The organism is Streptomyces sp. NPDC004732 (assembly GCF_040609235.1).
Lineage (GTDB): Bacteria > Actinomycetota > Actinomycetes > Streptomycetales > Streptomycetaceae > Streptomyces.
On sequence record NZ_JBEXJR010000010.1, the window covers coordinates 222,238 to 392,366 of the forward strand.

Consider the following 170,129-nt stretch of genomic DNA (forward strand, 5'->3'; position numbering starts at 1 on the left):
GGGGAGAGCGACCGCGCAGGGCGGGCACGGGGCGGGCACAGCAAAGATCCCGCCCAGTTCGATGAACTGGACGGGATCTCATGTGCAGTGGACCTGTGGGGATTTGAACCCCAGACCCCCTCGATGCGAACGAGGTGCGCTACCAGACTGCGCCACAGGCCCTTGCAACGAGTGAAACTCTAGCATCCCGATCGGGGTGCTCGGAAATCCGGTCCTGGCTGGTCAGCCAGGGGGACCTCACGGTCCCTCACTCGTTCGCCGCGCGCGGTCGGCCGCCGTCCTCGTACTGGTCGAAGAGCGGCGTGCGGCCGCGCTCACGGGCACGTCGCGCGGACGCCGCCCGGCGCTTGTCGCTGCGGCCGCCATCGGCGTCGGCACCCTCGGCCCCGTCGATGGCGCCGGAGTCCTCGGCCGGGCGCTCCCGCTCGTCGCGTTCGGCCCGCTCGGCCCGCTCGGCCACGGGATGGGCGTTCGGCTCCGCGGTGCTCGACCGCGCCGAGCTCCAGGCGTCGGGTGCGCCCAGGTCGACGCTGCCGGTGGCGCGCGGGGCGACCGGCGCGGTCACGTACGTCGGCAGCGGGACCGGGACCGGGTCCCAGCTGTCGCCGCGGCCGGGACCGTGCTGCCGCTCGCGCTGCTGGTCGACCCACTCCGCGTGGTCGGTCTGCTCGACGAGGGCGCGGCGGTCCGCGGCGAGCGCGGAGAGGCCGGTCTCCGTCTCGGGCGCTGGGCCCTCGTCCACCGGCTCGTCGACGATCCGCTCCGCGCCCGCGGGCCTGCGCCGCGGCTGCCGCTCGCGCAGCCGCTGCGCCGCGACCTCGGCCCTGCGCCGGTCCATCGTGTAGGTGAAGCGGCGTCGTTCCTGGCCGCGCAGATAGACGATGTACGCGCTCAGGAGCAGGGCGGGCGCGGCGGGCGCCCACAGGAAGGCGAGCCCGCCGACCGCGGCGACGATTGCGCCGACGGTGAATGCGAAGAAGAGAAGGACCGTCGTGCGGCGGCGCCGGGCGAGCACCTTGATGCGCCGGGCGCGCGCGGCGGCCTCGGCCGACGCGGCGCGCTGTGCGGGCGTCGCATGCGACGGAGGCTTGACCGGCACCTTGGCCGACGCCTTGACCTGTGCCTTGGCCGCTGCCTTGACCGGCGCCTTGGCCCGGGGGGCGGGCGCGGGCTGACGCTCCCGCTCGCGTTCGGGCGCACGCTCGCGCTCGGCGGCGCGCTCCCTTTCGGGTTCACGCTCCCGCTCGCGTTCGGGCTCGCGCTCGGACGGGGGCGCGACGAAGGACCGGACGTCCACCGAGCCGGTGGTGCCGTCCGGGTCGTCGAGCGACTCCCCTTCCTCGGGCGAGCGCGCTTGCAGGTCCTTGGCGTATCGACGCTCCATGCCCGCCCGTCCGGACAGCAGCCGGATGGCGGTGCTGAAGCGTTCCGTCGGACGGGCTTCGTTCAGCTCGTCCTGCCTACGGAGCCACATCGGCACCAAGTAGGCGGCCCAGGCCCCGACGATGACTGCGTAGATGAGGCCGCTGCTGCTCACGCTCACACGGTAGAGGGGTTTGCGTGAGGCCATCTGCCAATTGAGCCGGTGTGTCGCACGATCTGGCTGATATCTCGAACTTTTTTTGTGACTGGTGCGATCAACAGGCCGCCGAGAGCGTGAATTTAATGCCTGAGACAAGTCTCATACGCGCCTCAGACGGTCGTTCGGCGCTCAATTTCGAACACGTATTTCATTTCCGTGGGTTGAGAACCGGCCTAGGCAGTGTTCCGAGGTCGGGCCTGGTGCCAGCGGCGCAACAACCCTTCCGGTACCTCTTCGGTCGTGAGCGCGAAGACGAGATGATCCCGCCACGCTCCGTCGATGTGCAGATACCGCGGGCGAAGTCCCTCCTCGCGGAATCCGAGTTTCTCCACGACCCGTCGGCTCGGCGTGTTCTCGGGTCGAATACAGACCTCGATACGGTGCAGCCCGACCGAACGGAAGCAGTGGTCGACGGCGAGCGCGACGGCGGTCGGCATGACACCGCGGCCCGCGACGGACCGGTCGACCCAGTAGCCGACGTGGCCCGAGCACATGGAGCCCCAGGTGATCCCGGCGACCGTCAACTGTCCGACGAGGCGGCCCTGGTACTCGATGACGAAGGGCAGCATCCGGCCCGCGTTGGCCTCCGCGCGCAGATGACGGACCATCTGCCGGTACGTGGGGCGGTGCACGATCGGGCCGCTCGGGGTGGGCGGCGGGATCGTGGCCTCCCAGGGGCGCAGCCAGTCCCGGTTGCGCCGGTTGACCTCGCGCCAGGCCCGCTGGTCGCGCATCTTTATGGGACGGAGGGCGATGTCACCGTCCGTCAGCCCGACGGGCCAGGAGGAGCCGTTCAGCTCGCACCCCCCGGCGGACCGGGGTGGTCACCGCCGCGCAGCTGGTCGACGGCGTGCCTCAGCAGCGGCTCCAGCACGGCGAGACCGTCTCGTACGCCTCCGGAGGAGCCCGGCAGGTTCACGATGAGCGTCCCGCCCACGACTCCGGCGAGACCTCGCGAGAGCGCGGCCGTGGGGACCTTGTCCCTGCCGTACGCACGGATCGCCTCCCCGATGCCGGGCACTTCGTGGCCGATGACGCGGCGCGTGGCCTCGGGGGTGCGGTCGGTGGGCGAGATGCCGGTGCCACCGGTGGTGAGGATGACGTCGTAACCGGCCTCCGCGCCCGCGCGCAGGGCCGCCTCGACGGGGTCGCCGTCGGGGACGACCTGGGGCCCGTCGACGGCGAAGCCGAGCGCGGTCAGTCCCTCGGCGAGGATCGGGCCGCCCTTGTCGGCGTAGACCCCGGCGGCGGCGCGGTTCGATGCGGTCACGACGAGCGCGCGGTACGGCGCGGGCAGGGCGCCACCGGCCGACGCGTCCAGGTCCTGGCTCATGCCCGCTTCCTGGCTCATGCCCGCTCCCCTTCGCGGTGCCAGTGCCCGGACTTGCCGCCCGTCTTCTCCTCGACGCGTACGTCCGTGATGACGGCGCCCTTGTCGACGGCCTTGACCATGTCGATGACCGTGAGGGCCGCGACGCTGACCGCGGTGAGGGCCTCCATCTCGACGCCCGTGCGGTCGGTCGTCTTCACGGTGGCGAGGATCTCCACGGCGTCGTCCGCCACGGAGAGGTCGAGCTTCACTCCGGAGACGGCCAGCGGGTGGCAGAGCGGGATCAGGTCCGGGGTGCGCTTGGCCCCCATGATCCCCGCGATCCGCGCGGTCGCCAGGGCGTCTCCCTTGGGCACTCCCTCGCCGCGCAGCAGCTCGATCACGCGTGGCGAGACCAGTACGCGGCCGCTGGCGCGGGCGGTGCGCGCCGTGACGTCCTTGGCGGACACGTCGACCATGCGGGCGGCGCCCGCCTCGTCGATGTGGGTCAGTCGCTGCTGCTCAGGGGCTCCGGGGGTGTCCCCCCGGGAAATCGCGGTCATGTGCTTGGCGCTCCCGGTCCGGGCCCCGCGCGGTGCGGCGCGCGGGCCTGTTGTGCGCGACACGGTACCGCGCGGGGGGCCCTCTCAGCCGAGCAGGACCACCTCGACGTCCGCGCCGGGCTCCACCGACGTGGTGTCCTCGGGGATGACGATCAGCGCGTCCGCGTGCGCGAGAGCGGCGATCAGATGCGAGCCGGACCCGCCGACGGGCGCCACCCGGCCCGCCTCGGCGTCGTACCGCCCGCGCAGGAACTGCCGGCGGCCCTCAGGGGAGCCCAGCGCCTTGTCCGAGAGCAGCTCCGCGCGCGTGGTGGGCCGGCGCACCTCGGGCAGGCCCATGAGGGTGCGGATCGCGGGACGGACGAAGAGCTCGAAGGAGACGTACGAGGAGACGGGGTTGCCCGGCAGTGCGAGCAGCGGTGTGTGGTCGGGGCCGATGGAGCCGAAGCCCTGGGGCTTGCCGGGCTGCATGGCGATCTTGCGGAACTCCACCCCGCCGCCCGCGCCGATGCCGTCCTCCTCGTCCGGGTCGCCGATGGTGGACAGGGCCTCCTTCACGACGTCGTACGCGCCCACGCTCACGCCACCCGTGGTGACCACGAGGTCGGCGCGGATCAGCTGGTCCTCGATGGTGGAGCGCAGCGTCTCCGCGTCGTCGGCGACGGCGCCCACGCGGTAGGCGATGGCTCCGGCGTCGCGGGCCGCGGCGGTGAGGGCGAAGCTGTTGGAGTCGTAGATCTGGCCGTCCGACAACTGCTCGCCCGGCTGGATCAGTTCGCTGCCGGTGGACATCACGACCACGCGCGGGCGGGGGCGCACCTTCACCGTGCCGCGGCCGATCGCGGCGAGCAGGGCGATCTGCGGGGGGCCGAGGACGGCGCCCGCGGCCAGGGCCCGGTCGCCCGCCTGGACGTCGCTGCCCCGCGCTCTCACGTGCGCGCGGGCCTCGGCCGGGCGGTGCACGCGGACCTCGCCCGATGCGCCCTCAGGGGCGGCGCTGTGGGCGCGCATTCCCGAGACCGGGCCCTCGCCCAGGCCTCCGTCGGTCCACTCCACGGGGACGACGGCCTCGGCGCCGGGCGGCAGCGGGGCGCCGGTCATGATGCGGGCGGCCTGGCCAGGGCCGACGGTGGGCTGCTCGCCCGCGCCCGCGGCCACGTCGCCGATGACGGTGAGGACTGCGGGGAACTCCTCGCTCACGCCCACGACATCGGCGACCCGCACCGCGTACCCGTCCATGGAGCTGTTGTCGAAGGGCGGCAGCGAGACGGGCACCGTGACGTCCTCGACCAGGACACAGCCCTGGGCGTCGAGGAGTTGGAGCTCGATGGGTTCGAGCGGGCGGACGGCTTCGAGAATGTCGTCCAGATGCTCTTCCACCGACCAGAAGGGGTTCTGGCCGGTGGTCGGTGTCGTCGTGCTGCTGCTGCTCAAAGTGCTACATCTCCTCGGTGACGTAACTGCGAAGCCAGGCCTGGAAGTCCGGTCCCAGATCTTCACGTTCGCACGCGAGTCTGACAATGGCACGCAGATAGTCGCCACGGTCGCCGGTGTCATAGCGGCGGCCCTTGAAGACCACGCCGTGCACCGGGCCGCCGACCTTCTCGTCCGCGGCGAGCTGCTGCAGGGCGTCGGTGAGCTGGATCTCGCCGCCGCGGCCCGGCTCGGTCTTGCGCAGTATGTCGAAGATGTGGGGGTCGAGGACATAGCGGCCGATGATCGCGTAGTTCGACGGGGCGTCGGCGCGGTCGGGCTTCTCGACCAGGTCGGTGACCTTGACGACGTCGCCGTCCGCGGTGGCGTCGACGGCCGCGCAGCCGTAGAGGTGGATCTGCTCGGGAGCCACCTCCATGAGGGCGATGACACTGCCGCCGTGCCTCTTCTGGACCTCGACCATGCGGGCGAGGAGCGGGTCGCGCGGGTCGATCAGGTCGTCGCCGAGGAGCACGGCGAACGGCTCGTGGCCGACGTGCGGAGCGGCACACAGGACGGCGTGACCGAGTCCCTTGGGGTCGCCCTGGCGGACGTAGTGCATCGTCGCGAGGTCGCTGGACTCCTGGACCTTGGCGAGGCGGGCCTCGTCGCCCTTCTTCAGGAGGGCCGATTCGAGTTCGTAGTTGCGGTCGAAGTGGTCCTCCAGCGGGCGCTTGTTGCGACCCGTGATCATGAGGACGTCGTCGAGACCCGCGGACACGGCCTCCTCGACCACGTACTGGATCGCCGGCTTGTCGACGACCGGCAGCATCTCCTTGGGGGTGGCCTTGGTGGCCGGCAGGAAGCGCGTACCCAGACCTGCGGCCGGGATGACCGCCTTGGTGATCCGGGTGTGGGGGGGATGAGACTCAGTCATGGCGCCACCATATCCGGTGCGTATGTGCGGAATCTGTGGGTCCAGATTATTCGTCGGCATATGCGCCGACCAGGAAGGAAATGTGAGATCCCCATGAGCGGAACCAGCGGTACCGAGCCCGACGGCCAGCCAACCAAGCGCATGTTGCGGCGAGGCTTCCTCGCGGTGAGAAGCGGGTTGACTGAGGATGACGCACGGAAGGCGGCCGCGGTTCTCGCCGACCGCGCGCTCGACCTGCCGGAGCTCGCCGACGCGCGGACCGTCGCCGCGTACGTCTCCATGGACAGCGAGCCCGGCACACACGCCCTGCTCGACGCCCTGCACGCGCGCGGGACCCGTGTCCTGCTCCCGGTGCTGCTCGCGGACAACGACCTGGACTGGGGCGTGTACGACGGGCCGGACTCCCTCGTCCGCGTACAACACCCCGGAAAGATCGACCTTTTGGAGCCGTCGGGGGCACGGCTCGGGCCCGACGCCGTCCTGGCGGCGGACGCCGTGCTGCTGCCCGGGCTCGCCGTGGACGCGCGCGGGATGCGGCTCGGGCGGGGCGGCGGATCGTACGACCGGGTCCTCTCCCGGCTGGAGCGCGCAGACGCCGATCCCGCTCTCGTGGTGCTCCTGTACGACTCCGAAGTGGTCGCGCACCTCCCAGAAGAGGCGCATGACCGGCCGGTGCACGCCGTCGTGGCGCCCTCGGGGGCGCGCCGCTTCCGCTGAGGGGTCCGGGAACCCGGGAACACCGAAAGGGCCCTCCACGCGTGCGTGGAGGGCCCTTTTCAGGCTGCTGCCCTTTCAGGCCGTGCCGTGCGCGGCCGTCAGGGGCGCAGCACCAGCTTGTCGCTCGTGCTGTCCTCGACCGCCTTGTCCGTGTAGGCCCACGGCAGGAGTTCGCCCTTGACCCACTTGCCCGTCTGGTCGGTGTAGTGGTCGTTGTAGGCGTGCCCCGAAGCGCCGGTGAGGTTGATCCACTTGGACTTGTCGAGGTCCTTGAGGTTCACCACCATCCGCATCGAAGGCACCCACACCACTCCGTAGCCGCCCGCCGCGTTCCAGCCGGTCGCGTTGACCGCCGCCTCGCCGCCGCCGAGGTTCCAGGGACCGCGGTTCAGGACCCACTGCAGCCAGCCGGGACCGTCGGTGCCGAGGGTCTGGTTCTTCAGCGTGAGCCGGTGCAGACGGCCCCAGCTCCAGGTGTCGACGTCCTTGCCGAGCTTGGCCGTCAGGTCCCAGCGCGCGTCCTCCAGAGCCCGCTTGAACAGCTGGTCGCGGTTCTTGGTCTCCTCGTCGGTGCGGGTCGCCGGCGACTTCCACCAGTCGTTCTTCTCGTCGTCGATGATCTTGCGGATCACCTCGTAGTAGCGGTCGCCGCCGTCCGGCTGGGCCGAGTCCGCGTCACGCTCACCGCACTCGCGGACCTTCTTGCCCTCGTCGGCGGGGCCGGTGTTGCCGGCCGGCTCCACGTTCAGGCACTGGCCCTTGACGCGCAGCTCCTTGGGGAGCTTGTTGCCGATGGCCAGCTTGAGGATGTTGCGCCAGACCGAGTTGAAGTACGCGGCGGCCGCCGAGTCGGCGTCCTGGGTGTAGTCCCAGCCCTCCAGGAGCTTCTGGGCCTCGCGGACGTACTTGTCCTTGACGTCGATCTTCAGCAGCTTGGGCACGAGCAGCTTGGCGATCTCGCTGCTGTTGTCCATCTGCATGAGGCGCATGTCCTCGGTGGAGATCTTGCCGCCGTTCTTGATCTTCGACTGGATGAGGTCGTCGATCCGCTGGCTGCGCGCTCCGTAGCCCCAGTCCGAGGTGAGCTTGTACGGGTACTTGGCCTGGTCGCTGTCGTCGATCACGGCCTGGTTGGCGGTGACGATGTAGCCGCGCTTCGGGTTGTACTCGTAGGGCAGTGCGTCCTGCGGGACGTAGCCGGTCCAGCGGTAGTCGCGGTCCCAGCCGGGCGCGGGGAGCGAGCCGTCGCCCTTGCCGCGGGTGGGGATCTTGCCGGGTGCCTGGTAGCCGATGTTGCCTTCCCTGTCGGCGTAGATCAGGTTCTGGGACGGCACTTCAAAAGAAGCGGCCGCCTTGCGGAACTCCGTGAAGTTCTTCGCCCTGTTGAGCTCGAAGACGGCGTCCATGGACTTGCCGGGCTGCAGCGCGGTCCAGCGCAGGGCCACTCCGTAGCCGTCGCCCCGGTCGGGGGCCGCGGTGTCCACGTTGGCCTTCTTGCCGACCTTCACCAGCTCGTCGTCGCGGTCGGAGATCAGTGGTCCGTTGTTGGTCTCGCGGACCGTGATCTTCTTCTCCTTGCCGCCCGCGACCTTGATGGTCTCCTCGCGGGAGGTGAAGGGCAGCACCTTGTCGTCGTACTGGTAGCCGTCCCCGGTGAACTTCTCCAGGTACAGGTCCGTGACGTCGGCGCCGAGGTTCGTCATGCCCCAGGCGATCTCCTTGTTGTGGCCGATGACCACGCCCGGCATGCCGGAGAAGGTGTAGCCCGAGACGTCGTACTGGCACTTGTCGGAGACCGACCGGCAGTGCAGGCCCATCTGGTACCAGACGGAGGGCAGCTGCGGCGCCAGGTGCGGGTCGTTCGCGAGGAGCGGCTTGCCGGTGATCGTGTGCTTGCCGGAGACGACCCAGGAGTTCGAGCCGATGCCGTTGCCGTTCGGGCCCAGGATGGACGGAACCTCGTCCAGGGCTCCGGAGAGACCGTTGAGCTGCGACTGGAGCCCGTTGGGGGCCTCTGTGCCGCCTGCGAGGCCCGTACCGGCCGCGCCGTTGGTGCCGGTTCCGGTGCCAGTCCCGGTGCCGGTTCCGCCGGTCCCCATACCGGTGCCAGTGCCTGTACCCGTCCCCGTACCGCCGGTGCCGATGCCGCCGGACTGCGTGCCGGTGGCCTTGGCCTCGGGGTCGTACTCCTTGGTGACGCTGTTGTAGGCGCCCTCCCGTACGACGGGCTTGTTCCGCTTGTACGGGTACTCGGGGTACAGGTCCTTGATCTGCGACGGGCCGAGGCGGCTCGTCATCAGGGAGCGGTCGATCTCGTCCTGCATGTTGCCGCGCAGGTCCCAGGCCATGGCCTTGAGCCAGGCCACGGAGTCGACGGGGGTCCACTCCTGCGGCTTGTAGTCGTTCTTGAAGCCCAGCGCCGCGTACTCGACGGAGATGTCCTTGCCGTCCTTGCCGGCCAGGTAGGCATTGACTCCCTTGGCGTACGCCTGGAGGTACTTCTTCGTCTCCGGCGAGAGCTTGGAGTCGTACTCCTTCTTCGCCACCCGGTGCCAGCCGAGCGTGCGCAGGAATTCATCGGTCTTGACCTGGCTCTTCCCGAACATCTCGGAGAGCCGCCCGGAGGTCATATGACGGCGTACGTCCATCTCCCAGAAGCGGTCCTGCGCCTGGACGAAGCCCTGGGCCATGAAGAGGTCCGCGTCGGACTCGGCGTAGATCTGCGGGATTCCGTTGCCGTCGCGCTTCACGTCGACGGGACCGGCCAGGCCGTCGATCTTGATCGTGCCCTTGGTCTGCGGGAACGAGGCGCGCACGGTACTGACGCTCCAGTACGCGCCGTAGCCAATGCCTCCCACGATGGCCAGGACCAGGACGATCACGATGAGTCGGGCTCGGCGCCCCTTCTTCTTGCCGGACTTATGACCGGAAGAGGCGTTGGTGTTGGAGGGCATCGCTGTCCTTGCTGTCCTTACGCGAGCGGCAGGGCGGGCTGTGCTGTCGACTGGGCGGCTCTGGGAGCGCAGGAGCAACCATAGGCGCAGGGCGTTGCGGCTCCGGACGCGGAGTCAGGAACCCGACCCCCCATGAGATCGAATAGTCATTCGAAGGCGTCAAGGAAGCGTTAACAATTAGGTAAGGTAACGAAGTACTCCTACGTAGTACTTGGCTTCACGAAGGAAGGAACGGCCCCTGACTGTCCACCACCTCAACCAGCTCCTGCTCGTCTGCTCGCTCGTTCTGCTCGTCGCCGTGGCGGCGGTCCGGATCTCGTCGCGCAGCGGGCTCCCCAGCCTGCTGCTGTACCTGGGCATCGGCATCGCCATGGGCCAGGACGGCGTCGGCGACGTCCACTTCGACAACGCCGAACTGACGCAGGTCATCGGCTATGCCGCCCTGGTCGTGATCCTCGCCGAGGGCGGCCTCGGGACGAAGTGGAAAGAGATCAAACCCGCCCTGCCCATGGCAGCGGTGCTGTCGACCCTCGGCGTCGCGGTGAGCGTCGGCGTCACCGCCGCGGGAGCCCACTACCTGGTGGGCCTCGAATGGCGGCAGGCGCTGATCATCGGCGCGGTGGTCTCGTCCACGGACGCGGCGGCGGTCTTCTCGGTGCTGCGGAAGGTGCCGCTCCCCTCCCGTGTGACGGGTGTCCTGGAAGCGGAGTCGGGGTTCAACGACGCCCCTGTGGTGATCCTCGTCGTGGCCTTCTCCACGGCGGGACCGGTGGACGACTGGTACGTACTGCTCGGCAAGATCGCCCTGGAGCTGGCGATCGGCGCCGCGATAGGCCTCGCGGTCGGCTGGCTCGGCGCCTACGGCCTGCGGCACGTGGCCCTGCCCGCCTCCGGCCTCTACCCCATCGCCGTCATGGCCATCGCCGTCGCCGCGTACGCCGCGGGCGCCATGGCGCACGGCAGTGGATTCCTCGCCGTCTACCTCGCCTCGATGGTGCTCGGCAACGCCAGGCTGCCCCACTGGCCCGCCACCCGCGGCTTCGCCGAGGGCCTCGGCTGGCTCGCCCAGATCGGCATGTTCGTCCTGCTCGGCCTGCTGGTCACCCCGCACGACCTGCTCGACGACACCTGGCCCGCGATCATCATCGGCCTGGTCCTGACCGTGGTGGCACGGCCCCTCGAAGTCGTGGTCAGCCTGCTGCCGTTCCGCCTGCCATGGCAGGAGAAGGCCCTGCTGTCCTGGGCCGGACTGCGCGGCGCCGTGCCCATCATCCTGGCGACGATCCCCATGGTGAGCGGCGTCGAGGACAGCCAACGGATCTTCAACATCGTCTTCGTCCTGGTCGTCGTCTACACCCTCATCCAGGGCCCCACGCTGCCCTGGCTGGCCAGGAAGCTGCGCCTCGGCGACTCCTCGGAGGCCGCCGACCTCGGCATCGAGTCCGCGCCCCTGGAGCGGCTGCAGGGCCATCTGCTGTCCGTGGCCATCCCCAAGGAATCCCGTATGCACGGCGTCGAGGTCGGCGAGCTGCGGCTGCCCCCGGGGTCGGCCGTCACGCTGGTCGTCCGCGACGGCGAATCGTTCGTGCCGATGCCGACGACGGTCCTGCGGCGCGGGGACGAGCTCCTGGTGGTGGCGACCGATCCGGTCCGGGACGCCGCCGAGAAGCGGCTGCGCGCGGTCGGCCACGGCGGAAAGCTGGCCAGTTGGCTGGGAACCGACGGAGAAAAGCACCAATCGTAGGTGGCGGGGGTCTCATCGGCTGCAATCACAGGTGCTGATGGGACTCTCCCCTGTACGATAAAGGGACCTGATCGAACCAACTCTGTCTGAAGCAGAGCTGGCGCGACCGTATGGCGGTCGAGGAGCCCTCGCAGTGGCACCCGGCATCTACCGCAGTTCCGCGCAAGAGGACAGCTCTCGGCGCCCCCGCACGGGCGCTACCAGGCGGCAGAAAGGCACGGGCCGTGGCATCCACGGTCACCGAATCCCGCCCGGGCTACGGACAGCTCCTGCGCACCCCTCGCGCCTGGACGTTCCTGCTCCCCGGCTTCGCGGCGCGACAGCCCTTCGCGATGCTGACCATCTCCATCGTCCTGCTGGTCCAGCACACCACCGGCTCGTACGGCGCCGCAGGCGCCGTCTCGGCCGCCACCGGCGTCTCCATGGCGCTGTTCGCCCCCTTCAGCGGCAAGCTCGCCGACCGGTTCGGACAGCGCGCCGTCCTGCTGCCCGGCGTACTGGTCCACTCCGCGTCGGTCGTCACCCTGACGGTGCTCGCGCTCTCCGACGCCCCCTTGTGGACGCTCTTCGTGGCCGCCGTGCCCGCGGGTGCCTCCACACCCCAGATCGGCCCCATGGTGCGCGCCCGCTGGGGCGCCAAGCTGCAGGACTCCCCCCTGGCCACCACCGCGGCCGCCTTCGAGTCGGTCACCGACGAGCTGACCTTCGTCCTCGGCCCGCTGCTCGCCACCGCGCTGTGCACCACCATCGACCCCTCCGCCGGACTCCTCACCGAGGCCGGACTCACGCTGGTCGGCGGCCTCCTGTTCGCCGCACAGAAGAGCACTCAGCCCAAGCCGTCCGCGCACCACGACGAGCACGCGCGCGTGGAGCACGTCTCCGCGCTGCGCATCCCCGGAGTGCGGGTCCTGATGGTCACGTTCCTCGGCATCGGCGCCGTCTTCGGCGGCATGCAGGTCTCGCTGGCCGCGTTCACCGAGTCGATCGGCGAGCCCGGCCTGAACGGCGTCCTCTACGGCACCTTCGCGGCGGGCAACATGCTCTCCGGCGTCATCTGCGGCGCCATCGCCTGGAAGGTCTCCCCGCAGCGACGGCTCCTGGTCGGCTACGCGGCACTGACCCTGATGGCCTCCGGCCTGTGGGCGGCGCACTCCGTGCCGCTCCTCGCCGGACTCGGCCTGCTGGTCGGCGTCTGCATCGCGCCCGCGCTGATCACCGGCTACACGCTGGTCGACAAGCTGGTCCCGCCGACCGGTCGCACGGAGGCCTTCACCTGGCTGACCGGCGCGGTCGCGCTCGGGCAGGCGGCGGCCGTCACGGTCGCCGGACAGCTGGAGGACCGCTTCTGGGACGGGGCCGGATTCCTGGTCCCGCTGGGCGGCACCGCACTGGCTCTCGTGGTCCTCGCGACGCTGCGTTCGAGGCTCGTTCCCAAGGCCTCGGGCCGCACCGTGGCACGTGGCGTCGGTCACCGCGTACCGGTGACGGTGGACTGATCCCGCGGAATACGTCACTATGGACCGTCGTTAGCACTCATCGAGTGAGAGTGCCAGGAGGAAGCAAGTGCCGACGTACCAGTACCAGTGCACCGAGTGCGGCGAGGGCCTCGAGGCGGTGCAGAAGTTCACCGATGACGCCCTGACCGTGTGCCCCAACTGCGACGGACGCCTCAAGAAGGTGTTCTCGGCGGTCGGCATCGTCTTCAAGGGCTCGGGCTTCTACCGCAACGACAGCCGCGGCTCGTCGTCGAGCAGCACGCCCGCGAACGCGTCGTCGAAGTCGGCGTCCGGTTCCTCGTCGGGCACCTCGTCCACGTCGGACTCGAAGGCTGCTTCGTCCTCCTCGTCCTCGGACTCCAAGTCGTCCGGCTCCTCCTCGACGTCCACGTCGTCGAGCTCGGCCGCGTAGGACTTCACACACGCTGTTCCGACCGACCCCGCCGTCCTACGACGGCGGGGTCGTCGGCGTGTGACGGCGGTCTCGCGGCGTCTGCCGCCCCGGCTGCTGTCCGGCTACTGTGTCGGGCCATGGTGAACACGGTGAACGCCGCGCAGGCCGAGATCGGCGTCATAGGCGGCTCCGGCTTCTACTCCTTCCTCGACGACGTGACCGAGATACAGGTCGACACCCCCTACGGAGCTCCGAGCGACTCCCTCTTCCTCGGCAGGATCGCGGGGCGCCGGGTCGCCTTCCTGCCCCGGCACGGCCGCGGCCACCATCTGCCGCCGCACCGCATCAACTACCGCGCCAACCTGTGGGCGTTGCGCTCCGTGGGCGTGCGCCAGGTCCTCGGACCGTGCGCGGTCGGCGGGCTGCGGGCCGAGTACGGGCCAGGCACGCTGCTGGTGCCCGACCAACTCGTGGACCGCACGCAGACGCGCGCCCAGACGTACTTCGACGGGGTTCCGCTCCCCGACGGCGGCGTGCCGAACGTCGTCCACGTCTCGCTCGCCGACCCCTACTGCCCCGTGGGCCGCGGCGCGGCCCTGAAGGCGGCCCGCGGCCGCGACTGGGAGCCGGTCGACGGGGGGACACTCGTCGTGATCGAAGGGCCGCGCTTCTCCACCCGGGCGGAGTCGCGCTGGTACGCGGCGCAGGGCTGGTCGGTGGTGGGCATGACCGGACACCCCGAGGCGGCGCTCGCCCGCGAACTGGAGCTCTGCTACACGTCATTGAACCTGGTCACGGATCTGGACGCGGGCGCGGAGACCGGCGAGGGAGTCTCGCACGAGGAGGTCCTGCGGGTGTTCGCCGCCAATGTGGACCGGCTGCGGGGCGTGCTGTTCGACGCGGTGGCGGGGCTGCCGGAGGGCGGCGGGGACCGCGAGTGTCTGTGCGCGAGGGCGCTGGGCGGTGCGGATCCGGGGATCCGGCTGCCGTGAGACGCCTCCACCCGTGAGGTGCCGTCAGCCGTGAGACGCCTTTAGGCGGGCGGAAGTCCTCGTTCGGATGAGGGAGTTGTCCACAACCGGCGGGTAGTCCACGGGCCTCAGCGGGGATCGGCTCGGGCCTGCATCGTGAGAGCGGAAGCCGAGCTCCTCGCATCGCAGGCGGTGGTTGTCGTGACGCATGTCCCTCCTCAGACCCGACCGGAAGACCAGGCACGCCCGTCCGAAGGCTGCCGGGTCCCTGACTTTCCGCCCGTGCGGGTGCGCGGCGGACATCCGTGGCTGAGCCGACTGCTGCGGCACCGGCGGCGGGCCCTGGCCGTGGGCCTCGCGATGACCGCCGCCGCCCTCGCGAGCACGGCACCGCGGGAGGAGGCCTCGCGGGAAGCCGTTCCGCCGCACCGGGTCGCAGCCGCGGCGCAGCGGTCCACGACGAGCACGACCGCGACGGCAGCGGTGTCCGCCCCCGTGCGGATCGCGGACGCGGACACGGTGCGTCTGCTCCGCCCCGGCGACCGGGTCGACGTGATCGCTGCCGACGGATCGCCCGCGGACGGCGCCGAGCCGCGCGTGGTGGCGTCGGGGGCCAGGGTTTCCGCTGTGCCCGAACCCGGGGAAGGGCCCACCGAGAGCGGTGCGTTGGTGGTGCTCTCCGTCCCGAGGGACACGGCGGCGCGGCTGGCAGGGGCCGGGGCGAGCGCGCGGCTGGCGGTGACCCTCCGATGAAGCGGAAGCGGAACGTTCACGATCGCACTGAAGGGCTGTCAAGTAGCTCGTTCGTGCGAGTCAATTGGACAGGGCGGCCCGGGGCTCACGTAGGTTGCGAAGTTGTTTGTTCCACAACCCGCACATGCAACGAAAGGCCTCGTGGTGAGCGAGAAGAAGGAACCGGGTCTCTGGGAGGGCTTCAAGGCCTTCCTGATGCGCGGCAATGTCGTCGACCTGGCGGTCGCGGTGGTCATCGGAGCCGCCTTCACGAACATCGTGAACTCGGTGGTGAAGGGCGTCATCAACCCGCTCGTCGGCGCCTTCGGGACGAAGGACCTCGATCACTACAGCTCGTGCCTGAAGTCTCCCTGCGAGACGAACGACGCAGGCGAAGTCGTCACGGGCATCCCGATCATGTGGGGCACCGTGCTCAGCGCGGTCCTCAGCTTCGTGATCACCGCGGCCGTCGTGTACTTCCTGATGGTGCTGCCCATGGCCAAGTATCTGGCGCGGGCGGCCGCCAAGAAGGCCGAGAAGGAGGGGACGCAGGAGGTCATCGAGATCTCCGAGCTGGAGGTCCTCAAGGAGATCCGCGACGCCCTGGTGGCGCAGCGCGGCTCGGGCTCGGGCTCGGGCTCGGTGCCGCGCGAGGAGTAGCGCGGGTTCAGATGTGGTGGGGCGGCTTCTCGTCGAGGAAGCGCGCGAGATCGGCCGCGCTGTCACCGCGGGACTCGGCCCGCTCGCCCCACCCTCGGTCCGTATCGTCCGACGACTGCTGCTCCAGCGGGTCGTCAAAGACCAGCGCGTTCTTCGCCTTGGGCTCCGGCTCGTTGGGCTTCGGCTCGTCCGGATCGCGCGGTTCGGGGGCGGGGGCGGTGCTCATGCCTCCAGGGTACGTCGGGCGGACCCGACGGCCCGATTTACACGGCCTTGAGGCCCTGAGCTGCGAAGATCTCCTTGGCCGCGGCCACCTGGTCCGGGGTGGGCGAGGGGGTGCCGCGCAGCGTGAAGTCCTTGCCGAGCGCGTCCCACTTCGCCTCGCCCAGCTTGTGGAAGGGCAGCACGTCGACGCGCGAGATGTTGCCGAGCGAGGCGGCGAAGCGGGCGACGCCCTCGATGTTCGCCGGGTCATCGGTCAGGCCGGGGACGAGGACGAAGCGCACCCAGGTCTCCTGGCCGAGGGCGGCCAGGCGGCGGGCGAAGTCGAGGGTGGGCTGCAGGGGACGACCGGTGACCGTCCGGTACGTGTCGGGGTCCCAGGACTTGATGTCGAGCAGGACCAGGTCGACGTCGCGGAGCAGGGCGTCGGTGGCGCGGGTGCCGAGGAAGCCCGATGTGTCGAGCGCGGTGTGCAGCCCCAGCTCGTGCTTGAAGCGGTGCAGGAGTTCGCCGGTGAAGACGGGCTGCAGGAGGGGTTCGCCGCCGCTGACGGTGGCCCCGCCCCCGGCCGCGGAGATGAACCGCGTGTACTTGGCGGCCTCCGCGATCACGTCGTCCGCCGTGGTCCGCTTGCCGTCCCGCATCCGCCAGGTGTCGGGGTTGTGGCAGTACAGACAGCTCAGGGGACACCCGGCGAGGAACGTGACGAAGCGCGACCCAGGACCGTCGACGCCGGTCGACAGGTCCCAGGAGTGGATCGAGCCGGTGACGGGGCGGTGGGTGGCGGCCGCCGCGGGGGTGGCCGCGTCCTCATCGGTCGCGCGGGTGCGCACGGGAATGTCGGTACCGAGCAGGACAGCCATGGTGTAACTCCCGGACTACTGGCAGGACACGGTGTGCGCGGCGCCCGGGGCCGGGGTGAGGGCCCGGCCCCGGGGCCGCGGTTCGGGGGCGGCTCCCCGGAGGGAGCCGGTGGCTCGGAAGGAGCCGGTGGCTCAGAGCGAGCCGTGGAAGGTGCGGTTGATGACGTCGAGCTGCTGGTCGCGGGTGAGCCGGATGAAGTTGACCGCGTATCCGGAGACCCGGATGGTCAGCTGCGGGTAGTTCTCCGGGTGCTCCATGGCGTCCTGCAGGGTCGCCTTGTTGAGCACGTTGACGTTCATGTGGAAGCCGTCGCTGGCCATGAAGCCGTCCAGGACTCCGGCGAGGTTCGCGACGCGCTCCTCGGGGGTGCGGCCGAGCGCGTCCGGAGTGATGGTGTTGGTCAGCGAGATGCCGTCCTCGGCGTCGTCGTAGGGCAGCTTGGCGACCGACATCGCCGAGGCGATGTAGCCGTGCTCGTCACGGCCGTTCATCGGGTTGGCGCCCGGCGCGAAGGGCATGCCCGCGCGGCGGCCGTCGGGGGTGTTGCCGGTCTTCTTGCCGTAGACGACGTTCGAGGTGATGGTCAGCACCGACTGGGTGTGCACCGCGTCGCGGTAGGTGGGGTGCTTGCGGACCTTCTGCATGAAGTCGTGCACGATGCGCTTCGCGATGTCGTCGGCGCGGTCGTCGTTGTTGCCGTAGGCGGGGTAGTCGCCCTCGACCTCGTAGTCGACGGCGAGGCCCGTCTCGTCGCGGATCACCTTGACCCTGGCGTGCTTGATCGCCGAGAGCGAGTCGGCGGCGACCGAGAGGCCCGCGATGCCGCACGCCATGGTGCGCAGGATCTCCTGGTCGTGCAGCGCCATCTCGATGCGCTCGTAGGCGTACTTGTCGTGCATGTAGTGGATGACGTTGAGCGCGTGGACGTACGTCTTGGCGAGCCAGTCGAGCATCGCGTCGTACTGCTTCACGACGGTCGCGTAGTCCAGGTAGTCGCCCTCGACGGGCGTGAAGCCCTGCACGATGGTCTTGCCGGACTTCTCGTCGCGGCCGCCGTTGATCGCGTAGAGGAGCGCCTTGGCGACGTTCACGCGGGCGCCGAAGAACTGCATCTGCTTGCCGACGGCCATCGCGGAGACGCAGCAGGCGATCGCGGTGTCGTCGCCGTACTTGGGGCGCATCAGCTCGTCGGACTCGAACTGGATGGCCGAGGTGTCGATGGCGACCTTGGAGGCGAACTCCTTGAAGCCCTGGGGCAGCTGCTGCGACCAGAAGACCGTCAGGTTCGGCTCGGGGGCGGGGCCGAGGTTGTAGAGGGTCTGCAGGGCGCGGAAGGTGGTGCGCGAGACCAGCGGGCGGCCGTCCTCGCCGATCCCGGCCATCGACCAGGTGACCCAGGTCGGGTCGCCGGAGAAGCCCTCGTTGTACTCGGGGGTGCGCAGGAAGCGGACGATGCGGAGCTTGATGACGAAGTCGTCGATGAACTCCTGGGCCTCGGCCTCCGTGATGCGGCCCGCGTCGATGTCGCGCTGCAGGTAGATGTCGAGGAAGTTGTCGATGCGGCCGATCGACATGGCCGCGCCGTTCTGCTCCTTCACGGCGGCGAGGTAGGCGAAGTACAGCCACTGGACGGCCTCGCGGCCGGTGGTGGCGGGCTGCGCGATGTCGTAGCCGTACGACATCGCCATGGCCTTGAGTTCCTTGAGGGCCTTGATCTGCTCGGAGGTCTCCTCGCGGCCGCGGATGACGTCCTCGGTCGCCCACTCCTCGCCGAGTGCGGCCTTGTCGGCCTCCTTCTCGGCGATGAGCCGGTCGACGCCGTAGAGGGCGACGCGGCGGTAGTCGCCGATGATGCGGCCCCGGCCGTAGGCGTCGGGCAGGCCGGTGATGATGCCGGAGGAGCGGCAGGCGCGGATCTCGGGCGTGTAGGCGTCGAAGACGCCTTCGTTGTGGGTCTTGCGCAGGTGCGTGTAGATGTCCCGGACCTCGGGGTCGGCCTCGTAGCCGTAGGCGTTGAGGGCGCCTTCGACCATCCGCCAGCCGCCGTTGGGCATGATGGCGCGCTTGAGCGGGGCGTCGGTCTGCAGGCCGACGATCAGGTCCTTGTGGTCGGCGGCGGTGCCGTCGACGTAGCCGGGCCGGAAGGCGTCGATGCGGGAGGGCGTCCGCACGTCGACGTCGTGGATGCCGCGCTCGATCTCCGTGGGGAACATCGAGAGGAGCTTCTGCCAGACCTCGGTGGTGCGTTCGGTCGGGCCCGCCAGGAAGGAGTCGTCTCCTTCGTACGGGGTGTAGTTCTGCTGAACGAAGTCGCGGACGTCGATGGCGTCCCGCCACAGACCGCCCCTGAAGCCGTCCCAGGCCTCGCCGTTCACAGTCGCTTCCGCTGGCGTGGCAGTCATGACCCGCACCTTCCGTATCGCTTCTTCGCTACGTCTCCATTCCACTCCTTTCTGATCGATCAAAGGGGCAGCAATGGTCCTCGATCCGGGACCGGAGGTCCCCTTTCTCCGCACGGAAACCACCCAACACCACCTCTGACCTGGCACTTCTCTCGGGACTTTGGACCTAAGTTCGCTTGTGAATGCATTCACAAGAAATTCCCGGCCGCTCCGTGGTACGGAACGGCCGGGAAGAGGGGGTGGTGTGAGGCGTCAGCTCGGCGACTCCGCGCCCTTGCGGGCGTAGAACCACCAGGCGACCACGATGCAGCTGGCGTAGAAGGCCACGAAGCCCCACATCGCGCTGGTGACCGCGAAGTTGGCGAACATCGCCGGGATGAAGAAGAAGCCGTATGCCGCGATGGCGGAGGTGAAGCCGGTGACGGCGCCCGCCTCCATCTCCGACTGCTTCAGCGCCTTCGTGTACTCGGGCGTGCCCTCGGTCAGGCCCTTCAGGTGCTGGTTGCGGAAGATCACCGGGATCTGGCGGAACGTGGAGCCGTTGCCGATGCCCGAGAAGAAGAACGCGAGCAGGAAGCAGGCGAAGAAGCCCCAGAAGTTGCCGTTGTCGCCGCCTGCGGGGAGGAAGTTGATGACGCCGATGATCGAGAGCGCCATGCCGACGAACGAGATGATGGTGACCCTCGCGCCGCCGATCTTGTCGGCGATCCAGCCGCCCGCCCAGCGGGCGAGCGCGCCCACGGCCGGGCCCATCCAGGCGTAGGTGGCCGCGGAGTAGGCCGCGTCGATCGGGGTGAACGTGGTCTTGATGAGCATCGGCAGGGCCGCGGCGAAGCCGATGAAGGAGCCGAACGTACCGACGTAGAGCCAGGTCATCAGCCAGTTGTGCTTGCGCTTGAAGATGACCTTCTGCTGGCTGAACGGGGTCGAGGCGACCTTCAGGTCGTTCTGGCCGAACCAGGCGACGACCGCCAGGATCACCAGGACCGGCACCCACAGGAACGCCGCGTTCTGCAGCCAGACCGGTGTGCCGTCGGCCTTGTGCTGGGCCGAGCCGACCGCGATGACCGAGCTGGTGATGACGATCGGGGTGAGCAGCTGGACGACCGAGACGCCCAGGTTGCCGAGGCCGCCGTTGATGCCGGTCGCGTTGCCCTTGTCCTTCTTGGGGAAGAAGAAGCCGATGTTGGCCAGGGACGAGGCGAAGTTGGCGCCGCCGATGCCGCAGAGGGCCGCGATGGCGATCATCACGCCGTACGAGGTGTCGGGGTTCTGGACCGCGATGCCGAGCCAGATCAGCGGGATGACCAGGACGACCGTGGAGAGCGCGGTGAAGCGGCGCTGGCCGATCATCGGGCCGAGGAAGGTGTAGAAGATCCGGGCCGTGCCGCCCGTCAGGCCCGGGACCGCCGTCAGCCAGAACAGCTGGGAGGTGGAGAAGCCGAAGCCGACGTCCTTGAGGTTGGTCGCCGTGACCGACCACACCTGCCAGACCACGAAGGCGACCAGCAGGGCGGGCACCGCGATCCACAGGTTGCGGGCGGCCACCTTCTTGCCGGTGGACTTCCAGAAGAGGTCGTTCTCCGGCTCCCAGTCGGTGATGGTCTGGCCGGGCCGGTACTGCGCGGGGTCGTACGACGTGCCGGTGGGCGCGGTTGGCGCTGCTTGAGCGGCAGGCGATCTCATGTTGGTTCCCAGTTCGCTCAGGGTCCCGACCTTGCTACGGGGCCTGACGTATCCACCATCCGGCGTGCGCGCGATCGGGAGCAGAGGCGGAGGACACCTCCCGGCCGGGCCGAAGTCCGGGAATGTGAGGGGACTTCAGACCTCGTGCACCGGCAGCGCGACCGACGGATCGTCCAGGCACTCGCCGGTCCGCAGGTCGAACTCCTGCTTGTGCATCGGCGAGGCCACGACGGTGCGGCCGCCACGGGTGCCGAGGATGCCGTGGGCGATCACGTCGGCGCCGGAGAACGGGTCGCGGTTGCCGACGGCGTACACCCGTCCTTCGCCGTCCTTGAAGAGGGCCGCCTCGGTGCCGTCGGGCAGGACCGCCGCCCGGCCGCGGCCCGGCTCCAGGAACTCGGGAGACGGCTGCGCGAGGTGCTGCTCGAAGCGCGCCAGGGCCTGCGGGTCCTCAAGGACCGCCTGCCACTCGTCGCGGTAGGCCGCCGCGTGGCGGTCCATCTGGGCCTCCAGTTCGGCACAGATGCCGAGCGAGTCGTCGATCAGGACGGACTTCAGGTGGTCGAGGCCGCCGATGCGCTCGAACCACGGGGCGGTGCGCTCCAGGCGCTCGCCGGTCCGCAGGTAGTACATGAGGAAGCGGTCGACGAGGCGGAGGAGGTCGGTGGTCGACAGGTCGGCGGCGAGGAGGTCGGCGTGGCGCGGCCGGGCGCCGCCGTTGCCGCAGACGTAGAGGTTCCAGCCGTTGGCGGTGGCGATGACGCCGATGTCCTTGCCGCGGGCCTCGGCGCACTCGCGCAGACACCCGGAGACGCCGCCCTTGATCTTGTGCGGGGTGCGCAGGCCGCGGTAGCGCAGCTCCATGTCGATCGCGAGTTGCACGGAGTCGCCCTGCCCGAACCGGCAGAACTTCGCCCCGACACAGGACTTCACCGTGCGCAGGGACTTGCCGTAGGCGTGGCCGGACTCCAGGCCGACGGCGACCAGACGGCGCCAGATCGCGGGAAGTTGGTCCGCGCGGGCGCCGAAGAGGTCGATGCGCTGTCCACCGGTGATCTTCGTGTAGAGGTCGAAGTCGCGGGCGACCTCGCCGATCGCGATGAGCTGGGCGGGGGTGATCTCGCCGCCGGGGACGCGCGGGACGACGGAGTAGGTGCCGTCCTTCTGGAGGTTGGCGAGGAAGAGGTCGTTGGAGTCCTGGAGGGCGGCCTGCTCACCGTCCAGGACGTGGCCGAGGCCCAGTTCGGGGGCGAGGGTGCCGAGGACGTTGCCGACGACGGGCTTGCAGACGGTGCAGCCCTCGCCGCCCAGGCCATGCTTCGCCATCAGTTCGCTGAAGGAGCGGATGCGCTCGGTGCGGACCGTCTCGTAGATCTCGGCGCGGGTCAGCGCGAAGTGCTCGCACAGGCCCTTGGGCTTCTCGATCCCGGCGGCGGCGAGCTCCGCGTCGAGCACGGACTGCAGGGTGGCGAGGCAGCCGCCGCAGCCCGTGCCCGCCTTGGTGCACCGCTTGATGCCGCCGACGTCGGTGAGGGAGTTCTCGGCGACGGCGGTGCGGACGGCTCCCTTGGTGACGTTGTGGCAGCTGCAGACGACGGCGTCGTCGGGGAGGGCTTCGGCGCCCGGGAGTTCGATGTCCGAGGCGGGCACGACGTATGCCTGGGGAGGCGCGGGCAGGGGGCGTCCTGCGTGCGGCACCAGGGTGCCGTAGGCCTCGGCGTCGCCGACGAGGATGCCGCCGAGCAACTGCCCTTCCGGCCCGAGCAGCAGCTTCTTGTAGACGCCTTCGCGGCTGTCGGAGAAGACGACGGAGACGGCACCGCCCTCCGCGCCCTCGGGTGCGAAGGGGTCACCGAAGGAGGCGACGTCGGCGCCCATCAGCTTCAGCTTGGTGGAGGTGTCGGCTCCGGTGAAGACGGAGGTGCCGTCCCCCGCCAGGGCGTCGGCGGCCGCCTCGGCCATCTGGTAGCCGGGGGCGACCAGGCCGTAGACGCGGCCGTCGGCGCCCTGGGCGCACTCGCCGATCGCGTAGACGTAGGGGTCGGTGGTGCGGCAGTGCTCGTCGACGACGATGCCGCCCCGGTCCCCCACGACCAGCCCAGCCTCACGGGCGAGGCGGTCCCGGGGACGTACTCCGGCGGAGAAGACCACGACATCGGCGTCGAGGGTGCGGCCGTCGCTCAGGCACAGGGCGCGCACGGCTCCCTCGTCGTCCGCGTCGACCCGGCTCGCCCCGACCCCCGTGTGCACGGACACCCCCATCGACTCGATGGTGGCCCGCAGGGCCGCGGCACCCCCGTCGTCGACCTGGAGCGGCATGAGCCGGGGTGCGAACTCGACGACGTGGGTGCGCAGTCCCAGGGTGCGCAGTGCGCCCGCGGCCTCCAGGCCGAGGAGTCCGCCACCGATGACGACGCCGGTGGTGCGGCCCTCTTCGGAGGCGTACGCGGAGAGGGTCTCGACGTCGTACAGGGTGCGGTAGGTGAAGCAGCCGGGGGCGTCGGCGCCCGGGACGGGCGGCACGAAGGGGTAGGAGCCGGTGGCGATGACCAGGGTGTCGTAGGGGACGGTGGCGCCGGAGGTCGTGGTGACCGTGCGGGCCGCGGTGTCGATGTGCTCGGCCGGGTCGGCGAGGCGCAGGTCGATGCCGTGGCGGTCGAGGAAGCCCGGCTCGCCCAGGGCGAGTTCGGCGTCGGTGGCGCCGGTGAACGCGGAGGAGAGGTGGACCCGGTCGTACGCGGGCCTGTCCTCCTCGGCGAGCACGGTCACCCGCCAGCCGGGACCGTCCGGCGCCGCGGGGTCGGCGAGGGCGCCGCGCTCCGCGAGCGTCTCCAGGAAACGGTGGCCCACCATTCCGTGGCCGATGAGCACCAGGGTCTGGGTCATGGGAGTCACACTCCGTCGCGCCGGGGGAATCCCCCGCCGAGCCGCTGCGGGCGGGGGACCTTCCCTCTGACGGTAGGCCGGGCGGGGCCCGGCGCCGGACCGCTAAGGACCCGTCCACCAGGGCCCAACGGCCCGTGCGGTCAGGCCTTTTGGCGGGCGTCGCCCGGCGGGCGCGGGCGTAGCGTCGTGGGCGACGGGCTGCTCCCCGACCACGACTGCAGCCCGGTGCGATGCGGTTTCCGGGGCGGGAGTGCGGCGACACCACTGTCCCGTCCCGGGCCCGCTCGCAAAGAGCGTGGGTTCTCCGGCTTCGGATGGGGTGGACAGTGCGACCTCTGGAAGTGCGACGTCTGGACGGGCGGCCTCTGGAAGTGGGACGTCTGGACGGGCGGCCTCTGGAAGAGCGGCCCCTGGAAAGGGGTTCGGCAGCTCCGCCCCTGGTGCTCGCCGTGCACGGCAGCGCCCTGCCCGGTGCCGCCCGCACCCTGGGGCGGCTCTGCGACCGGGTCGAGGAGCTCGGCGGGGTGCGGCCCGCCCTTGGTCACCTCGACCACCGGTCCCCCTCCTCCCCCTCCCTCGCCGAGGCCCTGCGGGACGGTGCCGTCGTCGTGCCCCTCCTCCTCGGCGACGGATACCACCGCACGGTCGACATCCCCGCCGTCGTCCGGAGCCACGGCAGTTCCGGCCGCGGATGTGTGCTCACCGACGGGCTCAGCGGCGACCGTGCCGTTGCGCTCGCCCTGCGCGACCGGCTGGACGAGGCGGAGCGGCGCTCGGGCGTGCGGGCCGATGCCGTGGTCCTCGCCGCCGCCGGATCGTCGCGGCCCGGAGGCAATGACGGGGCGCGGGTGGCCGTCCGGCAATTGCGACTGCTGCTGTGCGGGGGTCCGGTGCCCGGGGGTCCGGTGCCCGGGGGTCCGGTGCGCGGGGTTCCGGTGTGCGGGGCGTACTGCTCGTCGGCCGGGCCCACCGTCCCCGAGGCGGTGGCGCGGCTGCGGACCGCCGGGTACCGGAGGGTGGCCGTGGCCGCGCATCTGCTCGCGCCGGGGCGGTTCACGGGGGCGCTCGCCGAGGCCGGGGCCGATGCGGTGGCCGACCCGATCGCCGACCACCCGGGCATCGCGGCGCTGGTCCTGCGCCGGTACGACAGCGCCTTGCGTCGCCCGGGTGGCCCTGCCCTGCCGGTCGGCGCCGCAGCCTGATTCGGCGTACGCCTTCTGCTGTCCTGGAGGGCATGGCAACCTCCCCCGACTCACCGATCCCACCAGCCGCACCCGCCTCATCGGACGCATCGACCTCATCCATCCCGTCGGCCTCATCTGCCTCGCCGACCTCACCCGCCGCCCCCTTCACCAAACCGCTGCGGCCGCTCCTGGCCAGGGGCCGCGACGAGGAGCACCGCGCCGCGACACCGCTGGAGCTCTTCTTCGATCTTTGTTTCGTCGTGGCGGTCGCACAGGCCGGTGCCGAGCTGGTGCATGCCGTCGCCGAGGGGCATGCGGGCGAGGGCGTCCTCAACTACGCGATGGTCTTCTTCGCGATGTTCTGGGCGTGGGTCAACTTCTCCTGGTTCGCCTCGGCGTACGACAACGACGACGCGCTGTACCGCGTGGTCACGCTGATCCAGATCGCCGGTGTGCTCGTCTTCGCCGCCGGGGTCTCCAAAGGCTTCCAGGAGCACGACTTCCTCCTGGTCTGGCTCGGCTACCTGATCATGCGGGTCGCCCTCACCACTCAGTGGCTGCGCGTCGCCAGAGCGGCGACGGGCGCCGAGCGCGGGACGGCCCTGCGGTACGCGGCGGGCGTGCTGCTCTGCCAGGTCGGCTGGTCGGGGCTGCTGTTCCTGCCGGAGGGCGCCAGGCCCTGGCTGTTCCTCGTGATGGCGGTCGCGGAGATGTGCGTGCCGGTGATCGCGGAGCGCGCGTACACGACGGCGTGGCACCCGCACCACATCTCCGAACGGTACGGCCTGTTCACGATCATCGTGCTCGGCGAGACCCTCGCGGCGGCGACCGTCGCGGTGAAGTCGGGCATCGAGGAGCACGACGCGCTGGACGAGCTGCTGCCCATTGCCGCGGGCGGCCTCCTCGTGGTGTTCGCCGCGTGGTGGATCTACTTCGTCGTGCCCATCCACGGTCGGCTGAGGAGCAACCGCCAGGCGTTCCTGTGGGGCTACGGCCACTACGTGATCCTGGGCTCGGCCGCGGCGATCGGGGCCGGGATCGAGGTGGCGGTCGAGCAGGCCGTCGGCAAGGCGCACATCTCGACGGTGGCGGCGTCCGCCGCGGTGACCGTGCCGACGGCGCTGTATCTGATCACGGTGTGGGCGCTGCACTCCCGTTACTACAAGGTGGGGTTGGCGCAGCAACTGGTCTTGCCGGTCAGTGCGTTGGCGGTCCTTGCGAGTACGTTCGCGGGCCGCTGGGCGGTGCTGGTGGCGGGACTGGTCGCCGCGGCGACCGTCGCGACGGGGGTGACGCTCACCACCCGGATGGCGCGGCGCCCGTGACCGGGCCGCGTGGTACGCCTTCCTCATGACACCTGCTTCCGCTGATTCCACCGGAGCCGCGTTCCGACCGATGACCGACTCCCTGACCGATGTCGCGGGCCTCAGCGTCGGCCATGCCACGCGGGCCGGCGACGGCCGCCTCACCGGCACCACCGTGGTCCTCGCCCCCGAGGGCGGGGCCGTCGCGGCCGTGGACGTGCGGGGCGGCGGCCCCGGCACCCGCGAGACGGACGCCCTCGACCCGCGCAATCTGGTGCAGCGCGTCGAGGCCGTGGTCCTGACGGGCGGCAGTGCGTACGGGCTGGACTCCGCGTCAGGCGTGATGGCGTGGCTGGAGGAGCGGGGCCGGGGCGTGCGGGTCGGCGCCGACCCCTCCCACGTCGTGCCCGTCGTCCCGGCCGCCTGCGTCTTCGACCTGGGCCGGGGCGGCGACTTCGGGGCCCCCCTCGACGCGGCGACCGGCCGGGCCGCCGTCGAGGACGCCGCACGCACCGAGCCGTTCACCCCGGTCGTGGAGGGGAACGTCGGGGCGGGGACGGGTGCGGTGGTCGGCAGGTTCAAGGGCGGCGTAGGCAGCGCCAGTGTCCGCCTCGACTCGGGGATCACGGTCGCCGCGCTGGCCGTGGCGAACGCCGCGGGCTCGGCGGTCGATCCGGCGACGGGGGCGCTGTACGGGCAGTACTTCAGGGGGCAGCGGGTGAGTTATCCGGCGCCCGAGGTCCACGAGGAGGCGACGCGGCGCCTCGCCGAGGCCGCCGTCGAGAACGGGCCGCCCCCACTGAACACCACCCTCGCCGTGGTCGCCACCGACGCCGAACTCACCAAGGCGCAGGCGCAGAAGCTGGCGGGCACCTCGCACGACGGCATGGCGCGCGCGGTGCGGCCCGTCCATCTCCTCAACGACGGCGACACCGTCTTCGCCCTCGCCACCGGGGAGCACGCCCTGGCGGCCGGGAACCCGCTCGCCCTCAACGAGATCCTCGCCGCGGGCGCGGACCTGGTGACGGAGGCGATCACGCGGGCGATGCTGGCGGCCGACTCCGTGGAGACACCGGGCGGCATCTTCCCTTCGTACCTCGATCTCTACGGCAAGTAGCACGGGACAGGAGGGAACCAGAGAGAACCGGAGGGAACAGTAGGGGGCAAAGCGAGCAAATCGCCGTGCTCGCAGGCGCGTTGGGCGCGGCAAGTGTGCTCACACTCACACTGTCCGCACGGAACCTATCCGGGGCACAGGCCGCTCTTAGCTCGTACTGAGTCAGAACACGTACTTGGAGCAGCCCGTGACAAGGTCGGTCATAGTCAACCCCCGGCGCCGTGCCCTCATGGCGGCCACCGCGCTCGCCGCCGTGGGCGCGCTGACCCTCACGGCCTGCGGCGGCGACGCCGACGCCAAGGACGACAAGAACGGCGGCAGCTCCTCGGCAGCCAAGGGCGCCGACATCACCATCTCGTCGAAGGACGGCGCCACCGACGCCTCGATCAACGCCACCGGCGTCAAGGTCAAGAACGGCAAGCTGACCAGCGTGAAGATGACGTCGGCGACGTCCGGCACCGCGGTCGAGGGCACCATCTCCGGCGACGGCTCCTCCTGGAAGCCCAAGGCCCAGCTGGAGCGCGGCACGAAGTACAAGGTGACGGCGGACGCCAAGGACGCCAAGGGCAACGCGGCGACCGAGAACGCGACGTTCACCACGATCTCCTCCGCCAACAGCTTCATCGGCACCTACGCGCCCGATGGCGGCGCCAAGGTCGGCGTCGGCATGCCGGTCTCCTTCAACTTCGACAAGGCGATCACGGAGAAGAAGGACGTCCAGTCGCACATCACGGTGACGACCAGCAGCGGCCAGAAGGTCGTCGGCCACTGGTTCGGCAACCAGCGCCTGGACTTCCGGCCGGAGGACTACTGGAAGGCCGGCTCCAAGGTCACGATGAAGATCAACCTTGAGGGCGTGAAGGGCGCGGAAGGCGCCACCGGCGTGCAGAACAAGACGGTCACCTTCGACATCGACCGCGCGCAGGTCTCCACGGTCGACGTGCAGGCCAAGAAGATGACGGTCGAGCGGGACGGCAAGGTCATCAAGTCCGTCCCGATCTCCGCGGGCAGCCCGTCGAACCCGACGTACAACGGCAAGATGGTCATCTCGGAGAAGTTCACCCAGACCCGGATGAACGGTGACACGGTCGGCTTCGGCGGGGAGTACGACATCAAGGACGTGCCGCACGCCATGCGGCTGTCCTCGTCGGGCACCTTCATCCACGGCAACTACTGGGGCTCGCCCTCGATCTTCGGCAGCGCCAACACCAGCCACGGCTGCGTCGGCCTCCAGGACGCGCGCGGCGCGGGCGACCCGAGCACCCAGGGAGCCTGGTTCTACAACAACTCCCTGATCGGCGACGTCGTGACGGTCAAGGGCTCGCCCGACAAGACCGTCGCCCCCGACAACGGCCTCAACGGCTGGAACATGTCGTGGAGCGAGTGGACCGCGGGCAGCGCGAGCTGACGCACGCCCCCTCGGCGGCCGCCCCGACTACCGCGGCCGCACCTCACAACTGAGCGAGCCACGCGGGAACTTCCCGCGTGGCTCGCGCGTTTTCCAAGTCCCGGGTTTCATACCCGCGCGTTTTCCGGTTCCAGGGCATGATGTCGGACCGAGGGGCTACGGTATGCACTCACCAGGTGACATGTAGCAACGCCGGGAGAAGCCTTGAGCGTTCCGTACGACACTGCGTACGAGCCACCCGAGTCGCCCGAGCCACACTCTCCGGAGGAGCATCTCGAGCGACTCCTCGGCCGCGCCCTGAACTCGTTCGACCTGCCGGACGAGGTGATGGCCCGGCTGGGCTCCGCCCTCGCCCACGACACCTCGCTGCACTCCGCGCACCACAGCTCGGGGCTGCATCGCGAGACGTTCAGACACACCTGGCTGCTCGCCGACGCGTCCGTGCTCACACTCTGGGAGCTCGTCCACAACACCGCGCCGGGCAGCGCCCCGACCCACGAGCTCTATGCCGACGAGGAGGAGGCGGGCGTCGCCACCTCGCGCCTGCCGCTGCCGCCCGACCCGCCCGCGTGCGGCCGACCGGTCGTGCTCCAGCTTCCGCCCGACTCCGAGCCCCGCCATGCGTATGTTCCGGACGATTCCGCGGACCACGCGCGCCGCCTCCTGCGCCGCGCGGAGAACCCCGACGGCGACCGGCCGGGCACGAGCGTCGCGCGGCTGCTGCGCGCCGCGTTCGCGCACCAGATCACCCAGGCCTTCGGCCGTCCGCGCCTCGCCGGTGAAGTGCGCATGTGCTTCTCGCTCTACGAGCACGCGTTCCTGCTCTTCGACGGCGGCGAGACCAGCCTGTGGGAGGTCGAGCACACGCTCACACCCGACGGGCGGCACATGTGCGAGGTGTACGACACCGAGGAGGCGGCCCGCGCCGCGATGGAGCGCAGGGCCCGTGCCTGGACCCGGGAGGGCCGGACGCGGGGCTGACGCGGGGCCAAGGCCCGCCAGAAGCCTCTGGGGGCCTCAGGAGCCTAGGAACCTAGGAACCTAGGAGCGACCCTCGCCGAACTGCCGTACGAGACCGGCGAAAGCGGCCCGCTCGTCCGCGGTGAGCTCGACGGTCTCCGTGCGCGGCGGGCCCTGCTGGGCCGGCAGCGCACGGAGCGCCGGAGCACGGAGCGACGGGGTCTGGCGCCACGCCTCCATGTCGAAGCGGTCCTTGCGCATCACCCGCACCAGGCCGACGGCCCAGACGACGGTCGCCACGGCGAGAACGGCCACGCCTATCTGCTGAACGATCGAGACATCCTGGAGCATGCGGCCCAGTAGACAACAGGGGCGGGGGCTTTCGACAGGGGGTAATAGGACTTAGGTCCCGAAGTGACGCAAGTCGCACACTCCGGGACCGGTTGCCCTTCAGGGACGTTCGGGAGGGGAAACGTCCGGGTTTCAGACGGTCGCCGTCGCCTTCGCCGCCACCGGCTCCTCGGCGGCGGGCGCCGTCTCGTCGGCCGTGCCCGGAGGCGTCGTCTTCCTGGCGCCCTTGAGCAGCACCACCACGGCCGTCGAGACACAGACACCGGCGGCGATCGCGACCAGGTACAGCAGGGGCTGGCCGATCAGCGGGACCACGAAGACACCGCCGTGCGGGGCGCGCAGCGTGCAGCCGAAGGCCATCGACAGGGCGCCGGTGACCGCGCCGCCCGCCATCGAGGCGGGGATGACGCGCAGGGGGTCGGCCGCCGCGAACGGAATAGCGCCCTCCGTGATGAAGGAGGCGCCGAGGAACCAGGCCGCCTTGCCGTTCTCCCGCTCGGTCTTGGTGAAGAGGCGTCCGCGGACCGTCGTGGCGAGGGCCATGGCGAGCGGCGGGACCATGCCCGCCGCCATCGCCGCGGCCATGACCTTGAGGCTGCCGTCGGTCGGGTGGGTGAGGCCGCCGATCGCGAAGGCGTAGGCCACCTTGTTGAGCGGGCCGCCGAGGTCGAAGCACATCATCAGGCCGAGGATGACGCCCAGGATGACCGCGTTGGCCCCGGAGAGTCCCTCCAGCCAGTCGGTCAGCGCGCTCTGCAGCGAGGCGATGGGCTTGCCGACGACGAGGAACATCAGGAAGCCGACCACCGCCGACGAGATCAGCGGGATCACCACCACCGGCATGATGCCGCGCAGCACGGCCGGGATGCGGACCCGTTGGATGCCCATGACGACGGCGCCCGCGAGGAGGCCCGCGGCGAGACCGCCGAGGAAGCCCGCGTTGATGGTGACGGCGACCGAACCGCCGACGAAGCCGGGGACCAGGCCGGGCCGGTCGGCCATGCCGTACGCGATGTAACCCGCGAGGACCGGGACGAGGAAGGCGAAGGCGAGCCCGCCGATCTGGAAGAGCAGCGCGGCCCAGCTGGTGTGGTCCGTCCAGATGAAGTGCTCGGCGACCGACGGCGCCTTGTCGATCTTCCAGCCGCCGATGGCGAAGCCTAGGGCGATGAGGAGGCCGCCCGCGGCCACGAACGGGACCATGTAACTGACGCCGGACATGAGCCACTTGCGCAGCTTGGTTCCGTAGCCGTCGCCGTCGTCCCCGGCGCCCTCCACGGGCGTGGGGCCGGTGGAGGCGGCGGTGGTCTCGCCGCGGGCCGCCTTCTCGCGCACCTCGGCGATGAGTTCGGCGGGGCGGTTGATGCCTGCCTTGACGCCCACGTCGACGGTGGGCTTTCCGGCGAAACGGTCCTTGTCGCGTACGGGGACGTCGTGGGCGAACACCACGCCGTCCGCCGCGGCGACGACCGCGGGGTCGAGGCGGGTGAAGCCCGCCGATCCCTGCGTCTCGACCGTGATCTCCACGCCCGCCGCACGGGCCGCGTTCTCCAGGGACTCCGCGGCCATGTAGGTGTGGGCGATACCCGTGGGGCAGGAGGTGACGGCGACGATACGGAAGGGCTCGTCCGGGCCGGAGCCGCCGCCCGCAGGGGCATCGGGAGCGGCAGGTTCAGCTTCCTCAGCAGCCGGTTCCTCAGCCGCCGCTTCCCCAGCAGTCGCTTCCGCGTCCTCGCCGCTGATCAGCGCCGCCGCCTCCGCCGCCGTCGAAACGGACCGCAGTGCTCCAGTGAACTCCGCGTCCATCAACTGCCGTGCCAGCGACGACAGGATCGTCAGGTGGGCGTCGTCCGCGCCCGCCGGGGCCGCGATCAGGAAGATCAGGTCGGCGGGGCCGTCCGGCGCGCCGAAGTCGATGCCGCGCGCCGAACGCCCGAAGGCGAGGGTCGGCTCGGTGACGTGCGCGCTGCGGCAGTGCGGGATGCCGATGCCGCCGTCCAGACCGGTCGGCATCTGCGCCTCGCGGGCCGCCACGTCGGCCAGGAAGCCGTCGAGGTCGGTCACCCGGCCCAGGGCCACCATCCGTTCGGCGAGCGCGCGGGACGCCGCTTCCTTGGTGTCGGCGGACAGGTCGAGTTCGAGGTCGACCAGATCCGCGGTGATCATGTCGGTCATCGCGGGCTCCTTTGCACGCGTATCGCCCGGCGGGCGGCGGCTGTTGGGGGGACGGCGGCAGGAGGGTTCATGCGGCGGGCTCGGTCAGTACGCGCTCCAGCGGGACCTCGGCCGTCACCGTGACGGCGTCCGGCGCCAGGTCCGCCGGGGTCGGCATCGCGCTGCCGGGGAGCTGGACCGCGGCCGCGCCGTGCGCCACGGCGGAGGCGAGGGCGCGGGGCCCGGCGCCGCCCGCGATCAGGAAACCGGCCAGGGAGGAGTCACCGGCCCCCACGTTGCTGCGCACGGCGGCGGCGTCGACGGGAGCGCTCGCGAAGTACGTGCCCGACGCGTCGACCAGGAGCTGGCCGTCGGCGCCGAGGCTGGCGAGGACGGCGCGGGCGCCCGCCTGCCGCAGTTCCTCGGCGGCCTCGACCGCGTCGCCGACCGTCTTGAGGGGGCGGGCCACGGCTTCGGCGAGCTCTTCGACGTTGGGCTTGACGACGTCGGGGCGCTCCGCGAGCGCGGCGAGCAGGGCGGGCCCCGAGGTGTCCAGGGCGATCCGGGCCCCGGCCGCGTGCGCGCGGGCCACGAGCTCCGCGTACCAGGAGGGCTTCAAGCCGCGCGGCAGGCTGCCGCAGCAGGCGATCCAGTCGGCGCCCTGCGACCGGTCGCCGACGGTGGCGAGCAGCAGTTCCCGCTCCGTGCCGGAGAGTTCGGGGCCGGGCGCGTTGATCTTCGTGAGCGTGCCGTCGGGCTCCGCGACCGCGATGTTGGAACGGGTCTGCCCGGCGACGGGGACCGGGGCGACCTCGATGCTCTGCTCGTCGAGGAGCTGCGCGACGAGCGCGCCGGGCGCGCCGCCCAACGGCAGTACGGCGACGGTCCGCACGCCCGCGGCCGCGACGGCCCGCGAGACGTTGACGCCCTTGCCGCCCGGGTCCACGCGCTCGCCGGTGGCGCGGACGACCTCGCCGCGGTCGAGCGACGGCACCTCGTAGGTGCGGTCGAGGGAGGGGTTGGGGGTGACGGTGAGGATCATGCGCGTACGGACTGCTTCCTTGCTCATGCGCGTACTACTTCCGTGCCCGCGCGCTCGATGGCGGCGGCGTCGTGGTCGGTGAGGCCGGTGTCGGTGATCAGGAGGTCGACGTCGGCCAGGTCGCCGAAGCGCGCGAAGTGCTCCTGGCCGTGCTTGGCGGAGTCCGCGAGCAGCACGACCCGGCGGGCCGCCGCGATGGCCGCGCGCTTCACGGCCGCCTCGGCGAGGTCGGGGGTGGTGAGCCCGGCGTCGGCGGAGAAGCCGTTGGCGGCGAGGAAGAGGACGTCGGCGCGGATCTCGCCGTACGCCCGCAGCGCCCATGCGTCGACGGCCGCGCGCGTACGCTGCCTGACCCGGCCGCCGATGAGGTGGAGCTGGATGCCGGGGTGGTCGGCGAGGCGGGCGGCGGTGGGCAGCCCGTGTGTGACGACGGTGAGCGTCGACTCCAGCGGGAGCGCCGCCGCGAGCCGCGCGACGGTCGACCCCGCGTCGAGGACGATGCTGCCCTCGGCGGGCAGTTCGGCGAGGGCGGCGCGGGCGATGCGGTCCTTCTCGTCGGCCGCGGTGCCCTCACGCTCGGCGAGGTCCGGCTCGAAGTCGAGCCGTCCGGCCGGTATGGCACCGCCGTGCACGCGGCGCACGAGTCCGGCCCGGTCCAGCGCCTTCAGGTCGCGCCGGATGGTCTCCGCGGTGACCTGGAACTCCTCGGCCAGCGACAGCACGTCGACGCGGCCGCCGTCGCGTGCAAGGCGCAGGATCTCCTGCTGCCGCTCCGGTGCGTACATGTCTGTTTGCCTCCGCCGCATGCCCGATCCTGTGGTTTCACTCGGAGCGTACGGCTGGATTTCCGGAAAGTAAACAGGTTCGGGCCCGACTCGGACACAAACGGACTTTCGCCTCTACGGAGGCGTTGCTTTGGACCCGTGAACCTGCGGCCGGACCTACGGCCAGGGACCGGACCTACGGCCAGGGAAACGTCTCCAGCGCCGCGAGGCAGCGCTCCGCGAGCACGGCCGGACCCTCCGAAGCACCCTCCGCCGACCAGGCCTCGACCCCCACCCGCACCGCCACGCTCGCGACCGCGGCCGCGAGGCGCAGGTCGAGGGTGGGTTCGCTGCCCGCCCGCTCCGCCAGGATCGCCAGCAGCGTCTGCTCCGACGCATGGCACGCGTCCGCCCACACCGCCCGCAGCGCCGGACTCTCCGCCGACATGCGCAGCAGTGAGCGCACCCAGTCCAGGGACTCCGCCGCCCCCGGGGTGTCGACCGCGAGCGCCTCCGTGACCGCGTGCCGCAGCGCGTCCGGGACCGACAGGCCCGCGGGCGCACGGCGCACGGCCTCCGCCCACTGCTGCGCACCCGCCGTGAAGAGCGGTGCGACCGACTCCTCCTTGGTCGGGAAGTAGCGGTAGAACGTGCGCGGCGCGACGCCCGCCGACCGCGCGATGTCCTCGGCGCGGGTGGCCCGCAGTCCGTCCGCGACGAAGAGCGCGGCCGCGGTGCGGGCGATGTCCAGGCGGGTCTCGTTCTTGCGTCGCTCCGTCAGCGAAACGGCAGGCGTGTCAGGCATGTCAGGCAGGTTATGTCAGCTTCCGTACGGGGGTTCGGAACCGTCCGGAGGCACTTACTGCCCATGTGACAGAATCTGCCACCGTAAGCCGCGCCGGAGAGTGCGCGGAAGGCACGCGTACGGCACGCGGTGCGAGCAAGAGGTGGCAAACAGCGGTGCGTCGTCGGCAGTTCCTTCTCCACACGGCCGGTCTCACCGGCGCCACCGCGCTCGGCGCCGCCGGCCTCAGCGCCTGCTCCGCGGAGACCGACACCCCGCTCAGGCTCCTCGTGGCCAGCTACGACAAGAGCGTGGGCTCCTCGCTCGGCGACCAGTGGGACAGCCTCATCGGCGCCTTCAAGAAGGCCCACCCGGGCATCGAGGTCGACCTGGAACGCGTCCCCTTCGCCAAGCTCGACCGCACCCTGGCCCGGCGCGTGAAGGACGGCGACGCCCCCGACATCGCCCAGTCCAACCTCTTCGCGCCCTACGCCGAGGAGGGCAAGCTGTACGGCGCGTCCGACCTCTTCGACGTCCGTACCGAGGGCGACTTCATCCGCTCCTACGCGGAGGCGGGCATGGTCGACCGCGTCCAGTACGGCCTGCCGTTCCTGGCCAGCACCCCGCGGCTCTTCTACAACAAGGCGCTGTTCAAGCAGGCCCGCATCAAGGCGCCCCGCTCCTGGGCCGAACTGCGCGACGCCGCCGTGGCGTTGAAGGCGATCGGCGTGCCCACCCCGTACGGCCTGCAGCTCGGCCCGGAGGCCGCCGAGGACGAGGCGCTCGCCTGGCTGCTCGCGGACGGCGGCGGCTATGCCGCCCTCACCGGCTACGACTTCGCCACCCCCAGCAACATCGACACCCTCACCTGGCTCCGCGACAACCTCGTGGCCCGCGGCCTGGCGGGCGCCGACCCCAAGTCGCTGACGAGGACGGACGCGTACGCCCAGTTCCTGCGCGGCAAGATCGGCATGATGATCGCGCACCCGGTCCTGATGGGCGCCGCCGACCAGGCCAAGTTCCCCTACGCGCACGCCCCGTTCCCCCAGAAGCTGGGCGGCGCCGCGCCGCCGGTGGGGCTCAACGACTGGCTGATGGCGTTCAAGCAGAACGGGCGGCGCGAGCAGTGCGGCACGTTCCTGAGCTATCTGTACGGACGCAAGTCCGCCCTGGCGTACGGCGGGGGCCAGTCCGCGCTGCCCGTGACGAGCTCGGCGTCGGACGCCCTGCGCAAGGACCCGAAGCAGCGCCCGATGTGGGACTTCATCGACCAGATGCCGCAGGCCCAGTTCCAGCCGACGAACCTCGGCTCGTGGCCGGAGGTCAGGAACGCGGTGCGCCGTCACATCGGCGAGGCGGTGGCCAAGGGCGGCAGCCCGAAGGCCGTTCTGGAGGCCCTGGACACGTCAGCCGCCCAAGCGGAGCTTTAGCGCCCCGCTGGTGGGCCGTTGATACCTGCGGGTCCGCTGTGGCTGGTCGCGCCCCGCGGCGGAGCCGCAGATTGTCACGGCCCCGCGCCCCTTGAGAACACGGGGCGCGGGGAACCTCGTACGACCACCGGCTACCAGCCACCGCCATCCATCACGACGTCAGCACAGGCTCCTTCTCCACCAGGTCCGCGTCCGGCGCACCCTGGTCCCCGCCGCCCTCGATGTGCTGCTTCGGCTTCGCCGGGAGCGCGAACATCACCAGAAAGATGACGGCGAGCACGCCCGCCACCCACCACAGCGCGTTCTGGAACCCGTCCACGAACTCCGCGGGGATCCGGTCCGGCGTGACCCGCTCGTCGATGACCCCGAAGAAGACCACCGACACCAGACCGAGGCCGAGCGCGGTGCCCATCTGCTGCACGGTGTTGATGAGCCCCGAGGCCGAACCCGCGTGCTCCTGCGGGACGCCCGAGAGGACCGCGTCCGTCAGCGGGGCCACGATCAGGCCCATGCCGACGCCCATCACGACCAGCGGGAGCGCCATCTGCCAGGGCGCGATGTCCGCCCCGTACCGCCCGGCCTCCCAGATGTAGATCAGGACGCCCGCGCCCATCGCCAGGGCACCGGCCTGCAGCACCTTGCGGCCGAAGCGGGGCACGAGCTTCTGCACGGAGATACCGGCCGCCGCCGAGACGGCGATCGAGAACGGCACCCCGGTCAGCCCGGCGCGCAGCGCGGTCCAGCCGAGGCCGACCTGCATGTAGAGCGTCCAGACCAGGAAGAAGATGCCCAGCGTGACGCCGAAGACCGTCTGCACCGCGATGCCCGCGGCGAAGCTCTTCACCTTGAACAGCGACAGCTCCACGAGCGGCGAACCGTCCTTCGCCGTCTTCCACTTCTCGTACGCGATGAGCGCGCCGAAGACGACCAGCGAACCGGCCATCATCACGTACCCCCACACCGGCCAGTCCAGCTCGCGGCCGCGGGTGAGCGGGTAGAGCAGCATCAGCAGACCGGCGGTGACCAGGACGACGCCGACGAGGTCCAGCTTGAGGGCGCGCGGCGCCTTGGACTCGGAGATGAACTTCCGGCCGAGGATGATGCCCGCGATGCCGACCGGCAGGTTGATGAGGAAGATCGGCCGCCACTCTAGGCCGAAGATGTTCCACTCGGTGAGCAGCGCGCCGAGCAGCGGCCCGGAGACCGCGCCGAGGCCGACGATCATGCCGAAGAGGCCGAAGACCTTGCCGCGCTCGTGGGCCGGGAAGGTCGCGTGCACGATGGACAGCACCTGCGGCACCATCAGCGCGGCCATGCCGCCCTGCAGGATGCGCGAGGCGACCAGCATCTCCGGGTTCGCCGCGAAACCGCAGAGCGCGGAGGCGACCGTGAACCCGGTGATGCCTATGAGGAAGATCCGCTTGCGGCCGTGGATGTCGCCGAGCCGCCCGCCGGTGACGAGACCCGCGGCGAAGGCGAGCGAGTAGCCCGCGGTAATCCACTGGATCTGGCTGAACGTGGCGCCCGCGTCACGCTGGATGGACGGGATGGCGATGTTGACGATCGTGACGTCGACGAGGTCCATGAAGGCGGCGGTCATCACGATCGCCAGGGCGAACCAACGCCGCCGGTCGCCGGCGGCCACCGGCGACACGGGAGCGGAAGTGGTGCTGGGTGAAGTCATGCCGTAAGGCTAGAGGCCATATAGGTCAGCTCATGTCCTAGTTCTCCGGCATCCTGAACGACATGACGACGGACGGTACGACAGCGGCGGGCACCGACACCCCGGCCCGGCTCTTCCAGCTCCTCTCCCTCCTGCAGACGCCCCGCGAGTGGCCGGGCGCCGAGCTCTCCGAACGGCTCGGTGTCAGCAGGCGGACGGTGCGGCGGGACATCGACCGGCTGCGGGACCTCGGCTATCCGGTGCGGGCCTCCCAGGGCGCGGCGGGCGGCTACCGCCTGGTCGCGGGCAAGGCCATGCCGCCGCTGGTCCTTGACGACGAGGAGGCGGTGGCCATCGCGGTCGGGCTGCGGGCCGGGGCGGGGCACGCGGTGGAGGGCGTGGAGGAGGCGTCGGTGCGGGCGCTCGCCAAGCTGGAGCAGGTGCTGCCGGGGCGGCTGCGCCACCGGGTCTCCGCGCTGCAGATCGCGACGACGCCGCTGACCAGCGGGGACGGGGCGAGCATCGCGCCGGAGACGCTGACGGTGATGGCGTCGGCCGCGGCCGGGCACGAGCGGCTGCGGTTCGCCTACCGCTCGGGGGACGGCACGGCGTCGCGGCGGCTCACCGAGCCGTACCGGCTGGTCTCGACGGGGCGCCGCTGGTACCTCGTGGCGTACGACATCGACCGTGAGGACTGGCGGACCTTCCGGGTGGACCGGGTGTCCGAGCCGTTCGCGACGGGGGCGCGGTTCGTGCCGCGGGAGCTGCCGCAGGGGGACGCCGCGGCGTTCATCCGGGAGTCGATGTGGCGCGGGCGCCAGCGGTCGTACGACCTGGACGTGACGTTCGCGGCGCCCGCGGAGTTCGTCACCGCGCGGCTGCCGTCGGCGCTCGGCCCCGTGCAGCCCGTGGACGACCACAGCTGTCGGCTGCGCTGCCCGGTGTCGGACTCCGTCGAGTGGCTCGCGGTCCGCCTCGCGGTCATGGACTGCGACTTCAGGGTGCGGGGGCCGAGGGAGTTGGTGGAGTGCGTGCGGGAGATGGGGGCGCGGCTGTCGCGGTCGGCCGACGGAAAGACCGGAAAAACCAGGCGGGCGGGTGGGGAAAACGCGCGAAGTGCGACGGGGCAAGAACACGACGCCGAGGGATGAGGCCCCCCGGTGCCGGGGAATGGCACCGGGGCCCCGCGGAGTGCACCGCCCAAGCCCGGCCGCTCAGGCCGCCGCGTCGAAGCCCGTGTCCCGGGCCAGCTTCTTCAGCTCAAGAAGCGCGTGCTTCTCGATCTGCCGGATCCGCTCACGCGTCAGCCCGTGCTCCTTGCCGACCTCCGTCAGCGTGCGCTCACGGCCGTCGTCTATGCCGTACCGCATCTTGATGATGGAGGCCGTGCGCTGGTCGAGGCGGCCGATCAGGCCGTCGAGCTCCTCGCTGCGGAGCAGCGAGAGGACGGACTGCTCGGGCGAGACGGCCGAGGTGTCCTCCAGGAGGTCACCGAACTGGGTGTCGCCGTCGTCGTCCACGCCCATGTTCAGCGAGACGGGGTCGCGCGCCCAGTCCAGGACGTCCGTGACACGGGCGGGGGTCGACGCGAGCTCCGTGGCGATCTCGGCGGGCTCGGGGTCGCGGCCGTTCTCGCGGTTGAACTCGCGCTGGACGCGGCGGATCCGGCCCAGCTCCTCCACCAGGTGGACGGGGAGGCGGATGGTGCGGGACTGGTCGGCTATGGATCGGGTGATGGCCTGACGGATCCACCAGGTGGCATACGTGGAGAACTTGAAGCCCTTGGCGTAGTCGAACTTCTCCACGGCGCGGACCAGGCCCGCGTTCCCCTCCTGGATCAGGTCGAGCAGGGGGAGGCCGCTGCGCGGATAACGGCGGGCGACCGCGACGACCAGGCGGAGGTTCGAGCGGATGAAGACGTCCTTGGCCCGCTCACCGTCGGCGATGAGGGCTTCGAGCTCCTCGCGGTCCGCGGTGACCTTGCTGTCCTCGACCTCGCCGTCCAGGATCTTCCGGGCATACACCCCGGCCTCGATGACCTGGGAGAGCTCCACTTCCTTGGCGGCGTCGAGCAGCGGCGTGCGCGCTATCTCGTCGAGGTACATGCCGACCAGGTCGCGGTCGGCGATCTCCCCGCCTACGGCGCGAACACTGCGTGCCGCGTCGGTCTCGCCGGAGGCGGCGGACTTACGACGGGCGACGGCACGGGTTGCCATGCGTGCTCCCTTGCGATGGTTGTCCTGGTCGGCCCATTCATGGGGCCTCTGTGGTGGATGGCACACCCTCGGGTGCCCTGCATCCGTTGGAAACAACGACTGGAATCCGGACAGAATTCCCAAGCCGCACATCTTTTTTCCTGACGGTGCAGTATCCTGTGGCGCCACACGGGCGGCCGGATGCCGCCGGAGCGCGTAGAGGTGCAGGTCAGACCGGACATCGAGGCCGGTCCCGAAGCCCTGACGGACCTCCGCAACCACTACCGCTCCCTGCGTGGGACGGCCGTCACCATCGACACCGTCGCCTTCCTGCGGGAGGAGCGCCGCCCTTGGCTGCCCTCCCACCCTGAAGACGACCCGCACCGCCCGTTGGTTGCTCAGGAGCGGATTCCGGTCCCCACCCTGGTCGTGTGCTCGGTTACAGGACGAGTAGTCCTGTCCGGTCGAAGTCGACGAGCGGTCCCTAGGCCCCCGGGACTAGGCCCCGAGACCGTTACCCGTCGGCAGGCCTCCGGCCTACCTTCCCTCCATGAACGACACCACAGGCACCCTCGACGAAGCCCTGCAGCGGTTGCACGCCTCGGGGCCCGAGCGGCTCGGACGGCTCACCAACCACGCCCCGATGGCGGTCGAGGCGCTCGCCGCGCGCGGGCAGTCCCGCGCCGTCCACCGGTGGCTCGATCTTTACGCTCCCAAATTGGAGGAGTTTCCCGCCGCGGTCGAGCCGGTCACCGACGCGAACTGGGCCTCGGCACTGGGTGACACGCGGCGCGCGGCGGACTGGATCGCGTACTTCCGCCGGGAGATCGGGAAGGGTGGGGAGATCGGGGAGCAGCCCTGGCGCGAGGTGCTCGCCCTGTGGTGGCCGCGGCTGCTGCCCGGCCTGTACGGCGGTTCGTCGCATCCGGTGATCCGGGTCGGCCATGCCGTGCGCACCCTGGAGGAGGGCGGCGCGACCGGGCCCCGGCTCGACGAGCTCGCCCACGGCCTCGGTTACTGGGCCGCCCGCCACCACCCGCTGACCGGCGTGGCCGTGCTGCCGGGTGCCGACAGCGCGGCCGATGCCCTGGAGGCGGTGCCGCCCATCGCGAACCGGGCGGACGGCGGCTTCCCCACCCGGCTCGGCCGGGTCGAGGGGCTGCCCGCATGGGCCGCAGAGGTGGACGCCCCGGAGGAGGCGCGGCGCAGGCTGACCGAGCTGGTGCGGGCGGCCACGCACCGGTACGCCACGCACGGCCACGGCGACGAGACGATGCTGGTGCACGCGGCGACCGCGCCCAACGCGGTGCTGCGCGCCCTGCCCGCGCTCCCCCGCGCCCTGTGGGTGCCGAGTCTGCACGCCGCGTGGACCGCGTCGGCGGCGGTCACCGCCATGTACGCGCCGGACGAGCCGGTGGCGTACACCCGGCCGGGCACGTTCACCGCCGAGGAGGTCTTCGAGCGGGCCCTGGCCCACGGCGACGAGCACGTCATCAAGCTGACGGACACGGCGCTCGACGTCGGCGACGAACAGGCGCTGGCGGCGGCCCTCCGCGCGATCGAACTCAGCGAGCCGCTCGCCTGACGCCGGTCACCTGACGCTGGTCACCCGAACTGCACCGACCGCTTCGCGAGCCCCATCCAGAACCCGTCGATCACGCTGCGCTGCGCACCGAGGTCCCCCGCCGCCTCGGCCGCGCCGAGCGTCACGAAGAGCGGCGCGAAGTGCTCGGTGCGCGGGTGGGCGAGCTGCCCGGCCGGGGACTTCTGCCCGAAGTCGAGCAGCGCGTCCACGTCGCCCGCCTCCAGGGCCTCGTGGCCCCACGCGTCGAACTCCGCCGACCAGGCGGGGATGCCGCCCTGCCGCAGCGCCGCCAGGTTGTGCGTGAAGAAGCCGCTGCCGACGACCAGCACGCCCTCGTCGCGCAACGGCGCCAGCTTGCGGCCGATGTCCATGAGGCGGCGCGGATCGAGGGTCGGCAGGGAGATCTGGAGCACGGGGATGTCCGCGTCCGGGTACATCTCCACGAGCGGCACGTACGCCCCGTGGTCGAGCCCGCGGTCCGGCACGTCCTGGACGGGCGTGCCGGGGGCGTGCAGCAGTTTCCGTACGGAAGCGGCGAGTTCGGGGGCGCCGGGCGCGGCGTACGTCACTTGGTAGTAGTGCTCGGGGAAGCCCCAGAAGTCGTACACGAGGGGCAGCGTCTCGGTGGCGGACAGGGCCAGCGGGGCCTCCTCCCAGTGGGCGGAGACCATCAGGATCGCCTTCGGGCGCGGCAGCCCGGCGGACCAGGCGGCCAGCTCGCCGGGCCAGACCGGGTCGTCGGCGAGCGGCGGGGCGCCGTGGCTGAGATACAGGGCGGGCATGCGGGACATCGCGCACCTCCGGCGGCGGGACCAGACGATCGAACGAAGTACTTGAAACCTCAAGCTTTATGGACCCATCATACGAGTGGTTTGTTCAAAGTTCAAGGAACAACCTCGTACAGTGGGGTCCATGGATACGGCAGCGACCCCTCCCCCGACCGGCGAGCCGCGCTGGCTGGACGGCGACGAGCAGCGCGTCTGGCGGGATTACCTCCAGGCGACGACTCTTCTCGACGACTTCCTCGACCGTCAGTTGCAGCGCGACGCGGGCATGCCCCACATGTATTACGGCCTATTGGTCCAGTTGTCCGACGCCCCCCGGCGGCGGCTGCGGATGACCGAGCTGGCCAAGACCATGAAGATCACCCGGTCCCGTCTCTCGCACGCGATTGCGCGTCTGGAGAAGAGCGGCTGGGTGCGCCGCGAGGACTGCCCGTCCGACAAGCGCGGGCAGCTCGCGATCCTGACCGACGACGGCTTCGAGGTGCTGCACAGGACCGCCCCCGGCCATGTCACCGCCGTCCGCCAGGCCCTCTTCGACCGGCTCACCCCGGAACAGCAGAAGTCCCTCGGCGAGATCATGAAGATCGTCGCCGAGGGACTTCAGCCCAAGGAGGCCGGGGCTGACCTCCCCTGGCTCCGCTAGGTGCGCCGCCCGGAACGATGCCGGGGCGGCGGCTTGCCGCGGTCCCGGGTCAGTGGGCCATCACCGGGATCTTGACCTCGTCCTCGACACCGTCCGACGAGTCGGCGGGAGCCGACGTGCCGCCCTGGTGGCCGGTGGTGACGAACGTCGCCGCGATCAGCGCGGAGACCACCAGGATGCCGACCGCCCACCAGATGGCGCTGGTGTAGCCCTCGACCATGGCCTGCGCCTGGAGGAGCTTCGGGTTGGTGGCACCGGCCGCGTGGTCCGTGAGGTACGCGGTGGTCGCCGAGGCGGCGATGGTGTTCAGGAGGGCCGTGCCGATGGCGCCGCCGACCTGCTGCGAGGTGTTGACCATCGCGGAGGCGACACCGGCGTCACGGGCCTCGACGCCGTGCGTGGCCAGGGACATGGCGGGCATGAACGCCGTACCCATGCCGAGGCCCAGCATCAGCTGCGCGGGCAGGATCAGACCGGCGTAGGAGCTGCCGATCTCCAGCTGCGTCAGGAGCAGCATGCCGACCGCGGCGAGCAGGAAGCCCGGGGCCATCAGCAGCCGCGGCGCGACGCGGGTCATCAGACGGGCACCGATCTGCGTGGAGCCCGTGATCATGCCGACCATCATCGGCAGGAACGCGAAGCCGGTCTTGACCGGCGAGTAGCCCTGCACGATCTGCAGGTAGTACGTGAGGAACAGGAACAGGCCGAACATCGCGATGACCGCGAGGCCGAGCGACATGTAGACGCCGCCGCGGTTGCGCTCGGTCAGGACGCGCAGCGGCAGCAGCGGCGACTTGACCTTGGCCTCGGTGAGGACGAACGCGGCGAGCAGCACGGCCGAGGCGACGAACATCGTGATCGTCACGGAGTCCGACCAGCCCGCGGACTCGGCGCGGGTGAAGCCGTAGACCAGCGCGACCAGACCGAGGGTGGAGAGGACCACGCCGGGGATGTCGAGCGGCGAGCGGTTGCGGCCGCCGGCCGGCTCACGGATGACGAAGTACGCGCCCAGGGCGGCGACCACCGCGAACGGGATGTTCACGAAGAAGGTCCAGCGCCAGTTCAGGTACTCGGTGAGGAAGCCGCCGAGGATCAGGCCGACGGCGCCGCCACCACCGGCGATCGCGCCGTAGATGCCGAAGGCCTTGGCGCGCTCCTTGGCGTCGGTGAACATCACCGCGAGCAGCGAGAGGGCGGCGGGCGCGAGCAGCGCGCCGAACACACCCTGGAGGGCGCGGGCGCCCAGCATCATGGCCTCGCCGGTCGCGGCGCCGCCGAGCGCGGAGGCCCCGGCGAAACCGATCAGGCCGGTCACGAAGGTGCGCTTGCGGCCCCACAGGTCGGCGATGCGGCCGCCGAAGAGCAGCAGACCGCCGAAGGCGAGCGCGTAGGCCGTGATGACCCACTGGCGATTGCCGTCGGATATGCCGAGGTCCTGCTGTGCGGAGGGCAGCGCGATGTTCACGATGGTCGCGTCGAGCACGACCATCAGCTGCGCGAGAGCGATGAAGACGAGCGCTCTCCAGCGCTTGGCGTCGGGCCCGGAGTCGGGCTTGAGGGCTGTTTCGGACATAGGAGTAGCCACCTAGCGGTACGGAGTGGTCAAAGAGGTAAGAGCCGGTAAAGCAGAAAGATGAAGCGGGCGCGATGCGCGATGCGCGGTGCGCGATCAGGTCTGTCGGAGGTCCTCCAGCGTCGCCGCCGCCCCCGGAAGCTCGGACCGGGCGGGCGCCATCAGGCCGTCCAGGAACAGCTGCAGATGACGGTGGATGAAGCTGTCCATGCCCGGGCAGGCCGTACCCGGCAGCGGCCTGGTCAGCTGGGACAGGGCGACCATCAGGTCACCGACGGCGATGTCGGTGCGCAGCTGACCGGCCGCGCGGGCGCGCTCCATGAGGCCTTCGATGGAGCGTTCGAGCCGCTCGCGGGCGTCGAGCAGGTCGGGGTGGAAGGGGTCGAAGTCGGCCGACAGCATCGGGCACATGGCCCCGATGCGCTCCTCGGCCGCGGCGTGCACGAAGGTGCGCAGGGCGTCGAAGGCGGCGCCCTCGTCGGCGTCCGCCGTGGCGATGCCCTGCTCGGCGTGGGCCGCGACGCGGTCCGTCACCGAGAGGACGACCTGGCGCACCAGCTCGGGGCGGTCGGCGAAGTGCCGGTAGACCGTGGCGTTGCCGACGCCCGCCCGGCGCGCGACCTCGTCGAGGGGTACGTCCGACCCGTGCTCCACGAACATCTCGCGCGCGGCGGCGACGATCCGCTCCCGGTTGCGCAGGGCGTCGGCCCGCGGCCGCGGGACTCGGCGCTGCGGGGCGGTGGCGGTGTCCACGGCTGCTCCTCGTGTGTTCGGTGTCGATGTCGGCGTACGTGACCGGTGCGGTCCCGCGATGCGGGGAGTGACTCCCCGTTTCACGCGGACACAGGTCTAAACGGGGAAGGAGTCCCCGGATATTTCCCGCTCCTCGACTAAATCCATGTGACCTGAGTCACACCACTTCCAGGCGAGAAACCCACGATCGGTCGCACCCAGCGAGCGCCCGCGCACCCCCCGGCAGAGGGTGATCGAACAGGGTGCAGCCATGACCGGCGGCTGCCGTGGAGCGGAAGGCCCATGCATGCAGCAGCCGACCTGGCGCCGGATACGCCCCGCCCGCCGGGGCATCGCACTCGGTTCCGTCGCCGCGCTCGCCCTCGCGATCACCACGTCGGCGAGCACCGGACGCCTGATGGAGGGCTCGCAGAGCGCGGCGGGCCCGGTGTCCCTGGCCCGCAGCACCACCCTCGGCCCCTGCATGATCAGCGGCGCGATGGGCGTACAGATGTCGGAGGGCGTGCCCACACCGCCCGGCTACTCGCGCTCCACCGGCACCGTCCGGGCCCTGAACCTCATGGTCGACTTCTCCGACGCCCCCGGTCAGGGCAAGGCGATGGACCGCCTCTCGGAGTTCTTCCCGCAGACCGCCGACTGGTTCCGCACCAGCTCCTACGGACGCCTCGACTACCGCCCCGAGTCCCCCGTGCCGCACTGGCTGCGGATGCCCAAGTCGTTCGCGGAGTACGGGATAGAGCGCGGCGCCCCCTTCGACCCCGGCTACCGCACGCTCGTCGAGGACATCGTGGCGGCCGCCGACCCCGACGTGGACTTCCGGACGTACGACCTCGTGAACATCCTGATCACCCCGAACGCGGGCCCCTCGGCCCTCGACACCGTCCTGTCGGTGACCTTCGCGGGCAACCACGAGGCACCGGTCGCGGACGGCGTGCCGGTCTCCAACGCGTCCTTCGTCTACAGCCGCCAGGACGACGGCTCGGGCAGCTACCGGGAGACGGGCTACCGCGTCCTGCCGCACGAGAACGGCCACGTCTTCGGCCTGCCCGACCTGTACACGCAGGACGGCGGCGGCGCGGTCGGCCACTGGGACATCATGAGCGAGGACTGGGGCGCCAACAACGACCTGCTGGCCTGGCACAAGTGGAAGCTGGGCTGGCTCGACGACGACCAGATCAGCTGCGCCGCGAGCTCCGGCACGACCGAGCACGTGCTGTCCCCGCTCGCCGGTTCCGGCGGCACGAAGCTGGCGTTCGCCCCGCTGACCGAGAAGACGGGGTACGCGATCGAGGTCCGCACCCGTGGCGGCAACGACGAGGCGGTGTGCAAGCCGGGCGTCCTGCTCTACCGCGTGGACGCGGAGGTCGACACGGGCCACGGCCCGGTCACGGTCTCCGACGCGACACCCGACAGCGGCGGCTGCACCCGCCGCCCCAACGTCCACGCGGAGCTCTCCGACGCGACCTACGGCATCGGCGAGACCTTCACCGACCGCAAGACGGGCGTGCGGGTCACGGTGGCGGGGGTGACCGGCGACGGCGACTACCGCGTGCACGTCACGCGGCCGTAGCGGCAACCGTGGACCCAGATGCAGATGCAGATACAGACGCAGCACTGGCCTGGTCGGCACGGGGCTGCGCGCCCGGCACGGTCTGCCGCACCTGCCGCAGGAACGCGGCGTTGCTCGGCGTCTTGCGGATCCGGTCGAGCAGCGCCTCCAGGGGGGCGCCCTGTCCGCCCCTGCCGCTCAGGGCGCGCCGCAGCCCGCGCACGGCGCTCAACTCGGCCTCGGGCACGAGGAGTTCCTCCCGCCGGGTGCCGGAAGGGGTGATGTCGATCGCGGGGAAGACGCGCCGGTCGGAGAGCGCGCGGTCGAGCCGCAGCTCCATGTTCCCGGTGCCCTTCAGCTCCTCGAAGTAGTAGTCGTCGGCGCGCGATCCGGTCTCCACGAGCACGGTCGCGAGCATCGTCAGGGAGCCGCCCTCCTCGGCGAGGCGCGCGGCGCCGAAGAGCCGCTTCGGTCCCTGCACGGCGGCCGCGTCGACACCGCCGCTGAGGGTGCGGCCGCTGCCGGAGGCCGCGTTGTTGTACGCACGGCACAGCCGCGTCAGCGAGTCGAAGAGCATGACGACGTCCCGCCCCTCCTCGACCATGCGCTTGGCGCGCTCCACGGCGAGTTCGGCGAGGGCGATGTGCTCCTTCGCGGGCCGGTCGAAGGTCGAGGAGAGCACCTCGCCGCGGACCGAGCGCCGCATGTCGGTGACCTCCTCGGGCCGCTCGTCGAGGAGGACGACCATGAGATGGCACTCGGGGTGGTTGCGGCTGACCGCGGCGGCGATCTGCTGGAGCAGCACGGTCTTGCCGGTCTTGGGCGGGGCGACGATCAGGCCGCGCTGCCCCTTGCCGACGGGCGCGACGAGGTCGACGAGCCGCCCGGCGAGGGGCCCGCCCTCGGTCTCCAGGCGGAGCCGTTCGCGGGGGTGCAGCGGCGTGAGGTCCTGGAACCGCCGCCGCCCGAGCAGGGCCTGGGTGGCGCGCCCGTTGACCCGCTCGACCCCGGCGAGCACGCGGGGCCGCCCGCAGACGCCTTCGACGAAGTCGCCCGCGCGGAGCCCCAGTTGGCGGACGAGTGCGGCGGGAACCTGCACGTCACCGTTCCCGGGAAGGCAGGAAGCACCCCGGAGGAACCCGCGGCCTTCCCGACCGATGTCGAGAACTCCGGCGCAGGAGTGGTCAGTTGAAGTGGAAGTTGAAGTGGCAGCCGCAGATGCAGGCCGCTCGACGATTGTGGCAGTCATGATGTGGGTCCTTTCGCGACATGCGAAGAAGAGGGCCCGGCGGGACGGCAATGACCACGTCCCGTACGACGGGCAGGAAAACCGCTGCGAGAGCGAAGTGTGGCCGCACACAGAAGGCGACCTGACAGATCCCGGCAGACCGGGAGAGGGAACAGAAGCACGGGCGCCCCAGAAGGGGGCGTACACACGTACCTCTCGGAAGGTAGCACACGAGACGCCGCCCCAGACAGGCCCAAAGACCCCCCTGAAACCTCTCCCCAGAGCTCGTACGTTAGGTTAGCCTTACCTAACGAGTTGGGGGAGGTCGCTCACACCATGCCTGAGGACATACCGAACGAGCCGCACGCCGAGGGCGAGTTCGCCGGGCGTACGGCTCTGGTGACCGGCGCGGGCCAGGGCATCGGCGCCGCGGTGGCCACCGCGCTTGCCGCCCGAGGCGCACACGTCGTCGCCACGGACCGCGACGCGCACGGCGTCGACGAACTGTCGGCCGCATCGAGGGGGCTCCCCGGCACGATCACTCCCCGCGTGATGGACGTCACCGACGTCACCGCGGTGACGTCGATCGTCGACGGCATCGTGCGCGACCACGGCGCCCTCGACCTCCTCGTGAACGTCGCGGGCATCCTCCGCAGCTCGGCCGTGGCCGAACTGACCGACGCCGACTGGGCCGACACCTTCGCCGTGAACACCACCGGCGTCTTCCACACCTCCCGCGCCGCCGCCTCCCACATGACGTCCCGCGGCTCCGGCTGCATCGTCACGGTCGGCTCCAACGCCGCCGGGATCCCCCGTACCGGCATGGCCGCGTACGCCGCGTCCAAGGCGGCGGCCGCCGCCTTCACCAAGTGCCTCGGCCTGGAGATCGCGCGCAGCGGCGTGCGCTGCAACGTCGTGGCACCCGGCACCACGGACACGGCCATGCAGCGGGCGCTCTGGCCCGACGACTCCGCAGCAGAGGCCCCGCCCGGGGTGCTCGACGGCAACCTGGAGACGTACCGCACGGGCATCCCCCTCGGCCGCATCGCCACGCCCCACGACATCGCCGATGCGGTGGTCTTCCTCGCCTCGGACCGCGCCCGCCACATCACGCTCCAGGAGCTGTACGTGGACGGCGGCGCGACGCTGCGCTGACCAGGGCCCACCACGGCCCTGCCGCACCCGCGTACGAGACGGGAGGGGACGCGGGGGTATGTGCGCACGGAGCACCGAGCACACGCTGACCTGCGGACACATCGGACGCGGCGCAGGGATGGCGAGTACGTACATACCCCCGCGTCCCCGCACCCACCCACACACGAGCGCGCACGCACCCCGCACCCCCTCCCCCGCGCACACCCGAGCCCGCACACACCCCGCGTCCCCACCCACACCCACACACCCGAGCCCACACGCACCCCGCACTCACCCCGCACCCCCTCCCCCGCACACACACCCGAGCCCCACCCGAGAATTGGAGCCACTGTGTCGACGGCACCCGAGGTCGCCACGCACGACAAGCCCGCCCCGCTCGTCACGACCGCCGAGCAGGCCAACCCCGTGGTAGGAGCGGCCACTTCGCTCCTCGGCGCCTACACCCCGGGCGAGCACTTCCTCGCGACGCCCACCCGCACCCTGCTCGCAGACGGCGTGCACGCGGAAGTACCGCACGACGACCGGCCGTTGCCGCAACGCGTAGCCGCCGCCCTGACCGACGCGCGCCGCGCCGGGATCGCCGAGCCGCACGTCATCGGCGCGGTCCCCTTCGACCACACCGAACCCGCCGCGCTGGCCGTCCCCGCGACCCTGCGCACCGCACCCCCGCTGGCCGCGGACCCGTTGATCGCGCTGCCCGTAGAGACGGCGGACGCCACCGGCTGGCGGATCCGCCCGGTCCCCTCCCCCGAGGAGTACGGCGCGGGCGTGGCCGCCGCCGTGGACCGCATGTGGCGCGGCGACTTCAGCAAGGTCGTCCTCGCCCGCACCCTCGAACTCACCGCGCCCGCCCCGCTGGACCTCCCCGCGATGCTCCAGCGCCTGGCCCGCCGCGACCCCTCCGGCTACACCTTCGCGCTGCCGACGGCGCCCGGCCGCACCCTCATCGGCGCGAGCCCCGAACTGCTCGTCTCGCGCCACGGCAACCAGGTCGTGGCGAACCCCCTCGCCGGTTCGACGCCGCGCAGCGACGACCTCGCCGAGGACGTGCGCCGCGCCGCCGCACTGCTGGAGTCGGCCAAGGACCTGCACGAGCACTCCGTGGTGGTGGACGGCGTGCACCAGGCGCTTGCGTCCTTCTGCACGGACCTGACCGTCCCGGCCCGCCCCACCCTCGTCCGCACCGCGACCATGTGGCACCTGTCCACCACGGTGACCGGCACCCTCACGGACCCCGACGTCTCCGCCCTCGAACTGGCCTGCGCGCTGCACCCCACCCCGGCGGTGTGCGGCACGCCCACGGCGACCGCGCGCGAGGTGATCCGCGAGACGGAGCCGTTCGACCGCGGGTTCTTCACCGGCGTGGTCGGCTGGGGCGACGCGCACGGCGACGGCGAGTGGGTCGTGACGATCCGCTGTGCCGAGGCGGAGGAACGCAGTCTGCGGCTGTACGCGGGTGCGGGCGTGGTCGCCGCGTCGGACCCGGCGGCGGAGACCGCGGAGACGGGCGCGAAGTTCCGTACGTTCTTGGACGCGGTGGGGGCGAACCTGTGAACACTGACGCACCCGAGGCACCCGAGGCACCCGAGGCACCCGAGGCACTCAAGGCACCCCACACACCTGCCGCACCGGACGCCCCCCTGTGGCCAGAGGAGTTCGCGGAGCGCTACCGCGCCGCGGGCTGGTGGCAGGGCGAGACCTTCGGCGAGATGCTGCGCGAGAGAGCCACCGAGCACCCGGACCGCATCGCGATCGTGGACCCGGGCAGCAGACCCGCGCGCCGCTGGACGTACGGAGAACTGGACCGCAGGGCGGACCGCCTGGCGGCGGGCCTGCTGGCGCGCGGGATCGGCAAGGGCGACAAGGTGGTCGTCCAGCTCCCCAACATCGCCGAGTTCTTCGAGACGGTCTTCGCACTGTTCCGCATCGGCGCGCTTCCGGTCTTCGCGCTGCCCGCGCACCGCGAGACGGAGATCCGCTACTTCTGCGAGTTCACCGAGGCGGCCGCGTACGTCATCCCGCAGCAACTCGGCGGCTTCGACTACCGCGGCCTGGCGGCGAAGCTGGTCGACGAGATCCCGACGCTGCGGCACGTGTTCGTGGCGGAGGGCGACGCGGGCCCGTTCGAGGCACTGTCGGACGTGCCCACGGACCCAACCGGCCCCGCCCCCTCCCCTCCCACCCCCTCCGACCTGGCGTTCCTCCAGCTCTCCGGCGGCAGTACGGGCGTACCGAAGCTCATCCCGCGCACCCACGACGACTACATCTACTCCCTGCGCGGCTCGAACGAGATCTGCGGGGTGGACGAGGACAGCGTCTACCTGGTGGCCCTCCCCGCCGCCCACAACTTCCCGCTCTCGTCGCCGGGTTCGCTCGGCGCACTCCACGCGGGCGCCCGCGTCGTGCTCTGCCCGCAGCCGAGCCCGGAGACCGCCTTCCCCCTCATCGAGTCCGAGGGCGTCACGATCACGGGTCTGGTCCCGCCGCTCGCCCTCCTGTGGACGGAGGCGGTGCCGGTGACCGCGTACGACCTGAGCAGCCTGGACGTACTCCTGGTGGGCGGCGCGAAGTTCAGCGAGGAGGCGGCGCGCCGGGTGAAGCCCGCCCTCAACTGCACGTTGCAGCAGGTCTTCGGCATGGCGGAGGGCCTGGTCAACTACACGCGGCTCGACGACAACCCGGAGACGATCGTCACCACGCAGGGCCGCCCGATCTCGCCGGACGACGAGATCCGTGTCGTCGACGACGAGGACAACGACCTGCCGGTCGGCGAGACGGGCCACCTGCTGACGCGCGGCCCGTACACGATCCGCGGCTACTGGCGTGCTCCCGAGCACAACGCCCGCTCCTTCACACCCGACGGCTTCTACCGCACGGGCGACGTGGTGCGGCTGACCGGGACCGGCCACCTCGTCGTGGAGGGCAGGGCGAAGGACCAGATCAACCGGGGCGGCGAGAAGATCGCGGCGGAGGAGGTCGAGAACCACATCCTGGCCCACCCGTCCGTGCACGACGCGAACGTGGTCGCCGAGCCCGACGCGTACCTGGGCGAGCGGACCTGCGCGTACGTGATCCTGCGCGCGGGTGCCGAGCCCATGAAACCGGCCGCCATCAGGAAGTTCGTACGAGAGCGAGGCCTCGCTTCCTACAAGGTGCCCGACCGCGTCGAGTTCGTGGAGGTCTTCCCGCAGACGGGCGTAGGAAAGATCTCGAAGAAGGCACTGAGGGCAGCATCGTCCGAGCCATCCCCGCTCTGACCCCTCCGATCAGCTCCCCCACTCGCCTCCCTTCCTCCTCCCCCCTCCCCCCTCCTCCGAACGGAACTGCCCACCACCATGGCCCTCCCCGCCATCACCCCCTATCCGATGCCGTCGCCCGACGAGCTGCCCGCGAACCGCGTCGACTGGCAGGTCGACCCGTCCCGCGCGGTACTGCTCGTGCACGACCTGCAGAACTACTTCCTCTCGGCGTACGACCGCACGGCCTCCCCCGTACCGGAACTCCTGTCCCACGTAGCCGAGTTGAAGAAGACCGCGGACCGTGTCGGCATCCCGGTCGTGCACACCGCACAGCCCGGCGGCCAGTCCCCCGCCGAGCGCGGCCTCCAGCAGGACTTCTGGGGCCCGGGCCTGCCCGACGACGCGGAGGCGGCGGCGATCGCCCCGGAGATCGGCCCGGCGCCCGCAGGGACGGTCCTCACCAAGTGGAAGTACAGCGGCTTCGTCCGCACGGACCTCCTGGAGCGCCTGCGCGAACAGGGCAGGGACCAGCTGGTCATCACCGGCATCTACGCGCACATCGGCGTACTGATGACGGCGTGCGACGCGTGGATGCAGGACATCCAGGCGTTCGTGGTGGCCGACGCGGTGGCGGACTTCTCGGCGGACGACCACGCGATGGCGCTGCGCTGGGCGGCGGGGAAGTGCGCGGTGGTGACGACGACGGAGGCGGTATTCGCTACGGCGAGCCAGGACACGCCCTAGCCTCACGGCCGCCCTCGCTGGAACCGCCGGACCCCCCGTCGAGGGCGGCCGTGAGCCGATTGAGCCGCGCCCGCAGATCCCGCACCTCGTCCAGCGAGAGCCCGGTGGACTCGGCTATGGCGCGGGGCACGGCGCGGGCCCGCTCGCGCAGGGCGCGCCCTTCCTCGGTGAGCCGCACGGCGACGGACCGCTCGTCCTCGGCGCTCCGTCGCCGCTCGACGTGCCCGGCCGCTTCGAGCCGCTTCAGCAGCGGTGAAAGCGTGCCCGAGTCGAGCCGCAGCCGCTCGCCGATCTTCTTCACGGGCAGTTCGTCGTGCTCCCAGAGCACGAGCATGACGAGGTACTGCGGGTAGGTCAGCCCGAGATCTTTCAGCGCGGTCCGGTAGACCCCGTTGAAGGCGCGGGCGGCGGCGTGCAGCGAGAAGCAGATCTGCTCATCGAGCCGGAGAAAGTCCTCGTCGTCCATGGCTCCAGGCTACAACGCAACCCAATGCGCCCCATTAAGTTGTGCACAACTCAATTGCGTGCTCTACTTGTGATGTCAGGCTGAGAGATGTCAGACCGAGAGACGAGGACGGGATTCCCATGGACGCGCTGTACACCGCAGTAGCCACCGCCAACGGCCGCGAGGGCCGCGCCGTCAGCTCCGACGGCAAGATCGACCTGCCGCTCGGCTTCCCCAAGGCACTGGGCGGCAACGACCAGGGCACCAACCCCGAGCAGCTCTTCGCCGCGGGTTACGCCGCGTGCTTCGCCAGCGCGATGGGCAACATCGCGCGCCAGGAGAAGATCGACGTGTCGGAGGTCTCCGTGACGGCGGAGGTCAGCATCGGCAAGGACGAGGCGGACGGCGGCTTCGGCCTCGCCGTGGTCATGCGCGCGGAGCTCCCCGACCACCTTCAGGGCCCCGCGGGCGAGGACCTCCTGAAGAAGACCCACGCGTTCTGCCCGTACTCGAAGGCGACGCGCGGCAACATCCCGGTGGAACTGGTCATCGAGTAACGAGCTCCCGACCCGAGCTTCCCTTGAGGTAAGGGTCGTAACGTGGCTGCGATCACTACTGTCCACGGTCCACGCAAGGAGTTGATCGCATGAGCGACCTCATCCGCCTGCCCGGCGAGGGGCGCAAGCTGGTCACGAAAGCACAGGAAGTGACCTTCAAGGCCACCGGGGCGCAGGGCTCCTCCGCGTCCATCTTCGAGGTGGTGGTGCCGCCCGGGTTCGACACGGGCGGCCACTACCACGAGGAGGCGGAGGAGTTCTTCTACATCCTGGAGGGCGAGTTGGAGCTGCTGGCCTTCGAGCCCGCCGAACGTACGGACGACTGGCTCGACTGGGAATCGGTCGACGGCGACAGGGTCGTACGCGCCCCGGCGGGCAGCAGCATGTTCGTACCGCCCAACACCCCGCACGCGTTCCGCAACGCCACGGACAAACCAGTCCGCATGCTGTTCCAAAGCAATCCGTCACCCGAGCACGAGCAGTACTTCGAGGAGATAGCGGAGATCTGGTCGGCCGGTGACTCGGTGGACCCCGAGGCGGTGAGGCGCATGCGAACCCGTTACGACGTCAAGCAGATCACGCCCATGCGCTTCAAGCCGCCGGTGGTGGCGGCGAGCACATCCTGACGCGACACCACCGCGACAGAGGCCGTCGACCCTCACCCACCCGAGGGCCGACGGCCGCACCCGCTCCATCCCCCGCCCCACCACCGGACCCTCATCCGCTACCCTGTCTGGGACTGCCGTCCACGGCGGTCACAGATCTTGCAAGAACCGAGTGAGCACTCACCCAGTAACACAGAGTGCCCACCCACGTTCCACGCAGGACCCCGCCTTCGTAGCTCAGGGGATAGAGCACCGCTCTCCTAAAGCGGGTGTCGCAGGTTCGAATCCTGCCGGGGGCACAACGCGTTACCGCTCCATCCGGGGTTCATCCTCCAGGAGGCGCGCCGGTCGGCCTCAGGCTCCCCGCCTGGGGCCGTTTTGCGTGAACGGACGGAGAGTCGGTCTCCCGAAATATCACACAGAGGATCTGCACCATCCGGCGCAGGCCCCGAACCGACCAGGCGTGACATACTCAGAGTATGGCAACTCGGAAGATCACTATCACCGTGCCGGAAGAGCTGGTGGAATCGATCAAGGAACGCGTCGACGCACGTGGAGTGTCCGGCTACATCGCGGCCGCTGCCGCTCATCAGGATGCTATGGACCGACTGCGTGAGCTGGCCGGACGCCTTGAGGAAGAGCACGGCGTTGTAACGGACAACGAGCAGCAGGCAGCACTCGACCGCATCGCCGCCATTGACGGCTGGCATGACGAGCGACAAGCACATTCAGACGAGGCCGCGTGAGCCGCACCACCCGGGCGAAGCTGCACCACCCGCGACAGCGCGTCTTCGTGTTCGACTCCGAGGCTCTGTCCAAGGCAGTTCAGGGCGATCGGGAGATGGCTGCGCTGATCAAGGCAGCTCCGCGGCTAGACATCCCGATCGTCACCTCATCGCTCACGACCCTGGAAGCATGGGATCCTCGCGAAACGTCGAGGCAGGCACTGTGGAACTGGACGCTGTCCCGGATCCGCGTCGTGCACACGGACGACTGGGTGATCGCCATGGCACGCGACATGCTGAAGGCAGCTGGCCTGCACGGGCACAAGTACGCCATCGACGCGATTCTGGCGGCTGTGGCCGGGCGGGAAGCCGCGCAGGGAGCTGAGGCAACCGTCTTCACTTCCGACACCGACGACATGAATCAACTTCTCGCGGGACACTCCGTGCGAGTCGAGAAGGTCTGACGAGACGCCGCCTGCACCAAGCTGGCCGCCGGGACGGAAGACCCCACGCACTTTCCACAAGTCGCGAGGGTACGAGGACATCGGCCCAGAGCCAGGTGTCTCCGACTCCGCCAAGGACCGTGGACGGCCGATCGTGCCGTCACACCGCAGGCGGCTCAGCATTGTTGACGGAGACGATCAGATACGGGTCGATCTGCAACCAGAAGGCAGCGCCGCCCCGTTGGACCGCACCGTCGAATCCCATACCACTCAGCCGCTCCCATGCGGCAAGGACGTTGGTGACCGCGACACGGAGTTGGGCTCCCGGAACGTCCGTGGCCTGTTCCTTTCGGTACCGCTGCCTGATGACCAAGTTCTCGTAGGAGACCCAGTCCTTGCCGCGGCGGGACGCGGTCATCCCCAGAGCTGTGAGGGCTTCGTTCACGCGGCCGATGTCGGTGACAGGCAAGTACGCTCCCTGCAGGCGGGGTTGCGCAGCCGATCGGTTAACGACGTCCGCTGGCGGTTCCGCGCGAGGTACGTCGTGGACATCTCCTGTCTTCACGCGCCGCACCCCCCGGATGAGGAAAAGGTTCTGGCTCGGATTGCGCGCAATCGGGCACGGCGAAAGCTCGCCGCCCGGGGACAAGTTCGCAGACCGGCCACCGCCAGGCCCCTGGGAGGTTAGAGGGCCGGGCGGTGCTCGGCACAGGGCGAGTCAGGCACCGTACCGAGGTGGGGTGCATGACATCCCATCTCGGAATGCGAGGCGCCGGAAGCGTGTGCGCACCGCACGCGAATGCATTCCGTTCACACGGGGTGTGCGGGCCAAGGGTTGGCCGGGCGGGTCGGACGCGAGTACAAATGGCGAGGGGCCACAGGAGCATCACCACGAACCGGAGCGAAGCGGGTTTGTCGAAGCTGCACGTCATTACGGGGGCGCCCGGAGCCGGGAAGTCCACGCTCCTGCGGCACCTGAAGGACTACCCGTTCGCCACCGTCGATTTCGACGAGCTGCCGGACCCCGACGGCCACCTGATGGGCATCGACATCACCTCGCCCACCGCGAGCGCCGTGTGGCCCGCCTACAACAGGCTCTGGGTGAAGATCGCGGGGATGCTGCTCAGGACAGGCGGGCCGGTGCTGCTCATGTGCCCGCTGACACCTGAGGAATGGGCCAGTGCGGCCGAGGACGCCGTGGATCCCCCGCGTACCGACTGGGCGCGCCTCGATTGCAGCGACGCCGAGCGGCGCACCCGCCTCGCCGCTCGCGGCTGGGAGTCCGACGAGGTCGAGGAAGCGATCAAGGACGCGGAGGAACTCCGGGCCTCGGTGGACCGAGAGTTCACCACCGGCGGCCGCGGCCCTGCCGAGGTCGCCGCGGCCGTCGCCGACTGGGTCAGCGACAGCTCGGGGCGACGCGCTCAGTAGGGCCCGAGGCGGCTCAGTTCGCCGGTCCGCCTGCATGCCAGTACGGGTTGTCCAGGATCGCGTTCTGTCGGCGCACGATTGCGGCCGTGTGTGCGGGTGTCGGGCCGAGGGGTGTGCAGACCGGGCAGATGCGGGTGCCCGTCGAGCTGCGGATGGTGCGGAGTGGTGGTCCCTGGTGCGTCGAGCAGGTCGGGCCGCCGGTCAGTGAGCGGGTGTTGTCGTGTGGTGGCTCCCAGGTGTCATGGGTCTTGCCGACTGGGTCGGACTGTCGCGTCTGCTGCGGCTGCTGCGGCTGCTGCTTCGAGTTCGTCCGTGCTTGCCCGGAACTCGTCGAACTCACCCGCGATCACGCCGTCGAAGAACTTGCTGATCTCCACCCTGCTCATGAGCAGCACCGGGGCGGCCGGGTCCTTGTCGTCACTGATGGCGATCATGCGGGTGCCGTCGAGGATGCTGTAGTGCGGGTGCCCCATAGCGGGTGGCGCCGCCGCGAGGATCACGCAGTCCTTCAGGATCGGGTCGAGGTCGGTGCGGCCCGCCTTGCGCCAGTCCAGGCGCGGCGCGTTCCAGTTGTCGTAGGGGATCGTGGTCCGGCCGTTGGTGAGCGTGCCCATGGGGCGCCTCCTGGTGAGTGGGGCGGTCCCGGAGAGCGCGCAGCGCGTGGCCCTGTGGGCGCGGCGCAGTCGCTCCCCCGCCGGGCAGTAGCTCTCGACCCGGCAGGGAGCGCAGCCGTCGAAGTGGGCGAGGAGGTCGCCGTACGCCCGTTGCGCCTGCCGTTCCTCGGCGGTCGTCTCGGGGAGGGTCACGGCTGCCTCCCACCGGACTCACTGCGGGCGATACGCACCAGTGCCGCGACCGACTGGACGGGGCACAGGTCGCCGACGATGCGGGGCCGCACTGCCCAGTGCAGGCCCGTCGGGCCGGTGAGGTCGGAGGCCGGGACGGACAGATATCCGCCCTTCCCCAGCATCGGGGCCTCGCCGTACTCCTGTATCCACCGTGTGGTGGGCGTGCGCTCCACGAGTGGGTAGTACTGGTGTTGTACGCGGTTGTGGATGACCGGGCCGTCCAGCAGCTCGGCCAGCGTTGCGGTCACGATGTCCAGGTCGTCGGTTCCGACCGTCGCGTGCACGAGGCGGGCGGGCAGACACACCACGTTGAACCGTGTGCCGAGCGGCAGCAGTGCGATCCCTCGCTCCGCCCACTCCCGATGGGCCTGGCGCGGCTCGTCCTGCGCACGCGCCAGCCAGTCGAAGGCCGCGCTCATCAGCCTTGGGGATTCGCCGCGTCCCGTGCCGAAGGCGGCGTCCGTCATCTCGGCCATGTCGACTCCAGCTCGGTCGGCCATGCCCCGCAGCCGTTCGCGCGGTCGCCGGGCTCTGTCCGACCTATGGAAGCGGTTCGCTACACAGCGTCACAGGGACGTAGCGTCCTACTTTCTCGACGCTAATCGGCGACTCCCAGAAACTCCGCCAACGGCCGCAGGCCAGCAGGGTGGTTGGGAAGTGCCCAGAGGTCACGCACGATCGCCACGGCCAGCGTGTGGTGCTGCATCCAGGTCGGCGCGACACGACGAAGGGACTCCAGGGCCTTCACGGCTTCTGCCGCGCTCCCCAGGTCCGTGTGGGCTCGGGCCACGTCCAGCAGCAGCCATGTGCGCCAAGAGGGCGGAGTGTCCGCGCTCAGCCGCATGCCCTTGGCCAGCTTCAGCGCTTCCTCGGGGTGCCCGTACTGAACGGCCAGGCGGACCCGCTCGATGCGTACGGACGACGGGCTGAAGACGCTGACCATACGGCTGTCACTGCCCTGCGGCAGCTTGGTCACGCGGGCTGCCTCGTGCTCTGCGTTCGCCATCAACTCGGCAGCGCGGTCGTAGTCGTTGCTGCGCGCGGCCGACGTGGCGGCCGACATGGTCAGGGCGCCCCAGACCTTCAGACCGTCGGCAGTCGCCGTGTGCCCGCCGTCCTTGGTGGCGCCTGCCGCGTTCAGGGCGATGCTCAGGGCGTCGCCTAGGCGCCCCTGCCGCTGGTACGTCCATGCGACCGAGTTGACGATCATCGGGCGCAGCAGGGGGTCGGAGGACCGACCCGCGGCCTCTATGGCGCGCTCCAGGCTGATGAGCGCGAGATCCGTCTTTCCCATCCGCACCGCGACGTGCCCGGCCAGTTGGAGGGCCTTGGCCAGCGCGGCGAAAGCGGCGCCGCGGTCGTCGCCGTCGTTCGAGACCGTGGCCGAGCGCGCGTCGGAAATCAGGTCGGGCAGGGCCTTCATCACCGAGTCGAACTCGGCGGAGTGGTACTGCGTCCAACCGTCCGCGATCTGCTCACGCAGGCTGTCCAGGGAGAAGCCGGGTCCCGGCGGCTCGGGCTCCGGTGCCCAGAGCACCGGCATGATGGCGCGCCGTACCGCCACGAAGCGCGGCCCGTCGTTCTCCCCGGTCGAGGCGACGGCAGGGGGGTCGCCGAGGAGCGTCGTCAGCTCCACGCCGAGGCCGTTCGCCAGCGCGTGCAGCGTGGGCAACCGCGCCGAGTGTTTACGTTGCTGCTCCAGCTGCCGGATGACGTCGACGGACACGCTCGAGCGCTCCGCCAGTTCCTCTTGCGTCAGGCCCGCCAGGCGACGCAAGCGGCGAAGGGTCCGTCCCAGGTCGTCATTTGCCACGCCGTCACGGTACGCCGCCCCGGGCAGGGAACGTCGGGTTCTGCGTATTGGCGGCAAGTGGCGGGCCAGAGGCGCGGCGGAGCCTACGGCTTGTGGGTTACCCAGAGCAGTTCCGCCGGCCAGCGGTGGGCCCAGTCGGGTGGGGTGGTTTTGTTGTAGCCGTTGGGTGTTTCGGGGGCGGGGCGCGGTTCGATGAGGTCGTCGATGATGAGGCCCGCTCCGCGCAGGACCCTGACCCAGTCGCCGTAGGTGAGTTGGTAGCTGGTCGCGTCGTCGCCCTCGGCGATGGTGTGCAGGCCGAAGTAGTCCTGTTGCAGCGTCGTGGTCACATGGCTGGCGGCTTCGTCGTAGCAGGCTTCGAACCAGGGGCTGGCGACGTTGAACACCAGGCGCCCGCCTGGGCGCAGGACGCGTGCGGCCTGGGGGACGGCCAGGTGCGGGGGTGCCCAGCTGAGGCCGCCGAAGTCGCAGAACACCAGGTCGAAGCTGGCGGTGGCGAAGGGGAGTTGTTCGGCGGCGGCTTGTACCAGGGGGTAGTGGACCGGACCCATCGCGCGTGCTGCTGCGGCCAGTTGGGCGTCGGACAGGTCGAGTCCGACCACGGTGGCGCCCTCGGCGACCAGCGCCCTGGACCACTGGCCCGCGCCGCAGCCGAGTTCGAGGACGCGCTTGCCGGTGACGTCGCCCAGGGCCTGCAGGTGCGCGTCGGGGATGGAGTACATGCCCCACAGCCGGGGTGCGGCGCCGATCTGCGGGTCGTGCTCGTGCTGGTAGGAGCCACTGATCCGGTTCCAGAGCCGCCTGTTGGCGGGGATGCTGTCCACGTGCCGACTCCAGCACTGGCTGCCGGGGGTGGTCAACACGATTAAGGGGGCAGGGGGGCGGGGACTGGCCCTCACGGTTCCTCCGGGCCGGGCGGCGCCCGCCGTAGCCGCAGGCAGAAGACCGAACCCGGCCCCTCCCCCGGCTCGTACCACGCGTCCCCGCCGCCCGCCCGCGCCAGATTGCGGACGATCCACAGGCCGAGGCCCGCGCCCCCCTGCTGGCCGGGCCTCCAGGTGTGCGACCCGCCGCGCGGCCCACCCGGAGCGGGCGGCACTCGGCTGAAGCGTCGGAAGAGGCGCGGCACGGACTCGGGGGGTACGCCCGGGCCTTCGTCGCGTACGCGGATCTCGACGGCGTCCGGCGATTCCGTGACGTGGATCGCGTAGGGCGGGGCGCCGTGTGTGAAGGCGTTCTCCAGGTAGTTCGTCAGCATTTCCCAGGCATCGCCGCGGTCCACGTACGCCACCACGCCGGGCGCGCAGTCCACCTCCGTCTCGGGGGCGTCCTCCGGCACCGCGCCGACGAGTTCGAGGACGAGTTCGAGGACGGGGACGGGGCGCGGAGTCACGTGCGTGGCCTTCGCGTCGATCCTTGCCGCGGCCAGGTGTTTGCGTACCAGGCTCTGGAGCATCTCGGTGCTCTCGACGATGCGGTGTGCGATGTCCGTCCGCTGCTCGTCGGTCAGGGCCGCACCCGCGTCCCGCAGGGTGTGCGCGAGCACGCCGATCGTGGCCAGCGGGTTGCGCAGCTCGTGTGCGGTGACGGCGATCACCGTGTCCTGCCGGGCCAGGGCCGCCTCCAGCGCGCGCTGCGTCCGGCGCCGCTCGGTGACGTCCCGCAGCGTCGCGATGTAGAGGCGTTCACCGGAGGAGTGCGTCGCCGTCACTCGCATCTCGACCACCCGTCCCGAGCCGGACGGCAGGACGAGGTCGATCTCGGTCGTCCCTCCGGCCGTCAGCGGGAAACCGAAGGCGAGGCCGGGGAGTTCACCGGCCGGTCGGCCGAACAGCTCCGCGGCGGCCGGGTTGCAGAGCCTGATGAGCCCGTCCTCGTCGACGGCGACGATCCCGTCGGGCGCCGCGGCCACGACCGCCTCGATCCGATGATGACCGTGACCGTGGCCATAACCGTGCGGGGCGGTGCCCGGGACGTGGTCCGGGTCAGACTCCACGGACTCTGCAGACTCCGCGCGCACCGCGGGCTCGCTGCGCTCCGGGAGCTCGCCGGGACCCTCCACCCCGTCGACCCGGTCCGCACCGCCCCGAGAATCGGAGTCAGTCACGGGACTCAGCCGTCACGGTCCGCGTCGGGACGCCGCGCGCTCCAGGGCCCGCCCTGCGGCTCCCCGCCGGACGGCGACGCGCTCTGGTCCAGGCCGCCGGGCGGCGGGTAGGCCGTGCTGAGCACACTGGAGAGGTCGGTCATCGGCTCGCCGATGTGCATGCCCGTGTCGTCGATCTCGAACCGGCGGATGCTGTGGTCGTGGACGGAGCCGCGGGTCTGCAGGACGGCGATGCCGCGCTGGATCTGGCCCCGGGCCTCCACGTAGCGCATCAGGATGGTCACGTCGGTGAGGCTGGCGACCTCCATCGCGATGGCGGGGGTGACGGTCGGGGTGACCCGGCCGGTGGGGGCCGAGGTGAGCAGGGTCGTGATCTCGCGGCTCCGCAGGACCGCGCCCAGGGCGATGACGAAGTCGAGCAGTGCGCGCGAGCTCACGATGCGTTCGAGCGCGGAGAGGGTGTCGATGGCCACGCGGGACGGGCGGAACTCCTCGATGACGCGGCGTACCCGGAGGAAGTGCTCCTCGGGGGAGGCCACTTCGGGGTACTCGGACACGACTCGGAGTAGGCCCGAGGCTTCCATGGCGTCGAGGTCGAGGCCCCAGCTCGCGGCGTTGCGGCTGAGCTGTTCGTGGGTCTCGTCGAAGGTCTGGAGCAGGCATCGCTCACCGGCCTCGACGGCCGAGGCCGCGAAGAACAGGCTCGTCAGCGTCTTGCCGGTGCCGGTGGGTCCGGTGAGCAGCACGATCGAGTCGCGGAAGAAGCCGCCGCCGCACATGGCATCCAGGTCGGGGTTGCCGGAGGAGACACGTTCGGTCGACGCGCGCTCGCGCGACTGCAGGAAGGCGAGGGGCATGATCACGATGCCCTCCTGCGGGCCGATGGTGAACAGCCACTCGCCGGTACGGTGCGAGGTGCCGCGGAACTTGACGATCTCGATGGTCCTGCGGCGCCGCTCCTGCCGCAGCACGTTGCGCAGGATGATCACGTTGTCCAGGACGAACTCCTCGACGCCGAACCGCGACACGCTGTTGTACTCCACGGACCGCTCCGCGGTGACCACGGTCGTCACACCGAGAGCGTTCAGGGCCGAGACGATCCGGAGCAGCTCGTGGCGCACGACGCCGATGCCGGTGAAGTTGGTGAGGACCGCGCCGATCGAGTCGAGCGTGACGCGCCGGGCGCCGATCCGGCGGACGGCGTGCTCGATCCGGGCCGTCAGGGCGCCGAGGTCGTACGACCCGATCGTCGGGGCCTCCTGAGTGATCCTCGCCGAGGCGTCGACGAAGGCCCACTTTCCGGCGGCCTCCCAGTCCGTGATGGGAAAGCCCAGGGAGGTGACGTTGGTCCGGATGTCGTCGGGCTCCTCCTCGAAGGTGACGAACACCCCGGGGTCGCCGTGGTTCTGCACGCCGCGGGCGAGGAACTCGATGGCGAACAGGGTCTTGCCACTGCCCGTCGTACCGGCCACCAGCGTGGAGCGCCCCTCGGGCAGACCGCCGAGGGCGATCTGGTCGAAGCCGTTGATTCCGGTGGGGATCCTCGGGATGCCGTCGATTCCAGTCATCTCAGCCCTGCCTCTTCCGAGACCGTTCGTCCGGGTCCGGTAACCCGAGCGCGAGAGCGGCACGATTCTGGTCGGACAGGTCCCCGATGACGCGCCGCTGAGGGAGCGGCGAGAGCCTGATGACGGTCGGGGTCGCCAGGATGTGCTCCGCCTCGGCCAGTTCGGGGTGCTGCATGGCGTCGATCACCGTCAGCTCGTAGCCGTCCACGAGCCGGGCGTCGCACAGCGTCAGCAGGTTCGACCGCGCGGCGTCGGAGCGTTCCGTCGCCCCGGCCACGAAGAGCGTGAAGGAGTACGCCGCCGGTCCGCGGCACGGGTGCGGGTCGTCGGCACTGCTCATCGTGAAGCCTCCGCCGTATGGCTGTCCCACTTCTCAAGTTAGGCAACGTCGGCATCGCCTGCCAGAGCCTCGCGGAAGGCGGAGCGCCCGTTCTCGGACATACCGGGGGCTCCGCGGCTACGCTCGAACGACGTACCACCGTACGGGCGTTGTCGCGAGGACCAGCCATGATCCGAACACTTGTGGTCGAGGACCAGCGGACGCTGGCGGACGCGCTGGAGATCGCGATCGGGGCGCAGCCCGACATCGCGTGCGTCGGCGCCGTGGGCTCGGTCGAACAGGCCCTTCCGCTCGTCGCCGCACACAGCCCCGACGTGGTGCTGATGGACATTCATCTGCCGGGCGCCGACGGCATCGAGGGCACCCGGCGGATCAGGGCCGGACACCCCCGCACCCGGGTGCTCCTGCTCACCGCCGACACCGACCCCGGGCAGCTGGTGGCCGCCACCGCGGCGGGCGCGGCCGGATTCCTCGCCAAGGACGGGCCGTTCCCCGCCGTGCTCGCGGCCATCCGGGCCCCGGCCGAGGGTCCGATGTACGTCGAGGAGTCCACCCTCGGCATCCTCGTCGCGGCACTCGGCCCCGCGTCCGGTGCGGCGGCACCGCGACGCAGCGGTGGCGAGAACCGGTCGCCCGGCGAGGTACGGAGCAGGCTCACCACCCGGGAGATGGAGGTCCTCCGGCTGATGGGCCGGGGGCTCGGTCCCCGGGCGATAGCCGAGCGGCTCGTGGTGAGCCCGCACACCGCGCGCGGCCATGTGAAGCGCGTCATGGCGAAGCTGGGTGCGCACAGTCAGCTGGAGGCGGTCGTCATCGCCGCCAGGTCCGGGCTGCTGCGGGTGGCCGCGGGGCAGGATTCCGATCTCCCTGACTCCTGAACAGACAGCCCAAGTGGGCTGCAAGGTCAGCCCACTTGGGGCTGCTGCCCGCCGCGCCCGCTCCCTAGCATTACTGGTGTGCGGACGGTGCCCTCCCGCCGATGGAGGGCACCGAGGCCACCGCCGCCGATCGCGCCGATCTCCCGCGAACAGGGTCCCGTGCACGCACCGCGCACGGGACCCTGTGCGTCACCGGCCGCGGGCGGAAGGGACCTTCACGACTCGTCCCGTGCGCCGTCTTTCGTCGGCGCGACGAACCCGGACTTCACCTGGGCCCGGAGTTCGTCGATCTCCCGCTGCATGGACTTGATCTGGCCGTACGTCTCGAAGAGGTAGCGGGCCTTCGTACGGAGCGTCAGGGGATCTATCGGCTTCAGGGCCACGTCCGCCACGCCCAGCCGGAACGCCGTGGCGGAGATCTCCCGGCTGACGTCGAAGCCGGTCAGCAGGACGATCGGTATGGCGCGGGTCTGCTCCAGGCGGCGCACGTAGCGCACGACGTCGAGGCCGCTCACGCCCGGCATGCGTACGTCGAGCAGGATCAGCCCGACGTTCCCCCGCAGTATCACCCTGAGAGCGTCGTCGCCGCTGGAGGCACTCACCAGCGGATAGCCGAGAGGGGCCAGCGCGCTCTCCAGCGCGAACAGGGTGTCCTTGTGGTCGTCGACGACCAGGATCACGGAGTTGGTCAGCATGGACTGAGGCCCCCTCTGTCAGTAACCACGCTAAACCGACACCGGGGTGCGTAATCCGTGTGTCACCACACGGGCCGTAACTATGTTCATGACCGCAGTATCAGCAGCAACAGAGAAAAAAGCGCCCCCTTCCCGCCCTCTGGCTCCCGCACTCAGGTGCGGATGCGGACTCCGTGGCGGGTGCGCATGCGGTGGAGCTCCCACAGGGCCACCGCCGTCACGGAGACGGGGCCGCCCAGGATCGCGCCCCACTGCGCCGCCGGGGGGCCGTGCGGCAGCCCGCCGTCCAGCGCGACGCTGCAGAGCATCAGCTCCCAGACGAGTACGACGGTGAGCGCGGCCGGGAGCGCGGCATGCACGTTGGACGTGTTGAAGGCGTAGCGGGCGGCGTACGCGGAGGCGAAGGCGAGGAACGGGAGCAGCCAGATCAGGCCGATGAGCAGGACGAGGGCCACCAGGCCGTTCAGGAGCGTGCCGTAGTTCTGCTTGAGGAGCAGGGCGCTGCCCACCAGGACCAGGACCACCCCCACCAGGATTCCGACGTACCAGCCCACCGCCTTGAGCGGCGCGCGCAGTCGGGAGCGCAGGACGCGCCGCTGGTCGGCGGGTGCGTAACGGATGAAGCCGAGCACCACCAGCGGTCCGGTGAAGATGAGCAGCAGCGGAGCCAGGATCAGCTTCACCACGCCGTCGTTGGCGACTCCGCTCCAGCCCTCGTCCGCGCCGTACGCGTACACCAGGAGGAGGCTCGCGGCCGCGCCCACGATCGCGCGCCACAGCTGCACCTGCGTCACCAGACGGTCCTCGACGCGGCCCGCGCCGGGCTGGTTGAAGATCGCCTCGGCGCGGCGGCGGGCGGAACGGATCACCGGGACCAGCGGTGAGACGAACAGGAATCCCCAGAGGGTGCGCCGTCGTCGGGCGGGCCGTGGCGGGTGAGGGTGCGGCGGGTACGGGTGCGGGTTCGGGTAGGGGTTCGGGGGCGCGTAGGGGGCCGGGATGTGCGGGTGGTTCGTGCCCGGGTGCGGGGGCGGCGCGCCGCCTCCCTGCGGCTGACCGTTCGCCGGTCCCCAACCCTGGTATCCCCCGTGTGCCATGGGTCTTTCCCGCCCTTTCCCTACTCTTCTTGGTTCCTCTCGGCGCTTCTCGGCGCTTCTGAGCGCGCGCAGTTTACTGGCCGAAAACGTCCTGGCGCCGTACCTGTGCGGTTCGTTGGCCTGAGGGCATCGGTGATCGTCGTCGTTACGGAGGTAGTGCCATGGGTAGTGCTCTGCGGATTCCTGGGCCGGAGCTGTGCGAGGACGGTGGGGTCGGGGCGATCTCGGCCGCGGGCGGACTGCATCTCTACCAACTGCGGCTGCATGCCGAGTACGGGTCCGTGGTGCGGTTCCAGTTGCCGGGCGCGGGGGTCGCCGTGTCCGTCTCCGATCCTCTGCTGCTTGAGGACACCGCCCGGATCGACGAGCGGCCCGCGCCGCTGTTCGCGTTTCTGGAACCCCTCTGCGAGGCCGGGAACCTCCAGGTCATCGGGGCCGAGGAACACGGGCCGTGGCGGCGCGTGCTGTTGGAGGTGTTCGCCGGACGGCCTTCGCACGAGCGGCACTTCGGGGAGTTCGTCGCGCTGGTGGAGGCGCTCGCGGACCGTTGGGAGCGGGGCAGCGCCGAGTCCGTCTCGCCCGTCTTCCTGCAGAAGGATCTGACCGCGCTCTCGCTGCGGATGATCTGCGCCTATGCGCTGGGAGGCACCGATGACGGGGTCGTCGAGCCCGAGAAGGTCGTCGACGCCTTCGAAGTCGTGCTCACCGAGTACTTGGGGCGGACCTATCGGGCGGAGGAGGGCGAGGCGGACGAGGCGGACGAGGGCATGAAGCGGGCCGAGCTCGCGCTGTCCTATCTGCGGGACACCGTCGACCGCGTCGTCGCCGCGCACGGGGACGCCCCGCAGAGCGACCGGAGTGGCCGGGACGACCGCAGCGACCGCAGCGATCTCATCAGGGCCCTCCTCGCCGCCGGTACGTCCCCCGCCCGCATCCGCGACACCGTCATGGTGACGATGCTGGCCGCCCACCACACCACCGGCGTCGCCGTCTCCTGGACCCTGCACCTGCTGGGCCGCCACCCCGAAGTCGCCGAGCGCGTCGCCGAGGAGCTCGACCGCGTCCTCGGTGACCGCTCGGCGCCCGACTACGGCGACCTGCGCAGGCTCACGTATCTGGACATGGTCCTGAAGGAGTCGATGCGGCTCTACCCGCCCGGTCCTTACGGGGCCAGGGAGACGACCGAGGACATGGTGCTGGGCGCCGACGGCGAGTACGAGATCCCCGTCGGCACCACCGTCTTCTACCCCTTCTGGGCCGTGCACATGAACCCCGACCACTGGCCCGAGCCCGAGAGGTTCGTGCCCGAGCGGTTCACCCCGGAGGCCGTGGCGGAGCGGCCGCGGCTCGCCCACATCCCCTTCGGGATCGGGTCGCGCAGCTGCGAGGGCGCCGGGCTCGCCATGGTCGAGGCCCAGTTGATGCTGGCCGTGCTGCTCAAGCGGTTCCGGTTCCGGGCCGTCGAGGGGCACGAGGTGACGCCCGTCGAGCGGTTCGTGCTGTGGGCCGCCGAGGACATCCCCATGACCGTCACCCCGCGCGCGGGCGGCCGGGGCCCCAACGGCTGAGAGCCTGTCTTTGAACCCCCGTCGTCCGCGCGAAGCGCGGGCGCAGCGGCGGCCGGTGCGTGCGATCGGTGTGCGGCGTCCCAGGTCATGTGGCGGAGCCACCTGTCCGGGGACTCCGTGCGCCATGGGGGTCCCCCCTGCTCGAGCGCAGCCGAGAGCTCGGGGGAACGCGTGCCGGGCGTCGGGGCGCAGGCGGGGGTTCAAAGACAGGCTCTGACGTCTCAGCCGAGCCGCTCGCCGTACACGTGGTCGATCTTCATCGTCATCAGCACGCGACGGTCGGCCACCATCGCCGCGCGGTACTCGTTCCAGTCCGGGTGCTCCCCGGCCGCCAGGCGGTAGAAGCGCACCAGCGCATCCACCTCGGGCCCTTCGGGGTCGGTGGCCGGTCCCGTGAGGGTCGCCGTGCCCTCGACGGTGGCCCACGAGCGGCCGTCGGGGGTGGTGACCTCCAGCGTGGCGCGCGGGTCCCTGCGCAGGTTCGCCGTCTTGGCGCGGCCCTCGGTCATCGATACGTGGAGGACGTCCGCCTCCCTGTCGTAGCAGGGCGTGACGGGCGAGAGCTGGGGGCGGCCGTCCGTCTTGATCGTCGCGAGGACGCCGAGGCGGGAGGCGGCGAGGAGCGCGCGCGGGTCGAAGGCGGGGGTGGGGGTGGAGGCGGCGGTGGAGGTGTCGGACACGGAGGGCCTCTCAGGGAGTGGAACGGGCTGACGGGGCGGGACTTGAGGCGGCGGCGTCGGAACGCGCGCCTCGTCATCAGCAATTCCTCCCCGGTCCCGGTAATTCCCGGCCGGGGGCCCACTCGGCACGCTCCGGCGGCCACCTATGCTGCCCGCCGGACCGACAACAGCACCGCCGGGGGACCAGGGACGCCATGACCGACATCGAGACCGACACCGATTCCGATTCCGATTCCTCAGCCGGACAGGCACCCCCACCACCCCCTGGCACCACCCCCCGCTCCCCCCGCACCCCCCTTCACACTCCCGCCTTCCGCCGCTTCGTCCTCGCCCAGCTCGTCTCCGCGACCGGGTCCGCGATGGCCCCGCTCGCCCTCGCCTACGCGGTCATCGGCGCGGGCGGCGGCGCCGGGGCCCTCGGTCTGGTGCTGGCCACCAACACCGTGCCGACCGTCGCCTTCCTGCTCGTCGGCGGAGTCCTCGCCGACCGGCTGTCCCGGAGCCGGCTGCTGTTCCTCGGCAATCTGCTCGCCGCGGCCGCGCAGGGCGCCCTCGCCCTGGTCGTGGCGACCGGGCACGCGAGCACCGGGACGATCGCGGCCTGCGGGTTCGTGTCGGGTGTGGCGGTGGCGTTCACCACGCCCGCCGCGCAGGGCGTGGTCACCCAGCTCGTCGCGCCGCACCAGTTGCAGCAGGCCAACGCCCTGCTGCGGCTGCCCACCAACGCCGTCAAGGTGGTCGGGCCCGTGGTCGGCGGGCTGGTCGTCGCGGCGAGCGGGCCCGCGTGGGCGCTCGGCTTCGACGCGCTCACGTTCGCCGTCGCGGCCCTGCTGCTGCTCGGACTGCGGCTCGGCGCCCCGGTGGCGAAGGGCAGCGCCCTCGCCGACCTGCGGGAGGGCTGGTCGGGCTTCTGGTCGCGGACCTGGCTGTGGACGTACACGGCGGCGGGGACCGTGCTCGTCGCCGCGTGGCTCGCGGGCTATCAGCTGCTCGGTCCCGTCGTCACCGAGCAGGAGTACGCGGGGGCCCGCACCTGGGGGCTGGTCCAGGGCGCGTTCGCCCTGGGGCTCCTCGCGGGGACCGTGGTGTGTCTGCGGTGGAAGCCGGAGCGGCTGCTCGTCGTGGCCGTCGCCGCGAGTTCGGGGCTCGCGCTGCCCCTGGCGGGGCTCGCGCTCGGCCTGCCGCTGCCCTGGCTGCTGCTCGCCGCCGTGCTGGCGGGGGTCACGCTGGACGTCGCGGCCGTGACGTGGGTCACGGCGTTCCAACAGAACGTTCCCGAGGCCGAGTTGGGGCGCATGAGCTCCTTCAACCAGGTCGGCGAGCGGCTGGCGATCCCGCTCGGCTATCTCGTCGTCGCGCTCGTCTCGCCCGTGTTCGCCGACCGGTCCGTACTCGCCGTCTGCACGGGGATCATCGTCGCCGCCACCCTCCTCAACCTGTGCGTGCGCGACATCCACCGCATCAGACGGGTGCAGTAGCAAGGGGCGGGCAGCAGGCGGAATACGGCAACTCACTCAGTACGCCAACCAGTTGATGCTTTGACGTTATCGCCGAATGACATCGTTCCGAATGCGCCCCGGCCTCCTGATACTCGTCCCGACCGGAGGCCGCACCCGCAGGCCTCGGGTCCCGGCAGCCCGGACACCCCGGGCGTACCGGCTATCCCGGCCTTCCCGGAAGGGACACCCCCATGAACAGATCCAGAGTCAGCCTCCTCGCCGCCCTCGGCTCGGCCGCCCTCGTGGGCTCGCTGGCCGCCGCGCCGTCGGCGCTCGCGGCCCCGGCGCCCGAGACGGTCAAGCCGACCTCCGCGTACGCCACGTCGGCGTACGCGGGATCGGCCGAGGATCAGGCCGCCAACCAGAAGTTCTTCGACGCCGTTATGAAGTCGGCGCTGAAGAAGCAGGCGGAGAAGCCCGGCATCCAGGTCGTCACCGTCACCTACAACACCAGCCGGGCGCCCAGCTTCCGCAGCCAGATATCCCAGAGCACGCAGATCTGGAACTCCTCGGTCAGCAACGTGAAGCTGCAGGAGACCAGCTCGACCGGTAACTTCCAGTACCGCGAGGGCAATGACTCGCGTGGCTCGTACGCCTCCACCGACGGGCACGGCCGCGGGTACATCTTCCTGGACTACCGGCAGAACCAGCAGTACAACTCGACGCGTGTGACGGCGCACGAGACGGGTCACGTGCTCGGTCTTCCCGACCACTACTCGGGTCCGTGCAGCGAGCTGATGTCCGGTGGCGGTCCCGGCACGTCCTGCACCAACGCGTACCCGAACACGCAGGAGCGGTCGAGGGTCAACCAGCTCTGGGCCAACGGCCTGGCCGTCCTCAAGGACAAGGGCGCGCTGACGAAGGTCCGCTGACCCGCGCGGCCTCCCCCGCGTCCTGGCACAGGCGGACTGTTACGTACCGCTAACGGCCTCCGGGCCAACCCGGCCGCGTGCGGCGCGCTCTCCTCCGGCATGGGTACACATGCTCAGGGGAAGAAGCCGCGTCGCCGCGGCCGGCGACGGATCGTGGACTACCCGCGCGCCGGAAGGAGCGGCGTCCGGCGCTGGCTCCCGTCGTGGCGCCTGCTCCTCGGCACGACGGGGCTCTTCGTCACCGCCGTCGCCGTGCTCTTCGTCTGCGTGTACGTCAGCGTGGACATCCCCGACGAGAACGCGGCGGCCCGCCGCGAGGCCAACGTCTACTACTGGTCGGACGGTTCCCAGATGGTGAGCACCGGGGAGGTCAACCGGCAGAACGTGGAGCTGGACCAGATCGCGCCGTCCGCCGTCCACGCGGTGATCGCCGCCGAGAACGAGACCTTCTACGACGACTCCGGGGTCTCCCTCAAGGGCCTGGCCCGCGCCGCCGTGAACATGGTCCGCGGCCGGGAGACCCAGGGCGGCTCCACGATCACCCAGCAGTACGTGAAGAACACCTACCTCTCGCAGGACCAGACGGTCACGCGGAAGGTCAAGGAGTTCGTGATCGCGCTGAAGGTGGACCGCAAGAAGAGCAAGGACGAGATCCTCAAGGGCTACCTCAACACCAGCTGGTTCGGGCGCGGCGCCAACGGGATCGAGGCCGCCGCCCACGCGTACTACGGCATCCCCGCGAAGAAGCTGGACCCCAGCCAGAGCGCGCTGCTCGCCGCCATGCTGAAGGGCGCGGACCTCTACGACCCGGCGGTAAGCGCCGCCAACCACGAGCGGGCGCGGCAGCGCTGGGCGTGGATCCTGGACCGGCAGGTCGGGGTCGGCCTGATGACGAAGAAGGAGCGGGCGAAGTACCGCACCTTCCCCGAGCCCCGCAGCCGGTCGCGCTCCACCAGCCTCGGCGGCCAGACCGGCTACCTCGTCGACGTCGCGAACCGGTACGTCAAGCAGCACACCGGCCTCACCGACGAGGAACTGGCCCGCGGCGGCCACGAGATCCACACGACGTTCGACAAGGCCAAGGTGCGCGGCCTGGAGCGGGCCGTGCGGCGCGTCGTCGCGCGCGACCTCGATCCGAAGAAGCGCCCCGCCGACCGGTACGTGCAGGTCGGCGCGGCCTCCGTGCGGCCGTCCGACGGGGCGCTCGTCGCGCTGTACGGCGGGCCCGACGCCACCGAGCACTTCACCAACAACGCCGACACCTCGGGCGTCCCCGTGGGCTCGGCGTTCAAGCCGTTCGTGCTGGCCGCGGCGTTGCAGCACGGGGTGTCTGCGCGTGACCTGCCGGTCGCCGGGATCGCGCCCGCCAGAGGTCCCGTGGCCGGGGTGCGGCAGAGCGTCCTGGCCGACAGCCACTACGCGTCCGACGGCACCCTGCAGCGGTCCGACGGCTCCCCCGACCCCGACCGCCCGACGCTGCGCGAGGCGCTGGTGTCCGGCGGCAACGCGACGTACGTACGCCTGGGCAAGGATGTCGGCCAGGACATGGTGCGCCGGACCGCGGTCGCCGCCGGTCTGCTGCGCCAGAGCATGGGCCGCCTGGAGCCGACGTTCTCCATCGGCACCTCCACACCGAGCGCGATCCGCATGGCCACCGCGTACGGGACGTTCGCGAGCGACGGGGTGCAGCGCGACCCCTACTCGGTGACGAAGGTCCTCAAGGACGGCGAACCCCTGCCAGGACTGGCCCCTCCGTCGTCCCGGCGCGCCCTGGACCCGCAGGTGGCCCAGGAGGTCTCCGACGCGCTGCGCTCGGCGGGCAGACACCTCGGCGTGGACGTCGCCGCGGGCCGCACGGGCGACCAGGACCGCCTCAAGTCGGCCTGGTTCACGGGCTTCACGAAGGACCTGTCGACGGCGGTGACGCTGTTCCGGCTGCGGCCCGGCGAGCCGCAGCTCCTTCCGCTGTCGGGCGTGGGCGGGAAGAAGTCGGAGCGCGGCAACGTGCTGCCGCCGCGGATCTGGCAGGAGTACGCGGGGTAGCGCGCGCTCCGGCCATGCCCTCTCCATGCCCTCTCCATGCCCTCTCCGCGCTCTCTCCGTGCTCTCTCCGTGCTCTCCCTGTGCTCTCTCCGTGCTCCGAGCGTGCGCGGTCCTGCTCCCGGCTCCCCCCGGACTCCCCCTGCATCCCCTTGCAGCCCAGGAGCCTTTGGCCGTGCCCGCACCTATTCTGAGGAGACATGGAGGGGGATGCGGGAACCGCGGACGGGGGCGTCAACTCTCCTATGGACCATTCGAGTTGGCGGGTCCGGCTGCGGCGCTGGGCGGCCTCGGGCAGCGGTGACGTGCTGGGCGCCGGGGTGCTGTTCGGCACCGGCCGGGTGCTCACCTGCGCCCATGTGATCCGCGATCCGGCGACCGGGCTGCGGCCCGACCGCGTGCAGGTCGAGTTCCCGCTGCTCCAGGGCCTGACCAGGACCCCGCACCGCACCGCGACCGTGGAGGCGGGCCACTGGGTGCCCGCCTTCGGCAAGGCACAGGGCGACCTGGCGGTCCTCGTCCTGGACGACGCGGCGCCCCTGCCCTCGCCGGTCGCCCTGCACCGCACGCTCGACTACCGGGGCGCCACGGTCCTCATCGACGGGTTCCCCGAGCACCAGTCGGGCGGGCAGTGGCTCACCGGGGTCTGCAGGGGGCCCGGCGGTGAGGGCGACGAGCGGGTGCAGATCGACCTGACGGGGGCGGGCTCCGGGCAGGGACTGCGGGGCGGGTTCAGCGGGGCGGGCGTGCGGGAGGAGGGCACCGACCGGCTGCTCGGCATCCTGGCGCAGGCCGACGAGCGGGGCGAGCGCGGGTACATGATCCCGGCGGCCACCGTCGCCAAGTACTTCCGGCGGTTCGCCGAGCGGCACGTGACCGGGCCGCACGCCATCCCCGGCCACCGCGTCGTCTCGGCCGACGCCGCCCGCACGGCCCGCCCGCACGGACTGCAGCGCACCGTCACGCGCTGGCTGAACGGGGACGCGGACGCCTGGGACACCGAGGTCCTCTTCATCGCCGAGGACGACGACCGGGCGCGACAGGCGCTGTACGTCGTCCTGAACATGGCCGACCGGGAACAGTCCCCGCAACTGGCGGTCCGGCCCGTCGAGCCGGGCGACGTCCCGCACGACGGCGGCGCCTCGTTCGACGGCAACGACTCGCTCCTGTCCCGCGCCGGTATCGCGCCCCGCGTCGGCAGCATCGGCCTCGTCCTCGACCTGGAGGGCGTCGCCCTCGACGACCCCGGACGGCCCGAGCTCCGCGAGGCCCTCGCCGTCCTGCGGCACGAGCTGCGCCACGCGGGCAGGCGGCGCACGGCCCCGCGGCGGCGCCCCGCCGTCGCCGTGCTCTACGCCGACCGGTCCGCCACCGAACCGGCCGCCGCGGCCAGGGCACTCGGCGAACTGGCCGACTCCGGGGCCAGGCTGCTGCTCGTGGTGCGCTCCAGCACGCACGGCTTCACCTACGCCCTCGCGGAGAAGCTGCTGCCCGCCGAGCGGGCCGCGCAGTGGCTGCAGCGGATCGGCACCCGCGTCGACGCGCTCGCCGACGCCGAACGCAGCGCCCGGCGCCTGTTCCACCGCGTCGAACCGCACGTCGTCGACCCGCCGGTCGCCACCGGGTACGCGGCGCGGGCCGCCCTGTGGACGGTCCAGCTCAGCAATGAGCTGCGGCCGCTGACGGGCCGGGGCGGACCGCGCTTCCTGGAGAAGCTCTCGTACGCCGAACAGGCCGTGGACACGTATCTGTTGCGGGCCGAGCGGGCCGAGAGCGAGTTGCGCGGGGTGCTCGACGAGCACCTGCGGCTGCGCGGGCTGCTCCGCGACCACCTGGCGCGGCTCGCCCGGCGCGGTCTCGCCGAGCACCCCGACGCGGTGGGGCCCTACCGCGCGGCGCAGCAGCTCCTGCTTGCGGGGCCCTGCCCGCTGGCCGACGCCGAGCGGGCGGTGACGGCGTTCGCGCGCGTGGTGCGGCGGCTCGCAGAGGCGGACGGTGACGCGTGACGCCGGTCAAGACCTGCCCGCACCCGGGCTGTTCGGGCACGGTGACGCCGACCGGGTACTGCCTGGCAAGCGGCGAGCGCCTCGATCCCGAGACCGGGCTGCACTCCGCCGTTCCCGAGGGGGCCGTGTTCCCGGCGCCTGGCACGGGGTCGGGAGGGGGAACGGGGTCGGAAGCGGGGGCGGAACTGGAATCGGGTCCGGAGTCGCCGTCGCCGTCTCCCTCAGCACTCACACCGGCCCCCGCCCCCACACCCCCGTCCGTCCAGGAGCCGTCCTCCCAGCAATGGATCGTCGGCCCCGGCATCACCGCCAACCCGCCCCGCCCCGCCCGCGTCGCCCTTCCCCCGGAACACCCCGACCCCACGGTCCTGCCCGAGATCACCCTCCTGGACCGCGCGGACAGCGACGACGGCGATCCCGCCGCCCCCGCCGCCCTCAGCGGCCTTCCGCTGCCGCCCGGCACGCTGCTCGCCGGGCAGTACCGCCTGGTGCGGCCGCTCGGCTACGGAGGGATGGGCGAGGTCTGCCTCGCCCACGACACCAAGGTCGACGACCGCGCGGTCGCCGTGAAGATGCTGCACGCCGAGCTCGCCGCGGACTCGTACAGCCTCCTCGAAGGCGAGCGCAAGGAGCTGGTGGAGCTCAACCACGACGGGTTCATCCGGGTGTTCAACTACGGGCACCACGCGGGGGTCGGTGACTTCCTGGTCCTCCAGTACGTCGACGGGCTCAACCTCGAAGAGGTGCGGGCCCGCGCCCACGAGCACCCCGAGGAGTTCGGCGGCACCCGCTTCCTGGAGTTCGTCCTCGCGTACGGGGTGCGGATCCTGGCCGCGCTCGCGCATCTGCACGCCCCCGAGCGCGGCAAGGTGTACGGCGACCTGAAGCCGCCGAACGTCATGCACGACGGCTCCACCACCAAGCTCGTCGACGTCGGGAGCGTGCGCCGCGCGGGCGCGCCCGGCCTCACCACCGCCCTCTACCGCGCGCCCAGCGTCGGCGCCCACGGCGAATCCGCCCCGCAGGACGACCTGTTCAGCCTCGGCGAGACGCTGCGCACCCTGTGCGGGATCGGGGCGACCCGCCACGACCTGGCGGACCTGGCGGCGCTCGCCCCGCTGGACGACGCCACCGGGGACCACCGCGGGCTCGGCCTGGTCTCCCTCGCCAGGGCGCTGCGCCGCGCCACCCGCACCGCGCGCGCCGGACGCTTCGCCACCGCCCGGGAGATGGACGACCAACTCCGCGGTGTATTCCGTGAGTTGCGGTCCCTGCGGACCGGCGTGGAGACGTTCGAGCCGTCGCCGCTCTTCCTGCAGTCCGCGCACGCCCTCGACGGCGGGCTCGGCGCCGCCCCCGAGGTGTCGCGCTGGGCCGCCCCGCCGTCGGCACCGCGCCACCCCGCCCCCGACCCGGCCGAGGTCGCCCGGCGCCTCCCGGTGCCGCGCCCCGATCCGGACGACGACCACCACGGCGAGCTCAGCAGGCTCGGCGACGACGACCCCGAGGCGCTGCTCCAGCACACCGGCGACTGGCGGGACTCCCCCGAGGTGCACCTACTGCGGTGCAGGCTGCGGATCCGGGTGGCGCTGCGGCGGGACGACGGGGAGCTCACCGGCGCCGAGACCGCGCTCGCCCTGGCCGAGGACGCCATAGGGCCCGCGTACGGACCGCACGACTGGCGGCTCGACTGGCACCGGGGGCTGCTCGCGCTGGCCCGCTCCCGGGTGCCGGAGGCCCGCGGCCACTTCGACCGGGTGTATGCCGCGATCCCCGGTGAGTACGCGCCGAAGCTGGCCCTCGGCTACTGCGCGGAGCAGCTCGGGCGCCGCCACGAGGCCCTGACCTTCTACGAGGCGGTCAGGCTGCGGAACCCCTCGCTGGGCAGCGCCGCGTTCGGCGCCGTCCGGGCCCGGCTCGCCCTCGGCGGCCCCGCCGCCCTCACCGACGCCATCGCCGCGCTGGACGCGGTCCCGCAGCACTCCCGGCACCGCACAGCGGCCCGCACGGCCGCCGTGCGCATCCGCGTCGACCACGCGCGGGACGCCGAAGGGCTCGGCGCGGCCGTGCGCGCGCTGGCCCAGCTCTTCTCCGCGCACGGCCTGACCGACGAAGCGTCGCGCGTACGGATGAAGGCGGAGGTGTGGGGCGCGGCGCACCGGCTGCTCGGCGAGGAGGCGGAGCCGGGGACCGGGCCCGACTCCGGCGCGGACGGCCCCCGCATGACCGCCGCCCAGCTGCGTGCCGTCGCCGCGCGCGCCGATCCGCTGCTCGAATTCCCCGCCGACGGACGGGCGTTGCGCACCGACCTCTCCCGCTTCTACCGGGTCCTTGCCCATCAGGCGGCCCGGGACGCGCCGTACACCGACACCGATCCCGGCGTCGGCCCCTGCATACCGCTCGCCGAGATCCTCCTGGACCGCGCCTACGCGGTACGCCCCTTCGGCCTCCGGCACACACGATTCGGCAAGGACTTCCCATGGCTGGGCAAGAAGATCAGGAACTGGCCGCCTCGGTCGGCCTGGAGGTGAGCCAGGTCGTCGAGCTGCCCCGCCCCCGCACACCGGGCGGGCAGGAGACGGCACGGATGTACGCCGTCCTCACGGTGACGGTCCGCAGACCGGGCGCCGCGCACACCCCGCCCGCCGCCAGCGTGCGGGACCCCACGGGCACGGCGGGGGCGGCCGGGGCGGCCGGGCCCCGGCTCGCGGAGGTCCTGCTCATCGACCACTCCTCCTCGATGGTGATGCCGCCGAGCCGCCTCGCGGCCGCCCGTGCCGCCGCCGTCAGCGCGCTGGCCCGCATCCCGGACGGCGCACTGTTCGCCCTGGTCGCCGGGGGCGACAGGACCGCGATGATCTATCCCAGGCGGCCCGGCCTCGCCGTCGCGCACGCCGAGTCGCGGGCTGCCGCGGAGGCCGCCCTGCACGACACGACGCCGGGCGGCGGCACCGCGATGGGCACCTGGCTGGAGCGCGCCCGGCAGCTCTTCCGTGAGCTGCCCGCCGCGGGCGACGGCGGCTGGGTGCGCCATGCACTGCTGCTCACCGACGGCAAGAACGAGCCCGGGTACGAGACGCGCGCGGAGCTGCACGAGCGCGTCGAGCGGTGCGCACGGGCCTTCGCGTGCGACGTCGTGGGCATCGGGGACGCCTGGGAGACCGATGAACTCCTGCTCATCGCAAGGACGTTGGGCGGCCGCACCCGCGCGGTGGCGGATCTGACGCGGCTCCCCGACGAGCTGGCCTCGCTCGCCGGGCGGGCCGCCGACCGCGACGTCACGGGGCTGCGGCTGCGCCTCTACCACCGCGCCGGGGTACGCCCGCACTCCTTCGAGCAGGTCCACCCCACGCGGGTCGCGCTCCGCCCCGACCGCGTCGACCTGTCCGGCGTCGGGACGGGCGCGGGCGGCCCGGTCCAGGAGTACGACCTCGGCCCGTGCGGCGAGGAGACCCGCGCCTATCTGCTCTGCGTCGGCGCCCCCTACGACCCCGCCCAGCTCGGCAAGGAGCTCCTGCTCACGGAGGTCGAGCTAACCACTGCGGGCACTGCGGGCCCGGCGGCACCGCGGCTGCCCGCTCCCCAGCCCGTGCTGATGCGCTGGACCGACGACCCGGACCTCTACAGCCGCCTCGACCCCCAGGTCGCCCACTACCGGCAGGAGGAGGAGCTGCACCGCACCTTCGAGGAGGCCTGCGCGGAGCTGAAGCTCGGCAGGCGCGCGGCCGCCGAGACGCTGCTCGGCACGGCGTGGCGGCTCGCCTCCGAGGCGGGCGACACCGCCATGCAGGACCATCTGCGCCGCCTGGTCCGCGTCCGCGAATCGGCCGGTGGCGCCGTCGAACTCCGGGACCGCATCGCGAAGTTCGACGTGGAGGCCGCCCGCATCCAGTCCAGCACGACCGTCCTGCCGGGACCCCGCCCGCCCGGCGCCGCCCGGTGACGGCCCCGTGGCGCGCCGCCCCGCTGCTCGCCGCCGACGCGGTGCGCGCCCTGCGCCGGTACGCCTGGCCGGTGCCGCTCGCCGAACACCCCCGCAACCGCGGGTACTTGCGGGACCGGCTCGTCGCGCTTCCGCTGCTCACCGTCGTCGTGGCCGTCGCGTTCGGGTGGGCGTACGCGGACGTCCGCGAGGACTCGGCGGTCCTGCGGGACAGCTTCGTGCCCGCGCTCGTCGGGCTCGCCGAGGCCGAGACGTCCCTGCGCATCGCCGACCGCGAGGCGGCGGAGAGCCTGGCGGCCGGGGAGGCCGTGCAGCTCAGCGGGATGAGCAAGCGCTACACCACGCGCACCACGCGGGCCGTGCAGCGCCTCAACCAGGTGGCCCGCAGCGGCGCCCTGACCACCGTCGAACGCCAGGAGCTCGACGTGGTCTCCGGGCTCGTCGTCGACTACGGCACCTGGATCACCTTCGCGCAGAACAACGTCGGCGACCCCACTCTGCGGGCCGCCGGACTCTCGTACGCGCGCAGCATGCTCTGCCCGCCCCCGGGAACCGCGAAGAAGACCGACGCGGACGGCTATCCCCGCTGCCGTCCCGACAGCGGCGCGGGAGCCGACGCGACCTCCGTCGTCGACCGCATCGCCGCCCTGGAGGACCGGCTGCGCGACAGGCTCGCGGACCGGGCGGCGCCGGGCGGCCGCGTGATCGCCGCGGGAGCCGTCTCCGCCGTCGCCCTCCTGCTCCTCGCGTTCGGCCTGTGGCGCACCCAGCTGTTCCTGCACCACCGGCTGCACCTGTACGTCAGCCTCCCGCTGCTCGTGGCCGCCCTGCCGCTGCTCTCCGTGCCGTTCCTGACGACCGACGCCGTGCTCGCCCACCGGGCGCAGCAGCGCGTGGTGTCGACGGCGGCGGACCTCGCCGAGCGGACGACACCGGCGATCGAGTCGGCCCGTGACGAGAAGCCGTTCGGCGACCCCGATCCCCTCCTGATCTCCCACCTGGACGAAGACGTCCGCCACGACCTGTCAGAGGGCCGCATCGCCTCCCTGGACGGGGTCGCGCCGTGGGTGACGCCCGCAGGCCTGCTCTGCGCGGCCCTGACCGGTGCCACGCTGCACGCCTACCGCCGCGAGTACGTCCTCATCTCCCGCTCAGGAGCCACCCCATGAACCGCCGCACGCGCCGCCGCACCGGCCGGTCGCGCACCGTGTTCCGCGCCTTCCTCGCGACCTGTCTGCTGGCCGTCACCGCGGGCGCCTGCGGGGACGCGAGGCCCCAGACGCTCGTGGTCCTCGGCCCCTGGACGGGACCGGAGGGCAAGGCCTTCGAGGCGATGCTGCACCGCCTCGACGACGGCACCGGAAAGTCGTACACGTACAAGGGCACGCGTTCCCTGCGGGAGACGCTCGGCGCGCAGCTGGAGGCGGGCGGCCCGCCGGACGTGGCGATCCTCAACAGCATCGGTGAACTCGTGGAGCACGCCCGCGCGGGCCACCTCGTCCCGCTCGGCCGCGCCGCCACCGCCCGCGCCTACCCGCCCTGGGCGCCGCGCCTCGACGTGGACGGCGGGCGCCGCACCTACTGGGTGCCGCTGAAGGTCGACCTGAAGAGCCTGGTGTGGACCAAGGAGAGCCGTCCCGCCAAGGCCCCGAAGTGGTGCGTGGGCCTGGCCTCGCAGGCCACGTCCGGCTGGCCGGGCACCGACTGGATCGAGGACATCCTGCTCCACCAGGAGGGCCCCGCCACGTACACGCAGTGGGCCACCGGGCGGCTCCCCTGGCGCGACCCGCGGGTCCGCAAGGCCTGGACGACCTGGGCCGCGCTCCTCGGCGACCGCTCCAAGGCGTCGATCGACCGGTCCCTGACCACGTCGTACGTGGGCCCGCGCGGCCTCCTGGACTCCCTCGGCCCCCGCTGCACGCACGAGCACCAGAGCGCCTTCATCCGCTACGTGTACGCGCACGAGCGGGTCCGCGTCGACCCGGCGGCGGGCTATCTGGGCGGCGGCGCCGAGTACGACGGCGCGTACGAGGTGGCGGGCGACATGGCCGCCGTGTTCAGTGCCGACCCGGCGGCCCGCGCCCTCGTCGACCGGCTGTCGGGCCAGCGGGCCCGCAAGCTCTGGCGGGACCGGGCTGCGGACGGGCTGCAGCCGTTCTTCCCCGACGCGACCGACCCCCAGCCGACCGACGCGACGGGACGGCGCATCGCGGGCATCCTCACCGGCAGGGCGCGGACGCTCTGCTTCGACGCCTCCGACGTGCTGCCGCCGGGCGTGCGCGACGCGTTCCACCGGGCCGTCCTGGAGTACTTCGGGGACCCGAAGGGCGACCGCCTCGACGAGCTCCTGCGCCAGCTGGACACCGTACGCACGGAAGCCGCCGAGGACGCGGCCCCGGGGCGCCTGCCCGAGTCCGGGGTCTGCGCCCCGCCGGGCGGCTGAGGGCCAGGCCCTCGCCCCCGTCAGGGGCTCAGCTCCTCCGGGCAGGGCGTGCCGCGGGGCAGCTGGTAGGGCGAGCCGAGCCGGTAGGTCCCGGCCCTCGGGGCGAGCAGCTCGACCCACTTGTCGCCCGCCTGGTCCTCCCGCGCCTCCGTCAGACAGCCGTTGGCGTTGTCGTACTTCTTGGGGCGCTTCTCGTTCAGCTCCCGCTGCCGCTTGGACGCGTCGGTCTCCTGCGGCGCCTTCATGCCCTTGCCGTGGGCGTCGACGATGCTCAGCCACGGCGAGTACGGGATGCGGATCAGGATGCGGCCCGGCTTGTCCACGCGCAGGGTCATCTCGCCCTGCTCGGCACGCGTCACGACGGCGTTCGGTTCGGCGAGTGGCCGCGGGTCGGTGACCTCGTACAGCTGCCAGTTGGAGTCGACCCACACCTTCTTCAGGTACGGGAGTCCGTCCGTGATGAGCTGCGCCTCGCGCTTGCCGCCGTCGCCGTCGGGCTCGCCCTTGGGGAGCGCCACGTAGTGCACGGACCAGCGCTGCAGCCACTCGTGGTAGTTCGCGGAGTTGAGGGTGTCGTCGTAGAAGAGCGGGTTGCGCTCCATGTCGGCCTGCCGGTTCCAGCCCCGTGCGAGCTGGACGTACGTGGGGAGCGCGGACGCCTCGCGGTGGCTGCGGGCCGGCACCACTTCCAGGCGGCCCTTCGCGGCGCCCTTCTCCTTCAGCTCGTTCACCAGGGGCGCGACCTCACGCGTCCAGGAGGCGTCCGAGCGGGTGTGCACGATGTCGTCGACGGCCTTGTAGCCGATCCAGCCGGTGAAGCCGACGAAGGCCACGATGATCACGTACCAGGTACGGGACTTCGGCACCGCGTACGGCAGCGCGGCGATCAGCGCGACGCCCACGAAGGACATCGCGAGGCGCGAGATGTTGGAGCCGATCTGCGAGCTGATGAGCCAGACGCCGAGCACGAACGCCGCGTACACGGCGGTGGTGATCCGTACGGTCTTCCACTGCTTCGGCACCACGAAGTAGACGATGATCGAGCTGATCAGCGGCAGCGAGGCCGAGCCGAACGACATCGGCTGCGTGCCGGAGAACGGGAAGAGCCAGGCGGAGAGGCCCACGACGATGGCGGGCGCGATGCCCAGCGCGTAGGCGCCCGGGTAGCGCTTGCTGAGGAACAGCGCGACGGCGACGAGCCCGACGAAGAGGCCCGCCACCGGGCTGCCCATCGTCGCGAGCGCCGCGAACGGGGCGGCGACCAGGGCCTTCGCCCACCGCTTGTAGCGCCAGCGGTGCGGCCAGCAGAAGACGGCGGCGACGGCCGCGAGCGCGAACATCTGGCCGAGGCCGTAGGTCACGCGGCCGGACACCGCGTTGGCGAGCAGTGCGAAGATACCCGCGGCGACCGGCCACAGCAGGCTGCCCTTCACCGCACGGCTGCGCATGAGGATCATCGTGAGCAGCGCCGCGGAGACGGTGCCCGCGATCATCATCGTGGTCCGCACGCCGAGCACCGACATCAGATACGGCGAGATCACGCTGTACGACACCGGGTGCATGCCGCCGTACCAGCCGAGGTTGTACGCCGACGCGGGATGCCGCCCGACGAACTCGGCCCAGGCGTCCTGCGCCGCGAGGTCGCCGCCGCTGTTGGCGAAGACGAGGAACCAGACGACGTGCAGCACGGCGGCGACCGCCGTCGTGATCGTCACCGGGTGGCGCAGGAAGCGCTTCTGCCACGGCTCCGCGGACCCGTCCCCGGTCCCGCCGCGCTGGGCCGGCAGCTTGATCCGCCCACCGGTGCGGGGGCCGTCGCCCTGGTCAGGCGCGGCGGCTTCGTCGGCGCGCGTCGGCTCCGCTGTGGCCACTGGAGGCTCTCCCCGTGTCGTCCATGTTTCCGGAGTACCCCGGGTCCCCGAGCTTGTGACGCTAGCACGCACGCGCGAGGGGAGGCCCGTGGCGGGCCTCCCCTCGCGGGGCTCAGCCGACCCGGGTCAGCTTGGCGCCGAAGCCCGGTTCGCTGAGGTCCTTCTGCAGCGCGACCGGCACCTCGACGGCGTCGCCCTTGCCGTCGCCGACGTGCAGCACACCGACCTTGGTGCCTGCCTTCGCCGTGTTCGGAATGGTCTTGCCCTTGATGTCGTCGAGCTGCAGCTTGACGGTCAGGCCCGACCAGCCGACCGCGGAGACGTCCTTGGTGGCGACGACCGGAGTCGTGCCGCCGAGGCCGTCGTCCACATTGCCGACGACGTCGCCCTTCTTCACGATCGTCTTGGCCTTGAGGGCATCCTGCCCGGCCGCGATCAGGTCCTTGGTGACGTTGGTGACCTTGTCGATGTTGGCGACGCCGTCGGTGCCGTACTGGCCGAGGGCGGCGCCGATGATCGTCTGCCTCTTGCCGTCGATCACCTTCTCCGCGGCGAAGAGGATGTTGCCGCCGGCCGCGGTGGTGGTGCCGGTCTTGATGCCGATGGCGACGGTCGGGACGAGCTTGAAGAAGTTCGTCTGCTTGTCGTTGTTGAGGTCCGTGTAGCTCGGCTGGCGGGAGATCTCGTTGAAGACGGGGTTCTCCATGGCCGCGCGGCCGAGCTTCACGAGGTCCTCGGCGGTGGAGACGGTCGTCTTGTCGAGGCCGCTGGGGTCCGTGTAGTGGGTGTTCTTCATCCCCAGCTCCTTGGCGGTCTTGTTCATCTTCGCGACGAACTCGTCCTCGGAGCTGCTCTTGGTGTCCCAGCGGGCGAGCAGCTTGGCGACGTTGTTCGCCGACGGGAGCATGACCGCCTGCAGCGCCTCGTACTCGGTGATCTTCTGGCCCTCGGTGACCTTGACGACCGACTCGTTGGCGGGCTTGCCGGTCTCGTAGTGCTTCTGCGCGGCGGCGTCGACGGGGATCTTCGGGCCGTCCTTGCCCTTCTCCAGCGGGTGGTCCCGCAGGATCAGGTAGACCGTCATGACCTTCGCGATGCTCGCGATCGGCACGGGCTTCTGGTCACCCGACGTACCGAACGTGCCGATGCCGTTGACGTCCATCGCGGCCTGGCCGTCGCTCGGCCACGGCACGTCCGGCTTGTCGCCCTCGAACGACACGCTCTCCTGCGCGGTGAGCTGCAGGGTGGGCGTCGGCAGCGGCCGCACAGCCTGTACGACTGCAAAGACGACGATCAGGAGCAGGACCAGCGGCGTCCAGATCTTGACCCGGCGCACGGCGGTACGGACCGGGGTCTCCGGCGGCGGCGGGGTGTTGGTCAGCTCGGCGAGCAGGTCGATCGGCGGCTTGGGCGGCAGCGGCTGCTGGGTGGTGCGCTCCACCGGTGGGGGCACGGCGGGGCCCGCGGGCGCGACGGGGGCCGCGGGGGCCGCCTTGGCCTTGGGGTCCTTGGGCGCGGCCTTGGGGGCGACCTTGGGCTCCGCCTTGGACGGCGCCTTCGACTCCGGCGCTGCGGCCGGTTCGCCCTTGGGAGCCGTCTTGGGCGCGGTGCGCGCGGACGGCTCGTCGAGCGGCTTCAGCGCGACGAACTTGCTGGTCCGCTCGGCCTCACCCTCGGGCTTTGCCTTTGCAGTTCCCTTTGCACCCTCGCCCTTGGGGTCCTTGTGATCCCCCAGCTTGAGCATGGTGGTGGGCTGGTCGACGGCCTTGCCGGTGCCCTTCGGGGGCAGGGCCTTGAAGACGGCGGTGGCCTGGTCGACGCCGGTGGACTTGGGGGTGTCCTCGGCTTCTTCCGGGGTGTCCTCGGCTTCGGCGTCGGCTTCGGCGTCGTCCTTGGCGGAAGGTTCCGGCTTCGGGTCCGACTTCGGCTTCGGCTTCGGCTCGTCGGCCGCTTCCGGCTTGTCCGTCGCGTCGGAGCTCTCCTCCGCCGACTCGGACTCGGACTCCGACGCGGACTCGGGCTCCGGGTCGTCGGAGGTCGCGACCCACGCCGCCACCGCGTCCCGCAGCCGCGCGTCGCCGTTCGCCTCCGCCTTGGGCGCGTCCTGCTTGGGAGCGTCCTGCTTGGGAGCGTCCGCCGTCTCAGCCTCAGCCTCGCCCTCGGCAGAGTCCCCTGACTCGGACTCCGACGCGGCCTCGGGCTCGGTCTCGGGGCCCGGCTCCGGCTCCGGCTCGGGCTCGGACGCCGTCCCGAGGTCCGGCCCGGGGTCCGGCCCGTCGGAACCGTCGGAACCGGCCGCCGCCTCGGCGACGTCCTTCGTCGAGAAGACGGCGGTCGCCCGGTCCTCCCGCACCTGCGGCGTCTCGCGAGTCATCGCGAGACGCGGGTCGCGTTCCTCCGGCGCCGGCCCGGAGGTCTCCTCCGGGGTCGGGTTCCCCGACGACTTCCGCTGCTTCGATCTGTCGGGGGTCTCGCCCGCCACCGATGCCTCCTCGTACGCCATGCCGTTTGCCGATGCTGATGCTTGCCGTGTGCTGGCCGTGCGCCAAATCCGGCCGGACACCACTGTCCGAACCGTGTACCAGTGTCCTGTGTGAGGGCTTAACCCCCGTGGTAGACGAGAACGACATACCTACTGGTTCCCGTACAACCCGACCACGCGCTCTCGACAGACCAATGTGAGAGGGGTCACCCTGTCATTCATCCACGCGGGGAGGCATGGATGGGCAGGAGCCGCAGAACAATTCCGGAGGAGCTTCTGCTGCTCGCTTTGGACCCGACCACGGGTACCACAGCGCAGCCGCAGTCGCTCGACCTCGGTCTGGCCGGAGCACAGCTAGTGGAGCTGGCGCTGGCCGGACGGATAGCCCCAGACGGGGATCGTATCGCCGTGGTGATGCCACGGCCGACCGGAGATCCAACTCTGGACTCCGCACTGGAACTGCTGCGCAGGCGCGGCAGCCCGGTTCGGGCGGTCCACTGGATCGGCGGGCCCCGACTGGGGCTCCGTCAGACGTACCTCTCGCACCTGGAGCGGTGCGGCATGGTTCATGCCGTGGCGGGCCAGATGTGCGGGGTGCTGCCGACAACTCGCTACCAAGCGACGGACACGGCCATCAGCCGGGAAATCAGGTCCCGGCTCGATTCGGCGATCCGCACCGGCGTACCGCCGGACCCGCGGACCGCCGCGCTCGCCGCCCTGGCCCATGCGGTCGGTCTCGGCAAGCATCTGTACCCCGGGAACGAGGGGCGTTCATCGCGCTCCCGGCTCCGGGACCTGATCAGGCACGACCCCATGGGCGGCCTCGTGGCGCATGCCGTGATGGACGTTCAGAACGGCGTGGCGGCCCAGCCGCGACGCAGCGCCGCACCCGCGGGTCCCACAGGACCGGGCGGTGGCAGGCAGCAGGCAAGGGCGACAGCGGACCCCGGCGGGGTGCCACTGCAACCGCGCCGCGGATCCATGGCACGCGCCGTCGCTCACTGAGCAGCACAGCAAGCAGCACAGCCAGCAGCACGTTGAGCAGCAAACCGAGCACGGTTCAGCACCACCGCGTCATCACGCACCGCATCACGTAACCGCGCACCACCATCGCGCAACCGCTCAGCACCACCGCACCAGCGCCGCGCCGCAGTCCCCAGACCCGGTTCGGGAGCCGCTGGGCCGCGCGGGGAGTGGGACCGGACCGTCCGGACGACGACACCCCGGTTCCACCGCCCCGCGCGGCCGCCCTCACGTTCGCACATCCGCTGTTTCCCAGCGGTGCCGACCTCGTTGGTGGCACTCTGCTGAGCAGTAGATACGCAAAGTAGAGGAATGCAAGCCGGAGGTGCACGTCCCGTGGCGTCCAATGTCAATCCCACCGTCAGGCGGCGCCGGTTGGGCCAGGAGCTCCGCCGGCTCCGTGAGCTCAAAGGCATGACGGCCGAGGAGGTCGCCGAGCGTCTGCTCGTCTCGCAGTCGAAGATCAGCCGCCTCGAGAACGGCCGCCGCTCGATCAGTCAGCGCGACGTCCGCGACCTGTGCGGCGTCTATGAGGTCGAGGACCACCGCGTCGTCGACTCCCTCATGCAGATGGCCAAGGACTCCCGCCAGCAGGGCTGGTGGCACTCCTTCGGCGACATTCCCTACAGCGTGTACATCGGCCTGGAGACGGACGCCGCGTCGTTGCGCGTCTACGACCCCCAGGTCGTCCCCGGCCTGCTGCAGACCCGGGCGTACGCGGAGGCGCTGATCACCGGCGCGCTCCCGGAGACCACCCCCACGGACATCGAGAAGCGCGTCCAGGTGCGCATGCGCCGCCAGGACCGCATCTCGGCGCCGGACCTGCCGCTGCGCCTGTGGACCGTGCTGGACGAATCCGCGCTGCGCCGCGTCGTCGGCTCCCGGCATCTGATGCGCGACCAACTGGAGCACCTCGTCGAGCAGTCCCAGCAGCCGCACGTGACGGTCCAGGTGATCCCCTTCGAGATGGGCGCGCACCCGGGCCTCAACGGGCAGTACGCGATCCTGGAGTTCCCGGACGCGGCCGACTCCAGCGTGGTCTACATCGAGGGCGTCACCAGCGACCTGTACCTGGAGAAGGCGAACGACGTCCAGCAGTACAGCGTCATGTACGAACACCTGCGGGCCCAGGCACTCAACGTCGAGCAGTCGAGGCAGCTGATCGCGGACATCGCGAAGGACTACGCCCGCTGATTCCCCGCTGATTCCCCGCTGATTCAGGTCCCCCGGGCCCAATCCGCACGAAAGCGCCGCACGGTACACCCTTGTCACGCCGATGCGTAAGTCCCCACTGGAATATGCCATCCGGTTGAGTGAACGATCCCTTCACGCCACGATGTTGGCGAGTAGCGTCATTCACGCCATCGAGCAGCACCGTTGGCGCCCACCGCAGGGATGCGGCGACAGCAACTCAACGACTGGATAGACCGGAGCGGACATGGCGATTCAGCAAGGTACTTCGCACACGTGGGTCAAGTCTTCCTATTCCACCGGAAACGGCGCGTGTGTCGAGGTCAAATCACCGGTGCGGCACGGGATTTCCGTGCGCGACTCGAAGGTCGTGGAGGGTCCGGTCCTCGCCTTCCCCGCCGAGTCGTGGAACGCGTTCGTCGGCGAGGTGAGCAGGGGGGCTGCTGGCCTCGCGTGAGACTGCAGCGCACACCGACAGAGGAACAACCGCATAGGCAGCACCGTTTGAGCCCTCTCGACTGGCCCGCCGTCCCGGCCGAGGGGGCTCGGCCCTTTCCGCGGGCCGCGCGGATCAGCGCAGGGCGTCGACGTACAGGTCCGTGCCCGGCACCGTGGGGATGAACGGCGCCACCAGCTCCACCCGCCCGAGCCCCGACTCCGCGACCGCCTCGTCCCGCCCGGCGAAGTGCGCCTCCCAGCAGTCCCGCGGGTCCTCCTGGAGGAACCAGAGCAGCGTCAGCCGGGTGTCCACGCCCTCGACCTGTTTCACGTACGTCATCCGGTCCCCCGGCAGCGGCGTCGGCCGGAACAGCGTGACCATGGCGGCGGGCGACCCGGCGAGCGCCCGCGGCAGGTGCCGGGCGCGCAGCCATTCGAGCAGTTCGCCGCGCTGCTGCGGCCCTTCGGCGTCGATGACCTCAAGGACCAGGCCCTTGTACGGGTGGTCGAGCGCGTGGAAGTCGCGCGGGCCCGCCGCGCCGTCCCGGTAGACGGTCGCCTCGTGGTCCTGGAAGGAGGTGAAGACGTGCGTGCGGGCCTGGTGGACCCGGCCGTCGCGGTTGAGCCGCTTGTTGATGCCGACGGTCCACTTCATGTGGTCGTCGTAGCGCCCTTCCGTCACCCAGTACGTGGAGAGGTAGCACCCTGACGTGACCGGCTCGGCGATCGCGGACTTGTCGGGGTAGCGCAGCAGTTGGAGCTCGCGCGTGGCCACCCAGCGGCGCCCCGCGTACATCCAGGGCATGGCCATCGCGCCCGCGTAGTAGTGGTCGTCCTCGTACCAGCGGTTGTACGCGAACTCGTGCCCCGGGTGCGGCTCGACCATGGTGATCAGGGCGTGCCCGGGGCGCACGCCGTAGGGACCGACGGCGGCCAGCTCGGCGTAGACGTCGCTCCGGGTGTCCTCGCGGGCGCCCGCGCTGGGGTCATCACTCACGTCTCTCCCCATCCTTCCTCTTCCTTCCTCCGATGCACGCCCATACTCTGACGCCCCGTCAGCAAAACTGCCAGAGCCGGGAGGCGCCCCATGCAGTCGTCGCTCCTCGAGGGAAAGACCGTCGTCGTCTCGGGCGTCGGCGCCGGGCTCGGCCATCAGGCCGCGGCGGCCGTCGTGCGCGACGGCGGCAACGCTGTGCTCGGGGCGCGCACGGCGGCGAACCTCGCCAAGACGGCCGCCGAGATCGACCCCGAGGGCGCCCGCACCGCCCACCTGGCCACCGACATCACCGACGAGCGGCAGTGCGAGGCGCTGGCGGCCCTGGCCCGGGAGCGCTTCGGCGGGATCGACGCGGTCGTCCACGTCGCGGCCTGGGACAGCTACTTCGGCGGCCTGGAGGACGCGGACTTCGCCACCTGGCAGCAGGTCATCGACGTCAATCTGCTGGGCACCCTGCGCATGACGCGCGCCTGTCTGCCCGCGCTCAGGGAGCGGCGCGGCGGTTCGGTGGTCTTCATCGGCACCCAGTCGGCGATCGCGTCGCCCTCGCAGGTGCGCCAGGCGGCGTACGGGGCGTCGAAGGGCGCGCTGACCTCGGCGATGTACTCACTGGCGCACGAGCTCGGCCCGGACCGGATCCGGGTCAACACCGTGCTGCCCGGCTGGATGTGGGGCCCGCCGGTCGAGGCGTACGTCCAGTTCACCGCGCACACCGAGGGCGTGCCGGAGGCGGCGGTGCGGGACCGCCTCACGGAACGCATGGCGCTGCCCGACCTGGCGACGGACGGGGACGTGGCGGACGCGGCGGTGTTCCTCGCCTCGGACCGGGCGCGCTCGATCACGGGGCAGTCGCTGCTGGTCAACGCGGGGGAGATCATGCGCTAGACACAGCCGCGGAGGCACTCGGAAGCCGTACGGGAGACAACTCCCGTACGGCTTTCGCGCGTTCGGCCCCACCCTCTCGCCGGTCAGATACATGAACGCAAGTCAGCAAACAGAACGATTTTACTTGCTCTTGACCTAGCGACCGGTTGTCCCCGACGTGTGCCCGAACCCACGATGAGCGGGCACTTCTGGGCCGCTCTCGTCCCCATCGGCCCGTTCACCAGGCGGACCCCTGGAGGGCCATATGAACAGTCTCGACTGGGCCGTGCTCATCGGCTACTTCGGCGTGATGGTCGCGATCGGCCTGTGGTCCCACAAGCGGGTCGACAACGTCAGCGACTTCTTCACCGCGGGCGGCAAGATGCCCTGGTGGCTGTCGGGCATCTCGCACCACATGTCGGGCTACAGCGCGGTGATGTTCACCGGGTACGCGGGCATCGCGTACACCTACGGCGTGACGTCCTTCGTCACCTGGTCCTTCCCCATCGCGCTCGGCATCGCCATCGGCGCCCGGCTCTTCGCCCCCCGCATCAACCGGCTGCGCTCGCGCCTGCATGTGGCCTCGCCGCTGGAGTACCTGAAGAACCGCTACAACCTCGGCACCCAGCAGGCCCTCGCCTGGTCCGGCATGCTCCTCAAGATCGTGGACGTCGGCGCCAAGTGGGCGGCCATCGCCACCCTGTTGTCCGTCTTCACCGGCGTCTCCCTCAACCAGGGCATCCTGATCACCGGCGTGATCACGGCGATCTACTGCACCATCGGCGGGCTCTGGGCCGACGCGCTGACCGAACTCGGCCAGTTCATCATCCAACTCCTCGCGGGCGTCGCCATGTTCGTGGCGGTCGTCTCCAAGCTCGGCCCGCACGGCGGCTTCTTCGGCGTCTGGGACGAGCCGGAACTCGCGGGCCACGGCAAGCCGCTGGTCGGCCCGTACGGCACGGTCTTCCTGCTCGCGTTCCTGTTCATCAAGCTCTTCGAGTACAACGGCGGCATGCTCAACCAGGCGCAGCGCTACATGGCGACCGCCAACGCGAAGGAGGCCGCGCGCTCCGCGAAGCTCTCCGCGATCCTGTGGCTGGTCTGGCCGGTCGTCCTCTTCTTCCCGATGTGGATGTCACCGCTCCTGGTCGACGCCAAGAAGCCCGACGGCTCGGACGCGTACGCCCTGATGACCGAACAGCTGCTGCCGCACGGCCTGTTGGGCCTGGTCATCGTCGGCTTCTTCTCGCACACCATGGCCATGTGCTCCTCCGACGCCAACGCGATCGCCGCGGTCTTCACCCGGGACGTGGCACCGGCGTTCTCCGCGAAGGCCCGGGCCTGGAACGAACGCAAGGGCCTGATCGCGGCGCGCCTGACCACGGTGGTCTTCCTGGGCCTGTCCATGGCGGTGGCGACGCAGGTCAACTCCCCCGCCTTCAAGGACATCATCACGGTCGTCATCAAGTGGGTCGCCGGTCTGATGGGGCCGATCGCGATCCCGATGATGCTGGGCCTGCTGCGTACGTTCCGCAAGTCCGGGCCGACCGCGGCGCTGACCAGCTGGGCGGCCGGGCTCTTCGCCTTCTACCTGGTCAACTACCCCATCGACGACGCCATCGAGGGCGGCGTCGCCCTCCAGTACCAGGTGTCGATCCCGCTGGCGGTCTCGCTCGTCCTCTACATCGTCATCGGCTACGTGAAGCCCGAGGACACCCCCGAGCGGGATGCGCTCATCGAGCGGATCAACACGGACGACGACGGCTCCGGTGCAGCCGTTGTGCCCTCGCCTTCGCGGCCACAGGACGACACGGTGGCCCCCTAGGGGGCGGGCGCACTGCGCCCCGTCAGGGGCGCGGGGAACTGCGCGCTCAGCACGCGAAAAGCCGCAGACGCGTCTGCCGGGATCCCGGCACATGCGTCTGCGGCTTTTCCGTGGTTGCTCGCGCAGTTCCCCGCGCCCCTTACGGGGCGCCCACGCGCTCCGGCACCGGCGGGGTCACCGGGAGCTGGGGCGTGCGCGGGGCGTGGTGGGCCGTGAGGCCGACCAGGGCCACCGCGACGACCAGGACGAAGGCCGCCCCCGCGATGGCGAAGCTCAGCGTGAACTGGCTCTCCTGCGGCAGCGCGGGCATGCCCGCGGGCAGCGGGATGGTCTTCGACGCGAGCAGCGAGGTGATCATCGCGCTCGCGATGGCGCTGCCGACCGAGCGGGAGATGGAGTTGATGCCGTTGGCGATGCCGGTCTGGTGGGCCGGGACGCTGGCGACGATGAGCGCGGGCATCGAGGCGTATCCGAAGCTGATCGCGAGGCCGATGATCATGCCCGCGCCGATGACGGAGGCGCTGGTGTCGTGCGCGAGGGTCAGCCAGGCGAAGCCGACCACGCCGAAGGCCGCACCGGCCGCGAGCGTGACGCGTGCGCCGATCCTGCGGACCAGGATGCCGCCGAACTGGGCGCCGAGGAGCGAGACGATCGTGGTGGGCAGCAGGTAGACGACGGAGGCGCCGAGCACCGAGGCGCCGAAGCCGTACCCGGCGACGTCCTCGGGCATCTGCACGAGGTACGAGACGCCGATGAACTGGGCGAACATCGCGAAGCCGAGCAGCAGTCCGGCCAGGTTGGTGAAGAGGACCGGGCGGTGGGCGAACATCTTCATGTCCACCATCGGCTCCTTGACCCGCAGTTCGGTCAGGACCCACACGCCCGCCATGACGACGGCGCCCGCGAAGGAGCCGAGGGTGCGGCCGGAGGTCCAGCCCCACTCGTGGCCCTGCGAGATCGGCAGGAGCAGCAGGACGAGGAGCAGCGCCAGCGTGCCCGCGCCCAGCCAGTCGGTGCGGCCGCCGGTCTTCGAGCGCGAGGCGGGGACGGCGAGCACGACGCCCACGAGCGCCACCACGGCGAGGACGACCGCGAGCCAGAACACGCGGTGGTAGTCGGGGTCGGAGCCCTGGGTCAGCAGGCCCGCGCCGACCAGGGCGAGGCCGCTGCCGAACGCCAGGGTGCCGCTGACCAGCGCCATCGCGCCGGGCAGCTTGGCGGGCCTGATCTCCTCGCGGAGCACGGAGAGCGCGAGCGGGAAGATCGCGGTGGCCGCGCCCTGCATGATCCGGCCGACGATCAGCCAGGTCAGGGAGGTCGTGGTGGCGGCAAGCACGGAGCCCGCGATCATCACGAGCAGCACACCGATGAGGGTGGGCTTCTTGCCGTGCTGGTCACCGAAGCGGCCGAGCAGCGGGGTGAAGACGGCGGCCGAGAGCAGGGTGGCGGTGGTCACCCAGCTGACGCCGGCCGTGGTGGCGTCCAGTTCGTTCTGGATGATCGACAGGATCGGGACGACCAGGGTCTGCATCATCGAGACGACCATGGCCGCGAGCCCGAGCACCAGGACGACGGCGGTCTGTCCGGTGGGTTTCGGCGGGGCCGCGTGCTGCTGTGCGTGGGACACGGTGGCTTCTTCTCCAGCTGCTCAACTGCTTGAGGGCCTCGATACTTGAAGACCTCGATACTTGAGTACTTCAAGTAACTTGTAAGAAGGTAAGCCTCAATATTTGAGATCGTCAAGTTTTATGGCGTAAGGTGGCTCACATGCCTGGAACACCGAGCGTCGACAAGGCCCGGCTCATGGAGCTGCTCGCGGTGTCGCTCCGTGCCTACTACGGGGACTTCACGGAGGCGGCGGCGAGCGAGAACCTCACCGCGAGCCAGGGCAAGACGCTGAGCGTGCTGCGCCAGGGGCCCGCCGCGATGCGGGTCCTCGCCCGGACGCTGTCCTGCGACGCGTCGAACATGACCGGGATCATCGACCGCCTGGAGAAGCGCGGCCTGGTCCACCGGGAGCCGAGCCCCACCGACCGCCGCGTCAAGAACGTCGTCCTCACCCCCGAGGGCGAGCGGGCCGTCGACGCGATCCGCGCGAACATGCACGCCACCCTGGCGGGCCTCGACGCACTGGACGCCACCGAGCGCGCCACCCTCCACGACCTGCTGAGCCGCACGTTCGAGGCGGCGACCGCCGAGAACTAGGCGCAGGTCACGCCCGCGGGTAGCGGGCCAGCCAGCCCGGCGAGGAGAGCGCGGGGCCGTGCAGCGCGGGCCCCTGGGTCATCTCCATGGCGAAGTCGTCCGCGATCTCCAGGACGGTGGGGCGGCCCTCCAGCTCCGTGAGCCACCCCGGCGGCAGCGCGGTCTCCCCGTGCAGCGCGCCGAGCAGCGCCCCGCACAGCGCACCGCAGGCCGCCGACGCCCCGCCGTGGTTCACGGCGAGCCGCAGCCCGTGCCGGATGTCCTCGCAGACCAGCGCGGAGTACACGGCGGCGGCCAGCACGCCCTCGGCCGTCCCGTCCGCGACGAGCTCCTCCACGCGCGCCGGTGTGGGCATGCCCTGCCGCACGGCGCCCAGCGCGTGCCGGAGCGCGTCCGTGACGGGCTGGTGCCCCGGGCGGGCGGCGAGGAGGGCGAGGCACCGCTGGATCGCGCCGTCCAGGGACTCCCCGCGGGCGAGCCCGTGCACGATCACCGTGTGGGCGCCCGCCGCGAGGTAGGCGGTGGGGTGGCCGTGCGTCTGGGCGGCGCACTCGACGGCGAGCTGCAGCACGAGCTGCGGCTCCCAGCCGACGAGGAGGCCGAAGGGCGCGGACCTGACGGCGGCCTCGGCGCCGCGCTCGGCCGGGTTCTTCGGGGCGTCGAGGGTGCCCATCACCTCGTCGCCGAGCCCCACCAGACAGGCGCGGGACGGGTTGCGCCGCGAGTACAGCCACTCCTCGCGGGCCAGCCAGCCGTCCTCCTTGCGCCGCTCGTCCGGGCCCCAGTCGCTCTGGGTCGCGGCCCAGCGGCGGTAGGCGCGGTGCAGGTCGGTCGGCGGGTGCCAGGCGCCGGTGTCGCGCCGCACCTGGGCGCGTATGAGTCCGTCGACGGTGAAGAGGGTGAGCTGGGTGACCGCGGTCACGGCGCCGCGTCTGCCGTGCGCGGGGGCGGGCTCGGTGAGCCCCTCGGCTCCGTGCTCCCCGCGTATCTCTTCGAGCGAAAGGCCGTCGACGGGCGCCCCCAGGGCGTCGCCCAGGGCGGCCCCGAGGAGCGTGCCGCGCACGCGGCTGCGGAAGTCCTGCTGCTCGGCGCGGCCCCAGACGCCGGTGGCTGCTGCGGTGCCCATGCGGGCCCCCCTCCGTGCAGTGACATGCCTCGACGCGCCTCGGCCGATTGCGACTTTGCAGCACTGTAATCGACTGGGAACGATCGGTTCAGGCACCAAGTGGTATGCGAAGAGTCGTCCCTGAGGTCGCTTTTGAACGACGTTCACGGGAGCTTCGCAGTCGCTACGAAATCACCGGTTCCGGCACTTCCACGCAACGGGACCGGAAGGCGCCCCCGGCGACCCCCCGCCCCCGGTCAGGCCGTGTCCGCCCCCACCATCCGCTGCCGCTGCTCCCGCGCCCACCCGTACTCCGGGTCGATGCGCAGCGCCTCGTCCAGCGATGCCACGGCCTCCTCCTCGCGCCCCAGGGCCTCCAGGGACAGGGACCTGCTGCCCCACGCCCAGGTGTGGCCGGGATCGAGGGCGAGGGCGGCGTCGTAGGCCGCGACGGCCTCCTCGTGGTGGCACGAGAAGCGCAGGATGTCGCCCCGGTCGCTGAGGGCGCCCGGCGCGTCCGGGGCCGCTTCGTGGGCGCGGTCGAGGTCGTCGAGGGCGCCCCGCAGATCGCCGAGCGCCTGTCTGACGCGCGCCCTGCGCAGCAGCGCCCAGGGGTAGTCGGGCCACAGGTCGATCGCCCGGTCCAGGTCGTCCAGGGCCTCGCGGGGGCGGCCGAGCACGAACTTGGCCTGGCCGCGGCTGCCCAGCGTCAGCGGTTCCCGCGGGTCCAGGGCGTGTGCCCGGTCCAGCCAGGGCAGGGCCTCCGCCGGGCGGCCCATGCGCCGGTACGTCTCGCCGCGGTCCCGCGCCACCCACTCCGCGCCGGGCGCCACCTCGTCGGCCGCCGCCAGGTGACGCAGCGCCGTCTCGAACTCGCCGAGGGCCCGGTGGGTGACGGCGAGGCCGTGGTGGCCCCACGGGTCGCCGGGGTCGATGGCGATGGCGCGCTCGTGGTCGGTGAGGGCCTCCCGCAGCCTGCCGAGGTGGAAGAGCCGCAGGCCGTGCGCGTTGTGCGCGGCCACCCGGCCCACGTCGTCGAGCCCACCACGGGAGAGGAGGAGTTCAAGCACCCGCAGGGCGCCGAGCGCCTCGTCGGCGAGCGCGTCGCGGAGGTCGTCGGACCAGGCCCGCAGGTGGTCCGCGTCCGTGTCATCGGCGGCGTCCGTCACCGCCCGCGCCCACTCGCGGGCCACCGCCGTGTCGAAGCGGCACGCCTCGATCCCCGCGCGGAGCACGCCGGGGAGCGCGGCACGCGGTCCGGCGCAGAGCGAGTGGTACAGCTCGTCGACGCACAACGCGCGCCACTCCGCGCGCATCCAGGGGCGGCCCGGCGCGCCCCTGAGCTCCTCCTCAAGCGCCGCGCGCCGTCGCCCGTACAACTCGGCGAGGCGGGTGTGTCCCGCGCTCCACAGGGCGGGCGCGGTGTTGCGGCGCAGGCGCAGCATCGGGGCGCGCACGACGTCGTGGTAGCGGGCGGTGCCCCGGCGGTCCGGGCTGACGAACGGCATGGTGCGCAGCCATGCGTACAGCTCCACCGGGCCGTCGCCGCCGGTGCCCCGGCCGTCGCCGTCCCGGTCCACGGCGGCCCGCACGATCTCCTCGTCGAGGCGCCTGGGCAGCGCGCAGTCCAGGGCGGCCGCGCGCCGCGCCGGGTCCTGCTCGGCCTTCAGGAACCGCTCCACGGCGGTGGCGCTCGGGTCGCCGACGTCGTCCGGGGCCGTGGGGCCGGTCTCGGCGAGGGTGGAGACGAGCACGGGCAGCCGCCCGGAGAGCCGCAGGACCTCCGCGATCACCGGCTCGTCGACGACGCCCTTGGCCGCGAGCAGGCCGCGCGCCTCGGTCTCCGTGAAGGGGCGCAGCGGCAGTTCCGCGGCGAAGTCCGCGGCGCCGTCCCAGCGGACGGGGTCGAGGGGACGCTGCCCCGCGGTCACCACCACTGCGTTGGCGGGCAGTTCGCCGTACCGGTCCGTCGTCATCACGTCGTGCAGCCAGCGGTCCAGGAACGGCGCCGTCCGCTCGTACGTGTCGAAGAGCAGCACCAGCCACGGCGCGGCGTCGGCGGCCCCGGCCAGCTCGTCCAGGAGCACGGGGGTCAGCGCGCGCTCGGGTTCCAGGGCGAGGCGGGCGTCCTCGTGGCTGCGGAAGCGGGCCCGCAGCCGGTCCGCGCCCAGGGCGACCCGGTCCGTGTCGACGACGCCGGAGAGGGCGCCGACGACCGGCACCAGGCCGAGCCCGACGACACCGGCGCGGGCCACCGCCACGCTGCCCGCCGACGGCACCTCCGGCTCGGGGGCGCGGGCGGCGGCCGCCACGGCCTCGTGGATGCGCTGCCGGTGCGCGGCGAGTGCGCGGTCCAGGGGCTTCATCGCCCTGCCCTGTTGCGCGTACTGCGCGGCGATCTCGCCCAGCGCCCCTGGGAGGTCCGGGACCCCGTCGTCCACATGGGCGACGAAAGCCCCGCACTCCGCGGCGAGTTGTCCCATTTCGCGCACGAGTGAGGTCTTGCCGACCCCCGCCGGGCCCTGCACGTGGAAGAGGAAGCGGTGCCGGTCGTCCTCGGGCGGCACCGCAAAGTTCTCCCTGAACAAACGGAGTTCTTCACGACGGCCCACGAAGGCCGCCCGCCGCCTGCGCCGGATGAGCTCCTGCATGGACACCTTCAGCCGCGCCATCGGCCCCTCCCGCATCCCGTGGACCTCCAGTCTGGCGCAAGGGATGAGCCAGATCGAGGCCGATATCAGGTGAACGGGAACCGAGTTGGGACATAAGCGCGTGTGCACCACAGAAGTCTCTGCGGTGTACAACCTTCTCCGCGGAACGATCGTCTTCCTACACGACCACACAAATTCCCCCACAGGAGGAACAGTGCGCCGCAGTCTCATCACCGCCGTGGCAGTCGCCTCGCTCACGGCACCGATCGCCCTGGCGACCGCCGGTTCCGCGGCGGCCGCGCCCACCCCGCCGAAGGCCCCCGTCACCGACTTCAACCACGACGGCTACGCGGACCTCGCCATATCGGCCCCGGGCGGCTCCAGCGGCAACGCCCCCGGCAGCGTCTCGATCGTGTACGGCTCGGCGAACGGCCCCGACCAGACGCACGCCGTCACCATCAGCCGCGCCACGCCCGGCGTACCCGGCTCCGCCGAGGACGGCGGCCACTTCGGCAACACCACGGCCGCGGCCGACCTCGACGGCGACGGCTACACCGACCTCGTCGTCAACGGCGGCCCGAAGGCCGTCGTCCTCTGGGGCTCCGCCCAGGGCCTCTCCGGCGAGGGCAGCACCGAGCTGGCCTCGAACGGCGCGCGCGTCACCGCCGGTGACTTCAACGGCGACGGCAAGCGGGACCTGGTCACGGCCGAGTACCCGGAGCCCGAGGACCCGATGGACAACGACGACGCGGGCATGACCATCTCGTACGGCCCGTTCAAGCGCGACGGCAAGGCCGCGAGCACCCAGCAGGTCGTCACCAGCCAGACCTTCGGCCCCGGCGACTTCGTCGTGGGCGACGTGACCGGCGACGGCGTCGACGACATCGTCACCAGCCACGGCTTCGAGGAGATGGCCCACAAGAGCCAGCTCTGGAAGGGCGGCAAGAACGGGGTGGCCACCACCTCGCAGAAGCTCGCGCCCTCCCTCGGCGGCGCGGTCGCGGACATCGACGGCGACGGCTACGGCGACTTCGTCACCCGCGACATCGGCACCAGCTTCGAGGACATGCCCTACCAGAAGGGCACCGTCCTCGTCCGCTACGGCTCGGCGTCCGGCCTCTCGGACCGCTCCACGAAGATCACCGCGGACACCGCGGGCGTGCCCGGCGTCGGTGAGGACGGCGACGAGTTCGGCTCCGCCATCAGCGCGGGCGACGTGAACGGCGACGGCTTCGCGGACGTGGCCGTCGGCGTCCCCGGCGAGGACATCGGCTCCACCGCCGACGCGGGCAGCGTCGTCCTCCTCAAGGGCTCCCGCTCCGGCCTGACCGGCACCGGCGCCCAGGCGTTCGACCAGTCCACGGCCGGTGTCCCCGGCGCCTCGGAGAAGGGCGACAAGTTCGGCGCCACGGTCCTGCTCTCGGACACCAACAAGGACGGCAAGGCCGACCTGACGGTGGGCGCGCCCGGCGAGGACGGCACCTACGCCGACTCCGGCGCCGTCTGGCACCTGCGCGGCTCCGCGAGCGGCCTGACCACCACCGGCATCACCTCGTTCGGCCCGGCCGCGGTCGGCGCCCCGGAGAAGGACGCGCGCTTCGGCGACTTCCTGGCGAAGTAGTTCCACCAAGGGGGGCCGAGCGCACTGCTCGGCCCCCCTTCGTCATGTCCTAGCTGTCCAGCACCGGCAGCAGCTCCGGCAGGTGCCCGTCCGAGGCCGCCGCCGCCCGCTGCCGCTCCTGCGGCACCTCGCCGTACAGCGTCGTGCGCGGCTTCGCGGGCCGCCCCGCCGCGTCCGCGATGGCGACCAGGTCCTCGACGGACCGGTAGGAGCCGTAACTGGAGCCCGCCATCCGGGAGATGGTCTCCTCCATCAGCGTCCCGCCCAGGTCGTTCGCGCCGGACCTGAGCATCTCGGCGGCGCCCTCCTGGCCCAGCTTCACCCAGCTGGTCTGGATGTTGGGGATGTGCGGATGGAGCAGCACCCGGGCCATGGCCGTGACGGCCCGGTTGTCGCGGGTGGTCGGGCCAGGCCGGGCGATGCCCGCGAGGTAGACGGGCGCGTTGGTGTGGATGAACGGCAGCGTCACGAACTCCGTGAAGCCCTCGACGCCCTTGGCCACCGCTTCCTGCTGTATCCCGGCCAGCGTGCGGAAGTGGCCGAGCCAGTGCCTGGGCTGGTCCACGTGCCCGTACATCATCGTGGAGCTCGACCGGATGCCGAGCTCGTGCGCGGTCGTGATCACCTCGGTCCAGGTGGCCGTCGGCAGCTTCCCCTTGGTGAGGATCCAGCGCACCTCGTCGTCGAGGATCTCGGCGGCCGTCCCGGGGATGGAGTCGAGCCCCGCCTCCTTGGCCGCGGTGAGCCACTCGCGGATGGAGAGCCCGGTCCTGGTCGCGCCGTTGACGACCTCCATCGGCGAGAACGCGTGCACGTGCATGCCCGGCACGCGCTCCTTCACGGCCCGCGCGATGTCGAAGTAGGCGGTGCCCGGCAGGTCGGGGTGGATGCCGCCCTGCATGCACACCTCGACGGCGCCGACGTCCCAGGCCTGCGCGGCCCGGTCGGCGACCTGGTCCAGCGAGAGGGTGTAGGCGTCGGCGTCGGTCCTGCGCTGCGCGAAGGCGCAGAAGCGGCAGCCGGTGTAACAGACGTTGGTGAAGTTGATGTTGCGCGTCACGATGTACGTGACGTCGTCGCCGTTGACCGTCTTGCGGATGTCGTCGGCGACCGAGCAGAGCGCGTCGAGCGCGGCCCCGTCGGCGTGCAGCAGGGCGAGTGCCTCGTCGTCGGTGAGCTTCGTCGGGTCGTCGGCGGCCTGCTTCAGGGCGGCCCGCACGTCGCCGTCGATGCGGGAGGGCACCATGCCGGGCGCCGCCTGCTCGCGCAGCGCCTCCCAGTCGCCGTACACCTCGTCGAAGTCGTCGCGCCGGTCGGTGGTGCGGCCGGTGGTGTCGATGGTGGCGTGCAGGTCCGTGCGGCCGGAGGAGGCGACGTACCCCTCGTCGGGCTCCTGCCAGGGGTGGCCCTCGACCACCGCGTCGGGGCGGGCGAGGCCGGTGTCGGGGTCGGCGAGGGCCCGCAGGTGCGGCAGGAGGCGCGGGTCGAGCCAGGGCTCGCCGCGCTGCACGAACTCCGGATAGACGCAGAGCCGTTCGGCGAGCCGGAAGCCCGCCCCGGCCGACCGCTCGGCCAGCTCCTCGACCTGCGGCCACGGCTTCTCGGGGTTCACGTGGTCGATCGTGACCGGCGAGACGCCGCCCCAGTCGTCGATGCCCGCGCCGATGAGCCGCTCGTACTCCCCCGCGATGAGGTTCGGCGGCGCCTGGATGTTGCCCGAGGGGCCCATGATGTGCCGGGCGACGGCGATCGTGGCGACCAGGTCGTCGATCTCGGCGTCGGGCATGCCGCGCATCGCCGTGTCCGGCTTGGCGCGGAAGTTCTGGATGATCAGCTCCTGGACGCCGTGGTACGAGCGCGCCACGCGGCGCAGCGCGAACAGCGCGTCGGCCCGCTCCTCGTACGTCTCGCCGATCCCGATGAGCAGCCCGCTGGTGAACGGCACCGAGGAACGCCCCGCGTCCTCGAGGACCCGCAGCCGGACGGCGGGCTCCTTGTCGGGCGAGCCGTAGTGCGGCATGCCGGGCTCCGACCACAGCCGCTCCGACGTCGTCTCCAGCATCATGCCCATGCTGGGCGCGACGGGCTTGAGCCGCTGGAAGTCCGTCCACGTCAGGACGCCCGGGTTGAGGTGCGGCAGGAGGCCCGTCTCCTCCAGGATCCGGATGGAGATGGCCCGGACGTACGCGATGGTGTCGTCGTACCCCTCCGCCTCCAGCCACTCCCGCGCCTCGGGCCAGCGGTCCTCCGGCTTGTCGCCGAGCGTGATCAGGGCTTCCTTGCAGCCGAGTGCCGCGCCCTGCCGGGCGATGTCCAGGACCTCGTCCGGGGACATGAACATGCCGTGGCCGTCCCGGCGCAGCTTGCCGGGCACGGTCACGAAGGTGCAGTAGTGGCACTTGTCACGGCAGAGCCGGGTGAGCGGGATGAACACGCTCTTCGAGTACGTGATGACGCCCGGCCGCCCCGCGGCTTCGAGCCCCGCGTCGCGCACCCGGGCCGCGGACGCGGTGAGGTCGTCGAGGTCCTCGCCGCGCGCCTGCAGCAGGACCGCGGCCTCGGTCACGTCGAGCGCGACGCCGTCCCTGGCCCTCCTGAGCGCGCGCCGCATGGCGTTCGCGGTGGGTCGTCCGGCCTCTGGGGGCTGCGCGCTGTTGGTCATGTCTCCGAGCATACGAGCGAGAACACCTGCCTCTTACAGATACTTCCGCCCCTTCCGCCGGTGCAAAAGCGGGCGCACGTCATGGCGTCACGAAGTCACGTACTGCCCGAGCCCGTCGAGCGCCGCGCACACCTCCGTCTCCCCGGCGGGCGGCAGCTGCACGATCACCTCGTCCACCCCCAGCTCCCCGTAGTGGGCGAGCTTGCCCGGATCCGGTGCGACGGCCGTCACCGCCACGTACAGCTCGTCCGCCCCGCGCCCCGCGTCCGCCCACGCCGACCTGAGCACGGGCAGCGCCTCGCTCAGACCGCTGCCGCCGACCGGCATCCAGCCGTCCGCGTACTCCGCGACGTGCGCGAAGAGACCCGGCCCCGCCGCGCCGCCGATGAGCGTGCGCGGCCCGAACAGCGGCCCCTTCGCCAGCCGTTTGCGGGGCGCCCGCCACGGCTTCGGATGGACCTCGCTCGTCCGCACCCCGCCGAACTCCCCCTCGTACGCCTTCGGATGGTCCGCCCACAGCGCCCGCATGACCGCCATCCGGTCCCGCACGACCGCCCGGCGCCGCGGCCACGGGACGCCGTGGTCCTCGGCCTCCTCACGGTTCCAGCCGTAGCCGATGCCGAGGGTGACGCGGCCGCCGGAGAGGTGGTCGAGGGTCGCGATCTGCTTGGCGAGGTCGATGGGGTCGTGCTGGGCGATCAGGGCGATGTTCGTGCCGAGGGCGATGCGTTCGGTGACGGCGGCGGCCTGGGCGAGGGCGATGAAGGGGCTGAGCATGCGGGCGCACTCGGGCGGCAGTTCACCGCCCGGATAGGGGGTTTCGCGGGGCACCGGGATGTGGGTGTGCTCGGGGAGATAGAGACCGGCGAAGCCACGCCCCTCCAGTTCCTGGGCCAGGCGTACCGGAGTGATCGTCCTGTCGGTCATGTAGAGCGTGGCGGAGATGCGCACGGGTCCCTCCGAGCGAGTTCGGTGCGGGCCGGTTGTCGGCGCGGGACACTCTTCCTATCCCTGGAAAGTCGGTTGGTCCATGCCCGTGCGCCGATTAGCGTGACGCGCGTGAACCGACGACGGCAGAAGAAGCTGACCCCGCGCCTGGTGTTCGCCGCGTCGCTGGGCGAGACGGCCGCCGTCAGGTCCCTGCTGCGGTCCGGGCTCGACCCGGAGCTGCCGGACGCCGACGGCACCACCGCCCTGTACGCCGCATCGGTGCACGGAGCGGCCGACACCGTGCGGGTCCTGCTGCGCGCGGGAGCCCTGCCGAACACCGAGAGCCGCTACGTCACCGAGGGCACTCCCCTGTGCGGGGCCGCCGCCTGGGGCCACGTCGACACGGTCCGCGAGCTCCTCGCCCACGGCGCCGACCCGAACCTGCGCGAGGACCTCGGCACGGGACACACCCCGCTGTGGTGGGCGCGCAACGGAGCGCCGGGGCCGCACCGGGAGACGGAGGCCGCGCTGCTGGCGGCGGGCGCACAGGGGTGACGTAACCCTCCGGTTGTCCTAGCATGCGCGCCAGATCCGGACACTTCCGGGACATCTGGGGGTTTCGCCATGCGCCTGCGACTCGCGACCGCTCTCCTTCTCGTCGCCGCCCTGTTCGGCGGGGCCGCGCCCGCCGCGTCGTACGCGGCCGCACCACCGTCCGCCGTCGCGCAGCACCACAGGCCCGGTGCGTCGGCGCCCGCCGGGGCCGGGCAGACCGTGCAGCAGGCGCAGACCGGGCAGGCCGCGCAGACGGCTCAGGCCGCGCAGTCCGGCAAGAAGAAAAAGAAGCACAAGAAGTCGAAGGGCGGGGTCATCGGGCTGATCGTCGTCCTCATCCTGGTGGTCGTCGTGCTCCTCGTGCTCCTCGCGGTGCTCCGCGCCCGCAAGGCACGCAACGCACACAAGAACCACTGACCCGCCCCACCGCGCGGCCACCGCGCGTAAGTCCGTCAATCTTCTTCCCTTGCCGCACAGTTCACGGCTCAATACCAGGGTTGCACGCACCACCCATGTCACCGTCGACACGACACCCTGGGGAGCCGCAGCATGTGCGAGGACGTACACCACCCGAACGGCCCGAACCGGCGCGGACTGTTCGTGACGGGGGCCGCCGCCGCGATTACGTTGGGCAGCGTGAGCTTCGCCAGCGGCGCCGAGCGGCGCGCTCCCGCCCGGGACAGGGCGCCGGGGAGCACGGAGACGAGAACGGTGCGCGGGACGCTGCCCACCGGATCGCCCGACTTCGTGTACCTGCCGGTCGAAGTGCCCGACGGGGTGAGCGAGTTCCGCGCCGTCTACAGCTACCAGAAGCCGACCGTGCCGCCCGGCACCCAGGGCAACGCCCTCGACATCGGCGTCTTCGACGAGCGCGGCACGGAGCTCGGCGGCAAGGGCTTCCGCGGCTGGTCCGGCGGCGCCCGCACCGAGTTCTTCATCCGCGCCGACGAGGCGACGCCCGGCTATATCCCGGGCCGGGTCCGCGAGGGCACCTGGCACATCGCCCTCGGCCCGTACACCGTCGCCCCCGAGGGTCTCCCCTACGAGGTGACGATCACCCTCACCTACGGGGCGCCCGGCAAGACCCCCAAGCCGGCCTACCCGCCCGAGCGCGCGAAGGGCCGCGGCCGCGCCTGGTACCGCGGCGACTGCCACCTCCACTCCGTCCACTCCGACGGCAAACGCACCCTCGCCGAGATCGCCGCGCTGGCCCGTGCGGCGGGCCTCGACTTCATCAACAGCTCGGAGCACAACACGCACTCCGCGCACCCCCACTGGGCCGAGCACGCGAGCGGCGACCTCCTGATCATGCTCGGCGAGGAGGTGACGACCAGGAACGGGCACGTCGTCGCCCTCGGCGTGGACCCCGGCACGTTCATCGACTGGCGCTACCGCGCACGCGACAACCGCTTCGGCAAGTACGCGCGCAAGGTCAGGGAAGCGGGCGGCCTCGTCGTCCCCGCCCACCCGCACGCGACCTGCGTCGGCTGCAACTGGAAGTTCGGCTTCGGCGACGCGGACGTCATCGAGGCGTGGAACGGCGCCTACACGCCGGACGACGAGATCGCCCTCGCCGACTGGGACAGCCAGCTCGTCGCCTCCGTGCGCGGCGACCGGCCGTGGATCCCCGCCATGGGCAACAGCGACGCGCACCGCGACCCCGACCGCATCGGCGGCCCGCAGACCGTCGTCCTCGCCGACGACCTGACCCGCGAGGCCATCCAGGACGGCATCCGGCGCGGCCGTTCCTACGTCGCCGAGTCCAAGTCCGTGGAGCTCGCCTTCTCGGCGGCGGGCGGCAAGGGCCGGCACGCGGGCATCGGCGGCCGCCTCGACGTCGACCGCGACGACCCCGTCACGGTCCGCCTCGACGTCAAGGGCGCGCCCGGCTGCACGGCCCGCTTCGTCACCGACCAGGGCGTCCTGCACACCGGCCCCGCCCTGCCGGAGTCCGGCGAGGGCACGCTGGAGTGGCGCACGACGGCTTCGTACGCCGCCTACGTACGGGCGGAGGTGCGCCACGCCCCCGTGGTGACCGGCCTGCCGGGCCCGCTCACCGCCTTCACCAACCCCATCTTCCTGGGCCGCCGGTGAGCTGAGCCGACGGACAGCCGCTCCCCCACCCAGCCAGGGGCAGGGGAGCGGCCCCGCAGCACTCCCTCACCCCGGCCAGACGAGGGACTGCAGTTCGCTGTACGCGTGCAAGGCGTACGAGCCGACGTCCCGGCCCACGCCGCTCTTCTTGAAGCCGCCGAACGGCGCCTCCATGTTCCGGGCGATCGTGTTCACGCCGACGCCGCCCGCCCGCAGCCTGCGGGCCACCCGGAAGGCGCGGGCGACGTCGCCCGACCACACGTAGTCGATCAGGCCGTAGTCACTGTCGTCGGCGAGGGCGACCGCCGTCTCCTCGGCCTCCTCGGGGCTGTCCGCGTCGAAGGGGACCACGACCACCACCGGGCCGAAGATCTCCTCGCGGACCACCCGCATGTCGTGCGTGCAGTCGGCGAGGAGGGTCGGAGCGACGTAGAAGCCCTTGTCCGACGCCGGGCGTTCGCCGCCCGCGACGACCCGCGCGCCCTCCTTTCGCCCCTCCTCCACGAACGCCTCGATGCGGTCGCGGTGCGCCGCCGAGATCACCGGACCGACGACCGTGCCCCGCTCGGCCGGATCACCGACCTTCAGATGTCCCGCATACCCGGCGAGCTTCTCCACCAGCTCCTCGTACACGCCCCGTTGGACGATGACGCGGGTCGGCGCCGTACAGATCTGCCCGCTATAGAAGGAGAACGTCGTGCCGATGCCCGCCACCGCGGCATCCAGGTCGGCGTCGTCCAGGACGATCGCCGCGCCCTTCCCGCCCAGCTCCATCAGCTGCCGCTTCATGTCGCGGCCGCACACCTCGCCGATGCGCTGCCCGACGGCCGTCGATCCGGTGAAGCTCACCATGTCGACGTCGGGGGAGGCGACGGCCGCCTCGCCGACCGCCGTGTCCGTGCCGGAGACGACGTTGACCACGCCGGGCGGTACGCCCGCCTCCTCCAGAGCGGCAGCCATCCCGTACACGGACAGCGGATCCTGCGGCGCGGGCTTCACCACCACCGTGTTGCCCATGGCGAGGGCGGGCGCGACCTTGCCCGCGGGGTTCGCCCAGGGGTTGTTGTACGAGGTGATGCAGGTGACGACACCCACCGGCCTGCGCACGGCGAGCGCCCCCACGACGCCCGCCCTCCCCATGGGCCCCGCCTCGTGGATCTGCGGCGGGAGCGCGGCCTCCACCGGCTCCAGCGCCCCCTTCGCGTACCGCTCGAAGCGCGCCACGGCCACCGCCACCTGCATGCCGCGTGCCGTCGCCGTCGTGGCGCCGCTCTCGGCCTGCGCGAGTTCGGCGTGCGCCGCGAAGTCGCGCCGCAGGATCGCGGCGGCGCGGGACAGGATCCCGGCCCGCTCCTCGGGCGCCGTGCGCGACCAGCCGTCGAGGGCGGCACGGGCCGCCGAGGCCGCCGCGTGGACCTGCTCGCCGCTCGCCTCGGGCGCGAGCCCGACGACGTCCTCGGTGGCCGGGTTCACCACCTCGTAGTGCCCACCGTCCGGCTCGACCCACTCACCGCCGATGAACAGCCGCCGGGCCGCGCTCACTTGGTGCTCACCGTCCTGGTGTCGCGCCCCGACCGCAGGATCTTCCCCGGCACGGCGCCCGTCACCACGTCCTCGCGGATCGCCTCGACGCCGTTGACCCAGACCGCGTTGATGCCGATCGCCTTGGAGTCCAGGCGCGGGCTGTCGCCCGGCAGGTCGTGGACGAGGGTGGCCTTGCCCGCGTCGATGCGCTCGGGGTCGAAGAGGACGAGGTCGGCGTGGTACCCCTCGGCGATCCGCCCCCGCTCGCGCAGCCCGAACAGCTGGGCCGGATCATCGGTCAGCATCTTCACGGCCTGCTCCAGACCCACCAGCTGCCGCCCGCGCAGACAGTCCCCGATGAACCGGGTCGTGTACGGGGCCCCGCACATCCGGTCCAGATGCGCCCCGGCGTCCGAGCCGCCCAGCATGACGTCCTCGTGCTGCCAGGTCTCGGCGCGCAGGGCCCACGAGTCCGGGTCGTTGTCGGTGGGCATCGGCCACAGCACCGTGCGCATCTCGTCGTTGGCGCAGATCTCGACGATGCAGTGGAACGGCTCCTGCCCCCGCTCGGCGGCGATGTCCCCGACCACGCGCCCAGTAAGCCCTTCGTTGGCGACGGAGTACGTATCGCCAATGACATACCGATCAAAGCGAGCAAGCCTCCTGAAGACCCCCGCCTCCTTGCTCCCGGCCCGCCGCAGCATCTCCTCCCGCACCGCCGGGTCGCGCAGCTTCGCGATCCGCTCGGGCACGGGCAGGCCGAGGACGTCGCCCCAGCCCGGTATGAGGTTGAGGGCGCAGAACGTGCCGAGCGACATGTTCATCGGCGTGAGGATCGGCATCGTGAGCGCGACGATGCGGCCACCGGCCTTGCGGGCGCGCTCACTGGCCACGAGCTGGCGCGGCACGCGCTCGGGAACGGCGGCGTCGATGGTGAGGACGTTCCAGTTGAGGGGCCGCCCGGCCGCCGCGCTCATCTCCACGAACAGATCGATTTCGTCGTCACTGAACTGATCGAGACACCCCGCGACGATCGCTTCGATCTGCGTCCCCTCGTGCTCGGCGACGGCACGGCTGAGCGCGAGCAGCTCCGCGGGCTGCGCGTGCCGTGACGCGACGGGCTGCCCGTCGCCGTCCGAGTGGGTGGACGACTGGGTGGTGGAGAGCCCCCAGGCCCCCGCGTCCATCGCCTCGTGGAAGAGGCGCAACATCGCGTCCAACTGCTCAGTGGACGGCTGCCCGCCCACGGCGTCCTCGCCCATCACATACCGCCGCAGCGCACAGTGCCCCACCATGAACCCCGCGTTGACGGCGACCCGCCCCTCCAGGGCGTCCAGATACTCCCCGAACGAACTCCACGACCAGGGCGCGCCTTCCTCCAACGCCACCAGCGACATGCCCTCGACCTTCGACATCATCCGCCGCGTGTAGTCGGCGTCGCCGGGCCGGTCGGGGTGGAGCGGGGCGAGCGTGAACCCGCAGTTGCCGCCCGCGACGGTGGTCACGCCGTGGTTGAGGGAAGGCGTCGCGTACGGATCCCAGAAGAGCTGGGCGTCGTAGTGCGTATGCGGATCGACGAACCCGGGCGCGAGAACCCGCCCCCGGGCATCCTCGCTGCTCCGGCTCTCCTCGCCGACGGTTCCCGGCTCGGCGACAACGGCAATACGCCCGTCCCGCAGCCCGACGTCAGCAACACGAGCGGGGGCACCGGTCCCGTCGACGACGGTGGCGCCCTTGATGAGGTGGTCGAGCATGACGACGAGTTCCCCTTCCGAGGCAGACATGAAGATGTGTTCCAGCCCGTCGCAGGCGAGGCACACGGGCGGCCGATTCCAGCCCGTCCGGCGTTTGAGGACGAGCCCGAAGGGCGATGGATGGGGGTCCGGGGGCAGGCCCCCGCGACAGCACCACCACACCGCCCCCGTCCGGCAGGACCCCGGCTTCCCGTCCGGGAGGGGGAAGCCGGGGTGGCTCAGAGGTTGGCGCTCAGAGACTCACGCCCCGGCCGCCTGCCGGAACCGCGTCGTACGGTGCACAGGATCCGTGTCGATCTTCGGAATCACATGCTCACCGATCAACTTGATCGTGTTCTTCGTGTCCTCGGGCGAGATCCCGATCGGCAGCCCGAAGCTGAGCTGGTCCGCCCCGGCCTGCTCCCACCGCTTGCACTGCGTGAGCACCTCGTCCGGGTCGCCGCAGATCATCAGCTCCTCGGCGATGAGCAGCTCGATGAGCTCCTCGGTGTACTCGGGGAGCAGCTCGGGCCACTCGGGGATGCCCTCGGGCCGCGGGAACGTGTCGTGGTAGCGGAAGAGCAGCGACTGGAGGTAGTTGAGGCCGCCGCTGACCGCGATCTCGACCGCCTTCTTGTGCGTCTCCGCGCAGATCGCCGTGGACGTCACCATGACGTTGTCGTTGACGAAGTCGCCGATCGCCTGCGCCTCCTTGACGGCCGTCTTGTACGACTCGACGACCCACTCCATGTCGGAGACCTTCTGCACGCTGAAGCCGAGGACCCCGAGCCCCTTCTTGCCCGCCATGGCGTACGAGGAGGGGGACCCGGCGGCGTACCACATGGCCGGGTGCGACTTCCCGTACGGCTTGGGCAGGATCTTGCGGGGCGGCAGCGACCAGTGCTTGCCCTGGAAGCCGACGTACTCGTCCTGCAGCCACATCTTGGGGAACTCGGCGATGGTCTCTTCCCAGAGTTCCTTGGTGTGGTTCATGTCCGTGATGCCCGGCATGAAGCCGAGGATCTCGTGCGAACCGGCACCGCGCCCCGTGCCGAACTCGAAGCGCCCTTCGGAGAGATGGTCGAGCATCGCGACCTTCTCCGCCACCTTCACCGGGTGGTTGACGGGCGCGAGCGGGTTGAAGATGCCCGAGCCGAGGTGGATGCGGTCGGTGGCGTGTGCGAGGTATCCGAGGAAGACGTCGTTCGCGGAGAGGTGCGAGTACTCCTCCAGGAAGTGGTGCTCGGAGGCCCAGGCGTACTTGAAGCCCGACTTGTCCGCCTGGATGACGTACTCGGTCTCCTCGATGAGCGCCTTGTGCTCCGCTTCGGGGTCGACCTTGGCCCGCGCGGCGGGCACGTATCCCTGTACAAAGAGACCGAATTCCAAGGGAAGTTCACCGTCCTCGTGAGGTTCTGACGGTTTCTGACGACCCGTCAGATCGTGATGCGTCGAACTGTTCCACCGGGCCGCCGGAGCGTCAATAGCTGACGCAACGTCAGACATCCCGATGCCCGATCCCCGCTCGGCTCAGACGACGCTCACCCCCGCCAGCCATCCCCCGTCGATGACGAACGGCTGCCCCGTGATGTACGCCGAGTCGTCCCCGGTCAGGAACAGCGCCAGGGCCGCCACCTCCTGCGGCTGCCCGATCCGCCCGAGCGGCACGAGCTTCTTGTACAGCTCCGCGACCGCCTCCTTCGCCGCCACGGGGTCGGCGTCCGGGTCGAGCAGCGCGGGGTTGGTCATGGGGGTGTCGACCGCCCCCGGGCACACGGCGTTCACGCGGACGTTCCGCCCGGCGAGCTCCAGGGCGGCGACCCGGGTGAGGCCGAGGATGGCGTGCTTGGTCGCGGCGTACGCACCCACGTACGCCATGCCCGTCAGGGCCGTGTAGGAGGCGGTGTTCACGATCGTGCCGCCGCCGGCCGCGGCTATCTCGGGGGCGACGGTGCGGATGCCGAGGAAGCAGCCGATCTGGTTGACCCGGATGATCTGCTCGAACTCCTCCAACGGCGTGCTGCACAGCTCGTTGAACCGCAGGATCCCCGCGTTGTTGACGAGCCCGTCGACCTTCCCGAAGGCGTCCTTGGCGGCTGCCGTCGCGGCCTGCCAGTCGGCTTCCACGCCGACGTCGAGGTGGACGTACGTGGCCGAGTCCTCCCCCAGCTCCGCGGCGAGCGCCTCGCCCTGCTCGTCGAGCACGTCGGCGACGACGACGCGGGCGCCCTCGGCCACGAAGAGGCGCGCCTCCTGCTCGCCCTGTCCGCGTGCGCCGCCGGTCACGATGACGACGCGGCCGTCCAGCTTGCCCATGACGTACTCCCTGCTCTCGGCACGATCGGCACTGTCACTGCTCGCTACTCGTTACGCGCTACTCACTGCTCACCACTCGCTACTCGTTGAGGTGCGGAGCCACGTCGGCCGCGAACGCCGCCATCTGGTCGGTGAGTTCGCTGCGGCTCCGGCTGCGGAAGCGCACCTGGATCTGGTCGACGCCCATCGCCCCGTACGCACGCAGGGACTCGGCGACGGCGTCCGGCTTCCCGGTGATCGTGCGGCGCCCCACGGACCAGGCGGGCTGACCGACGTACAGCGCCTCGGTGATCGCGCCGACGACGAGGCGCTCCTCGACCCCCGCCTCCGCCCGCAGCCGCTTGAGCCGCTCGATCTGCGCGGGCAGCTTGTGGCGCGGGTCGCCCTGCGGCAGCCAGCCGTCGGCGCGGGTCGCGGCGCGGCGCACGGCGGCGGGCGAGGAGCCGCCGACCCAGAGGGGGACGTGGCGCTGGGCCGGGCGGGGCAGCTGCCCCAGGTCCTTGAAATCGAAGCGCTCGCCCCGGTGTTCGGGATACTCCTCGGGGCCGAGGGCCGCCTTCAGCGCGTCGACGGTCTCGTCGAGGATCGGCCCGCGCCGCGCGAAGTCCACGCCGAGCACCTCGAACTCCTCCTCCACGTGACCCGCACCGACCCCGAGGATCAACCGGCCGCCGCTGAGGCGGTCGAGGGTCGCGTACTGCTTGGCGGAGAGGAGGGGGTGGCGCAGGCCCACGATGGCGACGTGGCTCATCAGCCGGACGTTCTCGGTGACGGCGGCGAGGTGGGCGAGCGTGGCCACGGGGTCGTACCAGACGGTGCTCATGGCGTCGGCGAGGCGGCGCGGGATGGCGACGTGGTCGCAGCTCGCGATGTAGGCGAAGCCGGTGCGGTCGGCGGTGCGGGCGATCTCGACGAGGTCGTCGGGGCCCGCGTCCGCCTCCCAGGGCTCGGCGTAGAGGGAACTCTGAGACTGAACGGGCAGCTGCATCCCATAGACGATCCGCCCCACGGGAAACACCTCCCCCAGACCACCACTCACGGTCCACCCACCCTTCCCCGCCCTGCATCTGACGGCACGTCACATCAACGGACGCACACATAGTCGTAGCTGACGCACCGTCAGACAAGAGGCAGGGAGAGGCGGGCGCATCGCCGGGCGGGCTACGCGCCGGGCCAGAGGCCGGTCTCCGTCAGACCCAGCAGCTCAATCGCATTGCCCCGCACGATGCGGTCCACGACGTCGGGCGCGAGATGTCCCATCTGCGCCTCGCCGACCTCCCGCGACTTGGGCCAGGTGGAGTCGGAGTGCGGGTAGTCCGTCTCGTACAGGACGTTCCCGACCCCGATGGAGTCGAGGTTCCGCAGGCCGAACGCGTCGTCGAAGAAGCAGCCGAAGACGTGCTCGGTGAAGAGCTCGGACGGCGGGCGCGTGACCTTGTCGGCGACGCCGCCCCAGCCACGGTTCTCCTCCCACACGACGTCCGCGCGCTCCAGGATGTACGGGATCCAGCCGATCTGACCCTCCGCGTACATGACCTTCAGATTCGGGAAGCGCTCGAACTTGCCGCTCATCAGCCAGTCGACCATCGAGAAGCAGCAGTTGGCGAAGGTGATGGTGGAGCCGACGGCGGGCGGCGCGTCCGCCGAGGTCGACGGCATTTTGCTGGACGAGCCGATGTGCATGGCGACGACCGTGCCGGTCTCGTCGCAGGCGCGCAGGAAGGGGTCCCACGCGTCGGTGTGGACGGACGGCAGGCCGAGGTGGGGCGGAATCTCCGAGAAGGCGACCGCGCGCACCCCGCGTGCGGCATTGCGCCGCACCTCCGCGGCGGCGAGCTCGGGATCCCAGAGCGGGATGAGGGTGAGCGGTATGAGGCGGCCGCCCGCCTCGGGCCCACACCATTCCTCCACCATCCAGTCGTTGTACGCACGCACCGAGAGGAGCCCGAGGTCCCGGTCCTTGGCCTCCGTGAACGTCTGCCCGCAGAAGCGCGGGAAGGTGGGGAAGCAGAGGGCGGACTGGACGTGGTTCACATCCATGTCGGCGAGCCGGTCGGGCACGCTGAACGAGCCCGGCCGCATCTGCTCGTACGTGATCACCTCCAGTTTGATCTCGTCCCTGTCGTAGCCGACCGCGGTGTCGAGGCGGGTGAGCGGGCGGTGCAGATCCTCGTAGATCCACCAGTCCCCAATGGGCCCGTCCTCGCCCTTTTCCCCCATTACCGGGGCGAACTTGCCCCCTAGGAAGGACATTTCCCTCAGGGGTGCGCGGACGATCCTGGGGCCGCGGTCCTGGTACTTGGACGGGAGCCGGTCCGTCCAGACGTTGGGGGGTTCGACCGTGTGGTCGTCCACCGAGATGATCTTCGGGAAGGTCTCCATGGTCTCCATGGAGCCCACGGTAGCGCCGATCTGACGACCCGTCAGCTACTCGTACGCGGACGAATGCCGGACGGCGCAGGGGCGGCCGGAGGTGTGGCGCGGGGGCGGCGTGCGCCGGTCGTGGCGGGAAAGCAATGCGGAATGTCGTGCGAGGACCCTGTGAGAGCCGTCTCGCACGGCTGACGCATCCCCCATGAACAAGGCAAACTGGCGGGGAGCAAGAACCCGGCAGGACCGAAGGGGCCGCACGGCGGCTTACGCACCACCGCGGGCGGGCAGACCCGCGACCGGCAGGATTGGGAACGGCAGGGCGGCAGGGGGAGCGATGGTCGATGTACCGCGAGTACCGGAGCAGCGGCGTCCGGCCTCGGGGAACACCCCCGAGGAGCGGACCGAGGGGCACCCCCCCGAGGTCCCGACGTCGCGCTTCAGCGTGCTCGGACCGGTGCGCGCGTGGCACGGCCCGGATCAGCTCAACACCGGCTCCCCGCAGCAGAGGGCGCTGCTCGCGGCCCTCCTGCTGCGCGAAGGACGCACGGCCACGGCCTCGGAGCTGATCGACGCGCTCTGGGGCGAGGAACCGCCGTCCCAGGCACTGGCAGCGGTACGTACGTACGCGTCCCGGCTCCGCAAGGTGCTGCCGCCCGGCGTCCTGGTCAGCGAGTCCGGGGGCTATGCGGTCCAGGTCGCGGACGGCGCGCTGGACCTGGCCCTGGCGGAGGACCTCTGGTCGGCGGCGGAGAAGGCCCGCAGCACGGGCGACCTCTGCCAGGCGCGGACGCTGGTGAACAAGGCGCTCGGCCTGTGGGACGGCGAACCCCTCGCCAACGTCCCGGGGCCCTACGCGGACACGCAGCGCACCCGCCTCGACGAATGGCGGCTGCAGCTCCTCGAGACCCGCCTCGACATGGACCTGGAGCAGGGCTGCCACGCGGAGGCGGTCTCCGAGCTGACCGCGCTGACCGCGGCGCACCCGCTGCGGGAGCGGCTGCGGGAGCTGCTGATGCTGGCGCTGTACCGCAGCGGACGCCAGGCCGAGGCCCTCGCCGTCTACGCGGACACCCGCCGCCTGCTCGCCGACGAGCTCGGCGTCGACCCGAGGCCCGGCCTCAAGGAGCTCCAGCAGCGCATCCTCCAGGCCGACCCCGGCCTCGCGGAGCCCTCGGTGCCCTCGCAGGAACCGGCCACGACGGTGGTGCGCCCGGCGCAGCTCCCGGCGACGGTCCCCGACTTCACGGGCCGGGCGTCCTTCGTGGACGAGCTGGGCGACATCCTGTCGACCGCCGAGGGCCGCGTGATGGCGGTCTCGGCGCTTGCGGGCATCGGCGGCGTCGGCAAGACGACCCTGGCCGTCCACGTCGCCCATGTCGCGCGCGCCCACTTCCCCGACGGCCAGCTGTATGTGGACCTGCAGGGCGCGGGCGCGCGGGTGGCCGAGCCGGAGACGGTCCTCGGCGCCTTCCTGCGCGCCCTCGGCACGGCCGACTCGGCGATCCCGGACTCCCTGGAGGAGCGGGCCGCCCTGTACCGCTCGGTCCTCGACGGGCGCCGGGTCCTCGTCCTCCTGGACAACGCGCGCGACGCGGCGCAGGTCCGTCCGCTGCTGCCCGGCATGGAGGGCTGCGCGGCCCTGGTCACCAGCCGCGTCCGCATGGTCGACCTGGCGGGCGCGCACCTGGTGGACCTGGACGTGATGTCCCCCGAGGAGGCCCTTCTCCTCTTCACCCGCATCGTCGGCGAGGAGCGGGTCAGCTCGGAGCGCGAGGCGGCCCTGGACGTGGTGGCGGCGTGCGGTTTCCTGCCGCTCGCCATCCGCATCGCGGCCTCCCGGCTCGCGGCCCGCCGCACCTGGACGGTCTCCACGCTCGCGGCGAAGCTGGCGGACGAGCGGCGCCGCCTCGACGAGCTCCAGGCGGGCGACCTCGCGGTCAAGGCAACGTTCGAGCTGGGGTACGGCCAGCTGGAGCCCGCCCAGGCCCGCGCGTTCCGCCTCCTCGGCCTCGCGGACGGCCCCGACCTGTCCCTCGCGGCGGCCGCGGCGGTCCTCGACCTCTCCCTGGACGAGACGGAAGACGTCCTGGAGTCCCTGGTCGACACGTCCCTGGTCGAATCCGCGGCCCCCGGCCGCTACCGCTACCACGACCTCGTCCGCCTCTACGCGCGTGCCTGCGCCGAACGCGACGAGCAGCCCCCCGGCGAACGGGCCGCGGCGCTCTCCCGCCTCCTGGACTTCTACCTGGCCTCCGCGGCCCGGGTGTACGCGATCGAACGCCCCGGCGACCGCACGGTGGACCACCTGGAGCGCACGGAACACGCGGGCCAGGACTTCAGCGACGACACGAAGGCCCTGGACTGGCTCCACTCCGAGGCGGCGTGCATCTTGGCCTGCGTGCAGCAGTCTTTGGGGGCGGGGATGTTGCGGCGGGCGGTCGACCTGCTCCTTGCCTCCAAGGACCTCGCGGAGTCGGGGGCGAGCTCGCTCCGCTACGAGCTGGCCACGGCAGCCGCGCGGGACGCCGCCGCGGCGGCCGGGGATGCCTATGCCGAGGGCCGGGCGCGCGTCAGCCTCGCGCAGGTCATCATGCGGATCGGCGGCCACTTCGAGGCGGCCGCCGCCGAGCTGGCGCGCGCCGCGCAGCTCGCCGTCGACTCGGAGGACCCCTGGACCAGCGGAAACGCCCCGAACGAGCAGGGGATCGCGGCCGCCTGCATGAAGCAGTACGCCGAGAGCGAGAGCTTCTTCCTCAAGGCGATCGAGGCCTTCCGCGCCGACGACAACCGCCCTGGCGAGGCCAGCGCGCTGTGCAACCTCTCCCGTGTGCTCGTCTCGGTCGGACGTACGGCCAAGGCCATCGAGATCGCGGAGCAGGGCGTGCACATCTACGACGACCTCGGACTCACCCTCCGCCTGGCCAACGCGAAGTACGCGCTGGGGATCAGCCTCAGCCATGCGGGCCGGCACGCCGATGCCCTCGACCACCTCACGGACGCGCTGCAGATGTTCGTCGAGAACCGCCAGCGGCTGTGGGAGGGGACCTCCCACTACCGGATCGCTCAGGTGCACCTCCAGGCCCGCCGTCCGGCGCTCGCGGCGAAGCACGCGGAACAGGCTCTGGCGACCGGCTGCATCGGCGGCGACTGGATGCGCGCCAATGTGCTGACCGTCCTGGGAACGTCACTCGACAGCCTCGCGCAACTGGACCGTGCACGGGCATGCTGGCAGGAGGCGCTGGCCATCCACGAAGGCTCAGGAGCGCTGGAGGCCGATGAGGTGCGGGCACTCCTCAACCCGGTCGCAGCCGCCTGACAGGCACGTCCGCGGCGTTCATCGAACGTTTATGAGTGGCTGCCACTCTCTACACATCGATCCGTCGCGTCGGGGGGCAGACGGGTCGCATGGGGCCCCACAGATAGGGTGAGCGGCCCAAGAACGCCCGTTCGGCGACCCTCGGGGGAGTTGCCGAATGGGCGTTCTGCCCCACAGACCTGTCGAATCCAGGGGAGTTGCCACCATGAGCGAAGCCAAGAAGAACATCACGGTCAAGAAGGACGGCCACATGCCCGCCCCGCCCAAGGACGGCACGGCCACTCCGCAGGGCGACGGTCACATGCCCACCCCACCCAAGAAGGACGGCATCACCGTCCAGCACGACGGCCACATGCCCGCCCCGCCGGCCGAGGACGCCTGAGACTTTCATCCCGACGGGGGTCGGCCGCGGCGGCGCGGAGGGGGAGCCGCCGCGGCCGACGCATGTCCGGAGCCTGGTTCAGGCCATTCGAGGCGGGAACCAAAGAGATATCTCGAACAATCGTGCCACCCGCAACTAGCGTCCTTGTCAGCCAAAAGTTGCGTCTTTCAAGGGAGTTGGAATGAACCGCACCAAGAAGGTCCTCATCACCCTCGCCGTAGCGGCCGCCGCCGCGGGCGGTGCCGCGAGCCCCGCGCTCGCCGACAGCCACCTTCCGGTCGCCCCGCGGAGCGACAGCCACATCCCCGTCTCGCCCCCGGGCGAGGGACACATGCCGACCACCCCGCAGGGCGAGGGGCACATGCCCGCACCGCCGCGCGTCTGACGCGGCGGCGCGGCCGACCGGGGCGGCCGCCGCCGAGGCGTGGGGCGCCGGTGTCGGCGGCGGCCGCGTGTGCGCGCCGGCGCAGCGGCTCCCCTCCACGTACCGGCGCACACGCGCCCTCACGGCACCGGGGCGCGCGGGAGTGCACCCCGGTTGGACGGGCCGAAAGGGCATGGGCCGGAGCTGTGCGAGGTCGGCGGTACGGCTCCGGCCACCCACGGGCCGCTGGGACGACCCGAGAGATTCGGGGGTCCGGGGACCGGGGACCGGAAGCGGTTGATGCTCGGTTGGTGCTCGGGAGGAGTGCCCTCACGGGCTCTGCTCCCTTGTGAGGCTAGGCCCGTCACGCACCCGGCGGAACCCCGTGTCTGCACCAGCGTTCCTGGGGCAGACCCCGTAGGGCGGACGGACACCCGGGGCGGGGCCCCGGACCCTAGGCCGCCGACAGGCGTTGCAGCGAACGCTTCAGGGCCGTCACGAACGCGTCCCGCGTCTCCTCGTCGAGAAGGTCCAGGGAGAGGTACGGATTAAGGTCCTCCAGTTCGACCAGGAGGAGCTCCCCGGACGGCGCCCGGCACGCGTCGACGCGCTGGATGCCGTGGTCGACCGTGTTCCAGTCGATGAAGCGACGGGCGAAGGCGAGGTCGGCGTCGGTGGGCGCGTACCGCTCCAGGTGCCAGCGCCTGGCGGGGTCCGGCGCGTGCAGCGCGTACTGGAACGCGTCGTCCACGAAGTAGAACGACACCTCGTACGTGAAGTCGACGCACGGCTGGATCAGGATGCCGTCCGGGCCGGGGGTCAGCCCCGCGAGCCCCTCCCCCGACACGAACTCCAGGCCGATCGAGTCCGCGCCCGCCTTCGGCTTGACCACGTACGTCGGCGTCTGCGGAAGCCGGCCGACGTCGCGCGGGTCGTCGACCGTGGGGATCACGAGGAGTCCCGCCGCCGTCAGCTCCAGCAGATACTGCTTGCCCACCATGTCCGCCTTGCCGGACAGCTGGTTGTAGACGCGCGCACCGCAGTTCCTCGCCCGTTCCGTGAAGTCGTCCCACTGCTCCTGGTAGTGGATGACCGGGCCGCTGTTGCGGACCACGACGGTGTCGAAGGCACCCGTCTCCATCAGGGCCGCCGAGTCGGCCGGGTGGCACAGGGCCACGTCGAAGTCCTCGCGGAGGCGGGTGGTGAGGTAGATGTCCTCGTCGCAGTAGCGGCGGCCCTTCGCCTGGTAGGCGAGGTCCGTGACGAAGAGGATGCGGGGGCGGGGGGCCGGGCGGCCGACTCCCTCGCCGGACGGGGCTATGTGCATCGCGCAATCGTGACACAGTCATGCACATGGCCACCTTGACGGACATCTCGACGTACGGAACGCGGCGGACGAACCACCGAAGACCCCTGGCCGCCACCCTCCTCCTGTGCGCCGCCACCGCCCTCACCGGCTGCGGCGACGAACGCCCCGGCACGGCGTCGGCGCCCGCACCCACGTCCACCCCCACCGCCGCGTCCGCCTCCCCCTCCGCCTCCCCGTCCCCCGGCGCCTCCCCCTACGTGGAGCCCGGAGTGGTCGACGGTGCGCCCCACAACCGGGAGAACAACGCCTACCGCCGCCCCGGCGAGATGTCCGTGTCCGGCCAGATGGACGCGCACAGCGAGGTCGCCCGCATGAAGCCGGTCCTGGAGCGGCTCTGGAAGGCGGAGAAGTGGGATCCGGAGAGCGTGCGCGCCGAGCTCACCGGCAAGCTCGGGTACGAGGATCTGGCGCGGAGCAACGGGAACAGCGAGCTGCACGGGGGCGAGCTGAGGGTCCAGGAGATGTACGAGACCTCCGAGGACGACAACGAGGGCCTCACCCCGGAAGGGGCGATGATCGGGCTCTACGTAGGGGAGGACGCCTGCGTGACCGCCTTCGTCGACAAGACCGGATACGGCGCCGAGGCGAACGGCCGCTTCCCGGAGACCGGCTGCATCCGGCCGCCCACCGGACACTGAGCCGCACCGAACTGCCCGTACCCCAAGCGAATTTCCGTGGACAACCACGCCCCGCGCAGCGAATAGTGCCGCCCATGACTTCTCTCGTACGCCATCTCACGTTCGACGCCCACGACGCCTACCGCCAGGCCACCTTCTGGGCCGAGGTCCTCGACGGCAAGCTCGCCGACGACGACTTCCCCGGTGACCCGGAGGCCCTGGTGACGGCCGACGGCATCGCCCTGCTCTTCGTGACCGTGCCGGACACCAAGTCCGTCAAGAACCGGCTGCACATCGACCTCCAGCCGCAGGACCGCACCCGCGACGAGGAGGTCGAGCGGCTCCTCGGGGTCGGCGCGAAGCTGCACGAGGACCACCGGCGGCCGAACGGCCGGGGCTGGGTCACCCTCACCGACCTGGAGGGCAACGAGTTCTGCGTGGAGCTCAGCGGAGCCGAGCGGGACGCGTTGAGCGCGCCTACCGAGTAGCCCCGCCCCGCAGCTCCCCCTTGACCACCTTCCCGCTCGCGTTCCGCGGCAGCTCCGCCACGAACTCGACGCTCCTCGGCACCTTGTAGTTCGCCATCTCCCGCCGCGCCCACGCGATCAGGTCGTCCGCGGTGACCACGGCCCCGCGGCGCCGCACCACGTACGCCCTGCCGACCTCGCCGAGCCGCGGATCGGGCACGCCGATCACCGCGACGTCGGCCACGTCGGGATGAACGCCGAGGAGCTGCTCTATCTCGGCGGGGTAGGCGTTGAAGCCGCCGACGATGAACATGTCCTTGATCCGGTCCGTGATGCGGAGGTTGCCCTCCGTGTCGAGGACGCCGACGTCACCCGTCCGCAGCCAGCCGTCCGGGGTCACGCACCGCTTCGTCCCCGCCGGGTCCTCGAAGTAGCCCTGCATGACGTGATGGCCGCGGACGAGCACCTCGCCGGGGTGGCCCGGCGCGAGCGGCTCACCGGCGGGGGTCACCACCCGCACCTCCGTGTCGGGGATGGCGCGGCCCGACGTCGACGCGATCACGTCGGCCGGGTCGCCGCGGCGGCACATCGTGACGATGCCGCTCGCCTCCGAAAGTCCGTACGCCGTGAGGACGGTGGCGATGCGCAGCTCCGCCCGCAGCCGCTCCACCAGTTGCAGCGGCACCACCGCGGCGCCGGTCACCACCAGGCGCAGCGCGGAGAGGTCGTACTGGTCGCGGGAGGGGTGGTCCAGGAGCGACTGGTGCAGGGTGGGCGGGCCCGGCAGGACCGAGATGCGCTCCGACGCGACGTTGGCGAGGACCGTGTCCACGTTGAAGACGGGTTGCGGCACCATCGTCGCGCCCCGCATCAGGCACGCGATGATCCCGGCCTTGTAGCCGAAGGTGTGGAAGAACGGGTTCACGATCAGATAGCGGTCGCCCTCGCGCAGCCCGGCCAGGTCGGACCACACGTCGTAGCAGCGCAGGGTCTGCGCGTGGGTGATGACGGCGCCCTTGGGGCGGCCCGTCGTGCCCGAGGTGTAGATGATGTCGGAGGGCGCGGATCCTTCGACGGAGGCCGCGCGGGTGCGGACCACGGCCGGGTCCACGGTGTCGCCGCTGGCCAGGAAGTCCTTCCAGGTGCGGAAGTCCTGCGGGGCGTCGTCGGCGAGCACGACCACCTGGTCCAGGTGCGGAAGGCCCGGCAGCGGCCCGTCCCCCGGCCCCTCGGCCGCGGCGCGGCGCAGCGAGGCGACGTACGAGGTGCCGAGGAATGTGCCCGTGACGAAGAGGATCTTCGCGCGGCTGCGGGCCAGGACGTACGCCGCTTCCGTGCCCTTGAAGCGGGTGTTGAGGGGAACGAGGACCGCTCCGGCGCTGACGGCGCCGAGCGCGGAGACGATCCAGTCGAGGGTGTTCGGCGCCCAGACGGCGACGCGGTCGCCCGGCTCGACTCCGTTGGCCACACAGGCGGCCGCGGCGTGCTCCACGCGCTCGCCCAGTTCCGCATACGTGATGCGGGTGCGGCCTTCGACGACCGCCTCCCGCGAGCCGTACCGGTCGGCGGCCGCCCGCACCAGTCCCGGGATGCTGCCCCACTCCAGGTCGCCGCGCATCGCAAGCCCTTCCCACTAGCTGACTATCCGTCAGATTAGCTGTAGCCTGACGCGCTGTCAGCAGTGGTGACACGCTCGCGACAGGCGGAGGTGCCGTTGCCCATGGCTTCACTCAAGGACGCTACAGCGATAGTCGGGATCGGCCAGACCCCGTTCGCCAAACAACTCCCCAAGAGCGAGAAGGAGTTGGCGTGCAGGGCGATCGTCGCCGCGCTCGACGACGCAGGCATCGCGCCGTCCGAGGTCGATGCCTTCGCCTCGTACACGATGGAGGAGACCGACGAGGTCGAGGTCGCCAAGGCCGTCGGCGCGGGCGACGTGACCTTCTTCAGCAAGGTCGGCTACGGCGGCGGCGGCTCCTGCGCCACCGTCGCGCACCTCGCCTCGGCCATCGCGACCGGCCAGGCGAGCGTCGGCATCGCCTGGCGCTCCCGCAAACGCGGCAGCGGCCCCCGCCCCTGGAAGAACACCGCGGTCCAACTCCCCACGCCCGCCCAGTGGACGCGCCCCTACGGCCTGCTCCGCCCCGCCGACGAGATCGCGATGCTCGCGCGCCGCCACATGCACGAGTTCGGCACGACCCGCGACCACCTCTTCAACGTCGCCCTCGCCTGCCGCAACCGCGCCAACCAGAACCCGGCCGCGATGATGTACGAGCGCCCGCTGACCCGCGACATGTATATGACGTCGCGCTGGATCAGCGAGCCGCTCTGCCTCTTCGACAACTGCCTTGAAACGGACGGCGCGTTGGCGTGCGTGATCGTCTCCGCCGAGCGGGCACGCGACTGCCGGCAGAAGCCGGTGTACGTCCACTCCGTCGCGCAGGGCCTGCCCTCCCAGCACCACGGCATGGTCAACTACTGGAACGACGACCCGCTCTCGGGCCCCGCCTGGACGGCGGCCCGACACCTCTGGAAGCAGGCGGACTTCGGCCCGCAGGACGTGGACGTGGCCCAGATCTACGACGCGTTCACCCCGCTCATCCCGCTCTCCCTGGAGGGCTACGGCTTCTGCGGCCGCGGCGAGGGCGGCGCGTTCACGGAGGGCGGCGCCCTGGAGAGCGGCGGCCGCCTCCCCATCAACACGGGCGGCGGCGGCCTCAGCGAGGCGTACGTCCACGGCTTCAACCTCATCAACGAGGGCGTGAAGCAACTCCGGGGCACCAGCACGGCCCAGGTCCCGGACGCGGGAACGTGCCTGGTGACGGCGGGAGAGGGCGTCCCCACGTCAGCGTTGCTGCTGAGGGCGTGAAAGGAGGCGCGGGCGGACCGTGCCCCTCAAGGGGCGCGGGGAACTGCGCGAGCAACCACGACGGACCCGCACCCGGGAGAGACCAGACCATGGCAGACGCGAAGACCGACGCACTCCTGACGCCCACCCCGGACGACGACGGCGCCCCCTTCTGGGAGTACGCCGCCCGGGGCGAACTACGAATACAAGCCTGCGCCGCCTGCGGCGAGCTGAGGTTCCCGCCCAGGCCCTGCTGCCCCCACTGCCAGTCCTTCGACAGCACCTGGCGGAAGATGAGCGGACGGGGCCGCATCTGGTCCTACGTCTTCCCGCACCCCCCGCTCCTGCCCGCCTACGCCGAGCAGGCCCCGTACAACGCGATCGTCGTCGAACTGGCCGACGCCCCGCGGATCCGTCTCGTCGGCAACCTCGTCGCGGCGCCCGACGCCCCGCTGGACTCCGTCGCCCCCGAGCGGCTGCGCATCGGGGCGAAGGTGCAGGTCGTCTTCGCGGACGTCGGCGGTGTCGTGGTCCCGCGGTGGATCCTGGAGCGCCCGTGACGTCCGCGACCGCCCTGCGCACGGCGGTCGACAAGGACACGGGCGTCGCGGTCCTGACCCTGGACCGCCCCGAGCGGCACAACGCGATCGACGTGCGGACGGCCGAGCGGCTCGCGGAGACCTGGCGGCAGTTCCGCTTCGACGACACGGTCCGGGCCGTGGTGGTGACGGGCGCGGGCGACCGGGCGTTCTGCACCGGCATCGACCGGGACGCGGACGTCCCCCAGCCCGGCTCCCCGTACATGATCGACGATCCGCTGATCGCGATCGGCCCGAAGGCCAACGACCTCTGGAAGCCCGTGATCGCCGCGGTCAACGGCATGGCGTGCGGCGGGGCCTTCTATCTCCTGGGGGAGGCCGAGTTCGTCGTGGCGGACGAGCACGCCACGTTCTTCGACCCGCACACCACGTACGGGATGGTCAGCGCGTACGAGACCATCCACATGGCGCAGCGCATGCCGTTCGGCGAGGTCGCGAGGATGGCGCTGATGGGCACGGCCGAGCGGGTCTCCGCCCGGCGCGCGTACGAGACGGGCCTGGTGTCCGAACTGACCGACCCCGGCGGCGCGTTGGCGGCGGCCGTGCGCGCCGCCGAGACCATCGCCTCGTACCCCACGGAGGCGGTGCAGGGCACGGTGCGGGCGGTCTGGTCGGCGAAGGAGGCGGCCCGCACGCAGGCCCTGGCGCACGCGCCCCATCTGATCGCCCTGGGCAACCTGCCGCCGGACCGGCAGGCGGAGCTGTTCATGCACCGCAGGAGCGGCGACTTCCGCACGAGGTGAGGGCGCCGGGGGCACGAGCCGGTCGCATGGCGGGCGTCACGCACTCGGCGTAGCGTCGATCTTGAGAGACGCGTACGGATGCGCTCAGCGAGTCGCGCGCACACGAGGAGGCCCCTGGATGGTCCGCAACGTCCTCGGGTCGATCCTCGCTCTCGCCGGAGCGACGGCCGCCGTCCGGAGCCCCTTCCAAGCCTGGTACGACGGCCGTCTCGGGCGTGACTTCCGCATCGGCGAGCTGTTCTCCGGCGCCGGGGTCACCGACACCGAAGCGGAACTCTTCGGCTCGCTCTTCCTGCCCTTCGTCTTCGCGGCGCTCCTGACACTGATCGCCGTGGCCCTGCGGTCGCGGCTGCTCGTGGCGGCCGCGGCCGTGCTCGTGCTCGGCTTCACGGTGCTGTGGATGGTCCGCCAGGGCCAGGCGGAGGGCAGCCTCGCCGTCGCGGGCGACGGCTCCGGACTCGGCCAAGGGCTGCTGAGCAGCCTCGGGGGCGGGGTTGCGCTGCTGCTCGGCGCGGCGGTCATGACGGGACGGGCGCGCGGGCGCGGACGCCGTGCGGCGAGGGAACGGGATCCGGTTCCGCCCAACGCTCCGGCAGACCCCGAGCCCTATGACCCAGCCCCCGCCCCCTACGGCGGCGCACACCCGGCGGACACCGCCGAGCTCCCGGCCTGGCAGGACCAGCCGCCCGAGCAGCCCGCCCAGCCCCCGGCCTGGCAGCGGCCACCGGAGCGCTGACGCGCCCCCCGGCTACGGCCTGGGCGACGTCCCCGTACCCCGCTCCGCGTCCAGCGCGTACACACAGCGGTCCTTGCTGCACGCGTACACGACGCCGTCGCGCACCACGGGCGCCCCCGTGATCTCGCCACCCGTGGCGAGCTTCCAGCGGAGGCGGCCGTCGTCCGCCTTCAGGGTGTACAGGAGGTGGTCCGTGGAGCCGAAGTGGATGCGCCGGTCGGCGACGACGGGTGCGCCGACGACCTCGCCGCCCGCCTGGAACCGCCACTTCGGCGTGCCCGTGACCGCGTCGAGGGTGTAGAGGCCCTTGCCGCTGCCCACGTGGACGTGGCCGTCGGCGACGAGGACCGGCTCGATGGAGGAGCGGGACTCGGTGGCGATGCGCCAGCGGTCGCGGCCGTCGGTCGCGTCGAGGGCGTACACCGTGCCGAGGTAGTCGGCGAGGTACACACCGCCGCCCGTCACCGCGGGCCCGGGGGCGAAGGCGGGCGGGCAGAGGAAGGCGGCGGGCGCCTCGAAGTGCCAGCGGACGTGCCCGCCCGCCACGTCGATCGCGAGGACCCGGCTGCCCGCGGCCACGTACACGTACCCGTCCTGCGCCTGGGTGAGCCGGACCGGCACGCCCCCGCAGGAGGCCGCGTCGCCCACGGGGTACGACCAGCGTTCCTCGCCGGTGCGGGCCTCCAGGGCGCGCAGCCTGGCGTCCTTCCAGACGTAGACCGTGCCGTCGAACACGGCGGGCCCGGCCTCCGGCGTCTCGAAGTCGGTCTGCGCGCCGGTGATCTCCCAGAGCTTCTCGCCGTTGGCCGCCTCCCACGCCTGGACGCCGCCGCCACGGGTACCCGTGACGACCGTGCCCCGGTCGGCCTGGAGGGAGTACACCCAGGCATCCGTCGGCAGCCGCCAGAGGTCGGAGCCCTCGGCGCCGTCCAGAGCGTAGAGCGTGGGCCCGTCGGAGGCGTGGATGCGGCCGTCGGCCACCGCCATGGACCAGGCGACGTCCCGGGTCTTGAAGCTGCGGCGGCCCGTGCCGACGTCCAGGGCGTGGACCTCGAAGGACGTGACGTAGACCAGGTTTCCCGCGACGGCGGGGGTGCCCCAGACGTCGTTGGACATGCGGAACCGCCAGGGCCGCCAGGAGGAGGCTCCCGCGTCGGGCGCCGGGGCGGGCGCGGGCACCGCTGCGGCGGCCGGGTCGACTCCGTTGCCCGCGGCGCGGTGGGCCGACGACCGGGACCAGGAACCGGCGAGCCCGGGGTCGGCGGGCACGGCGGCGGAGCGCTGTCCGGCCACCCGCGGCCCGGGGCCGATCGGCACCTTCGCTCCGGCGAGCCGCACGGGCCCGGCGTCGGGCGTGACCGAGAAGGGCTGGGACGGCTGGTGCGGCGGCTGCGGCGGGGGCGGCGGCGCGGTGACGGGCGCGGCGGACACGGCGGGGGCGGCGGCCCGGCCGCCGCTGCGGCCCGCGGCGGCGGGGACCCGGGCGGGCGGGCGGCCGCCCCTGCGGGCCTCGATGAGCGCGACGGCGCGCTCCGGCAGCCAGGCGGACGCCGTGCCGCTGTCGTCGTTGTCGGCGCTCTCGGAGGCGAAGAGGTGCGGGGCGAGCTGGGCCTGGAGGTCGCCGGGGGTGGGCCGCATGGTGGCGTCCATCTGCATGCAGGACTCGATGAGCGGGCGCAGCTCGGCAGGCAGCCCTTCGAGGTCGGGCCCCTCCCTGAGCAGCATGAAGACCGTCTCGACGGGGTTGGCGCCATGGAACGGCGCGTGCCCGGTGGCGGCGAAGACGAGGGTGGAGCCGAGCGAGAAGACATCGCTCGCGCCGGTCACGCTGCGCGAGTCCTTGGCCTGCTCGGGCGACATGTACGCGGGTGTGCCCACGGCGACGTTCGTCATGGTCAGCCGGGTGTTGGAGACGCCGGACGCGATGCCGAAGTCGATCACGCGCGGCCCGTCCTCGACGACGAGGACGTTGGACGGCTTGAGGTCACGGTGGACCAGGCCCGCGCCGTGGATGGACTCCAGGGCCTCGGCCACGCCTGCCGCCAGCCAGCGCACCGCCTGGGTGGGCAGCGGCCCGTGTTCATTCACTATTTCTTCGAGGGAGGGCGCGGGGACGTACGCCGTGGCGAGCCAGGGCACGGCGGCCCGCGGATCGGCGTCCACCACAGCGGCCGTATAGAAACCGGACACGGCGCGGGCCGCCTCGACCTCGCGCGTGAAGCGGACACGGAACAGCTGGTCCTCGGCGAGCTCGGTCCGCACCGTCTTGATCGCCACGCGCCGTCCCGACGCGGAGCGCGCGAGATAGACCAGGCCCATGCCACCGGCGCCCAGCCTGCCGAGGACCTCGAACGGGCCGATCCGCCTCGGATCGTGCTGCGTCAGCTGATCCACCACTTGCCCTGCCACCTCCCCGTACGCGGCCGCCGAAGAAGACAGCCCCGTGCAGCGTCTCACCACCGAGCCGCTACGGCGGCACGCACCCTGATTCTTCCTGTCCGAGGCGACGGTTGCGAACCCGGGGCGGGATCGGGGTGTCTACGGACAAAACACCGCCCCCTGGGCCGCTCAGCCCTGGAGGACCGCGAACGTAGCCCCTTGATTGTCCGTGAACACCGCGATCCGGCCGTACGGAGTGTCGGTCGGCGGGGCCTGTACGCGGCCGCCGAGCCGGGTCACCGTGGCGGCGGCCGCGTCGGTGTCGGTGACGTTGAAGTAGACGAGGAAGTGCGCGGGCATGCGCGCGGAAACGTACCGGTCGGAGACGGGGGCGGCCGGGGAGGGGTGGGCTGCCGGGTCGGGCCCCGGCAGCAGGCTGCGGCCGCCGATCGCCGTGCCCGGTCCCGGCTCGGTGCCCGCGGGGGACCAGATCCGGAAGTCCTCGCCGTCGAGGTCGAGGTCGAGGCCGCCGTATCCGAAGACGCGCTCGTAGAACGGGTCGACCAGCGCCTTGTCCCACGAGTACACCTCGGTCCAGCAGTACGAACCGGGCTTCTGCTGCTTCCCGAAGCCCAGGTGCGTGCCGCCCTGCCAGAGCCCGAAGACGGCGCCCTCAGGGTCGGCGGCGAGCCCCATCGACCCGAAGGGCCCCACCGGCATGACCTCCGTGATCATGGAGCCGCCCGCGCCCCTGACGCGCTCGGCCAGCGCGGCGGCGTCCGGGCTCGCCAGGTACACCGTCCATACGGTGGGCATGCGGCCGTCGGCCTTGGGGGCGAGCGCGGCGACGGGGAGGCCGTCGCTGTAGGCCTGGGTGTAGCCCGCACCGGTGTCGAAAGTCCACCCGAAGAGCTCACCGTAGAACCGCTTGCCGCCCTCGACGTCGGGCAGCATGGCGTCGACCCAGCAGGGCACGCCCTCCGCGTATCCGCCCCCTGTGCCCCGCTCCGCGTAGTCCATGCCAGTCAAGCTAGCCGCCCGCCCCGGTCCCCGCAGCGCAAAGATTCGAACGTTTGGCTGATTTTCATGGGGTGTGCGACGGGTGCGCCGTCCGCCGCACTCATGCGCCTCAACCCCATTTGCACTCGGCCGAATCGCGCTCCGATCACCCCTCGGTAAGCTGACGGCATGACAGGACAGGTACGTACCGTCGACGGCCGCGTGGCCGGTCGGCGCGGTCAGGCGACGCGTCAGAAGCTGCTCGACTGCCTCAGCGAGATGCTCAGCTCCTCGCCCTACCGGGACGTCAAAGTCATCGACGTCGCCCGGAAGGCGGGGACTTCACCCGCGACCTTCTACCAGTACTTCCCGGATGTCGAAGGCGCCGTCCTGGAAATCGCGGAGCAAATGGCCGCGGAGGGCGCCGAGTTGACCCAGCTGCTCGACGGGCGCTCGTGGGTCGGCAAGGCGGGGTGGCAGACCTCCCAGGACCTGGTGGACGGCTTCCTCGACTTCTGGCGCAAGAACGACGCGATCCTCCGGGTCGTCGATCTGGGCGCCGCGGAGGGCGACAAGCGCTTCTACAAAATCAGGATGAAGATCCTCAACTCGGTCAACAACTCCCTTACGGACACCGTCAAGGAGCTCCAGGCCAAGGGCAAGGTCGACAAGGACGTCAGCCCCGCGGCGATGGCGGGCTCCCTGGTCGCGATGCTCGCGGCGGTCGCCTCCCACCAGCGGGGCTTCCAGACGTGGGGCGTGAAGCAGGCCGAACTGAAGCCGAACCTGGCGATGTTGGTGCATTTGGGAGTAACCGGAAAGAAGCCGACAAAGTAGCCTCCGGCTCTTTTCTCCCGGTCCTGTCAGCCCGACGGCGGATCACCTCGGTGATCCGCCGTTGTGGTCGGGACACTCAGCGCGGTCCGGACACTCAGCGTCTGCGCTCCAGGCGGAACAGCCGTATCTCCCGCTCCACACGGGCCTGGTACGCGGCGTACGGCGGCCAGAACTTCAGCGCCGCCGCCCAGACCTCGGCCCGCTCGTCCCCCGACAGGAGCCGTGCCCGCACCGGGATGTCGGCGCCCCGCCAGTTCACCTCGGCCTCGGGCCCCGCGATCAGGTTGGCGGTCCACGCGGGGTGGCCGGGACGCCCGAAGTTCGACCCGACGAGCACCCAGCTCTCGCCGCCCTCCTCCGGCATGCAGGCCAGCGGCGTCCGCCTCGGCACCCCGCTCTTCGCCCCCCGCACGGTCAGGATGACGCCGGGCAGCATCCGCGCGCTGGGCAGCACCTTGCCCCGGGTCAGCCGGTGCACGGTCCGGTCCATGGCGGGGATGAAGTGCGGCGCGACCCTGGCGAAGGCGCGGGTGGACGACACCTTCTGCACCAGTCGAAGCCCGACCGCCATCAGCGGACCTTCCCGACCGACGCCACCTCGGACGCCTCCTCGGCCCCCTCCTCAGGCACCTCCTCGACCGGCGCCTTCCCGGGCGGCGCCTCCTCGAACAGCCCGGCCCGCTCCGCCGCCCGCGCCCGCAGCCGGTGCACAGGACCGAACAGGAGGTCGTCGCCGGACGCCCGCTTGAAGTACAGGTGCGCCTCGTGCTCCCAGGTGAAGCCGATGCCGCCGTGCAACTGCACCGCTTCGGACGCGGCGGTCCGCAGCGCGTCGAGCCCCTGCGCGAGCGCGAGCCCACCGGCCCGCTCGGCGCCCTGCCCGCCGAACCCGGCGGCCTCCGCGCCCGCGGCCCACGCCGCGTAGTAGGCGGCCGACCGCGCCGCCTGCACCTGTACGTACACGTCGGCCAGACGGTGCTTCACCGCCTGGAAGGAGCCGATCGCGCGCCCGAACTGCTCGCGCTGCTGCACGTACTCGACCGTCCGCTCCAGAGCGCGCTCCGCGGCACCGACCGCCTCCGCGGCGACGACGGTGGCCGCGACGTCCCCCACGGCGCCGAGCGCGGCGGGCACATCGGCGTCGTCGGCGCCCAGCAGCTCCGCCGCAACGTCGCGCAGCTCGACACGGGCCTGTGTGCGGGTCTCGTCCAGGGCGGTCTGCCGGGCCCGCACCATGCCGGGCGCCCCTTCCCGTACGAGGAAGAGGAGCGTGCGGGACCGGGCGAACCCGCCCGCGTGCGCGGCGACCACGAGCAGCCCCGCGCTGTGCCCGTCGATGACCTGCTCGGCCTGCCCGTACAGCCGCCACACCCCGTCGGAGAGCCGCGCCTGCACACCGCCCGCGCGGCCGCCGCCCGCCCAGTCGCCCCGGTTGTCCCCGACGAGCCCGAGCGCCGTGGCGAGCCCGGTGCCGGGCACGGCGAGGGCGGCGCTCAGCTCACCCGCGGCGATGCGGGGCAGATGGGCGGCGCGCTGCTCCTCGCTGCCGAGGGCGAGGATGAGCGGGGCGGCGAGCACGGCGGTGGCGAGGAGCGGGGTGGGCGCGAGGGCGCGGCCGAGCTCCTCCACGCCGAGGGCGAGTTCCGCGGCCGTGCAGCCCGCGCCGCCGTAGCTCTCCGGAAGTGCGAGTCCGGGCAGCCCGAGCTGTTCGGCGAGGGCGGTCCACAGGGCGGTGTCGTGGCCGTCGGGCGTGCGCACGGCCGCCTTGACCTCGTCGGGCCCGCACCGCTTGGTGATCACTTCGCGAAGAGTGCGGCGGATCTCGCCCTGCTCCGCGCTGAAGGCGGCGTCCATCGGCAGGCTCCTCCCCCGGGCACGGAGACCCGGACCCAAATCTGACGGGCCGTCATGCTAGGGCGGCGGCGGCGATATGCACAGAGCGGCGACGTGACGCGACGACCGCACGCGGCGACCTCACTCAGCGATCCCACTCAGCGACCTCACGCGAAGGCGACACACACCCCCTCCCGCGACCCACTATCTGATGTACCGTCAGATTCATGCCAACTGCCGTCCCCAGCAACACGATCCACACCCGGACCGCCACGCCCACCGCGCCCACCGCGCCCCGCAAGGTCGCCGTCGTCGGTGTGGCGCTCTCGGACTGCGGCCGGGTCGACGAGGCCACGCCCCACGCGCTGCACGCCCAGGCCGCGCGCCGCGCGCTCGCCGACTCCGGGCTCGGCCGCGACGTCATCGACGGCATCGCATCGGCGGGCCTCGGCACGCTGGCGCCGGTGGAGGTCGCCGAGTACCTCGGCCTCAAGCCCCGCTGGGTGGACTCGACCTCGGTCGGGGGCGCCACCTGGGAGGTGATGGCCGCGCACGCGGCGGACGCGATAGCCGCGGGGCGGGCGAACGCCGTGCTCCTGGTCTACGGCTCCACCGCCCGCGCCGACATCAAGGCGAGGCGCCGCACCTCGAACCTCTCGTTCGGCGCCCGGGGCCCGCTGCAGTTCGAGGTCCCGTACGGGCACTCCCTGATCGCCAAGTACGCGATGGCCGCGCGCCGCCACATGCACGAGTACGGCACGACGCTGGAGCAGCTCGCCTCCGTCGCCGTGCAGGCGCGGGCCAACGCCGCGACCAACCCCGACGCGATGTTCCGCGACCCGATCACGGTCGACGAGGTGCTCGAAGGACCGATGATCGCGGACCCCTTCACCAAGCTGCACTGCTGCATACGTTCCGACGGCGGCTGCGCGGTCCTGCTAGCCGCGGAGGAATACGTGCAGGACTGCGCCTCCGCCCCGGTCTGGGTGCTCGGCGCGGGCGAGCACGTCTCGCACACGACGATGTCCGAGTGGGACGACTTCACGGTCTCCCCGGCGGCGGTCAGCGGCCGCCTGGCCTTCGAGCGCGCCGGGGTGCGGCCCGCGGACATCGACATCGCGGAGATCTACGACGCCTTCACGTACATGACGCTGGTGACCCTGGAGGACCTCGGCTTCTGTGCGAAGGGCGAGGGCGGTGCCTTCGTGGAGAAGGGCCGCCTGCTGCGGGACGGCGAGCTGCCGACCAACACGGACGGCGGCGGCCTGTCGGCCCAGCACCCCGGGATGCGGGGCCTGTTCCTGCTGGTGGAGGCGGTACGACAGCTGCGGGGCGCGGCGGGCGACGGCCAGGTCAGACGCCCCGACGGCACGCTGCCTGAGCTGGCGGTGGCTTCGGGGACGGGCGGCTGGTTCTGCTCTTCGGGGACGGTGGTGCTGGGGCGGGGGTAAGAGCCTGTGTCATAACCCCGCCCGGCCGGGGCCATGACACAGGCTCCAAGGGTCCCGGCACCACACACCAGCGACAATCACCGCATGACGACACCAGACCCGCGCCCCGCCACGGCGTCCTCCACTCCGACCGAGTTCCAGAAACTGCTGAGGGCCCAGCGGGTCTGGGACGTCGACCTGCCCGCCTTCGACCCGACGGCCGACGCGCCCTCCGCACCGCTCCCCCTGTTCCACGAGTGGTTCGCGGCGGCGGTGGCGGCCGGGCAGCCCGAACCGCACACCATGGGCCTGGCGACGGTCGCGGAGGACGGCGGCCCCGACGTGCGGACCGTGATGCTGCACGACGCGGACGGCCACGGCTGGCACTTCGCCTCGCACGCGAGCAGCAGGAAGGGCCGCCAGCTCGCGGCCCGCCCGGAAGCCGCCCTGCACTTCTACTGGCCGACGCAGGGCCGCCAGATCCGGATCAAGGGCCGGGTCACCACGGCACCGCACGCCGAGAGCCTCGCCGACCTGCACGCCCGCTCGACCGGCGCCCTGGCCGCGGCGCTGGTCGGCCACCAGAGCGAAGTCCTCGACACGTACGAGGAGTTGGCGCGGTCGTCCACGGCGGCCTGGGAGCGCGCGCAGGCGGAGCCGGACGCGGACTCCCCGACGTGGACGCTGTACGTCCTGGACCCGGTGGAGGCGGAGTTCTTCCAGGGCGACGCCCTGCGCCGCCACGTACGGCTGCGGTACCGCACGGCGGACGACGGCAACTGGACCAGGGAGCTGCTGTGGCCGTGACGGTCACGGGACCGACGACCGCGGAGCCCTCCTGCCCGAAGCCCTACTCCCTGAAGCCCCACTGCCCGAAGCCCTACCGCCCGAACTCCCACTGCGCGTAGTCCCCGACAGGCCGGTACCCGATGCGCTGGTAGAGGCCGTTGCTCGTCGGGTTGGCCAGGTCCGTGAAGAGCAGGACCTCCGACGCGCCCGCGTCGAGCGCGGCGCGGGTGACCGCGGCGGTGGCGGCGCCTCCGTATCCGCGGCCGCGGCGGGCGGCAGGGGTGTAGACGGGGGTGACGCGGACCTGGCCCGCGATGCGGCGGGTGACGCCCGCCATGGCGACCGGCGTGCCGTCGGGGCCCTCCCACAGGGTGACCCCTCCGTAGGCGATACGGGAGTCGGCCCACGCGCCCGGTGCCATCCCGGAGCGTTCACCGACGGCCTCGCCGAACTCGTCGTGCCAGCGCGCCAGCAGGCTCCGGTCCGCCGCGGTGGCCACGCGGGCGCGACCGGCCGGTGCGGGCCCCGGCGGGGTGAGGGTGCCGAGCCGGTACAGCCGTTGGCGGGTGCCGGGGGTGGCACCGGCTCCGGTGCGCTCCTCCCAAGCCCGGGCGAACGCCTCCGCGGTGGCGCGCTCGGAGACGACCCCGGGCAGATCCGGGGCGACCTCGGCGAGCTGCCGGGCGAGGGCTTCGGCGGCCTCGGGGGCGACGGGGCCGACGACGACCCGGCGCGGAGGGGTCTGGACGAAGACCCCCCGGACGGCTCCGTCGGCGTCGGCGTACGTCCCGAAGAGGGGCGCCCCGTCGCCGTACGTCCGAAGCCCGCGCACTCGCAGGTTCTCCATGACGCTGAGCAGAACGGTGTGCGGGGCGGGCTCGGAGCGCAGGAACTCCTCGGCGCGGGCGAGGAATCCGTCGAGGTCGGCGGTCAGCTGCCAGGCGGGGTGTTCCGTGGTCGCGTTGGGCATGGGCCATCATCCCCCGGGCCGGAAGACCGCGACCGCCACCCCTTCCGCCGCCTCCCGGAACGTCACCTCCACCGGCATCCCGACGCGCAGCGCGCCTTCCTCGCAGTCGACGACCTCCGTCATCATGCGCGGGCCCTCGGCGAGGTCGACGACCGCGGCGACGTAGGGGACGCGGCTGCCGAACGGTGGCAGGTCGTTGCGGTGCACGACCGACCACGTGTAGAGCGTGGCCCTGCCGCTCGCCTGCTCCCAGGTGACGTCCTCGCTCCAGCAGCGCGGGCAGAACTCGCGCGGGTAGTGATGGGCCACCCCGCACGCCCCGCAGCGGCGTACCAGCAAGCGCCCTTCGGCGGCCGCGTCCCAGTAGGGCCGGGTGAAGGCATCGGCCTCGGGAAGGTCGAAGCGCGGCTCGGCGCGCTGTTCCGTGCTCATGAGAGGAGTCCGATCGCGTTGTCGGGGGCCGGGTCGCAGGAACAGAAGCGACCGGGGCGAGGGAGGAGAGGGGGAAGGGGCGGCCGAGCAGGCAAGGACGAGCAAGCAAGGGGGGGAAGGGAGGAAGGGGGAGAAAGAGAACCGGCCAAAGCCGTCCCGCGCCCCCGTCCGCCATCGGCCCTCCCGCCACCGACTCCCTCCACGCAACGAACGCCCCGCCCGCGGTGTACGGACCCGGGAGACCCTTCCCGCAGCCCCTCCGCCCCGGTCCGGGGATCACACGTTTCCGGCGGTGACACACTTCTGACGGTACGTCAGTTCAACTCATGGGGCGCCGGATGCGCAAGAGTCGTACGCCCCGTACATCCCGTACACCCGTGATCAATTCGCAATCGCTTTCGGACTTGACCGTCACCCATCAAGTAATCGCGCGATTACTCTCCAGTCATGGCTGCCGACTCGACCCCTCCGCTTACGCTCGTGCAGGACCGCCCCGTGTACGTCATCGGCGGCGGCCCCGGCGGTCTCGCCGCCGCGGCGGCCCTGCGCGCACGCGGTGTCCGCGCGGTCGTCCTGGAGAAGGCCGACCACGTCGGCACCTCCTGGCGCGGCCACTACGACCGCCTCCACCTGCACACGACCCGCCGCCTCTCCGCCCTGCCGGGGCTGTCCATCCCGCGGTCGTTCGGCCGCTGGGTGTCGCGCGACAACGTGGTCCGCTACCTGGAGAAGTACGCCGAGCACCACCAGCTCGACGTCGTCACCGGGGTCGAGGTGACCGGCCTGGAACGCACCGGCGACGGCACCGGCTGGCTGCTGCGCGCCACCGGCGGGCGCGAGCTCACGGGCAGCGCGGTGGTGATCGCCACCGGCTACAACCACACGCCCCACCTCCCGGACTGGCCCGGCCGCGACACCTACACCGGCGAGCTCCTGCACGCCGCCGACTACCGCAACCCCGACCCCTACACCGGCAAGGACATCCTGGTCGTCGGCGTCGGCAACACCGGCGCCGAGATCGCCGTCGACCTCGCCGAGGGCGGCGCCGCCCGGGTCCGCCTCGCGGTCCGCACCACCCCGCACATCGTGCGCCGCTCCACGGCGGGCTGGCCCGCCCAGCGCACCGGCATCCTGTGCCGGAGGCTGCCCGTCGCCCTGGTGGACCGGCTCGCCCGGCCCCTCGCGAAGCTCGGCGTCCCCGACCTCACGGCACAGGGACTGCCGCGCCCCGACACCGGCCTGTACTCACGCGCCAGGCAGGGCGCGATCCCGGTGCAGGACGTCGGCCTGATCGACGCCGTACGCAAGGGGAAGGTCGAGCCGGTCGCGGCCGTGGAGTCGTTCGAGGACGGGAAGGTCGCCCTCGCCGACGGCACCAGGATCGGCCCGGACGTCGTCATCGCGGCGACCGGCTACCGGCGCGCCCTCGAAGGACTCGTCGGCGACCTCGACGTCCTCGACACCCGCGGTCGCCCGACCTCCCACGGCCCTCGCGCCCCGAAGCGGACCCCCGGCCTGTACTTCACCGGCTACACGAACCCGATCAGCGGCATGCTCCGCGAACTGGCCCGGGACGCCGAGAAGATCGCCAAGGCGATAGCCAGGCACTGACAGCCGTCGACCCGACAGCCGTCGACTGACAGCCGTCGACCCGACAGCCCTCGACGAACAGAGCTCCCCCCTCCCCCCTCTTTACCGATCAACCCAGGCCGATTCCCACCTAGGCAGCGAGCGGATTCTGCGCTTCCGTGGAGAGGCAGGACGATCGATCCACACCCGTTCCCACTCCACGACGCCGCCCGCGGCGCAAGGCTTTGCGTGCAGCCCCATTCCTGACACAGCGTCAGTTCAGTAATCTGACTATGCGTCAGTTAAGTGCTGTCACACAGGAGCGGGCGGACCGATGCTTGGATCGACTCACGGCACCTTCACCACCGACCCCCGCCGCGCCCATGTTGTGGCCTGCGGCGAACTCCCTCCCAACGCCGTCCACGGCAGGGCCGTCACGGCGGACGACCTCGACGTCAGCGGTCGGCCGCTGTACGCCGGCGTACCCGACCTCGACCGCTTCTTCCGCCCCGCCTCCGTCGCCGTCATCGGCGCTTCGGACGCCGAGGGGCGCCCCAACACCGGCATCACCCGACAACTCATCGCCTGGGCCGAACGCGTCGGCGCACGCCTGCACCCCGTGCACCCCACCCGTCAGTCGGTCTTCGGCATCCCCTGCTTCCCTTCCGTCGCCGACCTGCCCGAACAGGTCGATCTGGCCGTACTCCTGGTCGGCGACCCGCTGCCCGTCATCGAGCAGCTCGCCGAGGAGAAGGTGCGGTTCGCCGTCGCCTTCGCCTCCGGGTTCGCCGAGACCGGCGAGGAGGGCGCGGCCGCCCAGGAACGCCTCGCGGCCGCCGTCCGGCGCTCCGGCCTCAGGCTGCTCGGGCCGAACACCAACCTCAACGCCTTCGAGAAGTTCCGCGAGGACCTCGAAGGACCCGCCATCGCGCTGATCACCCAGTCCGGCCACCAGGGCCGCCCCGTCTTCACCATGCAGGAACTGGGCGTCCGCCTCTCCCACTGGGCGCCCACCGGCAACGAGGCCGACCTGGAGACCTCCGACTTCATCTCCTACTTCGCCGAGCGCCCCGAGGTCGGTGCCATCGCCTGCTACGTCGAGGGCCTCAAGGACGGCCGCGCCTTCCTGCTCGCCGCCGACCGGGCGGCCCGCCGCGGGGTGCCCGTCGTCGCCGTGAAGGTCGGCCGCACCGAGACCGGCGCCCGCATGGCCGCCTCACACACCGGCAAGCTGACCGGAGCGGACACGGTGGTGGACGCCGCGATGCGGCAGTTCGGTGTGATCCGCGTCGACGGGCTCGACGAACTCCAGGACACCTCCGCCCTGTTGGCGCGGGCCCGCCCGCCGCAGGCCGACGGCGTCGTCGTCTATTCGATCTCGGGCGGCACGGGCGCGCACTTCTCGGACCTGGCGACCGAGGCCGGGCTCGGTCTGCCCACGCTCTCCGACGCCAAGCAGGCGGAGCTGCACCAGTGGATACCCGAGTACCTGAACGTCGCCAACCCCGTCGACAACGGCGGGCACCCCGTCGGCGACTGGCGCGGCCGCAAGATCATCGACGCGATCCTGGACGACCCTGAGGTGGGGGTGCTGATCTGTCCGATCTCCGGCCCCTTCCCGCCGATGAGCGACAAGCTCGCGCAGGACCTGGTGGACGCGGCGGAGCAGACGGACAAGCTGGTGTGCGTGGTGTGGGGCTCGCCGGTCGGCACCGAGGACGCCTACCGCGAGACGCTCCTCGGCTCCTCGCGCGTCGCGACCTTCCGCACCTTCGCCAACTGCATCACGGCGGTGCGCGCCTATCTGGACCACCACCGCTTCACGACCGGCTACCGCTCCCCGTTCGACGAGGCGCCGCGCACTCCTTCCCCGTCCTTCCGCAAGGCCCAGGCCCTGATGCGGCCCGGCCAGCAGCTCAGCGAGCACGCGGCGAAGCAGCTGCTGCGCGCGTACGGGATCCGGGTGCCGCGGGAGCAGTTGGTGACCAGCGCGGCGGCGGCCGTCCGGGCGGCCGGGCTCGTCGGCTACCCGGTCGTCATGAAGGCCTCGGGGGCGCAGCTCGCGCACAAGACCGAGCTGGGCCTGGTGAAGATCGGGCTGACCTCGGCGAGCCAGGTGCGGGACGCCTATCGGGAGCTCACGGACATCGCCCGCTACGAGGGCGTCGCGCTGGACGGCATCCTCGTCTGCCAGATGGTCGAGCGGGGCGTCGAGATGGTCGTCGGCGTCACGCACGACCCGCTGTTCGGACCGACGGTGACGGTCGGTCTCGGCGGCGTACTCGTGGAGGTCCTGCGGGACGCGGCCGTGCGGGTGCCGCCCTTCGGGGAGGACCAGGCGAAGGCGATGCTGTCCGAGCTGCGCGGGCGCGCCCTGCTCGACGGGGTCAGGGGTGCGGCGCCCGCCGACATCGACGCGCTCGTCGAAGTCGTCCTCCGGGTGCAGCGGATGGCGCTGGAACTCGGCGACGACCTCGCGGAGTTGGACATCAACCCGCTGATGGTGCTGCCGCGGGGGCAGGGAGCCGTCGCCCTCGACGCCTTCGCGGTCTGCCGCTAGCCCGCCCCCGGCGACCCACGCCCGGCCCCGGAACCACAACGCGCGAGCCCACGCTGCGCAGCACCCCCGGGACCGGGCCCCGCCACGCCCCCGCACCCGAGCCCACTTCCGCCCCCGCACCCACTCCCGCCCCCGCCCCCATCCGAATCGGAGCCACTCCCCCATGACCGCCTCCCCCGCCCCCAAAAACCAGCAAGCCCCCCTCACCTCATTGATACGGCACACCACTGACAACGCCGTCTCGTGGATCACCCTCAACCGGCCAGAGGCCATGAACGCCCTCACCTGGGACCAGCGCGAACGCGTCATCGCGCTGCTCGGCGAGGCCTCGGCCGACCCCGCCGTACGGGCCGTCGTGATCACCGCGACCGGCAAGGGGTTCTGCGCGGGCGCCGACCTGCGCGGTGCCCCCACCACGGCCGAGCGCGTACCGGGTGACGTCGCCCGCACCATCAAGCAGGGCGCGCAGCGGCTCGTCGCGGCGGTCCTCGACTGCGAGAAGCCGGTGATCGCCGCGGTGAACGGCACCGCGGCGGGCATCGGCGCCCATCTCGCGTTCGCCTGCGATCTGGTCATCGCCGCCGAACAGGCCAGGTTCATCGAGGTGTTCGTGCGCCGCGGCCTCGTGCCGGACGGCGGCGGCGCCTATCTGCTGCCCCGTCTCATCGGGCCGCAGCGGGCCAAGGAGCTGATGTTCTTCGGCGACTCCGTGCCCGCCGCCGACGCCGCGGGCATGGGGCTCGTCAACCGTGTCGTACCGGCCGACGAGCTGGAGAAGACGGCACGCGAATGGGCGGAACGCCTCGCGGCCGGGCCGACCCGCGCCCTCGCCCTGACGAAGCAACTGATCAACGCATCCCTGGAGTCGGACCGTGCGACGGCCTTCGCGGCCGAGGCCGCGGCGCAGGAGATCAACATGACCACGGCGGACGCGAACGAAGGCGTCGCCAGTTTCGTCGAGCGCCGCTCACCCTCGTACCGCGGCCGCTGAGACCACCGCACCGAGGCCGACCGCCACACACAGACCGAACGACACGAGCCCCGACACGAGCCACACCTTGCGCAGAGGCCTGCCGAGCCGCTGCGCACGCCGTCGGCTGTACGCGACGTTCAGCACAGGCACCACGCCGCTCGCCCCACACCACAGCGCGGCCCCGCCGAACGGAAAGCCCAACACGGCGAAGCCCCCCGCCCACACACCACCGACTGGCAGCAGTAACCCCAACGCCCAGCCCCACTCCGGCTCACCCCTGCGGGCACGCCGCCCGAGCCAGATCGAAGGCGGACCCTCCATCCGCACCCCCGCCAAAGCCACCGTCGGCGTGGCCCCCCGCCAGCAGAAACGCCAAGAGCCCGGCCACCGGCACCTGCGCGGCGCAGGCCGATGCCGCAGCCCGCGCCGTCCCATAACCCCAGGTCCGCTGCGTCTCCCCGTACCTCATGGGGCTGAAGATACGTGTGAGTCAGCAGCGTTTCGGCCACGCCCTTCACATCTGACGCCCCGTCAGCTTCAATGGTCGATGTGATGGGACACGCAGGGATGGCGGCCACCGCCGTTCGATACCTCAGGTCGGTCGGGGCCCGCACCACCACGGCACCCGTCGTAGCTCTACCGCGCCCTCAGCTGCGGGCCGTCGGCGACGACGAGCGGGCGCCGCTCGACCGGGGCGAGTTCCGGCGCGTGCTCGGCAACTTCGCGACGGGCGTCACCGTGATCACTTCCCCGCCCGACGAGGACGGCGGGCCCGCGGGCTTCGCCTGCCAGTCCTTCGCGTCGCTCTCCCTGGACCCGCCCCTGGTGTCGTTCATGGTGGCGCGTACGTCGACGACGTGGCCGCGCATCGCGCGCGCGGGCGTCTTCTGCGTCAACATCCTGGGCGCCGACCAGGGCGAGCTGTGCCGCGGCTTCGCGGTCAGCGGCGCCGACAAGTTCGCCGGGGTGGCGTACGACGCGGCGCCGGTGTCCGGATCGCCGCGCCTGGCCGGGGCACCGGCCTGGGTCGACTGCACGATCCAGGCCGTGCACACCGGCGGCGACCACCTCATCGTGGTCGGCCGGGTGGACGCGCTGGGCGCGACCGCGGACGACGCCGATCCCCTTCTGTTCCACCGGGGCACGTTCGGCCGCTTCACCCGCTGACGGCAACCGCCGCGGGCACCGGACCGCTCCGCCGGATCACCAGCACCATCAGCGCGGCAGCCGCGCAGAGCGCGCCCGAGGCGTACCAGATCACGTCGTACGACCCGAAGGCGTCCCGCACCACGCCACCCAGGAACGCGACGAGCCCGGCGCCCACCTGGTGCGAGGCCAGCACCCAGCCGAAGACGATGGCGCTGTCGTCGCCGTACTGCTCGCGGCAGAGGGCCAGGGTGGGCGGGACGGTCGCCACCCAGTCCAGGCCGTAGAAGACGATGAAGAAGATCATCGGCGGCCGGACGTCCGGCGCAAGCAGCATCGGCAGGAAGAGCAGCGAGACGCCGCGCAGTGCGTAGTACACGGCGAGCAGGCGCCGCGAGTCGAAGCGGTCCGTGAACCAGCCCGACGCGACCGTCCCGACGATGTCGAAGATCCCGATGACGGCGAGCAGCGAGGCGGCGGCCCGCACGCCCATGCCGTGGTCGTGCGCGGCGGGCACGAAGTGGGTCTGGATGAGCCCGTTCGTCGAGGCGCCACAGATGGCGAAGGACCCCGCGAGCAGCCAGAAGGGCCCGGTTCGAACGGCCTTGAGCAACACGGTGATCGCACGCCGCGCAGCACCAGGGACGGGCGGCGGCTTCTCGACGAACTCCTTCGACCCATAGGGCTTCAGACCGACGTCGGCCGGGTGGTCCCGCAGCAGCAGCCAGACGAAGGGGACGACCGCGAGGGCCGCGAGGGCGACGGTGACGGCGGCGGGTCGCCACTTGTACGTCTCGACGATCCAGGAGAGCAGCGGCAGGAAGACCAACTGCCCCGACGCGGACGCCGCGGTGAGGATGCCGCTGACGAGCCCGCGCCGCTCGGTGAACCACCGGTTGGTGACGGTGGCGGCGAAGGCGAGAGCCATCGACCCCGACCCCAGCCCGACGAGCAGCCCCCAGCACAACAACAGCTGCCAGGCGGAGTCCATCCACACGGTCAGCCCGGAGCCGCAGGCGATCACGACCAGCGCGACCGCGACGATCCTCCGGATGCCGAAGCGGTCCATGAGCGCGGCGGCGAACGGCGCGGTCAGACCGTACAGCGCGAGATTGACGGAGACCGCGAGTCCGACGGTGCCGCGGGACCAGCCGAAGTCCTCCTTCAGCGGGTCGAAGAGCAGACCGGGGAGCGAGCGGAACGCGGCCGCGCCGATGATCGTCACGAAGGTGACGGCGGCGACGAACCACGCGCGGTGGATACGAGGAGTACGGCGCCTGGTCGCGCCCGGCGGGGAGGAGCTCCGCGTGGACGTCTCGGTTGTCTGGGTCACGTCATAAAGGATCGAAAAATGGCCCGCCCCGGACGAGTGGCCCGAGGGACAGCATTCGCTAGGATCGAGCCATGCCCACCCCGGCCACGCCCTCCGCCTCCGCCTCCGCCTCCGCCTCCGCCACCGCCTCCGCCTCCGCCACCGCACCCACACCCACACCCACACCCACACCCGCACCCGCACCCGCACCCGCCCGACGCCACCGCATCGTCGTCCTGGCCCTGGACGGCGTGATCCCCTTCGAGCTGGGCATCCCGCAACGCATCTTCAAGGGCGCCCGCACACCGGAGATGCGGCACCTGTACGAGGTGGTGACCTGCTCGATCCGCCCGCCGGGCCCCGTCCGCACGGACGCCGACTTCGCGATCCTGGTCGAGCACGGCCCCGAGGCGCTGGCCACCGCGGACACGGTCGTGATCCCGGCGTCGTACGAACTGGGCCCGGTGTACGAGGAGGGCCGCCTCACCGGCGAACTGGCCGCCGCCCTGGCCCACATCAGGCCGGGCACGCGACTGGTGGCCATCTGCACGGGCGGTTACGTCCTGGCCGCCGCGGGCCTCCTGGACGGCCGCCCCGCCACCACGCACTGGTCGTCCGCCGAGCACTTCCAGCAGCTCTTCCCCCGGGTCGAGGTGGACGCGGACGTGCTGTTCATCGACGACGGCGACGTCCTCACGTCGGCGGGCGTGGCCGCGGGCATCGACCTCTGCCTCCATGTCGTACGCCGCGACCACGGCACCGCCGTCGCCAACGAGGTGGCCCGCCGCACCGTCGTACCGCCCCACCGCGACGGCGGCCAGGCCCAGTACATCCAACGCCCCCTGCCCGAACCGCAGCTGGCCACGACGAGGACGGCCCGCGCCTGGGCCCTGGGCCGCCTGGACCGACCGCTGCAGCTGCGCGACATGGCCGCGCAGGAGTCGATGTCGGTCCGCACCTTCACCCGGCGGTTCCGCGAGGAGGTAGGCGTCAGCCCCGGCCAGTGGCTGACACAGCAGCGCGTGGAGCGGGCACGCCACCTCCTGGAATCCACCGACCTCTCCGTCGACCAGGTGGCCGGGGACGCGGGCTTCGGCACGGCCCAGTCGATGCGACAGCACCTACAGGCCGCACTCGGGGTCACCCCCACGGCCTACCGCCGCACGTTCCGCAACGTCACCACGACCTAAGCGCGCCCCCAGCCGAGGGCACCACCCCCGCCGGGCGGCAGCCGCGTACGAGACGGGAGGGGACGTGGGGGTATGTGCGCACGGAGCACCGAGCACACCCTGACAGCCAGAAGCTCATCAGACGCGGCGCAGGGATAGCGAGTACGTACATACCCCCACGTCCCCGCACCCACAACAGAACCCCAGGCGCCCCAGGCGCACCCCACCCAAGGCCCCCCACCAGCCCCCTCAGAACGTCAAAACCCCCCGCGCCACCCGCCCCGCCTCCGCATCCGCCACAGCCACCCCGAAGTCCTCCACCGGATACGTAGCCGTCACCAGCTCGTCCAGCAGCAGCCGCCCACTCCGGTACAACTCCGCGTACAACGCGAAATCCCGCTGCGGCCGCGAACTCCCGTACCTACAGCCAAGAATCGACTTGTCCAGGAACATCGACGCGACCACGAACGACGCCTCCGCCGAAGCCCCCGGCATCCCCAGCAGCACGGCCTGCCCATGCCGGTCCAGCAGCTCCACCGCCTCCCGCACCAGCTCGACCCGCCCCACACACTCGAAGGCGTGGTCCGCCCCCTGGGGCAGCACGTCCCGCACCCCCTCCGTGGACCGGAAGAAGTGCGTCGCCCCGAACCGCCGCGCCACCGCCTCCTTCTCCGGATTCGCGTCGACCGCGACCACCACCCCCGCCCCCGCGATCCGCGCCCCCTGCAGCACATTGAGCCCGATCCCACCCGTACCGATCACCACCACCGAGTCGCCCCGGTCGACCTTGGCCCGGTTGAGAGCGGCACCCACCCCCGTCACCACCGCGCACCCGATCAGCGCCGCGGACGTCAGCGGAATGTCGTCCGGGATCTTCACGGCCTGCACGCCCTTGACGATCGTGCGCTCCGCGAACGAAGAGTTCGCCGCGAACTGATACACCGGCTTCCCGCCGCGCGAAAACGGCTGGTCCGGCGCCCCGATCGCCTTCCGGCACATGGTCGGCCGCCCCCGGTGACACTCCCCGCAGGCACCACAGTTGGCAATGGTGGAGAGCGCCACATGATCCCTGGGCGCCACATGCACCACCCCCGCCCCCACCGCCTCGACGACCCCCGCCCCCTCGTGCCCGAGCACCACCGGCGGCGGAAACGGAATGGTCCCGTCGATCACCGACAGGTCGCTGTGACACAGCCCGGCCGCCGCGACCGCGACGAGGACCTCCCCGGGCCCCGGATCACGTATCTCCAGATCGTCGACGACCTCGACCCGCGCCCCGTCGAAGACAACGCCCCTCATCACGCACACCCCTCACCGAGGCCCCTTGGCCTCTCTAGGCAGACCGAGCACCCGCTCGGCGATGATGTTCCGCTGCACTTCGTCCGAACCGCCGTAGATCGTGTCGGCACGACTGAACAGGAACAGCCGCTGGAAAGCATCGAGTTCATACGGCGCATCGACACACCAATCCCCCGGCCCCACGGCAGCAGAGGCCCCCCGCACAGCCATAGCCAACTCCCCAAGCCGCTGATGCCACCGCCCCCAAAGCAACTTGGCCACACTGGGCTCCCCACCCCCAGAGCCCCCCGCACCCGCACTCCCACCCCCACCCGACGCACCCGCACCCGCACCCGCACCCCCCAACATCCGCAACGCGTTCCACCGCATCACCCGCAACTCACTCCACTGCCGCACCAACCGCTCCCGCACCACAGGGTCATCGACCGCCCCACCCGCCACGGCCTCCCGCACGACCCCGCCCAGCTCCTCCGCGAAGCCGATCTGCTGCACCAGCGTGGACACGCCCCGCTCGAAGCCGAGGAGCCCCATGGCGACGCGCCACCCGTTCCCGACGCCACCCACGACATGGGCCGCACGCGCGCGTGCACCGTCGAAGAAGACCTCGTTGAACTCACTGGTCCCGGTCAGCTGCCGAATGGGCCTGACCTCGATGCGCCCCGGCTGATCCATGTCCACGAGCAGGAAAGACAACCCCTCATGAGGCCGCTCCCCACCCCCCGTACGCGCCAGCACAAAACACCAATCGGCCTCATGCGCCAACGAAGTCCAGACCTTCTGCCCGGTCACACGGAAGTCCCCCGCACCGTCCCGCTCGACCCGCTCAACTCGCTCAACTCGCTCGTCCCGCTCGGCCCGCGTCCGCACCCCCGCCAGATCGGACCCGGCCCCGGGCTCGCTGTACCCCTGGCACCACAGCGCCTCCCCACGGGCGATCGCGGGCAGGAACTCGTCCCGCTGCTCCTGACTCCCGTACGCGAGGAGGGTCGGCGCGAGCAGGTTCTCCCCGATGTGCCCGTAGCGCCCAGGGGCCCGCACGCGCGCGTACTCCTCGGCCCAGACAACCTGCTGGGTCAACGTGGCCTGCCGATTGCCATACGCACCGGAGCCCCACCCGAGCCCGATCCACCCCCCACGCCCCAGCTCCCGCTCCCAGGCCCGCCGCTGAGCCCCACCTTCATGCTCACTGCCGGGCCCGCCCCGCCCCACCGCACCGGCGAACTCACCGGTGAGGTGCTCGGCGAGCCAGCCCCGCGCCTCGGCGCGGAACTCCTCGTCCTCGGGTCCGAAGCCGAACTCCACCGCCCCGCCCCCGCCTACGCGTTCGGACGTTCTTTGTCGGCCGCCGCCTTGGCCATCGCCTCCAGCTGCGCCAGCAACGGCATCGGATCGGTCCCCACCGTCCCCGGCAGGAAGTCGGCGATCTTTTCGGGGGTCCAGGCCCCGTCCGCGTACCCCGCCCGCAGCTCGCGCGGCTGTGCCCACACGGCGATCTTGGGTCCGGCGATCGTGTAGACCTGCCCGGTGATCTTCTCCTCGCGGGCCCGGTCGCTCAGCAGGTAGACGACGAGCGCGGCGACGTCCTCCGGCTCCCCGATCTCCTTCAGCTCCATGGGCACGTTCGCCGACATCCTCGTCCGCGCGACGGGCGCCACCGCATTGGCGGTCACCCCGTACTTGTTCAGGCCCAGCGCCGCGCTCCGCACCAGCGAGATGATCCCGCCCTTCGCCGCGCTGTAGTTGGCCTGCGCCACGGACCCCTGGTGGTTGCCGCTGGTGAACCCGATCAAGGTGCCCGACCCCTGCTTCCGCATCACCGCCGACGCGGCACGGAAGACGGTGAAGGTGCCCTTCAGGTGGGTGGCGACCACCGGGTCCCACTCCTCCTCGGACATGTTGAACAGCATCCGCTCGCGCAGGATCCCGGCGACGCACACCACTCCGTCCACCCGCCCGTACTCGGCGAGCGCCACGTCGACGATGCGCTGGCCGCCCGCCATGGTCGAGATGTCGTCCGCGACGGCGACGGCCTCGCCGCCCGCGGCCTGGATCTCCTTCACCACGGCGTCGGCTATCTCGCTGGCGGGCTCACCGCCCTCCATGGAGACGCCGTAGTCGTTGACGACGACCTTCGCCCCCTCGGCCGCCGCGGCGAGCGCGACGGCCCTGCCGATGCCGCGCCCGGCGCCGGTCACGGCCACCACCTTGCCTGCCAAGAAGTTCCCCACGTCCGGCCCCTTCCCGCGGTTTCTGACGGACCGTGAGATTCTATGACCCGTCAGATACCGAAAGACAACCCCCGCGGAGGCCCCAGACCATGTCACCCAACGCAACCCCCTCACCCCCAACCCTCCCTCCCGAGTTCCACGACATAGCCAAACGCGTCCGAAACTGGGGCCGTTGGGGACCGGACGACGAAACCGGCACCCTCAACCTCGTCACAGACGAGACCGTCCGCGCCGCCGCCACCGAGATCCGCTCGGGCCACCGCATCCCGCTGGCACTCCCCCTCAAGGAGGACGGCGTCCAGACGGGGATGATCCCGGGCCGCATCAATCCGCTGCACACCATGGTGCAGATCAACCAGGAGCTGTTCGGCCCCGGCACGGTCGCCACCAGCGACGACGCGGTGACGATGGGACTGCAGACGGCGACCCACTGGGACGCCCTGACGCACGCCTCCCACTCGGGGATGATCTACAACGGCCGCCCCGCGGACAGCATCACGGCCCACACGGGCGCACGGTTCAGCGGCATCGACAAGGCGCGGCACGTCGTCTCGCGCGGCGTCCTCCTGGACGTGGCGCGCGCCAAGGGGCTCGACCGGCTGCCGGGCGACCACGCGGTCACGCCCGAAGACCTCGACGAGGCGGCGGAGTTCGGGCGTGTCACGGTGCGCGCGGGCGACATCGTGCTGGTGCGCACGGGGCAGATCCAGGTCTATCTCGCGGGCGACAAGCACGCGTACGGCTATCCGTCGCCCGGCCTCTCGGTGCGCACGCCCGAGTGGTTCCACGCGCGGGACGTCGCGGCGGTCGCGAACGACACCCTGACCTTCGAGATCTTCCCGCCGGAGATCGAGAACCTGTGGCTGCCCGTGCACGCGCTGCATCTGGTCGAAATGGGGATGATCCAGGGCCAGAACTGGAATCTCGAAGAGTTGTCCACAGCCTGTGCAGAAGTTTCCCGCCATGCGTTCCTGCTGTCCGCGATGCCGGAACCGTTCATCGGCGGGACGGGAACCCCCGTGGCGCCGGTCGCCATCCTGTGACCCCCACGCGGAAGGCGGCGCGTCGGCTTACGCCCCGAGCGCGCCACCGCGCACGCCGCCGTCCGGTCCGGCACCCACCCCGCCCCGCGCCATGCCGCCACGAAGGGGGTGCTGCCGTGAGCACGACCCACACTTCGTCAAGGACCCGTCATGCCGCCATGACGACCATTCCGTCCTGACGACTGCGAGCCCTCGGCGTCCCCTCGCGGCGAATCGCTGCACACAAGCGTGATCATTCGGACACGTCACGTCAACACCGCGTCGGAGATAAGCGAAGTACACCCCTTTTGCCGCACCCGCGCACGGGTGCGCGCACCGCGGCACGAGACGGCGCACGCGGGCTCAGGGAACGTCGTACGGCACGTACGGCACGCACGTACGCACGGTCACACCGTTTCGTAGGCCAGGTCGACGTCACCGAAGGCCGCCCGGTTACGGACCGCCCTGTCGTACGCGGCCCCGTCGCACGCCGTCACGCCGTGGGGCGTCGCGTCGCAGGCCATCGGCCCGTACGTGAAGTCGTGTGCCGGTCCGTAGCCCGGGCCGTGGGGCATCGGGGCGCAGGCCGCGTCGTAGGCCTTCCCGTCGTGGGTCGTGCCCTCGAACTCCACCGCCGCGACGCCGGACTCGCACCGGTCGACCTCGCACCAGATGCTCTTGCCCGCACCCTCCGGCTGCCAGCCCCAGCGGTCCGCGAGGCCGTCGACGAGCTCCAGGCCGCGGCCGTTGGTGTCGTCGCCGTCGGCGTGCCGCTGCGCGGGCGGGCGGGCGCTGCGGTCGGCCACCTCGACCCGGACCGTCCCCGGTCCCGGGGCGTCGGCCGGGACGCCGGGGAGCAGCATGCGCAGCACGGCCGGACAGCCCGTGTGCACAACGGCGTTGGTGACGAGTTCCGAGATCAGCAGGATCAGCGTCTCGGCCACCGGCTCATCGGCCTCTATCCCGGAGCCCGCGAGCCTGGAACGAGCCCATCGCCTGGCCCGCCCCACCTCGGCGGGGTCGGCCCCGACCTCCAGCTGAACTTGAAGCACCTGCACCGCTCACACCATCCGAACCGGCGGACACATCGCCTCGCGACTCCACAGGGTCACCGAACGTGATCCCCTTGGGAGACAGCATGATTGACGTTCAGTCACCCCAACAAGCGCTTCGGGCATATTCCAGCGCGAAGGAGTACGCGTGCTGCATACTGTGCGACGCACACTGTGGGGGGTCGAACAGGCGGCGGCGGAGCCCCGCCCTGCGCTGCCAGCGGCACGCATCGCCGCGCCCGGCGCCACCACATGGGCAACACCGGCATGGCTCGGCCTCAGAACCACTCGCATCTCACACAAGGTACCCGAGCCGGACACCGACTCCGTGCCGTGACGAGTCACGCGTAGGACACAACCCGATATCGACGCTGAGTAGTCTCCACCCGGGTGGGGTGAGACCCGCGAAACAAGGTGCAAAGCACACGATATCGGACAGACCAATTTTTCAGAGCGCCTCGGCGAGCTCGTCCTCCGCGGCCCGCGCCGACCGGCCGAGCTCGGCCCGCACCCAGGCCCGCTTGAGGTGCAGATGCACATCGGACTCCCAGGTGAACCCCATGCCGCCGTGCACCTGGAGGCAGTCCCTGGCATTGCGCACGGCCGCGTCGTCGGCCAGCAGCTTCGCGGCCGAGGCGTCGAGCCGGTCCCCGGTGACGGCCGCCGCGTACACGGCGCTGCGGGCCAGCTCGGCGCGTACGAGCATCTGTGCGCAGAGGTGCTTCACCGCCTGGAACGCGCCGATCGGCTGCCCGAACTGCTCGCGTCGGTGTGCGTATTGGACGGCCGACTCGCAGGTGCGCGTGGCGCTGCCGAGCTGCTCCGCCGCGTAGAGAAGGGCGCCCCGGTCGAGGCTGCCGGCGTCCGGCACCCGGTGCAGCGGCGTCAGCGGGTCCACGGACCGCAGGGGGACCGCGCCGGACACGTCGCCCTGCACCACGTCCGCCTCCGCCAGCCAGGGCACCAGGGAGCCGTCCACGGCGGTCACCACGGCCTCCCCGGTCGCGGCGCCCGGGACGACGCCCGCCGCGAGGAACGACGCCACGGCGGGCCCCGGCAGCAGCACGCGCCCCGCCTCCTCGAAGACCAACACGGCCTCCGGCAGCCCCAGTCCAACCCCGCCCTCCGCCTCGGGCAGCGCGAGCGAGAAGAACCCCGCGTCCCCCAGTTCGCGCCACAGGGTCCGGTCGACGCGGTCCGTGGCGTCACTCAGCGTGAAACGACCCTCCAGGAGTTGCCGCATCGCGGCCTTCAAAGCCACCTGATCCTCGTCGAGTTGGAAGTCCATCCGGCCCCCTCACCGCCCCTTCGGAAGGCCGAGGATGCGCTCGGCCACGATGTTCTGCTGGATCTGCGAGGTCCCCGCGGCGATCGTGTACGAGAGCGAGGAGAGGCGGTCGAGGGTCCACTCGTGGGCGAGGTCGAGGGAGCCCGCGCCGAGTACCTCGGCGGCGGCGTCGTACAGCTCCTGCCGCGCGTGCGAGTAGCGCAGCTTGAAGACCGAGCCGCCCACTCCGGGAACGCCGCCCGTGCGCTGCGCCTCGCTCACGTTCCACTGCGTGAGCCGCCACAGCGCCGAGAACTCGGCGCTCAGCCGCCCGAGCCTGCGCCGCAGCGCCGGGTCGTCCCAGCGGCCGTTCCCGCGGGCCTCGCGGGCCAGCTCGCCGAGGACCCGGCGGCAGGCCACCACCTCCCCCACGAAGGCGGTGCCCCGCTCGTACGACAGGGTCACCATCGTCACGCGCCAGCCGTCGTTCTCCTCGCCGACCCGGTTCGCGACCGGGACCCGCACCTCGTCCAGGAACATCTCCGCGAACTCCGTGGACCCCGCGAGCGTGCGCAGCGGACGCACGGTGATCCCGGGGGCGTCCATCGGCATCGCGAGCCAGGTGATGCCCCGGTGCTTGGGCACGGCGTCGCTGACCGGTGTCGTGCGCACCAGGAGCTCGCACCAGTCGGCGACCTCCGCGTGGGAGGTCCAGATCTTGGACCCGCTCACTACGTAGTCGTCGCCGTCCCGCCACGCGCGCGTGCGCAGCGACGCGAGGTCGGATCCGGCGTCGGGCTCGCTGAATCCCTGGCACCACACCTCGTCGCCGCGCAGGACAGGCGGCAGCCACCGCTCCCGCTGCTCCGGTGTGCCCTCGGAGGCGACGGTCGGGCCCGCGTGCAGCAGACCCACGAAGTTGGCCCCTACGTAGGGTGCGCCCGCCTTCTCCGTCTCCTCCAGGAAGATGAGCCGCTGCGTCGGGGAGGCGTCCCAGTGCACCTCGCCGTAGCCCGCGTCGTACAGCAGGCGCTGCCACGCGGTGTCGTAGGCGCGCCGCCCCGGCCAGTCCTGGGGCGACGGCTTGGCGGGGAGCTTCGGGAGCACGTCCGAGAGCCAGTCGCGCAGCCCGGCCCGGAAGGCTTCCTCCTCGTCGGTGTACGTGAGGTCCATGCGGTGCGTCCCCTCCGGCCTCGGTCGTCATATCTGATGACCCGTCAGGCGGCAGGCTAGCCCCGCACCCCTGGACCGACAAGGCGCCGGGGCTTACGCTCTCGGCACGATCTGACTGACCGTCAGTTCAGCCTTCGGGGCCGGGAGGGGATCGCATGAGGACCTCGGTGAACGAGACCGCGTACGAACTGGGCGAGTCCCGCACCCTCTGGGAACTGATCGCGCGCCGCGCCGACCTCACCCCCGACAGGCCCGTCCTCGTCCAGGCCGCCGCCGAACCCTCAGCCGACCGCACGCTCACCTTCGGCCAGCTGCGGGACCGCGCCGAGCGGGTCGCCGCCGGGCTGTACGAGCGCGGGGTGCGCCCCGGCACGGTCGTCGCCTGGCAGCTGCCCACCCGCATCGAGACGGCCCTGCTCTCCTTCGCGCTCGCCCGCATCGGCGCCGTCCAGTCGCCCCTGATCCCCTTCCACCGCGACCGCGAAGTCGGCTTCGCGCTGCGGGAGTCGAAGGCGGAGTTCTTCGCCGTGCCGGGCGTCTGGCGCGGCTTCGACCACACGGAGATGGCGCACCGGCTCGGCGCGGAGCGCGAGGGCGCACCGGTCGAGGTCTTCGAGGCGTACGCGGCGCTGCCCGAGGCCGACCCGGCCGTGCTGCCCCCGCCGCCCGCCGACGGCACGGCGGTGCGGTGGATCTACTGGACCTCGGGCACCACCTCCGACCCCAAGGGCGTCCTGCACACGGACCGTTCACTGATCGCGGGCGGCTCCTGCCTGGCCCACGCCCTGCACCTGAAGGAGTCGGACGTCGGCTCGATGGCGTTCCCCTTCGCCCACATCGCCGGGCCCGACTACACCGTGATGCTGCTGCTCTACGGCTTCCCCGCCGTGATGTTCGAGCACTTCGCGCTGCCCGCATCGCTGGACGGCTACCGGCGGCACGGCGTGACCGTGGCGGGCGGGTCGACGGCCTTCTACTCGATGTTCCTCACCGAGCAGCGCCAGCTGCCCGAGGGACAGCGGCTCATCCCGACCCTGCGCCTCCTCGCGGGCGGCGGGGCGCCCAAGCCGCCCGAGGTCTACCACGCGGTGGTGCGCGAGATGGGCTGTCAGCTCACCCACGGGTACGGCATGACCGAGGTGCCGATGATCACCATGGGCGCCCCCGACGACACCGCGGAGAACCTCGCGACGACGGAGGGCCTGCCCCCGGAGGGCATGGAGATCCGCATCACGGACGCGGACGGCAACGAGCTGCCGCCCGACACGGACGGCGAGGTGCGGCTGCGCGGGGAGGCCGTCTGCCGGGGCTATCTGGACCCGGCGCAGAGCGCGGACGTCTTCGACGCCGCCGGGTTCCTGATCACCGGGGACCTCGGCCACCTCAGGAAGACCGGCCATCTGGTCCTCACCGGGCGCGCGAAGGACATCATCATCCGCAAGGGCGAGAACATCTCCGCCAAGGAGATCGAGGATCTGCTCCACCAGCACCCGGCCGTGGGCGAGGCGGCGGTCGTCGGCCTGCCCGACCCCGAACGCGGCGAACGCGTCTGCGCGGTCGTCGAACAGCGCGCGGGAACCGGCGAGTTGACGCTGGCGGCGGTCACCTCGTATCTGCGCGGGGAAGGCCTCGCCACCTACAAGCTGCCGGAACAGCTCGAACTGGTCGAGGCGCTTCCCCGCAACGAGACACTGCGCAAGGTCCTCAAGTACAAGCTGCGGGAGCGCTTCTCAGGAAGCTGACCCGCCGCACCCGGGACCGCGCGCGAGTGCCTGCCGCTACTCGGGAACGGTGAAGTACTGCGCGAAGGCCGTCACGATCTCCTGCTCCGAGACGCGGCCGTCGCCGTCCGCGTCCAGCGCGGCGGCCACCCCTGCCGCGATGTCCTCGGGCACGCCGAGGGCCTTGAGCGCGCGCCCGGCGTCGGCCGGGGACACGGTGGCGTCGGCACCGGCGACGCCGATCACCGCGTGCAGGAACGGCCGCGCGATCTCGGCGAACCGCTCGGGGTTGTCCCGCAGCCGCTTCACCGCGCCGCCCACGAACTCGTCGCGGGTGATCCGCTGGTCCCCGTCCCGGTCCGCGATCCCCGCCATGCCCTGCCAGAACGCCTCGGCCCCGATGTAGAGGGCCTGGCCCTTCTCGGACCGCGCCGTGGCGCCGAACTCCGTGCACAGGGCGGCCGCCGCCGTGCTGAAGTCCTCACGGGAGATGTAGCCGTTGCCGTCCTGGTCGAAGGTGGCGAACCGGGCCGCGATCCTACGCTCGTACTCGGCACTGTCCATGATCTTCGGGCCGCCTCACTTCCGCGGTTGGGTGCATGCTCCGGGGGTGTTTCCCCAGCTGCGAGCGTACGTGGTGATGGCCTCCCGGAGGCGGGAAAGCGGCGCTTGTGTCAAGACCGCGGGAATTCCGGGACAAGGGTGTTCCACAGGTGTGATGTGCTCCACTGTGCTGCGTGGAAGCGGTAGCGGCGAGCGTCATAGCGGTGTTGGGAACTCTCCTGGGTGCGGGGCTCACCCACTCCTTCCAGCGGAGGGCGATCGAGCGCACGGAGCGGTTCACGCGCGGCGAGAAGCTGCGGCAGGAGCGGATCGACGCGTACATCGCGTATGCCGGGGCGCTGGTCAACTACCGGCGGATACTGGTCGACCGCTGGTTCAGCAGCGCGGCGAACCGGCACGAGGAGAGCGAGGAGTCGCGCTTCCGTTCGTACGAGATGCGGTCCGAGGCCCAGGAGGCGCTGTTCCGCGTGCAGTTGCTCTCGAACGACGAGGAACTGGTGCGGCTCGCGTGGGAGACCCTCGACCACGTCGCCGATCTGCGCAGGGCCGACGACCGCGACGAGCTCGCCGAGCGGCGCCGCGTCTCGCGCGAGGCCATCAACTCCTTCGTGGCCACGGCGAAGCGTCATGTGGGCTAGGGAACAGCGGGCCCGGCCAGGGCGGTCCCTAGGCGGAGAGCGGGACCGCCTCGTCGTCCAGCGCGGCATGCACGTCCGGGAAGACCTCGAAGAGGCGGCGCACGCCGAGCGCCGCGAGGACCCGGTTCACGTGCGAGCCGTCCTCGGCGCCCTTGGCGGGCAGTATCAGCCGCAAATGGCCCTGGAAGGAGCGGATGAGACGGCGCGTGGCGATCAGCACGCCGACGCCGCTGGAGTCGCAGAACAGCACTTCGGAGAGGTCGAGCACGATACGGCGGCGGCCGTCGGCGACGGCGTCGTGCACGCGCTGGCGCAGCACGGGTGAGGTCAGCAGATCCATCTCTCCTGAGACGCACAGGACGGCCCAGCCGTCCTGCTCGCCCACGGTCACCTTGAGCGTCACGCGTCACGCCTCTCGCTCGCCGTTGCCTGCCCCGCGCCTGCGGGGTGATCCGGAAGCAGTCCTTACGTTTCGTTCAGCTTCGGCTGCCCCACCTGTCTCCCATGAAACACCAGCAGGCCACCGTCAATATCATCCGGCCTCCGCCGAGGAGCGGGGTTTGCCCCAAACAGGAGTGCTCCATCAGCGGCGCCGACTACATTCGAGGGAGGGAGGGAACCCGAAGTACCGTTCGAGTAGGCAGCACGGGCAGATGCAGGACAAGGCAAGCGCACGAGGGGGCCGCATGCCGAAGGACGCGCCGCGGCGCTGGGACCGCCGCATGCAACAGCGCCTCGCGCACGGCGAGGCCGCCGCGCTGGGAGAGCTGTACGACCGCTTCGCCTCACTCGTGCACGGCCTGGCCCACCGCGTCCTGGGCGACGAGAGCGCCGCCGACCGCATCACCCGCGAGGTCTTCAGCCACGTCTGGGAGAACCCCGACGCGTACGACCCACGGCAGGGCCCGCTCCGCTCCTGGATCGCCACCCTCACGCACCAGCGGGCCGTCCGCAGGCTCCGCCAGACCGAGTCCGCCGCCCTCGCCCTCGGCGGCGAGGGCACCACGGAGGACCTGGAGCGCAAGGTCCGCCGCGCCTCCGCCGCCGCCCGCGCGGACTACATCGTCACGGCCATGCCCACCCCGCTGCGCGCCGCCCTTGAGCTGGCCTACTTCCAGCGGCGCGACTACCGCCAGACGGCCGTCGACCTCGGCGTCACCGAGGACGAGGCCCGCCGCAGACTCCGCCTCGGCCTGCAGCTCCTGTCCACGGCCAACGACACCGGCGCCCCGCCCTCAGGCCGCACCCACGACACGTCGCCCGGCCCCGGAGCGGCGCTGTGACCGGCTCCGACCGCCCCGAGCCGCACGACGAGCCGGAGCACCCCGACCACCCGGGCGGCACCGCGCCGCGCATACCGCTGCCGCGCTCCTCCGTGGAGGACACCGGACAGACCCTGCCCGACCCGGCGCCGCCGCCCGCGCCCCTCGTCCTGGAGCACCGCGTCCTCAAGTCCCTGCTCGGCGCCTGGGCGCTCGCCGCCTGCTCCGCGGAGGAGGCCATGGCCGTCGAGGAGCACCTCGGCGGCTGCGGCCCGTGCGCGGAAGAAGCCCTCCGGCTGCGCGACGCCGTCGGCCTGCTGCACCCCGAGGAGAGCCTCGACCTCGACCCCGGTCTGCGCACCCGCGTCCTGGAGAGCTGCCTCGGCCGCCGCCCGCCGCGCATCCCGGTGCCCGAGTGGGCCGTGCCCTACGACGCGGAGACCGCCCGCCTCGACGCCCTCCTCCAGGACATCGGCGACGCGGAGTGGCACGCGCCGGTGCGGCTGCGCTGGTTCGACGACGAAGGACCGGTCAGCAGGAAGACGACGGTGGCCGGGGTCATCTCCCACCTCATCGCGGTCGACGGGATGGTCGGGCTCGCCCTCGGCCTCGACGACCCGCTCGGCCCGGACTCCCGGGTCGCCCAGGACCCGGCCCACCGCACCGAGGCGTACTGGCGCGCCTCCCACTTCCCGCCCACGCGCGCGGTGCGCGCCCCCTGGCGCGAGCAGACGCACGAGCTGATCCGCACGGTGTCGTTCACGGCCGGGAGCACCTCCGGGGCCGCGGGCTCCGGCGGCGGCACCGGCCGCCTCCCGGTGCCGTACGGCACGGTGGCCGTCCCCGGCGACGCCGGGCAGCGGCAGACCATCGAGCTGCCGCTGCGGGACTCGATGGTGGACCGCGCCTTCGAGTGCTGGATCCACGCGGGCGACATCGCCGACGCGGTCGACTATCCGTACGCGCCGCCCTCGCCCCGGCACCTCCACCGCATGATCGACCTCGCCGCCCGGCTGCTCCCCGGCACGCTCGCCGAGCGCCGCCGCGCCGGGCTCGCCACCCCGTCCCGCCGCCTGGTCGCGGCGGGCGCGCCGGGCCGCAGCCTGCGCCTGGAGATCGAGGGGCTCGGCGGCGGCGAGTGGCTCATCCCGCTCGACTCCCCCGCGGCCACCGGTTCGCGGGAGCACGAGGTGGCCCATGTGGCGCTGGACGGCGTCGAGTTCTGCCGCCTCGCCGCCGGGCACGTCTCACCGGAGGAGGCGGCCGCGGGCCAGGACGGCGACCGCGAGGCGATCCGCGACGTGCTGTTCGCGGCGGCCTCGCTCAGCCGGATGTAGCTGTCTCAGGAGATCCTCAGGGGAAGACGACCGTGCGGCTGCCGTTCAGCAGGATCCGGCGCTCCGCGTGCCACTTCACGGCCCGCGCCAGCGCCTGGCACTCCACGTCACGGCCGATCGCGACCAGCTGGTCGGGGGTGACGCCGTGCCCGACGCGCTCGACCTCCTGCTCGATGATCGGGCCCTCGTCGAGGTCGGCCGTCACATAGTGCGCGGTCGCGCCGATCAGCTTCACACCACGGGCGTGCGCCTGGTGGTACGGCTTCGCGCCCTTGAAGCTCGGCAGGAAGGAGTGGTGGATGTTGATGATCCGCCCGCTGAGCTCCTTGCACAGGTCGTCCGAGAGGACCTGCATGTAGCGGGCGAGGACGACGAGCTCCACGTCCAGCGACCGCACGACCTCAAGCATCCGGGCCTCGGCCTCGGGCTTGTTCTCCTTGTTCACCGGAATGTGGTGGAAGGGGATGTCGTACGAGGCGACGAGCTCGGCGAAGTCCGTGTGGTTGGAGACGACCGCGGCGATCTCCACGGGCAGCGCGCCGATCCGGGAACGGAACAGCAGGTCGTTCAGGCAGTGCCCGAACTTCGACACCAGCAGGACGACACGCATCCGGTCCTCGGCGCGGTTGATCTGCCAGTCCATGTGGAAGGAGTCGCCGATCGCGGCGAAGCTCGCCCGCAGCTTGTCGACGGTCACCGGGGACTCGGCCGAGAAGTGGACGCGCATGAAGAACAGCCCGGTGTCGTGATCGCCGAACTGCTGGCTGTCCTCGATGTTGCAGCCGGTCATGAAGAGGTAGCTCGACACGGCGTGCACGATGCCCTGCTTGTCGGGGCACGAGAGGGTGAGGACGTACTGCTCAGCGGGGGCGGCGGGCGCGGCGGACTGCTCGTTCATGCGGCCAAGGTTCCCACAGCGGACACCGCCGACGGCAATCGTCCCGTCAGGCGGACCGGGTCAGGATCCGCAGCACCTCGAGCGTCTGCGGCGGCACGTCCGGGTCCTCCCCGTCGCCCGCGGCCAGCCGCACGTGCGCGTCGCGCGCCGCGTGGACCGCCTCGGGCCACCCCGGGTGCTCCAGATAGACGGAGACCAGCGCGTCGGGCCCGACCTCGTGCATGATCCGCAGGACCCTCAGCACGGCCGAGTCGACGAGGGCCGCCTCCTGCGGGTCCCGGAAGATCGTCCCCACGTATTTCTCCGCGGACCAGTTGTCCAGCCACGTGTCCTCGACCAGCCGGTACACGGCGTCGGTCACGTCCCCGTACTCCTCGCGTCCCGCGAGCCAGCACGCACGCTGGAAGTCCGGGTCGGAGAGCATGTGCAGCGCCGAGCGCACGTTGCTGCGCCAGCGCCACCACGGCATGTCGTTGGTCGGCATGCCACCCATGGTGCTGGAGCGACGGCCGCGACGGGAAGAGTTCTCCGAACCTTGCACGGTCATGGATCGTACGTTCCCACTCGGCGCACGCGAACCGGACCCCGCCCGTTCACCTTCATGTCACTGTCCGTTGAGTACGAGTCACTCCGCGGTTGGCCCCGCAACGGAATCGTGCAGGGACATGACCGGCTGGCGACGCACCTTCCTCCCCCGCCCCTCCCGATCCGCAGCGCTCTCGGCGGCCGCCGTGGCGGCGTGTGCGTCGCTGATATCCGGTTGCGGGGTCATCCCTGGAACCACGGGGGGTTCCGGGGACGACCCCATCACCGTCATGACCTGGGCCCCCGAGAAGACCAAGGCCACCAACAAACCCGGCGTCCCCGCCATGGCGCAGGCCTATGCCCGCTGGGTCAACGCCCACGGCGGCCTCGGCGGCCGCGAGCTGAAGGTCCTCACCTGCAACGACCACAACGACCCGGTGGGCGCCGCCGAGTGCGCGCAGCAGGCGGTCGACAACGACGTGGTGGCGGTCGTCGGCGCGTACAGCCAGCACGGCCGCTCCTTCCTCGGCCCGCTCGAAGTCGCGGGCATCCCCTACATCGGCGGCTACGGCATCACGGACGACGAGTTCAGCAGCCCGCTCTCCTACCCCGTCAACGGCGGCGAGCCCGCCCTCCTCGCGGGCAACGGCCGCCAGCTCGCCGCCCGCTGCGACCGGGTCTCCCTCGTCCGCCCCGACACCCTCGCCGGGGACGAGCTGCCCAAGCTGCTCAACCAGGGCCTCGCCGACGGCCACCACAAGCCCGTCTCCGACATCCGCGCCCCCGAGGACGGCACCGACCTCACCCCGCAGGCGGAGCGGGCGCTGAAGGACGCGGGCGCCCAGAACGGCTGTGTGACGGCCGCGCTCGGGGCGCGCACGGACACGTTCTACGACTCGTTCCGGCGCACCAGGGCCGACTATCCGCCGGTCCGCATCTCCTCGGTGCTCGGCAGCGTCGACCAGTCCCTGATAGACCGCACCGGCGGCGCGAACGGCCCCTACGAAGGCGCGTACGTCACCGGCTGGTACCCGGCGGCGGGCGACGCCCGGTGGGACCGGATGCGGGACGTCATCCGCGAGCAGGCGTTCGGCGACAACCGGGTCGACCCCGCGGACGCGGGCGTGCAGACGACGTGGATCGCGTACACCGTCCTGAAGCAGGCCGTCGAGTCGCTCGACGGCGGCGAGGTGTCGTCCCGCACCCTGCGCCGCGCCCTCGACGGCGGCCTCCGGGTCGGGACGGGCGGCCTCACGCCGACGCTGAGCTGGCGCTTCGAGGACCTGCTCGCGGCCAGCGAGTTCCCGCGCCTGATCAACTCGGGCGTCACGTTCCAGACGGTGCGCGACGGGCGGCTCGTCCCGGCGCGCGAGGGCTTCGTGAACGTGGAGAAGACCCTGGAGCAGACGGCTTAGCGCGTACGGGTACGCGCCGGGCGCCGCCTCAGAGCTGGGTCCTGTTGCGCTCGGTCAGGGTGTACTTCCGGGCGATCGCGTTCCAGTGGTTCGCGGCCTGCTCCTTGGCGGTGGTCGCCACGTTGCTCTGCTTGTTGCCCGCCGCGGCCTGCGGGGTGTTGCGGGCGTGGCCCTTCTTGCAGCCCTTCTTGCCCGCCACCTGGTCCGCCCACGCCGCGTAGTGGTTGTCGGCCGCGGCGGAGGCCTTCCACGCCTTGTTGAGGGAAGCCGTCAGCTGGTCGTTGGCGGGCAGCTTGTCGACCTTCAGACCGGCGAGCCGGGTGACGAGGTCGTTGCGCTGCTTGGCGGCGCCGCGCAGGTCCTTCGCCGACTGGCTGAGGTTCTGGCACTTGCCCACGTTGCGTACGGCGGCGATGACCGCGTCCCGGCTGTTGTTGCTGTCGGCGAGCAGCTTGTCCAGCGCGACGGCCTGGTCCTTGACGGGGTCGGCGGTCGGCGAGGGCCGCTCGTCGGGGTCGGACGAGGCGGAGACGGGCTTGCCGTCGTCCTTCTCGTCGTCGTCACCGCCGCCGGAGCTGAGGAGGGCGCCCGCGCCGATGCCGAGCAGGGCGATGCCGACGCCGACGGCGGCGATCAGCGGCACCTTCGAGCCGGTGCGGCTGCGGCGGCCCCCGCCGTGCCCGCCGCCCGTGGGCTCGGGGGCGGGGACGGGTCCGGGCGCCCCCGGGCCCTGCGCCTGGACGCGGGGCATCTGCTGGGTCGCGGCCGGGCCCTCGTCCTCCGACTCGGTGCGGAAGAGACTGTCGAACTCGGCGGGCGGCTGCCGGTCGCCGGGGGCGCCGGGGCGGATGCCGTAGGGGGCGGCGGCCGGTTCGGGCGGCGTGACGGGGCCTGCCGGAATGGGCGCGATGAACTGGGTGGGATCACTGTCGGACGTCGGCGCGGACGCGGGCGTCACACCGGGCGTGCGGCCCAGGAACTGCGTGGCATCGGCGGCGGGAGCCTCGGGCGGCAGGGCGCCGGGTCCCACCGGAGGTATGTACTGCGTCGCTCCCTCGTCCCCGCCCGGGTTCGCGGGCACGGGAGGGATGTACTGGGTGGCATCGCTGTCGGAGGGCGCTCCCGGCGCGGCGACGGGCGGCAACGGCATGCCCTGCGAGGCGCCTGCGGCGGGCGGCAGCGGCTGGGCGGCCCCCGCGGGAGGTATGTGCTGGGCACCTTCCCCCGCCTGCGGCGCGCCATGTCTCCCCGACGACTGAGGCGGCGCCGCGTGGGCCCCGTGCCCCTGCTGCGCCCCGTACGCGCCCTGCCCCTGCGGGGCGGCGTGCGCTCCGTACGACTGACCGTGCTGCGGCTGAGGCTGCGCCTGGCCACCGGGCTGGCCGTACGGGTCGGGCTGGTGGGCGCCGGGGCCGGGCTGGGGGTAGCCGTAGCCGGGCTGGGGGGCGCCTAGGGCGGGCTGGTGGCCGCCGGGGGTGGGCTGGTGGGCGCCGGGGCCGAGCTGGTGGGCGCCGGAACCGGGCTGCTGGGTGCCGGGGCCTGCCTGCGGGAAGCCGGGGCCGGGCTGCGGGGCGCCGAGGGCGGGCTGCTGGCCGCCGGGGCCGAGCTGCGGGTCACCAGGACCGGGCTGGTGGGCGCCGGATCCGAGCTGCTGAGCGCCAGGCTGTGACTGCGGAAAGCCGGAGCCGGGCTGCAAGGCGCCGGGGCCGGACTGGGGGACGCCAGGGCCCGCCTGCGGGTAGCCGTAGCCGGGCTGCGAGGCATCGGCGCCGGGCTGCTGGCCGCTGGCTCCGTGCGGCGGGACTCCGGGTCCCGCCTGCGGGAAGCCGTACCCCTGCTGCGGGGCGCCGGGAGCGAGCTGCTGGCCGCCGGGGCCCTGCTGCGGGGCGCCCTGGCCGAACTGCTGGCCGCCGAGGCCGGGCTGCGAGGCATCGGCGCCGGGCTGCTGCGCGCCGTATCCGAGCTGCTGGGCGCCGGGACCTGACTGCGGGAAGCCGTACCCCGACTGCGGGGCACCCTGGCCGGGCTGCTGGCCACCGGGGCCGTGCTGCGGGACACCCTGGCCGAACTGCTGGCCGCCGTAGCCGGGCTGCGAGGCATCGGCGCCGGGCTGCTGCGCGCCGTATCCGGGCTGCTGGGCGCCGGGGCCCGACTGCGGGAAGCCGTAACCCGGCTGCGGGGCACCCTGGCCGGGCTGCGAGGCGTCGGCGCCGGGCTGCGGGATGCCAGGGCCCGCCTGCGGGTAGCCGTAGCCGGGCTGGGGGGCGCCGTAGCCGGGCTGGGGGCCTGCGCCCTGCCCCTGCTGCTGGGCGTCGTACGAGGGGGTGCCCTCCGGGGGGAGGGGCTGGGCGGTCCATTCCTGGCCCTGGCCGGGTGGGGGCGGGCCCGCGGACTCGGGGCCCCAGGGCTCTCCCCACGGGCTGCCGCCCGCCGGGGCGGTGTGCCTGCCCGCGGTGCCGGGGAACAGCGGCTCGCTGCCGTCCGCGGGCAGCACGACGCCTTCGTGGGCGGGCCGCTGCTGCGGATCGGAAGAAGCAGCGCCCTGACCGCTCTGCTGCGTCACCGGGACTCCTACACCTGGGGGGACCTACGGAACCGTCGGGTCACGCTACCGGGTCGCCACATCCCTCTGCCACGCAGCTCAGAACGCCGCCCTCCACTCGGTGTCCGCAGTAACAAAACCTCCCTGTCAGACGCTGTTCTGGGGCACACCGCGAGAGGCACCGCCCGTTTCTCACGCCGCCTGGATGTCGAGGCGCGCCCCGAACTCCCGTACGACCGGCTCTTCCCGGTAGGGCTCAAGGCGCTCCTGGAAGTCCTCCAGGTACTCCGCGCCGCGGTTCGACCGCAGCGTGCCGAGGAGTTCGACGGCCTTCAGGCCCGTGTGGCAGGCCTGTTCCACCTCGCGCCGCTGCACCTGCGCCGTGGCAAGCAGCACCAGGCCGATCGCCCGCCGCCGCGCCCGCGTCTCCGGGTGCCCGTCCAGGGACTCCTGAGCGCTGCGCGCCGCCGCGTCGGCCTGCCCCAAGTCCCGGTGACAATGCGCCATTTCATCGGCCAGATACGCGTGGTCGAAGTGCCGGATCCACACCGGGTCGTCCCCGGAGTCACCCGCTCCGGACGCCCGGTCCATCGCCTCGACCGCACGCCCCGCCACGACCTGCGTGGCCCGCACGTCGCCGAGCAGCGCATGCCCGCGCGCCTCGGCGGCGTAGAACATCGCCTCCGCGCGGGGTGTGACCCTCCCGCGCGTGCCCTCCTGGGCGGCCCGCGCCAACTGCGCGATCTCGCGCGGGTTCCCGAGCTGCGCGGCGAGGTGACTCATCGATGCCGCCAGTACGTACCCTCCGTACCCCCGGTCGCCCGCCGCCTGGGCCAGCCGGAGCGCCTGGATGTAGTAGCGCTGGGCGAGGCCCGGCTGCCCCGTGTCGACCGCCATGTACCCGGCGAGCTCCGTCAACCGGGCCACCGCGGCGAAGAGTTCACGCCCGACCGCTTCCCGGTAGGAACCCGCGAGCAGCCCGGAGACCACGGAGTTGAGGTAGTGCACGACGACCGGCCGCACATGACCGCTGCCGAACTGGTGGTCGAGCTGGGTCAGCGCCTCCGTCATCGCCTTGACCGCCGCCACGTCCGACATCCCGACGCGCGGCCCCGCGGTCCTGCCGACCTGCGAGTCCGGCGAGGAGATCAGCCAGTCGCGGCTGGGCTCGACGAGCGCGGACGCGGCCACGGACGACCCGGAGAGGAAGTCACGGCGGCCCACATCGCTGCGCCACAGCTCGCACACCTGCTCGATTGCGCCGAGCACGGTCGGCGAGAACTGCAGTCCGACGCCGGAGGCGAGGTTCTTGCCGTTCGCCATGCCGATCTCGTCGATGGTGACGGTACGGCCCAGCTTGCGGCCGAGCGCCTCCGCGATGATGCCGGGCGCCCGCCCGCGCGGCTGCTGCCCGCGCAGCCAGCGGGCCACCGACGTCTTGTCGTAGCGCAGGTCGAGGCCGTGCTCCGCACCACACATGTTGACCCTGCGGGCCAGTCCGGCATTGGAACAGCCGGCTTCCTGGATGAGCGCCTGCAGCCGTTCATTGGGCTGTCGCGCGACGAGAGGCCTGGCGGCCATGGCGTACCCCCTGTGTGCACCGTGGACCATCGGAACGGACGGCCGCCGTGGACCGCCTCACGATGATCAATGCCCTTGGGCCAAGGCGAAGATGCGCCACAAAAGAAGCAAAAGAAGCCATAAAGAACTACAAGTGCCAAACTGTACGGTCCTGACGGTCCTTACGGTCCGAACCGTACGGACCGTACGGACCGTACGGACTTGTCGATCCCCGGGCTTCCTCCGAGGCGTCCTCCGATTGCCCGACACGTGGCTACCCGCACTCGGCGGTCAATCCTCCCGCGCGCCCCCACTCATGCACCCATGCGCCCCACTCGCAGGATCGATGCTCCTCCCCCGCCCTCGCGTGCGCCCGTAACCCGAGGTGGCACCGGGAGTTGAGAACTCCGTGGAAGAGACCATCGGAGTCACGTCAGCCGCGCAGATCCCGAAGCAGCGCGGAGAGGCCTTGCTCGACACGGCCGTGCGGTATGCGGAAGAGCGTCACTGGGACGTGTTCCCCGGGACCTGGCTCGAGTCCTTCGAGGGCGTCGAACAGTGCTCGTGCGGGGACACCGCGTGCGACGCGCCCGGCGCGCACCCCGCCCGCGAGGACTGGGCCACCCAGGCCACCGGCAGCGCGACCGTGGCCCGGCGGCTCTGGCAGAAACAGCCCAAGGCATCGATCCTGCTGCCCACCGGACGCACGTTCGACGCCATCGACGTGCCCGAGACCGCAGGCTTCCTCGCGCTCGCCCGCATGGAGCGGATGGAGCTCACCCTCGGCCCCGTGACCTGCACGCCCGACCGCCGCATGCAGTTCTTCGTGCTCCCCGGCGCCACGGCCAAGGTCCCCGACCTCGTGCGCAAGCTGGGCTGGCCGCCGGCCGCCATCGACCTGATCGCACTCGGCGAGGGCACCTACGTCGCCGGGCCCCCGACCCGCTTCGGAGCCATCGGCGCCGTCCAGTGGGCCTGCCGCCCCACCGCCGCCAACCGCTGGCTGCCGGACGCCGAGGAGATCATCTCGCCGCTGGCGTACGCATGCGGCAGGGAAGCACGCCGCTGAGCCGCTGACCTCCCCGGGGGCCGCCGCCGACGTATCGTGCGAATACGGCGGACACGGCGGACACCGCGAACAGGGCGGGCTCAGCGGAGGGCGGCACGGTGACGGAAGCGACGGCGGTACGGATCCAGGGGCTCTGGAAGCGGTTCGGTGAGCAGGTCGCCGTCGCCGGGATCGACCTGAGTCTGCCCGCGGGCAAGTTCATCGGCCTGGTCGGTCCCAACGGCGCGGGGAAGACGACCACCCTCTCCATGGTCACCGGCCTGCTCCGGCCCGACCAGGGCACCGTCGAGGTCGTCGGCCACGACGTGTGGCGTGACCCCGTCGAGGTCAAGTCCCGCATCGGCGTACTCCCCGAGGGCCTGCGCCTCTTCGAGCGGCTCTCGGGGCGCGAACTCCTCGCGTACACCGGAAGGCTGCGCGGGCTGCCCGGCGCCGAGGTCGACAAGCGGGCCACGCAACTCCTGGACGTACTGGACCTCGCAGGCGCCCAGCACAAACTGGTCGTCGACTACTCGACCGGCATGCGCAAGAAGATCGGCCTGGCCGCAGCGCTGCTCCACAACCCGGAAGTCCTCTTCCTGGACGAGCCGTTCGAGGGCGTGGACCCCGTCTCCGCCCAGACCATCCGCGGCGTCCTGGAGCGCTACACCGCATCCGGCGCCACCGTCGTCTTCTCCTCGCACGTCATGGAGCTCGTCGAATCCCTCTGCGACTGGGTCGCCGTCATGGCCGCGGGCCGCATCCGCGCGCACGGCACCCTCGCGGAGGTGCGGGGCGCGGCGCCCTCGCTGCAGCAGGCGTTCCTCGAACTCGTCGGCGCACACGGCCGCGGCACGGGATCCGACCTCGACTGGCTGGGCGGCGGCCCCCGATGACCACGGCGCCCCCCACCACGAACCCGGCGATCACGCTCACCCTCGTCCGCCTGAAGCTGTCCCTCCTGCGCAACGGCCTGCGCCAGTCGACGGGCCGCCGCACCGCGTACATCGCGTCCGTCACCGTCGCGCTCCTCTTCGCCGCGCTCCAGCTCCTCGGCCTCATCGCGCTGCGCGGCAACACCCACGCCGCGACCGTCTGCGTCCTGCTCGTCGGGGTGCTCGCCCTCGGCTGGGCGGTCATGCCGCTGTTCTTCCCGAGCGGCGACGAGACCCTCGACCCGACGCGCCTGGTGATGCTGCCGCTGCGCCCCCGCCCGCTCGTACGGGCCCTGCTCGTCACCTCCCTGGTGGGCATCGGGCCCCTGTTCACGCTCTGCCTCGCGGCCGGGGCGGCGATCGCGCTGGCCCACGGCGCGGCGGCGGCCGTCACCGGCGTCCTCGCGGTCGCCCTCACGCTCCTCGTCTGCGTGGCGCTGGCCCGTGCCGTCGCCGCCGCCAACATCCGCCTCCTCACCAGCCGCAAGGGGCGCGACCTCGCCGTCCTCAGCGGCCTGGTCATCGCGGTCGGCGCGCAGGTCGTCAACTTCGGCGCGCAGAAGCTCGGTTCGTCCGGCCTCTCCACGCTCGACCCGGCGGCGGACGTCGTGCGCTGGATCCCGCCGTCCGCGGCGCTCGGCGCGGTGGACTCGGTCAGCGAGGGCAAGTACGCAACGGCGGCGGCCCAACTAATGCTGACCGCCGCGGCGCTCCTCGCCCTCCTCGCCCTCTGGCAGCACAGCCTGACCCGCCTGATGACGACACCGGACGGCTCCACGCTTGCGGCCGCCGAACCGGACAAGGGCACCTCCCGCACGTCGGGCGCCCTCGGCGGACTGCTGCCCGCGGGCCGCACCGGCACGGTCATGGAACGCAGCCTGCGCTACGTCTGGCGCGACCCGAAGACCAAGGCGGCCTGGGTCACGTCCCTCGCCATCGGCCTGATCGTGCCCCTCTTCAACGCCTTGCAGGGCACCGGATCCGTCTACTTCGCCTGCTTCGCGGCGGGGATGCTCGGGGTCCTCATGTACAACCAGTTCGGCCAGGACACCTCGGCGTTCTGGATGGTGGCGATGACGATCTCGTCGACGCGCGACGCGTACGTGGAGCTGCGCGGCCGGGCCCTCGCGCTCCTCCTGATCACTCTCCCGTACGCAGCACTGGTCACGGTCCTGACGACCGCGCTGCTCGGCGACTGGCCGGCCCTGCCCGAGGTCCTCGGCCTCTCCTTCGCCCTGCTCGGCGCGATGCTGGCCACGGGTGCCTGGTCATCGGCCCGCTTCCCCTACTCCATCCCGCAGGAGGGCTACAAGAACGTGGCCCCCGGCCAGGCGGGCCTCGCCTGGATCTCCATCTTCGGCGGCATGGTCGCGGCGGCGCTGCTGTGCGCCCCCGTCCTGGCCCTCACGATCTGGCTGCACGCCTCGGGCGCGACCTCGTGGACCTGGCTGCTGCTCCCCCTGGGCACGGTCTACGGCGCGACGATCACGGAACTGGGCATGCGCCTTGCGGCGCCGCGCCTGGCCCGGCGCCTGCCGGAAATCCTCACGGCGGTCAGCAAGGCCTGAAGCCGAAGGCGGCGCACCCCGTACCCATACAGGCCTGCCCATACAGGCCTGAAACGCAGGCGACCCGCGAGCCTGGTTCCCTGCCGCCCCGGGGCGGAGGGAGCCGGCCGGACGTACCGGCGGCTCGCGGGTCGGGTGACTGCTTGAGTTTGGGCCGGCTGCACGCTCGTCTCACGTGCCGGCCAGGCACCGCACTGGGTGTGGTGGCAGGCCGCTAGCCCGCAGCCACCTCTCGCGTCCGCAATGAAATCACTGCCGGATCACCTCCTTTCTTCGAGTGATAGACACCTTAGGAAGGGGCGATGAGCGGCTCAACCGATTTTCTGGGTACGCGATCGCACAACGATTTCTCTCCAACTTCCGGGAACTTCCTGTGGGCTGCGTCACGTTCCAGTTGAATGATCTGACATGCGGTACGGGCAGATCGCGCAGCTCATGCAGTACAGGCAGCTCATGAGGACGAGGACACGGCCTGTAGGGGGTTCCACGTGAGTGCTTCGCGGCAGAGCGGAACTACTGACGAACTGGGTCCTGAAGAACCCGAGCCCGGTGGGGCCGAGTTGCTCGCGGCGCTGCTCGACGGAATGGACGCCGCGCTCTGCGCGTTCGACGCCGACGGTGTGGTGACGCACTGGAACCGCGAGGCCGAGCGGATCCTCGGCTGGACGGCCGCGGAGGCCGTCGGGCGGCACGGGTTCACCGGGTGGGCCGTGCGGGCCGCCGATGCCGGGGAGGTCGAGGAGCGGCTGCTGTCCGCGATGGACGCGCCGGGGCGGCAGGTGCACGAGTTCGCGCTGGTGACCAAGGACGGCGGACGGGTCCTGGTGCGGATGCAGTCGTCGTCCGTGCGGGGCGGGGACGGCAAGTCGTCTGGGGTGTACTGCGCCTTCAGCGAGGTGCACGCGCAGATCGACCTGGAGCGGTCCATCGCCCTGAGCGAGGCGCTGTTCGAGACCGCGTCGTGGGGCGTGGTGCTCGTCGACGCGGACCTCAGGCCCGCCGTCGTGAACGAACACGCCGCCCGCGCCTTCGGGGTGGGCCGCAGCGCCGTCCTCGGGCGGCCGCTCGCCGATCTGCTCGGGCAGGGCGTCGAGGAGCTGGAGAGCGCGCTGACGCACGTACTGGCCGAGGGGACACCGCCCGCACCTGCCGAGTTGTGGGTGACGGTGCGGGCGGCGGGTGGCGAGGAGGACGGGGACGAGCGGCGCTGCTGGCGCAGCGGCTTCCTGCGCCTTTCCTCGCCGCTCGCGGAGGAGCCCGTGCCGCTGGGCGTCGGCTGGCTGTTCCTCGACGTCACCGAGGCCAAGCAGACCGAGCAGCTGGCGTCGCAGCTGCGGTTCCGCTCCCAGCAGTTGCACCGGGCGGCGCGGGCCACCGCGGAGTGCGAGGACCCGACGGAGGCGGCCACGGTCCAGCTGGACTTCGCGCTCGCCGGGTTCGCCGACCATGCGCTGGTGGATCTGCTCGCGGGCGAGAATCCGGTACGTCTGGTCCGCATCGCGGCGACGCCTGCGGGCCCGCCAGGACCCTGCCGCCCCGTCGCCACGGCGGGCGTCCCCGTCCGCTATCCCGAGGGGCATCCCGCGCCGCAGAGCGTGGAGCGGGTCGGCTCCGTGCGGGCCAGTGCGGGGGTGGGGGCTTCGGTGGAGCGGGTGCGGGAGTGGGCGGCGGTTCGTCAGTGGCCCGATGACTCGGTGCACGCTCTCTGTGTCGTCCTGCGCAGCAGGGGGCGCACGCTCGGCGTGGTGACGTTTCTCCGGGGGGCGGGGCGAGGACAGTTCGACCGCTCCGACGCGACGTACGCGGAAAGCGTCGCATCCCGAGTAGCCACGTCCCTAGACCTCTCCCAGGCCCTCTCTCCCTAGCCCCCGGGTGACATCGCCTACTCCGCGACGCCCCGCCAGGCAGGACCCTCAACCCCGCCGCTCCGCGGCGGATGTCTCCCACCCACCCACCCGTTTGCCCCGCGACGTCCAGCGGGGGTAGGGGCCGGGGCTGCCCCCTCACGCCAGGGGCAGGGCGGGGGTGGGG

General features: G+C 71.7%; 142 protein-coding genes, 2 tRNA genes and 1 pseudogene. 74 read left to right on the forward strand and 71 right to left on the reverse strand.

Features of this window, described 5'->3' with window-relative positions:
- Positions 1-88: 88 nt before the first annotated feature.
- From ABZV77_RS29785 to galU, 7 genes are all read right to left on the reverse strand, one after another.
- Positions 89-162, reverse strand: a tRNA-Ala gene (locus ABZV77_RS29785).
- An 85-nt stretch (positions 163-247) separates the two neighbouring features.
- Positions 248-1,537 carry a gephyrin-like molybdotransferase receptor GlpR gene (gene glpR / locus ABZV77_RS29790; RefSeq protein ID WP_356263235.1) on the reverse strand — a complete coding sequence of 430 codons (1,290 nt, stop codon included), beginning with the start codon at positions 1,535-1,537 and terminating at the stop codon, positions 248-250.
- Positions 1,538-1,755: 218 nt separating this feature from the next.
- Entirely contained in the window at positions 1,756-2,379 is a 624-nt protein-coding gene (locus ABZV77_RS29795; RefSeq protein ID WP_356263620.1) for a GNAT family protein, read from the reverse strand.
- On the reverse strand, positions 2,376-2,915 hold the full coding sequence (locus ABZV77_RS29800) for a MogA/MoaB family molybdenum cofactor biosynthesis protein (RefSeq protein WP_356263623.1): 540 nt from the start codon (positions 2,913-2,915) through the stop codon (positions 2,376-2,378). Before ABZV77_RS29800 ends, ABZV77_RS29795 begins: the two co-directional genes overlap by 4 nt.
- A 14-nt stretch (positions 2,916-2,929) precedes the next feature.
- Positions 2,930-3,454 (reverse strand): cyclic pyranopterin monophosphate synthase MoaC, encoded by a 525-nt coding sequence (gene moaC / locus ABZV77_RS29805; protein ID WP_356263238.1) that lies wholly within the window; start codon positions 3,452-3,454, stop codon positions 2,930-2,932.
- A gap of 84 nt (positions 3,455-3,538) precedes the next feature.
- On the reverse strand, positions 3,539-4,888 hold the full coding sequence (gene glp, locus ABZV77_RS29810) for a gephyrin-like molybdotransferase Glp (protein WP_356263240.1): 1,350 nt from the start codon (positions 4,886-4,888) through the stop codon (positions 3,539-3,541).
- A 4-nt stretch (positions 4,889-4,892) separates the two neighbouring features.
- Positions 4,893-5,804: a UTP--glucose-1-phosphate uridylyltransferase GalU gene (galU, locus tag ABZV77_RS29815; protein ID WP_356263242.1), complete on the reverse strand. Its 912-nt coding sequence runs from the start codon at positions 5,802-5,804 to the stop codon at positions 4,893-4,895.
- A 93-nt stretch (positions 5,805-5,897) separates the two neighbouring features.
- On the opposite strand from galU, the gene ABZV77_RS29820 reads away from it, so the two are divergent.
- Positions 5,898-6,521 (forward strand): 5-formyltetrahydrofolate cyclo-ligase, encoded by a 624-nt coding sequence (locus ABZV77_RS29820; RefSeq protein ID WP_356263245.1) that lies wholly within the window; start codon positions 5,898-5,900, stop codon positions 6,519-6,521.
- Between the two features lie 98 nt (positions 6,522-6,619).
- Here ABZV77_RS29820 and ABZV77_RS29825 read toward each other — a convergent pair whose 3' ends face one another.
- Positions 6,620-9,475 (reverse strand): penicillin acylase family protein, encoded by a 2,856-nt coding sequence (locus tag ABZV77_RS29825; protein WP_356263248.1) that lies wholly within the window; start codon positions 9,473-9,475, stop codon positions 6,620-6,622.
- A gap of 211 nt (positions 9,476-9,686) precedes the next feature.
- Here ABZV77_RS29825 and ABZV77_RS29830 point away from each other — a divergent pair, with 211 nt between their 5' ends.
- The 6 genes from ABZV77_RS29830 (at position 9,687) to mscL (ending at position 15,472) form a co-directional block, all read left to right on the forward strand.
- The gene (locus tag ABZV77_RS29830) at positions 9,687-11,219 is read left to right on the forward strand and encodes a potassium/proton antiporter (RefSeq protein ID WP_356263251.1); all 1,533 of its coding nucleotides are present in this window, start codon (positions 9,687-9,689) and stop codon (positions 11,217-11,219) included.
- Between the two features lie 224 nt (positions 11,220-11,443).
- Complete coding sequence (locus ABZV77_RS29835) at positions 11,444-12,715, forward strand: MFS transporter (RefSeq protein WP_356263254.1); 1,272 nt, start codon at positions 11,444-11,446, stop codon at positions 12,713-12,715.
- Positions 12,716-12,782: 67 nt separating this feature from the next.
- Positions 12,783-13,127 carry an FmdB family zinc ribbon protein gene (locus ABZV77_RS29840; protein ID WP_356263257.1) on the forward strand — a complete coding sequence of 115 codons (345 nt, stop codon included), beginning with the start codon at positions 12,783-12,785 and terminating at the stop codon, positions 13,125-13,127.
- Between the two features lie 119 nt (positions 13,128-13,246).
- Entirely contained in the window at positions 13,247-14,101 is an 855-nt protein-coding gene (locus ABZV77_RS29845; RefSeq protein WP_356263259.1) for an S-methyl-5'-thioadenosine phosphorylase, read from the forward strand.
- 261 nt (positions 14,102-14,362) lie between these two features.
- Complete coding sequence (locus tag ABZV77_RS29850; protein WP_356263261.1) at positions 14,363-14,833, forward strand: RcpC/CpaB family pilus assembly protein; 471 nt, start codon at positions 14,363-14,365, stop codon at positions 14,831-14,833.
- 141 nt (positions 14,834-14,974) lie between these two features.
- A complete protein-coding gene (gene mscL, locus ABZV77_RS29855) occupies positions 14,975-15,472 on the forward strand; it encodes a large conductance mechanosensitive channel protein MscL (protein ID WP_356263263.1) in 498 nt (165 codons plus the stop codon).
- A gap of 7 nt (positions 15,473-15,479) precedes the next feature.
- Here mscL and ABZV77_RS29860 read toward each other — a convergent pair whose 3' ends face one another.
- From ABZV77_RS29860 to nirB, 5 genes are all read right to left on the reverse strand, one after another.
- Positions 15,480-15,698: a hypothetical protein gene (locus tag ABZV77_RS29860; RefSeq protein WP_356263266.1), complete on the reverse strand. Its 219-nt coding sequence runs from the start codon at positions 15,696-15,698 to the stop codon at positions 15,480-15,482.
- Positions 15,699-15,735: 37 nt separating this feature from the next.
- Complete coding sequence (pflA, locus tag ABZV77_RS29865) at positions 15,736-16,557, reverse strand: pyruvate formate-lyase-activating protein (protein ID WP_356263269.1); 822 nt, start codon at positions 16,555-16,557, stop codon at positions 15,736-15,738.
- Between the two features lie 132 nt (positions 16,558-16,689).
- Entirely contained in the window at positions 16,690-18,960 is a 2,271-nt protein-coding gene (pflB, locus tag ABZV77_RS29870; protein WP_356263272.1) for a formate C-acetyltransferase, read from the reverse strand.
- A gap of 252 nt (positions 18,961-19,212) precedes the next feature.
- Positions 19,213-20,646, reverse strand: coding sequence for a NarK family nitrate/nitrite MFS transporter (locus tag ABZV77_RS29875; RefSeq protein WP_356263275.1), 1,434 nt, complete (start codon positions 20,644-20,646; stop codon positions 19,213-19,215).
- A gap of 135 nt (positions 20,647-20,781) precedes the next feature.
- Positions 20,782-23,532, reverse strand: a complete 2,751-nt coding sequence (gene nirB, locus ABZV77_RS29880) for a nitrite reductase large subunit NirB (RefSeq protein ID WP_356263277.1) — start codon at positions 23,530-23,532, stop codon at positions 20,782-20,784.
- 371 nt (positions 23,533-23,903) lie between these two features.
- On the opposite strand from nirB, the gene ABZV77_RS29885 reads away from it, so the two are divergent.
- The 5 genes from ABZV77_RS29885 (at position 23,904) to ABZV77_RS29905 (ending at position 29,526) form a co-directional block, all read left to right on the forward strand.
- Positions 23,904-24,734, forward strand: coding sequence for a CbiX/SirB N-terminal domain-containing protein (locus ABZV77_RS29885; RefSeq protein ID WP_356263279.1), 831 nt, complete (start codon positions 23,904-23,906; stop codon positions 24,732-24,734).
- Between the two features lie 32 nt (positions 24,735-24,766).
- Entirely contained in the window at positions 24,767-26,041 is a 1,275-nt protein-coding gene (locus ABZV77_RS29890; protein ID WP_356263281.1) for a low temperature requirement protein A, read from the forward strand.
- Positions 26,042-26,111: 70 nt separating this feature from the next.
- Entirely contained in the window at positions 26,112-27,137 is a 1,026-nt protein-coding gene (locus ABZV77_RS29895; protein WP_356263284.1) for a P1 family peptidase, read from the forward strand.
- Between the two features lie 229 nt (positions 27,138-27,366).
- Entirely contained in the window at positions 27,367-28,545 is a 1,179-nt protein-coding gene (locus ABZV77_RS29900; RefSeq protein ID WP_356263626.1) for an Ig-like domain-containing protein, read from the forward strand.
- A gap of 204 nt (positions 28,546-28,749) precedes the next feature.
- Positions 28,750-29,526, forward strand: coding sequence for a DUF6227 family protein (locus tag ABZV77_RS29905; RefSeq protein WP_356263287.1), 777 nt, complete (start codon positions 28,750-28,752; stop codon positions 29,524-29,526).
- Between the two features lie 60 nt (positions 29,527-29,586).
- Here the strand turns inward: ABZV77_RS29905 and ABZV77_RS29910 are convergent, their stop codons facing one another.
- The 5 genes from ABZV77_RS29910 to ABZV77_RS29930 form a co-directional block, all read right to left on the reverse strand.
- Positions 29,587-29,856: a hypothetical protein gene (locus tag ABZV77_RS29910; RefSeq protein ID WP_356263289.1), complete on the reverse strand. Its 270-nt coding sequence runs from the start codon at positions 29,854-29,856 to the stop codon at positions 29,587-29,589.
- Positions 29,857-29,988: 132 nt separating this feature from the next.
- Positions 29,989-32,031 carry a fructose-specific PTS transporter subunit EIIC gene (locus ABZV77_RS29915; protein ID WP_356263291.1) on the reverse strand — a complete coding sequence of 681 codons (2,043 nt, stop codon included), beginning with the start codon at positions 32,029-32,031 and terminating at the stop codon, positions 29,989-29,991.
- Positions 32,032-32,098: 67 nt separating this feature from the next.
- Positions 32,099-33,052, reverse strand: coding sequence for a 1-phosphofructokinase (gene pfkB, locus ABZV77_RS29920; protein ID WP_356263629.1), 954 nt, complete (start codon positions 33,050-33,052; stop codon positions 32,099-32,101).
- A 23-nt stretch (positions 33,053-33,075) separates the two neighbouring features.
- Positions 33,076-33,837: a DeoR/GlpR family DNA-binding transcription regulator gene (locus tag ABZV77_RS29925; RefSeq protein WP_356263294.1), complete on the reverse strand. Its 762-nt coding sequence runs from the start codon at positions 33,835-33,837 to the stop codon at positions 33,076-33,078.
- Positions 33,838-34,012: 175 nt separating this feature from the next.
- Positions 34,013-34,621 (reverse strand): TetR family transcriptional regulator, encoded by a 609-nt coding sequence (locus ABZV77_RS29930; protein WP_356263297.1) that lies wholly within the window; start codon positions 34,619-34,621, stop codon positions 34,013-34,015.
- Positions 34,622-34,776: 155 nt separating this feature from the next.
- Between ABZV77_RS29930 and ABZV77_RS29935 the strand changes: the two genes are divergently transcribed.
- A complete protein-coding gene (locus ABZV77_RS29935) occupies positions 34,777-36,030 on the forward strand; it encodes an extracellular solute-binding protein (RefSeq protein WP_356263300.1) in 1,254 nt (417 codons plus the stop codon).
- Positions 36,031-36,181: 151 nt separating this feature from the next.
- Here the strand turns inward: ABZV77_RS29935 and ABZV77_RS29940 are convergent, their stop codons facing one another.
- Positions 36,182-37,714, reverse strand: a complete 1,533-nt coding sequence (locus tag ABZV77_RS29940; protein ID WP_356263303.1) for an MFS transporter — start codon at positions 37,712-37,714, stop codon at positions 36,182-36,184.
- 62 nt (positions 37,715-37,776) lie between these two features.
- Between ABZV77_RS29940 and ABZV77_RS29945 the strand changes: the two genes are divergently transcribed.
- Positions 37,777-38,844 (forward strand): YafY family protein, encoded by a 1,068-nt coding sequence (locus ABZV77_RS29945; protein WP_356263306.1) that lies wholly within the window; start codon positions 37,777-37,779, stop codon positions 38,842-38,844.
- Positions 38,845-38,907: 63 nt separating this feature from the next.
- Here the strand turns inward: ABZV77_RS29945 and ABZV77_RS29950 are convergent, their stop codons facing one another.
- Entirely contained in the window at positions 38,908-39,909 is a 1,002-nt protein-coding gene (locus ABZV77_RS29950) for a sigma-70 family RNA polymerase sigma factor (RefSeq protein ID WP_356263309.1), read from the reverse strand.
- A 529-nt stretch (positions 39,910-40,438) separates the two neighbouring features.
- Between ABZV77_RS29950 and ABZV77_RS29955 the strand changes: the two genes are divergently transcribed.
- Complete coding sequence (locus ABZV77_RS29955; protein WP_356263311.1) at positions 40,439-41,473, forward strand: questin oxidase family protein; 1,035 nt, start codon at positions 40,439-40,441, stop codon at positions 41,471-41,473.
- Positions 41,474-41,493: 20 nt separating this feature from the next.
- Here the strand turns inward: ABZV77_RS29955 and ABZV77_RS29960 are convergent, their stop codons facing one another.
- Entirely contained in the window at positions 41,494-42,255 is a 762-nt protein-coding gene (locus tag ABZV77_RS29960) for a class III extradiol ring-cleavage dioxygenase (RefSeq protein WP_356263631.1), read from the reverse strand.
- 130 nt (positions 42,256-42,385) lie between these two features.
- Between ABZV77_RS29960 and ABZV77_RS29965 the strand changes: the two genes are divergently transcribed.
- Positions 42,386-42,901, forward strand: a complete 516-nt coding sequence (locus ABZV77_RS29965) for a MarR family transcriptional regulator (RefSeq protein ID WP_356263314.1) — start codon at positions 42,386-42,388, stop codon at positions 42,899-42,901.
- 49 nt (positions 42,902-42,950) lie between these two features.
- On the opposite strand, the gene ABZV77_RS29970 is transcribed toward ABZV77_RS29965, so the two are convergent.
- Entirely contained in the window at positions 42,951-44,474 is a 1,524-nt protein-coding gene (locus ABZV77_RS29970) for an MFS transporter (protein WP_356263317.1), read from the reverse strand.
- Positions 44,475-44,570: 96 nt separating this feature from the next.
- A complete protein-coding gene (locus tag ABZV77_RS29975) occupies positions 44,571-45,227 on the reverse strand; it encodes a TetR/AcrR family transcriptional regulator (protein ID WP_356263320.1) in 657 nt (218 codons plus the stop codon).
- 286 nt (positions 45,228-45,513) lie between these two features.
- Between ABZV77_RS29975 and ABZV77_RS29980 the strand changes: the two genes are divergently transcribed.
- The gene (locus ABZV77_RS29980) at positions 45,514-46,797 is read left to right on the forward strand and encodes a M6 family metalloprotease domain-containing protein (protein WP_356263322.1); all 1,284 of its coding nucleotides are present in this window, start codon (positions 45,514-45,516) and stop codon (positions 46,795-46,797) included.
- Here ABZV77_RS29980 and rho read toward each other — a convergent pair.
- Positions 46,784-48,025, reverse strand: coding sequence for a transcription termination factor Rho (rho, locus tag ABZV77_RS29985; RefSeq protein WP_356263325.1), 1,242 nt, complete (start codon positions 48,023-48,025; stop codon positions 46,784-46,786). The two genes, ABZV77_RS29980 and rho, sit on opposite strands and share 14 nt — an antisense overlap.
- Positions 48,026-48,340: 315 nt before the next feature.
- Between rho and ABZV77_RS29990 the strand changes: the two genes are divergently transcribed.
- The 4 genes from ABZV77_RS29990 (at position 48,341) to ABZV77_RS30005 (ending at position 53,142) form a co-directional block, all read left to right on the forward strand.
- Positions 48,341-49,159, forward strand: coding sequence for a 2,3-dihydro-2,3-dihydroxybenzoate dehydrogenase (locus ABZV77_RS29990; RefSeq protein ID WP_356263328.1), 819 nt, complete (start codon positions 48,341-48,343; stop codon positions 49,157-49,159).
- Positions 49,160-49,489: 330 nt separating this feature from the next.
- Positions 49,490-50,713: an isochorismate synthase DhbC gene (gene dhbC, locus ABZV77_RS29995; RefSeq protein ID WP_356263330.1), complete on the forward strand. Its 1,224-nt coding sequence runs from the start codon at positions 49,490-49,492 to the stop codon at positions 50,711-50,713.
- A gap of 86 nt (positions 50,714-50,799) precedes the next feature.
- Positions 50,800-52,416 carry a (2,3-dihydroxybenzoyl)adenylate synthase gene (locus ABZV77_RS30000; protein WP_356263634.1) on the forward strand — a complete coding sequence of 539 codons (1,617 nt, stop codon included), beginning with the start codon at positions 50,800-50,802 and terminating at the stop codon, positions 52,414-52,416.
- 78 nt (positions 52,417-52,494) lie between these two features.
- On the forward strand, positions 52,495-53,142 hold the full coding sequence (locus ABZV77_RS30005) for an isochorismatase family protein (RefSeq protein WP_356263332.1): 648 nt from the start codon (positions 52,495-52,497) through the stop codon (positions 53,140-53,142).
- Here the strand turns inward: ABZV77_RS30005 and ABZV77_RS30010 are convergent.
- Positions 53,117-53,608 (reverse strand): MarR family transcriptional regulator, encoded by a 492-nt coding sequence (locus ABZV77_RS30010; protein ID WP_356263335.1) that lies wholly within the window; start codon positions 53,606-53,608, stop codon positions 53,117-53,119. The two genes, ABZV77_RS30005 and ABZV77_RS30010, sit on opposite strands and share 26 nt — an antisense overlap.
- A gap of 119 nt (positions 53,609-53,727) precedes the next feature.
- On the opposite strand from ABZV77_RS30010, the gene ABZV77_RS30015 reads away from it, so the two are divergent.
- The 5 genes from ABZV77_RS30015 (at position 53,728) to ABZV77_RS30035 (ending at position 55,938) form a co-directional block, all read left to right on the forward strand.
- A complete protein-coding gene (locus ABZV77_RS30015; protein ID WP_356263337.1) occupies positions 53,728-54,144 on the forward strand; it encodes an organic hydroperoxide resistance protein in 417 nt (138 codons plus the stop codon).
- 89 nt (positions 54,145-54,233) lie between these two features.
- Entirely contained in the window at positions 54,234-54,770 is a 537-nt protein-coding gene (locus ABZV77_RS30020) for a cupin domain-containing protein (protein WP_356263340.1), read from the forward strand.
- A gap of 205 nt (positions 54,771-54,975) precedes the next feature.
- Positions 54,976-55,048 (forward strand) — tRNA-Arg (locus ABZV77_RS30025).
- Between the two features lie 180 nt (positions 55,049-55,228).
- Positions 55,229-55,495 carry a hypothetical protein gene (locus tag ABZV77_RS30030; protein ID WP_356263343.1) on the forward strand — a complete coding sequence of 89 codons (267 nt, stop codon included), beginning with the start codon at positions 55,229-55,231 and terminating at the stop codon, positions 55,493-55,495.
- Positions 55,492-55,938, forward strand: a complete 447-nt coding sequence (locus tag ABZV77_RS30035) for a hypothetical protein (RefSeq protein ID WP_356263345.1) — start codon at positions 55,492-55,494, stop codon at positions 55,936-55,938. The genes ABZV77_RS30030 and ABZV77_RS30035 overlap by 4 nt, the downstream gene beginning before the upstream one ends.
- Before the next feature lie 139 nt (positions 55,939-56,077).
- Here ABZV77_RS30035 and ABZV77_RS30040 read toward each other — a convergent pair whose 3' ends face one another.
- On the reverse strand, positions 56,078-56,386 hold the full coding sequence (locus tag ABZV77_RS30040) for a hypothetical protein (protein WP_356263348.1): 309 nt from the start codon (positions 56,384-56,386) through the stop codon (positions 56,078-56,080).
- 443 nt (positions 56,387-56,829) lie between these two features.
- Here ABZV77_RS30040 and ABZV77_RS30045 point away from each other — a divergent pair, with 443 nt between their 5' ends.
- A complete protein-coding gene (locus ABZV77_RS30045; protein ID WP_356263350.1) occupies positions 56,830-57,348 on the forward strand; it encodes a hypothetical protein in 519 nt (172 codons plus the stop codon).
- A gap of 239 nt (positions 57,349-57,587) precedes the next feature.
- Here ABZV77_RS30045 and ABZV77_RS30050 read toward each other — a convergent pair whose 3' ends face one another.
- From ABZV77_RS30050 to ABZV77_RS30080, 7 genes are all read right to left on the reverse strand, one after another.
- Complete coding sequence (locus tag ABZV77_RS30050) at positions 57,588-58,154, reverse strand: hypothetical protein (protein WP_356263353.1); 567 nt, start codon at positions 58,152-58,154, stop codon at positions 57,588-57,590.
- Positions 58,151-58,672 (reverse strand): hypothetical protein, encoded by a 522-nt coding sequence (locus tag ABZV77_RS30055; protein ID WP_356263355.1) that lies wholly within the window; start codon positions 58,670-58,672, stop codon positions 58,151-58,153. The genes ABZV77_RS30050 and ABZV77_RS30055 overlap by 4 nt, the downstream gene beginning before the upstream one ends.
- 122 nt (positions 58,673-58,794) lie before the next feature.
- On the reverse strand, positions 58,795-60,009 hold the full coding sequence (locus ABZV77_RS30060; protein WP_356263358.1) for a helix-turn-helix domain-containing protein: 1,215 nt from the start codon (positions 60,007-60,009) through the stop codon (positions 58,795-58,797).
- A gap of 83 nt (positions 60,010-60,092) precedes the next feature.
- Positions 60,093-60,833, reverse strand: coding sequence for a class I SAM-dependent methyltransferase (locus ABZV77_RS30065; RefSeq protein WP_356263361.1), 741 nt, complete (start codon positions 60,831-60,833; stop codon positions 60,093-60,095).
- A gap of 71 nt (positions 60,834-60,904) precedes the next feature.
- Positions 60,905-62,116, reverse strand: coding sequence for an ATP-binding protein (locus ABZV77_RS30070; RefSeq protein WP_356263364.1), 1,212 nt, complete (start codon positions 62,114-62,116; stop codon positions 60,905-60,907).
- A gap of 5 nt (positions 62,117-62,121) precedes the next feature.
- Complete coding sequence (kaiC, locus tag ABZV77_RS30075) at positions 62,122-63,684, reverse strand: circadian clock protein KaiC (protein ID WP_356263366.1); 1,563 nt, start codon at positions 63,682-63,684, stop codon at positions 62,122-62,124.
- A gap of 1 nt (position 63,685) precedes the next feature.
- A complete protein-coding gene (locus tag ABZV77_RS30080; protein ID WP_356263369.1) occupies positions 63,686-64,024 on the reverse strand; it encodes a circadian clock KaiB family protein in 339 nt (112 codons plus the stop codon).
- A gap of 167 nt (positions 64,025-64,191) precedes the next feature.
- On the opposite strand from ABZV77_RS30080, the gene ABZV77_RS30085 reads away from it, so the two are divergent.
- Positions 64,192-64,902 carry a response regulator transcription factor gene (locus ABZV77_RS30085; RefSeq protein ID WP_356263372.1) on the forward strand — a complete coding sequence of 237 codons (711 nt, stop codon included), beginning with the start codon at positions 64,192-64,194 and terminating at the stop codon, positions 64,900-64,902.
- Positions 64,903-65,117: 215 nt separating this feature from the next.
- Here the strand turns inward: ABZV77_RS30085 and ABZV77_RS30090 are convergent, their stop codons facing one another.
- Positions 65,118-65,597, reverse strand: coding sequence for a response regulator (locus ABZV77_RS30090; protein ID WP_356263375.1), 480 nt, complete (start codon positions 65,595-65,597; stop codon positions 65,118-65,120).
- Between the two features lie 152 nt (positions 65,598-65,749).
- Positions 65,750-66,694, reverse strand: coding sequence for a hypothetical protein (locus ABZV77_RS30095; RefSeq protein ID WP_356263378.1), 945 nt, complete (start codon positions 66,692-66,694; stop codon positions 65,750-65,752).
- Between the two features lie 161 nt (positions 66,695-66,855).
- On the opposite strand from ABZV77_RS30095, the gene ABZV77_RS30100 reads away from it, so the two are divergent.
- A complete protein-coding gene (locus ABZV77_RS30100) occupies positions 66,856-68,262 on the forward strand; it encodes a cytochrome P450 (protein ID WP_356263380.1) in 1,407 nt (468 codons plus the stop codon).
- 221 nt (positions 68,263-68,483) lie between these two features.
- On the opposite strand, the gene ABZV77_RS30105 is transcribed toward ABZV77_RS30100, so the two are convergent.
- Positions 68,484-68,942: a PPOX class F420-dependent oxidoreductase gene (locus tag ABZV77_RS30105; protein WP_356263383.1), complete on the reverse strand. Its 459-nt coding sequence runs from the start codon at positions 68,940-68,942 to the stop codon at positions 68,484-68,486.
- Between the two features lie 194 nt (positions 68,943-69,136).
- Here ABZV77_RS30105 and ABZV77_RS30110 point away from each other — a divergent pair, with 194 nt between their 5' ends.
- From ABZV77_RS30110 to ABZV77_RS30145, 8 genes are all read left to right on the forward strand, one after another.
- Entirely contained in the window at positions 69,137-70,420 is a 1,284-nt protein-coding gene (locus tag ABZV77_RS30110; RefSeq protein ID WP_356263386.1) for an MFS transporter, read from the forward strand.
- 212 nt (positions 70,421-70,632) lie between these two features.
- Positions 70,633-71,313, forward strand: coding sequence for a snapalysin (gene snpA / locus ABZV77_RS30115; protein WP_356263389.1), 681 nt, complete (start codon positions 70,633-70,635; stop codon positions 71,311-71,313).
- A 99-nt stretch (positions 71,314-71,412) separates the two neighbouring features.
- Positions 71,413-73,356, forward strand: coding sequence for a transglycosylase domain-containing protein (locus ABZV77_RS30120; protein ID WP_356263392.1), 1,944 nt, complete (start codon positions 71,413-71,415; stop codon positions 73,354-73,356).
- Between the two features lie 242 nt (positions 73,357-73,598).
- A complete protein-coding gene (locus tag ABZV77_RS30125; protein WP_356263395.1) occupies positions 73,599-75,359 on the forward strand; it encodes a serine protease in 1,761 nt (586 codons plus the stop codon).
- Positions 75,356-77,890 (forward strand): tetratricopeptide repeat protein, encoded by a 2,535-nt coding sequence (locus tag ABZV77_RS30130; RefSeq protein WP_356263398.1) that lies wholly within the window; start codon positions 75,356-75,358, stop codon positions 77,888-77,890. Before ABZV77_RS30125 ends, ABZV77_RS30130 begins: the two co-directional genes overlap by 4 nt.
- The gene (locus ABZV77_RS30135; RefSeq protein ID WP_356263400.1) at positions 77,839-79,302 is read left to right on the forward strand and encodes a vWA domain-containing protein; all 1,464 of its coding nucleotides are present in this window, start codon (positions 77,839-77,841) and stop codon (positions 79,300-79,302) included. Before ABZV77_RS30130 ends, ABZV77_RS30135 begins: the two co-directional genes overlap by 52 nt.
- Positions 79,299-80,471, forward strand: a complete 1,173-nt coding sequence (locus tag ABZV77_RS30140; RefSeq protein WP_356263403.1) for a hypothetical protein — start codon at positions 79,299-79,301, stop codon at positions 80,469-80,471. Before ABZV77_RS30135 ends, ABZV77_RS30140 begins: the two co-directional genes overlap by 4 nt.
- Positions 80,468-81,745, forward strand: coding sequence for an alpha-glucoside ABC transporter substrate-binding protein (locus ABZV77_RS30145; protein ID WP_356263406.1), 1,278 nt, complete (start codon positions 80,468-80,470; stop codon positions 81,743-81,745). Before ABZV77_RS30140 ends, ABZV77_RS30145 begins: the two co-directional genes overlap by 4 nt.
- A 20-nt stretch (positions 81,746-81,765) precedes the next feature.
- Here the strand turns inward: ABZV77_RS30145 and ABZV77_RS30150 are convergent, their stop codons facing one another.
- Both ABZV77_RS30150 and ABZV77_RS30155 read right to left on the reverse strand, forming a co-directional pair.
- The gene (locus ABZV77_RS30150) at positions 81,766-83,616 is read right to left on the reverse strand and encodes a DMT family transporter (RefSeq protein WP_356263409.1); all 1,851 of its coding nucleotides are present in this window, start codon (positions 83,614-83,616) and stop codon (positions 81,766-81,768) included.
- Between the two features lie 112 nt (positions 83,617-83,728).
- Positions 83,729-86,119, reverse strand: coding sequence for a D-alanyl-D-alanine carboxypeptidase (locus ABZV77_RS30155; protein ID WP_356263412.1), 2,391 nt, complete (start codon positions 86,117-86,119; stop codon positions 83,729-83,731).
- 219 nt (positions 86,120-86,338) lie between these two features.
- Here ABZV77_RS30155 and ABZV77_RS30160 point away from each other — a divergent pair, with 219 nt between their 5' ends.
- From ABZV77_RS30160 to ABZV77_RS30170, 3 genes are all read left to right on the forward strand, one after another.
- Positions 86,339-87,103, forward strand: coding sequence for a GPP34 family phosphoprotein (locus ABZV77_RS30160; RefSeq protein WP_356263415.1), 765 nt, complete (start codon positions 86,339-86,341; stop codon positions 87,101-87,103).
- A gap of 354 nt (positions 87,104-87,457) precedes the next feature.
- Positions 87,458-88,315, forward strand: a complete 858-nt coding sequence (locus ABZV77_RS30165; RefSeq protein ID WP_356263417.1) for a helix-turn-helix transcriptional regulator — start codon at positions 87,458-87,460, stop codon at positions 88,313-88,315.
- Positions 88,316-88,559: 244 nt separating this feature from the next.
- Complete coding sequence (locus tag ABZV77_RS30170) at positions 88,560-88,769, forward strand: DUF397 domain-containing protein (RefSeq protein WP_356263420.1); 210 nt, start codon at positions 88,560-88,562, stop codon at positions 88,767-88,769.
- 114 nt (positions 88,770-88,883) lie between these two features.
- Here ABZV77_RS30170 and ABZV77_RS30175 read toward each other — a convergent pair whose 3' ends face one another.
- Positions 88,884-89,759 carry a hypothetical protein gene (locus ABZV77_RS30175; protein ID WP_356263423.1) on the reverse strand — a complete coding sequence of 292 codons (876 nt, stop codon included), beginning with the start codon at positions 89,757-89,759 and terminating at the stop codon, positions 88,884-88,886.
- Between the two features lie 78 nt (positions 89,760-89,837).
- On the opposite strand from ABZV77_RS30175, the gene ABZV77_RS30180 reads away from it, so the two are divergent.
- Together ABZV77_RS30180 and ABZV77_RS30185 are read left to right on the forward strand one after the other, a co-directional pair.
- Positions 89,838-90,632 carry an SDR family oxidoreductase gene (locus ABZV77_RS30180; RefSeq protein ID WP_356263426.1) on the forward strand — a complete coding sequence of 265 codons (795 nt, stop codon included), beginning with the start codon at positions 89,838-89,840 and terminating at the stop codon, positions 90,630-90,632.
- 244 nt (positions 90,633-90,876) lie between these two features.
- Entirely contained in the window at positions 90,877-92,436 is a 1,560-nt protein-coding gene (locus tag ABZV77_RS30185; RefSeq protein WP_356263429.1) for a sodium:solute symporter family protein, read from the forward strand.
- 139 nt (positions 92,437-92,575) lie between these two features.
- Here ABZV77_RS30185 and ABZV77_RS30190 read toward each other — a convergent pair whose 3' ends face one another.
- Positions 92,576-94,063: an MFS transporter gene (locus tag ABZV77_RS30190; RefSeq protein WP_356263432.1), complete on the reverse strand. Its 1,488-nt coding sequence runs from the start codon at positions 94,061-94,063 to the stop codon at positions 92,576-92,578.
- A gap of 140 nt (positions 94,064-94,203) precedes the next feature.
- Between ABZV77_RS30190 and ABZV77_RS30195 the strand changes: the two genes are divergently transcribed.
- Positions 94,204-94,641 carry a MarR family transcriptional regulator gene (locus ABZV77_RS30195; RefSeq protein ID WP_356263435.1) on the forward strand — a complete coding sequence of 146 codons (438 nt, stop codon included), beginning with the start codon at positions 94,204-94,206 and terminating at the stop codon, positions 94,639-94,641.
- 7 nt (positions 94,642-94,648) lie between these two features.
- On the opposite strand, the gene ABZV77_RS30200 is transcribed toward ABZV77_RS30195, so the two are convergent.
- Positions 94,649-95,767, reverse strand: coding sequence for an ADP-ribosylglycohydrolase family protein (locus ABZV77_RS30200; protein WP_356263438.1), 1,119 nt, complete (start codon positions 95,765-95,767; stop codon positions 94,649-94,651).
- A 236-nt stretch (positions 95,768-96,003) separates the two neighbouring features.
- Positions 96,004-98,397 (reverse strand): tetratricopeptide repeat protein, encoded by a 2,394-nt coding sequence (locus ABZV77_RS30205; RefSeq protein ID WP_356263440.1) that lies wholly within the window; start codon positions 98,395-98,397, stop codon positions 96,004-96,006.
- Between the two features lie 214 nt (positions 98,398-98,611).
- Between ABZV77_RS30205 and ABZV77_RS30210 the strand changes: the two genes are divergently transcribed.
- Positions 98,612-100,018, forward strand: a complete 1,407-nt coding sequence (locus ABZV77_RS30210; protein WP_356263443.1) for an FG-GAP-like repeat-containing protein — start codon at positions 98,612-98,614, stop codon at positions 100,016-100,018.
- A gap of 49 nt (positions 100,019-100,067) precedes the next feature.
- On the opposite strand, the gene ABZV77_RS30215 is transcribed toward ABZV77_RS30210, so the two are convergent.
- Positions 100,068-102,680 carry a bifunctional FO biosynthesis protein CofGH gene (locus tag ABZV77_RS30215; protein ID WP_356263446.1) on the reverse strand — a complete coding sequence of 871 codons (2,613 nt, stop codon included), beginning with the start codon at positions 102,678-102,680 and terminating at the stop codon, positions 100,068-100,070.
- A gap of 87 nt (positions 102,681-102,767) precedes the next feature.
- The gene (locus tag ABZV77_RS30220) at positions 102,768-103,631 is read right to left on the reverse strand and encodes a TIGR03619 family F420-dependent LLM class oxidoreductase (protein WP_356263449.1); all 864 of its coding nucleotides are present in this window, start codon (positions 103,629-103,631) and stop codon (positions 102,768-102,770) included.
- 108 nt (positions 103,632-103,739) lie between these two features.
- Here ABZV77_RS30220 and ABZV77_RS30225 point away from each other — a divergent pair, with 108 nt between their 5' ends.
- From ABZV77_RS30225 to ABZV77_RS30235, 3 genes are all read left to right on the forward strand, one after another.
- Positions 103,740-104,165 (forward strand): ankyrin repeat domain-containing protein, encoded by a 426-nt coding sequence (locus ABZV77_RS30225; RefSeq protein WP_356263452.1) that lies wholly within the window; start codon positions 103,740-103,742, stop codon positions 104,163-104,165.
- Between the two features lie 69 nt (positions 104,166-104,234).
- The gene (locus tag ABZV77_RS30230) at positions 104,235-104,582 is read left to right on the forward strand and encodes a hypothetical protein (RefSeq protein ID WP_356263453.1); all 348 of its coding nucleotides are present in this window, start codon (positions 104,235-104,237) and stop codon (positions 104,580-104,582) included.
- 132 nt (positions 104,583-104,714) lie between these two features.
- The gene (locus tag ABZV77_RS30235; RefSeq protein ID WP_356263456.1) at positions 104,715-106,259 is read left to right on the forward strand and encodes a CehA/McbA family metallohydrolase; all 1,545 of its coding nucleotides are present in this window, start codon (positions 104,715-104,717) and stop codon (positions 106,257-106,259) included.
- Positions 106,260-106,325: 66 nt separating this feature from the next.
- Here the strand turns inward: ABZV77_RS30235 and ABZV77_RS30240 are convergent, their stop codons facing one another.
- The 6 genes from ABZV77_RS30240 to ABZV77_RS30265 form a co-directional block, all read right to left on the reverse strand.
- On the reverse strand, positions 106,326-107,801 hold the full coding sequence (locus tag ABZV77_RS30240) for an aldehyde dehydrogenase family protein (RefSeq protein ID WP_356263459.1): 1,476 nt from the start codon (positions 107,799-107,801) through the stop codon (positions 106,326-106,328).
- Positions 107,798-109,537: a D-aminoacylase gene (locus tag ABZV77_RS30245; protein ID WP_356263637.1), complete on the reverse strand. Its 1,740-nt coding sequence runs from the start codon at positions 109,535-109,537 to the stop codon at positions 107,798-107,800. Before ABZV77_RS30245 ends, ABZV77_RS30240 begins: the two co-directional genes overlap by 4 nt.
- A gap of 240 nt (positions 109,538-109,777) precedes the next feature.
- Positions 109,778-110,905, reverse strand: coding sequence for an LLM class flavin-dependent oxidoreductase (locus tag ABZV77_RS30250; RefSeq protein ID WP_356263461.1), 1,128 nt, complete (start codon positions 110,903-110,905; stop codon positions 109,778-109,780).
- Between the two features lie 141 nt (positions 110,906-111,046).
- Positions 111,047-111,832 (reverse strand): glucose 1-dehydrogenase, encoded by a 786-nt coding sequence (locus ABZV77_RS30255; RefSeq protein ID WP_356263464.1) that lies wholly within the window; start codon positions 111,830-111,832, stop codon positions 111,047-111,049.
- Positions 111,833-111,911: 79 nt separating this feature from the next.
- Positions 111,912-112,820 (reverse strand): TIGR03619 family F420-dependent LLM class oxidoreductase, encoded by a 909-nt coding sequence (locus ABZV77_RS30260; RefSeq protein ID WP_356263467.1) that lies wholly within the window; start codon positions 112,818-112,820, stop codon positions 111,912-111,914.
- Between the two features lie 173 nt (positions 112,821-112,993).
- Complete coding sequence (locus ABZV77_RS30265) at positions 112,994-114,214, reverse strand: amidohydrolase family protein (RefSeq protein ID WP_356263640.1); 1,221 nt, start codon at positions 114,212-114,214, stop codon at positions 112,994-112,996.
- A 325-nt stretch (positions 114,215-114,539) separates the two neighbouring features.
- Between ABZV77_RS30265 and ABZV77_RS30270 the strand changes: the two genes are divergently transcribed.
- From ABZV77_RS30270 to ABZV77_RS30280, 3 genes are all read left to right on the forward strand, one after another.
- Complete coding sequence (locus ABZV77_RS30270; RefSeq protein WP_356263469.1) at positions 114,540-117,521, forward strand: BTAD domain-containing putative transcriptional regulator; 2,982 nt, start codon at positions 114,540-114,542, stop codon at positions 117,519-117,521.
- Positions 117,522-117,726: 205 nt separating this feature from the next.
- Positions 117,727-117,903, forward strand: coding sequence for a hypothetical protein (locus ABZV77_RS30275; protein WP_356263472.1), 177 nt, complete (start codon positions 117,727-117,729; stop codon positions 117,901-117,903).
- 181 nt (positions 117,904-118,084) lie between these two features.
- Complete coding sequence (locus ABZV77_RS30280; RefSeq protein ID WP_356263474.1) at positions 118,085-118,288, forward strand: hypothetical protein; 204 nt, start codon at positions 118,085-118,087, stop codon at positions 118,286-118,288.
- Positions 118,289-118,721: 433 nt separating this feature from the next.
- Here the strand turns inward: ABZV77_RS30280 and ABZV77_RS30285 are convergent, their stop codons facing one another.
- Positions 118,722-119,594: a hypothetical protein gene (locus tag ABZV77_RS30285; RefSeq protein ID WP_356263477.1), complete on the reverse strand. Its 873-nt coding sequence runs from the start codon at positions 119,592-119,594 to the stop codon at positions 118,722-118,724.
- A 26-nt stretch (positions 119,595-119,620) separates the two neighbouring features.
- Between ABZV77_RS30285 and ABZV77_RS30290 the strand changes: the two genes are divergently transcribed.
- Together ABZV77_RS30290 and ABZV77_RS30295 are read left to right on the forward strand one after the other, a co-directional pair.
- Positions 119,621-120,274, forward strand: coding sequence for a hypothetical protein (locus tag ABZV77_RS30290; RefSeq protein ID WP_356263479.1), 654 nt, complete (start codon positions 119,621-119,623; stop codon positions 120,272-120,274).
- Between the two features lie 74 nt (positions 120,275-120,348).
- Positions 120,349-120,741 carry a VOC family protein gene (locus ABZV77_RS30295; protein WP_356263482.1) on the forward strand — a complete coding sequence of 131 codons (393 nt, stop codon included), beginning with the start codon at positions 120,349-120,351 and terminating at the stop codon, positions 120,739-120,741.
- On the opposite strand, the gene ABZV77_RS30300 is transcribed toward ABZV77_RS30295, so the two are convergent.
- The gene (locus tag ABZV77_RS30300) at positions 120,731-122,338 is read right to left on the reverse strand and encodes a FadD3 family acyl-CoA ligase (RefSeq protein WP_356263485.1); all 1,608 of its coding nucleotides are present in this window, start codon (positions 122,336-122,338) and stop codon (positions 120,731-120,733) included. The two genes, ABZV77_RS30295 and ABZV77_RS30300, sit on opposite strands and share 11 nt — an antisense overlap.
- Positions 122,339-122,440: 102 nt before the next feature.
- On the opposite strand from ABZV77_RS30300, the gene ABZV77_RS30305 reads away from it, so the two are divergent.
- From ABZV77_RS30305 to ABZV77_RS30320, 4 genes are all read left to right on the forward strand, one after another.
- Positions 122,441-123,589, forward strand: a complete 1,149-nt coding sequence (locus tag ABZV77_RS30305; protein WP_356263486.1) for a lipid-transfer protein — start codon at positions 122,441-122,443, stop codon at positions 123,587-123,589.
- Positions 123,590-123,678: 89 nt separating this feature from the next.
- On the forward strand, positions 123,679-124,128 hold the full coding sequence (locus ABZV77_RS30310) for an OB-fold domain-containing protein (protein ID WP_356263489.1): 450 nt from the start codon (positions 123,679-123,681) through the stop codon (positions 124,126-124,128).
- A complete protein-coding gene (locus ABZV77_RS30315) occupies positions 124,125-124,910 on the forward strand; it encodes an enoyl-CoA hydratase/isomerase family protein (RefSeq protein WP_356263492.1) in 786 nt (261 codons plus the stop codon). The genes ABZV77_RS30310 and ABZV77_RS30315 overlap by 4 nt, the downstream gene beginning before the upstream one ends.
- 118 nt (positions 124,911-125,028) lie before the next feature.
- The gene (locus ABZV77_RS30320; RefSeq protein WP_356263494.1) at positions 125,029-125,646 is read left to right on the forward strand and encodes a hypothetical protein; all 618 of its coding nucleotides are present in this window, start codon (positions 125,029-125,031) and stop codon (positions 125,644-125,646) included.
- A 12-nt stretch (positions 125,647-125,658) separates the two neighbouring features.
- On the opposite strand, the gene ABZV77_RS30325 is transcribed toward ABZV77_RS30320, so the two are convergent.
- Together ABZV77_RS30325 and ABZV77_RS30330 are read right to left on the reverse strand one after the other, a co-directional pair.
- A complete protein-coding gene (locus ABZV77_RS30325; protein WP_356263496.1) occupies positions 125,659-128,043 on the reverse strand; it encodes a serine/threonine-protein kinase in 2,385 nt (794 codons plus the stop codon).
- A gap of 171 nt (positions 128,044-128,214) precedes the next feature.
- A complete protein-coding gene (locus ABZV77_RS30330) occupies positions 128,215-129,045 on the reverse strand; it encodes a VOC family protein (protein ID WP_356263498.1) in 831 nt (276 codons plus the stop codon).
- A gap of 168 nt (positions 129,046-129,213) precedes the next feature.
- Here ABZV77_RS30330 and ABZV77_RS30335 point away from each other — a divergent pair, with 168 nt between their 5' ends.
- Positions 129,214-129,861, forward strand: coding sequence for a TetR family transcriptional regulator (locus ABZV77_RS30335; RefSeq protein ID WP_356263500.1), 648 nt, complete (start codon positions 129,214-129,216; stop codon positions 129,859-129,861).
- A gap of 94 nt (positions 129,862-129,955) precedes the next feature.
- Here the strand turns inward: ABZV77_RS30335 and ABZV77_RS30340 are convergent, their stop codons facing one another.
- Positions 129,956-130,432, reverse strand: coding sequence for a nitroreductase family deazaflavin-dependent oxidoreductase (locus ABZV77_RS30340; protein ID WP_356263502.1), 477 nt, complete (start codon positions 130,430-130,432; stop codon positions 129,956-129,958).
- Entirely contained in the window at positions 130,432-131,715 is a 1,284-nt protein-coding gene (locus ABZV77_RS30345; RefSeq protein ID WP_356263505.1) for an acyl-CoA dehydrogenase family protein, read from the reverse strand. Before ABZV77_RS30345 ends, ABZV77_RS30340 begins: the two co-directional genes overlap by 1 nt.
- Positions 131,716-131,921: 206 nt before the next feature.
- On the opposite strand from ABZV77_RS30345, the gene ABZV77_RS30350 reads away from it, so the two are divergent.
- Positions 131,922-133,145 (forward strand): acetyl-CoA acetyltransferase, encoded by a 1,224-nt coding sequence (locus ABZV77_RS30350; protein WP_356263508.1) that lies wholly within the window; start codon positions 131,922-131,924, stop codon positions 133,143-133,145.
- Positions 133,146-133,229: 84 nt separating this feature from the next.
- On the forward strand, positions 133,230-133,931 hold the full coding sequence (locus ABZV77_RS30355; protein WP_356263511.1) for a pyridoxal 5'-phosphate synthase: 702 nt from the start codon (positions 133,230-133,232) through the stop codon (positions 133,929-133,931).
- 73 nt (positions 133,932-134,004) lie between these two features.
- Here the strand turns inward: ABZV77_RS30355 and ABZV77_RS30360 are convergent, their stop codons facing one another.
- Positions 134,005-134,883 (reverse strand): GNAT family N-acetyltransferase, encoded by an 879-nt coding sequence (locus ABZV77_RS30360; protein ID WP_356263513.1) that lies wholly within the window; start codon positions 134,881-134,883, stop codon positions 134,005-134,007.
- Between the two features lie 6 nt (positions 134,884-134,889).
- On the reverse strand, positions 134,890-135,315 hold the full coding sequence (locus tag ABZV77_RS30365) for a Zn-ribbon domain-containing OB-fold protein (RefSeq protein ID WP_356263515.1): 426 nt from the start codon (positions 135,313-135,315) through the stop codon (positions 134,890-134,892).
- 447 nt (positions 135,316-135,762) lie between these two features.
- Between ABZV77_RS30365 and ABZV77_RS30370 the strand changes: the two genes are divergently transcribed.
- From ABZV77_RS30370 to ABZV77_RS30385, 4 genes are all read left to right on the forward strand, one after another.
- A complete protein-coding gene (locus tag ABZV77_RS30370) occupies positions 135,763-136,926 on the forward strand; it encodes an NAD(P)/FAD-dependent oxidoreductase (protein ID WP_356263517.1) in 1,164 nt (387 codons plus the stop codon).
- 292 nt (positions 136,927-137,218) lie between these two features.
- Positions 137,219-139,444, forward strand: coding sequence for an acetate--CoA ligase family protein (locus tag ABZV77_RS30375; RefSeq protein WP_356263520.1), 2,226 nt, complete (start codon positions 137,219-137,221; stop codon positions 139,442-139,444).
- Between the two features lie 163 nt (positions 139,445-139,607).
- Entirely contained in the window at positions 139,608-140,435 is an 828-nt protein-coding gene (locus tag ABZV77_RS30380) for an enoyl-CoA hydratase-related protein (RefSeq protein WP_356263522.1), read from the forward strand.
- Positions 140,436-140,969: 534 nt separating this feature from the next.
- Positions 140,970-141,584, forward strand: a complete 615-nt coding sequence (locus tag ABZV77_RS30385) for a flavin reductase family protein (RefSeq protein ID WP_356263525.1) — start codon at positions 140,970-140,972, stop codon at positions 141,582-141,584.
- Here the strand turns inward: ABZV77_RS30385 and ABZV77_RS30390 are convergent.
- The gene (locus ABZV77_RS30390; RefSeq protein ID WP_356263527.1) at positions 141,574-142,896 is read right to left on the reverse strand and encodes an MFS transporter; all 1,323 of its coding nucleotides are present in this window, start codon (positions 142,894-142,896) and stop codon (positions 141,574-141,576) included. The two genes, ABZV77_RS30385 and ABZV77_RS30390, sit on opposite strands and share 11 nt — an antisense overlap.
- Before the next feature lie 71 nt (positions 142,897-142,967).
- On the opposite strand from ABZV77_RS30390, the gene ABZV77_RS30395 reads away from it, so the two are divergent.
- The gene (locus ABZV77_RS30395) at positions 142,968-144,065 is read left to right on the forward strand and encodes a helix-turn-helix domain-containing protein (protein WP_356263530.1); all 1,098 of its coding nucleotides are present in this window, start codon (positions 142,968-142,970) and stop codon (positions 144,063-144,065) included.
- A 228-nt stretch (positions 144,066-144,293) separates the two neighbouring features.
- Here ABZV77_RS30395 and ABZV77_RS30400 read toward each other — a convergent pair whose 3' ends face one another.
- From ABZV77_RS30400 to ABZV77_RS30410, 3 genes are read right to left on the reverse strand one after another with little or no spacing between them, the layout of a single operon-like run.
- The gene (locus ABZV77_RS30400) at positions 144,294-145,343 is read right to left on the reverse strand and encodes an alcohol dehydrogenase catalytic domain-containing protein (RefSeq protein WP_356263532.1); all 1,050 of its coding nucleotides are present in this window, start codon (positions 145,341-145,343) and stop codon (positions 144,294-144,296) included.
- A 12-nt stretch (positions 145,344-145,355) separates the two neighbouring features.
- Positions 145,356-146,645: an acyl-CoA dehydrogenase family protein gene (locus tag ABZV77_RS30405; RefSeq protein ID WP_356263535.1), complete on the reverse strand. Its 1,290-nt coding sequence runs from the start codon at positions 146,643-146,645 to the stop codon at positions 145,356-145,358.
- Positions 146,646-146,659: 14 nt separating this feature from the next.
- A complete protein-coding gene (locus ABZV77_RS30410; protein ID WP_356263537.1) occupies positions 146,660-147,571 on the reverse strand; it encodes an SDR family NAD(P)-dependent oxidoreductase in 912 nt (303 codons plus the stop codon).
- An 89-nt stretch (positions 147,572-147,660) separates the two neighbouring features.
- Between ABZV77_RS30410 and ABZV77_RS30415 the strand changes: the two genes are divergently transcribed.
- The gene (locus ABZV77_RS30415; RefSeq protein WP_356263539.1) at positions 147,661-148,614 is read left to right on the forward strand and encodes a cyclase family protein; all 954 of its coding nucleotides are present in this window, start codon (positions 147,661-147,663) and stop codon (positions 148,612-148,614) included.
- Positions 148,615-149,246: 632 nt separating this feature from the next.
- Here the strand turns inward: ABZV77_RS30415 and ABZV77_RS30420 are convergent.
- The 3 genes and pseudogenes from ABZV77_RS30420 to ABZV77_RS30430 form a co-directional block, all read right to left on the reverse strand.
- A pseudogene (locus ABZV77_RS30420) lies at positions 149,247-149,651 on the reverse strand (ATP-binding protein); the annotation flags it as partial.
- Between the two features lie 442 nt (positions 149,652-150,093).
- On the reverse strand, positions 150,094-150,933 hold the full coding sequence (locus tag ABZV77_RS30425; protein WP_356263542.1) for an acyl-CoA dehydrogenase family protein: 840 nt from the start codon (positions 150,931-150,933) through the stop codon (positions 150,094-150,096).
- 9 nt (positions 150,934-150,942) lie between these two features.
- Positions 150,943-152,085: an acyl-CoA dehydrogenase family protein gene (locus ABZV77_RS30430; RefSeq protein ID WP_356263545.1), complete on the reverse strand. Its 1,143-nt coding sequence runs from the start codon at positions 152,083-152,085 to the stop codon at positions 150,943-150,945.
- A 167-nt stretch (positions 152,086-152,252) separates the two neighbouring features.
- On the opposite strand from ABZV77_RS30430, the gene ABZV77_RS30435 reads away from it, so the two are divergent.
- A complete protein-coding gene (locus ABZV77_RS30435) occupies positions 152,253-153,827 on the forward strand; it encodes an AMP-binding protein (protein ID WP_356263643.1) in 1,575 nt (524 codons plus the stop codon).
- Positions 153,828-153,863: 36 nt separating this feature from the next.
- On the opposite strand, the gene ABZV77_RS30440 is transcribed toward ABZV77_RS30435, so the two are convergent.
- Positions 153,864-154,370, reverse strand: a complete 507-nt coding sequence (locus ABZV77_RS30440) for an EF-hand domain-containing protein (protein WP_356263548.1) — start codon at positions 154,368-154,370, stop codon at positions 153,864-153,866.
- A gap of 173 nt (positions 154,371-154,543) precedes the next feature.
- On the opposite strand from ABZV77_RS30440, the gene ABZV77_RS30445 reads away from it, so the two are divergent.
- A complete protein-coding gene (locus tag ABZV77_RS30445; RefSeq protein WP_356263551.1) occupies positions 154,544-155,008 on the forward strand; it encodes a hypothetical protein in 465 nt (154 codons plus the stop codon).
- Positions 155,009-155,036: 28 nt separating this feature from the next.
- On the opposite strand, the gene ABZV77_RS30450 is transcribed toward ABZV77_RS30445, so the two are convergent.
- On the reverse strand, positions 155,037-155,411 hold the full coding sequence (locus tag ABZV77_RS30450; RefSeq protein WP_356263554.1) for an STAS domain-containing protein: 375 nt from the start codon (positions 155,409-155,411) through the stop codon (positions 155,037-155,039).
- A 283-nt stretch (positions 155,412-155,694) separates the two neighbouring features.
- Between ABZV77_RS30450 and ABZV77_RS30455 the strand changes: the two genes are divergently transcribed.
- Both ABZV77_RS30455 and ABZV77_RS30460 read left to right on the forward strand, forming a co-directional pair.
- Positions 155,695-156,291: a sigma-70 family RNA polymerase sigma factor gene (locus tag ABZV77_RS30455; RefSeq protein WP_356263557.1), complete on the forward strand. Its 597-nt coding sequence runs from the start codon at positions 155,695-155,697 to the stop codon at positions 156,289-156,291.
- Positions 156,288-157,607: a zf-HC2 domain-containing protein gene (locus ABZV77_RS30460; protein ID WP_356263559.1), complete on the forward strand. Its 1,320-nt coding sequence runs from the start codon at positions 156,288-156,290 to the stop codon at positions 157,605-157,607. The genes ABZV77_RS30455 and ABZV77_RS30460 overlap by 4 nt, the downstream gene beginning before the upstream one ends.
- Positions 157,608-157,623: 16 nt before the next feature.
- Here ABZV77_RS30460 and purU read toward each other — a convergent pair whose 3' ends face one another.
- Together purU and ABZV77_RS30470 are read right to left on the reverse strand one after the other, a co-directional pair.
- A complete protein-coding gene (gene purU, locus ABZV77_RS30465; RefSeq protein WP_356263562.1) occupies positions 157,624-158,505 on the reverse strand; it encodes a formyltetrahydrofolate deformylase in 882 nt (293 codons plus the stop codon).
- A gap of 46 nt (positions 158,506-158,551) precedes the next feature.
- The gene (locus ABZV77_RS30470) at positions 158,552-159,052 is read right to left on the reverse strand and encodes a hypothetical protein (protein WP_356263565.1); all 501 of its coding nucleotides are present in this window, start codon (positions 159,050-159,052) and stop codon (positions 158,552-158,554) included.
- A gap of 118 nt (positions 159,053-159,170) precedes the next feature.
- Between ABZV77_RS30470 and ABZV77_RS30475 the strand changes: the two genes are divergently transcribed.
- Positions 159,171-160,445 carry an ABC transporter substrate-binding protein gene (locus tag ABZV77_RS30475; protein WP_356263568.1) on the forward strand — a complete coding sequence of 425 codons (1,275 nt, stop codon included), beginning with the start codon at positions 159,171-159,173 and terminating at the stop codon, positions 160,443-160,445.
- A 28-nt stretch (positions 160,446-160,473) separates the two neighbouring features.
- Here ABZV77_RS30475 and ABZV77_RS30480 read toward each other — a convergent pair whose 3' ends face one another.
- Complete coding sequence (locus ABZV77_RS30480; protein ID WP_356263571.1) at positions 160,474-163,008, reverse strand: hypothetical protein; 2,535 nt, start codon at positions 163,006-163,008, stop codon at positions 160,474-160,476.
- Positions 163,009-163,179: 171 nt separating this feature from the next.
- On the reverse strand, positions 163,180-164,568 hold the full coding sequence (locus ABZV77_RS30485; RefSeq protein ID WP_356263574.1) for a transcriptional regulator: 1,389 nt from the start codon (positions 164,566-164,568) through the stop codon (positions 163,180-163,182).
- Between the two features lie 388 nt (positions 164,569-164,956).
- Here ABZV77_RS30485 and ABZV77_RS30490 point away from each other — a divergent pair, with 388 nt between their 5' ends.
- The 4 genes from ABZV77_RS30490 to ABZV77_RS30505 all read left to right on the forward strand — a co-directional run bounded on the left by ABZV77_RS30490 (position 164,957) and on the right by ABZV77_RS30505 (position 169,963).
- Complete coding sequence (locus ABZV77_RS30490; RefSeq protein ID WP_356263577.1) at positions 164,957-165,616, forward strand: bifunctional DNA primase/polymerase; 660 nt, start codon at positions 164,957-164,959, stop codon at positions 165,614-165,616.
- A 98-nt stretch (positions 165,617-165,714) separates the two neighbouring features.
- Positions 165,715-166,491, forward strand: a complete 777-nt coding sequence (locus tag ABZV77_RS30495) for an ABC transporter ATP-binding protein (RefSeq protein ID WP_356263580.1) — start codon at positions 165,715-165,717, stop codon at positions 166,489-166,491.
- Positions 166,488-168,098, forward strand: coding sequence for a transporter (locus ABZV77_RS30500; protein WP_356263582.1), 1,611 nt, complete (start codon positions 166,488-166,490; stop codon positions 168,096-168,098). The genes ABZV77_RS30495 and ABZV77_RS30500 overlap by 4 nt, the downstream gene beginning before the upstream one ends.
- A 488-nt stretch (positions 168,099-168,586) precedes the next feature.
- Complete coding sequence (locus ABZV77_RS30505; RefSeq protein WP_356263585.1) at positions 168,587-169,963, forward strand: PAS domain-containing protein; 1,377 nt, start codon at positions 168,587-168,589, stop codon at positions 169,961-169,963.
- The last annotated feature ends 166 nt before the right edge of the window (positions 169,964-170,129 follow it).

What these genes read in the sequence shown, in the direction of transcription:
- ABZV77_RS30430 (WP_356263545.1), bottom strand. Translation starts at nt 152,085, where the DNA reads ATGGACCTCACGTACACCGACGAGGAGGAAGCCTTCCGGGCCGGGCTG.
- ABZV77_RS30475 (WP_356263568.1), top strand. Translation starts at nt 159,171, where the DNA reads ATGACCGGCTGGCGACGCACCTTCCTCCCCCGCCCCTCCCGATCCGCA.
- ABZV77_RS30195 (WP_356263435.1), top strand. Translation starts at nt 94,204, where the DNA reads ATGCCTGGAACACCGAGCGTCGACAAGGCCCGGCTCATGGAGCTGCTC.
- ABZV77_RS29970 (WP_356263317.1), bottom strand. Translation starts at nt 44,474, where the DNA reads ATGTCCGAAACAGCCCTCAAGCCCGACTCCGGGCCCGACGCCAAGCGC.
- ABZV77_RS30020 (WP_356263340.1), top strand. Translation starts at nt 54,234, where the DNA reads ATGAGCGACCTCATCCGCCTGCCCGGCGAGGGGCGCAAGCTGGTCACG.
- ABZV77_RS30135 (WP_356263400.1), top strand. Translation starts at nt 77,839, where the DNA reads ATGGCTGGGCAAGAAGATCAGGAACTGGCCGCCTCGGTCGGCCTGGAG.
- ABZV77_RS30270 (WP_356263469.1), top strand. Translation starts at nt 114,540, where the DNA reads ATGGTCGATGTACCGCGAGTACCGGAGCAGCGGCGTCCGGCCTCGGGG.
- ABZV77_RS29875 (WP_356263275.1), bottom strand. Translation starts at nt 20,646, where the DNA reads ATGAGATCGCCTGCCGCTCAAGCAGCGCCAACCGCGCCCACCGGCACG.
- ABZV77_RS29940 (WP_356263303.1), bottom strand. Translation starts at nt 37,714, where the DNA reads ATGACTTCACCCAGCACCACTTCCGCTCCCGTGTCGCCGGTGGCCGCC.
- ABZV77_RS30185 (WP_356263429.1), top strand. Translation starts at nt 90,877, where the DNA reads ATGAACAGTCTCGACTGGGCCGTGCTCATCGGCTACTTCGGCGTGATG.
- ABZV77_RS30230 (WP_356263453.1), top strand. Translation starts at nt 104,235, where the DNA reads ATGCGCCTGCGACTCGCGACCGCTCTCCTTCTCGTCGCCGCCCTGTTC.
- ABZV77_RS29820 (WP_356263245.1), top strand. Translation starts at nt 5,898, where the DNA reads ATGAGCGGAACCAGCGGTACCGAGCCCGACGGCCAGCCAACCAAGCGC.
- ABZV77_RS30170 (WP_356263420.1), top strand. Translation starts at nt 88,560, where the DNA reads ATGGCGATTCAGCAAGGTACTTCGCACACGTGGGTCAAGTCTTCCTAT.
- ABZV77_RS30215 (WP_356263446.1), bottom strand. Translation starts at nt 102,680, where the DNA reads ATGACCAACAGCGCGCAGCCCCCAGAGGCCGGACGACCCACCGCGAAC.
- ABZV77_RS30110 (WP_356263386.1), top strand. Translation starts at nt 69,137, where the DNA reads ATGACCGACATCGAGACCGACACCGATTCCGATTCCGATTCCTCAGCC.
- ABZV77_RS30080 (WP_356263369.1), bottom strand. Translation starts at nt 64,024, where the DNA reads ATGAGCAGTGCCGACGACCCGCACCCGTGCCGCGGACCGGCGGCGTAC.
- ABZV77_RS29960 (WP_356263631.1), bottom strand. Translation starts at nt 42,255, where the DNA reads ATGCCCGCCCTGTATCTCAGCCACGGCGCCCCGCCGCTCGCCGACGAC.
- ABZV77_RS30280 (WP_356263474.1), top strand. Translation starts at nt 118,085, where the DNA reads ATGAACCGCACCAAGAAGGTCCTCATCACCCTCGCCGTAGCGGCCGCC.
- ABZV77_RS30440 (WP_356263548.1), bottom strand. Translation starts at nt 154,370, where the DNA reads ATGGACAGTGCCGAGTACGAGCGTAGGATCGCGGCCCGGTTCGCCACC.
- ABZV77_RS30145 (WP_356263406.1), top strand. Translation starts at nt 80,468, where the DNA reads ATGAACCGCCGCACGCGCCGCCGCACCGGCCGGTCGCGCACCGTGTTC.
- ABZV77_RS30340 (WP_356263502.1), bottom strand. Translation starts at nt 130,432, where the DNA reads ATGGCGGTCGGGCTTCGACTGGTGCAGAAGGTGTCGTCCACCCGCGCC.
- ABZV77_RS30095 (WP_356263378.1), bottom strand. Translation starts at nt 66,694, where the DNA reads ATGGCACACGGGGGATACCAGGGTTGGGGACCGGCGAACGGTCAGCCG.
- ABZV77_RS30370 (WP_356263517.1), top strand. Translation starts at nt 135,763, where the DNA reads ATGGCTGCCGACTCGACCCCTCCGCTTACGCTCGTGCAGGACCGCCCC.
- ABZV77_RS30245 (WP_356263637.1), bottom strand. Translation starts at nt 109,537, where the DNA reads ATGCTCGACCACCTCATCAAGGGCGCCACCGTCGTCGACGGGACCGGT.
- ABZV77_RS30285 (WP_356263477.1), bottom strand. Translation starts at nt 119,594, where the DNA reads ATGCACATAGCCCCGTCCGGCGAGGGAGTCGGCCGCCCGGCCCCCCGC.
- ABZV77_RS29930 (WP_356263297.1), bottom strand. Translation starts at nt 34,621, where the DNA reads ATGCCTGACACGCCTGCCGTTTCGCTGACGGAGCGACGCAAGAACGAG.
- ABZV77_RS30300 (WP_356263485.1), bottom strand. Translation starts at nt 122,338, where the DNA reads ATGCGCGGCGACCTGGAGTGGGGCAGCATCCCGGGACTGGTGCGGGCG.
- ABZV77_RS30320 (WP_356263494.1), top strand. Translation starts at nt 125,029, where the DNA reads ATGGTCCGCAACGTCCTCGGGTCGATCCTCGCTCTCGCCGGAGCGACG.
- ABZV77_RS30235 (WP_356263456.1), top strand. Translation starts at nt 104,715, where the DNA reads ATGTGCGAGGACGTACACCACCCGAACGGCCCGAACCGGCGCGGACTG.
- ABZV77_RS30335 (WP_356263500.1), top strand. Translation starts at nt 129,214, where the DNA reads ATGACAGGACAGGTACGTACCGTCGACGGCCGCGTGGCCGGTCGGCGC.
- nirB (WP_356263277.1), bottom strand. Translation starts at nt 23,532, where the DNA reads ATGACCCAGACCCTGGTGCTCATCGGCCACGGAATGGTGGGCCACCGT.
- galU (WP_356263242.1), bottom strand. Translation starts at nt 5,804, where the DNA reads ATGACTGAGTCTCATCCCCCCCACACCCGGATCACCAAGGCGGTCATC.
- ABZV77_RS29980 (WP_356263322.1), top strand. Translation starts at nt 45,514, where the DNA reads ATGCAGCAGCCGACCTGGCGCCGGATACGCCCCGCCCGCCGGGGCATC.
- ABZV77_RS30055 (WP_356263355.1), bottom strand. Translation starts at nt 58,672, where the DNA reads ATGGCCGAGATGACGGACGCCGCCTTCGGCACGGGACGCGGCGAATCC.
- ABZV77_RS30470 (WP_356263565.1), bottom strand. Translation starts at nt 159,052, where the DNA reads ATGACCGTGCAAGGTTCGGAGAACTCTTCCCGTCGCGGCCGTCGCTCC.
- ABZV77_RS30265 (WP_356263640.1), bottom strand. Translation starts at nt 114,214, where the DNA reads ATGGAGACCTTCCCGAAGATCATCTCGGTGGACGACCACACGGTCGAA.
- rho (WP_356263325.1), bottom strand. Translation starts at nt 48,025, where the DNA reads ATGACTGCCACAATCGTCGAGCGGCCTGCATCTGCGGCTGCCACTTCA.
- ABZV77_RS30295 (WP_356263482.1), top strand. Translation starts at nt 120,349, where the DNA reads ATGACTTCTCTCGTACGCCATCTCACGTTCGACGCCCACGACGCCTAC.
- pflA (WP_356263269.1), bottom strand. Translation starts at nt 16,557, where the DNA reads ATGGCTGTCCTGCTCGGTACCGACATTCCCGTGCGCACCCGCGCGACC.
- ABZV77_RS30175 (WP_356263423.1), bottom strand. Translation starts at nt 89,759, where the DNA reads ATGGGGAGAGACGTGAGTGATGACCCCAGCGCGGGCGCCCGCGAGGAC.
- ABZV77_RS29910 (WP_356263289.1), bottom strand. Translation starts at nt 29,856, where the DNA reads ATGCTCCAGGATGTCTCGATCGTTCAGCAGATAGGCGTGGCCGTTCTC.
- snpA (WP_356263389.1), top strand. Translation starts at nt 70,633, where the DNA reads ATGAACAGATCCAGAGTCAGCCTCCTCGCCGCCCTCGGCTCGGCCGCC.
- ABZV77_RS30385 (WP_356263525.1), top strand. Translation starts at nt 140,970, where the DNA reads ATGGGACACGCAGGGATGGCGGCCACCGCCGTTCGATACCTCAGGTCG.
- ABZV77_RS30155 (WP_356263412.1), bottom strand. Translation starts at nt 86,119, where the DNA reads ATGGCGTACGAGGAGGCATCGGTGGCGGGCGAGACCCCCGACAGATCG.
- ABZV77_RS30415 (WP_356263539.1), top strand. Translation starts at nt 147,661, where the DNA reads ATGTCACCCAACGCAACCCCCTCACCCCCAACCCTCCCTCCCGAGTTC.
- ABZV77_RS30395 (WP_356263530.1), top strand. Translation starts at nt 142,968, where the DNA reads ATGCCCACCCCGGCCACGCCCTCCGCCTCCGCCTCCGCCTCCGCCTCC.
- ABZV77_RS30380 (WP_356263522.1), top strand. Translation starts at nt 139,608, where the DNA reads ATGACCGCCTCCCCCGCCCCCAAAAACCAGCAAGCCCCCCTCACCTCA.
- ABZV77_RS30350 (WP_356263508.1), top strand. Translation starts at nt 131,922, where the DNA reads ATGCCAACTGCCGTCCCCAGCAACACGATCCACACCCGGACCGCCACG.
- ABZV77_RS29895 (WP_356263284.1), top strand. Translation starts at nt 26,112, where the DNA reads ATGACCGACTCCCTGACCGATGTCGCGGGCCTCAGCGTCGGCCATGCC.
- ABZV77_RS30365 (WP_356263515.1), bottom strand. Translation starts at nt 135,315, where the DNA reads ATGAGCACGGAACAGCGCGCCGAGCCGCGCTTCGACCTTCCCGAGGCC.
- ABZV77_RS30160 (WP_356263415.1), top strand. Translation starts at nt 86,339, where the DNA reads ATGGGCAGGAGCCGCAGAACAATTCCGGAGGAGCTTCTGCTGCTCGCT.
- ABZV77_RS30090 (WP_356263375.1), bottom strand. Translation starts at nt 65,597, where the DNA reads ATGCTGACCAACTCCGTGATCCTGGTCGTCGACGACCACAAGGACACC.
- ABZV77_RS30290 (WP_356263479.1), top strand. Translation starts at nt 119,621, where the DNA reads ATGGCCACCTTGACGGACATCTCGACGTACGGAACGCGGCGGACGAAC.
- ABZV77_RS30005 (WP_356263332.1), top strand. Translation starts at nt 52,495, where the DNA reads ATGGCCCTCCCCGCCATCACCCCCTATCCGATGCCGTCGCCCGACGAG.
- ABZV77_RS29945 (WP_356263306.1), top strand. Translation starts at nt 37,777, where the DNA reads ATGACGACGGACGGTACGACAGCGGCGGGCACCGACACCCCGGCCCGG.
- ABZV77_RS30205 (WP_356263440.1), bottom strand. Translation starts at nt 98,397, where the DNA reads ATGCAGGAGCTCATCCGGCGCAGGCGGCGGGCGGCCTTCGTGGGCCGT.
- ABZV77_RS29965 (WP_356263314.1), top strand. Translation starts at nt 42,386, where the DNA reads ATGGATACGGCAGCGACCCCTCCCCCGACCGGCGAGCCGCGCTGGCTG.
- ABZV77_RS30010 (WP_356263335.1), bottom strand. Translation starts at nt 53,608, where the DNA reads ATGGACGACGAGGACTTTCTCCGGCTCGATGAGCAGATCTGCTTCTCG.
- ABZV77_RS30030 (WP_356263343.1), top strand. Translation starts at nt 55,229, where the DNA reads ATGGCAACTCGGAAGATCACTATCACCGTGCCGGAAGAGCTGGTGGAA.
- ABZV77_RS29950 (WP_356263309.1), bottom strand. Translation starts at nt 39,909, where the DNA reads ATGGCAACCCGTGCCGTCGCCCGTCGTAAGTCCGCCGCCTCCGGCGAG.
- ABZV77_RS30260 (WP_356263467.1), bottom strand. Translation starts at nt 112,820, where the DNA reads ATGCAGCTGCCCGTTCAGTCTCAGAGTTCCCTCTACGCCGAGCCCTGG.
- ABZV77_RS30485 (WP_356263574.1), bottom strand. Translation starts at nt 164,568, where the DNA reads ATGGCCGCCAGGCCTCTCGTCGCGCGACAGCCCAATGAACGGCTGCAG.
- ABZV77_RS30100 (WP_356263380.1), top strand. Translation starts at nt 66,856, where the DNA reads ATGGGTAGTGCTCTGCGGATTCCTGGGCCGGAGCTGTGCGAGGACGGT.
- ABZV77_RS29800 (WP_356263623.1), bottom strand. Translation starts at nt 2,915, where the DNA reads ATGAGCCAGGACCTGGACGCGTCGGCCGGTGGCGCCCTGCCCGCGCCG.
- ABZV77_RS30375 (WP_356263520.1), top strand. Translation starts at nt 137,219, where the DNA reads ATGCTTGGATCGACTCACGGCACCTTCACCACCGACCCCCGCCGCGCC.
- purU (WP_356263562.1), bottom strand. Translation starts at nt 158,505, where the DNA reads ATGAACGAGCAGTCCGCCGCGCCCGCCGCCCCCGCTGAGCAGTACGTC.
- ABZV77_RS29990 (WP_356263328.1), top strand. Translation starts at nt 48,341, where the DNA reads ATGCCTGAGGACATACCGAACGAGCCGCACGCCGAGGGCGAGTTCGCC.
- ABZV77_RS30455 (WP_356263557.1), top strand. Translation starts at nt 155,695, where the DNA reads ATGCCGAAGGACGCGCCGCGGCGCTGGGACCGCCGCATGCAACAGCGC.
- ABZV77_RS29845 (WP_356263259.1), top strand. Translation starts at nt 13,247, where the DNA reads ATGGTGAACACGGTGAACGCCGCGCAGGCCGAGATCGGCGTCATAGGC.
- ABZV77_RS29890 (WP_356263281.1), top strand. Translation starts at nt 24,767, where the DNA reads ATGGCAACCTCCCCCGACTCACCGATCCCACCAGCCGCACCCGCCTCA.
- ABZV77_RS30330 (WP_356263498.1), bottom strand. Translation starts at nt 129,045, where the DNA reads ATGGACTACGCGGAGCGGGGCACAGGGGGCGGATACGCGGAGGGCGTG.
- pflB (WP_356263272.1), bottom strand. Translation starts at nt 18,960, where the DNA reads ATGACTGCCACGCCAGCGGAAGCGACTGTGAACGGCGAGGCCTGGGAC.
- ABZV77_RS30500 (WP_356263582.1), top strand. Translation starts at nt 166,488, where the DNA reads ATGACCACGGCGCCCCCCACCACGAACCCGGCGATCACGCTCACCCTC.
- ABZV77_RS30305 (WP_356263486.1), top strand. Translation starts at nt 122,441, where the DNA reads ATGGCTTCACTCAAGGACGCTACAGCGATAGTCGGGATCGGCCAGACC.
- ABZV77_RS29915 (WP_356263291.1), bottom strand. Translation starts at nt 32,031, where the DNA reads ATGACCGACATGATCACCGCGGATCTGGTCGACCTCGAACTCGACCTG.
- ABZV77_RS30355 (WP_356263511.1), top strand. Translation starts at nt 133,230, where the DNA reads ATGACGACACCAGACCCGCGCCCCGCCACGGCGTCCTCCACTCCGACC.
- ABZV77_RS30425 (WP_356263542.1), bottom strand. Translation starts at nt 150,933, where the DNA reads ATGGACTTCCAACTCGACGAGGATCAGGTGGCTTTGAAGGCCGCGATG.
- ABZV77_RS29860 (WP_356263266.1), bottom strand. Translation starts at nt 15,698, where the DNA reads ATGAGCACCGCCCCCGCCCCCGAACCGCGCGATCCGGACGAGCCGAAG.
- ABZV77_RS30360 (WP_356263513.1), bottom strand. Translation starts at nt 134,883, where the DNA reads ATGCCCAACGCGACCACGGAACACCCCGCCTGGCAGCTGACCGCCGAC.
- ABZV77_RS29825 (WP_356263248.1), bottom strand. Translation starts at nt 9,475, where the DNA reads ATGCCCTCCAACACCAACGCCTCTTCCGGTCATAAGTCCGGCAAGAAG.
- moaC (WP_356263238.1), bottom strand. Translation starts at nt 3,454, where the DNA reads ATGACCGCGATTTCCCGGGGGGACACCCCCGGAGCCCCTGAGCAGCAG.
- ABZV77_RS30085 (WP_356263372.1), top strand. Translation starts at nt 64,192, where the DNA reads ATGATCCGAACACTTGTGGTCGAGGACCAGCGGACGCTGGCGGACGCG.
- pfkB (WP_356263629.1), bottom strand. Translation starts at nt 33,052, where the DNA reads ATGATCCTCACCGTCACCCCCAACCCCTCCCTCGACCGCACCTACGAG.
- ABZV77_RS30255 (WP_356263464.1), bottom strand. Translation starts at nt 111,832, where the DNA reads ATGGGCAAGCTGGACGGCCGCGTCGTCATCGTGACCGGCGGCGCACGC.
- ABZV77_RS29955 (WP_356263311.1), top strand. Translation starts at nt 40,439, where the DNA reads ATGAACGACACCACAGGCACCCTCGACGAAGCCCTGCAGCGGTTGCAC.
- ABZV77_RS30015 (WP_356263337.1), top strand. Translation starts at nt 53,728, where the DNA reads ATGGACGCGCTGTACACCGCAGTAGCCACCGCCAACGGCCGCGAGGGC.
- ABZV77_RS29925 (WP_356263294.1), bottom strand. Translation starts at nt 33,837, where the DNA reads ATGTACGCACCGGAGCGGCAGCAGGAGATCCTGCGCCTTGCACGCGAC.
- ABZV77_RS29900 (WP_356263626.1), top strand. Translation starts at nt 27,367, where the DNA reads ATGGCGGCCACCGCGCTCGCCGCCGTGGGCGCGCTGACCCTCACGGCC.
- ABZV77_RS30125 (WP_356263395.1), top strand. Translation starts at nt 73,599, where the DNA reads ATGGACCATTCGAGTTGGCGGGTCCGGCTGCGGCGCTGGGCGGCCTCG.
- ABZV77_RS30275 (WP_356263472.1), top strand. Translation starts at nt 117,727, where the DNA reads ATGAGCGAAGCCAAGAAGAACATCACGGTCAAGAAGGACGGCCACATG.
- ABZV77_RS30310 (WP_356263489.1), top strand. Translation starts at nt 123,679, where the DNA reads ATGGCAGACGCGAAGACCGACGCACTCCTGACGCCCACCCCGGACGAC.
- ABZV77_RS30345 (WP_356263505.1), bottom strand. Translation starts at nt 131,715, where the DNA reads ATGGACGCCGCCTTCAGCGCGGAGCAGGGCGAGATCCGCCGCACTCTT.
- ABZV77_RS30200 (WP_356263438.1), bottom strand. Translation starts at nt 95,767, where the DNA reads ATGGGCACCGCAGCAGCCACCGGCGTCTGGGGCCGCGCCGAGCAGCAG.
- ABZV77_RS30400 (WP_356263532.1), bottom strand. Translation starts at nt 145,343, where the DNA reads ATGAGGGGCGTTGTCTTCGACGGGGCGCGGGTCGAGGTCGTCGACGAT.
- kaiC (WP_356263366.1), bottom strand. Translation starts at nt 63,684, where the DNA reads ATGACTGGAATCGACGGCATCCCGAGGATCCCCACCGGAATCAACGGC.
- ABZV77_RS30120 (WP_356263392.1), top strand. Translation starts at nt 71,413, where the DNA reads ATGGGTACACATGCTCAGGGGAAGAAGCCGCGTCGCCGCGGCCGGCGA.
- ABZV77_RS30180 (WP_356263426.1), top strand. Translation starts at nt 89,838, where the DNA reads ATGCAGTCGTCGCTCCTCGAGGGAAAGACCGTCGTCGTCTCGGGCGTC.